Genomic DNA, 230686 nt, shown 5'->3' on the forward strand with positions numbered 1-230686 from the left:
AGGCCACCAGCATCGCCCCCTGGAGGGGGTGACGCGCCGCCGGCGCGGCGCAGGGGTGGGTCAAATTCAGCCGCCGGTCACCACGGACACGCCGCCGTCAACGGCCAGCCATTGGCCGGTGATGTGCTTGCCTGCATCGGACGCGTACAACACGGTCAGACCCTTCAAGTCTTCGTCATCGCCCAGACGGCGCAGAGGGGCCGCGGCAGCCAGCTTCTCTTCGCCCAGCGCCTTGAGCGTGCCCTGGGTCATCTTGCTGGGGAACATGCCAGGGCAGATGGCGTTCACCGTGATGCCGTATTTGCCCCACTCGGCGGCCAGCGTTCGGGTGAAGTTGATCACAGCGCCCTTGGATGTGTTGTAAGCAATGGTCTGCATCTCGGGCGGATTTCCGCCCAGGCCGGCGATGGAGGCGGTGTTGATGATGCGACCGCTTTTGCGGTTGATCATGCTGCGCTTGGCCACGATCTGGCTCAGGATGAAATAGCTGCGCACGTTGAGGTTCATCACCTTGTCCCACGCATCGATCGGGTGGTCTTCGGCGGGGGCACCCCAGGCGGCGCCCGCGTTGTTGACCAGAATGTCTATCTCACCGAGGCGTTCCAGCGCTTCTGTGGCGAGACGCTGGATTTCTTCTTCCTTGGAACAATCGGCGGCGATCCAGCTGGCGTCAATGCCGGCGGCTTTCAGCTCTGCCGTGGCTTCTTCAAGATCGGCGGCCTTGCGTGAGCTGATCACCACGCGGGCGCCCTGCTCACCCAACCCGTGGGCCATTTGCAAGCCCAGGCCGCGCGAGCCGCCAGTGATGAGGGCGGTCTTGCCCTTGAGGTCAAACAGTTGGGGTACGGTGCGGGTCATGGGTTGTCTCCTGTAGGGGTTTTGTCGGAAGAAATCGAATCGCTCACACTAGCGTATCGGGGAAGGCAAAAAAGCGTTGTCGCTTAGGTTTACCGCTGGGCCGCCCCAAGGCGAAACAGCCCCTCGGGGCAGCGACCCGTGCAACGGCGGAGCGTGGGGGCAACATCGTTTTACCGCTGGGCCGCCCCAAGGCGAAACAGCCCCTCGGGGCAGCGACCCGTGCAACGGCGGAGCGTGGGGCCCTCATCAGGTCTCGTAGTCCATGCACTGCCGAGAAGCCACCACCGATTTCATAAACGGCTTGATGGCCACATGGTCCGGGTGCGCCTGGTAGGCGGCCAGCGCTGCACCGTCGTCGAAAGTGCTGTTGAGCACCACGTCATAGGTGCATTCCAGCCCTGGCTGGGCGGCAGCGACTTCAAAGCGCACGATGCCCGGCACAATGGCCGCGCAGCCCTGCAGCAAACGCACGGCTTGCGCCACATTGCCTGCTTTGTCTTCATCGTGGAGCTTCCACATCACGGTGTGGTGCAACATCAAAATGCGTCCTCTGGCAATTCAGCACAGGTCTGGTCGCGGCTGCTCACCACATTCAGCCAGGCACCAATTTTCGGCAATTCATAGTGGAAGAAATACGTCATTGCAGCGAGGCGTCCCGTGCGCGCTGGTGAGGCAGCGCCGGGTTGCACCGTCAAGGCAATATCCAGCCATATCCACGCCAAGATCATGTGCCCAAACCCCTGCAGATAGGGCACTGCATTGGCCAGGGCATCGGTTGGATTACCCGTGGCCCACGCCGATTTGGTGGCCGCCCCCACTTGCGCCAATGCCTGCCCAAGCGCGTTGGCATGGGCCGCCAGTTCGGGCACCTGGGTCGCACGCTGCATCGTGTCATTCATGCGGTTTGCCAACAGCTTCAAACCTTTGCCCTCTTCCATCAATACCTTGCGGCCCAGCAAATCCATGCCCTGGATACCGTGTGTGCCCTCGTGGATCATGTTGAGCCGGTTGTCGCGCCAATACTGCTCCACGGGGAAATCCCGCGTGTAGCCATAGCCACCATGCACCTGGATCGCCAGCGAGTTGGCTTCCAGACACCATTCGCTGGGCCAGCTCTTGGCGATAGGCGTGAGCACTTCCAGCAGCAAGCGTGCATCGTCAGCGGCTTCGGCCGCCGCCGTGTGCTGTTCGTCAACCAGGCGAGCACAGTACAGCTCCAATGCCAATGCACCTTCGGCGTAGGATTTCTGCGCCAACAACATGCGCTTCACGTCGGCATGCTCGATGATGCGTGTTTGGGGTTGCGCGGGATCCTTTCCGGCTGGGCCCATCGGGCGGCCTTGAGGGCGGTTCTTGGCGTAGTCCAACGAGGCCTCATAGCCTGCCATGCCCAACATGGTGGCCGCCAAGCCCACACCAATGCGCGCTTCGTTCATCATGTGGAACATACAGGCCAAGCCTTTTCCGGCCTGCCCCACCAGGTAGCCCACCGCACCGGCTTCACCACCGACCGGGTACTTGCCCTCGCCAAAATTGAGCAGCGTGTTGGTCGTGCCGCGCCAGCCGCACTTGTGATTCAAACCGGCCAGCGCCACATCGTTGCGCTCACCCGTCAGCTCGCCGTCCACGTTCACCATTTTCTTGGGCACGATGAACAAGGAAATGCCGCGCGTGCCCGGCACCAGCTTGCCGTTTTCGTCCGGGATCTTCGCCAACACCAGGTGAACAATGTTTTCGGTCAGCTCGTGTTCGCCAGACGAAATCCACATCTTGTTGCCTTTGAGCCTGAAGCGTGGCCCCAAGGGATCGCTCTCGCTGCCATGGCCATCGGGCAAGGCGCGGGTTGCCACATCGCTCAAAGACGAGCCGGCCTGCGGTTCGCTCAGACACATGGTGCCTGACCATCGCCCGGAGAACTCGTTCAACGCGAACACCTTCTTTTGCAGTGGATTGCCATGCTTCATCAGCAAATTGGCATTGCCCACGGTCAGCAGACCCGAGCCGATGCTCACCGAAGCCATGGCGAAGAAAGCGTTCGCCGCAGCCTCCACGGTATAGGGCAGCTGCATGCCGCCGATGTCGTAGTCTTGCGAGGCGCTCAACATGCCGCTTTCAGCGTAGGCCTTGTGGGCGTCGTGTGTGGCCTGTGGCAGGATCACTTTTTCGCCGTCGAACTGCGGCTCCTGCGTGTCAACCAGGCGATTGAAAGGCGCATATTTTTCGCGGGCAATGCGCTCGCACGTGTCCAGCACCGCATCAAAGGTTTCGCGGGTGTGGTCGGAAAAACGCTCTCGCTCATTCAGCGAGGTGGCGGCCAGCCAGTCGTACAAAAGAAAATCCAGTGTCGTGCGCAAGTTCATATCTATCTCTTTCTTCAGTTTGTTCTGCTGTCAACCCTACAAACAGCTGTGGCGTCAGCGCTTCACTCGGGAGGGAGTGAAGCGGATGACGCCACAGCGGTGGTTTTGAGCGTGTTATGCGGCGCGTTTACAGCACTTCAAAGACACCCGCCGCACCCATGCCGCCACCGATACACATGGTCACGCAAACGCGCTTGGCGCCACGGCGCTTGCCTTCGATCAGGGCGTGGCCCGTCAGGCGTTGGCCCGACACACCGTAGGGGTGCCCCACAGCAATGGCGCCACCGTTGACGTTGAGCTTGTCGGCCGGAATACCCAGCTTGTCGCGGCAGTAGAGCACCTGCACAGCAAAAGCTTCGTTCAACTCCCACAAGTCGATATCGCTGACCTTCAAGCCCAAACGCGCGAGCACTTTTGGAATGGCGAACACAGGGCCGATGCCCATTTCGTCGGGCTCGCAACCGGCCACGGCAAAGCCGAGGAATCGACCCAGCGGCTTCAGACCACGCTTTTCAGCCAGGGTCTCGTCCATCAGCACGCATGCACCTGCGCCGTCTGAGAACTGGCTGGCGTTGCCGGCAGAAATCAAGCCACCTGGCAACGCGGAACGCAAGCCGTGGATGCCATCAAACGTGGTGCCGGCGCGGATGCCTTCGTCGTTTTCAACGGTGACTTCTTTGGTGATCAGACCCAGGGCCTTGTCGGCGATACCTGCCGTGACCGTGATCGGTGCGATCTCGTCCTTGAAGAGGCCGGCTTCCAGGGCTGCGGTTGCGCGCTGTTGGCTGGCGGCACCGTACTCGTCCATGGCATCGCGACCGATGTTGTAGCGCTTGGCCACCTGTTCGGCGGTCTGCAGCATGTTCCAGTAAACCTCTGGCTTGGACTTCATCAACGCGGGATCGGCCAGGAAATGGGTGTTCATTTCTTGCTGCACGCAGGAAATGCTCTCCACTCCTCCCGCCACATAGATACTGCCTTCACCGGCAATGATGCGCTGTGCGGCCAGAGCGATGGTCTGCAAGCCAGACGAACAAAAGCGATTCACCGTCATGCCGGACACGGTGACGGGCATGCCGGCGCGCAGAGCGATCTGGCGTGCGATGTTGGCGCCGGTGGCGCCCTCGGGGTTGGCACAACCCATGATGACGTCTTCGACTTCAGCGGCGTCGATACCAGCGCGCTGCACAGCGTGCTGCACGGCGTGGCCGCCGAGCGTGGCCCCGTGGGTCATGTTGAAGGAGCCCTTCCAGCTTTTGGCCAGAGGGGTGCGGGCGGTGGAAACGATGACGGCGTTGGTCATGAATATTCTCCTGAAAGGTTGAGCTGTAGGGGCTTGTTGTGGCTGTGGTGTTCAGCTCAACCGTTGAATGTTTTGCCTTCGGCGACCAGACGGGCCAGCAAAGGCGCCGGCTCCCAGAACTTGCCGTCGTCCAGCGGGTTCTTGGCGAAGCGCTTCATGGCTTGTGTCACGTTGAACAGGCCCACCTCATCGGCGTACTGCAACGGGCCGCCACGGTGGATCGGGAAACCATAGCCGAAGATGTAGACCACATCGATGTCGCTGGCCTTGTTGGCAATGCCCTCTTCCAGAATGTGGGCAGCTTCGTTGACCAGTGCAAACACCAGGCGTTGCACGATTTCTTCGTCGGAAATCTTGCGTGGCGTGATGCCTTGTGACTTGCGATAGTCTTCGATCATCGTCACCACTTCGGCGTTCGGGATCGCATCGCGCTTGCCCGGCACATAGTCGTACCAGCCTGCACCGGTCTTTTGACCGAAGCGGCCTTTTTCGCACAACAGGTCAGCGGTCTTGCTGTATTTCATGTCGGCCTGCTCGGTGGAGCGGCGCTTGCGGATTGCCCAGCCGATGTCGTTGCCGGCCAGATCGCCCATGCGGAACGGACCCATGGCCATGCCAAACTTCTCCATGGCTTTGTCGACCTGCGCAGGCGTGCAGCCTTCGTCGAGCAAGAACCCCCCTTGACGACCGTATTGCTCGATCATGCGGTTGCCGATAAAACCATCGCAAACACCTGAGACCACAGCGGTCTTGCGGATTTTCTTGGCCACGGTCATGACCGTGGCCATCACGTCTTTGGCGGTTTCCTTGCCGCGCACGACTTCCAGCAGCTTCATGACGTTGGCCGGACTGAAGAAGTGCAGACCCACCACGTCTTGTGGACGCTTGGTGAAAGAGGCAATCTTGTCCACGTCCAGCGTGGATGTGTTGGATGCCAGGATCGCACCGGGCTTCATGACACGGTCGAGCTCTTTGAACACAGCTTCTTTCACGCCGATTTCTTCGAACACCGCCTCGATCACCATATCGGCGTCTTTCAGATCGTCGTAGCTCAGCGTGGTCGTGAGCAGGCTCATGCGCTGGTCGTACTTGTCCTGCTTGAGCTTGCCTTTCTTGACCTGGGATTCGTAGTTTTTCTTGATGATGGCCAAGCCCTTGTCGATGGCTTCCTGCTTCATCTCCAGAATCTTCACCGGAATGCCGGCGTTCAGGAAGTTCATGGAAATGCCGCCACCCATGGTGCCAGCACCGATCACGGCCACCGACTTGATTTCGCGCTGCTTGGTGTCCGCAGGCACATCAGGGATCTTGGAGGCTGCGCGCTCGGCCATGAACAAATGGCGCAATGAACGGCTCTCGGACGTGAACATGAGATTGGTAAAAATCTCACGTTCGGTCGCCATGCCCTGATTGAACTTCTGCTTGGTGGCGGCTTCCACTGCGTCCACACACTTGGCGGGCGCCGGGAAATTCTTGGCCATGCCTTTGACCATGTTGCGCGCGAACTGGAAGTACGCGTCGCCCATGGGATGCTTGCATGGCAGGTTGCGCACCAGTGGCAGCGCAGAACCGTCGGCGTGCTTGGCGGCAACTTCCTTGGCAAATGCCAGAGCCTCTTCAGCGAGCGACTCAGGCGCCTTGGCCAGCTTGTCGAACAACTTCTGGCCAGGGACGCTGGCGAGCAATTCGCTCTTGACCGGCTCGCCCGACACAATCATGTTGAGCGCAGCCTCCACACCGATCACGCGCGGCAGGCGCTGCGTACCACCGGCACCTGGAATGAGTCCCAGCTTCACTTCGGGCAAAGCCACGCTGCAGCCTGGGGCTGTGATGCGGTAATGGCAGCCCAGGGCGAGTTCAAGCCCACCGCCCATGCAAACACTGTGAACAGCAGCAACCACGGGCTTGGAAGCGGCTTCAATGGCCAGAATCACACTCAGCAGGTTGGGCTCAACGAGGGCCTCTGGCTTGCCAAATTCGCGGATGTCTGCACCACCCGAAAACGCCTTGCCGGCGCCGGTGATCACGATGGATTTCACGGCTGCATCAGCCTCGGCCTTGGCCAGACCGTCGGTGATGCCGCGGCGGGTCGACAAACCCAGACCGTTGACCGGGGGGTTGTTCAGTGTGATGACGGCCACATCGCCGTGGACCTGGTACTCAGCGGTCATGAAATCTCCTTCGGGTTGTTCGGGGTTCGTGAAATTGTCATTCGAAAACGAACGATCGTACTATTTTAGAAACATTGTGCACCGCCACAAGGGGTGGTTGTCGCAAGTGAGTCAGGAGACCCAGGGTACTCCCCTGCGCCGCGAAGCGGAGATCCCCCCGCGCCGCCTGCGGCGTCACCCCCCAGAGGGCGATGCGGGTGGCCCGGCGGAGCCGGTTCCACGGCGTCCTGAGTTGAAGACACTCTGCTCCGGAGACTGTGTTTTACCCAGGGCACCTCAGAACCCTCCGCCTGGCCGCCAGTGCCGTCCCCCATTGGGGGGTGGCGCCGGAGGCGGTGCGGGGGCTCTAAACCTCCAGCCATTCCTTGCGCACGGCGGGATCGGCTCGCAAACTGGCGGGCGTTCCCTGGAAGACGATGCTCCCATGGCCCATGACCATCACCCGATCTGAAATGGCCATGGCGATGGTCAACTTCTGCTCGATCAGCAAGACAGAGACGCCGCGGCTTTTGAGCGTTTGCAGGTATTGCCCCACCAGTTCGACAATCTTGGGCGCCAAACCTTCGGTCGGCTCATCAATGATGATGAGATCCGGGTCGCCCATGAGCGTTCGGCACAGCGTCAGCATTTGCTGCTCGCCGCCCGACAACACGCCGGCTTCGGTGTGCTCGCGCTCCTTGAGCCGGGGGAACATGCCGTACATGTCCTGAAAACTCCAGCGCGCCCCTTTACCATTGCCTTTTTGCCCAAGCAACAGGTTCTGGTGCACCGTCAACTTGGGGAAAATGTCTCGATTTTCAGGCACATAGCCCAAACCAAGGTGGGCAATCTCAAACGGCTTTTTGCCCTGAATGGATTTGCCTTGCCACTCGACCTTGCCGGTGCAATCGACCAAGCCCATGACGGCTTTGGCGGTGGTGGATCGGCCGGAGCCATTGCGCCCCATCAAAGCAACGATCTCGCCCTTGCCCACCTGAAATGAAACGCCGTGCAACACATGGCTTTTGCCGTAATAGGCGTGAAGATCCTTGATCTCAAGCATGGGCACCTCCTTCGGTTTCGGCTTCATCTTCCAACATGGTGCCGAGATAGGCTTCCTGCACCCGGGCATTGGCGCGCACGGCATCGGGCGTGTCAAATGCCAGCACTTCGCCGTAGACCACCACCGCAATCTTGTCGGCCAAGCCAAACACCACACCCATGTCGTGCTCCACGGTGAGCAGAGTCTTGCCCTCCGTTACATCGCGAATGAGCTCGATGAACCGGCTCGTTTCCGAATTGCTCATGCCCGCGGTGGGCTCGTCCAGCAAAATGACGTTGGCACCCCCTGCGATGGTGATGCCAATTTCCAAAGCTCGCTGCTCTGCATAGGTGAGGTTCATGGCCAACACATCGCGCTTTTTATCGAGGTGGATCATCTGCATGAGCTGATCGGCGCGCTCATTGGCGTCGTGGAGATCGGCCAGAAAGCGGAACAGGGTGTATTTGTAGCCCAGGCTCCAGAGCACGCTGCAGCGCAGGTTCTCGAAAACACTCAGCTTGGGAAAGATGTTTGTGATCTGGAAACTGCGGGACAGCCCCATGCGGTTGATCTCAAACGGACGCAAGCCGTTGATGCGCTGGCCGCCCAGCATCACATCGCCGCTGGTGGGTTCAAAGCGGCCTGAAATCAGATTGAACAAAGTGGACTTGCCAGCGCCGTTGGGGCCGATGATGGCAATGCGTTCACCGTGTTTCACGGCCAGATCGATACCTCGAATGATCTCGGTACGGCCAAAGCTCTTTCGCAGGTTGCGCAGCTCCAAGGCGTATTCGCTGGATGCAGGAGATGACATGTTTTTGGCTTTCAGTACTGCATTCACAGGGCGGCCTCCCGGCGCTTGATTTCTTTTTCAATCGCGGTCTGCACACTGCTCCACTTGGATGCGAACGATCGCCGCACCCATTCGAACAGACCCAGACTCACGGCAAATCCCAAAATACAACCCAGCCAGCTGACCATGCTGCGCACATTCAGGGTGATGCCCATGAACGTCAGCTCGTCGCCCATGGCTGCGTTGAGCTGCAGGTGATAAAGCATTTCGATGAGCGATCCACCGGTAGCGAACAGCGCCACCGTCAAGGCCGCGAGCAACAGGTAGCTGGGGACCAGGCGTTTGAGAAAGCCGAACGCGGCCACCCGAACATTCATCATGATCAGGCTGGCCACGCCGCCGGGGGCATACATCACCATGAACAAGAAGATGAAGCCCAGATAGAGCAGCCAGGCCTTGGTGAACTCAGACAACAGCACGAAGGCCATCACCATCAGCACGCCACCGATGATGGGGCCGAAGAAGAAAGTGGCCCCACCCAGGAAGGTGAACAGCAGGTAGGCACCCGAGCGCGCAGCACCCACCACTTCTGACGTCACGATCTCAAAGTTCAAACTGGACAGACCCCCAGCCACACCTGCAAAGAAAGCGGCAACGATGAAAGAGATGTAGCGCACCATTTGCGTGTCATAGCCCACGAAGGCCACGCGCTCAGGGTTGTCGCGAACCGCGTTGAGCATGCGTCCCAGCGGCGTTCGCGTGAACGCAAACATCACGGCCGTGCACACAAAGGTGTAGATCGCAATCAGGTAGTACAGCTGAATCTGTGGCCCGAAAGTGATGCCCCAGGGTTTGGCGCCAGCCACCCGGTTGCCCGAGATACCGCCCTCGCCGCCGAAGAATTCCGGAAACATCAGCGACATGGCCCACACCAGCTCACCGATACCCAGGGTGATCATGGCGAAAGGCGTGGCCGCTTTCTTGGTGGTCACCCAGCCCAGCAGCACCGCGACCAGCGCTGCGCCCAAACCACCGGCGATGGGCACCAGGCTCACCGGAATCGGCCACACGCCGTCAGAAATATGGTTCAGGGTGTGAATGGCCAGAAATGCGCCCATACCGGTATAAACCGCATGACCGAAACTGAGCATGCCACCCTGACCCAAGAGCATGTTGTAGCTCAGGCAAATGATGATGGCGATGCCCATCTGGGACAGCATCGTTTGAGAGAGGCTGCTGGTCCAGATCAAGGGTGCAAACACCAGCAGCAGGGCAAATGCACTCCAGATGACCCACCTGCCTACATTGATGGGCTTGAACGCGTAGTACTGGCGATCCTTGGCAGACTGGGTAGGCATGGTGGTGGCAGAAACGTGTGTATTCATGTTGTCAGCCCTCCCGGGTACCAAGGAGACCACGGGGTCGGAATATCAGGATCAAGACCAGAAACAGGTAAGGCAGGATGGGCGCCACCTGGCTGATCTTGAGTTTCAGAAGGGAATAGCCGAAGGTGTCTTGTGAGATCAAAACATTGAATGCTTGGAAGGCTGTCACCACAGAAGCGTCAATGGCCACCGCGAAGGTCTGCACAACGCCGATCAGCAGCGATGCCAGGAAGGCACCCGAAAGTGAACCCATGCCACCCACCACCACCACCACAAAAATGATCGGACCCAATGAAATCGCCATACCGGGCTCGGTGACAAACGCATTGCCACCGATCACACCGGCCAGGCCCGCCAAGGCCGCACCGCCGCCAAACACCATCATGAACACCCGCGGCACGTTGTGCCCCAGCGTCTCGGCCGTTTCCGGATGCGTCAGCGCAGCCTGAATCACCAGCCCGATGCGGGTGCGGGTCAAGAGTTGCCAGATGGCGATCAACATCAGCAAAGACACGGCCATCATGAAGCCGCGGTACATGGGGAACTGGGTACCCCACAGCGTGAACAGCGGTCCACTGAGTTCATCAGGAACGCGGTAGTCCATTGAACTGGTGCCCCAGACCAGCTGCACCAGTTCAAGGATGATGTAACTGAGGCCAAAGGTGATCAGCAACTCGGGCACGTGCCCAAACTTGTGCACCCGGCGCAAGGCATACTTTTCAAACAGCGCACCCATCAGTCCGACCAGCAAGGGCGAGATAAAGAGCGCTGGCCAGAAGCCAACGACCTGCATCAGCGTATAGGCCAGATAAGCCCCCAGCATGTAAAAGCTGGCGTGCGCAAAATTGAGCACGCCCATCATGCTGAAAATCAGGGTCAAGCCCGAACTGAGCATAAACAGCAACAGGCCGTAGCTCACCCCATTGAGCAACGAGATGGTGAAAAATTCCATGTGCGGTAGCGCTAGGCTGAAATCAAATCAAAAAAACAAAGGCCCGCTCTCCGCCGGTCAATAGAAACGGTGAGAGAGCGGGCCCGCCAATGATTTACCACTGGTGTGGTGGCGGGTCGTCAATCAGTCGACCCACTCCCACATCATCCAGGGCGCTTCATGTCACAGCTGGTGGGCGTGCTGGCCACATAGGGCTCCATCTGCTTGACAGGCACGAACGTGTAGCCAGTGTTCTCAACGCTGTAGGGGTACTTGGCCGAAACCTTCTCCCACCTGGTGACAAACATGGACTGTTGCAACTGGTGATCTGTCTTGCGCATGGTGATGTCACCCGCGAAACTCTTGATTTCCAGGCCTTCCATCGCTGCTGCCACTTTCACCGGATCGATGGACTTGGCTTTGGCCGCAGCGGCTGCCACCATGTTGATGCCGTTGTAGGTCGCAAAGGTGTAGTAATCGTCGTTGAACTTTTTCTTGTAGTCGGCCGTAAGCTTGCCCAGTTCGCCAGGCATGTTGGAATGGCCATAGGCGATCACGTACACCTCACTGGCGTTTGCGGCAGCCAGCGCGGTTGGGGTACCCGTAACACCTGCGTAGTAGGTGTACATGGGAATGTTCAGACCCGCGTCACCCAAGGCCTTAACCAGCAAGGTCAAGTCGGTACCCCAGTTGCCAGTCACGATAGCGTCGGCACCCGACTGCTTGATTTTGGCCACGTAAGGGGAGAAGTCTTTCACCTGGGCAATCGGGTGCAGATCATCACCCACGATTTGAATATCAGGGCGCTTGCGGCTGATGCCTTCCTTGAAATACTTGGAGACTTGCTGCCCGTGTGAGTAGTTCTGGCCAATGATGAAGACCTTCTTGACCTGGGGCTGGTCTTTCATGAAGCTGGTCAGCGCTTCCATCTTCATGGTGGTATCTGCATCCAGGCGGAAATGCCAGTAGTCACATTTTTCGTTGGTCAGCGAAGGATCCACCGCCGCATAGTTGAGGAAGACCACCTCTTTGCCTGGATTGCGCTTGTTGTGTTTGGCGACGGCATCGGAGATTGCCGCCGCGGCACCCGAACCGTTGCCCTGCGCCACATAACGGAAACCCTGATCGATCGCGGCCTTGAGGGAGTTCAAGCTCTCTTGAGGAGACGCCTTGTTGTCAAAGCCCACCACCTCAAAATTGACACCTGCCGGGTTGGCCTTGCCACTCTTGGCTTCGGCCACAAACTGCCAGCTCTTGAGCTGGTTTTGACCCACGTTCGCGAAAGGGCCAGACAGCGGGTCGATGAAAGCAATCCGCACGGTCTCACCGCTTTGGGCAAAGGCCCCAGACATTGAGGCGGCAAGGGCGGCAACGGCGACAGATTTCAGGACGAACGACATAAATGGGTCTCCTTCGAGTGACAAAAACCATAGCGTAGTGGCTAGACCGCATCCGTGCGTCAGGGATTGCCCCTAGCCCGTATCACACAGGTGACTTGGCGCTTGCAAGAACGCGGCGCACTGCAGACCTGCCAGCGGTTGCTTCGACCTCCGCAGACAGATCGCGTACATCAGGGCCGGCGCATCTGACAGCTTGAATTCCCGCTCAGCTGGCCGGCTTCGAAGTACCGGATCGGCGCAAATGTAAAGTCGGTTTCTTCGGCCGCAACCGGGTATTCGGCATTGACGTTTTGCCACCGGGACACAAACACCCCCTTTTGCAGCTGGTGGTCTTCGGGGTTGATCTGGACCGGTCCATTGAACCCCTTAAAAAGCATGCCGCTGATCCGCGCGGTCACCCGCGCGGCATCGGTGGATTCAGCAAACCTCATGGCATGGATCAGCATGGCAACACCATCATAGGCTGCATAAAACACCAGATCCTCTCCCGTTTCACGCCGGAACTCGCGCGCCAGCGCCCCCACGCGCCCAGGCAGGTTGGTATGGCCACAGGCGACCTGATACGCAGGGAAGCGCCGCCGCGCATCTGCCAGCACGGCGGGCACCCCTGGGTGGTTGAGGTAGTAGGCATACAGAGGCGTTTCCATTTTTTTATCGACCATGCAGGCGACCAGTTCCTGCAAATCGCTCCCCCCATTGGCCGTCACCAACGCTTGCGCACCTGAGGCTTGAACCTGCTGCACCAAGGGGGAAAAATCCTGCCCCTGGAATGGCGGATGCAGCGCTTCACCCACCACGCTCACCCGGGGAGCGAGCCGCGTCAACGCCTCCTTGAAGTGAAACGAAGCCTGCTGTCCATGGGCATGGTTCTGGTTCAGCAGGTACACACGCTCCAGATCGGACTGACTGCCCAAAAAACGGGCCAGCGCCTGCGTCTTCATCGAAGTATCTGCATCGATGCGCACATGCCAGTAACTGCATCCCTCCTGAGTCAGCACCGGATCCATGGCCGCATAGTTGATGTAGAGCACAGCGCGGTCCGGGTGGCGCAGGTTGTGGCGCTCAACAGCCTCCACGATCGCGGTAGCCACCCCTGACCCATTGCCTTGGACGATGTAGCGAAAGCCTTGATCGATGGCCGCCTTCATCGCATTGAGGCTTTCCTGTGGCGAACCCTTGTTGTCAAATCCCGCCACGGTCAGCGACACCCCCGCCGGGTTGTCAACGCCGCCCAGCTTGCGGGCCATGAATTGCCAGGTGCGCAAGGCATTGCGGCCAATACCGGCGGTTGGGCCCGACAGCGGGTCGATGAAAGCGATGCGCACACGTGGCTCGACCAAGGCAAGTGAAGCGCTGGCGGGCGCTGCCCACAACCCCAGCCCCGCAGCCATCCAACCCAACGTCGACCGACGGGTCGTGGCCCCGGGAGCCGGTTGGGTTGGAAGGCTCGGGCACTGCGGCACCGGCACCAGAGGCGAAACGCTCAAGCGGCCAAAGTGGGCAAGACGTAGTCCTTGAGCTGTTGACGCAAGATCATTTTTTGCATCTTGCCGGTGGCGCCCAATGGGATGGCATCGACAAACACCACATCATCCGGGATCTGCCATTTGGCGATCTTGCCCTCAAAGAAGGCCAGCAACGCATCGCGCGTGACCTCTGTATTCGGCTTCTTCATCACCACCACAATCGGGCGCTCGTCCCACTTGGGGTGCTTCATGCCGATACAGGCGGCCATGGCGACCGAAGGATGCGCCATGGCGATGTTCTCGACATCGATGGAGCTGATCCACTCGCCACCCGACTTGATCACGTCTTTGCTGCGGTCGGTGATTTGCATGAAACCTTGCGGATCGATGGTGGCCACGTCGCCGGTGGGGAACCAGCCTTTGCCCGCAGCGTCGTAACGCAGCGGATCGCCACCTTCACCTTTGAAGTAGCTGGCAATGATCCAGGGGCCACGCACCAGCAAATCGCCAGACGCCTTGCCATCCCAGGGCAATTCTTCGCCGGCTTCGTTGACGATTTTCATGTCAACGCCATAGACCGCGCGACCTTGCTTGAGCAAGATCTTGGTCTGCTCTTCGGGGGGCAAGGACATTTGCTCGTTCTTGAGGGTGCCCACGGTGCCGAGCGGCGACATTTCGGTCATGCCCCAAGCGTGCAACACGGTCACACCATAGGTGTCATTGAATGCGTGGATCATGGCGGGTGGGCAGGCGGATCCCCCGATGACCGTGCGCTTCATGGTGCTGAACTTCAGCCCTTCGGCCTGCATGTGACCCAGCAGCATCTGCCAGACGGTGGGCACGCCGGCGGCCATGGTGACCTTTTCTGATTCCAGCAATTCGTAGATCGACTTGCCGTCCATGGCAGGGCCGGGAAACACCAGCTTGCAACCGGTGGCGGCGGCGGAATACGGGATGCCCCAGGCGTTGACGTGGAACATGGGCACCACAGGCAAGACGCTGTCGCGCGCGCTCAGGTTGAGCGAGTCGGGCAACGCGCCACTGTAGGCGTGGAGGATGGTGGAGCGGTGGGAATACAGGGCCGCCTTGGGGTTGCCCGTGGTGCCACTGGTGTAGCACATGCTCGATGCACTGTCTTCGTCCAGCTCGGGCCAGATGTAGGTGTCCTCGCAGGCGCCCATCCAGGCTTCGTAGCTCAGCAAACCGGGCACGCCGCTGTCTGCGGGCAGCTTGTCTGCGTCACACAGTGCCACCCAATGCTTCACGCCTGGGCAATGTTTGGCCACAGCTTGCACCAACGGCAGGAAACTCATGTCAAAGCAGATCGCGCGATCATCGGCATGGTTGATGATCCAGGCGAGCTGCTCGGGGTGCAGGCGCGGATTGAGGGTGTGCAACACGCGACCGGTTCCGCTCACGCCGAAATACAGCTCCAGATGCCGGTAGCCATTCCAGGCCAGCGTGGCCACGCGGTCGCCAGAAGACAGGTGAAGGCCATCCAGCGCGTTCGCCACCTGGCGGGAGCGCCGGGCGATCTCGGCCCAGTTGCTGCGGTGGATATCGCCTTCGACCCGGCGCGAGACGATTTCACCCGTCGCGTGGTGGCGCTCGGCGTGGACGATCAACGACGAAATCAGCAACGGTTGGCTTTGCATTTGACCCAGCATGGGGGTATCTCCTTAGGGGGTTATCAACTCAAAAAACGGTGTGGGACACACAAAAATGGACCGATCGTTCGCATCATGCCCCAGAGTTCGGCCCGTTCCAAGGCGCAGCAACCCCAATAGCCCCCGGCCGGCACAGGGTCCAGTCATCCGGGTGACAATTGATCCCACACCGCGCCACGGCGCCGGACACACAGGAGAACGACCATGACTTTCCCGATCCAGAAAACCGACGAAGAATGGCGCGCCCTGCTCGAGCAAAAAGGCGCTGAGCCAGGCGCGTTCGAAATCACCCGCCACGCCCGTACCGAACGGCCCTTCACCGGCAAGTACGAAGAAGTCTGGTCCGACGGCAGTTACCACTGCGTGTGCTGCGGCAACCACCTGTTCGATGCCGGCACCAAGTTCGACTCGGGCTGCGGGTGGCCCAGTTTCTGGAAGCCGGTCGAGGGCGCCATCACCGACATCACCGACCGCAGCCTGGGCATGACCCGGGTCGAAACCGTGTGCAGCCAGTGCGGCGCCCACCTGGGCCACGTGTTTGAAGACGGGCCTGCGCCCTCCGGCCTGCGCTACTGCATGAACTCCGCTTCACTGGAACACGATCCCAAGTCATGAGCAATGCGCCCACTTTCGAAACCAGAACCGATGAGCGCATCACCGAACTGGAAATTAAACTGAGCTACAACGAGGATTTGCTCGACACGCTCAACGCGCTGGTGGCCCGCCAGCAGCAAGACATTTCAATGCTGCTGCGCGAGGTCGGCCAGCTTCACCAGCAAGGCAACGAGCCTGGCATGGCCGCGGCGCAAAATCCGCGCGACGAACTGCCACCGCACTATTGAACTGACCGTGCGCAGGGCGAGCCCACGGCCCGTCTGCGCGTGGCATCCCGGGGCATTGGCGCACACCTCACGCTCGTCAAACATGCAGCCTGATGCCGTGCCACTGGCCCATCAGCGCGGGATGGCGTCTGGCAGATAGGGACCCGGGCGCTGAGAACTGCACCAACCCGCAGGCCATGTTCTGCCTGCCCTGAACCCCGCGCATCCATTGGCGCCCGTCGGCGCGCTCACAACCTGTGTGTTCGGCCGCGAGCAGCGCGGGCCGGGAACGACAGCAACCCAAACCTGGATTGCCATCGCCACCCCGCCGGACCATAATCTGCACTGCAGAATTAGATTCCGCGAAAATACCATCGCGGTTCAGCAACCCGTTTTGAACTCCGCCGGCCTAAGGATCGCGTCCGGTGCGACCCGTTACAGGAACCCCCTCATGGACTTGAATTTTTCCGCCGACACGCCGTTCATCGTCATCACGGAGCTGGTGCGCGAACACGCGCGGGCGCAGCCCGGGCAGACCGCGCTGAGCGACGGAGCGCAGTCCCTGAGCTACGCCGCCCTGGACGCCAAGATGGACCGCGTGGCCGCGGCTTTGCAGCGCGACGGTTTGTTGCCCGGCGACTGCATTGCCATCTGCGCCAGCTCGTCGATGCGCTATGCCGCGCTCTACCTCGGCGCCTTGCGAGCCGGCGTGGTGGTCGCCCCGCTGGCGCCATCGGTCACCGCCGACAGCCTGGCCGCCATGCTGCGCGACGCGGGCGCAAAGCGGCTGTTTGTCGACCGCAGCGCCGCCGACCTGATTCCCGGCGATCTGCCCCCGTCGCATGTGGTCTGGCTCGATGACAAACTGCGCGGCACCCCCTTCAGCGCGTGGCTGGCCGACGAAGGGGCAAAGCCCAAGCCAGTCGACGTGCAGCCGGAGTGGCCGTTCAACATCATTTATTCGTCGGGCACCACAGGCACCCCCAAGGGCATCGTGCAATCCCACGGGATGCGCTGGACCCATGTGCGCCGCGGCCTGACCTACGGCTATGGGCGGGACACCCGAACCCTGCTCTCCACCCCGCTCTACTCCAACACCACGCTGGTCGTGTTCTTCCCCACGCTGGCCTTCGGCGGGTGCGTGCACCTGATGGCCAAGTTCGACGCCGAACGCTACGCCGCCACGGCCGCGGCCGAACGCATCACCCACACCATGCTGGTGCCGGTTCAGTACCAGCGCCTCATGGCGCTGCCCGATTTCGATCGCCACGATCTATCGGCCTCTCAGGTGAAGTTCTGCACCAGTGCGCCTTTCAACGCCGCGCTCAAGGCCGACGTGGTCAAGCGCTGGCCCGGGGCCCTGGTCGAGTTCTACGGCATGACAGAAGGCGGCGGCACCTGCATCCTCGACGCTCACGAACACCTGGATAAACTGCACACCGTGGGCCAACCCGCGTCTGGGCATGACATCCGTCTGATCGACGAAGCCGGCCAGGAAATGCCCGCAGGTGAAGCCGGGGAAGTGGTGGGCCACTCGCCCGGCATGATGACCGGCTACCACGGTCAGCCGGAGAAAACCCGCGAGGCCGAGTGGTTTGACGCCGCAGGCAAGCGTTTCATCCGCACCGGTGATGTCGGACGCTTCGACGCCGACGGTTTTCTGGTGCTCATGGACCGCCGCAAAGACATGATCATCAGCGGCGGTTTCAACGTGTACCCCAGCGATCTCGAAGGCTTGCTGCGTCAGCACCCGGCTGTCGCCGATGTGGCCGTGGTCGGCATGCCTTCCGAACAATGGGGCGAAACCCCGGTGGCCTTTGTGGTGTGCCAGGCGGGTACGACCGTGGGCGAACCTGAGCTGCTGGCTTGGCACAACGAACGCTCTGGCAAGACCCAGCGCCTGTCGGCGATGCACTTCGTGGATGAACTCCCCCGCAGCGCCATCGGCAAAGTGCTCAAGCGCGAATTGCGCGAGCACCTCACGGCTCAGATCAACGCTCAGGCTGCGGCTCAAGTCACGGCTCAAATTCCCTGAGTCCCCTCCCCCTTTCTATTTTTTTGAATCACAGGAGTCTTCCCATGAAGGTCATCGTCCCCGTCAAACGTGTGGTGGATTACAACGTCAAGGTGCGCGTCAAGAGCGACGGCAGCGGCGTGGATATTGCCAACGTCAAGATGAGCATGAATCCGTTTGACGAGATCGCGGTCGAAGAAGCCGTGCGCCTGAAAGAAAAGGGTGTCGTGACCGAAGTGATCGCCGTGTCTTGCGGTGTCACCCAGTGCCAGGAAACCCTGCGCACGGCCATGGCCATTGGCGCGGACCGCGCCATCCTGATCGAAACCACCGAAGAGCTGCAGCCCCTGGCCGTGGCCAAGCTGCTCAAGGCCCTGATGGACAAAGAGCAACCCGGCCTCGTGATTTTGGGCAAGCAGGCCATCGATGACGATTGCAACCAGACCGGCCAGATGCTGGCTGCGCTGACCGGCCTGCCCCAGGGCACCTTCGCCAGCAAGGTGGAAGTCGCTGGCGACAAAGTCAACGTGACGCGCGAAGTGGACGGCGGTCTGGAGACCTTGAGCCTGTCCATGCCCGCGATCATCACCACCGACCTGCGCCTGAATGAGCCGCGTTATGTGACGCTGCCCAACATCATGAAGGCCAAGAAGAAGCAGATGGACATCATGAAGCCCGAAGACCTGGGCGTGGACGTCACCCCCCGCATCAAGACCTTGAAGGTCACTGAGCCGCCCAAGCGCGGCGCCGGCATCATGGTGCCCGATGTGGCGACGCTGGTGGACAAACTCAAGAACGAAGCCAAGGTGATTTGACCCCCCCGCGCGGCGCTGGTGGTCCGGCAAAGCCGGTTCCACGGCGCCCTGGGTTAAGGCACTTCGTTCGAACATTTTTTCTGGAATCTCATCATGACCTCTCTCGTTATTGCTGAACACGACAACGCCTCCGTCAAAGGCGCCACGCTCAACACCGTGACCGCCGCTGTGGCCTGCGGTGGTGATGTGCATGTGCTTATCGCCGGACACAACGCGGGTGAAGCCGCCAAGGCCGCCGCGGCCATCGCCGGTGTGGCCAAAGTCATCCACGCCGATGCGGCTTACCTGGAACACGGCCTGGCCGAGAACATGGCCGCTCAGGTGCTGGCCATTGCATCGAACTACAGCCACATCCTGTTCCCCGCCACCGCCAGCGGCAAGAACATCGCGCCGCGCGTGGCCGCTGCGCTGGACGTGGGCCAGATCAGCGACATCACCAAGGTGGACGCAGCCGATACCTTCGAGCGCCCCATCTACGCCGGCAACGCCATCGCCACGGTGCAGAGCACCGACGCCACCAAGGTGATCACCGTGCGCACGACCGGGTTTGATCCGGCCGCTGCCACCGGTGGTTCTGCCGCAGTGGAAACGGCTGAAGCCGTGGCCGACAGCGGCAAGAGCACGTTTGTGGGCAGCGAGATCGCCAAGAGCGACCGCCCCGAGCTGACCGCCGCCAAGGTGATCGTCTCTGGTGGCCGCGCGCTGGGCTCGAGCGAGAAGTTCGACGAAGTCATGACGCCTTTGGCCGACAAGCTGGGTGCCGCTCTGGGTGCCAGTCGCGCGGCGGTGGACGCCGGCTACGCGCCCAACGACTGGCAAGTGGGCCAGACGGGCAAGATCGTCGCGCCCCAGCTCTACATCGCCTGCGGTATCTCGGGTGCCATCCAGCATTTGGCTGGCATGAAAGATTCCAAAGTGATCGTGGCGATCAACAAGGATCCCGAAGCACCGATCTTCTCCGTGGCCGACTATGGCCTGGAGGCCGATCTGTTCGTGGCTGTGCCTGAGCTCGTCAAGGCGCTGTAAGCACGGGGTTTTCCACCTTCCGGGGCAGGCTCTGGTGGTTTACCCCATTGCAAGCCCCGGTCGAAAGCGCTGGAATGCGGATAAAGTTCCATGCAGCATTTGCAGAACGGAGTTCCATTTTGAGCGCAGAGCAAACCAACGACAGCGGGTCAACGCCCGAAAGTGAGCAAGCCGGGGCCAGGCACCCCCGCACCCCAGCCCCGCAAGCCCGCAAGCCCAAGGAAGACCGGCATTTTGTGACCGCCCTTGCGCGGGGTCTTGAAGTGCTGTCCTGCTTTCGCCACGGTGAAATCACCCTGAGCAACCAGGAGCTGGCCCAGCGCTGCAAGCTGCCCAAGTCCACCGTGTCACGACTCACCATGACGCTGACCAAGCTGGGCTATCTGATCCATGTGCAGGAAAGCGGCCGCTACCGGCTCGGTACCGCGTGTCTGGCGCTGGGCAGTGCGCTGCTCAACAAACTCGATGTGCGCAAAATTGCGCGCCCGATGATGATGGAGCTGGCCGAGTTTTCGGGGGCTTCGGTTTCGCTGGGTGTGCGCGACAAGCTGTCCATGATCTATGTCGAAAACTGCCGCAGCACCGCAGCCCTCACGCTCACGCTCGATGTGGGTTCGCGCATGCCACTGGCCACGTCGGCGATGGGGCGGGCCTGGCTGGCCGCCGTCGCTCAGGACGAGCGCCAGGAAGCCATGGAGCAGATCCGCGAACTGGACCACCTGTCCTGGCCAAAGGTCAAAACGGGCATCGACAAGGCGCTGGAAGACTACCAGGCGCTGGGCATCACCTGCTCGTTTGGCGACTGGAACAAAGAAGTCAACGGTGTGGCGCGCGCGTTTGATCCGGGCAACGGCTTGCCCATCATGGCAGTCAACGTGGGCGGCCCTTCGTACAACCTGTCACCGAAGTTTTTGCTGGACGAAGTCCGCCCCCGCCTGCTGCAGGTGGTGCGCTCCATCGAAGAAGCCTTGCCCACCTGAGCGGCCAACCACCAGTGCCAGCGCTCAGAACCAGGCGGCCTGCATGTTCCGGGTGGTGTCGTCCAGGCTGCGCAACAAGCTGAGCTGGGCGCCGATGCGCGGCAACTCCCAGCGGAAAAACCACTGGCAGGCCTGCAACTTGCCCCGGTAGAACGATTCATCTGTGCTGCCACAAGCGGCTGGCAAGGCCGCATCGGCCACCACCGCCTGCTTCAACCAGCTCCAGGCCAGTACCGCATGACCGAAGGCTTCCAGAAACAGGTGGGCGTTGGCCAGCGCAGCCTCGCCATCCGAAGCGAGCGTGGGCTTCAGGTGTTCCACGCTGGAGACGATGTCGCCCCAAGCGCTTTGCAGTTGCAACGCGTGGGCCCGCAGCAGCGGGGCGTCCAGTGCGAGTGCAATCGTCGTGTCCATTTCGCGCGTCAGCAGCATGAGCGCAGCCCCGCTCTTCATGACCACCTTGCGCCCCAGCAGGTCCAGCGCCTGCACACCGTGGGTGCCCTCATGGATCATGTTCAAGCGGTTGTCGCGCCAGTACTGTTCAACCGGAAATTCGCGTGTGTAACCGTAGCCCCCGAGGATCTGGATTGCCAGGCTGTTGGCTTCCAGGCACCACTGTGACGGCCATGATTTCACGATCGGTGTGAGCAGCTCCAGCAGCAGACTGGCCTCCGTGCGTGCGCTCTCGGTCTCGCCGGTGCGCTGTTCATCGACCAGGCGCGCGGCGATCATCGCCAGACCGTACGCACCCTCTACATAACTTTTTTGCGCCAGCAACATGCGCCGCACATCGGGGTGTTCAATCAGCGCCACGGGTGGGCTCAAAGGATCCTTGTTGCCCAGCGGGCGGCCTTGCACGCGTTCCTGCGCGTACCGCAGGGACGCCAGATAGCCCCGGTACCCCAGCATGATCGCACCCATGCCCACGCCGATGCGGGCCTCGTTCATCATGTGGAACATGCAGGCCAAGCCTTGGTTCGGCTGCCCTACGATCTCACCCAGACAGGCCCCATTTTCACCAAACGACAACAGGGTGGAGGTGGTGCCCCGCCAGCCGCATTTGTGGATCAGCCCGCCCAAAGCCACATCGTTTCGTGCGCCGACCCGCCCAGCTTCGTCCACCCGGAACTTGGGCACGGTGAACAGCGACAACCCCTTCACCCCGGCGGGCGAACCGGGCAGCCGCGCCAGCACCAGGTGCACGATGTTTTCGCTCAGGTTGTGGTCACCGCCCGATATGAAAATCTTGTTGCCCTTGATCGAATAGCTGCCGTCGTCCAGTGGGGTGGCGCTGGTCTTGAGATCCGACAGACTGGACCCGGCCTGTGGCTCGGTGAGCGCCATGGTGCCGAAGAACCGGCCTTCGCGCAGCGCACCCAGGTAGCGCGCCTGCTGGAGCGGCGTGCCGAACTTCTCGATCACGTTCGCGTTGGAAGCCGTGAGCCCCACGTACGACGTGGTGGCGACGTTGGCGCTGCGAAAGATTGATTGGCACGCCTGCGCCACCAGGACCGGCAACTGCATACCACCCGCCGATTCATCGGCCGTCGCCTGCAGGAAGCCAGCCTCGCAATAGGCGCGCACCGCCGCCTGCACGCCGGGCACCATCACGACCTCACCGGCCACCACATGCGGCTCGGCTTCATCAGCCGCCCGGTTGTGTGGCGCAAACGTGTCCTCAGCGATGCGGTGCGCGGTCGCCAGCGCGGCCTCGAAGGTTTCGCGGCTGTGGTCAGCATGGCGGGTGCGCTGCGTCAGCCCTTGCGCGTTCTGCACTTCAAACAGCTGAAAAGCCAGATCGCGCCGAGAAATCAGTTCTTCGTTCACAGGAAAACCCGCCTTTACGTTCAAGTTGTTTGCGCCTATTATCGCGATTGATTTGGAATTTGGTTCTGCACAGCAGTCCAATCGAACAAAGATTGCCTTGATTCAGCCCTTCAATATGAACGGAGACACACCATGAACCCGGTGGACTACAACCTGCACGGCCCCGTGGCCGTATTGACCCTGAACAACCCACCCGTTAACGGGCTGGGCCTCGCGCTGCGCAGCGGCATCCTGGCTGGCCTGGACCGCGCCCTGGCCGATCGGGCCGTGACCGCCATCGTGCTCACCGGCGGCGAAAAGATCTTCTCGGGCGGCGCCGACGTCAAGGAATTCGGCACACCCAAATCGTCCACTTCGCCCAACCTGCCGGACGTGATCCGAGCGCTGGAGCAATCAGCCAAACCCGTGGTCGCCGCGATCGCCGGACACGCCCTCGGTGGCGGCCTGGAGCTCGCCCTGGGTTGCCATTTCCGCGTGGCCAAGCAAGACGCCACCCTGGGCCTGCCTGAAGTGAAGCTGGGTTTGTTGCCGGGCGCCGGTGGCACGCAGCGTCTGCCGCGTGCAGTGGGCCTGGAAGTGGCGCTCAACATGATCGTTTCGGGCACGCCGCAAAAGGCGGCCAGCTTCAAAGGCACGGCCCTGATCGACGCGCTGGTCGAAACCGACGCAGTCACCGCTGCCGTGGCCTTCGCCGAGCGCGCGGTGAAAGAGCAGTTGCCCTTGCGCCGCCTGCGCGACCTGAAAGTGCCCGCCGCCGGCGCCGACGCCTTTCTGCAATTCGCCCGCAACAACGTCAAGGCGGCCGCCAAGGGTCTGCCTGCGCCGCTGCAGTGCGTGGAGTGTGTGGCCGACTCGGTCACCCAGCCATTTGACGAAGGTCTCAAGCGCGAACGCGCCGCCTTTTTTGCCCTGATGGCCACGCCGGAGTCGCGTGCCGCGCGCCACGTGTTTGCGGCCGAGCGCGCCGCCGGCAAGCTGCCCGACATCCCGGCCGACACGCCGCTGCGCCCCATCAAGACTGTGGGCGTGATTGGCGCGGGCACCATGGGCGGCGGCATCACCATGAACTTCCTCAACGTGGGCACGCCCGTGGTGCTCCTGGAAACCGCGCAGGCAGCGCTGGACCGCGGCCTCGCCACCATCCGCCAGCGATACGAAAGCAGCGCCAAGCGTGGCAAGCTCACGCAAGAGCAGGTAGAGCAGCGCATGGCGCTGATCACCCCCACGCTGGACTACGCGGCCTTCAAAGAGGTCGACCTCGTGATCGAAGCCGTGTTCGAACAGATGGATGTGAAGGAAAAGGTGTTCACCCTGCTCGACGCGGTCTGCAAGCCGGGCGCTATCCTCGCATCGAACACTTCCTACCTCGACGTCAACAAAATCGCCAGCTTCACCAAACGTCCGCAAGACGTGGTGGGCCTGCACTTCTTCAGCCCGGCCAACATCATGAAGCTGCTGGAAATCGTGCGTGGCGAGAAGACCGCCAACGACGTGATGGCGACTGCCCTCGCGCTGGGCAAAACAATCAAGAAGGTGGCCGTGGTCTCTGGCGTGTGCGACGGCTTCATCGGCAACCGCATGCTGGCCCGCTACGGCGCGGCGGCCAACGCCATGGTCATGGCCGGCGGCGCGCCGCAACAGGTCGACAAGGCCATGGAACGCTTCGGCTACGCCATGGGCCCTTTCCGCGTGGGCGATCTGGCTGGCCTGGACATCGGCTGGGCCACGCGCAAGCGCAAGGCGGCCGAGGCCGGTGTGCCCCACGAGCCCACCATCGCCGACAAGATCTGCGAGCTGGACCGCTTCGGGCAGAAATCCGGCGCCGGCTGGTACCGCTACGAACCCGGTGTGCGCGAGCCGCAAACCGATCCACTGATTGACAAGCTGATCGCCGACTACCGCAGCGCCAAGGGCTTGACGCCGCGCAAGGTGAGCGACGAAGAAGTGGTGGAGCGCTGCATCTACGCACTGGTCAACGAGGGTGCGCGCATCCTCGCCGAAGGCATCGCCGTGCGCGCTTCCGATGTCGATCTGGTTTACCTGAACGGCTACGGCTTTCCTGCCCGCCGCGGCGGCCCCATGTGCTACGCCAACGAAGTGGGCCTGGCCAACGTGGTGCGCACCCTGCGCCGATTCGCCGCCGAACCCGGCGCCGATGCGTCGTGGGAACCCGCACCGCTGCTGGTGCAACTGGCCGAAGACGGCAAAACCTTCGCATAACAACAAAACCTGGAGCACACCATGATCGACGCTGTCATCGTTTCCACCGCCCGCACCGGCCTCGCCAAGAGCTGGAAGGGTGCTTTCAACATGACCTATGGCGCCACGCTCGGTGGCCATGCGGTTCAGCACGCCGTCGCCCGTTCGGGCATCGACCCCAATGAGATCGAAGACTGCATCATGGGCGGCACCTTCGGCGAAGGCACAACCGGTGGCAACATCGCCCGCGCCATCGCCCTGCGCGCCGGCCTGCCCGTGACCGTGGGTGGCGTGAGCGTGAACCGCTTCTGTTCATCGGGTCTGCAGACCATCGCCATGGCGGCGCAACGCGTCATCCTCGAAGGCTGCCCAGCCATCGTGGCCGGCGGCGTGGAGAGCATCAGCTGCGTGCAAAACGAAGCCAACACCCACATGCGCCGCGACCCCTGGCTGGTGGAGCACAAGCCCGAGCTCTACTGGAACATGCTGCAGACCGCCGAGACGGTCTCCAAGCGCTACAACGTGAGCAAGCAGGCGCAAGACGAATACGGCGTGCGCAGCCAGCTGCGCGCCGCCGCGGCGCAGGCCGCCGGCAAGTTCAAGGACGAGATCGTCGCCATGACCACCACCATGGGCGTGGTCGACAAAGCCACGGGGCGCATCTCCAGGAAAGAAGTGACGATCGATTCGGACGAGGGCATCCGCCCTGACACCACGATCGAAGCGGTGTCGAAGATACGCGCCGCCCTGCCCGGCGGCGTGGTGACCGCCGGCAACGCCAGTCAGTTTTCCGACGGGGCCTCGGCCTGTGTCGTGATGAACGGCAAACGCGCCGAACAGCTCGGCATCCAGCCGCTGGGCATCTTCCGCGGCTTCGCCGTGGCGGGTTGTGAGCCCGACGAAATGGGCATCGGTCCGGTCTACGCCGTGCCACGCCTGCTGCAGCGCGCTGGCCTGAAGGTGGAGGACATCGGCCTGTGGGAGCTCAACGAAGCCTTTGCCTGCCAGGTGCTCTACAGCCGCGACAAGCTCGGTATTCCCGACGAGCTGCTCAACGTCAACGGTGGCGCCATTGCCGTGGGCCACCCCTACGGCGTGAGCGGCGCACGCCTGACCGGCCATGCGCTGATCGAAGGCAAGCGGCGCGGTGCGAAATACGTGGTGGTCACCATGTGCATCGGCGGCGGCCAGGGCGCTGCCGGTCTGTTCGAAGTCTGCTGATCCAACACCCCACACATTCACAAATATCTCGGAGACACACATGAGCGTCAAACAACTGTTCCAACTCGACGGCCAAGTGGCCTTGGTCACCGGCGGCTCGCGCGGACTGGGCCTGCAAATGGCGCAAGCCCTGGGCGAGATGGGCTGCAAGGTCGCCATCAGCGCCCGCAAAGCCGATGAGCTGGCCGAAGCCAAGAAGCATCTGGAAAGCAAAGGCATCACTGTGCTCACCGTGGTGAACGACCTGCAAAAAGCAGAAAACATCGCGCCGCTGGTGGACGCGGTGATCGAAGGCCTCGGCCCGATCGACATCCTGGTCAACAACGCCGGCGCCACCTGGGGCGCTCCGGCCGAAGACTACCCCGATGCGGCCTGGCACAAGGTGATGAACCTCAACGTGACCGCGCCTTTTTTCCTCGCGCGCGAGGTGGGCAAGCGCTGCATGATTCCGCGCAAAAAGGGCAAGATCATCACCATCGCGTCCGTTGCCGGCTTGAAGGGCATGGGCGCAGGCGTGCAGACCGTGGCCTACAACACGTCCAAAGCCGCCGCCATCAACCTCAGCCGCGCGCTGGCTGGCGAATGGGGCCAGTACAACATCAACGTCAACGCCATCTGCCCCGGCTTCTTCCCATCCAAGATGTCGGCCGGCCTGCTCGACACCCTGGGTGATGCCGTGATCGCGCGCTCGCCGCTCAAGCGCATCGGCGGCGATGAAGACCTCATGGGCTCCGTCGTTTTTCTGGCCAGCGAAGCCTCGCGCCACATCACCGGCCAGTACATCGCGGTGGACGGCGGCAGCTCGGCGGTATGAGCGACCAAGCCTCGGGCGACACCCCATCGAGCGATGTGCAGGCCCAGTTCACCGGCACCCAGCCGGTGGCTCCCCACAACGCATTTGACGAAGCCCGCCTCGCCACCTGGTTGGCCACCCACCTGTCCGGGTTCCAGGGCCCGATGTCGGTGGCGCAGTTCAAGGGCGGGCAGTCCAACCCCACCTTTTTGCTCACGGCCGGTGGACATCGCTACGTGCTGCGCCGCAAGCCCCTGGGCGATCTGCTGCCCTCGGCCCATGCGGTGGACCGCGAGTTTCGCGTGATCAGCGCGCTGGCTGGCACCGATGTGCCCGTGGCCAAAGCGCATGTGTTGTGCGAAGACACCAGCGTCATCGGCTCGATGTTCTACGTGATGGACCATGTGGACGGCCGCATCTTGTGGGACCCCGCCCTGCCCGGCATGGAAGCTGCCGAACGCGGCGCCCACTACGACGAGATGAACCGCGTCATGGCAGCGCTGCACAACGTTGACCCTGCCGCCATCGGCCTGGCCGATTACGGCCGGCCCGGCGCCTACCTGGAACGCCAGGTGGCCCGCTGGACACGCCAGTACAAAGCGGCCGAGACCGAGCCGATCGAAGCGGCCGACCGCCTGATGGACTGGCTGCCCCGCCACATGCCAGCCGAGGGGCAAAGCCGCATCGTGCACGGCGACTACCGCCTGGACAACGTGATCTTTCACCCCACCGAGCCGCGCATCGTCGCGGTGCTCGACTGGGAGCTCTCCACCCTGGGCGATCCGCTGGTGGACTTCGCCTACCACTGCATGACCTGGCATATGCCCGCCGGGCGCTCGCGCGGCCTGCGGGGCGCCGACCTGGCCACGCTCGGCATTCCGTCTGAATCCGACTATCGCGCGCGCTACATGCAGCGCACCGGCCGCAGCACACCCGTGCCCGACGCCGAATGGACCTACTACCTGGTGTTCAACATGTTTCGCCTGGTCGGCATCCTGCAAGGCATTGCCAAGCGTGCCGAGCTGGGCACCGCGTCGAACGCTACGGCGGTGGAAACCGGCAAGCGCACCCGGCCCCTGGCCGAACAGGCCTGGGCACTGGCCCAGACACTCCAGCTCACCCGCTGATCGCAGACAACCCCATTCAGGAGATTCCATGGATTTTGACCACTCACCCAAGGTGCAAGACCTGCAAGCCCGCGTTCAGGCCTTCATGGCAGAACACGTATACCCCGCCGAGCCGCGCTTCGCCGACGAGATGAACGCTTTTCGTGCGGCGGGCAACCCGTGGCAGGAACCCCAGGTGATGGAAGAGCTTAAAAACAAAGCCAAAGACGCGGGCCTGTGGAACCTGTTCCTGCCCGAGTCCCCGCTCGGCGCCGGGCTCACCAACCTGGAATACGCACCGCTGGCCGAAATCATGGGCCGCTCACCCATCGGCTCCGAGCCTTTCAACTGCTCGGCCCCCGACACAGGCAACATGGAAACCATCGTGCGCTACGGCACGGACGAACACAAAGAACAGTGGCTCAAGCCCCTGCTGGCCGGTGAAATCCGTTCCGCCTTCGCCATGACCGAGCCCGCCGTGGCCTCGAGCGACGCCACCAACATTGAAGCCCGCATCCAGCGCGACGGCGACGACTACGTGATCAACGGCCGCAAATGGTGGACTTCGGGTGCCAACGATCCGCGCTGCAAGATCATGATCTTCATGGGCAAGACCGACCTCGAAGCGCCCAGGCATTCCCAGCAATCGATGATCTTGGTGCCCATGGACACACCCGGCGTGAAGGTGTTGCGCCACCTGCCAGTGTTCGGTTACGACGACGCACCCCACGGCCACGCTGAAGTGGAATTCGTCAACGTGCGCGTGCCTGCCAGCAACATCTTGCTCGGCGAAGGCCGTGGCTTTGAGATCGCCCAGGGCCGCCTTGGCCCAGGCCGCATTCACCACTGCATGCGCATCATCGGCCGCGCCGAGCGCGCGCTGGAAGACATGTGCAAACGGGCCACGCAGCGCACCGCTTTTGGCAAACGCATCGCCGACCAGGGCGTCACCCGCGAACGCATCGCCGAGTCGCGCATCATGATCAACCAGGCGCGCTTTCTGGTGTTGCACGCGGCCTGGAAGATGGACAAAGTGGGCAACAAGCAAGCCCGCCAGGAAATCGCCATGATCAAGGTGGCCGCGCCGACCATGGCGCTGCAGGTGATCGACTGGGCGATGCAAGTGCACGGCGGCGCCGGTGTGAGTGATGATTTTGGCCTGGCCAAAGCCTACGCTTCCACCCGCACCCTGCGCTTCGCCGACGGCCCCGATGAAGTGCACCGCAACGCCATTGCCAAAGACGAGCTGGCGCGCTACACCGAAAAATCCTGAGGTCCGCTGATCCTCCGCTTTCCAGTCTCTGGACCCCTGAACCTCTGAGCCTTTGAACCCATGCCTGCGTTGCACGATCCCCACTGGCCCAGAGACCTGCCCAGGCACCTCACATTGCCTGAGACCAGCCTGTTTTACAACGCCGAGGTCTCGGCCCGGCGTTACCCCCACAAGCCCTACCTGATCTACTACGGCTCAGCATTGAGCTTCGCCGAGTTTCACGACGAAGCCACGCGCCTGGCCGGCTACCTGCAGCAGGTGTGCGGCGTGAAAGCCGGCGATCGGGTGTTGCTGTACCTGCAGAACAGCCCGCAATGGGTGCTGGGCTACTACGCAATTCTGCGGGCCAACGCGGTCGTGGTGCCGGTCAACCCCATGAACATGAGCGAAGAGCTGGCGCACTACGTGGCCGACAGCGGCGCGAGTGTGGCCATCACCGCACAGGATCTGGTGCCGCAGATCGCGCCCCACCTGACCCCCGCAGCCATTGAAGCCCCCGCGCTGAAACACGTGGTGGTCGCCACCTACAGCGACTACCTGCGCGAACCCACCGACCTGCGGCTGCCCGACTTCGTGAGCGCACCCCGCCAGCCCATAGAGGGTGAAGGCCTTCACGCCTGGGGCGCAGCCCTGTCAGCCGCTCACCAGCCCGGCCCGCTCACCACCGGTCCAGACGATCTGTGCGTGATGCCCTACACCTCGGGCACCACCGGCCACCCCAAGGGCTGCATGCACACCCACCACGGCGTGCAATGCACCGCCATGGGGGGCATGCACTGGTTCGCCCGCACGCAAGACGCGGTGATGCTCTCGGTGCTGCCCTTCTTCCACGTCACCGGCATGGCCGGTGGCATGAACGGCCCGATGTTCCTCGGCGCCACCATCGTGCTCATGTCGCGCTGGGACCGCGAAACCGCCGCCGAGCTCATGCAGCGCCACGGTGTGACCAGCTGGCAGGCGATTTCCACCATGGTGGTTGATTTTCTGGCCAACCCGCGCATCGCCGAATACAATCTTTCGTCACTCAACGGCATTCGCGGCGGCGGCGCGGCGATGCCAGCGGCCGTCGCCCAGAAGCTGCGCGCACTCACCGGCCTCGATTACGTGGAAGGCTATGGCATGAGCGAGACCATGGCCGCCACCCACATCAACCCGCCCCACCGCCCCAAGCCGCAGTGCCTGGGCATTCCCGTGTTCGAAGTGGACGCCCGCATCATCGACCCGACCACCCTGGCGGAACTGCCCCAGGGCGAAACCGGTGAGATCGTGACCCACGCACCGCAGGTCATGCAAGGCTACTGGCGCAACGAAGCCGCCAACGCCCAGGCCTTCATCACCCTGGACGGCAAGCGCTTCCTGCGCACCGGTGATCTGGCGCGCATCGATGAAGAAGGCTACTTCTTCATGATGGACAGGCTCAAACGCATGATCAATGCCTCGGGTTACAAGGTGTGGCCAGCCGAGGTGGAAACCCTCATGTACCACCACCCCGCCATCCACGAGGTGTGCGTGATCGGTGCACAAGACGCCAAACGCGGCGAAACCGTGAAAGCCTTCGTGGTGCTCAAGCCCGATCAGGTGGGCCTGGTGAGCGCACAAGACATCACAGCATGGGCGCACGAACACATGGCGGCCTACAAGAGCCCGCGCCTGGTCGAGTTTGTAGACAGCCTGCCCAAATCGGGCACCGGGAAAATCATGTGGCGGGAGCTGCAGGAGCGGCAGGCGGAACAGGATCGGAAGTAGATCGAAACCCGGCGCACGGCAGTTCTGAGAACCTAACGAGGGAGTGGCTTTGGTCTGGGTGGATGCGTCAGACCGACAGACTGACACTGCGCTGCCTGGGTTGGCCAGCTCGCAACCAACGAAACCACACTGCGCCATTGCTTCACAGCGTTCGGCCAGCAGCAGCCCTTGAGTCCAACAACCTGAGCGGCAGGTCAAGGCTGGGTCCAGTCATTCGAAATTTACGCCTGAAAGCTCGTGATCGCCGCAACCGGTCATTCGGCGAGCAAGGCCTCAATCCACCGCTTGACCACCCAGACCGGTCACTCCAGCGGAGGCGACCAAACCACATCCCGGGAACAACTACTCACGCCGTGGGCAACTGGTGCTCCCGACACGTCGTTGCCCGTGATCGCGACGGCCTGAATCATTTCTATGCGTTGGAGAGCAGCCCGATTCGAGTAAGTCTGCCGGCAACGGCGCCTGCCAACATCACGATTGCAGCGCCATGATCATCGGGCAGCAAACATTGCCCCTGCTTGATTTGCACTGGCTGATCATGTCGCTCAATGCCCGCTCAATCTGACGAAGCCCTGCGAGCTTGTCTTTCACCATGGCGAGTTTGTATTCAGCCAGGACGCGCGCGTCATCGCAATGGGTACCGTCGTCAAGCAGCAGCAAGCCGCTTACCTCGTCCAGACTGAATCCAAGCTGCTGGGCTGCCTTGATGAATCGAACCCGGGCCACGTCGTGCTCGCCGTAGCGCCGAACGCCGCCGGGCGGTCGGTCGGGCTCGTTCAAAAGGCCCCTGCGTTGATAGAAGCGAATCGTCTCGACACCCACATCGGCTGCCGCCGCCAGCGCCCCAATGGTGAAGCCCTCAGGTTTGTAGTTCATGCTGCTTGACTCCGTACTTACGTCCGTAAATAAGCTTACAGCATCGATGATCCAGCCCACTTGTCTTCCCCAGTTGCGAAGGTGGCATGGTCATTAAACATACCGCTTGACTCTGTACCCATGTACGGAAGTATTCTGGCTGCATCGAACCTTCAATTTCAAAAGGATCCACCCATGGAAAAGGCTCAAGACAGCCGAGGGGCGCTGGCCGCAGGAGGCGTCGCCGCTATCCTGGCATCCGCCTGCTGCCTAGGCCCTCTCGTTCTACTCTCGATGGGTATTGGTGGCGCATGGATTGCCAACCTCACGGCGTTGGAGCCTTATCGACCCATTTTCATTGGTCTCGCGCTGGTCGCTTTGTTCCTCGCAGGCCGACGGATTTTTCGCCCTGCTGCGAATTGCAAGCCGGGTGAGGTGTGCGCCATACCGCGGGTCCGGGTGGCCTACAAGCTGGTGTTCTGGGCAATCGGCACATTGGTGCTCGTCGGATTCGCGTTCCCCTACATCGCACCCTGGTTTTACTGAAAGGCAACCATCATGAACAAGTTTTCTCTGGCTCTGGCTTCGATTTTCCTGGTCACCGCACCAGTATGGGCCGCTGTGCAGACGGTGACGCTGTCCGTTCCAACCATGGACTGCCCGGTATGCCCGATCACTGTGAAGAAGGCGCTGACAAATCTGCAAGGCGTCAGCAAGGCCGAGGTCAACTTTGACAAACGCCAGGCGACGGTGACCTTTGACGACGCCAAGACGGACGTTACCGCGCTGACCCAGGCAACCACCAATGCCGGCTACCCCTCTACGCTGGCCAAACAACCATGACCAGCCAACAGTGGTTCCGCACCGGTGTGGTGTCTTCGGTGCTTCTCGCACTGTGCTGCGTGACACCGATTCTTTTCATCGCCATCACCGCGGTGGGCCTTTCAGCCTTGGCGGGTTGGTTGGATTTCGTCCTGATTCCTGCGCTGGTCGTCAGCATGGGTCTGACCTATTGGGCATGGCGCAGATGCCGCAAAGATGATGCTTGTGCTGTCGATGCGCGGCAAGGTGCGCGGACCAAGGATTCCAACCCATGAACGCACACACGTTTCACATCACGGGCATGACCTGCATGTCATGTGCCGCTCATGTTGAGAAGGCACTGACCGGCGTGGCTGGCGTCGGTTCGGCGAAAGTTTCATACGACCAAGGCCAGGCGCAGCTGCAAAGCAGCGCGCCGATTGATCCCGCCGAACTGATCGCGGCCGTCGCGCGCGCTGGCTATGGCGCCGAACTTGAAGCGAGGCCATCGAGCCTTCACGGCAATGGCGAAGCTCCCGCGCGCCGAAATGAGGGACCACGACCCCCCATCGGACCGGGTGGAGAAGGCCTTAGTGTGGCCATCATCGGTAGCGGCGGTGCGGCGATGGCGGCTGCGCTGAAAGCGGCCGCTGAAGGCGCGAGAGTGACCTTGATTGAGCGCGGCGTACTGGGCGGTACCTGCGTGAATGTCGGCTGTGTGCCGTCAAAGATATTCATCCGGGCAGCCCATGTGGCCCACTTGCGTCGGCGCAGCCCTTTCGACGAAGGCATCTCGACCGCACCACCGGTGATCGACCGCGGTCGTTTGCTGGCCCAGCAACAGGCACGGGTAACTGCGTTGCGTGAGGCCAAGTACGAGAGCATTCTTCGCGACACGCCGGCCATTCAAGTGCTGCGCGGACGCGCCCGATTCATGGATGCCAGTCATCTTGCGGTGGATCTTGTGGATGGAGGCGAGCGCACTTTAGCCTTTGACCGCTGCCTGATCGCCACTGGCGCAAATGCTTCCATCCCGCCGATCGAAGGGCTGGCCGGAACGCCCTACTGGACTTCAACAGAGGCTCTCGAGTGCGAGCGCATTCCCGCGCGACTCCTCGTCGTTGGTGCATCGGTTGTGGCCGTCGAACTGGCTCAGGCCTTCGCCCGCCTGGGCAGCCAGGTGACGATCCTGGCTCGCCACGGGTTGCTATCGGCTGAAGATCCAGCAGTTGGAGAAGCACTGACGGGCGCGTTTCGCGCTGAAGGCATTGAGGTGCTGGAACACACGCAAGCCGGTATGGCCACTCATATCGATGGGGAGTTCATGCTGAACGGCAAAGGCCAGCAGTGGCGCGCGGACGCGTTGTTGGTCGCCACTGGTCGCATGCCGAATACAAGTGATGTCGGGCTTGATGCTGCTGGTGTGAAAGTGAATGGCGCTGGCCAGATCCTGGTCGACCCGGGCATGAGGACAAGTACCTTGAACATCTATGCGGCGGGAGACTGCACGGACCAACCCCAGTTCGTCTACGTGGCAGCCGCGGCCGGCACCCGAGCCGCCACCAACATGCTCGGGGGTGATGCGCAACTGAACCTGTCCGCCATGCCGGCTGTCGTCTTCACCGACCCACAGGTGGCCACGGTTGGCCTCTCCGAGGCGCAGGCACGCCAGGCTGGTATCGCGGTTGAAACCCGGACTTTGGCACTGGATCATGTGCCTCGCGCTTTGGCCAACTTTGATACGCGCGGCTTCATAAAAATGGTGGCTGAAGCTGGTAGTGGTCGCCTGCTGGGCGTTCAGGCGGTGGCGCCAGAGGCAGGTGAACTGATCCAGACTGCCGCCGTGGCCATACGAGCCGGTATGACGGTGCACGATCTGGCTGACCAGCTGTTTCCCTATCTCACCATGGTCGAAGGTTTGAAGCTTGCTGCACAAACCTTCACCAAAGACGTTTCGCAGTTGTCTTGCTGCGCCGGGTAAGTTTCAGGCTCAGGGTCGGCTGCGAGTAGCACTTACTGTCGTCCTTGGCATGCGTTCCATCGGACCTCGCTGCGCCAGCGACAGCTTTCGAGCAGCTTTAAGACCTTCAAATTTGGCGTTCGACCGACTGCTGATAGCCGACAGGGTGATCTCGCAGCCTCAGAGACCGGCCGCTCAACTCCGGCCGGATCGGATTGCCGCTGTCGGCACTGACCGCGAGATGGAGATACCGGCCAGGTTCAGCCGGTCGATTTCACGGAAAAGCAATCGTCCGCGCGTCAATTATGCTCCGGGATCCGTCGACCAGAGCGGCCGGCCAGCGCCCACGAAACTGGAGTCGGAACTGCTGTGTAAACCAGCCACTCAGCGATCACGACGGCTGAACGGCAGGTTTTGCTTCAGCTGGCTCACCCGTTCGCCGTGCCTGTCGATGGTCATCCGCTGCCACATTCATCGCCGCGGTGTTACGAAGTGCGAATTCGCATTCATGTGCCACGGAACGAGGCGAGCGTCTTCGTCCACGCTCGCAATGTCGCAGGTCGGCTGCGCTCGATCAGTGTTTCATCCAAGCCTTGTTTCAAGAATTCAATCATCCCAAAAGGTGCAAGGCCAACCTGACGTTCTTTCACCAAGCCCCGGCAAGTTGTAAGGAATGCCCTGCGCACCCGACTAAGGAGTTGTATGCCACGGCCCGAATTTTCAAGACGCAGGCGAGCGCTGTCGCTAGTTTCAAATGCAGTCGAGCCATACGTTAAGTGCGCTTCTTTGAGATTCGGATTGGCTTGCCATCGTTCTTGCAGAGTATCTCGTCGTCGTTACTTTTCCGACGGATTCTTCGCGGAGAGCCGGCAATTCGAAGCCAGGCAAGGGGCGCACTCAGATTTTTGAACTGCTCCCCTGACAGCGAGGATTCAACATGCACTCCAACTTCACCAAGGTGTTGGCCACGACACTGGTTTCGATTGTCGTCATCTACCTGTTCTGGCCGCCGATCGTCTGGCTCATGATGATTGTCGTCCCTTTCGCGGGCATCGGCATCTACGACATGCTGCAGGAGCAGCACTCGATCCGGCGAAATTTCCCTTTCTTCGGTCGTGGTCGATGGGTACTCGAAGACCTTCGTCCCTACGTTCGCCAATATTTCGTCGAGTCCGATACCGACGGCAGCCCGATCAGCCGGATGTTCAGAAGCATCGTCTACCAGCGCGCCAAGGGGGCGCTGGAGACCGTACCCTTCGGAACCCGGGTCGATACTTACCGTACCGGATACGAATGGATCGGGCACTCGCTGTCTGCACTTGATGCGGCCGATGTCTCCCAGGACTTGCGCGTCACGGTCGGTGGCCCGGACTGCAAAAAACCATACTCGGCAAGCATCCTCAATGTATCGGCGATGAGTTTCGGTGCACTGAGCAAGAACGCGATACTGGCACTGAACAGCGGCGCCAAGGCCGGAGGCTTTGCCCACAACACGGGAGAGGGCGGGCTCAGTCCTTACCACCTGGAGCACGGCGGGGATCTGATCTGGCAGATCGGAACAGGCTACTTCGGCTGTCGTGATGCCGACGGCAATTTCTCGGACGAACAGTTCGCAGGAAGGGCCGTACTCCCTTCGGTCAAGATGATCGAGATCAAGCTGTCTCAGGGTGCGAAGCCGGGCCATGGCGGTATCTTGCCGGCGGGGAAGAACACCCCTGAGATAGCCGAAATCCGCGGCGTAATAGCCCATACCCAAGTCGATTCTCCCGCGGCCCACAGGGTCTTCAACAGCCCGCTCGGGTTGGTGCAATTCATCGCGCGATTGCGTGAATTATCGGGCGGGAAACCCGTTGGCATCAAACTGTCGGTGGGTCGCGAGAGCGAATTCGTGGCCATCTGCAAAGTGATGGTCAAGACGAAAATCTACCCTGACTTTATTACCGTTGACGGCGGTGAGGGCGGCACTGGAGCGGCACCTCTCGAATATACCAATTCGGTTGGCATGCCTTTGCGCGAGGCGGTCGCGTTCGTCGCCGATTGCCTGCAAGGCTTCGGTATCAAGAAACATATCAAGATCATCGCCTCCGGCAAGATCATGACCGGCTTTCATCTGGTCAAAAACATGGCGCTGGGCGCCGACATGTGCAACAGTGCGCGGGCGATGATGCTGGCCCTTGGTTGCGTCCATTCGCTTACCTGCAACAGCAACCGCTGTCCTTCCGGCGTTGCCACGCAAGACCCCAGGCTGGTGAAGGGACTCGTGGTACCGGATAAGGCGCAACGTGTGGCTCAGTATCACGCCAAGACCGTGCACGCCACACTGGACCTCATTAGCTCGGCAGGCCTCTCGCACACATCGGCCCTGAATCGGACCCATATCTATCGCCGCATCAATCAACATGAGATCAAGCGATATGACCAGATCTTTCCTTACTTGGCGGAGGAGAGCCTGATTGGCGACGATATTCCAGATGCGTTCAAGCTGATCATGGATGAATCCTGCGCCGAATCCTTCGCGCCGTCTGCTTACCTGACGCGCATTGGCAGTGATTGCCGGGCGGTGAAGAGCACAGACGACGCAAATACAAGCGGCAACCCGGTGGAAGTTGAAGAGGTTGCGAAATGAAGGCGTCCGACTTGTTTGTCAAGGTGCTCGAGGCCGAAGGTGTCGAGTACATCTTCGGAATACCGGGGGAAGAGAATCTTGATTTGCTCGACTCGCTCAAGCACTCCTCGATAAGGCTCATCCTGACGCGCCATGAGCAGGGCGCAGGCTTCATGGCCGCAACCTACGGTCGCCTGACCGGAAAGGCCGGGGTGTGCATGTCCACCCTGGGTCCGGGGGCCACCAACCTGGTCACCGCGGCGGCTTACGCCCAACTCGGCGCCATGCCCATGCTCATGATCACCGGACAGAAACCGATCAAGACCAGCAAACAAGCGCAGTTCCAGATCATTGATGTGGTCAACATGATGCGTCCGCTGACGAAATACACCCACCAGATCAGCAGCGCTCACAACGTCCCTGCGCGAATCCGAGAAGCGATGCGTCACGCCGAGGCCGAACGGCCGGGCGCGGTTCACCTCGAGTTGCCCGAGGACATCGCCGATGAAGAGACGGATGCGACAGTGATCCGCAGGAGTCGTTTCGATTTCCCCCTTGCGACCGAGCGCTCGATCGCCGCAGCGGTCGAGATGATCGAATCGGCCCGCCATCCGCTGATCCTGATTGGCGCAGGCGCCAACCGCAAACACGCCTCTGCACCGCTACTGGAATTCATTGAAGGCACCGGAATTCCGTTCTTCAGCACCCAGATGGGTAAGGGCGTGGTTGATGAGCGCCACCCGCTCTTCCTGGGCAATGCGGCGCTGTCCAGCCGTGACTTCGTGCATCGAGCGATCGAAGCCGCGGATCTGATCATCAACGTCGGTCACGACGTGGTCGAGAAGCCCCCCTTCGTCATGGAATCGAAGGCCGCCGACTCGGGCAATGGCGATGACGGAACGCCCTGCGCCGCGTGCGCGAAGGTGATCCATGTGAACTACGTTACCGCGGAGATCGATCCGGTTTACTTCCCTCAGCAGGGGGTGATCGGTGACGTGTCCGATAGCGTTCGTCGTTTGGCGAACGCGACAAGCCGCCAGGAGCATTGGGATTTCTCGCGGTTCATGGAGGTCAAGAAGCATCTCGACACGAATCTGCTCGAAGGTGCCGACGACCCACGTTTTCCGATCTATCCGCAACGCCTTGTAGCGGATGTCCGCAGACTCATGCCAGACGACGGAATCATCGCGTTGGACAATGGTGTCTACAAGATCTGGTTCGCCCGTAACTACCTCGCGCATATGCCGAACACGGTGCTGCTGGACAACGCTCTGGCCAGCATGGGGGCGGGGCTTCCGTCGGCGATAGCGGCCAAAATCGTTTATCCGCAACGGCGTGTGATGGCGATTTGCGGAGACGGCGGCTTCATGATGAATTCCCAGGAGATGGAGACCGCTGTGCGCTTGAAACTCGACTTGGTGGTCCTGGTCCTCAAGGACGATGCGTACGGGATGATCAAGTGGAAGCAGGCCGCCATGGGTTTTGATGACTTCGGGCTCGATTACGGCAACCCGGACTTTGTCCAATATGCCAACAGCTATGGCGCCCATGGCCATCGCGTGCGCTCAGTCGACGCCCTCCCCGCTCAGTTGGAGGCGTGCTTCAACACGCCCGGCGTGCATCTCGTCGAGGTGCCAGTGGACTACAGCGAAAACGACCGCATACTCAATCGAGAGATTCCGGAACAGAGTGCGCTGATCTAGGTGGCCGGCCGTGCAGGCGGATGCATCTCGACGGTCAGGCCGAGAGCGTGGGTTAGCTGCAGCCGAACTCCCGTCCAGCTGTCGTGAGCGCCTTGCGACCGGATGTGCAGCAGAGCAGACATCAGTTTCGCGAGCCCTGGCCGTCCGCTCCACCCGACAACCTTCGGCCCACTTTTGTCGGATGACGGGCCGGTTCGCTCGCAAAAATGCCACTGACCGGCTGCCGTTCCCAATGGCTGCAGAGAATCGACTTGAGTCGCTCGTGAACGTCGAGCCGGAGTCGACCAATGATGGCTGTTCACCAACGACCGCTCCTTGGACAGTCCGCCAGACGAATCGTGTGCCGACAAAACTTGAGACAGCGACGCTTCTTCGGAGCGGCGGCACGGTTGGATTTCGGGGGGTATCGCGTTAGCATGTCCCATGAGTTCCGACGTTGCAAGTCACATGGAACCTGCTGGCAAGCGATTCGACGTTGCTATTGTTGGCGGCGGCTTGGCCGGTGTCGTGGCCTTGACCTATGCGCGTCGGGCCGGGCTTGAGGCCATCGTGCTTGAGCGGCACGGCCGTGTCGGCGGGTTGTGGCGCGACCTTCCTGCCTGGCAGGACATCCAGATCAGCACTGTTGACTGGGCGCTTGGCGATTTGCCGTTGCAGGGCGCCACGCAGCCGCATATTTTGGCCAACATCGAAGCCTGGGTCGAGCGTTTTGGCCTGGCAGACGGAATCCGGCTGAACGCCCCCGTGCAGTTGGCCCGCAGGGACGGGTCAGGCTGGGCGATGTCGACACCTCACGGTGTGGTGCACGCGCGGCACCTCGTCGCGGCGACAGGTGTGCACAATGCACCGGTGATTCCACAGCTCGCCCGCGCGGCCAGCACTGTGCGTGAGTTTCACTCGAGTGCACTTCGCGAACCAACCATGTTGACCGGCCGAGACGTGCTCGTGGTCGGTGGAGGCGCTTCGGCTTTCGATTTGCTGGAGCTGTGCTTTCAACATGGCGCCCGGCGCGTGATCTGGGCTTTTCGCGGCATGCGCTGGTTCATGCCCTCGCGCAAGCCCAAGCAAATCGCAGGCAGTGTTCGTGGGTTCGCCAGGATGCAAGCCAGCGGTCTATCAGCCGACCAGCAGAGCGCTGCCATTGGCGCCGATCTGCGATCGCGCTATGAGAAGTTCGAGATCGCTGAGATCATGCCAACACATGACTTCGACGTGCGGCACGATCAGCTAATTCCAGGGCGCCCCGGCATGCTGGAACACTATGCCTCGATCGAGCGCCACCGCGCCACCGTGGACACCATCGCTGGCAATGTGGTGACGCTGTCGAACGGACATTGTGTCGAGGTGGAGTTGTTGCTCTGGGGCACCGGATACAGCATTGATCTTTCATACTTCGAATCCACAGAGATCGCGGCGATCCGCACGGTCGATGCACTGGCGGCACGCTGTGGCTGCATCTTTCGCAGCCTCGATGCGACCAATCTGTATTTCCCCGGCGTCGGGCTGGACGGTATCGGCTCGGCGCCCTGGGCCTATTCACTGCTGTGCCGTTCGATCATGTCGCACATCTGTGGCACCGCACGGCTCGACAACGAGGTGCTCGGGCACAAGGTCAACCACTTCGACATCATCGACTACCTTGCCCCGCGCGACCCGGCGAGCTATCCGGCGGACCACTGGCGAGCGCACTATCGTGAGATAGCGCTAAACACCCTGGACGAGCAACCCTATTCGATCCCTTGAGACGGGACCAGTCCACCGTCGGCATGAAAGCAGGCGAAGCTGGCACCAGCTCGCACCAGCGCTTTGTGCAGCGGCTCATGCGGGCGTGGCGCCCCCCGGAAAGTGTCCATTTATTGGTGGATACGGCGGTCTCGGCTGAGAAGTTGCCTCGATCGCGACCCGTGCGATACGTGTCTTGGCGTCGTGTGCTGATAGGGTTGATTGGCGCCGTTGAGTGACGGATCAGCGACCATCAAAACGCACCTGCGATTGACGCCTTCGGGGTCGAAACCGGACCATCCCGTCAACCCGAGCTCAACCACCACTCAAACTGCTTGCTCCCTCAGTCAATCCTCCAGCAAGATGCCGAACGCAATTGAGCAAGCGCACGCTGTGCGGCGGAGCGGCATCGAAGATGGTCAACGAGGTATTGCCCATGCGGGGCTGCTCCACCACGCCTGAAAGAGCCGAGAGCGGCAACGCCGCCAACATCTGGCGAATCACCAACCCGTGGGTCACGACCACCAGCGGGCCGCCGAGTTCGGCCTGTAGTTGCAGCGCCTGCTCAAACGCCTGGCTACAGCGCTCGGCGAATAACGCGGTGGATTCGCCGCCGGGCGGGGCCGCGTCCATGGCCAGGGGGTCGGTGCTCAGGCTGTCGTAGGGTTGGCCGCGCCAGTCGCCGAAGCTTCTTTCGTGCAACAACGCCGTGGTGCGCAACACATGACCGGTGCGGCTGGCGATGGCCTGGGCGGTTTGGTGGGCGCGGGGCAGATCGCTGCTCAGAATGCCGGCAATGGGCTCCGTGGCCAGCCGCTCGGCCAGGGCCTGGGCCTGCCTTAGCCCGTGGGCCGACAAGGGGGTGTCTGCGGGTTGCAGAATGCGCGCCGCGTTCAATGCGGTTTCGCCGTGGCGCACCAACCAGATTTCCATCTTTTTCTCTCCCCTGTGAAGCCCAGCAGCGAATGGGCTGGTGCGCAGATACATCAACCGGTGTCAAACGCAATTGTGCAGCGGATGGGTGCGCGGCGGCGCTAAATGCCCCACCGCCATACCGACCTGCTGCATCTCGCATGGGCCGGTGATCCACACGGGCTCAGCAACACCCCAGCGCCAATCAACAGGCGAAAAAAGGGCTGCCTGTGCCTGGTAAGGCGGCGGCAGCCCGAACCCTTCGATCGCTTTTACTTGGACAGTTCGCTCAGCTTCACCTGTTTGACCTTGCCACCTTCGATCACGCCCACGCGGGTGTCGATGATGGAGCCGCCGTTGGCTTCAATGCCGTCGTAGTTGGCCAGGTTTTGCGCATCAGGCAATGCCTTGATGGCGGCATCAAGCTTGCCGCGAATGGCCATGGCATCGGTGGTGGTGCCGGCCAGCTTCATGGCGCCTGCGGTGGCCATCATGGCGGTGTAGTTGTAGGTGGCTTCCGAGCCAGGCTCGCGACCGGGATACACCTTCATCCAGCGCGTCACGAAGGCCTTGACGGCCGGCTGCGGATCGTCCACCACGGGCAACACGCCGATGGAACCTTCGAGCGCCGCGTAGCCGCCCACGATAGGCTTCATTTCGTTCATCTTGGCCTGATCCATGATGATGAACCCGCCTTTGAAACCGAGTTCACGGGCCTGCTTGGCCACCAAGCCGGTGGGCTCTGAGGCACCGCCGATGAACAGCACATCGGGCTTTTCCGCCAGGGCCTTGCTCACGCCGCTGTAGAAGTCGGTCGAGCGGTTGTAGCTCATCGGGTTGTCGCCAACGATCGTGCCGCCAGCGGCTTCCCAGGCGGGCTTGAACAAAGCGGTCCAGGCCTTGGCGTAGTCGTGGTCGGCGTTGGCAATGGCGACCTTCTTGCCGAACTTGCTCATCGCATGGCTGATGAACGGCTTGATGTAGGTGGAGAAATCGGGCGGAATGCGGAAGGTGAGCTTGTTGCCACTTTGGGTGATTTTTGGCACGCTGGTGTAGGACAGCAGCAAGGCGTTGAGGCGCTCATTGCTGGTCTGAACGGCGTAGCCGCCACCGGAGTGCGGGACCATCACGACCGGGGTCTTGCTTTCCTGCACCAGTCGCTGGAAGTTGATGGCGGTTTCGCTGGGGTTGTACTTGTCGTCCAGCGCAACCACTTCAAATTTCACTTTCTTGCCGGCCACTTCGAAGCCGGTGGCGTTGAGCTCGTCAATCGCGAATTTCAGGCCGTCGAGGGTATTTTTGCCGTATTGGGCGGCGCCGCCGCTCAGCGGACCAGAGAAGCCGATGTTGACGACTTCCTGCGCGAACACGGGTGCTGACACGAGCATGCCGCCCAACGCGAGGGCGCTGGCGATTTGGGTAAATTGTCTTCTGATCATCTTGATTGTCTCCTGGGTTTCGGGGGAAAGGTCGAGGGGAAATTGTGCGACAGCGAAGGGTTCCTGCGTGAGGGAATCCAGATCTAGGCGCCGATGTAGGCCCGGCGAACGGCTTCGTTGTTCATCAGGCTGTCGCGGTCGCCTTCGAGCACGATGCGCCCGCGCTCCATGACATAGGCACGGTTGGCGATCTTGAGGGCGGCGTAGGCGTTTTGCTCGGCCAACAAAACGGTGGTGCCCGCCTTGTTGATGCGTTGAATCACTTCAAACACTTGCTTGACCACCAAAGGAGCCAGGCCCAGCGAGGGCTCGTCGAGCAACAAAACTTTGGGGCGGCCCATCATGGCGCGGCCAATGGCCACCATTTGTTGTTGGCCACCGCTGAGCGAGCCCGCCGCGTCGTCTTTCTTTTCGTCGAGGATGGGGAACAGCGCCATCACCTCTTCGAGGCGCTGGCGGTTGCCCACCTTGTCGCCACGGTGCACATAGGCGCCGAGCATCAGGTTCTTCAACACCGACATCTGCGGGAACAGCTTGCGCCCTTCAGGGCACTGCACCAGTCCGTTCGACACGATTTGCGAGGGCTTGCGACCCACCAGCTCGGTGTCATGGAAACGGATGCTGCCGCCGGCCGCTTTGTGGATGCCACTGGCGGTCAAAAAGATGGAGCTTTTGCCAGCGCCATTGGCGCCGAGCAAAACCACCAGCTCGCCCGTTTCGGCATGCAGGGACACGCCGTCGAGCGCGAGAAAGCTGCCATACGACAGCGACACGTTCTCAAATGTCAGCATGGTCGCTCCCCAGGTAGGCGTCGATCACGGCGGGGTTGGCGCGCACTTCGGCGGGCGTGCCCTCGGCGATTTTTTCGCCGTAGCTCAGCACCAGAATTTTGTCGGCCAGGCTCATGATCATGTCCATCTTGTGCTCGATCAAGCAGACCGTCAGGTCGTGCTTGACCATCTTTCGAATCAGCTCGGCCAGGCCCAGCGTTTCGTCGGGGTTCACACCGCCAGCAGGCTCGTCGAGCAGCAGCAACTTGGGCGCGGTGGACAGGGCCAGCGCAAAGGCCACGCGCTTGCGTTCTTCCTGCGTTATATCGCCGGCCACTCGGTTTTCCAGGTGGGCCAGGCCCACGAAGTCGAGCGCTTCACGCGCTTTCTCCCGGCACACGCGCTCTTCTTCTTTCAGCCGCGCCGAGCCGAACAGCACATCGATCAAGCCCGATCGCGTGCGCAAACGGTGGCCCACGATCAAGTTGTCCAGCACGGAGGCCGTGTCAAACAACGTGGTCGACTGAAAGGTGCGCGCAATGCCCAGACGCGCCACTTCATCGGTGCGCAGCGTGGTGATATCGCGCCCCTCAAAGGTGATCGTTCCTTCGCTGGGCTTGTGCACGCCGCTGATGAGGTTGAAGAAAGTGGTTTTGCCAGCGCCGTTCGGACCGATGATGGCGTTGATCTTGCCCTTCTCGATGCTGGTGCTGACGCTGTTGACGGCGGTGTTGCCGCCAAAGCGTTTGGTCAGGTGTTCGATCTCAAGCACGTGTCGACTCCTCTTGACCAGCGTCAGTTTTCGTTTGTTGCAACTTGGCCTTGTGTTGTGCCACATCAGCGGCCGAGGCCTGCCGGGCACGCCACGCCACCCAGGTGCCCACGATGCCGTTGGGCACGAAGATCACCAGGAAGATCAGCACCGGGCCAAAGATCAGGAAGCGGAATTCCTGCAGGAACTGCAGATACTGCGTGGCCCAGGGCACCATCAACGCGCCCAGCAATGGGCCCAAAACGGTGCCCAGCCCGCCAATGATCATGTACATGGTCATGTCGAATGCGTGTTCGGCGCCGGCGAGATCGGGCCCCAGAAAACGCACGAATCCCGCATACAAGGCGCCGGCCAGACCGGCGTACAACACAGACAACGAAAACGCGATGAGCTTGTTGCGCATGAGGTTGACCCCCAGTGCTTCGGCCAGATCGTCACCGTTGCGAATCGCCATGAATGTGCGGCCCATCAGCGAATCCACGATGCGGCGCATGAACCACACACCCACCACCAGGAAGAAAAACACCAGGTAGTAGAGCGACCGGGGCGTGTCGAAGGTGAGCGGGCCGATGGCCGTGGGCGCCGGAATCCCCATGATGCCCACCGTGCCGTGTGTGAGGCTTTCCCATTTTTCGATCACCAGAAACATGATGGTGCCGACACACAGGGTAAAGATGGAGAAGTAGTGCCCACGCAAGCGCAGCGACACAAAGCCGAGCGGCAAGCCGATCAGCACCGTGACAACGCCGGCGAGAACAAAAGCCAGCCAGAAAGAGACTTCGTAGTCCACGGTCAGGATGCCCAGCGTGTAGGCGCCAACGGCCATGAAGCCGGCGTGGGCCAGATTGAACTGCCCGGTGTAGCCGGTGATCAGGTTCAGGCCCAGGGTGGCGATCGCGAAGATGTAAGCGGTGGACATCACCGTCAGGTGGTAGTCGTTGCCCGCCATCCAGGGGAACAGCAGGCCGGCCAGCAGCAGCAGCCCCCACCCCAATTTACCTTCCAGGAGTTTCATCATGGTTTCAGCGTGCTCCGTTGGTGAATAGGCCTTGTGGGCGCAGCGAAAGAATCACCACCAGCAACGCGAACGACATGATGTCTTTGTAGTCGGTGGAGATGTAATAGGCACCAAACGATTCGGCAAAACCGATGATCAGCCCGCCAACAATGGCACCGGGCACGCTGCCCATGCCGCCCAGAATGATGATCACAAAAGCCTTGGTGATCACCAGGTGGCCCATGGCCGGGTAGACGAGGTTGATGGGCGCATACAGCGTGGCAGCCACGGCCGCCAACGCGCCCGAGATACCGAAGGTGAGCATGGCAACCCGGTTGGCATCAATGCCCACCAGCGAGGCACCATCGCGGCTTTGCGCCATGGCCACGATGGTGGAGCCCGCCACGGTGCGGGTGAGGAACAGCTGCAAGACCGCCATCAGCGTGAACGCCCCGGCGATGATCATCAGGCGCTGCACCGGCGCGGTGACGCCGGCAATTTCGACAATGCCGCTGAAGGGCGTGGGCATGCGCAGGAAGTCGGCGCCCCACAGCGCTTGCGCACCGGCTTCAAGGAACAGCAGCAGACCAATGGCCGCGATCATCGGGTGAAGACCCGTGTGGTTGCCCAGGGGGCGGAACACCAGCCGCTCGGACAGGGCCCCGATCACGGCCACCACCCCAGCCGACCCGATCATGGCGATCCAGTAGTTCACTTCCCAGCCCGTCATGAGCTTGAGCGCCACAAAAGCGCCCACCATGTAGAAGGCCCCATGGGCAAAATTGGGCACGTGCAAGATGCCGTAGACCAGGGTCAGCCCCAGTGCAACCAGGCTGTAAATGCCGCCCAGCGTCAGGCCGTTGAGCACCTGTTGAAGAAAAATGTCCACTGTGATTGCGCCTCTGGATGGGTTGCAAAAAGAGCCTGTGCCCCACCAAGCAAATCGCTTGATTTCGAGACTATAGACTGCACAGTGGAATCCACAACAACGGGTTAACCCTCAAGTTGATTCCTTCGGGACACCGAAGCAATACCCCTGTTGACAACCTCAGTTACCTTGCGGTTTGGATAAGAATCACCCCACTGAAACCGGCTCACGGTTCACATGGCACCCATGATTCAGGCGCATCGGGTACTGCTGTGCAAAACAGCAGATTGATGGGTTGACGCAGCGGGCGAGCCCGTTTTCGCCAACAGGCTGCGCGAAAACGGCGGCGCCGCTCCACCTCGGGCGGGTGTTTTGATGGGTGGCAACGTGAGGGTCCCCCGTTCGTCCGTCCGTCAAACGGATCGACCCGCGCGAACAGGTCAGTTGTCGCTGCCGCAGTTGCCGCAGTTACCGCAGGCAGGTCCTTTGCCCTTGGCCGAGCGCCAATACTTGCGCACCACAAAGGCCAACGCCAGCCCGACCAAGGCCAGCACGGCCACCAGATCAAAGTTCATTTCAGAAACCTCCCAGATTCAATGCGAGTCGGTAAGTCACCCACGACGCCGCGTAGGCCAAGCCAAACAGGAACGCCGCCATGCCGACCGGCATGGCCCACCCGCCCATTTCCTTGCGCACCACGGCCAACGTGGCCAGGCACTGCGGTGCAAACACAAACCAGATCAACAGCGACAGGCCGGTGGCCAAAGACCAATCCTGCGCAATCAGTGGACCGAGCGCGGCGCCCACCTCATCGCCCGTTTGCGACAAGGCGTAAACCGTGCCGAGCGCGGCCACCATGACCTCGCGCGCGGCCAGCCCCGGGATCAGCGCCACCACAATCTGCCAATTGAATCCGATGGGGGCAAAAAAGCCTGCCAGCGCCTGCCCGATGCGGCCGGCAAAGCTGTATTCGATGGGGCTTCCTGCGAAGCTCACAGGCGCTTGCGGAAAGGTGGAGAGAAACCACAAGATCACGGTCAGCGACAGGATGATGCCGCCCACATTGCGCAGGAAGATGCTGGCGCGCTGCCACAGGCCAATGGCCAGGTCTTTCACGCGTGGCAGGTGGTAGTCGGGCAACTCCATCATCAGTTGCACCGGCTCGCCGGCACCCCGCCACAGTTTGAGCACCCAGGCCACGGCAATGGCGGAAACAATGCCCAGCACATACAGGCCAAACATCACCAACCCCGGCAGGTTCATGCCGAGAACTGTTTTGGCCGGTATGAAAGCACCGATCAGCAAGGTGTAAACCGGCAAACGGGCCGAACAGGTCATGAGCGGCGCAATGAACACCGTGACCCACTTGGTGCGCCGGTCTGAGATTGTGCGCGCGGCCATGATGCCGGGAATGGCGCAGGCAAAGCTGGAGAGCAGCGGGATGAACGCGCGCCCGGACAAACCCAGGCTGCCCATCAACCGGTCGAGCAAGAGCGCGGCGCGCGGCAGATAACCCGACTCTTCCATCACCAGAATGAAGAAAAACAGAATCAGGATCTGGGGCAGAAAGATCACCACCCCGCCCACACCCGCGATCACCCCGTCGATCAGCAGGCTCTTGAGCAAGCCCGCTGGCAACCATGCGTCTACCCCCTCGCCGACCCAGCTGGTCACACTTTCGATCAGGCCCATGGGCCATGCTGCCCAGGCAAACACTGCCTGAAAGATCAGGAACAACAAGACCAGCAACACCAGCACACCCGTGAGCGGCTGCAGCAGCAAAGTGTCCAGACGGCGCGACCACTCGTGGGCCGACATGGGCTGGTCCTGGCCTGCAGCCTGTAACCAGCTTTGAGCCTGGGCATCGTCGGCCCTGACCACCTCGGCGCTGTGCTGCGCCACTGGGGTTTCGGGCCGCGTTTGCGACCAGATGTCTGCACGGTCCAGCAGTTGCCGCAGCGCGTCCGTGCCCTGCGCAGAAATGCCGGTCACTTCCACCACGGGAACACCCAGAGCAGCCTGAAAACGTGCCGCATCGAGATCACGGCCCTGGGCTCGCACACGGTCCATCATGTTGATCAAGACCACCATCGGCACACCCAGGCGCTTCAGCGCGGCCACCAGACGCAAGCCGCGGCGCAAACGCGTGGCGTCCAGCACCACGGCGGTGAGGTCTGGCGCTTTCTCGCGCAGGCTCTGGCCCAGCACCATCTCGCAGGCCACGGTCTCGTCCTGGCTGCTGGCATTGAGGCTGTAGGTGCCCGGCAAATCGATCACCGTGACCGAACGGCCTGCAGCGGTCTTCATCAGACCGCGCTTGAGCTCTACCGTGACACCGGCGTAGTTGGCCACCTTTTGCTGGCTGCCCGTCAGGCGGTTGAACAGCGCGGTTTTGCCGCAGTTGGGGTTGCCCAGCAAGGCTAGCCGCCGCTGGGCCAGCCCGCTGGTATCGATGGTGGCGGCGCTCATGCTGCGCTCAAGCTGCCCAGCATTTCGGTGTGCGCGTGCACTTCAATCTGACTGGCCTCATCGGGCCGCAGGCCAAACACCGCATCCCCCACCTGCACCACCAGCGCCCCGGTCTTGAACCAGCTGCGCTGCAGCACACACACGTTTTCCAGCGGCAAGAATCCCAGCTCCAGCAGGCGGGGGTGGTGGGCGCTGTTGACCGATATGCGGTGCCATTGGCGCACAGGGGCTTGATTCAAGTTACGAGGCGTCATACGACCAGTCTGCAAATGCGAATGATTTACATTGTAAGAAACCAATCCTTAAGGTTGTTTGATCTGCATCAAATCCCTCCAAATAGCCGGGGCCAAGCGCCCGCTGGGTTGCGCTGATAACATGCGCCCAATCGCCCCAAAAAGGTGCACATCGCCCACCATGCCCATCGCCCACTTCGCCAACTGGCTGCGCTCGTTCTACCCCGCTCCGCTCACCGCCGGCCCACGCGATCTCTGGCTGGGCAGCCTGGGCGCGGGACTGGGCCTCTTGATCACCGAATGGATCAGCCACCAGGCCCTGGGTTCGGCCAACCCCTGGTTCATCGCGCCCATGGGGGCCTCGGCCGTGTTGCTGTTTGCCGTGCCGGCCAGTCCGTTGGCGCAGCCATGGTCCATCGTCGGCGGCAACGTGATTGCCGCAGCGGTGGGCATCACCTGCGTGCAATGGCTGGGCAGCAGTGGCCCCGTCGCAGCCTTGGCGGCCGCGGTCGCCATTGCCCTGATGTTCGCGTTGCGCTGCCTGCACCCGCCCGGCGGCGCTGTCGCCCTCACCGCCGTTTTGGGTGGCCCAGCAATTCACGATCTAGGCTACAGCTTTGTGTTGTGGCCAGTGGCCGCTGATTCGGTTTTGATGTTGTTGCTGGCGCTGTTGTTCAACAACCTCGCAGGCCGGCGCTACCCCCACCACGGAAGCGCCCGCGCCAGGCCCCACGACACCCGCGACCGCTTGCCCACCCAGCGTGCAGGCCCGACGGCCGAAGACCTTGATGCAGCGCTGGCCTCTTTCGGCGAAATGCTGGACATCGACCGGGATGACCTGGAAGACCTGGTGATGCGCACCCAACTCGCCACACGCCAGCGGCAGTGGCAAGCCGTGCGCTGCACCGACATCATGTCCCATGATGTGATCACAGTGAGCCCGACCGATTCGGTGGACGAAGCCTGGCGGCTGCTGGCGCACCACAAGGTCAAGGCCTTGCCCGTGGCCGCGCCCGACGGGCCGCTGGTGGGCATCGTCTCGCTGCACGATTTTTTCATCGGCCAGAGCGCACCCATACCCAATCAGTTGCCACGCATGAGCACAGCCCGCCGGGTCGAAGACATCATGACGCGCCGCGTTCGCTCAGCCCGCCCCGAGCAGTCCATCGCAGCGCTGGTGAAAGGCTTTTCCGATGGCGGCTTGCACCACATGCCGGTGGTCAATGCCGACAATGAGGTGGTCGGCATGGTGACGCAGTCGGATCTGATCGCGGCGCTCTTCATGCGCAGCCCGACCTGATACGGGTATGCCATCAAATCGATAACGGTGTTGCTTCGCCTCGCCGTGATACGGCACTGTCTGCGGCTTCGCGCCCAGGGCCTGTAAACACATTGATTGCAAGCCCGCACGGCGCCACCTCACCAGCGCGCCTGCACCCTGTCTTCTTCGCGCACGGCCGGCCCCGCTTTGGCCAGCGCCATCCAGACATGAAACGGGAGCTGCGCCACAGCCCTTCGCGGCGCTTCCCGCGCCACCTTGAGCACATCGCCTTCCACCAGCATCACGCCACATTCAACCGGCACTTCGTCGGGCGCCCCAACGGATCGCCCCTTGGCGTCTTGCCCCAGCACATACCAACAGGCGCCCGCCATGCCCAGGTAGGCCGCCCGTTTGGCGGGCTTCTTCAAATCGCCCAGCAAGTCGGCACGGCTCACCTTGATCTCGTGCACCACCGGTTCCGCATAGGCCTCCACCGAAGTGCGGCGGATCGAAAACACATCGGGCATGGCCATGCACCAGGCGTGCCCTGGTGCCTTGGGCAGCGGGCCAGCGTCGTCGTCCAGCGCCAAGCCCGGGCTTTCGGGCTGCGGCGCCGGCTCTTCGCCCAACAACAAGGCCTTGGGCAAGGCCACCCGCAGCATCAACCCGCGCCACGCCAGGCGCCCACCACGAGTCATCTCCAGCGCCACGCGCTGGACCAGCTCTTCATGGGGCGAGCGCGCCGCCTTGTTGCTCGCGAACACGCGGGCCAGAGTGGCGATGCCTGCATCGGTCACCCGCAAGGTTTCGTGGCCCTCGCCGGAGCGCACGCGCTCGATCTGCCCGGCCGCCAGCAGCTCCACTTCGAGCATGTCCTGGCTTGGCCAGCCGGCCGATCGGTACAGATCACGCAGGCGGCGGTGGTGTTGGCGGGTGAGGGTTTGGGTGGAAGAAGGGGCGTGGTCCATGGTGGCAAAGGCTTGGGACCGTATCATGCCAGCGAGCCCTTTTCATCACAGCCTTGACCTCCAAAAGCCCGACACCCGATACCGATACCCGCACCGACGCTGCGCAGCCCCTGCCCGGAGCCGCCGCGCACAGCGCCGTGGCCGTGCGCGCGCTGTGCGAATTCAGCGCGAAAGCCGGGGATCTGGACCTGCGCTTCACCCCCTCGCCCAGCGGCGCCGAAGGCGTGGCCGGCCACAGCACCGTCACCGCGCGCCGCCCCGCTGGCTACCAGCGCGAGCTCCCCTTAAGCGCGCGCTTCGAAGAACTCACCGTCACCGGCCGCGCCGACGGCTTCGACCCCGAAGCCAAACGTGTCGAAGAAATCAAGACCCACCGGGGCGATGAAGGCGCGATCCCACCCAACCACCGTGCCCTGCACTGGGCACAGGCGCGGGTGTACGGCTGGATGCTGTGCCAACAACTGTCCCTCGAGAAAATCGATGTCGCACTGGTGTACTTCAACATCGACACCGCTGAGGAAACCCTGCTCACCGAGACGCAGACCGCCGCCGACTTGCGCGTGTTTTTCGAGAACCTCTGTCAGCGCTACATCGTCTGGGCGCGCGAGCAAACCGCCCACCGCCTGCAACGCGACGCTGCGCTGCGCGAATTGCCCTTCCCTTTTCCCGATTTCCGCCCTGGCCAGCGCCACCTCACTGAGACCGTGTACCGCGCCCAAGGCCGCGCGAAAGCGGGCGAGCGCATCCTGATGGCGCAGGCCCCCACGGGCATTGGCAAAACCATGGCCACATTGTTCGGCGCGCTGAAAGCCACACCCGCGCAGGGCACTGACAAGGTTTTCTATCTGACCGCCAAAACCCCCGGCCGCCAGCTCGCGCTCGACGCACTGAAGCGCCTGAATACCGCAGGCCACTTGCGCGTGCTCGAGCGCGTGGCGCGCGACAAGGCTTGCGAACACCCCGACAAAGCCTGCCACGGCGCCTCGTGCCCGCTGGCCCAAGGCTTCTACGACCGCCTGCCCGAAGCCCGCTCCAACGCGGCCAGGATCGCGTGGATGGACAAAGCCACGCTGCGCGACACGGCGCTGGCACACAGCGTCTGCCCGTATTACCTGGGCCAGGAAATGGTGCGCTGGAGCGATGTATTGGTGGGTGATTTCAACCACTACTTTGACCACGGTGCCGCGTGGCACGCGCTGACTGAGGCCAACGAGTGGCGCGTCAGCCTGCTGATCGATGAAGCCCACAACCTGATCGAGCGCGCCCGCCTCATGCACAGCGCAGCCATGGCACCCGGCGCTTTTCAGTCGCTGCGCCAGAGCGCCCCTCCCGGTTTGAAAAAGGCGCTGGACGCCTTGCACCGCCGATGGGGCAAGCTCGCACGCGAACACACCGAAGCCTATGAGGTGTTGCCCGAGCTGCCCAGTGAATGGGTCGAATGCCTGCAAGCCACCTGTACCGCCATCGGCGAGCACTTTGTGCAGCACCCGTTTGATGCCACCGGCGCGCTGCAGAACTGGTGGTTCGAAGCCTTGCACTTTCTGCGCGTGGCCGAGAGCTTTGGCGAGCACAGCCTGTGCGATGTGTCGCGCGACGCCTGGGACAACCCCAGGTCCAACCAACCCGGCCACCCCACCCTCAGCCTGCGTTGCGTTATTCCCGCGCCGCTGCTGCAAGACCACTGGGCCACAGCCCACAGCGCCACCCTGTTCTCCGCCACCCTGGCGCCCATGGATTACGTGGCCGATCTGCTTGGCCTGCCCGAAGACACCACCCGCCTCGAAGTGCCCTCACCGTTTTCACCTGAGCAACTGCAGGTGCGCGTAGCGCCCCACATCTCCACCCGCTGGAGCCACCGTCAAGCTTCACTCACGCCCATGGCCGACGTAATGGCTGAGCAATTCGAGGCCGAACCCGGCAACTACCTCGCCTTTTTCAGCAGCTTCGACTACCTGCAACAAGCACTCGACCGCCTGCAGGAACGCCACCGCTTCGTGCCCACCTGGGCCCAATCCCGTGGCATGACCGAGCCCGACCGCGAAGCCTTCATCAACCGCTTCACCGAAGAAAGCCAAGGCATCGGTTTTGCCGTGTTGGGCGGCGCCTTCGGCGAAGGCATCGACCTCCCCGGCCACCGCCTCATCGGCGCCTTCATCGCCACACTGGGCCTGCCGCAGTTGAACCCGGTCAACGAACAAATGCGCGCCAGATTGCAGCAACGTTTCGGCCGGGGCTACGACTACGCCTACCTCTACCCAGGCCTGCAAAAAGTGGTGCAAGCCGCCGGCCGTGTGATCCGCAGCGAAACCGATCACGGCACGGTGTGGTTGATGGACGACCGGTTTGGGAAAGCGGAAGTGAAGCGCTTGCTGCCGGCCTGGTGGGCGCGCAGTTAGCGGCCTGACCGCCTAGGCGCGCTGCTCCGTTGCTTCTTTTTGTTCAAGTGGTAGGAGAACGCCGCCGCCATGCAGAACGCCACCGAGTCGGCAGGAATGGTCTCACCCAACCTGAACACCAGCGCACGGTTGCCCTCAAAAACAAAATCGTTGGGGAAGAGGGTTCTGAAGGTTTCGACCAGGTCGGTCTGGCAGTTGAAGTACAGCGCATAACTGCCTGGCGCCCTGGTCTTCCAATCCATCCGGACCGTGCTGCCCACTTTGCTTTTTGTGCCATACGCGGGCTCGCCCCATTTCAGCGTTTCCTCGATCCCGCCCACCTCAGGCATTGACCGGGCCGTCTCCCACGCGATCTCCCGCAAAGCCAGCAGCGCTTCCCTGGCTTCAGGCGGGTATGAGGCGAATTTTGCGGCGACCGCTTGTGACTGGAATGGGGTCATCGCGCCAGTATAGGAATTGCCCGGCTGGGGATCAACAAACCAGCATCGAACACTTCCAGCCACCGTTGCTGCGCAAGAGAGATCGAGGCACGGAGTGAGCAACGTATGAACAGTCTGGGGACGCGGCGGTGCGGCAATGGTTGCTTGCCTGCTCGATTGTTCGATCAATCAGTTGGCTCGATTCTGTCAGGCACTGTCCAGCTTCCCAACCCTTTGCCGCCTTTGCAAAGGTGCCAGCAGGTGAGGTAAAACCCCAACGGCACGCTCGACACATACAAAACAAAAACACCGATCGCGAGCAGGCCAGAAACGAAGCCACTACAGAGCCCCACAACAACCCAACCCCAATGGCAGCGGCGATCTTGAAGCCAACGGGTTGTCATGACAGCCAGGCACACCCATGCAACGGCGGGCAAAACAGCAAGGAATCCGGTCAGATCGTTAGAAGGAATCGAACCTTTAAGCCGCGCGCTCAAGGGCACAAAGAACAACAAAAGGGAAACCAGAACGGCGATGCTGGAGAAGCCCCAGGAAACGACCGCAAAAGCAAATCGTTTGCCTGAAATGGTCCGAGAGATGGTGGATTGAAGTGCCTTCGTCACATCGTGGATCGTACCGAATCGGCGTGGCACTTCTGGCACGTCACATGCTCAACAATGGATGCTCTCGGCAGCACCAGATTCAAATAGTTTCTGCAAGCCAAAAAGCCTCAGCGAGCCAACAGAGCTCGACCCCACGCCGTGTGGCCGGGTTGAGCAGCACAGCGGCTTGCGGAAAAGGACGGGCGTTGTCTGAGCGAAGCGAGTGTAGGCGATGCTGAATGGGTTTGACGCGGTCGAGGCTCCTCGGCTTTGGGCGATCTGCTGCGTTGCAAATCCGCGCGATACCGGTGGTATCGCTGTGGTTTGAGCCTTGCATCTCATCCCAAACCGAGAAGCCCCGCCTCGCCCAAACCCATTCAACATCGCCCCGCCCGACCCCGCCAGTCGCGAGCAGCGCAAAGCGGCCCGGACTTCGGCTCGCCTTTTCTTTGCTTACTTTCTTTTGGCGAAGCAAAAGAAAGTAAGTCGCCGCCGGGGCGAGACCCGGCACGCCACAAGCACCAACCCATCAGCCAAAGGGCAACAGAAAGCGGCTACCGGTAAGTCGCCAAATGGATACTCGTCTCCGTGTTCCGAATCCCGCTGATCAACCGCACCCGCTCCAGCACACTCGACAACTCCGACATCGAGCTCGCCTCCAGCTCTGCCAGCAAATCCCAACGGCCATTGGTGTCGTGCAGCGTTGAAACGCCCGGCTCACCCAGCAAGCTCGCGATCACCTGCCGAGTGGTATTGCCCTCGACCATCACCCCCATCCAGGCGCGAATGCGCTCGGGCTCGGCCTCGGGCTTGAGGCGCACGGTGTAGCCCACGATGACCTGAGTGTCTTCGAGCTTGCGCAGGCGGTTGGTGACCGTGCCGCGTGAGACCTTGAGCTTGTGGGCCAGATCGGCTACAGAGAGGCGGGCATTGCTGCGGAGCAGGCTGATGAGTTGGTGGTCGAGTTCGTCCATATGATCAAAATGACATTGAGTGATGCCATTTTGATCATATTTCTACCGTATCGCTACTTTTTTGCCACTTTTCATTTCCTGCCAGGCCAGCCACACTGCAGGCATCCATTCAGAAACGCCAGAAGGCACACCATGAAACACCACGACCTCAACCAATTCATCGATCACGGCACCCTGTATCTCAGTGCGCCCGAGGCCGCCGAACTGGTGCGCCGCAAGGGGCTGGCCAACTGTCTGTCCGCCATTGCCGCCAACATCGACGCCGATTTCCAGCGTTGGGCCGATTTCGACAAGACTGCGCGCGTGGCCAACCACTCACAGCACGGCGTCATCGAGCTCATGCCCGTGTCCGACGACCACCGCTACGCTTTCAAATATGTCAACGGTCACCCCAGCAACACCCGCGTCGGCATGTCAACAGTGATGGCCTTCGGTGTCTACGCCGACGTGGACACGGGTGCCCCCATGTTGTTGAGCGAACTCACGCTGACCACCGCGCTGCGCACTGCTGCCATGTCGGCACTGGCCGCGAAAAACCTGGCCCGTCCGAACAGCCGTGTGATGGCGCTGATCGGCAACGGAGCGCAGAGCGAGTTCCAGGCGCTGGCATTCAAGCACCTGGTGGGCATCACCGAAGTGCGCCTGTTCGACGTGGACCCGCAGGCGACCGCCAAGCTGGTGGCGAACTTGCAGGGTCATGACCTGACCGTCACCGTCTGCGCCAGCACCGCAGAGGCGGTGCGCGGCGCCGATATTGTCACGACCGTCACCGCCGACAAGACGCTCGCCACGATTCTCACGCCCGACATGATCGAGCCGGGCATGCACCTCAACGCCGTGGGCGGCGACTGCCCGGGCAAGACCGAGCTGCACGGTGACATCCTGGACACGGCGAATGTGTTCGTCGAGTACGAGCCGCAATCGCGCGTCGAAGGCGAGATCCAGCACAAGCCGGCAGATTTCAAAGTGACCGAGCTCTGGCAGGTGCTGCGCGGCGAGCAGCCGGGTCGCCGAAGCGAACAAGAGGTGACGGTATTTGACTCGGTGGGCTTTGCCCTGGAAGACTTTTCCGCACTGCGCTTCATGCTGACCACCGCGACCGAGCTGGGCCTGGGCGAGCGCATCGAACTGATTCCGCAACTGGACGACCCCAAAAACCTGTTTGGCATGCTCGCCAGGTCGGAAAGCCAGACCTGCGCAGTTGCGAACGGTGAGACGATCGCCATTTGATCTGCACCGACGCTGAGCCCCAGCCCTGTGGCCGGGCTGAGCAGCACAGTGGCTGACGTTTCAGGGTGGGTGTTGTTTGCGTACCGGTCAGGCGCTCAAACCAGAAGCATCACACTTCGGGCTCTTCGGGGGGCAAAGGCGTGATCAGCACCTGATCGATGCGGCGACCTTCCAGGGCCAGCACCTCAAAGCGCCAGCCCACGCATTCCACCGACTGCTGCAAGCCCAACAACTCCCCGGACACGGTCTGCATCAGGCCGGCCACCGTGTTGTAGCGGCCTTTGTCTTCGTCGGGCAATTCATCGATATCAAAACGCGACTTGAGCTCGGCCACGGGCATGCCCCCGTCCACCAGCCATGAGCCGTTTTCCTTGGGTATCGCCCAGGCGTCCAGGGGCAGTTCGGGCGAGAGCTCGCCCGTGATGGCCTGCAGCATGTCCAGCGGCGTCACCACGCCCTGCACCACACCGTATTCGTCGACCACAAACACAATGCGCGTGGAGCGTATGCGGAACTGCTCCAGCAGCTCCATGCCGGTGAGCGTTTCGGGCACAAAAACCGCCGGCAGCGCATGTTGGCGAATTTCGTCGTCGTGCAGCCCTTTGGACTGCAGGGACAACAGGAACGGGAGGTGAATCACACCCACCACGTCATCGAGTCCATCGCGGCACACCGGGTACCACGAGTGCCCCTTGGCCCAGGCCTTCTGAACAGCCGAATCCACCGTTTCCTGAGCGTCCAGCCATTCGATATCGGAGTGGGGCACCATGATGGACGTCAGCTGGCGGTCATCGAGCAAGAAAACATTGCGCACCATCTGGTGTTCATGTTCTTCGATCAGACCCGCATCCACGCCCTCTTCCAGGCTGGCGTTGATTTCTTCTTCTGTCACATGCTGCACCGCATTGGCATCGACGCGCAGCAGCTTCAGGACCCCGTGGGTGGTGCGCGAGAGCAGCCAGACAAACGGACCCGCTGCCTTGGCCACAAAGGCCATGGGCCTGGAGACCCAGCGGGCCACCGCTTCGGGGTACAGCTGGCCGATGCGCTTGGGCACCAGCTCACCAAACACGATGGTGATGAAGGTGATCACCACCACCACGATGGCCGTGGCACTCACGCTTGCCGAAGCTTCGGCCACCCCCCAACCCTGCAGGCGCACCGCCAGGTCAGCGCTGAAGGCGGCTTCGCCCACAATGCCATTGAGCATGCCAATAGAGGTGATACCGACCTGTACAGACGACAAAAACTGCGTGGGATCTTCGAGCAACTTGAGCGCGGTGATCGAGCCTTTGTCGCCGGCCTCGGCCATGGCTGACAGCCTCGCCTTGCGGCTGGACGCCAGCGCCAGCTCCGACATGGCAAAAGCCCCGTTGAGCAGGGTCAGAAAAACAATGATGAAAATATCCATAATCAGCGCATGGCACTTTACATGATCGGCGACATCCAGGGCTGCAACGAAGCCCTCGGTCGCCTGCTCGACAAACTCGATTTTTCCCGCAGCCGCGACACCCTGTACTTGCTGGGTGACCTGGTGAACCGGGGCCCAGACTCACTGGGCGTGCTTCGGCGCCTCATGGACTTGGGCGACTCGGCGCAATGCTTGCTGGGCAACCACGATCTGCACCTGCTGGCGGTGGCGCACGGTGTGCGAAAACCCCACCGCAGCGACACGGTGGACGGTATTCTGGCCGCGCCAGACCGCTCATCGCTGCTTGACTGGGTGCGCACCCGCTCGATGGCCATTGACGCACAAGGTTGGCTGATGGTGCACGCGGGCGTTCTGCCGGCCTGGGACAAGGCACAGACCTTGTCGCTGGCACACGAAGTAGAGACCGCCTTGCGAGGCCCTGAGTGGGGTGTTTTTCTGCACAACATGTACGGCAACCAGCCCGACGCCTGGCGCGACTCGCTGCGTGGCGCCGAGCGCTTGCGCGTGATCGTCAATGCATTGACCCGGCTGCGGTTTTGCTCGGCCAACGGGGTGATGGAATTTGACACCAAAGACAGCGCTGCCACTGCGCCCGAGGGCTTCATGCCCTGGTTTGATGTGCCCGGCCGCAAGACGCTGGGGACACCCATTGCGTTTGGCCATTGGTCCACGCTCAAAAACGCCGCCAACGGCCAACACACCCTGGCCCTGGACACCGGCTGTGTCTGGGGTGGGTGCCTCACAGCCGCTCGATTGATGGACGGTGGTCGCACCGAACTCATTCAGGTGCAATGCCCGCAAGCCCGAAAGCCAGGCAAATCCTAGTGTGGTGCTGCATGCTTGAGGATACAAAAAAACCGATGACGTTTGGCTCAGGGCGAGGCCCAATCCACAGCCCGGCTATGGCGAGGCGTTTACAACGCCGCCTTGAGCGAAAAGACGTGGGCTGATGTGCCTTTCGGCACGCAACACCCCATCAGCAGTGGTCAGGTCCTCAGCCGTTATGTGAAGACGCGGTGTCCACAGATGCGGCAGCTTCTTCCGACTCTGCGCTGGCTGGCGCTGAGTCAGCGGTCTCTGCCCCGGCTTCGGGCTCGGCCAACACAGGGCTCTTGAACAGGGCTGCCACTTTCTTGCGCGAGCGGATGTTGGGCGAAGCCGAACGGGCGGCCGGGCGCTCGGATACTTCCCACGATGGCGTGGTATCTGGATTGGCACTGACGCTGGGCTCATACGGCTTGTCAAACAACGGGTCGGCCGGTGCCCGGGGTGCCCGGGCAGGACGGCCTTCATGCCGTGACTCACGTGAAGGACGGCTGTCGCGGCGTTCACGGCGCTCGCCGTCTTCGTTTTGCCAGGCGCGCTGGCCATCGTTGAAATGTCCGGCCGGTTTGCGATCGGCTTCCAGCTCCAGCGCTTCCAACTCGAGTTTCTTGCCCAGCAGTTTTTCCAGATCGCCCATGAGGCGCGTATCGCGCCCGCTCACGAACGAAACCGCCAGACCTTCGGCGCCTGCGCGACCGGTGCGCCCGATGCGGTGCACATAGTCTTCGGCATTGAACGGAATATCGAAATTGAACACCGCCGGCACATCCTTGATGTCCAGGCCGCGGGCGGCCACATCGGTGCAGACCAGCAAGTCAACGACGCCACTCTTGAACGCCTCCAGGGCTTTCAGGCGCTCGTCCTGGCTCTTGTCGCCGTGCAGGGCCGTGGTCTTGAGACCTTCACGCTCCAGCGAACGCGCCAGTCGGGCGCAGCCCAGCTTGCTGTTCACGAACACAAAAGCCTGGTTCAGGCCCCGCTCCAGAAGAATCTTCTTGAGCACGGTCCGCTTGTCGTCGTCTTCTACCCGGTAGAAATGCTGCTCCACGGTCGATGCCGTGGCATTGGAGCGAGCGACCTCGATGGTCACCGGGTCTTGCAGGTAGCTGCTGGCCAGGCGCTTGATCTCGGGCGAGAAGGTGGCGGAGAACAGCAGCGTGATGCGCTTTTTGGGCAGATACGACAGGATGCGCTGCAAATCGGGCAGAAAGCCGATGTCGAGCATGCGGTCGGCTTCGTCGAGCACCACGTACTCAACCTGGTTGAGCACACAGTTCTTGGCCTCGATGTGGTCCAGCAGACGACCGGGCGTGGCCACCAGCACCTCGACGCCTTTTTTCAGCTCGGCGGTCTGTGGCTTCATGTCCATGCCACCAAACACCACCATGCTGCGCAGCTTCGTGTGTTTGGCGTACAGCTTCACTTGCTCGGCCACCTGGTCGGCGAGTTCTCGCGTGGGCAACAGCACCAGTGCACGCACAGGGTGGCGCGCGGGCGAAGTCGAGGCGTTCTCGTGTTTGAGCATGCGCTGCAGCAGGGGCAGCGAGAACGCGGCGGTCTTGCCGGTGCCGGTCTGGGCAGCGCCCATCACGTCACGCCCCTCCAGAACCACAGGAATAGCCTGCGCCTGAATGGGGGTCATGTTCTCGTATCCCATATCGGCCACGGCCTGGGCAATAGAGGGAGAGAGGGCGAGTTGGGAAAAAGATTGGGTCATTGCAGGGCGCGCTGCCTAAAAAATGCGCGCAGGGTAAAGGGCATTAACCCGACATTCTCTCACTTTGAGTGGTTTTTACCCAATCGCGCCGCTTCAGCGCCACGGAAACCGTAAAACAACGGTTCTCTTACCGGGTTGCAATCAAAGGGAGAACAAGGCGGGTCGGCATCAGATGTTGCGAGCGCCGAAGGTGTCGCAAGCCTGAACACTGCCCGTTTCCAGCCCTTTGTAGAACCAGCGCTGGCGCTGTTCACTGGTGCCGTGGGTAAAACTGTCGGGCACGACCACGCCCTGGCTCTTGCGCTGGAGCGCATCGTCACCAATGGCGGCGGCGGCATTCATGGCTTCTTCGATGTCGCCAGATTCGAGGATATTCTTGCTTTTCTGGTTGTGGTGGGCCCAGATGCCGGCAAAGCAGTCGGCCTGCAGTTCCAGACGCACCGACAAGGCGTTTTGCTCGCGCTCGCTGACCCGCCCGCGCATGCTGTCGACCTTGCCGGTCAGGCCCATGAGGTTCTGCACGTGGTGGCCCACTTCATGCGCCACCACATAGGCTTGGGCGAAATCGCCTGGGGCGCCCAGCTGGCGCTTCATGGTGTCGTAAAAACCCAGGTCGATGTAGACCTTCTTGTCGGCCGGGCAGTAAAACGGGCCCATGGCGGCTTGGCCCTGGCCACAAGCCGTTGATGTGGATCCCCGGAACATCACCAGAGTGGGGGCCTGGTACTGCGCCCCGCCCTGCTGGAACACGGCGCCCCAGGCGTCTTCGGTGCCGCCCAGCACGGCAGCGACGAATTGCCCCATTTCATCCGTGGGCTTGCCCGAAGCGGTGGTGGTGTTGGCCGGTGCACTCTGGGTCTGGCCAGGCATCAAATCGCCGCCACCGCCCAGAAAACCGAGGATGGTCATGGGGTTGATGCCGAAGATCCAGCCCGCCACCAGTGCGACAGCGATGGTGCCCAGGCCAATGCCCTTGCCGCTGCGTCTGCGGCCGCCACCCGCGCCGCCAAACATGCCGCCGCCCCCACCCGGGGCGTTTCGGCGGTCTTCAACGTTGTCGGACTGGCGGTTGTTTTCCCACTTCATGGCTGGACTCCTCGGCATTCTGATCGGGCTTGGCCACGGACAAGGGTGCACCGGGCTGCTGCCACATTATGCAAACAGGCGCTCAAACGCGGACCACCGGCGCCTGGCTGAAGCGCCGGGATTTGCGAAAAGTCCGAATTGGGTGCGCGGGTGCGACGAACGCTCCGCACGCAATCAGGTTTTGGGCAGCGTCACGCCAACCTGACCCTGGTATTTGCCACCCCGGTCTTTGTAGCTGGTCTCGCAGACATCGTCTTTGTCGCTCTCGAAGAACAACACCTGCGCACAACCTTCGCCCGCGTAAATTTTGGCGGGCAACGGGGTCGTGTTGGAAAACTCCAGCGTCACGTAGCCTTCCCATTCGGGTTCAAACGGCGTCACGTTGACGATGATGCCGCAGCGGGCATAGGTGCTTTTGCCCAGGCAAATGGTGAGCACGTTGCGCGGAATGCGGAAGTATTCCAGGGTGCGCGCCAGCGCGAAGCTGTTGGGCGGGATGACGCAAACTTCTTTGTTGATATCAACAAAGCTGTTTTCGTCGAAATTTTTCGGGTCCACCACGGTGCTGTGGATGTTGGTGAACACCTTGAATTCGGGCGCACACCGAATGTCGTAGCCATAACTGCTGGTGCCATAGCTGACGATGCGTTCGCCAGCTGCGTTCTTGCGAACCTGGCCCGGCTCGAAGGGCTCGATCATGCCGTGTTGCTCGGCCATGCGGCGGATCCATCTATCGCTCTTGATGCTCATGCGTGTACTCCGGTGCGCGGCGAAAAGCCCCCGCGGATGCCACGATTGTAGGGACATGGCGCGCCCGCCCCTGCCACCCCTGCAGCCCTCCGGTCTTCATGGTTTTCAGTAATTACTGAAAATACAGAAACTTTTTGATCTGGATCAAACCATGCCCGTCCCCCATCCCCTGCCCCCACTGAACCGCGAATTCATCACCCACTTCGGCGAGATGGGCAGCCGTTGGGGCATCAACCGCACCGTCGGACAGATCTACGCTTTGCTCTACATCTCGTCGGCCCCGATCAACGCAGACGAAATCGCTCAGGCCCTGGATTTCTCCCGCTCCAACGTGAGCATGGGCCTGAAGGAATTGCAGGCCTGGCGGCTGGTCCGCCTGCGCCACCTGCCCAGCGATCGCCGGGAGTATTTTGAGGCGCCAGAGGATGTCTGGGAGATTTTCCGCGTGTTGGCCGAAGAGCGCCGCCGCCGAGAGGTCGAGCCCACGCTGTCCATGCTGCGCAGTGCCCTGCTGCAAGAACCCGGCAGCGAAGCCGAAGAACATGCACAGGCACGCATGCGGGAGATGCACGACCTGATCGACCGATTGATGACGTGGTTCGATGACGTTCAAAAACTCTCGCCCGAGACCGCCCAACAGCTCATGGGCATGGGCGCCAAGGTCACCCGGGTACTGGAACTCAAAGACCGGCTGATCGGCCGAACACCCCGGCCTGCGAATGCCGCCAAGCCCCCCGATCGCAACGCTGCCTGACCCGCCCTACCGTCCCAATCCTCTGAGCACCTGACCATGGAACTCGACGCCCTCATCCTTTCGCGCATGCAGTTCGGCGCGAACATCAGCTTTCACATCCTGTTTCCCACCATCACCATTGCCATGGGCTGGTTCCTGCTGTTTTTCCGCTTGCGGTTCTTGCAAACGCGAAATGCTGCCTGGGAAGCCGCCTACTACTTCTGGACCAAGGTGTTTGCGCTCACCTTTGCACTGGGCGTGGTCTCGGGCATCGTGATGAGCTTCCAGTTCGGTACCAACTGGCCGGGCTTCATGGAGCGCACAGGCAACATCGCCGGGCCTTTGCTGGGCTACGAAGTCCTGACCGCGTTTTTCCTCGAGGCCAGTTTCCTGGGCATCATGCTGTTTGGCCGCGGCCGGGTCAGTGAACGGGTGCACCTCGCCGCCACTTTCCTGGTGGCACTGGGCACCACGCTCTCGGCCTTCTGGATCCTGAGTCTGAACTCCTGGATGCACACACCGGCCGGCTTCGAGATCGTCAACGGGCAGTTCATCCCGACCGACTGGCTTGCCGTGGTGTTCAACCCCTCATTCCCCTACCGCTTCACCCACACGCTGCTGGCTTCTGCGCTCACGGCCTCGTTCCTCATTGCGGGCCTGAGTGCCTGGCAGTTGCTCAAAGGCAGCGCCACGCAGGGCACATACAAGGCGATGCGGGCTGCGATCTTCACCGCCGCCACCGTGATCCCGTTGCAGTTTATTGTCGGCGACCTGCACGGCCTGAACACGCTGCAATACCAGCCCGCCAAGATCGCCGCCATGGAAGGCATCTGGGAGACCGAGCGTGGCGCGCCACTGACGCTGTTCGGTATTCCCGACGAGGCTGCGGGCACCACCCATTACGCCGTGAAGATCCCCAAGCTCGGCAGCTTGATCCTGACCCATGAGCTCGACAGCGAGATTCGGGGCCTGAACGAGTTCAAAGGCGCGCACCCGCCAGTGGCCCCTGTGTTCTACGCTTTTCGTCTCATGGTGGGCGTGGGTTCGCTCATGCTGCTGGTCGCAGGTTACAGCGCCTGGCGGCTTTGGTCGCAACGCCGTGCACCGAAGATCAGCCTGCCCCGCACGCACCTCTGGGTGCTGGCAGGCATGACCTTCTCGGGTTGGGTGGCCACGCTGTCGGGCTGGTATGTCACCGAAATCGGGCGGCAACCTTTCCTCGTCTACGGCCTGATGCGTACCAGCGAGGCGGCCACCACCGTGCCGCCGCCCTATGTGGCGTTCACGCTCACCGCCTACCTGTTGGTCTACGGTCTGCTTTTGATCACCTATGTGGGCGTGCTCAAGTACATGGCCGAGCACCCCACAGAACACGCGCCCGATGCGCCGCGGGGCGCCTTGCTCGGAAAGGCAGGGGTTTGACATGACCTGGGCCGAATTCCTCCCTTTGTTTTTTTTGGCCGTGATGGGGCTGTCCTTGCTCGCCTATGTCGTGCTCGACGGCTACGACCTGGGCGTGGGTCTGTTGCTGCCGCTGGTGAATGACGTCGACAAAGACACGCTGATCGCCAGCATAGGACCGTTCTGGGATGCCAACGAAACCTGGCTGGTTCTGGGCGTGGGGGTGCTGCTGATTGCCTTTCCCATGGCCCACGGGATGGTGCTCCAGGCCCTGTACCTGCCGGTCGCAATGATGCTCATCGGCTTGATTTTGCGGGGCGTGGCGTTTGACTTCCGGGTCAAGGCACCCACCCGGTACAAACCCTTCTGGAACCGGGCGTTCTTCGCCGGCTCGCTGATGGCCAGCACCTCGCAGGGCTGGATGCTGGGCAGCTACATCACCGGCTTTGACCCCGGCGCACTGGGCTGGGCCTTCAGTCTGGGTGTGGCGCTCACCTTGCCCGCCGCGTACGTGTTGCTGGGCGCCGGCTGGCTGATCATGAAGACCGAAGGCGCCCTGCAAGCCAGGGCAGTGGCATGGGCCCGCCGCGCCCTGTGGCCCATGGGAACAGCGCTGGTGGTGATCTCCATCGCAACCCCACTGGCCAAACCGGCGGTCATGGCGAAATGGTTTGCTTTGCCGCAGGTTTTCGCGCTGCTGCCCGTCCCCATGATGTGTGCCCTGGCCTTCTTCGCCATGCGCTGGGTCGTGACACGCCCGGAGGTGATCCGCGCAGGCTACGGCTGGGTGGTGTTCGCCAATACCGTGTTGATTTTTGTACTGGCCTTCTTCGGACTGGCCTACAGCATCTTTCCCGACATCGTGATGGGTCGCATGACCGTCTGGGAGGCTGCGATCAGCACGGCATCGCTCAACGTGATCTTTTTTGGCGTGGCGATCACCCTGCCGGTCATCATCGGCTACACGGTGTTCATGTACCGCGTGTTCTGGGGCAAAGCCGGCTCGCTGAGCTACAAGTGATCAGCTGGGCCGACCCGCAATCACGGTGCGCTCGACCACGCGTTCATCCCCCAGCACGATCAGCGCAAAGAGCAATTCTTCCAGGCTGTTGGTCTGCTGGGTCTTTCGGGCCAGAATCGGTGTGGCTTCGGGGTTGAGCACCACAAAATCGGCCTCACAACCCGGCTGCAAATTGCCGACCACTCCACCCAGGCCCAACGCTTCGGCAGCACCGGTCGTGTGTTGCCACCAGAGTTGTGAAGGTCGCAAGCTCAGTCCCGTTTTGCTTTGCCCTTCGCGCCCCACGCAATAGGCCGCGAGCATGGTCTTGAAGGGCGAAAAGCTCGTGCCGCCCCCCACATCGCTGGCGAGCCCATAGCGCATGCCGGCGGCATCGGCGGCCGCAAAATCAAAAAACCCGCTGCCCAGAAACAGATTGCTCGTGGGGCAAACCGCCGCAACGGCGCCTGAGCGCTGCATGAGCACCCGGTCGGCATGGCTGAAATGGATGCAGTGCGCATAAATGGCCCGCTGGCGCATCAGACCCGCATCGCCATAAATGCCCAGGTAAGAAGCGGCATCCGGGAACAGCTCGCGCGCCCATCGGATTTCATCGAGATTTTCAGCCACGTGCGACTGGATCCACACGTCGGCGTATTTCGCCGCCAGCTCGCCGGCTCCCCGCAATTGCGCGGGTGAGCTGGTGGGGGCGAAGCGTGGGGTGATCGCATAGCCCAGCCGATCCACGCCATGCCAGCGCTGGATCAACGCTTCGGTATCGATCAGACTTTGCTCGGTCTCGTCGCGCACGCCGTCCGGGCTGTGGCGGTCCTGCAGCACCTTGCCAGTGATGAAGCGCAGCCCGCGCTCGCGCGCCGCCTCAAATGCAGCGGTCACCGATGCGGGGTGGGACGTGGCGAAGGTGAGCGCCGTGGTGACCCCATGGCGCTGCAGCTCATCGAAGAAAAAATCGGCAACGCTGCGGGCGTATGCCGGATCGTAGAAGCGGGCTTCGTGAGGAAAGGTGTAGTTTTCCAGCCAGGGAAGCAGCCCGTCGGCCGGCGCACCAATGACATCGGTCTGCGGGTAATGCACATGCATGTCCACAAAGCCGGGCGCCATGATCCTGCCCCGCCAGTCGGTGGTGGGCACCTCGGCATAGCGGGCCTTCAGCGCGGCATGATCGCCGACATCCACCACCACCTGACGCCCATTTTCATTTTGGTCAACCACCAGCAAGCCGTCGTTGTCAAAGACGGGCTGGCGTTGGGAATCGAAGCGAAGGACGCTGGCACGGTAACAATGCATAACCGATCTACTGTAACGACAACCTGCACGGTCCTCATACGGACCTTTCTATGGGACGTATCGCGATCGTGATAATCCGCACAGTTCAATGCGTCAAACGTCCCACCACGCCCTCAACCAGCCAGTTCATGCCCCGGATGTCGTCGTCCGACAGGCGGTGCCCCGCAGGAATCCTCACCTGACCCTCGTTGTCACGCACGTCGGCTCGGGCCGAAAACACGGCCCATTCGCCTCGGGCCAGGCTGGCCTGCAGCGCCAACACCTCTTCGCGCACCGTGGCTGGCACCTTGGGGCCAAAGCCGTCGACCCGGATCATGCCGGTTTTCACGCCACCCCAGACCTGGCCACTCTTCCACCGCCCATCGAGCACGGCCTTCACGCGCTGGGTATAGTAATCGCCCCAGAGGTGGGTCACCGCTGCAACCTGTGCATCGGGCGCCACATGGCGCATGTCTGAGTGGTAGGCCACAGCCAGCTTGCCGCGCTCTTGCGCAGCGGCCATCACAGCGGTTGAGCCAGTGTGAAAAGCCAGCACTTCGGCACCCTGGTTCATCAGTGTCATGGCGGCTTCGCGCTCGCGAGGCGGATTGAACCATTCACCCAAAAACACCACGCGCACGCTGGCTTTCGGATTGACCGAGCGCATGCCGAGGGAAAAGGCGTTGATGCCCTGCACCACCTCGGGAATCGGAAAGCCCGCCACAAAGCCCGCCTGGGTCGCCAGGCGACCCGCCGCTACACCGGCAAGATAACGGCCCTCGTAATAGCGTGCATTGGCGGTCGCCACGTTGGGGGCGGTCTTGTAACCCGTGATGGACTCGAACTTCACCTCGGGAAATTCGCGCGCCACTTTGAGCGTGGGTTCCATGTAGCCAAAGCTGGGGGTGAAGATCAAGCGGTTGCCCTGCCGCGCCAGGTCCCGGATCACGCGCTCGGCATCGGGCCCCTCCGCCACGTTGTCCACAAAGCTGGTCTGCACTTGTTTGCCCAGCGCGGCTTCGACCGCCAGGCGACCCAGCTCGTGTTGCCGCACCCACCCGGCTTCTGAAAGAGGCGCAACGTACACAAAGGCCACTTTCAGCGGCGCCGCAGGCGACTCCGCACGGGCCGGCATGGAAAAGGGGATGAAAAAGCTGGCAGCCGCCAAAACGCAGACGCGCCGGGCCACGAGGTTTTTGTACATGGTGTTCCTCTACATGGCTTCCAGACAGAAAAAAACGAGCCGGGGAAGCACCGGCTCGCTGTGTCTCTATTTTACCGCCTCCTTCATCCGCCAGTGCGCTGCGGCGGTAGGGGATCGGGTGGCGCCGGGCAACACGGTGCCCCAGCCATGCCCCAGCTCAGGTGTCTTTGGAAATCTTGATCGACGGAAATTTGCTGGAAAAATCCTTGGCCTGCTTGGCCACTTTCACCGCCAGCTGGCGGGCCATGGCCTTGTACAGCCCGGCAATCTCACCCTCGGGCTCGGCAACCACGGTGGGGGCACCGCCATCGGCCTGCACGCGGATCTGCATGTTCAGCGGCAAGGCCCCCAGATAGTCCATTTCGAACTCGGCCGCCATTTTTTTGCCGCCATCGGCGCCAAAAATGTGTTCGCTGTGGCCGCAATTGGGGCAAACGTAAACCGCCATGTTTTCCACAATGCCCAAAATCGGCACGCCGACCTTTTCAAACATTTTGATGCCCTTGCGCGCATCCAGCAGCGCAATGTCTTGCGGTGTGGTCACGATCACAGCCCCGGTGAGCGGCACGCGCTGCGACAAAGTCAGCTGGATATCGCCCGTGCCGGGGGGCATGTCGACGATCAAATAGTCCAGGTCTTTCCAGTTCGTCTGGCGCAGCAGCTGTTCCAGCGCCTGGGTGGCCATGGGGCCTCGCCACACCATGGCGTCGTCCTTGTTCACCAGGAAACCAATGGAAATCACTTGCACGCCGTGGCTCACCAAGGGTTCCATGGTCTTGCCATCATGGCTCTCGGGGCGCCCCTCCAGCCCCATCATCATGGGTTGGCTCGGGCCGTAAATGTCGGCGTCCAGAATGCCCACCGTGGCGCCTTCGGCCGCCAGGGCCAGCGCCAGGTTGGCCGCCGTGGTGCTCTTGCCCACGCCGCCTTTGCCCGAGGCCACGGCAATGATGTTCTTCACGCCTGGCAACAGTTGCACGCCGCGTTGCACGGCGTGGGCCGCCACCTTGAACGTGAGGTTGGCCGCCACATTCTCGACACCCGGAACCGCTTTCGCAGCAGCCACCAGAGCCGCGCGCAACGGCTCCAGCTGGCTCTTGGCGGGGTAACCGAGCTCTACGTCAAAGCTCACTTCGCCGTACTGCTCACTCAGGTTTTTCAGGGCTTTGGTGGACACCAGATCCTGCCCCGTGTTCGGATCGATCACGGCCTGCAGGGCGTTCAACAAAGCGGTGGAATCTACGGCCATCGGGGGCAATCTCCAGAGAAATAAGGGGGAACAGGCGTTGAAGTCTACCGTCGCGCAGCAGGTCGGCGCATACACACACCATGCCTGAGGGCATCAAAGCCCTAAAATCAAAGGTTCCCCGTCAGAAAGCCATCCATGAGCCAGCCGCGCCGCCTTTTCGTCACCACCGCCCTGCCCTACGCCAACGGCCACTTCCACATTGGCCACATCATGGAATACATCCAGGCCGACATCTGGGTGCGGTTCCAGCGCATGCAGGGCAATGAAGTGCATTTCGTCTGCGCCGACGACGCCCACGGCGCGCCCATCATGATCGCTGCCGAAAAGGCCGGCAAAACGCCCCAGCAGTTCGTGGCCGACATTGCGTCCGGTCGCAAGCCCTACCTCGACGGTTTCCACATCGCCTTCGACAACTGGCACAACACCGACGCGCCCGAGAACCACGAACTCGCGCAAGACGTGTACCGCGCGCTCAAGGCCAACGATCTGATCGAGACCCGCACCATCGAGCAGTTCTACGATACGGAAAAGGGCATGTTCCTGGCCGACCGTTTCATCAAGGGCGAGTGCCCCAAGTGCGGTACCAAAGACCAGTACGGCGACAACTGCGAAAACTGTGGCGCCGTTTACGCGCCCACCGATCTGAAGAACCCCTATTCCGCCCTGTCTGGCGCGGTTCCGGTGCTCAAGAGCTCCGATCATTTCTTCTTCAAGCTCTCCGATCCGCGCTGCATTGAATTCCTGAACCAGTGGACCAACAGCGGCGCCGTGCAACCCGAGGTGCTGAACAAGATCACCGAATGGATCGCACCGGGCGAAGACGGCAAGCCCAAAATGGGCGATTGGGACATCAGCCGCGACGCACCCTATTTCGGTATTGAGATTCCCGATGCCCCGGGCAAGTATTTCTACGTCTGGCTGGACGCGCCCATCGGCTACCTCGCGTCGCTGAAAAACTATTTTGGCAAGATCGGTGTGGACTACGACGCTTTCATGGCCGACCCGACCACCGAGCAGTACCACTTCATCGGCAAAGACATCATCACCTTCCACACGCTGTTCTGGCCGGCGATGCTGAAGTTCAGCGGGCGCAAGGTACCCAACGCCGTGTTCGTGCATGGCTTCCTCACCATCAACAACGGCGAGAAGATGAGCAAGAGCCGGGGCACCGGCCTGAACCCGCTGAAGTACCTGGAGCTCGGCATGAACCCCGAGTGGTTGCGCTACTACCTGGCGGCCAAACTCAGCGGCAAAAACGAAGACGTGGACTTCAACCCCGAAGATTTCATGCTGCGCGTCAACAGCGATCTGGTGGGCAAATACATCAACATCGCCTCTCGTGCTGCCGGCTTTATTGCCAAGCGTTTTGACGGCAAGCTGGGCGCGGCCTCGGCCGATGGCGCTGCCCTGCTGGCTTCGATCCAGAACATCGCAGGACAAGTGACCGATCTGTACGCCGAGCGCGAAACCGGCAAGGCGCTGCGCGAAATCATGCTGCAAGCGGACAAGGTCAATGCCTACGTGGATCAGAACAAACCCTGGGAGCTCGCCAAACAGGAAGGCCAGGACGCACGCCTGCAAGACGTGTGCAGCACTTGCATCGAAGCCTTCCGCCTGATCTCGATTTACCTGAAACCGGTGCTGCCTGATCTGGCGGCCAACGTCGAAGCCTTCCTCAAGGTCCAGCCACTGACGTTCGCCGACGCCGGCAACCTGCTGGGAGCGGGCCACGCCATTGGCGCCTATGCGCACCTGATGCAGCGCGTGGACGTGAAGCAGCTCGACGCGCTCTTCGAGCCTCCGCCCGCGCCGGTAGCCGAAAAATTGATTCCCGGTGGCGAGGAATTGGCCCCAACGATCTCTATCGACGACTTCGCCAAGATCGACCTGCGCATCGCCCAGATCGTCAACTGCGAAGCGGTGGAAGGCTCGGTCAAATTGCTGCGCCTGACGCTGGATGTGGGTGAAGGCCAGACCCGCAATGTGTTCAGCGGCATCGCCAGCGCCTACAAACCCGAAGAACTGGTGGGCAAGCTGACCGTGATGGTGGCCAACCTCGCCCCGCGCAAGATGAAATTCGGCGTGAGCGAAGGCATGGTGCTGGCCGCCGGCCATGCGGACGAAAAAGCCGAACCGGGCATCTACATCCTCAACCCCTGGCCTGGCGCGAAGCCGGGCATGCGGGTGCGCTGAAGCCACAAGACCAACCGGGAGCCGCTACACCGTGTTCGAACCGATCCGTGGCGCCACCAGCCTCAAGCGCACCCCCCAGACCGATCTGAAACTCGGTGGGGTGCTCGCTTTCGTGGCGGGCGCCACCAATGCGGGCGGGTTTCTCGCGGTCGGTCAGTACACGTCGCACATGACCGGCATCGTGTCTTCGGTGGCCGACCGGCTGGTGCTGGGCCAGCTGGCCTTGGCGGGTGCCGGTATCAGCGCGTTGCTGGCCTTTTTGTTCGGCGCCATGTGCACCGCCTGGCTGGTCAACTGGGGCATGCGACGCTCGCTGCACAGCGCCTACGGCCTGCCGCTGATGATTGAAGCGGTGCTGTTGCTGTTGTTTGGCCTGTTCGGTGCCACCATGAGCCTCATGACCACGGTTTTCCTGCCGCTCACAGTGGTCCTGCTGTGTTTCATCATGGGCTTGCAAAACGCCGTGATCACCAAAATTTCCCGCGCCGTGATCCGAACCACCCACGTCACCGGCCTGGTGACGGATTTCGGCATCGAACTGGGCAAGCTGTTGTACGTGAACCGGCTGCCCGGTCATCCCGCGATCCGGGCCAACCGCGAGCGCCTGCGCGTGCACGGACTGCTCATTGGTTGCTTCTTTCTGGGCGGCCTGAGTGGCGCTCTGGGCTTCAAGTACGTGGGCTATGTCAGCACAGTGCCTTTGGCGGCCCTGCTGTTGCTGCTGGTGATGCGCCCTGCACTGGAAGACTGGCGGAGCCTGCGCGCAGCCCGCACCTGATCAGTTGCGATTCAGCGCCGGATCGCTCACCGAGCCGGTCGACACCACCCTGAAATCGCTGTCAAACACCGCAGTGAAAATGCGCGAATCGCTGTCGTTGGGCCCGTCGTGGTAACGCCAGTCGTAATGGGTTTCGCGCTTGAGGTCGAAGGTGGTGATTTTCATGGGCTTGCCCAACATGCGGCGAACCGCCTCCATGGGCATGCCAGGCACCACATCGGCAAAGTTGCGGGGGGTCAGCACCTGGCGCAATGCGGTCATTTTTCCGTCGGCACCGATGGTGATCTGGTAGTTCTGGTAGCCCGCCGGCTGCCGGTTGTATTCGTACACCTGGGCCCCATCCTCACCGTCCCAGACTGCTTCGGGCGCGCCAAAACGCTCGCGCACATCGGCCTCGGTCGAAACGCCCTCTTCCAGCTCGCTGATGTTTTGCACATCGCAGGCCGTGAGCGTGACCGCCAGCAAAAGCGCGCCCAGCCATGGACCTGAACGACGCATCACAGAAGGGGAAAGATGGATCATGGTTGGCAGCGCCCTGAAAACAACAACAAATTTCAGTGTAAACCCCACCCAGCGCCGCACCCTGCCCCATAGCATTACCCGTTGCATTACCCGTTGCCAAAGGTAACATGTGACCACCATGTTCAAAGCCCCTCCGCTGGCAGCGTTTCGCCCCCGCCTGATGCAAGACCTGCGGGGCTACAGCGGCGAACGCCTGGCGCGAGACGTGGGCGCAGGCGCCACCGTCGGCATTGTGGCCCTTCCATTGGCCATGGCCTTTGCCATCGCCAGTGGACTCAAGCCCGAAGCAGGCCTCTGGACGGCCATCATCGCGGGGTTCGTGATCTCGGCCCTGGGCGGAACATCCGTCCAGATCGGTGGCCCGGCGGGCGCCTTCATCGTGATCGTCTACGGCATCGTCGAGCGCTACGGCGTGGCCAATCTGCTGATCGCCACCACCAGCGCGGGCGTGTTGCTCTTCCTGCTGGGACTCTTCCGCCTGGGCACCCTGGTGCGCTATGTGCCGGTCAGTGTGGTGATTGGCTTCACCAACGGCATAGCCGTGCTGATCGGCCTTTCGCAGCTCAGAGACCTCATGGGGCTGGACATCACCAAGATGCCTGCGGATTTTTTCGGCCAGCTCCATGCCCTGGCCCTGCACCTGGGCAGCATCAATCTGCACGCGCTGGGGCTGGGCGTGCTGTGCGTCGTGGGGCTGTTCATCTGGCCACGGCTGTGGGCCGTGGACTCCCAGTTTCGACGCCAGCTGGACCAGATCGATACGGTGAGCGCGCTGCGCGCCACCTCCCGCTTGCCGGCGCCGGTGGTGGCCTTGGTGAGTTTGTCCCTGCTTTCGTGGGCCATGGAGTTCCCGGTTGAAACCATTGGCACCCGCTTTGGCGGCATTCCCCAGACCGTGCCTGCTTTCGCCTTGCCAGATTTCTCATGGGAGACGGTCCGGTTGCTGGTCACGCCCACGTTGACCATCGCGCTGCTGGGCGCAATCGAATCGTTGTTGTGCGCACGCGTGGCCGATCAGCTCAGCGAGACCCCCAAGCACGACCCCAACCAGGAGCTCATGGCCCAAGGCATTGCCAACGCCATCGTGCCTTTTTTTGGCGGCATGCCCGCCACCGGCACCATCGCCCGCACCGTGACCAACATCCGCGCGGGCGCAACATCCCCCGTGGCGGGCATCGTCCACGCCGCCACACTGGCGGCCGTGGTCCTGCTCGCTGCGCCTCTGGCCCAGCACATCCCGCTCGCCGTGCTGGCGGGTGTGCTGCTGTTTGTGGCCTGGAACATGGGCGAGTGGCGCGAATTCGGGCGCCTGAAACACTTCACCAACCACTACCGGCTGATGCTGGTGTCCACTTTCCTGGCCACGGTGATTTTTGATCTCACCGTGGCGGTGGAGCTCGGGCTGGTGATGGCCTGCGTGCTGTTTGTGAGGCGCCAGAGTGAGGTTTTCCGGGCCGACCCACAGGCGGCTCCAGCGGCCGGAACCCTGCGCTACGCCCTGTATGGGTCTTTGTTTTTCGGAGCCACCGCCAAAATCGACCCCATCGTGGCCGCTGTCGAGAGCAGCGCTGCGCCGGTACACGTTGAGCTGGAGGCCTCCCGACTGGTCTCACTCGACACCACCGGTCTCGACGCGCTGGAGCAGTTGCACAAAGCCATTCACAAACGCGGCGGGCAGCTCACCATGAGCGGCCTCAACCCCCAGCCACGCTCACTCATCGAGCGATCCGGCTTTGCCATGCGCCTGCAAGGCTGGGAGGCCGCCGAAGCCAGTCAGGCGCCCGAGGCCGAGGCCCGGTAAAATCGCCCTTTTGCCCATCTAGGCGCCCTGGCGCTGACCACCATGTCCATCTTCGCCCGCCCCCACTACACCTCCGACGCGACGCAGTTCCTCGACCAGCTCAAGACCGCCAAGCCTCAGATGGAGCAGGAGCAGCGCCTGGGGCGCTCGCTGCTGTGGGACAAACAGATCGACCGCGACTTCCAGACCCAGGCCGAAGCAGGCCAGATCGCCCAGCAGCCTTACGTCTACCAGGCCGGCTCGGACCACACCTGATCCCCCACACCGAGCCCGCCGCAGGATCGCCGCGCCATGACGACGAGTGACCCCACCGAGCTCGACGCGCCTCCCGAAGGGCTGGAGGCGGTGCTGCCCGCGGTCGTCGACCAGGTCGCTCTGGCCCGACTCTATGGTGAACCCCTGTTCGCCATGCCCAGGGACTTGTACATCCCGCCCGATGCGCTCCAGGTGTTTCTCGAGGCCTTTGAGGGCCCGCTGGACTTGCTGCTCTACCTGATCCGCAAGCAAAACTTCAACATCCTCGACATCCCCATGGCTGCGGTGACGCGGCAATACCTGAGCTATGTGGACGAGATCCGGGCCACCAACCTGGAGCTGGCGGCGGAATACCTGCTGATGGCGGCCATGCTGATCGAGATCAAGTCGCGCATGCTGCTGCCACCCAAGAAGGTGGCCGAAGGGGAAGAAGCCGAAGATCCCCGCGCTGAGCTGGTGCGCCGCTTGCTGGAATACGAACAGATGAAGCTTGCCGCCCACCGGTTGGCCGAGCTGCCGCAATACGGCAGAGACTTCCTGCGGGCCCAGGTTCATGTGGAGCAATCGCTGGCACCCCGCTTCCCCGATGTGCACCCGATCGATCTGCAAAGCGCCTGGCGCGACATCCTCAAACGCGCCAAGCTCGTTCAACACCACAAAATCAGCCGCGAGGAGCTCTCGGTGCGCGAGCACATGAGCATCGTGCTGCGGCACCTGCAGGGCAAGCGCTTCGTCGAGTTTGCCGATTTGTTCGATCCCACCCGTGGCTCACAGGTCTTGGTCGTCACCTTCATCGCCACGCTTGAACTGGCCAAGGAAACCCTGATCGAACTTACCCAAGCCGAGGCGTTTGCGCCCATCTACGTGCGCCTGGCTTACACCCCCAACTGATCGTTGCATTCGCTGTCCCCTGCCGGCTTGCAACGATCTCCCCACCCATTCCCTCCAGTTTGTCTGCCATGAGCGCCCCACACCATTCCTTTGACGTTCTCATCATCGGCAGCGGCCTGGCTGGCCTGACCGCCGCACTTCGTCTGGCGGCCACCCACCGCGTGGCGGTGATCACCAAGCGCGGTATTTCTGACGGCTCCAGCAACTGGGCCCAGGGCGGTATCGCCGCCGTGCTCGCCGAAGGCGACAGCTACGCTTCGCATGTGGACGACACCCTGGTGGCCGGCGCGGGCCTGTGCGACCTCGAAGCCACCAAACTCACGGTAGAAAACGCGCCCGCGGCCATCGCCTGGTTGCAAGAACTGGGCGTTCCTTTTTCCACCGAGCAAGGCGAACTGCACCTCACCCGCGAAGGCGGCCACAGCCACCGCCGCATCGTGCACGCCACCGATGCCACTGGCGCGGCCGTGCAAAAAACCCTCAGCGAACGCGCCCGCGCCACGCCCGGCATCACCTTCTTTGAGAACCACATGCTGGTGGACCTCATCACCGACGCCAAACTTGGGCGCAGCCACCCCGCAGGCGAATCCTCCCGCTGCCACGGCGCCTACGTGCTCGATGTCGAACAAGACGTTATCGAGACCTTCCAGGCCACCCACACCATCCTGGCCACTGGCGGCGCGGGCAAGGTGTACCTGTACACCACCAATCCCGACACCGCCACCGGCGACGGCATCGCAGCGGCCTGGCGGGCGGGCTGCCGGGTGGGCAACATGGAATTTATCCAGTTCCATCCCACCTGCCTCTACCACCCCCATGCCAAGAGTTTTCTGATCACCGAAGCCGTGCGCGGCGAGGGTGGCCAGCTCAAACTGCCCGCACGCCTGGGCAGCCACCGCTTTATGCCCGATCACGACGAGCGCGCCGAGCTCGCTCCGCGCGACGTCGTGGCCCGCGCGATTGACTTCGAGATGAAGCGACATGGCCTGGACTGCGTCTACCTCGACATCTCGCACCAGTCCCCCGAATTCATCCACGAGCACTTCCCCAATATCCTGGCGCGCTGCGCCGAGCTGGGCATCGACATCACCAAGGAACCCATTCCTGTGGTGCCGGCCGCGCACTACACCTGCGGTGGCGTGGTCACCGACCTGGCTGGCCGCACCGACCTCTCGGGCCTGTACGCGGTCGGCGAGACCACGTGCACCGGCCTGCACGGCGCCAACCGGCTGGCCAGCAACTCGCTGGTGGAGTGCATGGTGTTCGCTCAAGCTGCGGTGGCCGCCATTCAAAAGGCCAGCATCAGCCCGGCGGCCGATCTGCCCGCCTGGGACGACAGCCGCGTGACCGACGCCGACGAAATGGTCGTGATCTCCCACAACTGGGACGAACTGCGCCGCTTCATGTGGGACTACGTTGGCATCGTGCGCACCGACAAGCGGCTGGAAAGAGCCGCCCACCGCATCTCCCTGCTGCAGCGGGAAATCCATGAGTTCTATTCGCAGTTCCACGTCACGCGTGACTTGCTGGAACTGCGCAATCTGGTCCAGGTGGCCGACCTCATCGTGATGTCCGCGTTGATGCGCCACGAAAGCCGCGGTCTGCACTTCAGCCGGGACTACCCCGACCTGCTTCCCGTGGCCAAACCCACCATCCTGGCGCCTCCCAGCCGCTAAATCCAGCCAGACGCAGCCGGACATCAGTGGTCCCGCTGCGCGAGCCCATTTCTCGCGCTACAGTAACGGTATGTCCGTTTCTGATGCACCCGACCTTATCCATGCCCCTCCCGCCCCGGCTCAGGTCGCTGCGGCGAGCGCGGCTGCGGCCAGTTTCGCCGCTCTGGAAAGCAAGCTGGTGTATCTCAGCGCGGCCGATATCGAACAGGTGAAACAGGCCTACCGGTTTGCCGATGAAGCCCATCTGGGCCAGTTGCGCAAAAGCGGCGACCCCTACATCACCCACCCCATTGCGGTCGCAGCGCAGTGCGCCGAATGGAAACTCGACGCCCAGGCCCTGATGGCGGCCTTGATGCACGACTCCATCGAAGACTGCGGCATCACCAAGGAAGACCTGGTGCAACGCTTTGGCTCACCGGTGGCTGAGCTGGTCGATGGGCTGACCAAACTGGAGCGGCTCGAATTTGACACCCGCGAGGAAAATCAGGCCGAGTCCTTCCGAAAGATGCTGCTGGCCATGGCCAAGGATGTGCGTGTCATCCTGATCAAGCTGGCCGACCGCACCCACAACATGCGCACCATGGGCGACATGCCGCGCAGCAAATGGAAGCGCATCAGCAATGAAACACTGGAAATTTACGCGCCCATTGCCCACCGCCTCGGGTTGAATTTCACCTACCGCGAACTGCAAGACCTCGCCTTTCGCTTCCTGCACCCTTGGCGCTATGAAGTGCTCAACAAAGCGCTGAGCAAGTCCCGCGGCCGCCGCACCGATTTCATCGGGCGGGTTCAGCGTGAGGTGGAGGCGTGCTTTGCTGACCAAAAAATGCCGGTGCGCATCATGGGTCGCGAAAAGACGCTGTATTCCGTCTACCGCAAGATGGACATGAAACACCTGACCTTTTCACAGGTCACCGACATCTATGGTTTTCGCATTGTCGTACCCGACCTCACCGACTGCTACACCGGCCTGGGCGTGTTGCACCAGCTCTACAAGCCACTGCCGGGCAAGTTCCGCGATTACGTCGCTATCCCCAAGGTCAATGGCTACCAGTCGCTGCACACCACGCTGATCGGCCCCTTCGGCACCAACATCGAATTTCAGTTGCGCACCCACGCCATGGACGTGGTCGCGGAATCGGGCGTGGCGGCCCACTGGCTTTACAAAGCGAGCGAACCAGGCAGCGACACTTCGCAGCGCCTGGGCGCACAGTGGCTGCAATCCCTGCTCGATATCCAGCAGGAAACGCACGACGCCAGCGAGTTCTGGGATCACGTCAAAATCGACCTTTTCCCCGATGCGGTCTACGTGTTCACCCCCAAGAGCAAGATCCTGGCCCTGCCCCGCGGTGCCACGATCATGGATTTTGCCTACGCCATCCACAGCGACGTGGGCAATCGGGCGACCGCAGCCAAAGTCAACGGCGAGCTGATGCCGTTGCGCTCCGAAGTCACCAATGGCGATGTGGTGGAGATCATCACGGGCGACGCGGCCGAGCCGAATCCAGCCTGGTTGTCGTTTGTCAAAACCGGACGCGCCCGCTCCAAGATCCGCCACCACCTCAAAACCCTGGCGGAAGAAAAGTCGCTGGAATGGGGCGAGCGCATGCTCACCCAGGCCCTGCGCTCTGAAGGCATCGCGCGCCTGCCCGAAACCGATGGGCCTTACAAAGCCACCTGGGACAAGCTGCTGCGCTTCTCGGGCAACAAGTCCCACGCCGAGCTGCTCTCCGACATCGGTATGGGCAAACGCATCGCCAGCATGGTGGGCAAAAAACTCGCGATGCTGCTGGCGGAAACAGGGCTCAAGCCCGACGCGTTGCTCCTCAGCACCGAGCGCTACGCGACCGGGCAAGACGGCTCAGTCGTACAAGGCGTGGTCAGCCTGGACGGCAGCGAAGGCCTTTCGGTGCAATATGGATCGTGTTGCAAGCCCATTCCGGGCGACCGCATCGTCGGCTATCTGGGGCGCGGCGAAGGCCTGGTGGTCCACGCCGAAGACTGCGCCGCTGGCAAACGCCTGCTCGCACGCGACAGCGAACGGTTCCTCCCCGTGGAATGGGCAGAAGAGCCCGTGCGTTCGTTCGAAACCGATATCGTGGTCACCGTCACCAACGGCAAGGGCGTGCTCGCCCGGGTGGCTTCGGCCATTGCCGCCGCCGAAGGTGACATCACCCACGTCAACATGGGCGAAGAGCGGCCGCAGACCGCCACCGATATTCGCTTCATCATTGCTGTGCGCGGGCGCGTTCACCTGGCCGACGTGTTGCGCAGCCTCAAGCGCACGCCATCGGTGCTCAAGGCCCAGCGCTACAAACCGATAAAAAATTGATCAAGGCGGAGCCCCCTCCTGCCCGCTACCGGGAACGCCAGGTGGCGGGTAGTCCACCTCCACCACCTCCAGCTCCTGAACCCCGCCCGGCACCAGCAGGCGAATCGTTTCACCCAGTCGAGTCTTCAGCAGTGCCCGCGCCATGGGCGACACCCAGCTGATTTGCCCCAGGGCGCTGTTGGCTTCATCCACCCCCAGAATGGTCACCGTGGTTTCTTCGCCATCCGGGTCTGCCACCACCACCGTGGCGCCAAAAAACACCTGGTCGCCCCCGTGGTGCAGCGATGGATCGACGACCTCCGCGATTTCCAGCCGCTGCGTGAGAAACCGTATGCGCCGGTCGATTTCACGCAGGCGTTTTTTGCCATAGAGGTAGTCGCCGTTCTCTGAGCGATCCCCATTGCTCGCCGCCCAATGCACGATCTCCACGATCTTGGGACGCTCTTCGTCGATCAGCGCAAACAGCTCGGCACGCAACCGCTCATACCCACCGCGGGTGATGTAGTTCTTGCCATCTGGCGTAACCAGCGGGGTCAGCGGCGCGCCGTCATCGTCATCGTTGTCCGAATCGGGCTCGCGGGTAAATGCTTTGCTCATGGGTGGGGCACCTACTGGCTTGAGAGGCGGAAATGAAAAAGCCCGCAGCGTTTCGGCTGCGGGCTATTCATTTGGTGCGGCTGGCAGGAATTGAACCCACGACCCCTTGGTTCGTAGCCAAGTACTCTATCCAGCTGAGCTACAGCCGCTAAGCTGCGCATTGTAGCATGGGTTTTTGGTAGGCCGTGACAGACTTGAACTGTCGACCAAAGGATTATGAGTCCTCTGCTCTAACCAACTGAGCTAACGGCCCTTGCGGCTAGCATTGTAGGCGCTGTGGGGAGTGGGACTTCGAGCGAATGGATTTCAGCCACCCTTGGGGTGGCTCAGCGCATTGCTCACCAGCTTGGATGTCACATCGACAATCTGGATCATGCGGTCATAGGGCATGCGCTGCGGGCCGATCACGCCCAGTGTGCCCACCACCTGCCCGTCCACCTCATAGGGCGCGGTCACCACGGACAAATCTTCAAACGGCACCACCTGGCTCTCGCCCCCGATGTAGATGCGCACGCCCTCGGCCTGGGCGGACACATCCAGCAAACGGATCAGCTGTGTTTTCTGTTCAAACAGATCAAACATGCGCCGCAGGTTGCCCATGTCGTTGGAAAACTCGCTCACCGACAACAGGTTGCGCTCCCCCGAGACCATCACGTCTTCGGTCGAATCGTCTGCGTCGGCGTCAATGTTCACCGCCGCCTGCATCAATACAGCGATCTCGCCGCGCAAGGCTTCAACCTCGGTCTTGAGCCGTTTGCGCACTTCTTCCATGGTCAAGCCCGCGTAATGGGCATTGAGAAAATTGGCCGCTTCCAGCAACTGGGACTGCGTGAAGCTGGTCTGGGTATGAATGATGCGGTTTTGCACATCGCCATCGGGCGACACCAGGATGACCAGCACACGCCGCTCAGACAAGCTCAAAAACTCGATGTGCCGAAACACCGATGCTCGGCGGGGTGCTACCACCACGCCGACAAACTGAGACAGGCTGGACAGCATCTGCGCCGCACTGCTGAGCACCCGCTGTGGCTGTCCGGCGTCCAGCCCTCGCCCACCCATGTCGCTCACCGGCGTCAGGCCATCGCGGCGAACCGTCAACATGGTGTCTACAAACAAGCGGTAGCCCCTGGCGGTGGGGATGCGCCCTGAAGAAGTGTGGGGGCTGGCAATCAGGCCCAGCTCTTCCAGATCGCTCATCACATTGCGGATCGTCGCAGGGGAGAGCTCCAGCCCCGCGGCTTTGGCCAACGTGCGCGAACCCACGGGCTGTCCGTCGTCGATATAGCGCTCGACGAGCGCTTTGAGCAGGCGTTTGGCGCGGTCATCGAGCATAGAACCCTATTTTAGAGACTGCGGGTTGTTCTGTGCGGCCGCACAGAGGCGCACGCCACCCAAAGTGTTGTGGGCAGCGTGAAACACAGGCACGCAGATTGCTATGAACTTTGTAGCCAGCCAACGGGCCTTTGAAACCGGCCTGTGCCGATGCGAAATGCATTCTCATGGTGCATTTCGCAAATCTGCAGCTGGCAACGCAACGGTGCTGCAGGTTTTATGGGTCTCCCCGCGAGGGTGGCCGACTGCGGTTCCCTGTGTTTGCCCTGTCCTCTTCATCCGGAGAAAATGCAATGAAAGCTGTTCTAAAGCGCCACCTGGCAATGGGAACCACCCTTGTCCTGACCTCCCTGGCTGTGCACGCTCAAGGTGCGCCGTTGATCTATGGCCTGGTTGACTTGAGCATCGGCTCCACCAAAGCACCCGGAGGCACTTCGTCCACCACGCTGGACAGCGGAAAGATGACCACCAGCTTCATCGGGCTCGGCGCGTCAGAAGATCTCGGCGGGGGGCTGTCTGCTACTGCGCGTTTCGAAAGTTTTCTTCGCGCCAACACGGGCGGTCTCGGCCGATTCTATGGCGACCCCGCTTTTTCGCGAACAGCGTCTGTGAGCCTGTCCAGCAAAACTTTGGGGACACTTTCACTCGGCAGGAACACCACGGCACTCTTTGTTTCCACGCTGCTGTTCAATGCGTTCGGCGACTCCTTCGGCTACTCGCCCAGCATCCGCCACTATTTCACCAGTGGCACAGTGACGGGCGATACCGGTTGGAGCGACTCGTTCGCCTACAGCAGCCCCTCTCTGGGTGGTGTTCGGTTTGGGGTAGCGGGCGCCACCAAGACCAACGGCACAGATGAAAGCGACGGAAGCAACTGGAGCCTCAACCTGGGCTATGGATCGGGGCCCTTGACAAGTTCCATCGTGGTGCAGCGTGTCACCAAAGACGGAACGAGCCCGGTCGACGACACCCGAACCGCACAGATCGGGGGCGCCTACGACTTCGGTGCCGCTAAAGTTTTTGCGCAATACGGGGAAGTGGAAAACCTGACCACGTCTGCCAAATACAAGGTATCTGGCCTCGGCGCACGCTTTCCCGTCGGCACCAGCGCGCTGGTGGCCCAGTGGGGTCACCTGAACGCTTCGGAGAGTGATGACCGGAACACCTTGTCGGTTGGCATGCTTCACAACCTGTCCAAGCGCACCGAACTGTATGCAGTGGCCATGCACGACAAGGTCGAAGGCATCAGCAGCGGCGCAGGCTATTCGGTGGGTATCCGGCACCGCTTTTGAACGTGAAGGCAGGGGTGCTGCCAAAGCCCGCTCAAACACTGGCAGCGCGCCCTGTCACCACCCGTTTCGCAAGGGTTAACCGGCAGGTCATATTCAAAGGCCTATGTTGTAATTCGACAATGAATCTGCCGGCTTCCCACCTTCAACGCACGACGTTTCCAGTCCCGAGGAAGCTTCGTTTTGCGCACGTCGTCATCATCGGGAAGTACCAGGCGCCAGGATCGCGCGATTTGGTTGAAGAAGTGGCCCACTTTCTGCACGATCAGGGCTGTGATGTTTCTCTGGAGCGTGACACAGCGCTCAACACGGGCCTGCTGCAATACCCTTCACTGGATGTGCATGCCATGGGAACAACCTGCGACCTCGCCCTGGTGGTGGGCGGCGACGGCACCATGCTGGGCATCGGCCGGCAGCTGGCCCAGTACGGCGTGCCCCTGGTGGGCATCAACCAGGGGCGTCTCGGCTTCATCACCGACATCCCGCTGGAGGGTTACCCCGACAAACTGCACGCCATTCTCCACGGCGAATACGAAGAAGACGCCCGTTCACTGATGGCGGCCAGCGTCTGGCGCGACGGCCGCTGCGTGTTTGAGGCCACAGCCTTGAACGATGTGGTGGTCAACCGGGGCGGCGCGGCCAGCATGATCGAGCTGCGTGTCGAGGTGGATGGCCATTTCGTGGCCAACCAGCGGGCCGATGGCCTGATCATTGCCAGCTCCACCGGATCTACGGCCTACGCCTTGTCGGCCGGCGGTCCCTTGCTGCACCCGGCCATCGATGGTTGGGTCATGGCCCCGATCGCACCGCACACCCTCTCCAACCGCCCCATCGTGCTGCCGGCCCACAGCGAAGTCGCCCTGGAAATCGTGAGCGGACGAGACGCCAGCGCCAACTTCGACATGCAGTCGCTCACCAGCCTCCTGCATGGCGACCGCATCGTGGTGCGCCGTTCAGAACACACCTTGCGCCTGCTGCATCCAAAAGGCTGGAGCTATTTCGACACGCTGCGAAAAAAACTCCACTGGAACGAAGGCGGTTGAAGCGGGTGTCATCAAACCCCGTCAAAATACCGGTTTACTTCCAAGGTGTTTGCCCGCCATGAGCCTCAGACGCATCGTATTGCGCGACTTCGTCATTGTGGAGTCGCTGGACCTCGAACTCGAGGGCGGCTTCAGTGTGCTCACCGGAGAGACCGGCGCGGGCAAATCCATCCTGATTGACGCCTTGCAACTCACCCTGGGCGGGCGGTCAGACAGTGGCGTGGTGCGCGAGGGTGCTGCGCGCTGTGACATCGCGGCCGAGTTCGGCACCCCGGCCAACTTGCTGCCCTGGCTGGAAGAACAAGGTTTCAGCAACGAGGACAACAGCGTGTTGCTGCGCCGCACCGTCGACACCGACGGCCGCAGCCGCGCCTGGATCAATGGCAGCGCCGCCACCCTCGCACAGCTCAAGGTGCTGGCGAGTGAACTGGTCGACATCCACGGGCAACACGCCTGGCAAAGCCTGACCCGGGCCGACGCCGTTCGGGCCCTGCTCGACGGCTTCGCCGGCATCGACACAGCTCCCGCCCACAAGGCCTGGGGCCAGTGGCGCCTGCGCCGCAAGGCCCTGGACGCCGCCACAGAACGGCAGAACAGCCTGAGGCAGGAGAGCGATCGGCTGGCCTGGCAAATTGCCGAGGTCAACAAGCTCGCTCCAGGCGCAGACGAATGGATCGAACTCAACGCCCTGCACAGCCGCCTGGCCAATGCCCAAAGCCTGACCGACGCGGCCGAGTCTGCCCTGGCGGCGCTGGACGATCAGGACGACAGCGCGGCTGCACTGATCCACCGTGCGCTGACAGCGCTTCAGGCCCAGGCGCACATCGAGCCGGCATTTGCCAGCACCATCGAAGCGCTGGAAAGCGCCATGGCCCAGGTGCAAGACAGCGTGCACAGCCTGCACCAGTACCAGCGCCATGGCGACCAGGACCCGTCCAGCCTGGAAACCCTGGACGAACGCCTCGCGCTGTGGATCTCGCTGGCGAGGCGTTTTCGACGCCCGCCGGAAGACCTCAGCGCCTTGCACTCCGAATGGAAAGTCGAACTCGCGCAAATCGATCAGGCACTCGATCTCGAGACGCTCACCCAGGCCGAACGTTCCGCCTGGAAAATCTTCCAGACTGAAATCCAGAGCCTGAGCAAACAACGCCAGAAAGCGGCGCCCCGCCTCGCTGAGGCCGTGACCGACACCATGCAGACCCTGGGCCTGCAAGGCGGTCGTTTTGAAGTGGCGCTGAACAAGCTGGACGAACCACAGGCCCACGGCTGGGAACAGGTCGAATTCCTGGTGGCAGGCCACGCTGGTGTGACCCCCAAGCCAGTGGGCAAGGTTGCGTCGGGTGGCGAGCTGTCCCGGATCGCTCTCGCCATCTCTGTGGTCACCAGCCAACTGGGACAGGCCCCTACCCTGATCTTCGATGAGGTGGACTCGGGCATCGGTGGTGCCGTGGCACACACCGTGGGTCAGCTCCTGCGCCAACTCGGCAAAGACCGGCAAGTGCTGGCGGTAACCCACCTGCCCCAGGTGGCTGCCTGCGCCGATCAGCACCTGCTGGTCAGCAAGCAACAACACAAACAACAGACGTTGAGTTCGGTCACCCCCATCGCAACTGAAGAGCGGGTGCTCGAGCTGGCCCGCATGCTGGGCGGCAGCGCCCAGTCCGAAGTCTCGCTCGCCCATGCCCGCGAACTGCTCACCGCATGAAACCTGTCCAAAGTTCCTCACCGCCCTCACAGCAACCCATTGAATTGGTGTTGATCACCGGCATGTCCGGTTCCGGCAAATCCGTGGCGCTCACCGCGCTGGAAGACCTGGGGTTTTACTGTGTCGACAACCTCCCTCCCGAGCTGCTGGCAACGTTCATCGCGCTGGAACAAAGCCACCGGGCCAGCAAAGTGGCCATCGCCATGGACGTGCGCAGCGCCGACTCTTTGCCGGGCTTGCCCGAACGCCTGGCCCGCGTCATCGACGATCCCGAGCAGAACATCCACCTGCGCATTGTGTTTCTGGACACGGCCACAGACATTCTGGTGCGCCGCTTCTCGGAGACACGTCGGCGCCACCCCCTTTCGCTCAAACAGACCGACGACCAGCACCAGGCCCTCACCGATGCGATCGAACACGAGCGCGAACTGCTGGCCGAATTGCGCGAGCAAGCGCTGGTGATCGATACCGGCCTGAGCCGGCCCGCCGAGTTGCGCAGCCAGATCAAAGATTTGCTCGGCACCCAGCACGCACCGCTGACGCTGGTCTTCGAATCGTTCGCGTTCAAGCGCGGCGTGCCCATGGACGCTGATTTTGTCTTTGACGTGCGCATGTTGCCCAACCCGCACTACGAGCCGGAGCTCAAACCCCTCACGGGGCGCGATGCGCCAGTGGCATCGTTTCTGGGCCGGCAGCCTGAGGTGGCCGACATGCAGCAGCACATCACCGATTTCCTCAGACGCTGGCTGCCACCGATGTTGAACGATCACCGCAGCTACGTCACAGTCGCCATCGGCTGCACAGGCGGCCAGCACCGTTCGGTGTACCTGGTCGAGCAGCTCGCCGCCGCGTTCACCGCCGACTGGCCCACACGGCTGCGACACCGCGAAGCGGCTCACTGGCCTGCGGTGCCCGAAGGCGCCGCTAGCCCTGCGGTTTCCGGCCGCCCTGCAACGACCTGAATCACCCGAGCCACTGAAGGCGTCACGCCCTCACGTTCGGCTTTTGATCACTGCCCCTGCTGCAGGGCATCCAGCATGGAGCGCACAGGCGCCGGCAAGCCCAGCGTCGACAAGTCTTCCCAGCGCACCCATTGCCCGACCTCTGGGTTCGGCGCGCCAGCGAGATCCGGGGTATCTACCAGCAGCGGGTGCAAACGCAGTTCCCGGTGTGTCAGGCTGTGGCTCACAGGCTCCAAATCCTGGACCACCAAACGCGCCGCGGCCCATTGGCTGCGCGCATCCAGTTCGTTGCCCCACACGGGCGGGCAATACAGGTCGGCCCAAATGCCACGGCTGGGTCGCCGCTCCAGCCAGACCCGCCGAACGCCGTCGTCGCTGCGCGAAACCAAGATGGCCAGCCACCAACTCTCGTGGCGTCGCTTGAGCGTGCGGGTCTTGACCGGAAACCGGGTCGGCTGACCACTCGCAAAGCCTTGGCAGGTGGCATGAACCGGGCAACGCTCACAGGCCGGCCGGCTGCGGGTGCAGAGCGTGGCCCCCAGGTCCATCAACCCCTGAGTGTAGGCCGCCATGTCATCACCGGTGGGTTGTTCGGGCAACAAGGCCTGAGCCAGCCCCCACAAACGCTTTTGCGCCGATGCCAGTGCCAGGTCTTCATCGAACGCCAGCAAGCGCGTCAAAACCCGGCGCACGTTGCCATCCAGGATGGACACCCGCTCGCCATGACAGAACGCCGCAATGGCCGCCGCGGTCGATGCACCAATGCCCGGCAAAGCCTGCAAGGCCAGCGCTGTATCGGGAAACACACCGCCATGCTCGGTCGATACGATTTGCGCGCAACGGTGCAAATTGCGGGCCCGGCTGTAATAACCCAGCCCGCTCCAAAGAGCCATCACATCGTCTTGGGGTGCTGCGGCCAGCACATTCACATCGGGAAACCGGGCGAGAAAGCGTGGGAAGTAGTTCAGCACCGTGCTGACCTGGGTCTGCTGCAACATCACCTCGGACAGCCAGACGCGGTAGGGATCTCTTGATCCTTGCCAGGGCAGACCGTGCCGCCCGCTGTGGCGCTGCCAGTCCACCAGCGACCGGGCAAAGCCGGTCGGCAACGGAAAGCCCGAGCTCATGCAGGCAAAGACGCAGGATCCACGCCCGAGGCGATCTCCAGCAAACGATCGGTCAACTCCACCAGCTTCGCGTCCATCATGTGCAGTTCGGTCTGCTGGACCTGCAGCTCGCGGATGCGTTCATCCAACCCGCCTGCGGCCTGCTGGATGCGCGAAACCGCTTCGATGCGGCGGCTGAAGTTGCGCCGCCGTTCGCGCAGCTGGGCGTCCAACTGCGCAGCCGCGGACTTGTTCCAGAGCTCCACCTCATTGACCGCCGTGTCAAACGTCACCCGCAAACGGCTCATCAGCGCACGGGTCAGCCGCTCGGCAAACTCAGGCTGAGCCAGCCGCAAGGCATTGCCCAGACTCAGGTACTGCACATGGCTCTTCTCGATCTGGTCGAGTTCCTTGCCGTACGAAGCCAGCTGGGGTGGCGTGGGCGCCTGAAGCGAGAAGCCGTACTCTGCATTGAGGCTCTTGAAACTGCCTTCCAGCATCGCCTGGATCTCATTGGCCAGCTCATCGGCTCGGCCCAGGTCGGCGGTGAGCCGCTCAAACGCCTGGCCGTAAGCACGGCGCACACCCAGTTTGATCCCGGGCTGCTTGAGCGCGCGTGCAAGCTCTGACACATGTTTTTTCAGGTGGGTATTGCCCAGCAAGGCAAACAGGTCTTTGAGCAACCGCAGGTGTACCGAGCGAACCGCCTGGATCTTCGCTCCACTGGCATCAAAATCGGCCTGCTCCTGCTCGATCCGCAAACGCATCTGTTTGATGACACCGGCGTTTTTGCCGCGCAAGCCTTCGAGTTCCTGAATCTGCTCAAGGATGTCGCGCGAACGGGTGTGCACCAGGCGACCGGTCTCCTGGCGCAACGCCAGAATCCCCGTGGTTACCGTCTGCCCCAGAATGCGGCGGCGCTGGCCCAGCAGGCCCTCTCCCAGCGCCCGTTCCAGCGCCATCAGGTTGCTGGCATCCAGCAATTTTTCATCGCGACTGACTTTGGCGAGCAACCCCTTTTGGGCCGAAACAGCCAACACCTGATCGGGGGGAAGACCCAGTGTTTCGGCCGAATCCGTGCGTTGCGAGGCGATCTCCAGCTGCACCTGCTCGGGCGAACTGAGGGCGTCCCACATGGTGTCGATCTTGTTGAGCACCACCAGACGCGACTCGGCGTCTTTGTTCAGCACGGTGAGGTGCTCGCGCCAGATGCTCAAATCGGACTTGGTCACGCCGGTGTCGGCGGCCAGAATGAAAACCACGGCGTGCGCCTGTGGCAACAGGCTCACGGTCAGCTCGGGCTCCGCGCCAATGGCGTTGAGGCCCGGCGTGTCCAGGATCACCAGGCCTTGCTTGAGCAACGGATGGGCGAGATTGATCAGGGCATGGCGCCATTTCGGCACCTCGATCAGCCCATCAGGGCCGGCCAGCGGATTCTCTTGTGGCGTCTCGTCGTTCCAGAAGCCCAGCTTGGCCGCTTCGTCGCGGCTGACCCGGCGCACTTCCGCCACCTTTTGAATGGCTTTGGCCAGCTGCTGGGGATCGTTGACATCCAGCTTCACGCGCTCCCATTTGTCGGGGGCGTTGCGCCAGTCTTGCAGCGACTGCGGCTGCAAGCGTGTTTCAATGGGCAGCAGGCGCAGGCAAGGCGGGACGGAGGCGTCGTAACCGAGCTCCGTCGGGCACATGGTTGTTCGACCCGCACTCGCCGGCATGATGCGACGGCCATAGCCCGCGAAGAACATCGCATTGATCAGCTCGGACTTGCCGCGCGAGACCTCCGCCACAAAAGCGACCATGATCTGGTCGTTTTTTACTTGGGCATGCAACTGGTCCAGCCGCTCGTGCACGCCCGCTTCCAGCAAATCGTGGTCGGTCAACCACTCGGACAACAGCTTGAGCCGCAAAGCGAATTGTTTGCGCCAAGCGCCGTGCTCGTCAAATTCCTGATTGAAGCTCATGGGCCGATGGGTAAGGTATGGGTCAATTCAATATAGCACTGGGCGCGCCATCACAGCTTCTGGCATTGCGGGCAAAAGAATGTCGACCGCTGGCCCTGCCGAATCGAGCGGATCGGCGAGCCACAGATACGGCAGGCTTGCCCCTCACGCCCGTACACCATGGCATCCATCTGAAAGTAACCGCTCTGGCCCTCGGCACTGGAAAAATCACGCAAAGTACTGCCTCCCATGGCCAGCGCCCGTTGCAATACCGAGACAATGGCACCGTGCAGGCGCAAGGCACGGGGTTTGCTCAGGCGATCCGCTCGCAAACTGGGGCGAATACCGGCCCGGAACAAAGCCTCGGACGCGTAAATATTGCCCACCCCCACCACGATGTCGCCCGCCAGCAAAACCTGTTTGATGCTGGCGCGGCGAAGCTTCAAGGCCCGGTGAAAGGCGTCCGGGTCAAAACCCGCCTCCAGTGGCTCCACCCCCAAGTGATCCAGCAACTTGCGCGCCGAAGCATCATCCAGGCTGGCGGCAAACACGACCGCACCAAAGCGCCTGGGGTCGTGCAGGCGCAGAACGCCCCGACTGGTTCTGAGTTCAAAATGGTCGTGCACGCCCAATTCCGGCAGGCTCACGGCAAAGCGCAAACTCCCCGACATGCCCAGGTGCATCAACACAATGCCCTCATTCAGATGAAGCAACAGGTACTTGCCCCGTCTCGTCACCCGTTGCACCGTTTGACCCACCAGCCTGCGCGCCTCACAGCCCAGCGGCCATCGCAAAGGCTTGCCCAGGTGCACGTCCAGCACCTCGGCGCCAGCGATGCGATCCGCAAAGCTCAGGCGCGTGACTTCAACTTCGGGGAGTTCGGGCATGGGCAGCTCAGCGAAATGTGCATGAACCCCGGAACGTATCCGGGGACTCGAGGTCAGAGCCAACAGCCCTTGAGCCGGGATGGTCCATTGAGCGCACCTTCGGTGCTGCTGGGCCCATTGGCCGTGTCTTTCGGGTCATTTTTATCCTTCTTCCTCACCAAAAGCCCGGCTATTGGCTCCGAAGTCAGGTCAAAACTGTTCCCGAAATCCATCCACCGCGGCACTACCCCCATTGGACCATCTCGGTTTAACCTTCCATTATCATGAGCAAATGAATACCTTGCACAGCCCTGTATCCCAGCGCACTTCGCGCCTCCTGCCGGCCCGACGACTGCTGCAAGGCCTGATCAGCGCCAGCTTGCTGTTGGCAGCTGGGGGCGCCTGGGCCCAGGCCAAGCCGGCCGTCCCGGAAACAATCTCCACTGAAACGGCCTGGCTTAACTCCAGCCTCACCGCGCCTCTTTTCTATCAGCTGCTGCTGGGAGAGCTGAATGTGCAAAGCGGCGACCCCGGCACGGGATACTCCCTGTTCCTGGATGCCGCGCGAAAGCAACGCAGCGAAGAGCTGTACCAGCGGGCCGTCGACATCGCGCTGCAGGCCCGCTCGGGCGACGCCGCACTGACGGCCGCCCAAGCCTGGTCCAAAGACCTGCTCGACTCCAACGAAGCCGACCGGTTTGTTCTGCAGATTTTGCTGGCGCTCAACCGCCCCGGTGACACAGGCCCGGTCTTGCGTTCTTTGCTCAAACGCACCACGGGCAGCGAGCGCAACGACACCATCAACGCCATTCCCCTGGCATTTGCCCGCGTGGTAGACAAACCCCTGGCTCTTAAAGTGGTGCGCGAGAGCCTGGCGCTGTCGCTGGAGCAACCCGAATCCGCCGCGGCCGCCTGGACCACCATCGGCCGCATGGAGCTGGGGCAAGACCTTGAAACCCAGGCGCTGGCTTCGGCTCGCAAGGGGCAGGCAGCCAATTCCGCTTCCGTGTTCCCGGCCCTGCTGGGTCTGGAGCTCATGGAGCGCGGTGTGGATGGCGCAGAAGCCATCGTCGTCACCCAGCTCAAGGCCAGCCCGCCGCCCGCCTCGAGTTCCGCAACGACACCGAGCCAGCAATCGGCGGTAGCTCTCACCTACGCCCGCATCCTGCTCGATCTTCAGCGCAACCCCGAAGCCCGCGCCCAGCTCGAAGGCCTCACCGCCCAGCAACCCAAACTCGCCGAGCCCTGGTTGCTGCTCGCCACACTCGACGTTCAGGACAACCGGCTGCCCAATGCAACCCGCGATCTGGAAACCTACATGGGACTGGCCCGAACCGATGGCGCCGCGCCCGCTGTCCGCGGCCTGACACAGGCCTACTTGCTGATGGCGCAGATCGCCGAGAAGCAAAAAGATTTCACCGCAGCCAATGCCTGGCTGGACCGCATCGAAAACGCCGAGGACATCATGGCGGCCCAGATGCGCCGTGCTTCGCTGCTGGCCCGCCAGGGACAGATGAAAGAGGCCCGGGCCATGCTGCGCAACCAGCCCGAGCGGCGTCCTGACGACGCTCGGCTCAAGCTGGTGGTCGAAGGCCAGTTGCTGCGCGATTTCAAAGCTTGGCAAGACGCGTTCGATGTGTACGGGGAGGCAGTCAAGCGCTTCCCTGAAGACGACGACCTGCTGTATGACCAGGCCATGATGGCCGAAAAAATAGAGCAGCTGGACACCATGGAGCAGCTGCTGCGCAAGCTCATAGCGCGCAAGCCCGACCACCACCACGCCTACAACGCCCTGGGTTATTCGCTGGCCGAGCGCGGGCAGCGCCTGCCGGAAGCCAAGGCCTTGATCGAAAAAGCGGTCGAGCTCGAACCCAACGATGCCTACATCCAGGACAGCCTGGGCTGGGTGGAGTTCCGCATGGGCAATGCCACGCAGGCCTTGAGCATCCTCAAAGCCGCCTACACCAAACGGCCCGACCCCGAGATCGCCGCCCACCTGGGTGAGGTGTTGTGGAGCCAGGGCCAGCAGGACGAAGCCAAAAGAGTGTGGCGAGAAGGCTTGCTGCTGTCGAGCGACAACGAAACCCTCCACGCCACGCTGAAACGGCTCAAAGTCACCCCATGACGTCCCGACCGCGTACCGGGCGCCCAGGCTCCGGGCGCCGTGCGGTCTGTGGCGGACTGTTGCTGGCCCTGTTGCTCGCAGGCTGTGCCGCGCCCCGCAGCGCACCGGTCGCAGGCATCGCGTCCTGGAACGGACGCATGGCGCTGAATGTTCAGAGTGAGCCGCCTCAGGCCTACTCGGCAGGATTCGACTTGCAGGGCTCGGCCCAAAGCGGCGAACTGCTCCTCGCCACCCCTTTGGGTACAACACTGGCCACTTTGCAATGGGCGCCGGGGCGAGCCGTGCTGATCCAGGGCGACCAAACCACAGAGCGAACCTCCCTTGAGGCCCTCAGCGCCGATCTGGGCGGTACAGCGTTGCCCGTGGCGGCCTTGTTTGCCTGGCTGGAAGGCCGACCCGTCAAGGTGATGGGATGGGAGGCGGATCTCAGTCGCCACAACGAAGGGCGGATCACCGCGCGGCGCTCCGACCCGCTGCCTGCCGCCGAACTGCGCCTTGTTTTTCAACCATGACCGTCGCACACGCTGTTGAGCCCCTGCAAAGCCTGACCGCCGTCCCGGCGCCCGCCAAGCTCAACCTCTTTCTGCACATCACGGGGCGGCGCCCCGATGGCTACCACTTGCTGCAGTCGGTGTTCGTGCTGATCGACTGGTGCGACGAACTGAGCTTTGCCTTGCGCCCGGACGGCCTGGTGAGCCGCGAAGACCTGGACGCCTCCAGCCAGCTGCCCACCGAAGACCTCTGTGTCAAAGCAGCCCGAGCCCTGAAGCAAGCGACCGGCTGCACATGGGGCGCCCACATCACGCTGCGCAAACACATCCCGGCCGAAGCCGGCCTCGGCGGCGGCTCGTCGGATGCTGCCACCACCCTGCTCGCGCTGAACAAACTCTGGGGGCTGGGACTGAAACGATCCGAGCTCATCAACATCGGTATCGGCTTGGGCGCCGACGTGCCGTTTTTCCTGGGCGGACACAACGCCTGGGTCGAGGGCGTGGGCGAACAACTCACACCAGTAAGCCTGCCCGCCACACGCTTTGTGGTCATCAAACCCCAGGGCGGCGCCTCCACACAAAAATCTTTTCCGCGCCCAATTTGAAGCGCGACACAAATACCGCTATAATCCAAGGCTTTGCTGCAAACGACGCAGAGAAAGTTCACCAGTTGGATCTTCGCAAGATCATGCAACTGGGTCGTAACGATCTCCAGCCTGTCGCGCAAGCCCTTTGCCCAGAAGTGGGTGAGTGTCTGGACTGGTTGTCCGGGCAGGGATTGCAAGGTCGTATGACCGGATCGGGCACGGCGGTATTTGCGCCATTGCAGCAAGCGCTGAACAGCGCGAGTCTTCCAGGCAACTGGATCTTGCGGGAATGCAGCAACATGGATGTCCATCCATTGTTTGACTGGTGTTGCGGTTAGAATCGCAGGCTGCACAGTCAAAACAATTGATGTGCAACCTGCGACAATTTTGGTTGGTTGAAGGGCTTCACGGCCCCGCAGCTGTCCAGCGTAGGGGAGTCGCCAAGTTGGTAAAGGCACTGGATTTTGATTCCAGCATGCGAGGGTTCGAGTCCTTCCTCCCCTGCCACCATTTTTCTGAAACACAGTCCAAGCGGCTACGCCGCTAAGCGGTCCATCACGGACCGCCGCATTAGCCGGGAATACCATGCAAGTTCAGCCACAGGATTTCATGCTCTTCACCGGCAACGCCAATCCGGTGTTGGCTGCGGAGATCGCCCAACACTTGGGAACCCAACTCGGTGCAGCCAACGTGGGCCGGTTCTCTGACGGTGAAGTCACTGTCGAGATCATGCAAAACGTGCGTGCTCGCGACGTGTTCGTGATCCAGTCCACCTGCGTACCCACCAACGAAAACCTGATGGAACTCATCATCATGGTTGACGCGCTCAAGCGGGCATCCGCTGAACGCATTTCCGCGGTCATTCCCTATTTCGGCTACGCCCGCCAGGACCGCCGCCCCCGCTCCAGCCGTGTGCCCATCACCGCCAAGGTGGTGGCCAACATGTTGCAGGCCGTGGGCGTGAGCCGCGTCCTGACCATGGACCTTCACGCAGACCAGATTCAGGGTTTCTTCGACATTCCCGTGGACAACATCTACGCCTCGCCGGTGTTGCTTGGCGACCTGCGCCAGAAAAACTACACCGACCTGCTGGTGGTGTCGCCCGATGTGGGCGGCGTGGTGCGTGCCCGTGCCCTGGCCAAACAGCTCAACTGCGACATGGCCATCATCGACAAGCGCCGGCCCAAAGCCAACGTGTCGGAAGTGATGCACGTGATCGGTGACATCGAAGGCCGCAACTGCGTGATCATGGACGACATGATCGACACGGCAGGCACGTTGGTGAAAGCAGCTGAAGTGCTCAAGGAGCGCGGCGCCAAAAACGTCTACGCCTACTGCTCGCACCCCATCTTCTCCGGTCCCGCCATTGAACGCATCTCCAAGGGCAATGCCCTGGACGAAGTCGTGGTCACCAACACCATTCCTCTTTCCCAGGCCGCCCAGGCCTGCGGCAAGATCCGCCAACTCTCCGTGGCTCCGCTGATGGCTGAAACCATTGCGCGCATTGCCTCGGGCGAATCGGTCATGAGTTTGTTTGCCGATCAGGACAACCTTTTTAAGGCCTGACAGCAACAAGAAGTGAGCCGCCTCCTACGGGGCGGTTCTTTTTTAATCGAGGCGTTCTGGTCGCGGAACCCCTCTACAGGAGTCAGTTATGCAATTTGTCGCTTTTGAGCGCTCCAAGCAGGGTACGGGTGCGAGCCGCCGTCTCCGCATCACCGGTCGCACGCCCGGTATTGTTTTCGGTGGTGACGCCGAGCCAACCAACATCGAGCTGGACCACAACGCCTTGTGGCACGCCCTGAAGAAAGAGGCTTTCCACGCTTCCATCCTCGACATGGAATTCAATGGCAAGACCGAAAAAGTGTTGCTGCGCGATGTGCAGTACCACCCTTTCAAGCAGCTGGTGCTGCACGCCGACTTCCAGCGCGTGAACGCCAAGACCCGTCTGCACAAGAAGGTGCCTCTGCACTTCATCGGTGCCGATGAATCGCCTGCCGTCAAGATCGACAATTGCGTGATCAACCACGTGATGACCGAAATCGAAGTCGAATGCCTGGCCATGCAGTTGCCAGAGAACATCGAAGTCGACCTGTCGGAAGTCGTCAAGGGCCAGACCATTCACGCCCGTGAACTGAAGATGCCCAAGAACATCAAGCGCGTCACCCACGGCCGCACCAACCTGACTGTGGTCACGGTGGTGCCTCCGAAGGTTGAAGTGGTTGCTGCTCCTGTGGAAGTCGCTCCTGTGGACGACAAAAAAGGCAAAAAAGGCAAGAAGTAATTCCTGCCCGACCCTGCGCTGTGCCACCCGCACAGCGCACCCAAAACGGCCCGCCTTAGCGGGCCGTTTTGCTTGGGCTCGATGAGCCCTGGCTGCAACGGATAATGCACACATGATCAAGCTCATCGTTGGCCTCGGCAATCCCGGGCCGGAATACGAACAGACCCGCCACAATGCCGGCTTCTGGTGGGTGGACGAAGCGGCTCGCCTGCTGAAGACATCACTGCAGATGGAACGCAACTATTTTGGTCTGGTGGCCCGCACGCAGGTCAACGGGCAAAACCTCTGGTTGCTCGAGCCCCAGACCTTCATGAACCTCTCGGGAAAATCCGTGGGCTCCCTGGCGCGTTTCTTCAAGATTGAGCCCGAAGAGATTCTGGTGGTTCACGACGAACTGGACCTGCCACCCGGCGAAGCCAAGCTCAAGCGCGGTGGTGGCCATGCGGGCCACAACGGCTTGAGGGATATTCATGCCCAGCTGGGCAGCGCCGACTATTGGCGTCTGCGCGTGGGTATCGGCCATCCGGGCGACAAAAGCGAAGTGGCCAACTGGGTGTTGAAAAAGCCGCCACTGGACGACCGGATTGCCATCGATCAGACGCTGGACCGGTGCCTCAAGGCACTGCCCGACTTGATCGAAGGCCGGATGGACAAAGCGACGGCCTTGATCCACACCAGCAAACCGCCCCGCCCCAAACCACCACGCCAGCCCAAGCCCGAGCCTGTTGCGACAGCGTCTTCAGCCGAGACCGATCAGCCGGAGGCGTCACCACCCGAACCCGCCACCGATCCCGACGCAGGCTGACCCGCCTGTTGCAGGCGCTGGTACTTTTGCCAAAGTGTCTCTTGGGACTCGATGTGTTCAGGATGGATCGGAATGCAGGCCACAGGACACACCTGCACACACTGCGGTTCGTCAAAGTGGCCCACGCATTCGGTGCACTTGGATGGGTCGATCTCATAGATCAGCTCACCCAGGTAGATCGCCTCGTTGGGGCATTCGGGCTCGCACACATCGCAATTGATGCATTCGTCGGTAATCATCAGTGCCATATCGCCAACCTCCCCTTCAAGCCTGCAAGACGGGTGTTTTGAGGCAGCGTGCCACCGGGGCACTGACCATGCCAGACACATCGCCACCCAGCATGGAGATTTCGCGCACCAGGGTGCTGGAAATGCACTGCAGGTCGGCCTGGGGCAACAGGAACACTGTCTCAACGGCTGGATACAGCTTGCGGTTCATCGCGGCCATTTGGGCTTCGTAATCAAAATCCGTGATGTTGCGGATGCCGCGCACCACGGCGCTGGCGCCGTGCTCACGGCAGAAATCCATGATCAGGCCCTCAAAGGGCAACACGCGGATACGCCCGATGCCTGAGGTCGCCTCAGCCGCCATGGCCATGCGCTCTTGCAGCGAAAAGCGGGTTTTCTTGTGGTGGGCTTTGGCCACCGCCAGGATGACTTCGTCGAACAACCCGGCGCTGCGGCGCACCACGTCTTCGTGCCCCAGCGTCAAGGGGTCGAAAGTACCGCTGTAGACGGCAATACGGGTGCCGCGATCGGCGGGTGACAAGGCTGAACTCATGACCCCGATTATGCGCGTGGGCGCACCGCCACACTCACGTTGCGGTGATTGGGCGCAGCAGGTGAAACACCACAACCCCTGCTTTGCCATGCTTGTTCGTGCGAAGCCCGATGGGGAGCAGCTCCTCGTCTGACCAGAGGCGGGGCGACTCCAGGTAAATGTCACCTTCGGCGTGCACGGCCTGTCGAGCCGCCTGCAGGGCGGCCAGAACGAGCGCCGGGTTGCCGTCCTCACCGAAAGGGGGGTCCAGAAAAACCAGATCCCAGCCCTGTCCTTGCCTTTTCTGGAGTGCCGCAACGCCGTCGCCTCGCTCGATGCGCACACAGCTCGCCTTCAGGCGCGTGGTCGCCGACGACAGCGAGCGGATCAGGTCGCCCTCCTGCTCCACCAGCACCACCTCACCCGCGCCGCGAGAGGCGGCCTCCAGGCCCAGGGCACCGGTGCCCGCAAAGGCATCAATGCAGCGCAGGCCTGTCAAATCGTGCCCCAGCCAGTTGAACAACGTCTCGCGCACCCGGGCGGGCGTGGGCCTGAGACCCGGGTGATCGGACACGGCGAGTTTGCTGCGTTTCCATTGACCCCCGATGATGCGCACCTCTTGGGGCGCGCGGTCGGTGGTGGAAGGCTTTTTAGCGGAGGCTGGCTTTTTCATAGCCCTGAAGCTTACGTCAGGCGACCCCTCTCGGGACGGACATCTGCCTGGCTCAGGGTTTGGCGCCCACAACCACCGTCACCATGCGGTCGGGTTGCACAGCACGGGCAAAGGTTCGGCGGATATCGTCCACCGTGACCGCCTGCACTCGCTCGGTCCAGTGGTCGAGGTAATCGAGCGGCAAGTCATTCCAGGCGATGTTGGACAGGTTGCCCAACAGTTTGCGGTTGCTGTCGATGCGCAGGGCAAAGCTGTTGACCAGATAGTCCTTGGCGGCCTGCAACTCGGTCTCGGTCGGGCCCTGGGCGACAAAGTCGCGCACCACAGTGCGGGCCACCGACAAAGCCTGCGCGGCCTGATCGGGTCGTGTGGTCAGCCCGATCTGGAACGCGCCTGCGTGCAGACCCGGGTTGAAATAGCTGTAGACGCTGTAGCTCAGGCCGCGCTTCTCGCGCACCTCGGTGGTCAGGCGTGACACAAAGCCGCCGCCACCGAGGATGTAGTTGCCCACAAAGGCGGGGAAGAAGTCGGGGTCGTCCCGGCGAATACCGGGCTGACCCATGAGGATCTGGGCCTGGGCGGCATCGAAGGGCAGTTGTTGCTCGACCGCAGCCGACAGGGCCGGCACCTGTGGCACGGCGTCCAGCGATTCGCAACCATGCGGCTTCAAGGCGGTCATGAGCTCGCCCACGATGCGATCGGCGCTGGCGCGGTCCACCGCTCCCACCAGACTCACCTGCGCCCTGCAGGCGTTGACGTGGCGGCGGTAGAAGCGCTGCATGTCGGCCACGCTGATGGCGGTCAGTGTGGCTGCCGTGGGTTCATAGCCGTAGGGATGGCTGCCATAAACCGCCTGGGAAAACGTTCGCCCTGCCAAGGTACCGGGCCGGGTTTCGGCCTCGCGGAGTGCGGCCAGCGTGCGTTCGCGATCGCGCTGCCAGACCTTGTCGGGCCAGGCGGGTGCGGCGAGCTGGCGCGCGGCCAGCGCCACAGACCCTTGCAGCAAATCAGGTTGGGTCAGGGTGCGCAGCGAAGCGGTGAAGCGGTCCTGGCTGGCGCTGGCACCGAACTGGGCCCCCAGATCCACCCAGGCTTCGCTGAGCTGGTTTTCGTCCAGCGCAGTGAGCGCGCCCTGCGCGGCCACGCCGGCCGACAGCATGCCCGCGGTGGCACTGGCCAGCCCTGCTTGCGCGGCGGGGTCGCGGCGGCTCCCGCCGTCAACCGACAGCTCCACGTCGAGCATGGGAATCACCGGGCTCTCGATCAGGTACACACGGGCGCCACTGGGGTGGGTCCAGTGCTGAATCGGCAATGCGGCCCAGACGGGCAGCCCGACCACACCGGCGATCAGCAGCAGGCTCAGCCGGCAAGCGCGGGCAAAGGGCAATGAGGGCTTGGCCCCGGTCGTGAAGAAGTCCATTGGCTTGGTGCGGCGCTCAATGGCGCGAAAGTGGTGGGCGGGAGCCCGATGGTCGTTCGGGCTGGCGTTTCGAGGGGTCGGGCACCAGCACAGCCGTGGTGAGTTGTTCGTCTCCAAACAACCGCTTCGCCACCGACTGCACCTGTTCGGCCGTGACCTGCCCCAGGCTCGCCATCAATTGCTGCTCGGCCTCAACCCCCATGCCGTTGGCCCAATAGCTGCCCAGCTCCCGGGCCTGGCTCACCACCGAATCCTGCTTGTAAACCTGACTGGCGGTCCATTGGGTCTTGACCCGCTTGAGCTCGGTTTCACTGACGCCCTCGCGCGCGATGCGGGCCACCTCGCCCTTGAGTGCTTCGGCAACCACCTGGGAACTCACGCCCTGAGCAGGCACGGCCGAGAGAGAGAAGAGCTGGGGACCGCGCCCCATCAGGCCAAAAGATGCGCCAGCGCTGTCGGTCAGGCGCTTGCCCGAGGCACCGCCCTGCACCAGCGCGCGCTCCAGCCGGGCACCGCTGTAGCCATCGAGCACGGCGGAGAGCACGGTGAGGGCCAGTGCGTCCTGGCTGGCCGGGTCTGCGGCCAGGGGATCGGTGAGCTTGGGCATGTGCCAGGCGAGCGCCACCATGGCCTGCTCGGTCGCGGCGTGAAAATCCATCTGGCGAGCGCCTTGCTGGAGCGGCTCGTCGCGCGGCTTGCGCACCGGCACCGGACGCGTGGGGATCACCCCATAGATGCGCTCGGCCATGGCTTTGACTTCGCCCACATCCACATCGCCCGCAATCACCACGGCCGCATTGGCCGGGATGTACCAGCGCTGGTAAAAATCGCGGGCATCTTGCGGCGTCATGGCGTCCAGATCGCTCATCCAGCCGACCACGGGCCGGCGATACGGACTCGCCTGGAAGACCATGGCATTCATCGCCTCGAACATGCGCGCCCGCGGCGATTCTTCGGTGCGCTGGCGGCGCTCTTCCTTGATCACCTCAATTTCGCGCTTGAATTCGTCGTCTGGCCACTGGTTGTGGGCAAACCGATCGGCCTCCAGCCGCATCATGGCCTCGAGCTTGTCACTCGGAATCTGCTGGTGGTAGGCGGTGACATCCTGGGTGGTGAAGGCGTTTTCGCGCCCGCCCAGCGCGGCCACCCGCCGGGAGAATTCCCCAGGCGGCACGGTGGGTGTGCCTTTGAACAGCATGTGTTCCAGCGCGTGGGCCACGCCCGTGGTGCCGTCCACTTCATCCATGGCACCCACACGCACCCACAACATGTGCACCACCGTGGGTGCGCGGCGATCGGGCTGAACAATCAGCGTCATGCCATTGGCCAGGGTGAATTGCTGGGCTACGGGGGCGTCGGCAGCCCAGGCTGCGCCACCGCCCATGCCAGTCCAGCCCAGGGACCCGAGCACCAAACCCGTTCTAAACCATGCGTACAGTTTTCGTTTCATAGAATGGGAAGATACAAGAGATTCCAAAATGTTCTCGTTCTTCAAAAAAAAGACACCTCCAGCACCTGCGCCGGCCGAACTGCAGCCTGACGAAGCGGCTTCGCCGCCAGCGTCTGCAGCGCCCCTGACGACCGACACACCCGCAGCAGATGCACCCGCGCCTGCCACCATGGAGGCCCCGCCTGCGCAAACGCCGGCTCCGGAGCCCGTGGCCGCCACACCGCCAGAACTGGAACCCGAGCCCAGGCCTCCAGCACCTGAGCAGTCCCCGGTTGCCGCAACGCCACCGGCACCGGTGAGCGCTCCGGCACCCACTTCTGGCGGCGTGTTTTCGTTTTTCCGCAAGAAGGCGCCCGTGGCACCTCCACCGGCTGACGTCGTGCCGCCCGAGCCGACCCAGACAACGACCCCTTCAGCAAGCCCCGTCCCAGCGGACGTGGCCGTTCCAGTGGCCCGAGCGCCGGAAACCGGGGTGCCAGCCCCGGCGCAGCCTGCCGCAACAGAGAGCGCCCCAATGGAGGCGCCAGTGATCAGCGCACCGAAGGCTGCTCCAATGGCACCTGCACCTGCACCTGCACCTGCACCTGCACCTGCACCTGCACCTGCGCCGGCGGTGGCGCCTGTTTCAATGCCTGCGGCTGTGAAAGCTCCCCCGCCCATGAAGACGGCGTCCGTTCCCGCACCCACACTTAGCGAGCCGGCCAAGGTCACCTCAGTCACATCCGTCGTCCCGCTCGCCCCGCCCACTTCAGCAGACGCAACGCCCCCGGCTCGCAAAGGCTGGCTGGACCGCCTCAAGGCGGGTCTGCGCAAGACCGGCGCGAGCATCGCCGGCGTTTTCACCGGAACGCAGATCAACGATGCGCTGTACGAAGAGCTGGAAGACGCCCTTTTGATGGCCGATACTGGCGTAAAAGCGACCGAACACCTGCTGATCGACCTCAAGAAGCGGGTCAAAGATGCCAAGGCAACAGACCCGGCTGCGGTGAAGGGATTGCTGGCCGAATCCATTACGGCCCTGCTCAAACCGCTGGAAAAAGCGCTGGTTATCGGCGAACACAAACCCACGGTGATCATGGTGGCGGGCGTCAACGGCGCCGGCAAGACCACGTCGATCGGCAAACTCACACGCCACCTGGCCAACGGAGGCGCGTCGGTGCTGCTGGCGGCTGCGGACACCTTCCGGGCTGCGGCCCGCGAGCAACTGGCCGTCTGGGCCGACCGCAACACGGTCGAAATCGTGACCCAGGAGGGCGGTGACCCGGCAGCGGTGAGCTTTGATGCCGTCACGGCTGGGCGAGCGCGTGGACGCGACGTGGTGCTGGTCGACACCGCGGGGCGCCTGCCGACCCAATTGCACCTGATGGAAGAGCTGCGCAAGATCAAACGGGTCGTGCAGAAAGCCGATCCCACCGGGCCCCATGAAATCTTGCTGGTGATCGATGGCAACACAGGGCAAAACGCCTTGGCGCAGGTCAAAGCCTTCGACGAAACCCTGGGCCTCACCGGTCTGGTGATCACAAAACTCGATGGCACGGCCAAGGGCGGTGTGATTTGCGCGATTGCGCGCGAACGGCCGATTCCGATCTACTTCATCGGGGTGGGCGAAAAGCTGGAAGATCTGGAAACCTTCAGCGCCAGGGAATTTGCACAGGCTTTGCTGACCTGAAGAAGTAGCCCCCACGCTCCGCCGCTGCGCGGGTAGCAGGGAAAACGCTAATTATTCGTCGTTTCCGCCGTAATGGCGCCACTGCTTCATGGCGCTGCGCATGGTGAACATCTGGCGTTCAAAGCGCGGACAGGCCTTGCACATGGCCATGTGCATGCGCAAGATCAGTTGCTCGGAAGTGGACAGCTCGCGATCTTCCCTGGCGACCACCAGCGCAGTCACCTCTTTACAAGTGCGCATCAAGGGGATTTTTCTCAGCAAGGGATTCATGATCGGGTAAACCAGTTCAGTTCCAGGCACTCACGCAATCGCAAGCGGGCCCGGTGCAATTGGACATAGAGGTTGGTCGTGGTCATGCCGAGTTCCTTACAGATGTCTTCGCTCGACAATTCCAGCCACTCACGCATCAAAAAAAGGCGCCCCTGAACGGCCGGCAGCTTTTCGGTGCAGGCATCGAGCACCGCCATGAACTGGCGGCTTTCCAAGTCTTGATGGGGGTTGCCCCAGTCGGCCGGCTTTTCGGCAAAGTGGCCATCCGCCTTGAACGCCATGTATTCCAGCGGATCGGCGTTGTCGTCGTCCGAATGGTTGTTCAGCGTGACTTCCCGCTGGCGCTGGCGCATGGAATCGATGATTTTGTGCTTCAAGATGCCCACCAGCCAGGTCTTGAGTTGGGACCGGGCCTGAAAGGCCTGCGGTTTGGCCAGCGCCGCGAGCATCGTCTCTGACACGGCGTCTTCGGCCCACGCGTCGTTGCGCAGCTGGAGGCGCGCAAACCGCATGAGGTAATCGCGCAAACCCACGAGTTGCTGTTCAAAATCGGAAACGTTCATAAATGGAGATGCAAGTGGCAGGCCCTGCAAGTGTAAGGACTGGTGCTGACGGGCGACCAACCCACTCACCGGACACGCCATGCCACACCCTATCGCCCCCACGCCCCCTTCGCCCGCGCAGCCCCTGCGCCGCCGCCACCTCATGCTGGGGGCCCTGGCGCTGGCTTGCTCGCCACAGATCCGGGCTCAAGTCGGCCCCGAGGGCGGCACCACCCAACCAACTGATGCACGTCCCCACCTGCAAGGCCAAACAGTCGACGGCCAGCGGCTGGCGCTGAGCGACCTGCAGGGCCAAGTCGTGCTGGTGTTTCACTGGTCCACCGAATGCGCGGTCTGCCGCGACAAGATGCACGAGCTGCGGGCCAATGTGGCGGGCTGGGCCAGACAACCGTTTCGGTTGCTCGGCGTCAACTGGGACCCCTCGCGCCAAGATCTGGTGAACTACGAGGCGCTGCTGCGCCAGACCGTGCCGCCATTGCAACGCCTGCAATCGATCTGGACCGGCGACGATCACTACCAGAGCTCCATGGACCGTCCTGCCCACTTGCCCATGACCTACCTGATCGATAAACGCGGCCAGTTGATCGATCAATACAGTGGCCGCATCCCGCCGCAGGCATGGGACCGCATCGCCTCACTGCTGTGAGTGCTGCGAAATCCTTGATTGGCGTTTCAAGCCCCATTTTTTGGGCCCACCTGTAAGAACTTGTTCCCAGCGCTGACTCACCTTCAACCGAAGACGGTCGTTGAAACAAGTTTGAGCCCGGCCCCTCGGTTATTTCAAAAAAATCTTTTTCCCTGGAGCTTCACATGACCCAACGCAACACCATGATCACAGCCGCCGCAGCCTCGCTGATGTCCCTCGCCATGCTGTCTACCCCGCTGGTGGCCCAGGCCGCGGAGAAGGAAAAGTGCTTCGGCATCGCCAAGGCTGGACAGAACGATTGCGCCAACCTCGCGGGCACGCATTCTTGCGCTGGTCAGTCCAAAGTCGACGATGCCAAAGGCGAATGGAAGTATGTGGCGGCCGGCACCTGCAAGACCATGAACGGCATGAGCATGGAGGAAGCCAAGGTGGACACCATGATGAAGAAAGGCGACAGGATGAAAAAGGACGACATGATGAAGAAGGGCTGATCTTTCATGTTGCTCTCCACGCCTTTGCCCCACGCGCCAGCGGCCGCGGCCGCGCCCGTGGGCATTGGCTGGCGGCACCCCCACTACGCCGAGCTGCTGGAACAGCAGCCGGCACTGGACTTCATTGAAGTCCACTCCGAGAATTTTTTCGCCAACGGGGGTGCCGCCCTGTCGGTGTTGCGCGAAGGTCGTGCAGCCTACCCGGTGAGCCTGCATGGTGTGGGCCTCTCACTGGGTTCGGCCATGGGCATCGACACCTGGCATCTGGAGCAACTCGCCCAGCTGGTGGAGCGCATGCACCCGATCCGGGTGAGCGACCACGCCAGCTTCGCCCGCGCACCCCTGGCCGGCCAACTGGTGCACGCTGCCGATCTGTTGCCCGTGCCATTGAGCGCTGAAGCGCTCAACGTGATGTGCGCCAACGTGCAGCGGGTGCAAGAAAGGCTCCAGCGCACGATTGCCGTGGAAAACCTGTCGGCCTATGTGCAATGGCCGCAAGCCGATATGGACGAACCGGCTTTCCTCAACGCCCTGGCACAACGCACCGGTTGCGGGCTGCTGGTGGACGTGAACAACATTTATGTCAATGCGCTCAACGCCCAGCTGCGCGGCGTCATGGTCGAACCGCTGCTGGCGTGCCGGCATTGGCTGGACGCCATCGCCCGCAGCTCCGTGGCCGAGTTGCACCTCGCTGGCCATGTTCACTGCGGCGACATCGTGATCGACGACCACGGGAGCCTGGTTCAAGAGCCCGTTTGGCAGCTGTATGCCCATGCGATCCAGCGTTTTGGCGCCGTGCCTACTTTGATCGAATGGGACACCGATGTGCCTGCGCTGTCCGTGCTGCTCGACGAGGCCAGCCGCGCCCGCGAATGGTCTGGCGCGGCGTTGGGCGCGCGCCCAGTGCTTGAGGCGATCGCCGCATGACCGCGAACGCCCATTCCCCGTTGATGGCCCAGCAGGAAGCTTTGCTGAAAGCCCTGATCGCACCCCCAGGCCAGATGGCAGGCGCTGCGGCGGAACTGCAAGCCCGGCTCGACACCCGAGACACCTTGGCCCCGCGTGGCTTGCAGGCCTACCGGGCCAACGGCCATGCGCTGGCCGAGCGCAGCTTGCGCGCGGCCTACCCGGTGGTCGAGATGATGCTGGGCCGCGACAACTTCAACGCGCTGGCGCACGATCTCTGGCACCGCCATCCGCCCACCTGTGGTGACCTGACCCGTTGGGGCGGTGCACTGCCCGAGTTTCTCGCGGGCAAAGAAGCCCTGGCCGACGCGCCTTACCTGCCCGACGTGGCCCGCACCGAGTGGGCCTGTCACGGCGCAGCCAGCGCGGCCGATGCCGTGCCCGACCCGGCCAGCTTTGCCCGGCTCAGCGCGGGCGACGCGGGTGGCCTATCGCTCACTTTGGCCCCCGGCGCCACCGTGATCAACAGTGCCTTTCCCGTGGCCACCCTGGTCTTGTCGCATCGTTTCCAGGAGCCCAGCCTGGCCGAGGCCGCGCGCTTGCTTAAAGCCAACACCGCTGAATCGGTTCTGATCTGGCGCAACCGGCTGCGCCCATGCCTGGCTCGGATCTCCTTGGTTGAAGCCGCTTTGCTCAGTGGTTTGCAACAGGGCCTGGACCTGCCCACGGCGCTGGGCGCCGCCCTGGCCGTTGAGCTCGACGATGCAGAGATCTTTGATTTTTCCCATTGGCTCACCGAGGCCGTCACCCGAGGGCTGGTCACCGGTGTGCACGACGTGCCCCACCCGTCCCTCAAAGAACCGACATGAACCCACCGTCTTTGCTGCACCGCGGCCAATCGCTCTGGCTGCTGATCACCGGCCTGCTGGATGGCCTGCGGCCTGCGGCCGCACTCTCCGCCCGCATTTACCTGGCCCAGGTGTTTTTTCTGGCGGGCCTGACCAAGATCCGCGACTGGGACATCACCCTGTTGCTATTCACCGAGGCGTACACAGTGCCCCTGCTGTCGCCCGAAGTGGCCGCGGTGCTGGGGACAGGCGCCGAACTGGTGTTGCCCGTTTTGCTGGTGTTGGGACTGGTGGGCCGTTTTTCTGCCCTGGGCCTGAGTGTGGTCAACTTCGTTGCCGTTCTCAGCCTGTCTGACATCGCGCCTGCCGCGCTCCAGCAGCACATCACCTGGGGCGTGTTGCTCGCGGTACTCGTGTTGTACGGGCTGGGCAAGTGGACCGTCGACTGTATGTGGATCCGACCGCGCATCGAGCGCCGTTTGGGCCAGTGCTGACCCCATTTTTTTTCAGGAGTTTCACCTTGAGTTTGACCACCGCCTCCTTGACCACTGCTGCCGTCAGCCGTCGCCACCTGCTGCTGGGTGCCGCTGGCGCCGCCACCCTGCCCGTTGCATGGGCCCAGCAAAAGCCAGCGCCCGCTTGGGCAGACATCGAAAAGGCCGCCCGCGGTCAGACGGTATTTTTCAACGCCTGGGCCGGTAGCGAACGCACCAACGCCTACCTGCAATGGGTGGCGGCTGAGGTGATGACCAGCCACGGCGTGAAGCTGGAGCACGTCAAGATCACCGACACGGCCGATGTGGTCAAGCGCGTGCGCGCGGAAAAGGCCGCCGGCCGCGGCGAGACCGAAGGCACCGTGGATCTGGTCTGGATCAACGGTGAAAACTTTGCCACCCTGAAACGTGAGGGACTGCTCTTTGGCCCCTTTGCGGAAGCCCAGCCCAATTTTCAGTACGTGGATGTGGCTGGAAAACCCACCACCCGCAACGATTTTTCAGTGCCCACCGAGGGCATGGAATCCCCGTGGGGCATGGCGCAACTCACCCTGTTTGCCGACGGCAAGCGCCTGCCCAAGCCGCCGCAAAACATGGCCGAACTGCTCGCGCTGGCGCGGAGCCAACCAGGTCGCATCACCTACCCGCGCCTGCCCGATTTCACCGGCACCACCTTTGTGAAACAAGCGCTGATCGAACATGTGTCCGACGTGTCGTTGTTGTCCAAGGCGCCCGTCGCGGCAGCCTTTGCGCAACAGACCGCGAACCTCTGGACGTTTCTAGACGCTTTGCACCCCCACCTCTGGCGCGGTGGCAAGCAGTTTCCGCAAACCCCTGCCGCCATTCGCCAGATGATGGCCGACGGCGAGTTGCTGCTGGCCTGGACGTTCAACCCCAACGAACCGGCCAATGAAATCGCAGCCAAGCGCCTGAGCCCTTCGGTGGTGAGCTGGCAGTTTGCCAAGGGCACCATCGGCAACACGCACTTCGTCGCCATTCCCTACAACGCCCGCGGCAAAGCCGGCGCCCAAGTGGTGGCCAACTTCCTGCTTTCGGCCAAAGCCCAGGCGCGCAAGGCCGACATCGCCGAATGGGGCGACCCGACCGTGCTCGATCTCAAGCGCCTGCCCGCCGCCGACCGCGCGTTGTTCCCCGCCAAGCCATTGCCGGGGCAGGTGGCCCAAGCCGCGCCCACGCTGCCAGAACCGCACGCGGGTTGGGTTGATCCGCTGGAGCGGGAGTGGACTCGACGGTACGCTTAGCCGCCCCGCCCCGTCCCGCCCCGCGCTGCGCGCGTCACCCCCTCAACCCGGAACGCTGGTGGCCCGGCGGAGCCGGTTCCGCGGCGTTCCGGGTTGGGACATTTCGCTCCGCCAGCCCGCATTTTTTGAGCCCGAATGATCGCCTTGCGTCTGCCCTTTTCTTTGCTGTTGCTCCTGCTTGCGGGCGGTCCGCTGCTGGCCATAACGGTCTTGTCGCTGGGCGCGTTGTTCGACGCGCAGGCCTGGGTCGCGCTGTGGAGCGACAGGCAATGGTTGCCCGCGCTGGGCCTGTCGCTCTGGACCGGCCTGAGCTCGACGGCGCTGGCCTGGTGGATCACCGCCTGGCTGCTGGCGCAAGGCTTTGTGCGCCAGCGCCTGGGCGCGTTGCTGCGCGGGGTGCCGGTGATGCTCGCCACGCCCCATGCCGCGTTCGCCATTGGCCTGGTGTTTCTGATCGCGCCCAGCGGCTGGTTGCTGCGCTCGCTATCGCCCTGGCTCACCGGCTTTGAATGGCCGCCCGCCTGGCCCACCACGCAAGACCCGTGGGGCCTGGGCCTGGTCTTCGCGTTGACCGCAAAAGAAATTCCATTCCTGCTCTGGACCGCCGCCACCCAGCTGCAGCGCGATGACGTGCGCCAGCGTTGGCGCGCCGAACACACGCTCGCGCAAACCCTCGGTTACGCGCCCAACCGCGCCTGGTGGCGCGTGGTATGGCCCCAGCTGGCGCCGCGCCTGTTCTGGCCGCTGCTGGCGGTATTGGCCTATGGGCTCACGGTGGTTGACATGGCGCTGGTCATCGGCCCCGCATCGCCACCCACGCTGGCTGTGCTGGCCTGGCAATGGCTGCAAGACGCCGATCTGGCGATCAATGCCCGCGGCGCGGCGGCTGGTGGCGTGTTGACACTGGCGGTGTTGGTCGCCGCGCTGGGCTGGCGGGGCATTCAACACCGCCGCCGAAACATCAGCGGGCGGCGCGGCGATGCCCAAACCGCATCGGGCGGTCTGATCGGCCTGTGGCTGCTGGGCGGGCTCTATACCGCTGTTTTACTGGCGCTGTCCGTGGGCAGCTTTGCCGGCGTCTGGCCCTTTCCGGCGTTGTGGCCCGAAGCACTCACCACGCAAGCGTGGGCCAGCGTCTGGGCCAGCCGCGACACGGTAGGCACCACCCTGGCCTTGGCCCTGGCATCCACCGGCCTGGCCGTGGTGTGGTGTGTGGCCTGGCTGGAGCTGAGCCCCCGCCGGTGGGACATCGTCTTGCGCCCCCTGCTCTACCTGCCGCTGGTCTTGCCCGCGGTGTTGTGGGTGGTGGGGCTGTACAGCCTGGCCCTGCACACCCGGCTGGAAGGCCAGTGGAGCGGGCTGTTGCTGGCGCACACGGTGATGGTGCTGCCCTATGTATTGCTCGCGCTCTCGCCAGCCTACCTGGGCTTTGATCCCCGCGCGGCGCAGCTGAGCGCCAGCCTGGGCCATGGTCCTTGGGCCTTTTTGCTGCGGGTGAAATGGCCGCTGCTTCGACGTTCTCTGGCGGCGAGTGCCGCCGTGGGGTTTGCTGTGAGTGTGACCCAATACCTGCCCACCCTGTACATTGGCGCCGGGCGCTTCGGCACTGTGACCACCGAGGCCGTCACCCTGGCCGCCGGGGCCCAGCGCTCGCTCACCAGCGCTTACGCCGGCCTGCAATTCATCTTGCCCGTGCTCGCGTTTGCACTCGCCGCCTGGATGGGCCGCCCCCGACGGTTCAAAACTCCCACCGCATGACACTCTCTATCCAAATCCAGCACATCGGCAGCGCCCAGCGCGAACTGCTGCGAAACCTGCGTTTCGACGTGGCGCCCGGCCAGATCCTCACGCTCATGGGCGCCAGCGGCAGCGGCAAAAGCTCGGTGCTCGCGGCCATCGCCGGTACGCTGGCCAGCGTGAGCGAAGGCGGGCAGGCGTTGCGTTTTGAAGGCACGGTATCGCTGGAAGGCAACGATGTCACCCACCTGCCCACCGCCCAGCGCTGCATCGGCCTGCTGTTTCAAGACCCGCTGCTGTTCGCCCACATGACCGTGGCAGAAAATCTGCTCTTCGCCGTGCCACCCGGCCCGCGCGCTCAGCGCCTGGCCAAAGTACAACAGGCCTTGCTGGACGCCGAGCTGGCCGACTACGGAGAGCGCGACCCGGCCACGCTCTCCGGCGGCCAGCGAGCCCGCGTGGCTCTCATGCGCGCCCTGCTCGCCCAGCCTTGCGCGCTGCTGCTCGACGAACCCTTTTCCAAGCTCGACGCCGCGCTGCGCGACCAGTTCCGCCGGTTCGTGTTTGATCACATCCGCCGCCAAGGCATCCCCGCCGTGCTCGTGACCCACGACGCGGCCGACATCGCCGACCCGGCATTCGTCATCGAGTTGAACCATGCTTGACCGCGCCATCCAGACCGCCATCAAACCCCTGCTGACGAAAGCCGCGCGCGCTTTGGTCGCGGTGGGTATCGGCGCCGACGCACTCACCGTGATCGGTTTCATGGTCGGCATGGCCGCTGCCGTGGCCATTGCCTTTGAGTCCTACATGGCCGGGCTGGTGATGCTGCTGATCTCGCGCCTCATGGACGGGCTCGACGGCGCCGTGGCCCGCGAAACCACACCCACCGACCGTGGCGGTTTTCTCGACATCACGCTGGACTTCCTGTTTTACGCCAGCATCCCACTGGCTTTCGCCATAGCCAACCCCGCGCAAAACGCCCTGCCCGCTGCCGTCTTGCTTGCCGCTTTCATCGGCACCGCCAGCAGCTTCCTGGCCTTTGCCATCGTGGCCGAGAAAAACCGCATGGCATCCACCGCATTTCCCGACAAGAGTTTTTATTTTCTGGGTGGCTTGACCGAAGCCACCGAAACCATCGTCGCCCTGAGCGCCATGTGCCTCTGGCCCGAAGCCTTCCCGCTGATCGCCTATGGGTTTGCCGTGTTGTGTGCGATCACCATCGTGATGCGGATTGGGTGGGGGTGGCAGCGGTTTCGGTGAAGGGTGCGCAGCTTTTGACCTGGCCCTACCTTCATGCCGGTTTGAATGCAACGCAAGAACAAGGCAAGAGGCCGCAAACAGTGCCGTGGCACGGCAAGGCCAAATAACGCAGTTCTCGCGATGAGGGCGAATCGGCATCAGGCACCATGTGGGAAGGCACTGAGCAACTCACTCGGGGCTTCATTCTTTGACTGAGGCAACCGATCGGTGATCTCAAACCAAGGCGCTTTTGAGCCAACCATCACGTGGCGCATCGGCTTGCAGCCTGGCTCACCGTCGACAGTACCCAATGCCAAACCGAAGGCGCCTTGAAACGCTTGTTTGGCAACAAACTGCATCGTGGAGCCACACACTTTGCAGAAGGTTCTCGTGACCTCTGGGGAGGACTGGTATTGGCCCAGTTGCTCCTGGCCCTGAACCCACCGGAAGTTGCTGGACTCGACATAGGCCCAGGTTGCGAAAGCGGCACCCGTCGCTTTTCGACACAGAGAACAATGGCAGTTTCTCGCCCACTGAAGCGGGCTGTCAATGCTGTATTTGATTGCGCCACAAAGGCAGCCACCGGTGATCATGTTTTTTCCCTTCAGCCTGGAATGCGCCACCCTTGCGCAGCTTTTTGCGCGAAGTCTGGATTGACCGCAAGACCGACCGTGAGAGCCACCGTGTTGAGACGTGAGCATCTGCGGTTGTCTGCTGACGCGGTTTGCTGGCCACAAACAGTCACTGCGAGCGACCACCCCACAACCGAACTTTGAGCGTTTCGCCTGGCACCAAATATTTTGTCAGGTTGCCGATTTCGTATGGAGGGGCGGTGGTATCACGGCTGACGCTCGCCACCCAGAAGACGTGGAGTTTCATTTTGCCGTTGAAACTGCCTCCCACGTATTTCACGGCTGCCGCCTCTGCATCGACACGCTCGAGTTGCGCAAATCGGGGCAGAGGCTAGAGCAGACCATCAACCTGCCGAAACTGCGATGAGATCGCTGTAGGGCATGGTTTTCAGTCCATCCCCAGCAACGCCGGCCAGCGATCGGCCCAGCAACACGCATGGTCGGCATCCTCGACGATCCGGAGGTTGCTGGCGTTCAGTCCAGTGAAGGCAACGGGCCACTTCCGGGCCAATGCGGGTGGCATCACCCTGTCGTGGCCTCCCAGGAAATGCGTTTGCGGCAGGTCTGCCGACAACGTCGCGCTATCGGCGGCATTCAAAGAAACATCCAGCGCTCGCACACGGTGGTAAGACGTCCACGCCCGGTGGTCGAGATTGCCCGCGACCGTGATCAGCCGCGCTACATCCGTTCGGCGTGCAGCGACCAGCGCCGCGACCGCTGCGCCGCCTGAATAGCCCACCAACACCAGCTTTGTGACGTTGAAGCGTTGTTTCAGGTCATCGATGGCGAGGTTCATTGCATGGATCACCTCGGGGGCGAAGCGGGCCTCGGTCCAGTAACGCTGAGCGCAGCCTGATTGTGCGGCATTCACATACTGGCAGGGTCGGGCCAGGTAAACGGCATGGCCTGCTGGTTGCGCCAAGGCGAGTCGCAAGGCCAGCGGGTCGCGCGGGGTGGGATCCGTGGACGGTTGGGTGCCTGATATCCAGGCAAATCCATCGCCTTCGATATAGACCGTCAATGGCTTGCCAGCAGTCAAGCTGGGCGGGGCGTAGGCCACCAGATCGAAGTCGCCAGCGGGAATGTGACTCGACAGCCAGCCCTTGCTGGAAGCCAACGCCATGGCGTGCGCCTGCCGCTCGCTGGCGGACGGCAGGGTCGAGCAACCCGCCAGCAAGAGGGCAGACAGCGCCCAAGGGATCAGGATGCGCACGCCCAGCCTTTTGGGTGCGCGGCCGTGCTCACAAGCACGCCCTCAAAACGCCCAGCGCAGCTTGACGCTGGCGGTCTGGTTAAGGAAGTCTTCCCGGTATTCCACGTCGTAGCGGGCCGCGAGCTCCACGCCGTTTTGTAGCTGGGTGGCAATGCCCAGGCCCGCGCGCACCAGCCAAGGGCTGGGGTCGATGCCCTGGGTGGTGAAGGCCAGCCCGGGGGCGCCGGCATAGGTGGATGTGAGGCTGCGCTGCTGGTTCAAGGCGTCGTAGCCCAGCCCCAGATTGGCCGTGACCGAGGTGCCTGAGGCGTAGCGGTGGGAGAGCTTGCCATCGGCGGCAAGAATCAGCTCATCGGTGGTGCGGCCCGCCACGTTCAGGTTCAGCGCGCCAGCGCCGCGCTCGGTGTAGGCGCTGTCCTTGATCCAGCTGTAGTCTGCCCGCACCGAGGGCGTGAAGCTGGTGCCTTCGGCGAGCTTGACGTTGCGGCCCACCCCGGCGCCCAGCGTGGCCACCAGGCTGTCGAAGCTGGCGCTGGCGGTGGTGCCCGCGAAAGTGATCTGACGCTGACCCTTGTTCTTGTTCTGGCCAAGGCTGGCCTGGAAGTTCAGGTGGGTGACCGGATCCAGGCTGTGGCTGCCGTAGCCGATGAGCTGGTACACATCGACCTTGGTGCTGTTGGGCGCCACGCTGGATGTGCCATCGGTGGTGGCGGCTGCATACGCAAAAGAGGCGCCCACTCGCGTGCTGTCCGACACTTTGGCATCGGCACCGAAGGCGAGGCCACTGGTGCTGGCTTTGAAGCCGGCGGCCCCGCTGCGGTTGTCTTGGTCGGCCCAGCTGCCAAAGGGCTTCATCCAGACATTTTTGTCGCCGTAGAAAGCATCGCCAGAAGCCAGACCCAGCTTCACAGAAGCGTCCTGGTTGAAGGCAATACGGTCTTGCACGACCCCAGCCGTGGCGCCGTTCGCTGTGTGGGCTGCGCCCACGCTGGCACTGGGGTTGGGCTGGGTTTGGCTCACAGCGCGATTGACACCCGCATCGTCGGTGATCGAGACGAACTGGAGCGCGAGAGGACCATTGGGGGCGCTGGCAAACACCCGCCCCAGCACATTGGCAGCCTCGTACGCTGGCGAGTTACCGGCACCGCGGACGATCTGCTCCACCAATGTGTAGCTGGGGGCTGGGGCTGGGGCTGGGGCTGGGGCTGGGGCTGGGGCTGGAGCGGGGGCCGCAACTGGTGCCGGCGTCGATGCAGCGGAAGAAGCAGCAGGTGCAGCAGGTGCAGCAGCCAGCGTCAAGTCGACGCTGTCAGATTTGTACACCGGTGTGAAGTTGAACAGGGCGCTGTTGTCGGTGGTGTTGGCAAAAGTGCCGCTCACGACATGAGCTTTGATGATGTCGGTGAGTGTGTTGCCATGCGTTTGTGCGCCGGTCATGGTGCTGGCATCGACGGCGAGTGTGCCGCCGAGGTTGGCGGTACCGCTGACAATTAGCTTGCCGAATGCCGTATCGCTCACAGCGGGGCTGAATGTGCCGGTGTTGGTGAAGTCGCCGGTGATCTTTGCGGTGCTGCCCGCGCCGATTTTGAGCGTGCCGGCATTGGTAAATCCACTGACGGTGAACCACTGCCCGTCGTTCATGGTGTAGGTGGCCCCTGCGGCGATCGACACTGGCGTATTCGGTGCATACACCTTGCCAATGAACTTGGCGGTGTCGTTGCCGGCGATCGTGAGGCTGCCCAAAGTCGCCCCATCTCCAACAGCAATATAGATGCTGCTTTCTCCCCCAGAGATGATGCCGCTGTTGGTGATGCTGGTGATGCTCGCATCGACCGCAAAAATGCCGGAAGAAGTCTCGGAAGTCCCAGAGATGGTACCGCCGTTGGTGATGCTACCTATAGCCACTCTGTCTAACGAAACAGCGGAATTAGCCACTTCGATCGCACCGGTTCCATCGACGGTGAGGCTCTGACCTGCACCAAGCTTGCAAATTACAGATATTGGTGTACTCACCGTGATCATGTCGTTGATGCCAACACTGCATCCTGACCCCGCCAGCGCCGGGCTAGATGCCATCGAAGCCAGCGCGATCACCACCGCCGAAGCGATGGCCGAGCGTGTGGAAGAGGGCATGCCGCGCGTGGCGGCGCCATCGTGGGCAATAACATGCGCCTGGCGCGACTCAGACCAGACGGTGCGGTGGATTTTGTTCATGGATGCTCGCCTCTGGGGCAAGTGGATGGAAGTGGCACGCGGCTGGCGTGTAAAGAACGGGGCTCCATGCATGTTGCGGTGTTTGCGCACCCAACGATCCAATGAGAAGGTGCAGTTATCGGGGGCAGATGGTTGCGCCCGGGTTGAAAAAATCTTGAGGTGGTGCGTGTTTGGCGTGTATGCACGCACCAAAAGCACGAAAACCTGGAGGCAGCCACAGACCCCGGCGATGGCGCCCTATGAAGGCGCAGGCTGCGAGCGATGCTGCAAACTCACCAAGCCGCCAAGCTGGGCGGGGCATAGGCCATCAGATCGAAGTTGCCAGCGGGGATGTGGCTGGGCAACCAGCCCTTGCTCGCAGCCAAACCCGTGGCGTGCGCCTGCCGCTCGCTGGCGGTCGGCAGGGCCGAGCAACCCGCCAGCAAAAGAGCAGACAGCGCCCAAGGGATCAGGATGCGCACGACCAACCTCGTTTTTGACCTGTGACCTGCCCGACCATCTGCCCGGGCCGCACGGCGCCCCGAACTCCGAGGTGGCGCCGCGCTGTCGAGCTCAAATGGGCATCCTCAAAACGCCCAGCGCAGCTTGACACTGGCGGTCTGGTTGAGGAAGGCTTCACGGTATTCCACGTCGTAGCGGGCCGATATTTCCATGCCGCTTTGCGTCTGGGTGGCAATGCCCAGGCCACCGCGCACCAGCCACGGGCTCGGGTCGATACCCTGGGTGGTGAAGGCCAGCCCGGGGGCGCCGGCAAAGGCGGCGGTGATGCTGCTTTGCTTGCTCAAAGTGTCGTAGCCCAGCCCCAGGTTGGCCGTGACCGAGGTGCCCGAGGCGTAGCGGTGGGAGAGCTTGCCATCGGCGGCCAGAATCAATTCCTCGGTGGTGCGCCCGGCCACGTTCAGGTTCAGCGCGCCGGCGCCGCGCTCGGTGTAGGCGCTGTCTTTGATCCAGGTGTAATCCGCTTGCAACGAGGGGGTGAAGCCCGCGGCTTCGCCGAGCTTGAAGCTTCGGCTCACGCCGCCGCCCAGCGTGGCCACCAGGCTGTCGAAGCTGCCGCTGGCGGTGGTGCCCGCAAAGCTGATGCTGCGCTGACCTTTGTTCTTGTTCTGGCCGAGGCCGGCCTGGAAGTTGATGTCGGTGACCGGGTCCAGGCTGTGGCTGCCGTAACCGATGAGCTGATACACATCGACGTTGGTGCGGTTGGGCGCGATGCTCGACTTCCCATCGGTGTTGGCGGCTGCGTAAGCCAAAGAGACTCCCAGCCGCGTGGTGTCCGACACGGTGGCATCGGCACCGAAGGCGAGGCCACTGGTGCTGGCTTTGTAGCCGGAGGCGCCACTGCGGTCGCCTTGGTCAGCCCAGCTGCCAAAGGGTTTCACCCAGACCTTCTGATCACCATAAAAACCATCGCCCGAAGACAGGCCCAGCTTGACCGAGAGATCCTGCGTGGGGGCGATGCGATCGCGGATCACCAGGCTCATGCCACCGAGCGCAGCATGGGCGGCCGCCACGTTGCCGCCGCTGGGCGAGGGCAGGGTTTGGGTCACGGCGTTGTTGACGGCGGCATTGTTGCCCAACGAGACGAACATCAGGGCAACAGCCCCAGTGGGGTCGTTGGCAAAGAGTTGACCGAGCACACGGGCCGCTGGAAGCGCCGGGGAGTTGCCGGCATCGCGCACGATCTGCTCCACCAAGGAGCGGCTGGCAGCAGGAGCAGGAGCGGCGGCTGCATCCGGCGCTGGAGCCGGTGCGGGGGACGATGTCGGCGCTGCAGCCAGCGTCAAATCCACCGTGTTGTCGTTGTCTTTGACCGCTGAAAATTCGAACAGCAACGAGTTGTCGGTCACCGTGAAAGTGTCACCACCCAACAGCGTGCCCGCACTGATGATGTTGTCGAACGAGGTCTTGTTGAAGGCGAAGCCCGGGGTCGCCACATTCACGTCGATCTTGGCGTTGCTCGGCAGGGTGGCGGTGCCGGTTACCACCAACTGGCCGTAGGTGCCTTCGTCCGCGATGTGGGTGCGCAAGACGCCCTCCGCGGACTGCGTGTAGTTGCCCGTGAGGGTGCCCGTGGTGCCTGCTGCAACCGCCAGCGTGCCGTTGTTGACGAAGGTGTTATCGCTCACCAGGTCCAAGGAAAAAGTTCTGGGGCCCTCGACGGCGAACTGCGCGGTGCCGTTGTTGGTGAAACTCTTCACCCAAAAAACATCAGTGTCGCGCAAGGTGTAAGTCGCCCCAGAGGCGATCGAGACCGGCGTGTTCGTTGCAAACACAGTGCCAATGAACTTGGCGGTGCTGTTGCCGTCGATCGTGATGCTGAGCAAAGACGACTCGGAATCAACATAGATGCTTTGATGGACCCCGGAGATGGTGCCGCTGTTGGTGATGTCGTTGATGGTGCTGTAGTTAACCCCGATACCTGTACTTTGCGCGGAGATGGTGCCGCTGTTGGTGATGCCAGAGATGCTGGAACCAGCAGCATAGATCCCGAAACCGCCCCCAGAAATGGTGCCGCTGTTCGTGATACTTCCGATGTTGGACGAAAAACCAGCAATAGCATTGGCGTTCGCTGAGATGGTCCCGCTGTTATTGATACTGGTTATGTGTGTGCTTTGAGTGTAGATGCCGTAATCGTTTCCGGAGATCTTGCCACTGCCACTGTTGGTGATGCTGTTGATCGTAGAGCCAGAAGCATGGAACCCTTCATAGATTCCAGTGATGAAGCCGCTGTTGGTCATGCTGGTCAGGGTTGTAGGTGCGAAGATCCCAATGCCCCCAGAAATGGAGCCAGTGTTGGCAATGCTATTGGCTGTAGCTAATTCGGCAGAAATCCCGGCACTGACCCCTGAAATGGAACCGCTGTTGTTGATAGTGTCAACAGTCGAACCGTGCAGAACAACGCCGATCCATGAAGATTCGATAGCGCCATTGGCTGATGCGGTTCCATCAACGGTCAGGCTCTCACCAGGGCCAATGAAGCAAGTTTGGCTTGTCAGTCCACTCACCGTAAACATGCGGTCACTGTCACTGTATGCCCCATCAGGGCATCCTGGGATCGCCATCGCAGGCGCAGATGCCATCGAAGCCAGCGTGACCACCACCGCCGAAGCGATGGCCGAGCGTGTGGAAGACGGCATGCCGCGCGTGGCGGCGCCTTCATGGGCAACAACATGCGCCTGGCGCGACTCAGACCAGACGGTGCGGTGGATTTTGTTCATGGAAGCTCGCCTCTGGGGCCAGTGGATGGAAGTGGCACGCGGGTGGCGTGTAAAGAAATCATCTCCATGCATGTTGCGGTGTTTACGCACCACCCCATTCAATGAAAAGGCTCAGTTTTTGGGGTCAGATGGTTGGGGACTGTGCTGAAAATGACCGCAGGGGGTGCGCGGTTTGCGTGTAGGCACATCCAGAATACCCAGGACCCGATGGGGCAACCTACCCTGACGATGGCGGCCGATGGAGGTGCGGGCTGCGGGCTGTACCGCAAGCCAACCAGGCGGGTCAAGCCTTGCGGTTTTGAAGCTGCATGCCCAGCCCTATTTCAGGGGAAGCGCCTGTGGGGTCAACACGGCTTCGACGGGCCGGTTGCAGCCGCTGCAAGGCTTGCCATCCACCTGAACAGCAAGGGCCGTGGATGACGTCCGAACGCGGCCCCGGTGTCGCCCGCCCGACTGAAAAACAGCCAGACCAGGCGCAGGATGCACCGCTGGTGCTGTCACCACCCAAGCGCCTGCCACGCCCACCAACAACGGAGACCAACAATGACCACACACACGTCCACCACCCTGGCCGACCAACGCTACTTTTGCGAAGGCCCTCGCTGGCACGAAGGCCGGTTCTGGTTCAGCGATTTTTATGCGCACGAGGTGTGCTCGGTGGGGCTGGGCGGCGACGTGCGCACGGAACTCAATCTGGGCGACGAGCAGCCGTCGGGCCTGGGCTGGTTGCCCAATGGCGATCTGCTGGTGGTGGGCATGACGCAGCGGAAGGTGCTGCGCCGCGCTGCCGGCAAAGACCTGGCCGTGCACGCAAACCTGGCCGGCATCGCCACCTTTCACACCAACGACATGCTGGTCACGCCCGAGGGCGATGCCTATGTGGGCAACTTCGGTTTTGATCTGGATGGGTATCTGCAGGCCCACGGCATCGAACACCTGCTGGGCGCGCTCAAGTCCGACCCATCGCCCTTCCTGGGCAAGCTCGCCCACCTGAAGTCGGACGGCACGGCGTCGGTGGCGGCGGAGCAGGTGCTGTTCCCCAATGGCATGGTATTGCTCGACGGAGGCCGCACGCTGGTGGTGGCCCAGACCCTGGGTCTGGAGCTGACGGCATTCGATCGCGCAGCCGACGGCAGCTTGTCGAACCGCCGGGTGTGGGCTTCGCTCAAGGCAGCGAAGGTGTCGCCCGACGGCATCTGTGCCGACGCCCAGGGCGGCATCTGGGTGGCAAATGCGAGGGCGCCGGTGGTGGTTCGCGTAGAGGCCGGCGGCCAGATCACCGACACGGTCACCACGTCACAAAACGCCTACGCCTGCGCACTGGGCGGCCCAGAAGGCCGGCACCTGCTGGTGTGCACGGCGCCCTCCTCGGGCCATACCGAGGCGGCGGCCCAGGCCAACGGGCGGCTGGAGATCGTGGAAATTTAAGGTTCGAGGTACGCGCCTGTGCGCACGGTGCCCACTCAGTTCAGCAACGGGTTGCTGAGGGGCACCCGGCGCGTCAAGCGCCAGAAACGCACATTCAGAATCACCGCCGCCACCGCCAAACCCACCACCAGACCCGCCCACAAGCCAGCCGGCCCCATAGGGCCGAACACCCCGAGCGCCAGGCTGAGCCCCATGCCGACCACCCAGTAGCCGAACACGGTCACGAGCATGGGAATCTTGGTGTCCTTATACCCACGCAACACGCCCATGGCACCCACCTGCAGGCCGTCGACCAGCTGGAACACGGCGGCGTAGACCAGAAACTGGGCGGCCAGGGTGATCACGGCGGGGTTGGGCGTGTACAGGCTGGCCAGCGATTCGCGCAGGAGCCACAGAAAGAAGGCGGAAACCAGCATGAAGACACCGCACAACGCGATGCCCAGGCGCCCGCGGTAGCGCGCGGCCACCGGATCGCCCGAGCCCAGCGCCTGGCCCACGCGCACGGTGAGCGCGATGGAAATGCCCAGCGGGATCATGAAGGTGATCGAGGCGATGTTGATGGCGATCTGGTGACCGGCCACGGTGTCTACGCCGAAACGGCCCATGAGCAAAGCGGTGGCGGTGAACATGCCCGATTCCATGGCCATGCCAATGGAGATCGGAACGCCGATGCGCACGATGGTGGCGATGTGGGCCCAGTCGGGGCGGGTCATGCGCTGGCGCAATTGATACTGCGCGTAACGCGGTGCGCGCAGGGTGTAAGCGTAAAGCGCCACGCAACCAATGGTCTGGGCGATGCCGGTGGAAAGAGCCGCACCCGATGCGCCCATTTTCGGAAAGCCGAAATTTCCGAACATCAGCAGGTAGTTGCCCAGCACGTTCACCGGCAACATGATCAGCTGGGTCCAGAGCATGGGCATGGTGTGGCCCATGGATTCGTTGAGGAACCGGGGCACCAGGTAGAGGCAGGTGAGCGGCAGGCTCCAGAAAATCCAGAGCAGGTACTGGCGCGTCTCACTCACGATCTCGGGCGCAATGCCGATCCAGGGCATGAGCAGCGACAGGGCCAGCAACGTGAGCATCTGAAAAACCGACAGCGCCAGTGCCAGCCACACGCCCTGGCGCAGTTCTTCACGGATCAACGGGTGGTTGTTGGCGCCCACGTGGTGGGCAATGATGGGCGTCAAAGCCAGCATCAGGCCGAGACCGGCGATCACGGTGAAAAACCACATGGCCGCGCCCATGGCCACAGCCGACAGCGCCAGTGCATTGATTCGGCCCGCCATCAGGGTGTCGGCCACACCCATGCCCATTTGCAGCAGCTGCGCCACGATGACGGGCAAGGCGATGATGGCGATGGCGCGCGCTTCGCGGCGCGCGTCGGCCCTGGTGTGCTTCACTCGGAATTTCCTGGATGTTCTTGGTCTGCCCGTTCGATGCCTGGGCATGGGGCGGCCCGCTTGACCGACACAGCGGCCTTCCCGAATGGGAGCGGCGTTGTGATCAGCGGGACCCGTATTGCACCACAGACCGCGCGGCTTCGGCGGGGGTCGCCTCAAACGACCCCGCCGCCTTTACGCGCATCAGCGTTTGCGCCGCCGCATCAACAGATACACCGCCGGCACCACCAGCATCGACAACAGCGGCGCGCTGATCATGCCGCCCACCATGGGCGCTGCGATGCGCTGCATCACCTCGCTGCCCGTGCCTCCGCCCCAAAACAGCGGCAACAGGCCGGCCACGATCACGGCAACCGTCATGGCTTTGGGCCGCACCCGCAACACCGCGCCTTCGCGGATCGCGTCGAGCAAGTCTTCTTCGCTGTCTTTTCCTTGCTCCAGGCGGGCCTGCCAAGCCTGCTTGAGGTAGAGCAGCATGATCACGCCGAACTCGGCCGCCACACCTGCCAGCGCAATGAAACCCACCGCGCTGGCCACCGACAGGTTGTGCCCCAGCACCCACAGCAGCCAGATGCCGCCCACCAGCGCAAAGGGCAGCGTGGCCATGATGAGCGCGGCTTCTGCGAGGCTGCGGAAGGTCAGGTAGAGCAGCACAAAGATGATGAGCAACGTGAACGGCACCACCAGCTTGAGCTTGGCGCTGGCGCGCTCCAGGTATTCAAACTGCCCCGACCACGACACGGAATACCCGGCCGGCAACACCACCTGCTCGGCCACCGCGCGTTGCATGTCGAGCACGGCGCCGCGCAGGTCGCGGCCGCGGATGTCCACATACACAAAGCCGGCCAGCCGCGCGTTTTCGCTGCGCAACATCGGCGGCCCATCGGTGATGCGCAGATCGGCCACATCGGACAAAACCAGGCGCTGGCCATTGGGGGCCAGCAAGGGCAGCGCCCGCAGCTTGGGCACCGAATCGCGCAGTTCGCGCGGGTACCGCAGGTTGATGGGGTAACGCTGCAGGCCCTCCACGGTTTCTCCGATGTTCATGCCCCCCACGGCGCCTGAAATCACCTCCTGCACATCGGCGATGTTGAGGCCGAAGCGCGCTGCGTCGGCGCGGCGGATGTCCACATCGATGTAGCGCCCACCGCTCATGCGCTCGGCCAGCGCGCTGCTCACGCCGCTCACCGGTTTCACAGCGGCTTCGATCTGCGCAGTCAGGCGGTCGATGGTGGCCAGATCGGGGCCGGCCACCTTCACGCCTACCGGGCTCTTGATCCCCGTGGCCAGCATGTCGATGCGGTTGCGGATGGGCGGCACCCAGATGTTGGAGAGCCCGGGCACGCGCACGGCGCGGTCCAGCTCTTCGATCAGCTTGTCGGGAGTCATGCCAGGCCGCCATTCCTCGCGCGGCTTGAACTGGATGGTGGTCTCAAACATCTCCAGCGGTGCCGGATCGGTGGCACTGTCGGCCCGACCGGCTTTGCCGTACACGCTCTTCACTTCGGGCACGGTCTTGATCAGGCGGTCGGTTTGCTGCAGCAGCTCACCGGCTTTGCCCGCCGACAGGCCCGGCAAGGCCGTGGGCATGTAGAGCAGATCTCCTTCGTCCAGCGGCGGCATGAATTCGCTGCCCACGTGCTGCAGCGGCCACAGGCTCAGGACCAGCAGCACGGCGGCCACCACCAGGGTGAGGCGGGGCGCACGCAACACAGCGTTGAGCAAGGGGCGGTAAAGGGCGATGAGCCCCCGGTTGAGGGGGTTGGCCGTTTCGCTGGGAATGCGCCCGCGGATCAGGTAACCCATGAGCACCGGAACCAGCGTGACCGACAAACCGGCGGCGGCGGCCATTGCGTAGGTCTTGGTGTAGGCCAGCGGAGAAAACAACCGCCCTTCCTGCGCTTCCAGCGTGAACACCGGCACGAAGCTCAAGGTGATGATGAGCAGCGAGAAAAACAGGGCGGGGCCCACCTCGGCCGCGGCTTCGCCCACCACCCGCCAGCGCGTCTCGCCGGCCAGCGTGTCGCCCGGGTGGTCATGCGCCCAGCGCTCCAGGTGTTTGTGGGCGTTTTCAATCATGACCACCGCCGCATCCACCATGGCGCCAATGGCAATGGCAATGCCGCCAAGCGACATCACATTGGCATTCACGCCCTGCTGCTGCATCACGATGAAGGCCGCGAGAATGCCCATGGGCAACGACACAATAGCCACCAGCGCACTGCGCAGGTGGAACAGAAACGCCGCACACACCAGCGCCACCACCAGAAATTCTTCCAGCAGTTTGAAGCCCAGGTTGTTGACTGCTCGCTTGATGAGGCTGGAGCGGTCGTACACGGGGACGATCTCCACACCCTGCGGCAGCCCCTTTTGCAACTCGGCCAGCTTGAGCTTGACGGCCGCAATGGTGTCCAGCGCGTTCTTGCCCGACCGCATCACAATCACTCCGCCAGCCGCTTCGCCTTCGCCATTGAGTTCACCGATGCCGCGGCGCATCTCGGGGCCGAGCTGCACGCGCGCCACATCGCCCAGCGTGACCACCACACCGGCGCGGCTGCTCATCAGCGGAATGGCACGGAAATCATCGAGCGAACTCAGGTAGCCGTTGGCACGCACCGCGTATTCAGCCTCGCCCAGCTCGATCACCGAGCCCCCCGCCTCCTGGTTGCCGCGACCAACCGCCTCGCTCACCATGCGCTGGGTGATGCCGTAAGCCGCGAGCTTGTCGGGGTCGAGCACGATCTGGTACTGGCGCACCATGCCGCCCACGCTGGCCACCTCGGCCACATCGGGCACGGTCTTGAGCTCGTATCGCAGGAACCAGTCTTGCAGCGAACGCAGCTGGGCCAGATCGCGCTTCCCCGTGCGGTCGATCAGGGCGTATTGGTAGATCCAGCCCACGCCTGTGGCGTCGGGCCCGATGGACGATTTCGCGCCCGTCGGCAGGCGCGACTGCACCTGGTTCAAATACTCCAGCACGCGCGAGCGCGCCCAGTACAGATCGACCCCGTCATCAAACAGCACATAGACGAAGCTGTCGCCGAACATGGAGAAGCCGCGCACGGCCTTGGTGCCGGGGACCGAGAGCATGGTGGTGGTGAGCGGGTAGGTCACCTGGTTTTCCACAATCTGCGGCGCCTGCCCGGGCCAGCTGGTGCGGATGATGACCTGTGTGTCCGACAGGTCGGGCAACGCGTCGAGCGGCGTGCGCAACATGGACACCGTGCCCCAGGCGGTGATCATCAGGCTGGCGAGCAAAACCAGGAAGCGGTTGGCAATGCTCCAGCGGATCAGGCGCGCGATCATTGGGCAGACCCTGGTGCGACCACATCGATGCGGGTGATCTGCGGCACATCACCGTCGCGCATGCGGAACTCGATCCGCACCTGGCTGCCTGCACCCAGCCCTCGGGGCAACTGCTCAGGCGGCGGCAGACCAAAATCCATTTGCATCTGAGGCCACTTCAAAGCAGGGATCGGTGGGTGGGTGAGCGACACCGTGTCGCCCGCGACAGCATTGACCACGGCATCGGTGGTGTAGCGCGGTGCTGCGGGCAATGGTGCTGCGGCAGGCGATGGGACCGGCGCGGCAACCGATGCTGCCCTTTGAGCGGGCGCAGCGGCGAGCGCCGTTTCAGGCTTGCTCGGTATGGCCGCAGGCATCTGGCCGCTGGCTTCGCCGCCATTGAGCCGTGCCTCCATGCCACGCAAGCTGGCTTCCGAATCGATCAGGAAGTTGCCCGACAACACCACGGTCTGGCCCGTTTGCAGCCCGGCCACGATTTCGATTTGCCCGCCCGCTTCCTGGCCCGCGCGCACCTCCACCGGCCGGAAACGCCCGGCGTCTTCCAGCACCATCACCACGCTGCGCCGCCCGGTGCGGATCACCGCATCACTGGGCACCAGCAACACCGGCTGACTGGCGGGGCGCACGAAGCGCATCTGCACCAGCATGCCGGGAACCAACCGCCCTTGGGCGTTGCGCAAGACCATGCGCGCCTTGAGCGTTCGCGTGACGGTGTTGACCTCGGGCAGCAGCGCCTGCACTTCACCCTCAAAGGTTTCGCCCGGTGCGGCCGGGCTGGTGGCCTGCACGCGGATGCCAACTTTGAGCAGTGCCGCCTGGCTCTCGGGCACCTCACCTTCGGCCCAGACCGTGTCGGTGCCTTGCACACGCAACAGCGTGGCGCCCGCCATCACCGTGGCGCCCTCGCGCAGCATCAGCTCGGTCACGGTGCCGGCCATGGGGGCATAGACCGTGAAACGCGGCTGCAACTGCCCACGGCTCACAACGCTTTGCACCTGCGCTTCGCTCATGCCTGCGAGCAGCATGCGCTGGCGCGCCGCTTGCCGAAGGGGCTCAAGATCAGCGCCCTGCATGCGCGCCACGGCCAGGTACTCCTCCTGCGCGGCGATCCAGCTGGGCACATACAGCTCGGCCACCGGCGCTCCTTTGGCCACCCGGTCCAGCACGGCGCGCACGTGGAGCTTCTCCACGAAACCAGTCGCGCGCGCTTGCAGCAACACCTGATCGCGCTCGTTCCAGACCACGGCTCCCGTGGCGCTGACCTCGGTGGTCAAGACCCCCTCGGTGACCAAGGCCGTGCGCAGGCCCAGGTTCTGCTGGATGCGCGGGCTCACCGAGAGGGTGCCTGTGTCGGCACCCGCCTCGCCGGCGTAACGCGGCACCAGCATCATGTCCATGAAGGGCGATTTGGCCGGAGCGTCGAAGTTTTTACCAGGCACCATGGGGTCGTGGTAGTTGAGCACGGTGCGCCCGGTGGCGGGATCGGTGTCACCGGCCTGGATACCGTCACGGATGTGGCGGCGCGTCGCTTCCTCGCCCTGGGGAATGCTCCATTGGCTCGGGTCCTGCGGGGCCTGGCCCACCGCTTCGGGCGCGGCCATCATGGCCATGCCCTGGTTCATGCCCAGCCACCAGGCACCGCCACCCACGGCGCTCACCACGACCACGGCGGCCATTGCCCACAAGAGAGTTTTATGCAACGGGCGGCTCATGGGGTGACCTCTTCGGGGTTGTTCAGGGTGTTCAGGCGCGCCCAGTCGGACGCGGTGTCGAGTTCAAGTTGCACGCGCTCCAGCTGCAGGGCCAGCCCGGCCTGCCGCGCATCGAGCACGGCCTGCAGCGGGCCGCTGCCCGCGCGGTAGGCGCCCAGCGCGGCTTGTCCACGGGCCTGCACCAGGGGCAGGCGCTCGCGGTCGAGCCAGGTCAGGCGCTGCAGGCCCGCTGACCAGCCCTGCTCCCAGCGTTCCACATCGGCCCGCCGCGCGCGGCGAATTTCTTCGGCTTCGGCCTGGGCCTGATCGGCCTCGGCCAGGCGGGCAACCCACTCGCGGTCTTGCCGCTTGGCCGCGTTCCACTGCAACGGCACGGAAAACCCCACCGAAAGCTTGTTGTCAAAGCTGGAGCCGAGCTGCGCGTAGCGCACATCCACGCTCCAGTCGGCGGAACGTTCTTCGCGTGCCTGTGCGGCCTGGGCGCTGCTGGTGGCTTCGCGTGCGCCAGCGGCCAGCAGCAGCGGATCGTTGGCCTCCCAGGCCGCAGCCCTGTCTCCGAGCGGGGGCAAGGTCAGCGCGGGAGCCGCCGCCAGAGGCCGGTCTGCCGCCGCACCCACCCAGCGGCGCAGTTCGGTGCGCGCGCCGTCAAGGCGGGCCTGCGTGGCCAGTTGCAGGTCTTGCAGGGCCACGACGGCACTGCGCGCCATGAACACGTCGACTTGGGCACCCCGGCCTGCGCGGTAGGCTGCCTCGGCGGCCGCGACCGTCAAACCGGCTTCATCTTTTTGGGCTGCGAGCAGCGCCAGGCGCTGCTCTTCGGCGCGCACACGCCACCAGACCAGCGCCACCGATCGCCGCAGTTCGCTGCGCTGCGCGGCGCGGCGGCTGAGGGCGAGATGGGCTTCCTGGGTATACCGCTCGCTGCGCGCTGCGCGCTTCGCTGCACCGGTCAAAGTTTGGGAAAGCGCGATGCTGCGGGCGGTCGTGGGCTCGCGGGTGAAACGCCGGGACCCTCCCCCTTCCACTGGCACGTTGTCCAGCCCCAGGCGCAGCATCGGGTCTGGTCGCTGGCCCGCGCCCACCGCCCTGGCCTGCGCTGCAGCGGCCATCAGCGATGAAGCTTCCAGCGCCTGCGAGCGTTGCTCGGCCTGCTGCATCGCGAACGCAAGATCCAGAGGTTTGACGACTTCAACGTCTGTGTTGAGTTGGGCTTCAACTTCAACTTCAACTTCAACTTCAACTTCAACTTCAACTTCAACTTCAACTTCAACTTCAACTTCAACTTCGGCTTCGGCTTCGGCTTCGGCTTTGGCTTTGGCCGTGGCCAATGCAGGCGCGTCAGCAGGAGGAAGCGGGGGCGATGCGGCGAACGCCAACGGCGCACCCAACAGAGCACAGACCAGCACAACCCGTGCCGATGGCAAAAATGACAACATGAAAACACTCCTGATCCAGCGCAGCGGCCCGGCGGCCGGTGCAGCAAACCGGGGCGCACTGCAACTCGGCAGCGGCCACGGACCGTTCAACGGGGATCAGAGGGAAGTGGGCGGACGCCAGACGGCGCTCACAACGGGCAACGGAGCCGCAGGGCTCATCGCCAGTGGGACTGACTGAGACGCCACCGTGCGGGTGATCGAGCGCTGCACCACCGGCAGGGCGGTGGCCGGCGCCTGGCAGTCCTGGCCCGTTTTGCAGAGCTGGCCCGAGGCGAGGTAGCTCGCCATGTCATTGCAGCAATCGTCGTTGTCGCCGGCCTGCACAGCCGCAGCGCCTGGCATGGCCATGCCCTCAAGCATCTCCATGCACATGGGACACGGGGCATCCGATGGCCGCACCGCCGCCCACCCCTGGAGGGCGAACGAGAGGGTCAACAACAGGGCAAGCCAGACACGCATGCGTGGAATGTACAACGGACGGCGGGATGGCGCGTGGGACCGGAGCAAAATCCACAGTCTGGCCAGCCGCTCACTGGATACTGGATGTCTGACCGAATCTTGTTGCGGATCAGCTCCACCGAGTCACGGTCGGCGCCAGCCAACGCCACCCACAACTCGCTATGTGGCCCATTTCCCGTGCATTTCACCACCACGCGGATGCCCTTGAACACGCCACAGATGCCGTTCTCGTTGTCCGCCCGCCGCGCCAAGCCCAGCTGCTCGAGGATGAGCCGGCTTTGAATCTTGCAGGCGGCTACCGATTTGTTGGGGTCTTTGAACGAAGACCACCGCTGGGGTGCTTGCTCGGCATCGTGCGCAGAGGCCAGCAAAGGCAGACACACCACCACGGCAGAACTCCATTGTTTGATCAAGATTCAGCGCCCTGATGGCAACGCACCTGTGTTCAGGTGGCATTGGATTGGCACAGAAGTTCGAATATGCCGACGCCCCACGGTGCAGCGCGCATCAGTTTTCCAGCAGCTGCAAGCCCACAATGCCGGCCACGACCAGCGCGATGCACAGCAGCCTCGCTGGCGACGCCGCTTCGCCCAGCCACCAGATGCCCAGGGCCGCCGTTCCCACCGCCCCCACACCCGCCCACACGGCGTAGGCAGTTCCAAGTGGGATGGTTGCCAGCGTCAGGCTCATCAGGTACACGCTCAGACCGCCAGAGGCAAAAGCCAGTGCGGCGGGCAGCGGGCGGGTGAAGCCTTGGGATGCCTGCATGGCTGCGGCGAAGGCGATTTCGAGCGCGCCCGACACAAAAATAAATGCCCAAGCGACTCTGGGTGTAATGGCTTCAAGCATGTTTGGCAACCTGACTATTTGACCGTTGCAGTCTGCCAGAAGCCGTGGTGGCTTGCGTCAAGTGCCCGAACCCGCCAACACAACGTCAACCATGGCTGGCGTTGGTTTGCAGCCGCGTGAGCAGATGAATCAGGGACGCGATTTCGCTCGCACTGAACCCCGCCAGTAACTGCGTCTCAAAGCGCACACGGTGTGCCTGCATCTTGCGCTGCAAGGCCAGGCCCTCAGCCGTCGCATTCAGCACCTGACTGCGCCGATCGACAGGATGGGGCTGGCTTTCAACCAGCCCGCGCTCGATCAGGCCTTTGACCAAGCGCGCAATCTGGGCTTTGTCGCGGCCCGATTGCAACACCAGATCGCTCTGGGTGGCACCTTCGTGGTGGGCGATGTGACGCAGGCACCGCACTTCCATGGGGCCAAGCCCATTGCCTTCGGCACTCACAGCCAACTGTATGTGGCGCCCCTGGGCGTGCATGAGGGCGTGTATGCGATCCAGCACCTCGGTGTTGGAAGAACGGCTTTTCATTTCAATGCCTCAAAACCATATGGTTGATAGTGTCATCTAAATCAACGACAATAGTAGACATTATCAACCATCATTCACATCGTCCATGACCACAGCCACACCGCCCAGCCTCGAAGTCGAGCGCCTGCGCCATCCACTGAAGGTGCGCCGGTTACAGGTGCAGCGCGTTGAACGCACCAGCCCCCATTTTGTGCGCGTACAGCTCATCGGCTCCGATCTGGAAGGCTTCGTCAGCGCCTCCTTTGACGATCACATCAAGCTCATGCTGCCGGCACAGCCCGGGGGCCCGCTGGTCTTGCCCGAAGCCGGGCCCGACGGCCCAGCCCTGCCACCGGGTACTGAGCGCCCCACCATGCGCGATTACACGCCCAGCCGGTTCGATGCCCAGGCACAAACACTGGACATCGAGTTCCTGCTGCACGGCGAAGGCCGCGCCTCCGAATGGGCCGCGCAGGCCCAGCCCGGCGACGAGGTGGGTGTGGGCGGGCCACGCGGTTCTTTTGTGGTGCCCACAGCCTTCGACTGGCACCTGCTCGTGGGCGATGAAACTGCCTTGCCCGCCATCACCCGACGGTTGGCTGAACTGCCCTCAGACACCACGGCCATCGCCGTGATCGAAACGGCAAGCCCGGATGACCGGCGAGCCTTCGTGAGCCAGGCCAGGGTTGAAACCCATTGGGTGGACGCTGGGGCGATCGACGCACTCGCCAAGACTGTATCGGCCCTGAACCTGCCCACAGGCGAAGGCTTTGCCTGGGCCGCTGGCGAGGCGGCGTCCATGGTGGCTGTGCGCGAGGTGTTGATCGCTCAGCTCGGGCTGGACAAATCCCGCGTGCGTGCTTCGGCTTACTGGAAGCGAGGCAGCACGGGGCACCACGAAACGCTCTGAGGGCTTGCGGCGGCTGGCGCCAGCGTGCTGCACGCCCTCACATGCGCAGCACGCCCTGCCGCCGCAGCACCCATTTCTCGGCCTCCACCGCCAGAAACTTGACGCTAGCCAGACCCAGAATCATGGCCCACGAAGACCACCCCAGCGCAGCGGTGCCGAACAGCTGCTGCATGGGGGAGGCATAGGTGAACAGCATCTGGAACACCACCAGCGACACGCTGGCCCAAAAAGCGATCAGGTTGCCCGTGAGGGTCTCCCAGGCCAGGGCATGGGCGGTGAAATGGCGCACGTTGAACAGGTACACCAGCTCACCCACCACCAGCATGTTGACCACGGCGGTGCGGGCCACCTCGATGGAGCTGCCGCGTGACATTTCCCAATGGAAAACCGTGTAGGTGGCCACGATCATCAGCAGCGTCACATAGGCAATTCGGGCGAACAACAGGCGCGTGATGAGGGGTTCGTTCGGGTCGCGGGGCGGGCGCTGCATCAGCTGGCCTTCGCCAGGCTCAAACGCCAGCGCAATGGCCAGCGTTACCGTGGTGACCATGTTGACCCACAAAATCTGCGCGGCGGTCACGGGCATGGCCAAGCCAGCGAACACCGCCAGCAGGATCACACCGGCTTCGCCGCCGTTGGTGGGCAGCACAAACAACAGGGATTTTTTGATGTTGTCGAACACGGTTCGCCCTTCGCGAACCGCGTGGGCGATGGCGGCGAAGTTGTCGTCGGTGAGCACCAGATCGGCGGCCTCGCGCGCGGCGTCGGTGCCCCGCAGACCCATGGCAACACCAATATTGGCGGCTTTGAGGGCCGGCGCATCGTTGACCCCGTCACCCGTCATGGCCACCAGCTTGCCTTGCGCCTGCAGCGATGCCACCAGGCGCAGCTTGTGGGCCGGGCTGGCCCGGGCCACCACATCGGTTTGCACCAGCCGCTCGCTCAGTGCCGCATCGTCCAGGTGATCAATTTCCTCACCGGTGATGGCCCGCTGGGCCTGCAGCCCCAGCTGCTGACCAATGGCGGCAGCAGTGACCGCGTGGTCGCCGGTGATCATGACCACGCGAATGCCAGCGCGCTGACATTCGGCCACCGCAGCCACGGCCTCCGGGCGCGGCGGGTCCATCAGCCCCACCAGGCCGAGCAAGGTAAAGCGGGGCACGATGTCGGCCATGCTCAGGGCAGTGGTACCGCCCGGCAGTGAACACTCGGCCAGCGCCAACACGCGTTGTCCATCTCGCGCGGCCTGATCGACCTGAGCCTGCCAGGCCCTGCGGTCGAGCGGCGCGCCCGCGGTGTCTTGCACACACAGATCGAGCACCCGTTCCGGAGCACCCTTGAGCAAAACGAACACACAAGCTTCGTGATCGTGGTGCAAAGTGGCCATGTAGCGGTGCTCGGATTCGAACGGAATCTCGTCCCGGCGCGGAAAGGCCAGGCCGGCGCCTTCCCGATCCAGCCCAGCTTTGAGCGCCAAAGTGAGCAGAGCCCCCTCTGTGGGATCGCCTGCCAGGGTCCATGCTTTGGCGCTGTCTTCGGCCGTGCCGTCGTGGTGCAGGTGCGCGTCGTTGCACAACAGCGCACAGCGGGCCAGGCGCTGCAGGCCTGCATGTTCAGCCGGGTCGACCACCGAGCCCGCTTCATCGAAGCCACCCAGCGGCGCATAGCCGGCGCCACTCACCGCCAGCGTGGTGTCGGACAGCATCACGCGCACCGCTGTCATCTCGTTGCGGGTCAGCGTGCCGGTTTTGTCTGTGCAGATCACACTCACCGAGCCCAGGGCCTCGACGGCCGGCAGCCGGCGCACCACCGCCCGGTGCTGCGCCATGATGCTGGTGCCAATGGCGAGCGTGATGGTGACCACTGCGGGCAGGCCCTCAGGGATCGCCGCCACGGCCAGGCCCACCACCACAAGAAACATATCGGCAGCGGGCATACCGCCGAACCAGACGCCATAGGCGAAAGTGAACAGCGCCACCACCACGATGAAGCCCGTGATGCGGCGGGCGAACTGGTCCAGCCGCTGCGTCAGTGGCGTGACCAACTCGGCCACGCCGGCCACCATGGCGCCGATTTTCCCGATCTCGGTATCGCGCGCAGTGGCCACCACCACACCGCTGGCCTGGCCCACCGTGACAACCGTGCCTGCGTAGGCCATGCATGCCCGGTCGCCCAGTGCAGCGCCGTGCGCCACCGCATCGGCCTGTTTGCCCGAAGGCACAGACTCGCCGGTGAGCGCCGCCTCATCGATGGCCAGATTTTTGCTGCGCAGCAGGCGCAGGTCGGCGGGGACCCGGGTTCCTGACTCCAGCAGCACCACGTCACCGGGCACCAGTTCACCCGCATCCACTTCCTGGCGCAGACCCTGCCGCACCACCGTGGCGTGACTGGCCAGCATGGCGCGAACGGCCTCCAACGCGCGCTGTGCTTTGCCCTCTTGCACCAGCCCCATGATGGCGTTGATCACGACCACGCCCACGATCACCGCCGTGTCGAGATAATGCCCCAGCCACAAGGTGATCAGAGCCGCAGCGAGCAACACATAGATCAGCAGGTTGTGAAACTGCGCCAGCAACCGGCGCCACCAGGGACGCGGCGGGGCAGCCGGCAGGCGGTTGGGTCCATGGCGATCCAACCGCGCTTGCACCTCACCGGCGCTCAGGCCCTGAGCATCGCTCGCCAGGCTCTGCAACACCTGATCGGTGGGCACAGCATGCCAAACAGGGGATTCGGTCCGATATGCGTCATTTGTCATACCGCAACGTTAGCGCAAGACTTGCCGGGCCACCACCGATTGGGTCAAAACATCCGGTGGCTCCTGCCTCTAATTTTCATGCGCCCAAATCATCTCAAACACCCTGCAACGTCAAGCAACGCGGCCGTCGCTGACATCCTTGAGCAGCGCCTGCCAGCGTTCCCAGTCCACCGGATCGTCCACATCCCACAAAGCGGGCAATTCGCGCCAGGACACCCCCTGCGCCTTGAGCCGCTCCCGCGTCTGGCCCATCACGCGCGGCGTGCTCCAGTCGACAGCTTCGAACACCTGCGGCAATCGCTTGCGCAAACCGATCAGCACATAGCCCCCGTCTTCTGCCGGGATCAACACGGCATCGTGGTTCACCAACGTATCGGCACAGGTCTGCAATATGGCCGGGGTCAACACGGGGCAATCGGTGCCCACGATCAGCAAAGGCGGCGCGGCGGCCTGGGCGAAATGCTCCGCCATCACGGCGCGCATGCGGCACCCGATGTCACCGTCCACCTGACCCACACACGCCACGCCCCACCGCATGGTCAACAGGTGAAACAGCCGATGGGCGGGTGGGGTGCAATGCAAGGTAACAGGGCCGGTGCTCGCCTGGCACGCGGTGGTGAGTGTGCGCAGGATGAAACGCCGCTGGGCCCGCGCCGCGCCCGCGTCGCCCAGCACGGGCGCGAGACGGGTTTTGGCCAGCCCGGGCAGGGGTGCTTTGGCCATGATGGCCACCGCAGACGGGGCGCGGGGCGCATAGCCATACCGCCGGGCCAGCGCGGTCGGATCACGCCCTAGCGCATAGGCCGCGCGCAAGCGCCACATCATCAGCACCGTGCGCCAGAATCCGCGCTCATCCCAGCGCCGCCCGGCCGTGTGCACCGGTTGCGCGATGTTCGCCGGCTCCGACACCGCCCGCAAACGGGCGCTGAGCTCCACGTCTTCCATCAACGGAATCGGTGCAAAGCCGCCAAGCGACGCCCACACGGTGCGCCGCACAAACAGGGCCTGATCGCCGGTGGCGATGCGGGTTTTTCGTGAACGCCAGTTCATGAACGCGGCCACCATGGGCAGCAAGGGGTGGCGCCCATCGATCCGCACATCAAAACGGCCCCAGTCCGCCCCGCCCTCAAGGGCCTTGGCCACGAGCACATGGGCGTTGGCGGGCAAACGGGTGTCGGCATGCAGAAACAGCAGCACATCCGCCCGGCGAGCCAACGGGTGGCAAGCCCCCGCGTTCATCTGGGCGGCCCGCCCGCGAGGGGCCGTCAACACGGCATCTGCACCCTTGGCGGCCACCGCCACCGTGGCATCCGAGCTGCCGCCATCCACCACAATGACCACCACCCCATGGGCCCGAAGTGCTTCAAGTTCCGCCAGCGCAGCAGGCAAGGTCATCGCCTCGTTGAGCACCGGCACCACGATCGCCAGCTTCAGGTCTGCCATGTTCGCTCCAGAGCATCAAGCTCGTGCAGCACGCGGTCCACCACCGGTGCGCTCAAATAGTGGTCCACGCGGTCGCGCACATGGTTGACCAGCGCGGCGTCGCTGCGCTCGGCAGACCAGTCTTCGCCCGCTGTTGAGCCCTTTTTTTGCTCCCGCGAGAGCACCCGCCATTTCGCACACCAACTCACCGACCAAAGCCACATGGCCCGGCGCAAAGGCACATGCCATGCCACGGCGTCCGCCGCCGATGCCCCCATGACTCGGCCCCAGGCCTCATAGGCCGCCACAACCTCGCTCAAGCTCAACACCGCATGGCTCTTCACATCCCAGGTGGTTGAGGTGTAGAGCGTGGCGTGGGCCAGATCCAGGCCGGGGTAGCTGTAGCGGCATTTCTCCAGATCCACCAGCACAGCAACGCCATCCGCCCGAACGATGAAGTTGCCCGGGTGGCCGTCAAAGGCAATGAGGTGGCGCTGCGGCCGCGCCACCCGGCCGCACACCGTCCGCAAGCTGGATTGCTGCGCCTCGATGGCAAGTTGCACCGCGGCCGGAATCCGGGCCGACGCCAAGTACTGGGCCTGTTGAGCCACTTCTTTCAGCAAGGCCTGCAAAGGATCGGCCGCATCCTGCAAGGGAGGCCGCATCGAAGCGGGCGGCAAGGGCAAGGCGTGCAGCGAAGCCAGCGCTGACACAATAGCGCTCAAATCGGCTGGCAAGCGCGCCGGCACGCCCACGATCTCTTCCACCAGCAAGGCCCCCCGCGGCAGATGGGCAGACGGCGCCAGAACGCTGTGCAACCGCGGGGTGTGCTGGCCGGGCGCTGCCCGCTCGAAACAGCCGCGCTGGTAAGCCAGGTTGTGCGCCGCATCCAGCCCCATCTGGCTTTGCTTGGGTACACGCGCCAGCCAGCCGCTGCCCCGCAGGCGCACATGGTCGTGGGCCAGACCGGTGTCGTCCAGCGGCTGCAACGCGCAATGGGCCAGAGGATGGTCCACAGATGTCAATGCAAGGTGCAGGTGCTGAAGCAGATCGTTCAATGAAGTTCTTCTGGGAATGGGCTAGGAGCCCGTCAGTATGGTGCCTGCGCGGTCGGCCCAAAGCAAGGCTCGGTGATCGAAGTCTTCGGTCAGGCCAGGCTTGACCAATTGAAAATACGGCGAGAGATCAAAATCACGCGGTACAAAAAGGCTGTGGTCGCGCACATGCAGGATCTCCTGCACACAATGCAGGCAAGTGGGGTCTTTCAGATCCAGTGTTTCGATGCGCGGCAAGATCGGATACTGCACCGCCTGAAAAGCCTGGGCGATCAGCGTGGAGCAAATGGCACGGGTCGGGTCCCCGCTGCCCAGTGACAACATTCTTCGGCGCCAGCCCAGCGGCACCGGCGGCGTAGGGAAAAGGTAGCGCGCCAGATCCACAACGTTTTTCAAGTCATACGACTCCCCTACCCGCTGAATCGCATACCGGCACACCGCCTCGGTATCGGCCGGCGCCATGCCCATGGGGCGACCGACCCGGCAGGCGTGGTGCCGAAACAGCTCCAAAGACACCGCGCGCACGCCATCGCTGATATCCGCTTCCACCACACAAGGCGTCTCGCCATCGGCCGTTTGCCAAGGCAGGTCGCCCACAAACAGCGCCGCGTGCGACCACGTGGACTGGGTGAGGTATTTGATGGCCGTGCTGACGCGCGAGGTGCCCTCCACCAGGATCACATCTCCGGGTATCAAGGCAGAGCGCAGGCGGCCGATATCGGTGGGGAAGCCGATCGCGACAGTTCGCCCGGGCGTGCCCAGGTAGGCCGCCAAAGCCCGGCCCAGCCAGGCCCTCATGGGAGCCCTCCCGCAGCCCTTTGACAGGGTCTCGGTACATTGAAAACAAGGGGGGTCACTCTGGACGGCATAAGGATCTTCCTGCGCTGATGCGCCATGACTGTGTAAGGATCAGCGATCTGAGGCGACTCAATCACAACAAATCACAAGGAATGGTCGTGAACCTTCGCAAACTCTTACTCTTGATCGCTGTGGTGCTCGGCATCGTGGCCTTCTTCGCCTTCGATCTGGGCCGCTTTCTGACCCTCGACTACATCAAAGAAAGCCAGGCCGCTTTTGTCGAGCTCTATGCCAACCAGCCCCTGAGGGTGGCAGCGGTCTACTTCCTGTTGTACGTCGTCGCCACAGCCTTGTCGCTCCCGGGCGCAGCCATCATCACCCTCGCCGGTGGCGCGATCTTCGGTCTGGGCTGGGGCACTGTGATCGTGTCGTTTGCCTCGAGCATGGGCGCTACGCTGGCTTTCCTGATGTCGCGCTTTGTACTGCGCAGCAGCATCGAAAGCAAATTCGGCAACCGGTTGGCCGAGATCAACAAGGGCATCGAAAAAGACGGTGCTTTCTACCTCTTCACCTTGCGCCTGATCCCGCTCGTGCCGTTCTTTGTGATCAACCTCGTCATGGGATTGACCAAGATGAAGGCTCGAACTTTTTACTGGGTCAGCCAGATCGGTATGCTGGCCGGCACCATCGTGTACGTGAACGCAGGCACGCAACTGGCCCAGATCGATTCCCTCAAAGGCATCCTCAGCCCCGGTCTGATCGGCTCTTTCGTGCTCCTGGGCCTGTTCCCGCTGATCGCACGCAAGATCGTGGAGGCCGTCAAAAAGCGCAAGGTATTCGCGCGCTGGAACAGCGTAAAGCCCAAAAGTTTTGACCGCAACCTGATCGTGATCGGTGGTGGTGCGGGCGGTCTGGTCTCGGCTTACATCGCTGCCGCGGTGAAGGCCAAGGTGACGCTGGTCGAAGTCCACAAAATGGGGGGCGATTGCCTGAACTACGGCTGCGTGCCCAGCAAAGCCTTGATCAAAAGCGCCAAGCTGGCCAGCCAGATGCGCCACGGCGAACAGTACGGTCTGTCGAACACCACACCCACCTTCAGCTTCAAGGCGGTCATGCAGCGCATTCACGATGTGATCAAAGCCATCGAGCCCCACGACAGCGTGGAGCGCTACACCGAACTGGGTGTGGAGGTTTTGCAGGGCTACGCCAAGCTGGTGAACCCCTGGACGGTGGAGATCGCGCTAAACGACGGCGGCACCCAGCGCCTGACCGCGCGCAGCATCGTGATCGCCGCTGGCGCCCGCCCCTTTGTGCCACCACTGCCCGGTCTGGAAGACGTGGGCTACGTGACCAGCGACACGCTGTGGGACGAATTCGCCAAGCTCGACGAAGTGCCCAAACGCCTGGTGGTGCTCGGCGGTGGCCCCATTGGTTCCGAATTGGCTCAAAGCTTTGCCCGCCTGGGCTCGGCCGTGACCCAGGTTGAAATGGGCCCACGCATCATGGCGCGGGAAGACGAAGAAGTGAGCGAGCTGGCGAAGAAAGCGCTGGAGGCTGACGGCGTGGATGTGCGCGTGGGCCACAAGGCCCTGCGCTGCGAAATCATCGACGGCGAAAAAACGTTGATCGTGGAATTCCAGGGCGCCGAGCAACGCATTGTGTATGACCAGCTGCTGTGCGCCGTGGGCCGCAGTGCCCGCCTCACCGGCTACGGTCTGGAAGACATCGGCGTGCCCACCAACCGCACGGTGGAAACCAACGAATACCTGGAAACGCTGTACCCCAACATCTTCGCCGCAGGCGATGTGGCGGGCCCCTACCAGTTCACCCACGTGGCCTCTCACCAGGCCTGGTATGCGGCGGTCAATGCGCTGTTTGGCGACTTCAAGAAATTCAAGGTCGACTACTCGGTAATCCCCTGGGCCACCTTTATCGATCCCGAAGTCGCCCGCGTGGGCCTCAACGAACTGGAAGCCAAGGAAAAGAACATTCCTTATGAAGTCACCAAATACGGCATGGACGATCTCGACCGCGCCATCGCCGACAGCGAAACCCAAGGTTTCGTCAAGGTGCTGACCGTGCCGGGCAAAGACAAGATCCTGGGCGTGACCATTGTGGGCAGCCACGCTGGCGACTTGCTGGCCGAATACGTGCTCGCCATGAAACACGGCATGGGCCTGAACAAGATCCTGGGCACCATCCACACCTACCCCACCATGTCCGAGGCCAACAAGTACGCCGCAGGCGACTGGAAACGCGCCCACCAGCCCGAGAAGCTGCTGATGTGGGTCAAAAAATTCCACGACTGGCGCCGCGGTTGAACTCGCCTGCCCGCAGCCACTCCAACCCCTCCATGAGAGAACAACGCATGAACCCCCGTCGCCACACCTTGCAACTGCTGGCCGCCCTGGCCGGCGCGACGCTGCTGCCGCTGGGTGCTTTCGCCCAAACCGCGTTTGACCACCAGTACGCCAGCTGGAATACCCTGGTGAAAAAACATGTGCGCTGGCTGCCCGACGGCAAACAGTCGCGTGTGAACTACAAGGGTTTCGCGGCCGACCGAGCGGCGCTCAAGGAAGTGCTCACCAGCATGAGCGCCGTGCCCAAGGCGGCATTTGATGGCTGGAACAAACCACAGCGGATGGCTTTCCTGATCAACGCCTACAACGCCTACACCGTTGAGCTGATTCTCACCAAATACCCCAACCTGAAATCGATCAAGGACCTGGGGTCGGTTTTCCAGTCGGCCTGGAAAAAGGAGTTTTTCACGCTCCTGGGCGCCGAGCGCCACCTCGACTGGATCGAGCACGAACAGCTGCGCCCTGTCTACAAAGAGCCCCGGGTTCACGCAGCGGTCAACTGCGCCAGCATCGGGTGCCCAGCACTGCGCGACGAAGCCTTCACCGCCAGCAAACTGGAAGCCCAGCTTGAAGACGGCATGCGCCGCTTCATGGGCGACCGCACCCGCAACCGCGTAAAAGGTGACCAGCTTGAGGTGAGCTCAATCTTCAAATGGTTCAAGGAAGATTTCAACAGCGGCTACCGCGGCTTCAAGCAAGTTGAAGACGTGTTCGCCGCTTATGCTGAGCAGCTCACCGACCAGGCCGACGAGCAGGCCAGCCTGCGCGCCAGGAGCCTGCAGGTCAGTTACCTCGACTACGACTGGTCGCTCAACGACGCCGGCCGATGAAACCGCATCGGGTTGTCGTCACCGCCATCAGCACCCTCAGCGGGCTGTTGTGTGCGCTGGGCTGGGGTCTCGCCCAAGCCCAAGTCGTCAAAGCTCCTCAGCTCGCACCCTTGGTTCAACCCGACGGCGAGCTCTCACCCGTCTGGCGGTTTGTTGGCTTCCCCAAAAAACAGGCCGACTTGCCGCCCACCCGCTTCGAAGCGGGCAACGTGGACCAGCAAGCCGCGCTCAAGGTCACCACCGAATCTTCCTACGGCACCTGGGTGCACCCCTGGCGCGGCAGCGTGCCCTCCCAGCTGCAATGGCGCTGGCGCCTCGACGAGCCGCTGTCGGGGGGCAAGGGCTCGGCCGATCTGCTCGCCAAGTCCGGTGACGACGCGGCCCTCAAGGTCTGCGTGATGTTCGACCTGCCTCTGGACAGCATCCCGTTCGTTGACCGCACCGTGCTGCGAATCGCACGCAGCGTGAGCGGCGAGCCGCTGCCCGCGGCCACTTTGTGCTACGTCTGGGACAGCGCTGGGCCCGCACTGCGCCAGGGCGTGAATCCGTATACGCGACGCGTGCGTTTCATCAGCCTGCAGGGGCGCAGCGCTCCGTTGTCGCGCTGGGTGAGCGAATCGCGCGACGTCGGACAGGATTTCGCCACCCTCTTTGCCGATGAACTGCCCAAAGGCACCGAGACGCCCCGCTCCGATCTGCCCCCGGTGACCCAGGTGGTCATTGGCGCCGACAGCGACAACACCGCCAGCCACAGCACAGCCTGGATCCGAGGGTTGCGCTGGGTTCCATGAGATCTGCACGGTCGGCGTTTCCAGCGATTTCGCAGGCCCTTCGACCACGGGCAGCTAATATCGGATCCCATGCGATCCACCGGTATCAAAAAACTCGTCCTCCTGGGTGCCGGGCATGCCCATGTGCATGTGCTGGCCCAGCTGGCCCAAAACCGGCCCGCCGATCTGGATGTGACCGTGGTCTCGCCCTACCCCTACCAGACCTACAGCGGCATGACGCCCGGTCTGGTCGCGGGCCACTACATCGCCGAAGACTGTCAGATTCCGCTGGAGCCACTGGTCAAAGCAGCCGGCGCCAAATGGATTCAGGCGCGCTGCAGCGGCATCGATGCGACCGAACAACGGGTGCGCCTGAGCCCCTCGGCCCGCAGCCAGACACCTGACGACATCCTGCCGCCCGATATTCCTTACCATCTGCTGTCCATCGATACCGGTGCCGTGGTGGACCGCGATCGGCTGGAACTCGACATGCCCGGGGCATCGACCCACGCCCTCATCGTGCGCCCCATCGAAGTGTTCGCCACCTTGTGGCCCTCTGCCCTGGAGCTGGCGCGCAGCAAGCCTGTCTCGATGGCTGTGATCGGAGCGGGCGCGGCCGGTATCGAGCTGGTGTTTGCCGCCGAACAGGCCCTGCGCACCCAGGGCATTTCGGGGGCGCGCTTCACCCTCATCACAGGCGGCGACGGTGTCGCGGCCAACTACCGGCCCGGCGTACGCCGCCGTGTGCTGCGCCAGCTGAAGCGGCGGAGCATCACCGTTTTGCGCGACACCTGCGTGGGCATCGCGCCCGGTATGGTCAAACTCGGCAGCGGGGCCGAACTCGCCTGCGACCTGCCCCTGCTCGCGATCGGCACCCACGCGCCCCCCTGGCTACAAGACAGCGGTCTCACTTTGTCTGAGGCAGGCCATGTGCTGGTCAACGCATTCCAGCAAAGCCCCAGCCACCCCAACGTGTTCGCCGCGGGCGATGTGTCCACCCGGGAAGACCACCCCCATCCCAAAAGTGGTGTCTACGCGGTTCGCGCCGGTCCTGCGCTGGCCACCAACCTGCTCGCCCACCACGAAGGCCAGGCCCTCAAGCCCCACCGCCCACCGACCCATACGCTCAACTTGCTCTCTTGCGGCACCGGCCACGCCATCGTGAGCTACGGCCTCTGGCACACCGAAGGCGCCTGGGCCTGGCGCTGGAAAGACCGGATCGACCGGGCTTTTGTGGCGAAGCACATGCGGTCTGCCGCGTGAAGATCGGTACCAGCGAATGCGGGCTGGAAGTCACCTTGCAAGCGGCACACCGCCACGGGGCAATGCACGCCAAAGTACCCTCATGCCATCGTTGAGCCCCAGGCCATCCATTGGCTGGGCCCATTTCTGAGAAACAGGCCAGGCTCCTCATACCGAACGCCAGCCCCAAAAACAGCTCGAGCCCCATGACAACTGCCGTCCTTGTAATCGACACGCAACAAGGTCTTTGCGAGGGCGAAGGAGCCGCCCACGATTGCGCAGGCACCATTGATCGAATCAACCGGATCACGCGCAAGGCCCGCGCTGCGGCGGCACCGGTCGTTTTCATCCAGCACGAATCCCAGGCTGGCTATCTCGAACATGGCAGCCCCGCATGGCAGCTCGCACGTGGCCTGGAGGTCAGCCCCGGTGATCTTCGGGTGCGAAAGACAACGCCCGATTCATTCCTGAGAACCGAGCTGGAGGCGTTGCTCCAATCACGCGGAATCACACAGCTCGTGATCTGCGGCATGCACACCGAGTTTTGCGTTGACACCACCACGCGGCGGGCACTCGCGCTGGGCTACCCCGTGGTCCTGGTCTCCGACGCCCACACCTCCGCTGGCAACGATGCCATCGGCCCCCAACAAGTCATTGCCCACCACAACGCGACGCTGACGAACATATCGAGTTTCGGCCCTCGTGCGACGGCTGTCCCGACTGCGGAGCTTGAGCTGGCACCGCGCCCTTTTCTTTCTCGCTCCCCTCTGTCTTCCTGATGCGGCGCTGTAGAGGCTGCGTGTTTGCCCGGGCTGCGAGTGAATGCCCAAGCACCCCGTCGTTTGGCTCAGCGGCAACGGCTGGGCACAGCCACAAACCTGCCCGCCCGCTTGCTCCACCCGACCACCAGGGATGTACCGACCTTGCGACGGGCAAAGGCCTGCCCTGGCTCGATGCTTGCGTAGGGCTCAGGGATGGCTGCTGGGCCGATCAACCCTGGGAAGCGAGCGAAATGTGACGCAACGCCGCTGGGTGTTTGATCAGCGCCACATGCAGACAAAGAAAACAGCCGGGCAACCCAGCTTGGCCAGGACTCCCCTTATATTGGCAACTGGGAGTGAAAAGTTACAAAAGTAACAATAAAATACTCAACCTTGGCGGCCACTTGTACCAAAAACAAACATGTTCAAGACCATCCTTGTTTACCTTCACCTTATCGCGTCCTGTGCGGCCATCGGCACGATCGTTATCACCGATCTGCGCCTCGCCGCCAAAGCGCTGGGCTACAGGGTTGTCATCCCCGCTCCAGAGCGCTTTGAAACATTGATGATCAGCGTCGCCCTCACGTTGCTGTACCTGACAGGCGCCACCATCGTCTACCTGGGGGTACAGGCCAACCCCGACTACCTCGCCAATGAAAAACTGCAAGCCAAACTGGTGCTGGTGGCGTTGCTGACGGTCAATGCCTTTGTCCTGCACCGCAAAGTGTTCCCCATCTTGGGGCGCTCGCGCCCTGTCTCCCGGTGGACACGGGGCGAATGGACGACGGTGGCGGGCAGTGTGTCGCTGTCCAACAGCCTGTGGTTCTTTTGCGCTTTTCTGGGCATTGCCCGCGTATGGAATGGCACGGTTTCGCTGCTCTTTGTGCTCGAAATTGCCGCCGCCGCGTGGTTGCTGCTGTTCGTGGCGGTCAACCTCACACTGAAACTGGCCGCCCGGGACGAACCCAAGCCGATACCCGACTGGATCGATTCCATGAAAACTTCGCTCAGCAATTTTGCTGAATTGCGCGAACCGTAAGCCCCCCAAGGCATTGAACGGCGACAATGACATCCAACGCTGTTCGCACTCTCCAAACCCGAATGCTCAAGGCCCCCCGACCCATGCTTTTCAGTCGCGTTGCAACGTTTGCCATCGCCGCCGCTTTCACCGCAGCATTGGCGCCCCTGCTGGCACATGCCCAGACCGCGCCACATTCCAACATCCACCCCTGGGATGTGCCCACACCGCGCCTGAAGTCGGAAGCCTATTTCACCAACATCCAGGATGGCGACCAGATCGAGACGCCGTTTGTGCTGAAATTCGGGTTGTCTGGTGGTTGGGGGCTCGCACCTGTGGCCAAGCCATCCAGCGGCAAGGCAGGCCACCACCACCTGCTGGTGAACCGCGAACTGCCCCTCAATTTCACTGAAGCCCTGCCTTTCAACGACCAGTACATCCACTTTGGTGGTGGTCAGATGGAAACGGTGCTGACCTTTGAGCCGGGCACCTACACCCTGCGCATGTTGCTGGCCAACCAGAAGCACTTGCCGCATTTTGTGTACAGCAAACCCACCACGATCACGGTCACGAAAAAGAACGCGACCGACCCCAAGAGCCTGCAGCGCAAGGGCATCAGCCTGATGCTGCCCGAGGGTGAGCCGCTGCGCACGCCGTTCCGGGTTCAGTTCCACGCGTCGTTGCTGAATGTGGGGCACTTGTCTCAGCAGCAGCCCGACACTGGGCATTTCAAGCTCACAGTGGTGGCGCTCAATGGCAAAGGCAGTGCCGATCTCAACTACCCCAACGGGCAGACCGAGACCTACCTCTCACCCCCTGCAGGAGCTTACCGGCTGCAGCTGGAGTGGGTTGACAACATCACGGGCAAATCCGATCTGATCGCGCCCGCACTCGCGCAAGTTCAGGTGCGCTGAGCGCCCTGCCCCACCACCGACCATGGGCAGGGCGGGCCGGACTGTCACTTTTCCTCAATGTCGACTGCTGGGGGTTGCAACGCGACTGGCGGCGTCAAAGCCACCTTTCAAGGCCCACTCTTCCATACCGCCTTGCAGGATGCGCACGTTGTCCCAGCCGGCCACACGCAGGGCAAAACCCGCCTGGGCCGACAGCGACCCGGTGTTGCAATAGATCAGCACCGGCCGGTCTTTGGGAATGTGGCTGCGCTCGGCCAGCACGCGCCGCCAGTCCATGTTGACCGCGCCAGGGATGTGGTTCTTCGAAAACTGGCCGGCATCGCGCGCATCAATGACCATGAACTTGGGCCATTCGTCTTTTGGGATCTGCTCGGCAAAGATCACGCCGCCGCCGTAGTCCACAAACTCCAGATAGGCTTCCATCTCATCAATGGCCAAGGCCTTGTTGTCGGCATGAGCCGCAGCAGCCACCAGCGTTAGCGCGAGCGCCAGCAGCGCTGGTTTGAGATTCTGGATAAACAAGGGGGACTCCGTACAAGCGCGTAAAACACACGACGGCCCATCATATAAGCGTTCGCTGATGTTTTCCATCAGCGCTTTCCCGCACCGCTCCGGCAGGGAGCGATCGGGTGTCTTTGACGCGGCCCCGATGTGGCCGCTGTGATGGCGTCAGTTGGCTGCGAAGCAGTAGAACAGGCCATCGCCGCCAGTGGCCTTCAGGGCCTCCATGCCGCAACCGCGTGAAGGGTGTGCCGCATTCCAGGAGGTGGGCGCTGCGCCGCCACCCACGCGGTCGTGGTGGCCCACCAGAATGGAGCCTTCGCCGCTGCTGGTCCAGTCGTTGCAGGTGCCGCCTTCCAGCATGCCGTTGGCGTTGGAAGCGGTCATGACATCGTGGCGGTTGGGCGTATCACCGCGTCCGTTGATCCCCATGCCTTTTTCATCGACGGTGTTTTCTTTGCTCAGCTTGTTTTGGTCGCTGTGCAAATCATCGACGCTGGTGGCCACGACCACACCCTTGGCATTCGTCCAAGGTCCTTTGCCGATGCGGTCACGGGCATTTTCTTTTGTGGAAGACAGGTAGGCCTTCCAGGTCTTGCCTTTCGCGCCGGCCGCTTGTGCCAGAGACGCGCAGTACGCATCGGCGCCCGCCAGACCACCGAGGTCGGCACCTTTGCCCGGGTTGGCACTGGTGATGAAGAAGCTCATGCCCCTGTCTTTCATCCCCATATTTTTCATCCCCATATCTTTCATGCCCATGCCTTTCGGGCCCTCTTCGCCACGGGGGGGTGTTGGCCGTGTGGCCCGGCACAGCCAGCCAAAACAAGTACAGCCGAAATGATCGAGATTCGTAACATCATGGGAAATTCCTTCAGTTTGGGAGTGGGAAAACAGTCAGGCTGGCCACAGGTGCTCAGCGGGGAGGAGGACCACCACCAGGCGGTGGTGGACGGCGCTGCCTGGATGCATCGCAGGCCTGCGCATCGCCCTCCAGGGCGCAGCCCGCCTCAGCGCTCAGGCAAGCCAGGATCGAGTTGCCGCCCGGGGCGCCCGCGTGGTAGTGGTAGCCCAGCCCGGCCAGCGTGTGTCCATTGCAGCGGTCCAGATCGGTGGGGGCTTGTTCATCGGCGGTCAGGCGCGCAAAGATCGTGTGCCCATCGAGGGCCATGCCCACCTGCGCGCCATGCGCGGCGGTCGGGGCACTCTTGTTGAGGCAGTCGGTCACGGCGTGGTAGTGGTATCCAGCGTGCAGGTTCACATGCCCTCCGCAGTCGTCAAACGGCGCAATCGTGTAAGCCCCCAGAATGGCGTCAACGGGTGCGGGGCCATCGAGGCGCACACCATTGAAGGCCACGCCCGCGCCTGACAGGCGCCCTTCGCTGGATTGAGCCGGCGCCCGGGGTTCCAGAGGAATCACATAGGTCTGGTGGTCCGCTTCCAGGTACTCGGGCAGGCATTGCACACAGTAGTTGCGGTACTTCGGGTCCACATCGGGCCGCGCTGCCGCGTCACAGGCTTCCCGGGTGTCGGTGACCTTGATCTTGCCGGTCTTGGGATCGACCATTTGCCAGTTGTTGTCTTTGTAGAGCTGGGGCAGGCTGCCCATGAAGGTGCCGTCGGCGTCCAGCACCTGGCCGTCCTTGAGCCAGATGCCGCTCTTGTCAGGCCCATCGGAGGCCTGGGTCGGGCACCATGGCCCGGGTGTGTAGTTGCCGGGTCGGGGTTTCACGGTGATGGAGAAACAGCGGGTTTTTGTGCCACCCGACAGCGTGCAATCCACGGCCGTTGGCCCGGCCACCACGGTGGCCTGCTTGAAGAATTCGGCCACGGCCTGCAGCGCGTCCTTCTCGCTATGGGCCATTGCAGGCCCGGCGACTGCAAAGCTCAATGCAGCCAAGATGGCCCAGCGCATCCAGGTGTTCACAATCATCAAGCTTCTTTCCTTTATCACCTTGCATTGACAGGCCTGCATGAACGCATGCACAACCCACGGTTGCAGCCCGCAGACTTGCAACACCACGAACAGCAGTTAGCATACTAATAAACCCATGCCAAAACAAGGATTTGCGTTTCACGCCCACTTGCACTCCGGCCATTTGCTGGAAGAGCACCTGCGCTCACGCCTGACCGGACTGGGCATATCACCGCGCCAGGCCCGGGTGCTCGACGCCATGGACCGCATGGGGCCCGTGTCCCAGGTGGCGCTGGCGCGCGCCTTCAACCTCACGGCCGCCAGCATGAGCACCATGAGCAGCCGTCTGATCGAAGCGGGTTTGATCGACAAGGTGCGGAACCCTGACTCGACCCGAGGCAACCTGCTCACCTTGTCGGCACGCGGATGCGATGCCCTGGGCAAGGTGTACGAAGCCTGGGCCGACATGGATCGGCTCATGGACGCGCTGCTGGGCCAGCCCAAGGCCCACCAGCTGGCCGCACTCACCCGCGAATTGCGCGACGCACTGGGGGGTCAGCCGCCAGGGCCACCCGTGGATTGACTCCCGACCGCGCGGTCACACCGCCATCAGTTGCTCCGCCAGATGCACCAGATCGCGGGCATGCCAGGTATTGGCTGGATCGGGCGACACATCCTTCACTCGCGACGACCCGAACTCCAGCGGTCGCTCGATGTAGGCCGTGGTCAGCCCACAAGCACGGGCAGCGTCCAGATCGTCCTGGTGTGTCGCGACCAGCGTCACCTCGGCGGGGTTCACATCGAAGGTCTGAGCCACACCCAGGTAGGTGGCGGGATCGGGTTTGTAAGCGCGGAACACCTCGGCCGAGAGAATGCAATCCCAGGGAAGCCCCGCCCGCTTGGCCATGTTGGTGAGCAATCCGATGTTGCCGTTGGAGAGCGTGCACAGGGTGAAGCGGGTCTTCAACCGCGTGAGGCCGGCGACCGTGTCGGGCCAGGCCTCAAGCCGGTGCCAGACCCGGTTGAGGTGCTGCCGCTCGGCCTCGCTCAAGTGCGCCAAACCAACGCCCGGCAAGATGCCGTCGAGGATGAGGCGGTGCAACTCATGGATGCGCGTCCAGCCCAGCTCGCCCGAACGCACCCGTTGCATCGCCGGTTCGTAGCCAGCGCGCCAGGCCAGGGCCAGGGCATTGGCGTCGACGCCGGGGTACAGCACCTCGACTTCTCGCACGATGCTGCCATGCCAATCGACCACGGTACCAAAAATGTCAAAGGCAAGAATGCGCGGTGTTTTCAAGGGTGTCTCCTTCCGACCGTGGATTTCAGCTGTGTTTCACATCCACCGGCGAACGCGCCGACAGTAGGCCTCATAAGCCTCGCCAAAACGCGCCCGCATCACCCGTTCTTCGGGCCCGATCTGAAACCGGTTGATATAGACCACGAAGGCCAGCGGCCCAGGCAAAGCCCAAATCGACCAGAGGTAAACAGCCCCGGCGGTGAGAAACAGCACCATGCCCACATACATGGGGTTGCGCGTCCAGCGGTAGATGCCAGCGGTCACGAGGGACGTCGCGGAGCCGGGCTTCATCGGATTCACCGTGGTGCGCGCACGGTGAAACGCCCACACACCAGACAGGTCACAAACCGCCCCCAAGGCGACCAATGCGGCCACAAGGGCAAGACGCCATGCGGGTGGCGAAACCGCACCCAGCCAGACCGAGCCGTTCCACATCAGAAACGCCAGCACCAAAGCCACCACCGGCGGTGGGATACGGGTTTCCAGAGCGTTCAATCCTTGCATGGTGCGCTGCTTACCAGTCCACCAGGCTCAGACCGGCCGTGAGCGTGGTGCGCTTGACGTTGTAGTCCAGCAAACTGTCACCGTAGCCGTAAAACAGCTGGGTGTGGAACCGCAGTCCGCTGTCGGCTTTGCCCACACTGCGCAGGTATTCCAGACGGGCTGACCCACGGCCCTGGCTGCGCAGCGAGTGGCGCAGGCTCAGGCCCAAGGTATGCAGCACGCTGTCGGTGCTCACGCCAGTGTCAAAACTCCAGCGCCCCTCCAATTCGCCCCGTCCCACGTAGTCGCTGATATCGGGGTTGTCGTCCTTGCCATTGGTTTCATTCAAACGGGTCCACACCCGCGCCTGCAAAGTAAAGCGGTCCCCGTTGTCCGCGATCTTGTCACCCGCTGCCATGAGGTAGATGCGGTTCCAGCTGCGTGACAAAGGCAAGGTCTGGCCGTTGGACTGGTGCACCAAACCGACACCCGTCATGCGGTAAGTCCAGCCACTGGGCAGGCTGAGGAAATGGGGAAATACGTAGGTGAGCTCAGGCTCGTGATCGGTGTTCCGAAAGGGCCGGGAGAGGCCCTTGTTGAACAGTTGCCAATGGCTTTGCTGGGTGTACCCAAACCAGAGGGAATCGCGCAGCGGATCATCGCCGCGCCGCAGCATGCCGCTGACCAGTTTGGTGCGCACGCTGAGGTTCAGCTTCACCTCGCCAGGCTGGTAGGCCGTGGGGTTGGCTGCGGTGTGGTCCGCAGTCGGGCTGCTCGGCAGCCGGTTCACCGGGGTCCCACCCGTCAGGCTGAGCGCCACAGGGCGGTAGGCGCGGAGTTCAAAGGTGTCGCGGGACGTGGCGTGTTCGAGATCCCAGAAACGGGTGATTTCGCTGGGTTGTGCCTCGGCACGCTGGGCGGCTGATACCACTGGCGGCTCGGGCTCGGGCTCTGCCGCGGCTGTGGCGTCCATCGGCTGGACCGACACCGGTGGCGCCTGCAGCACCAGCGGATCGGCGAATTGTTTGGCCTTTTGATCAAAACAGGCCAACCGGGCAACGTCTTCCGCTACCGAAGTACAGGAGGCAAAGTCATTGGCCTGGGCCGTGGAGGACAAACCGAGTGCGGTCAGCGCAACAAAGGAAATGGATCGCATGGTGACAGCTCAATAGAGGGCTCAACGGGTAAAAAGCACGGTGAAACTTTGCCCGAAACGAAGGAGGCGCGGGTCGTGCCCGCCTACCTCCCCGATCAGGGCTTGCATTAAACCACCTGCAACCGCACGCCGTCCGAATCCGCGGCCACGATTTCCCCCACCTCGGCTGCGGCGGCAAACCCATGGCGCTGAAAGATGGCCAACACGGCGTCCACCGATTCGGCCGAGCAGGCCACCAGCAAGCCCCCGCTGGTCTGCGGATCGCTCAGCAAAGCCTGGTCCACCGGCTGCAGGGCAGCGCCCAGCATCACTTCGTGGCCATACGCCGCCCAATTGCGCCCGGAAGCACCCGTCACCATGCCCTGGGCCACGAGGTCGCGCACCCCCGGCAGCAACGGCACGCGGGCCATCTCGATGCGGACTGCGGCCTTGGCGCCACGCGCCATTTCCAGCGTGTGGCCCGCCAGCCCAAAACCGGTGATGTCGGTGAGCGCGTGCACGCCTTCGAGCTTGGACAGATCGGGGCCTGGGGTGTTAAGTTGGGTCGTGTTGGCGATCATCTGCCCATAACCCTCGGGCGACAAAGCGTCTTTTTTCAACGCCGCCGACAACACGCCCACGCCCAGCGGCTTACCCAGGATCAAGCGGTCACCGACCCGGGCATCGGCGTTCTTCTTCACATGCTTGGGGTGCATCAGGCCCATGACCACCAGGCCATAAATGGGTTCGACCGAGTCGATGGTGTGCCCGCCTGCGATCGGAATGCCCGCCTCGCGGCAAATGCTCTGACCACCATCCAGAATCTTGGCAATGGTCTCTGTAGACAACACGTTCACCGGCATGCCCACCAGCGCCAGCGCCATGATGGGAGTGCCCCCCATGGCGTAAACGTCGCTGATGGCGTTGGCTGCGGCAATGCGGCCGAAGTGGTACGGATCGTCGACGATGGGCATGAAAAAATCGGTGGTCGCGATCAGGGCTTGCTCATCGTTGAGCTGGTACACGGCCGCATCGTCTGCCGTTTCGATGCCCGCCAGCAACGCCTTGGGGATGGGCATGGCGCTCGTGCCCTTGAGGATTTCGCTCAGCACGCCGGGCGCGATCTTGCAGCCACAGCCGCCACCGTGCGAGAGGCTGGTCAGGCGGGGCTCAACCGGAACGGTGGGGCTTGACAAAAAATCGGTCATCGTGACGGGTGTCCCAAACAAGAAGAAGAACCGGGGCGCGAACGGCGGGTTGCATCATTGAATCCACGAGGCAAGGTGGAGGCCCCCCCAACGCAAGACAGCCAGCCAAGCAGCGAACGAAGCCGGGACCGCCTGCCGGAAAATCACATACGTGGCCCGGACGGCCATGGCAAACCCGCCAGCGCCCGCACCAGCGCGGCCTGCTCGGCCGACGGCTCAAACAGCTTGGCGCGTTGAACAGATTGTGAATGCAGTTGGGCCAGCAGGCCGTCGGGCTGGTTGATGCCCATGCGGCAAATGCGCAGCAGGCTGGCCAGCCCTTGTGCATTTCCCGGTTCAAAGTACCCGGCATAGTCAGCGCCCAACATGCCCACATTGCCATCGATGCGCGAGGCCAGCACGGGCGTGCCACTGAGCGCCGCCTCCATGATCACATGCGCGCCCCCTTCCATGCGGCTCGCGTGCACCAGCAGATGAGCGCGCTGGATGCGCTCGCGGGTGGTGGTGTGCGGGAGCCCACCCAGCCAACGGTAGTGGGTACACGCATCCATGGTGGCCTGTGCAGCCTGTGCCAGCACTGGGTCCAGCCCACGGCCAATGTGGTCCAGCCAGATGCCCTCGTCGGGGCGCAGCAACCGGGCTGCCTCAAAAAAGGTCTCCGGCGATTTTTCTTCGCGCAGGTGCCCCACCATCAGTGCTCGAAGGTGGGCGGTTGTCTTGGGCAGTGTTTTGCGACGGGTACTGGACTGCAACACCACATGACAGCGCGACCTCAACTCGGCAGGCAAAGCCAGCGGTCCCAAGTCCTGCAACACAATCAACGCCGAAGCCAGCCGGATCGAGCGCTGGGCGCTGGCGTCGGTCTGTATGTCTCGGTAAAGATCGGTGCCGGTGAGCGCCAGCGCCAGGGGTTGGCCGGGGCGCAGCTGTGCCCAGGCCGCCACCGCGTCTGCGGAGCGGCGCGCGTGCAAGGCCAGCAACCCTTGATCGGAGCGGTCTTCGGCCGATGCACCCGTCCAGGTCTTGGCCAGACGCACCCGATAATGGGTCGAGAGCAGACGCGCCCAGCGCTGGGCGGTCTGCCAGTTGCCGTTGTTGGCATCGGCCAGCGCTGGCGTGACCAGACAAAGAAGGGGACGTGTGTTCATGGCATCTCTTAACGCGCTCATTGTGGACGATGGCTCACGTGAAGCGGAGACTTGGCGCTGCGCCGGCAAGGCCGCGCTGGCCGACGCGCTGCTCGACGCCCGGGCACGCAGCCTCGCGCTGTTTGCCGCATACGAAAGCGCCCTGGGGCCGGACATGCGCGTCCCCCAGTCCCACGAACTCAATTTGCCCTTGTGGGAACTGGGCCACATTGGCTGGTTTGCTGACTGGTGGATCGCCCGCAACCCCGAGCGGGCCAGAGGCACGGCGGCCAATCCAGACGTGCCTCGACGGCCGACGCGCCGCCCTGACGTGGACGGTTTGTACAACTCCAGCGCCGTGGCCCACGCCACCCGCTGGGCGCTCGATCTGCCCGATGCCCATGCCGTGCGCGCCGAACTGCAAGGCAGCCTCGACGACACCCTGGCCTGCCTGGATCGTGCGCAAGATGATGATCAAGGTTTGTACTTTTTTCGCCTCGCGCTGTTCCACGAAGACATGCACACCGAGGCCGCCATCTACATGGCCCAGACGCTGGGCCTCGACCCTTTCAGCCAGGGTGCGCAGCCGCACCCTGCTCCCCAAGCCAGCACCGCAGCAGAAGCCCTGCACATGCAGGCCACCGACTGGACACGGGGCCGCAACGGTCCTGGTTTCGATTTCGACAACGAGCGAGGCACGCACCGCCAGGCCATATCTCCGTACGAGATCGACAGCCAGCCGGTCACTTGGGCGCAATACCTGCCGTTTGTAGAGAGTGGCGCGGCCGACGCACCAGAACACTGGAGCGCATTGGGCTGGGCCTGGCGCCAGAGGCGGCCCGACGTGGCGCCGCGCTACCTCCGTCAGACGCCGGGCGGCTGGCAATGCTGGCGCTTCGGAACCTGGCAAACGCTGAACCTGAATGAATCGGCACGCCACCTCTCAGCCCACGAGGCCCAGGCCTGGTGCCAATGGGCTCAGCGCCGCCTGCCCACCGAAGCCGAGTGGGAGGCCGCCGCGCTCACGCAACCAGTGTTCCAATGGGGCAGCGTGTGGGAGTGGACGGCCAGCGATTTTGAGCCCTTGCCCGGCTTCGAGCCCCACCCCTACCGGGACTATTCGGCCCCCTGGTTCGACGGGCGCCCGGTGCTCAAAGGCGCCAGCCCGGCCACGGCGCCCCGCATGCGCCACGCCCGCTACCGCAATTTTTTCCCCACCGATCGAAACGACATCGTGGCAGGTTTTCGCAGCGTGGCGGGACGGGCGTCGGGCTAAAGGCCCGCACAGGCGCCCGTCAACCGGTATCAAGGCGCCACAGCAGCGGCCGTCAGGCCTTGCAAAGCCTTTTGCAGGTTGGGCACCACCGCACACGACTCCACGCCGTGGCGCTTGGCAATCCAGGCCGGATCGTTGTACCCCACCCAGACCTGGGACGCGGCGTCTTCCCAGACCAGGGCCTTGAGTGGCAGATCAATGCCAACCGACTGGGCACATTCCATGAAGGGTGTGCCACCTTGCGGGTTGCCAAACACCAGCACCTCGGTCGGCCGCAGGGTTTTTCCGATCTTGGTTGCGCCGGCTGCATGATCAATGCGGGCGAAGATATTGAGGCCTTTTTCCTTGGCCACCGCTTCCAGTTTGTCCATGGTGATTTTGGCACTGTGTGGGCTTTTCACGGCCACCAGTCCATCGGCCGCAGCGGCCAGGGTCACCACGCTGGACAACACCACAGCGGTACAGGTTTGCAAAAGGGCTTTCATGAATCTAACTCCTTGAATAGTGGGCTGAGCCCATCGAAGAACCAACAAAAAAAGCGTCAACGGATCGCTGGCGCCCAGAAAACACCGAACCACGACGAGGCGTCGGTCCAATGGGTCGACGGGCCAAAGCCCGCGGCTTGCAGCAGCGCAGAGAAACGCTCGGGTGACCATTTCCATGAGTTTTCGGTGTGTATGCGATCGCCTGCGGCGAAATGGCGTTCGCCACCTGCCCAGCGCACGGTCTGATCCAGGCGGGCCTGCAGGTGCATCTCGATGCGTGACGCCTCTTGATTGAAGAACGCCAGGTGCGCCCACTGTTCAGGCCGGAAATCGGCGCCCAGCCAGCGGTTGACATTCAGCAGCAGGTTGCGGTTGAAGGCAGCCGTGACGCCCAAGGCATCGTCATAGGCGGGCTCCAGCACACCCAGCGGTTTGACCAAGTCGACCCCGATCAGCACCCCCCCGCCGGTACCGCCCGCCGCACACACCGCGTGCGCCTGACGCAGCAACGCCAAGGCTTCGGTAGGCGAAAAATTGCCAATGCTGGAACCTGGATAGAACGCTGTTCGTGGCGCCACAGACAGGCGCCGCTCTTCCAGCCAAGCGGTGGCTTGCTCAGGCAGTGCCAGCGATTGAGAAAAGTCCAGCCCGAGTCCCAACATCGGTATATCAGCGTGGCACTGCTGCAAGGCCCCAAGGGCCGCGCGCAAATAGTCCACCGAAATGTCCACGGCCACGTAGCCTCCAGGCTTCAGCACCGGAAACAACCCGGCCGCCTTGGCGCAACTGCCCGCCCCAAGGTCCACCAACACGCTGCCCTCGGGAATCCGGGCGGCCATGTCCGCCCCATGGGCCTGGAAGATGCTCGCCTCCGTGCGTGTCGGGTAATACTCCGGCAATTCGGTGATCGCGTCAAACAACCGCGAGCCCAGGGCATCGTACAAAAATTTGGGTGCGATCTGTGCAGCGGGCAGCCCCAGGCCCGCGGCCAATTCATCGCGAATGGCCTGGGCATCGTCGCGGTGGATCTGGATGAAAGCGGGCGCGGCAGGGTTTTTTGTGGGCATATCAACGGGACCAGGCAAACAGGACAAAACGCAACCCGGCCAGCGCCGGCCTGACGAAGGGCCAACGGAGCGAGGCACAAGTGCCGTGGTCAAGGCCTTCAACGGGGATTCATGCCTTGACCCAACAGGTTTAAAAAGGGTCCATCGTATGGGTCGAACCCGTCCTGGTTTTCTTACAGGGACATTCGCGAGTGGCCCCTCGAAACGCTGTGGGCCATTCTCGCGGTTTAATACGGGTTGGTCTGATGACCGCATCGACACCTTTGTGCCCGCTGTTGGTCAGCTTACCCACTGCTCCATCCCTCTTAACCGGATACCCCCATGATGAAATTTTCCCTCTCCACCTCTGTCCGCACACTCTTGACCTGCGCGGTATTGGGCCTGGGCACCCTGGCGCAAGCCCAGCAAGTTTTCCGCGTCACCGCCATCCCCGACGAGTCCCCCACCGAGCTGTCGCGCAAGGCAGAGCCGCTGATGAAGTACCTGGAGTCCAAGCTGGGCATGAAGGTGGAATTCACGCCGGTGACCGACTACGCAGCCTCTGTGGAAGCCCTGGCCAACAAAAAGGTCGACATGGCCTGGTTCGGCGGCTTCACATTTGTGCAGGCCAATGTGCGCTCTGGCGGCAAAATCATCCCGCTGGTGCAGCGCGCTGAAGACGAATCCTTCAAATCGGTGTTCATCACCAGCGACCCCGCCATCACCAAGCTGTCCGACCTCAAAGGCAAAGACGTGAGCTTTGGCTCGCAGTCGAGCACCTCGGGTCACCTGATGCCCCGCAGCTTCATCATGGAAGCTGGCCTCGATCCCGACAAGGATTTCAAACGCGTGGCCTTCAGCGGTGCACACGACGCGACCATTGCGGCCGTGGCTTCTGGCAAGGTTCAAGCTGGCGCACTGAACATCTCGGTCTGGAACAAATTCGTTGACGAAAAGAAAGTCGACACCAGCAAGGTGCGTGTGTTCTTCACCACCCCGCCTTACTACGACTACAACTGGTCGGTGCACGCCGATATGCCTGTGGCCACGCGCGAAAAGCTCGCCGCCGCTTTCCTGGCGCTGGACAAATCTACGCCTGAAGGCAAGGCCATTCTGGAGCTGCAACGCGCCTCCAAGTTTGTGCCCACCAAGGCCGACAACTACAAGGGCATTGAAGCCGCAGCCCGCGCCGCAGGCCTGCTGTAGTCGGGGTCTCTGCCCTTGAAGCTGCAACTTGAAGGCGTCGTCGCCAGCCATCCGGCTGCGCGACCCGACGCCCCGCCCGCCTTGCGCGGGTTGAGCCTGGTGATCGAACGCGGCGAACAGGTCGCCGTGATCGGTCCGTCGGGCGCCGGGAAAACCACGCTGCTGCAGGTACTCGCCTGTGCACTGCCGCCCACATCGGGCAGCGTTCGGCTGGACGGCACATCGCCTTGGGCCCTGCCCCGCCGAGCCTTGCAGCGCCTGCGCGGCCGCCTGTTGCTGGCGCCGCAAGTTCCACCATTGCCCCCGCGCCAGCGGGTGGTCACTGCGGTGCTCGCCGCCCGCCTGCCCGCCATGGGCTTGTGGGCCAGCTTGCGCTCCCTGTTCTATCCCACCGACATCGCCACCGCCTTTGAGGCGCTGGAGCGCTTTGATCTGGGCGACAAACTGTTCGACCGCGTGGACCGGCTGTCGGGCGGCGAACGCCAGCGAGTGGGTCTGGCCCGCGCCTTGGTGGCTCCCGCCGAGCTCTGGCTGGTCGATGAGCCGCTCTCGGCGCTCGACCCCACGCGCTCGCGCATGGCCATGGAAAGCCTCATCGAGGAAGCCCATGCGCGCGGCATCACTTTGGTCAGCACCTTGCATCAGGTTGACATGGCGCTGGCCTATTTTCCTCGCATCATTGGTCTGCGCGACGGACAGCTGGCCTTTGATCTGCCCGCAGCCGAGGTCTCTCGGGAACGCCTGGCACAGCTGTACGACCAGTTTGAACACGAGCTGCGCGGCGAAGGGGTTGTTGAGGTGCCCAGTATTCAGCCCCCCCAGCCGCTACCCGCGGTGATGCACTGCCGCTGAAGGCGGAAAGCCCCGCATGGCGACCGTCACCCTGAGCCCCCGAGCGGCACCGGCCCGAGATCCGGCCTGGCTATCACGCCTCTTCTGGAGCTTGGCGGCCCTGGTGCTGATGTGGCCGCTGCTGGTGGCCACCGAATTCAAACCCTGGCTGCTGTGGGAACCCGACAGCCTGCGGGTGAGCGGCAATTTTCTCGCCAGTTTCTGGCCGCTGGCGCATGGGCGCGAATTCCTGTGGCTCATGCTGGCGGAAACCTGGCGCACAGTGGCCATGGCCACCGCCGGCGTGACGTTGGCGTTGATCGTGGCCATTCCGCTCACCCTGATGTCGACCCGCACCCTCTCCATATCGGCCATCTCGGGGCGCATGGCACGTGGCCCCTTCTGGCTGCGCCAGCTCGTGCGCTGGTTGCTCATCGTCTTGCGCAGCGTGCCCGAGCTGGTATGGGCCCTGGTGTTCGTTCGCGTCGTGGGCCTGGGGCCCACGGCTGGTGTGCTGGCCATTGCCCTCACCTACGGTGGCATGCTGGGCAAGGTGTACGGCGAGATCCTGGAAAGTGGTGAAACCCACGCCACAGAAACCTTGCTGCGCAATGGTGCCGGCCGCCTTCAAGCGTTTTTCTACGGCCTGTTGCCCGCCAGCGCGGCCGAGCTCACCAGCTACACCGTGTACCGGTGGGAATGCGCCATCCGCTCTTCGGTGGTGCTCGGCTTTGTCGGCGCGGGCGGCCTGGGGCAACAGATGGACAACTCCATGAAGATGTTCAACGGCGGTGAAGTCGCCACCATGCTGCTCATTTTCATGGCGCTGGTGGCCCTCGCCGATCGTTTGAGCGCCTGGTTGCGGCAGTCACTGGGATGAAGGCTATCCCCCTGCGCCGCTTCGCCACTTCCCCCCTGAAAGGGGACCACACTTGTGGCCCGGCGGAGCCGGTTCCACGGCATGCGCTTGAAGGTACACGCGCTCCGGAGATGAGATGAAGACTTCGCCCAATCACCGCCAGGCACCGCCGCTGCCGCCGCCCATTTGGGACGCGCGCTGCAAGGCGTGCTGGTTCGCGGCCGGGCTGGTGGCGCTGGTGATCGCCAGCTTCTGGTCACTCGACCTGCAGTGGGGGCAGTTCCTGTCCCTGCAAGCGGCACGCGACATGGGCCGCTTCCTGGGTGAGTTCTTCCCGCCCAATGTCTCGCCCGACTTCCTGACCAAAGTGACCGTGGGGGCGTGGGAAACACTGGCCATGTCGGCGCTGGGCACGGTGCTGGCCGCCATCGCAGGGCTGGCACTGGCCCTGCCCGCCAGCCGCCTGGTGGCCGGCGACACGGCCTTCGCACGCACACCCACCCGCTGGCTGCTCAATGCCTTGCGCGCCATTCCCGAACTGGTCTGGGCCGCGCTGCTGCTGATCTCTGCCGGACTGGGGCCCTTTGCCGGCACACTGGCGCTGGCCCTGCACACCACGGGCGTGCTCGGCCGGCTGTTTGCCGAGGCGGTGGAAAATGCGCCCACTGGCCCCGGCGATGCCCTGCGCACCCAGGGCGTGAACCAGGGGCGCGTATTTCTCTACGCCACCTTGCCGCAGATCCTGCCGCAGCTGCTGAGCTACACGCTCTACCGCTGGGAAAACAACATCCGGGCGGCGGCCGTGTTGGGGGTGGTGGGTGCGGGCGGCCTGGGGCAGTTGCTGGCTTTCCACATGGGCCTGTTCCAGATGGGCAAGACAGCCACCGTTTTGGGCGCCATGTTCGTCCTCGTGGCCATCGTGGATGCCTCGAGCCACCTGTCGCGCCGACTGATCACACGCTAAGGCTTTTCACACGCTCGCTGCCACATGCCGTTACTCACCGTTTCTCAAGCCTGGGCCGTGCTGGCCGTCGCCATCCTCATGGAGGTGGGCGGCACCACCAGCATGCGACTGGCCGAGGGCTTTACCCGTTTGACCCCTTCGTTGATGATGGTGTTGTTTTACGCGGTGTCGTTCACCCTGAACACCATGGTGATCCGGGTGCTGGGCTTGAGCGTGACCTACGGCGTGTGGTCGGGCGTGGGCACGGTGCTCACCGCCATGATCGGCATCTATTACTTCAAAGAGCCGGCCACCGCCGTGAAGATGGTGAGCATCGGCCTCATCGTGATCGGCGTGATGGGCCTGCACTCGGCCACCCGTGTGGGCACCTGAAGCGTCTGCCCCTGAAAGCAGAGACATGGACCCCAACCAGATCTCCATAGACCTCTACCGCAACAAGGCCGCCGGCTACGACGCTTCGGCAGAGTTCACCATGCCGCTGCGCCGGCGCACCATTGCCCTCCTTCGGCTGCAGCCAGGCCAAACCGTGATCGACGTCGGCTCTGGCACCGGCCTGAGCTACGCCCTGTTGCGTGAAGGCGTGGGAGACACCGGGCAGGTGTGGGGCTTCGAGCAAAGCCCCGACATGTTTGCCATCGCGGAGCAGCGGCTGGCGCAGGAAGCCTGGCCCAACGTGTGGCATGCGAATCAGCCCGCCGAATCCGTGGTGCTCCCTGCCTGTGCCGATGCCGTGCTGTTCAACTACACCCACGACATCTGCCGCACGCCCGCCGCCGTGGCCAACGTTTTGCGGCAAGTGAAACCGGGCGGCCGGGTGGCCATGGCGGGCATCAAATTTTTCCCCTGGTGGACCGGACCACTGAACCTGCTGGCCTGGTTGAAGAACCGACCCTACAACGCCAAGGCGGCCGACCTCTGGGCGCCCTGGAGCCATGTCAGCGCCCAGTGCAGCGAATTCGAGTGGCACAGCACGCAGTGGGGCATGGGCTACATCGCCAGTGGCATCAAACGCAAGGAGCTTTCATGACCTCCCCTTCATCCAGACCCGTGCAGGCCCATCTGCTCGCCACCGAATTCGCCGCCGTGCGCTCACAAACGCTGGCGCTGGCCGCCCCCTTGTCAGAGGCCGATTGCCAGCCGCAGTCCATGCCCGACACCAGCCCCACCAAGTGGCACCTGGCCCACGTCACCTGGTTTTTCGAGACCTTCATCCTCGAGCGCTTCGAGCCCCAGTTCGAGCCGTTCAATCCGGCCTTCCGGGTGCTGTTCAACAGCTACTACCAAACCGTGGGCGAGCAGCACCCGCGGCCCCAGCGTGGCCTGATCACACGCCCCGACCTCGCCGAGGTGAAAGCCTATCGGGCCGACGTGGACCGGCGCATGGTGAGCCTGCTCCAGGGCTCGGTGGATACCGATCTGGCCGAGCTGCTCACACTGGGACTGCACCACGAGCAGCAACACCAGGAGTTGCTGCTCACCGACATCAAACACCTGCTGGCGCAGAACCCGTTACAGCCTGTCTACAGCGCACACTGGCCGTTGTGCAGCGTGACCAGCGTGCCCCTGACCTGGGTGGCTTTTGAGGGCGGCGTGGTGGACAACGGACATGCGGGCGAAGGCTTCGCGTTCGACAACGAGTCGCCGCGCCACAACGTCTTGCTCCAACCCTATGCCCTGAGCAACCGCCTCGTCACCCATGGCGAATGGGTCGAGTTCATGCAAAGCGGTGGTTACCAGGATCCGCGCTGGTGGATGTCGGCCGGCTGGGAGTGGGTGCAAAGCCAGCGCATCGCTGCACCGCTGTACTGGCTCGCCGACGGCGCCGGTGGCTGGACCACCTTCACCCTGCACGGCCGGGCACCTGTTGACCCCCACACGCCCGTGTGCCATGTGAACTGGTTTGAGGCCGACGCCTACGCCCGCTGGCGTGCTGTCCGCGACCAGTTGCCCATCCGCCTGCCCACGGAGGCCGAATGGGAACATGCTGCGCAATCCCCGGGAGCCGACTGGCACATCCCCGGCAACTTCCAGGACAACCGCGCCTTGCATCCCCTGCCCCTCACCCGCCATCAAGCCGGCCAGCTGCAGCAAATGGGCGGCGATGTCTGGGAGTGGACCGCCAGCAGCTACCTGCCCTACCCCGGCTACCGCGCCTGGGCGGGCGCCGTGGGCGAATACAACGGTAAATTCATGGTCAACCAGATGGTGCTGCGCGGCGGTTCCTGTGCCACACCCCGGTCACACATCCGCACCAGCTACCGCAACTTCTTTCCCACCGATGCCCGCTGGCAGTTCAGTGGGGTGCGCCTGGCCCGCGACGCTTGATCGGCCCCACCAACGGGCGCTGAACCCGCAAAAATCCGCCGACGCCCATGACCACATGGGTACGCAGGCCTTGTCGCGCAGGATACGCCGCACTCGCCCATGGACTGCCAGACTGCGGCCATGAACACCGAGACCACGCCACCCACCGCGCTGCGCCTGTACGGCGCTGACATCAGCTATTTCAGCGCCAAGGTGCGCGCCTACCTGCGCTGGAAAGGCCTGGCGTTTGAAGAGGTGAGCGCCAACCGCACCGTGTACCAGCAGGTCATCATTCCCCACATCGGCTTCCCCGTGATTCCCGTGGTGCACACGCCAGAAGGCGAATGGCTGCAAGACACCACCGACATCATCGACGCGCTGGAAGCCCGCCACCCAGAGCCCGGCTTGCGGCCACCCGGCGCGGTGCAGCATCTGGTGGCCCGCCTGTTTGAGTTGCTGGGTGATGAATGGCTGCTGCTGCCGGCCATGCACTACCGCTGGCACCACAACCGCGAATGGGCCTTGCAGGCTTTTGGCGCACTAGCCATGCCCGAGGCCACCGAAGCCGAGCAGCGCAGCGTGGGGGAACGCATTGCGGCCCCGTTTGCGCAAGCCGCCGAACTGCTGGGCGCAGAGCCCGCCATGCATGAGGCCGTGGAACAGGCTTACCTGGGCCTGCTCCACGAGCTGAACACCCACTTCACCCAGCACAACTTCGTTTTGGGCGAACACGCATCGGTGGCCGATTTTGGCCTGTACGGCCCGCTGTACGCACACCTCTACCGCGACCCCGCCAGTGGTGCCCTCATGAAGCGCGTGGCGCCAGCGGTGGTTCGCTGGATCGAGCGACTGGGCACGGCCCGCAGCCAACCGCCAGGGGCATGGCCAGCCGACGACACGCTGCCAGAAACCTTGCTGCCCCTGCTCGCACGCCAGATGCACGAGCAAATGCCCGACCTGGCGGAAAGCGCTGCCCACCTGCAGCGCTGGCTGGCCGAACACCCTGGTGAGCCTGTGCCCCGGGTCATCGGAAAACACCGGTTCGAGCTGGAAGGTCAAACCGGGCAGCGAATCACCCGCCCATATGCCCTGTGGATGCTGCAACGTGCGCGCGACGCCTACTTGGCCACCGAGGGCGAAGACCGCCTGCGGGCCGATCTGCTGCTGGCCCAGGTGGGCGGCGAGGCGTTTCAGACGCTGATCGATCCACCGCCACTGCGCCGGGAAGGCCTGAGCGTGGCGCTGGCCTGAACACACCACCGGGGTGCGCGACCCAGGTGTGTTGTTCGGGGTGTGCTACGCGGCGTGCAGGGCGACCAGCCGGTCCGCCTGGGCCAGCGTATCGCGGTACCCCGCCCCAATCGCCCGCTCCCGGAATTCGCGCGACAGACTGACCCAGTAACCAAAGTCGGGCTTGAGCAGCACATCGGCCAGCACACCGTCCACATCCACCAGCGCTTGCTTGCGCAAATCGCTTTCGCGGTACCGCTCTGCCCCCGGTGGCGCGGACGCCAGATGCGCCGTGGCATCGACTGCCAGCACCTTCTGCGCGCCAAGCGCCCGGGCCAGCCGCACCGGCAAAGGCATGCTCCAGTCGGGATCCACGTACCGTTCCCCCCGGATGCGCACCGGTGCAAACTGCCCCTCGATCGCGGCAGACGCCTGCACGGCCAGCCCCAGATCCCCTGCGGTGAACGCCATGGGCACACCATCGCGCTGGCGTTGAGCCACGCAGGCCATGGGCACCGCCAGATCCTCCAGCAAACGCACCGGCGTGTGCTCCTGCATCAGATCGGCCACCCCCGAGCCGCTCAACCGTTCAGGTGTCCCGACCGCCCAGCGGGCCAGGCTCCAGGGTTGAAGATCCAGGGCCAGGGTTTCAAGATCCTGCGCGCTGAGCCCGGCGGCCAGCAAGCTGCCCACCGCCGCGCCTGCTGAAGCGCCCACGATGAGATCGGGCTTGAGCCCCAGCTCAACCAGCGCCTTGATCACGCCCACATGCACAAACCCCCGCGGGCCTCCCGAGCTGAACACCCAGGCCACTCGAGGCGCGCGAGTCAATGGCAGGGCGCGGGGTGCGTTCGGTCCGATGTGATCCTGATCGGGGTTGAGCGTGCAACCACTGAGCACACTGGTGGCCGCCGCAGCGCCCGCCGCTCCCGCCACATGGAGCCAGGTGCGACGACTCAGCATGAAGGGCCCAGCCGGTTCAGGGCTGTTTGGCCTTGGCCGCCGCCACGGCTTGCGCCAATTCCTCACCGGTTTTGTAATGGGGCACGCGGAACACCAGGCGCTTGGCACGCTGCACGAAACTGTTGCCGCCCTTGACCTCTTCGGCCCAGTATTTTTGGGCCAACGCCACATTGCGGGCTTCGTCGAGCTCAAAGGCATCTTTGCTGCCCTGCCCGCCAAATATATAGAGCTTGCCGTCGATCATCTTCCAGGTGTCCGCATCGCCCCCCCAAGGGATGGCGTAGACCAGTCCATCCGCACAGTACCCCCCGAACTGGGGCAGAAACGCCTCGGGCGACTGGTCAAATCGGGCCTGCCGCTCGGCATTCGAAAAATGGAAAGTCACACCTTCGTACGTGCTCTTGAACTGCGGCAAGCCTTGCTCATAGCGCCCATCCGAAAAATAGGCCACCACATCGGCCCCCTTGAGCATCACACGCGCATCGGGCGCTATCTCGACCGCGTTGACGGGCTTGAGCGCCGAATTGGGGTTTTGCGCCGACATGGCACCACAGCCCGCCAGCCCCAGCACGGCAGCAGACAACGACACAGCGAAGGCTGCGCGGGAAAAAATGGGAGGGCGGGTGGGGGTTGGGGTCATGGGTTCACCTGTGCGGTTGAAGGAACTTCCCGTCCGCCGGAGCCAGACGAAAGCACAGGGGTGTGACCGGCCTGGGCCGGAGAGGTTCCAGGAGATGCCTCCATCAGTGGCTCCGCGTAGGGCGCCGTCCAGCCGAGCAAGGCGCTGGCCAGTTCGCAGCGTTCTTGCAAGTCGGCCGCATCGCGGCCGCCCAGGTGGATGATCCCGAACCGGTAGCTGCCCAGCCATTTGAAATCGCGCGCGATTGAACCGGCCGATTTCGGATAGGGAAAGAGCAGCCCATCGGGAAACGCCGACAACATCGCCTGGCGCTGTGCCTGCGTGGGCAGCGTGACCGCATCCCCAGGGTCAAACGCCCGGTACACAAAGCTGGCGGCCATGCCCGCGCTGGGAGCCTGCCGCGGCACATTGGCCGGGTCACGCCCATGCGCCAGCGCCAGCGCCAGCGCGTGCATGTCCACCCCCAGCACACGCTGGTACAGATCAGAATACTGCGAAGCCATGCGCGGGTTGAACTCGATCACCGCAAGCCGGTCACTAGCGGCGTCGTAAAAAAACTCCATATTGAACAGGCCATGGTTGAACCCCACCGCCTGCAGAAAACGGCGTGCCACATCCTGCGCGCGGACCTGCACCGCAGCGGGCAGACGCGAAGGCGCCTCGTGGCGCATGAAAGCCTGGGTACGGGGAAACATGATGGCGTCGACCACCCCGATCGCGTGGATCTCGCCGTTGAACACATAGCCGTCCAGGTTGAATTGATCCGCCTGCACCGGCTCTTCCAGCAGCATCCGATGGGCACTGGGCACACCAGGCCCGAGTCGTTCCCGAACCATGCGTTCGAACGGCTCAACCAACCGGCGGATCACCCACAACTCCCAGCGGCCGAAGCGCGTGTGGCGGTGCAGCTCTTCGTGGCTCTCAACCCGTTTCGCCAGTACCGAAAACGCCGCCTTGATGGGCTTCACAAACAAGGGGTATGTCAGGCCCTCAGGGATTGGTGCGCCGTATTCAGCGTCCAGCAACTGAAAGCGCACATTCGCCTCGGGCGCCACCTGCTCCAGCACCTGGCGCGCGTACAGCTTGTGCTGGCACGCCAGGATCGCTTTCACGGGCGTCCCCGGCCAGCCCATGCGCTCGGCCAGCAAGGCAGCAGCCAGCGCCCCAAACTGCTCCTGGTTCGAGGTCACGCCCGTCCAGCCTTTTCGCTTCGCTTGGCGCGCCAGCCCATCCACAAAACGGGCCATGTCAAACCAGGCCAGGCGCGCATTGCTGGGAAATGAAAACAGATCAAAGCCGTCTTCGTCAAATTCCAGGCCCTGAGTGCGGGCCAGCCGCTGGTGGGCGATGGCGTCCCAGTCGTGGTTAAAAAGCACCAAGGTGCGTTGAGGTAGTGTCATAGGCATGGGGGTTGGCGAAGCAGACAGCGCGCCTCAGCGGCTCGCATCAAACGAATCCATTTCACCCCATTGTCTTACACGAAACGGATACTCAGGGCAGTACCAGACGCAACAGCTCACCATTGCGCTCATCGGTCAACAAATAGATGTAGCCATCGGGGCCCTGCCGCACATCCCGCACCCGCTGTTTCAGGTCGGTCAACAGCTTTTCTTCCCGCACGACCTTTGACCCTTTGAGGGTCAGGTGTGCCAGGTAGCGGAACTTGAGTGAGCCGACGAGCAAGCTACCCACCCAATCGGGTCCGTAGCGCGTGCTGGTCACAAAAGCCATGCCCGAGGGCGCGATAGAGGGTGTCCAGTGGTGAATCGGCTGCTCAAGCCCTGGCTGCGCAGTGAGCCCTTCGCCAATGGCTCCGCCGCCATAGTTTTCACCATAGGTGATCACGGGCCAGCCGTAGTTCTTTCCCTTCTCGGGGCGGTTGAGTTCGTCGCCGCCCTGGGGCCCATGCTCCAGCGTCCACAGATGCCCATCGGGGCCCAGCGTCGCGCCTTGCAGGTTGCGATGCCCCAGGCTCCAGATCTCTGGCAAAGCGTCGGTTCGTTGGCTGAACGGGTTGTCGTTGGGCACGCTGCCATCTTTGCCAATGCGCACCACCTTGCCGTGGTGGTTGTCCAGCGTCTGCGCATCGGCCATGCGCGAGAAGCGGTCCCCCAGGGTCAAAAACAAGTGGCCATCACCCGTGTCCACGATGCGGCAGCCAAAGTGGGCCCGGCTGCCGAATTTCGGACGCTGGCTGAACAAGACCTGCACCTGTTCCAGCCGAGTCGCATCATCTGAGAGCCGGGCGGCGGCCAGCGCGGTGGAGTTGCCCTGCTGCCCCGGGCCTGCGGGCTCGGCATAGCAAAAATACAGCTTGCGGTTGCGTGCGAAATCGCGATCGGTGATCACATCCAGCAGTCCGCCCTGGCCCACCGCGTCCACCTTGGGCAATCCGCCCAAGGGCGCGCCCACCTGGCCATCGGCCTGCACCACGCGAATGCGCCCCGGGCGCTCGGTGACCAGCATGCGCCCATCGCCGATGAACGCGAGGCCCCAAGGGTTCTGCAAACCCGTGGCCACCACCTCGGTACGCAGGTCGTCGCCTGCCCAAACAGTCGCGCAGCCCAGCAACGCCAGCGCCACCATCAGCCGCGGTCGCACAAACCATCGCATCGCGCTCATAACGGTTCTCCTAACCAAAAGGACGCACGCCAAACCAGGCCGCATGCAACCACAAGACGATCGCCACATACACAGCAAGGCCCCCTACCACAGCGATGGCGTCATTGAAGCCACTCGCTGGCAAAGCCGGCACCGCTCGAAGCCCCCCAGCCGCCGCGCGGCGCTTGAGCGAAATGCGATCGGCCACCGCCCAGACCAGGAAGCCACCAAAGAGCAGGACATCGGCGAGCGAGCCCCCCGTGACCGACTGGGCCAACAGGTGGGCCAACGCCCACAGCTTGACGGCGAGCAACATTGGATGCTTGGCCGCGCGCTGGATGCGCCCGGGCAAGTAGGCGGCAAAGAGCAGCACAAACACCGGCAGCATCAACAGCGCCGCCAGATGGCGAAAGCCGCCCGGCATGGCGTAAAGCATCACCGGCGCTTCGCGCGACAAACCATAGCCCCACACGATCAGGACAAAGCCGGCCAGCGCGACCAACGAATACACGCCTTTGTAGGCCATTTCACCCATCCGCTTCGCCAGCCGGTCGCGCCCGTCGGGCGAAACAATGGAGACACAGTGAATACCCAGAAACAACACCAAACCCAAGATCAAGATCGCCATGCGTTAGCCCTTTGCATACGGTGGAGCCCTTCCTGTCCGAGTGGAAAGGGCCTGTGCCAGCACTGTAGCGCGCCAGCGGCCTACCCGGTGCAGCGACCCCACAAAGCCATTCGGACTGGGGCAAGGTGCAACGCCAGGCGCCTGCGCGGCAGAAGGCATCGAAGCGAAACGCGTCAAAACCGAGGATCGTGTGGTGTTGCCGACAAATCCAGGGTGGGCCCCAGGGCGCAGGATGCGGTCCGCAGGAGACCGATTTGTCGCGCGCCGCAGCCGATCGTCCTTCTGCCGCGCAGGCGCCCAAGGGCATGCGCCGTGTCGCTCACGCGCACCACACCCTCGGTCTTTTCCCTGCATGATGACACCTCTATTCCGACACGAGAAGCGACTGCAATGCGCCAAACTTCTGCATCCCAACAACTCAGCGCCATTGGCGCCACCGTGTTCGAGCGCGGCTGGCTCTCGTCCAACAACGTCCTGATCCAGGGCCATGGCCCTACTGCCTTGGTCGACAGCGGCTACAGCAGCCACGCCCCACTCACCCTCGCTCTGGTACAAGAAGCCTTGTCGGGCCGTCCGCTGAATCTGCTGCTCAACACCCATTTGCACAGCGACCATTGCGGTGGCAACGCCTTGCTGCAGGCCACCTACCCCGCGCTGTTGACCCATATCCCGCCCGGCCATGCCGAGGCCGTGTCGCAATGGGACGCCGAGACCCTCACCTACACCCCCACCGGCCAGAACTGTCCGCGGTTCGTTCACCAGGGCCTGTTGAATCCGGGCGATGCGATCCAGCTGGGCAGCCACACCTGGGAAGTCCACGGCGCCAAAGGACACGACCCGCATTCGATCGTCCTGTTTCAACGCGAAGCGGGTGTGCTGATTTCGGCCGATGCTCTCTGGGGCAACGGATTTGGCGTGGTGTTTCCCGAACTCGAAGGCGTAGAAGCATTTGAGGAGGTGGGCGAAACGCTGGATGTGATCGAAGCGCTCCAGCCCCGCACCGTGATCCCCGGTCACGGCCCCGTGTTTCAGGATGTGCCCGAAGCACTCGCCCGCGCGCGCAGCCGGCTGGCACAGTTCATGGATTCCCCGGAAAAGCACCGGCGCTACGCCTTGAAAGTGTTGGTGAAGTTCAAGCTGCTCGAATGGCAGGCCACCACCAAGACCGAATTGCTCGCCTGGGGCCGCCAAACCCCCTACCTCAGGCAATTCATGCCCTCCCAGAGCAGCATCGAGGGCGATCAGGCGTGGCTCACCAACCTGCTCAACGACCTCGCCCGCAGCGGTTCACTGCGCGTCGAGGGCGATCAGGTCATCAACCTCTGAAGTCCTGAGCGCTTGAACGCTTGAATGACAACTAGGCCAGCAAAGCGGCCAGACCACCAGGGGCATCAAAGCGCCCACGGCGAAACATCAGCCGCGTAGGCCCAGGCCACGGTGACACAGGCTGGCTGTGAGCGGGGTCCCCGGGATAACAAATCACCCGCTCGCCATCTTCATCAAACGGCTCCGGCTCAATCGTGACCGGCGCGTGAGCCCTGGCCCAGGCCAGCACCGACGCGACAGAGCCGAACCGCGCCAGATGGGCCAGGCTCATGATCTGAGGCGGCGCCAGATCGATCTCGCCCGCCCAGGCACGCTCCAAGGCCCGCTGAGGGGTGAGCCAGACCGTTTCGGTCGCTTCCCGCTCGCAGTGCTGCGCCACCTGATGTTCCGGCGCGACCGCGACAAAAAACCGGGTATCGAACCGTTTGCTCATCATCGAAGGCACCCGCGGCGTCACCCAGCGCGACCAGGGCAGCAAGCCCGAAGTCGGCCAGGGGCTGCCCAGTGCCTGCAAAGCCCCCAGGAAATCCAGCCTCTCGCCAGCCATCAGCCGGCGCAGCTGGTCAGCCGCGCCACCCGCCAACGAAAAAGGCGCGCCCAGCACCAGCCCGCTTTCTTCGAAAGTCTCGCGCAAGGCCGCCGCATACAAGCCCAGCGCCATGCCGTCCGGCAAGGTGGGCTCATTCAGTGCCAGCCGACACGCATCCGGTGTGGTGTCCGACCACACCGCGCCCAGACCCTGATCGGCCGCATCGACCTTGCCGCCAGGAAACACATGCGCCCCGCCCAGCACACCCGAATCTGCATGGCGTCCCATCATCAGGACTTCCATGCCGTTTGCGTTTGCAGAGCCGCTGTTACCTTCCCGCAGAAGCATCACCGTGGCCGAAGCGATGGGAGGGGTGTCGACAATCTGAGAGTTGATTTCAATGGCCATGATGCGATTCTCGGTGCTAGAACGTCGATTCAGCGGCACATCCGCGACCCCACAAACAAAACGCCGGCGCACTCAGGGTAAAATGCTCCCTGCGCTAATCTGGAGACTTGGGTGAGCGGTTTAAACCAGCAGTCTTGAAAACTGCCGACTCGCAAGGGTCCGTGAGTTCGAATCTCACAGTCTCCGCCAAGATTCTAGGTTTTATGCGGCCTCCAGGCCGATTTATTTAACCTACCCACGTTTTTACCCACGTGATGAATCAAGAAAGGCCCACTACTTTGCAGCAGTGGGCTTTTTTCTTTTTTCAGGCTTCGTCGCAATGCGATTGACACAGCAACCGCTCTGACCGGCATCAGACCGCCTACCTGATGAGCCCCGACATCAGCGCTCGGTGCACCAATTGTGGTCACATAGAGGCGTGGCCGTCGAGCGACGATTGACTTACCAAAATGGGGCTGAAGGCGAACTGGCGTCGCATGTCGAATCGCGGGGCGCCGCAGATCTTTCTGCAGCTTTTGGCCTGTGCGTCGCCAATTTCTAGATACACCTGTTAGGGTCACACGTGCCTATACAATTTTTCTATGGGGCTTCTATTTCGCCGTAGTCAAATATTGGAAGAGCAAATGATCAAGCAATTTTTCACACTGAAATTGTTGATGGCAGTCATCTCCGCACTTCCATTGGCGACAAGTGCAGCTGGCGTCGAAGACTCACTGCCCGCGAATGAGCTGCTAATTGGAGAGAACTTCGAACGCGGCATAAATCAAGATCCTAGTGCCCGAACGTACATGCTGGAGTTCTCCGATCCAAAGTTCCTATCGCACACGTCGAAACTCCGGAAGGTTTGGGGCCGCGCCAAGGTTCTTGATGGCGAGACACTGGTTGTCCGCGGAGAGAAAATTCACCTTCGCGGCATCAAGGCACCAGACATATCGGAAACATGCAAAGAGAGAGTGCTCGACATTCAGTTTGACGCTGGGGCCTATTCACTACAGCGCCTAAAAAGGTTGGCGGCTAACAGCAAGGCGGTCATTTGCTACGTTGAAAACATGGAGGGAAATCCGGGAACTTGCTTCATATGGGGTTTGCCGGGCCCGATCAATTTAGCCCGCCTTCAGGTACGAAGTGGGGCTGCATGGGCGTCCCCGGTTGGGTCAAGCACCTACGCTAGAGACGAGGACTTTGCCTCAGGAAACCTCAATCCTAGCGAGAAGAACATTTGGCACACAGAATGCAGGCGTCCAAGCAATTAGACTTAGGCGCCCCTCGCTTTCCTACTCCATTTCCAACCCACTGAGTGCGTTGAGCCATTGAAAAAACTCGGGAAGGGTCGATACCTATGTACATCACTACACGCTTCGCCGCACTCACGATTGTCGCTGCCTGTGCATCTAACTCTGCCGCACAGACGCTTGAGAAGGCCTACATTCTTGCCGAGCCGCTTCAGTATTCGAATCAAGGGAATTTTCGTGGCTGTGGTCTGAATCTAAAGCTCCTTCAGGAAAGCGAATCCAAGAGCCGCGACTACGTTACGCTGTCAGTAAATTTTTGGATGGACTCCCCGACGTCCGCACTTGTAAAGACAGCGCTTAGCAGGGCCACCATAGGAGTGGCCCCATCGTCGGAGCCGCAACCGCTTGAAACAAGCTGGGCTCGCGTCAAAGGAGCAGAACCGCTGATCCCGGAGAAGTCAATGCGCGGTGAGGATCAGGCCCTCCTGACAACAGTCGAGCTTTCTGCAGCGGTTGACTTCGTCACAACCGTTATGCAAGGCTCCAAGGAGATCCAAGTAGGGTTCCGACAACCGAGAGCAAAGTACGAACGAATTTTCTACGGCACTCCAAACGTCGAGCAAGAGTCCAAGAAGCTTCTTGAGTCATGCTTTGGTGAGTTTGTTAGTCGTCTCGGTAATTCTCCAAAATGAAACCGGATCATCTAATGCACCCACAAAACGAGTACTTGTTCACCCTGCTTTAAGCAACATATAAATCGTGGCGTCCTTGTGCATCCATACTCGGATGCACTTCTCGCAGCTGATACTTTCCAATCCTCAGGGGAAGATAGGCCTGTACGCTAGCTCAACTGACCACAGTTGGCCAAACGGCTTCAAAATCCAGCATGCAATTTAGACATACTGCTCGGCCAGACATCAAAAACCGCAAGTGATCGCGGGTAGCGTGGCCACCCTCGCAATCCAGAAAAGACACAAAGTCGTTTACCAGTGGCAAGATGATTTGGGCCAGTTCAAGTTTCGCCCACCCGTCACAAGGCGCTGCGAAAGCAAAGATCGCAGAGGGTGGGTGACACAACGAAACTGGGTAAATGAGCGAGTAGTCAAAGACAAGCTGATACGCGCCCTTCAATCACTCGCTTTTTCAGCATCTTCGCCAAGACCCGGCGCTTCAGCCTTTGTCGTTAGAACAGACAACCCCAGTTGAATCTGCCCCCATGGTTGTCGACTTGTAATCCAAGAAGTAGCTTCGCGGATAGCTCCGTAGAGCACCGAATGTGCAGTGATTGTGGCTCCACGCAGGGCCAAGGCATCATCCAGGGTGTCATCAATTTGCCTGAGGCTACACACTGCCTCCATGTCAATATGGTACGGGTAGGTAGGCTTACGTTCGATGTTGGTAGAGCTGCGCATCGAACAAACGAACACTTTGCTGTCTTGCTCATCGCGGCGCACGTCTATCACGTTCTCCGTGTTGATTTCCTCAGTGCTTTCTGGTTTGTGCTCTGGAATAGATATCACTACGCTTCGCACAAAAAACAACTGCACCAACGAGTATGCTGGGTTCAACGCGCTCATGCGGCCAGCGCGTAACGCTCATCATGTGCTGCTGCTGTCAGCCAATCGCCGTTCGCAGCAGTACCCGGCACTGTAATAGCGCTGTGCAGTACGAAAAACTGAGCTCGTTGAAAATCCTTACCATGTTGGGCAGGCGCATGGCGAGCAATATTCGCCCACGTCTTAGAGGAGACTCCGGTCTCGACAATCTGAATCTCCAAACGTCCTCCGCACGCCCTCGCCAACTTCACCATTGTTTCGATGGTGAAATTTGTATCGCCTCGAAACACTTTAGTCATGTAGGCGGGGCTACTACCCACTTTTTCTGCCAACTCCGTATTTGACATCTCGCTACGGCGGCGCCACTTTTCCAAGGCCAGAGCAAAGCCGAGCTTGGCGTTTTGCACCCAATAGCCATCTGACTTTTTTGCTTCGTCAACCAATGCCCGAAGGCGTTTATTTAGTGCCATCTCATTCGTCCTCGTAGGTGATGTTATCGGCGTTATTCATATAAATTTGCTTCATGCTGGCGGCCCTATCCACCGCCAACTTGTCGGCCCTCTGTGACTTCTTGAGTACTCCGCCTGTACACACTGCCACGTCGCCGTTCAGACCCTTGAAAAAAAAGAGCCGTAAGCGGCCTTTGCGAAATTCATATATCCCTCTTTTCTGGTCAGCCAGATGGCAAAGCGCTGGAGGCAAGGCGGCAAGTCCCTCTTCAGAAACACGGTCAATGAGATCCAGTAGCCCCTCTCGCGAAGCCGCTGTGTCCTCAGAGCCGGTCGCGAGGAAATCTTCAGCCGGACAGGAAGCCCCCTTTTTCATAGCGACTACTCGGTAAGCGCCTTTTGCGATCACTCTGACAGCGATCATATTAACTCATAGGTTAATTTTATTGTTGAAATCACTGATTCTCCTCCTTGTTTTTGTGGCTTTTCGATCGTCAGTACCTGCTAGGCGGATCACACAATCTGTGCACTTCCCTAGCTCACGGGATCTAGTCCTGGATCACTCATGAGAAGGTGTGCAGTCTTACGCCTGCAGCGTTCAGCATGAAGTGCTCCCCATGCTCCCGCACTCGAGGAAGGATCATAGCTCGGGAGATCCGCACCCCATTCAAAAGTACTAGTACGTCGAACTTAGCGTGGATTTGACCAGAGATACAAATATTCAACGATCGCTTCCTTCAACAGGAAAACCCAATGGCCATGCGGGATGCAAACCCAAACTGCCCCCCTTGATTTCGGGGCGGTGACACCGATGGGCTAGATCGAGGCTCCGCCAAATAGGAGCTAACAGGTACGCGTTGGCCACCCCTGGATGTTCAGTTGTGCGCGACCCACGCCCTACCCATCCTTCCTTTTCAAACTAGGTGCGTTACCTGACCACTAAAACTCGACAGAACTGCATCTTTCGGTGTGTGTGGTGCGTCTGGCACATCGTCCAGTCCGCATTGAGCGAACCCAACGAACGGCAATGCACGGCCACGGGTAGCGCGTAGATGCACTTCAAGTCGTGCTATGTAGTCATCCACGCCTTCACCATTTATTCGAGGGTGGTCTTCCAAACCATCCACGCCTGTCAAGGTCTCCCGGTCGAAGCCGACACCAAATATCAACACAAGCACCGGGCGCGGGCCGTCAGGTGTGGCCTGCTCAAGCCTTGCAAGGCGATTCGACAAGGCTTTCATGGGTTGCCCTCCAGTTCGTTGATGCGCACCTCAAGGTCGCAAGTCTCGATGCAGCGCGAAAGTATCTGAAGTACGTTCGCCAGGCGCGACACGTCGCCCACGTCGCGCTGGCCTGATTTGCCCTCTCGGTAAAGCCTTCCGAGTTCGCGGCGTACATCGCCGGCAGTCGTCAGCTTGAGTCTCAGGCGGGGGGGTGTCTGCTCGGTGGCAGGTGGGCTGCGGTGTTGGGAATGTTTCATGTTGCGCTTGGATGCCATCAAAGGGCCCCGAGGCGCGTCTTTTGCGCCACGGGGCAGGGATTGCCTTATGCAGTCGCAGGGATGCGACCGGCGACTTTCTGCGCCTGTTTGGCGTTCTCAATGTCGAACACACCAAAGCCAAGCGCCTTGGCTGCGTCGATACGGCCAGCGTCACGCACCAGCCATGCCAACAGCTCCATACGCGACCAGCCCGTCAAGGCAGACGATGCCAAGATGCCTTGAAGAAAATTCAAACCGCGAGTGGCAAACTCTGTGGCCGCACGCTCGCTGTCGATTGCAATGGACTCCGCAACGTTGCCCAAGCGCTTCGTCTGCTTCCACAGCGATTTGAAAAACGCCATCTCATGATCAGCCGGCAATGGGATAGGCGAACGCAAGATGGCGATCTGCAAGCGAAGGTAGCGTTCGCCACCTTCGGGGGTGTCCTGAATCACCGTCATGATTTTGGTTCGCTCAGACAGCGGCAATGCGCGAAAGTATTGGCGCAGCTCTACATCTTCGACTGCGCACGCTGAGTGGGTCGGGTGAAGCTGCGGTACTGCCAAGAGAACGGCCTCACGTTGGTTTGTGGCAGCGTCCAACTCGGCAAGCCGGTTGTAGCCAGCCACCAAAATCGCCCAGCCCGTCTCATACGCGGGCTTGAGGCGTTTTTCCTTGCCCGGCCCACTCAAGTCGCTGTCGTTCAGAAGTGCCTGCTTTTGTTCCGCCAAAGCGTTCACCGCATTCAGGGCGGCCTTGAAAACATCAAACTGAGCTGCGCCCTCGAATGGGGTGCTTTCAGGCATGTGGAAAACGTGGCCGGTGTTGGCAATGGTGTAGGTCTTCATGAAGGTCTTTCAGGTTGGGTTTGACCAAGTGGTCATTTAGGAGTGACGGGGGTAAGAGTGGGGGTAGAAATTTGGAATCGCCGCGACAAGCGCGCCAGGGCTCAAGCAAAGGCGGAGCGTCCCTCCTTTGTCAGGCGCAGAAGCAAAGCCATGACCACAGGGTCTCTCTCTGGCAAGATCCCGGGCAAACGAGCAGCGGGTGCATCACAGAACCCATATGGCTTTGGTGGTGGCAAACCCACAGAGCATTGGGTTTCGTTTTCGGCAAACCCATATGGGTTCGAGGCAAACCCAGTGTTCGGTTTTACGCACTGGGTTTGAGGGCGCTCGCTAGCGGTGGGCCGCACACTTTCAAGTTGCATGCCCAGCGCCTTCAGCGCCTCGCCAGGATTGCGCCGAATGGAAGCCTCCACGAACGGCCAGAACGAACCAAGTGCGTCGGGCAGCCCTCGGTCACTGCATGCATGCAAAACCGCGTCTACGGCCCATTTTTTAACCGAGCCGTGCAACTTGGCGCCGGGTCGCTGTAACCCGGCAGGCCCGGCCACATTTTCAAAGAACAGTGCACACAGGCGCTGCCACTCGTCCCGCTGGATCGGCTTACTTCCAACGTGCTCGCCACCCCGCAACGGCAGCATCAACACGTGCATGTGCGGAGCGCCTTCGTCGCGGTGCACCGTCGCGCTCAGAATGGGCAAGCAAAGGGCAGCGCGAAGCCAGGAGAGGCAGGCGTCGAAGTATTGGTGTTCGTCTATGGGGCAAATGGACGGGAGCGAGAACAAACATTCGAGCGCTTGAGCGTGGTCCTTGCGCAGCGTCTTCACATCGACGCCAGCGGCAGCCATCAGCGACACGGCCAGCGCCTGCACAGCCGCTGCCGTGATCGGACCGGCTAGCACCTGGTTTAGGCTTGAGCGTGCGGCGTCAATGTGGCCGTCTGCGCCTTTCTCGCACTGGATTTCACGCAAATTGTGGCGCGCAGCCTGCTCCAAGGTGCAGGGCTTTCGCTTACCAAGACGCGACAGGCTAATTGACTTCACCCCGAAGTAGGCGACCTCATTCATGTTGTACCCACCAGCGTGTACAAGGCACAGCGGGGGTGCAAGTAGCCATCGCGGTCGTATAGGTCCACGCGGCTGGTCCGAATGTCCAGGCCGTGGCGCTCGCGAAGTTCTTTGATGCGCGCACTGGGTTGGTACACGCCAAGACACCGCAAGTCATGTGAGGTCTTTGGTGCGCGCTTCAGTGCAGCGACGATGCGTTGCCGCTGAGCAATCGTGGCCGTGCTTTTGGGTACGTACTGGCGCTGGTATTTAGTCTGCGCTTTCAGTGACCCCCAGACCCGTCCGCCTGGGAGTTTCGCTTTTGGGCCGGTGCTCACGCTGCCACACCCTGCAAAAAGGCGCGGATGTCTGCGACCTTGAAGCGCGTGCATTTCGGTCCGAGCTTGATGGGCTGTGGGAAATCAGGCTCCAGCGAGCAGCGTCGCCAAGCGGTCGATTCGGCTATGTCGCTAACCGCGCACAGCATTTTGATGTTCACCAGTGCCGAGTTGGGCAAGGTGTCGAAATTGGATGGATCGGTCTTCATGGGTAGCTCCTGAGTGAAGCCCCATTTGTCCCTCCCAATTCTCAGTTAACTAGTTAACTCATCGCAGTTTGTTGAACGCCGTGAACCACCCACGAACCGTTGAACGCGGAGTTTCGTGACGGCCGTCTTGGCCTTCCCATTGGACGCGCCCACACCGCGCTGAATCTACGTCGAAACTAGTTACAACGCCCTTATTCAGCAAGTGACCCAACAGTTCGTCCAACGCTTCACCTGGGTGCTGCCGGTGCTCCGCATAAAGTCGTTGGTGCAACAGTGGTTTTGGGCGGGCTTCCCGCTTCCGGCTGCCAGCAAGCGACCGGCTCAACGACTCAACGCCAGCCATGCCCGTGTACTCAACACCAAACATGACCAAGTCTTGCGGCGTCAGACTTCCACGCTCAAGAATTTGCAAACAACGATGAAACAGCTTTACCGCGTAGTGGTCGCGCCCCGTGTAACGCTCCTCGACCATTGCGCAGTACGCCATGCCAAGCCGTGGAAGTCGCAGGTCTCCGCGTTCGGGGTGGCCGGGTGGGTGCATAAACACCACCTCGCGCCAACCCTTGCTCTCCACCGGGAATGGCTCCTCAATGGCCTCCAGGTGCCGAATCAAATGCTCCTGCGTTTCAGCGACCACAGCGAGCCGCGTGGTGAGCGACACAAGTGGCATGCACATCAGTGCGCATATGTGCGGTGCCTCTTGTGCCCACTCCGAAGGTATTCGCGGACGCATTGAGGAAGATCGTTTTTTCACACCGCCACCTTTGTTCGAATAGGGATCACGTCGCCAGTGCTGCGTACAGTAGCGCAGTACACGGCCCAATCGTTCATGAGCGCACGGCGTTTTTCCAACAGCTCGCCGCGACGGTATGCAGCCTCGGTCTTGTCGCCGATGGAATGTGCCAGCGCCATTTCGGCCACGTGGTTCGGGTAGTCAGTGACCTCGCTGCACCAGTCCCTGAATGTGGACCGGAACCCGTGAACAGTCAGGTCTGAACGGCCCATCCGCTGCAACAGTTTCAACGCCGCCATGTTGGACAGCCCAGACTCCTTTCGGCCCGGGAAAACATACTCACCAGCACCTGCCTCTGCCTTGACCTTTTCCAGTACGTCCAGCGCCGCCTGAGACAGCGGGACAGTATGCTCTCGCTCCGCTTTCATTCGTTCGGCTGGGATGGTCCACAGGGCAGCGTCAATATCGATCTCCGACCATCGTGCGTTCAGCACCTCAGACGTGCGCGAAGCTGTCAGGATGATGAATTGCAGCGCCAGCGACGACAGGTTGTGAATCGTGCGCACCTCTTGCATGAACGCGCCGATCTCTTTCCAGGGTATGGCTGGGTGGTGCTCCACTTTGGCAACTTTTTCCGGCTTGGGCAGGACCTTGTCCAGGTGCCCACGCCATGCAGCCGGGTTGTCTCCGCTTCGGTAGCCCTGCGCCTTTGCCCAATCCAAAATTCGCTCAATGCGCCCTCGCAGCCGAGAAGCCGTTTCCGTCTTGGTCGTCCAGATGGGGTTCAGGACACGCAACACCATCGCGGTGTTGATGGCACTCAATGGCAGGGTGCCAAAAACCGGGCTGGCGTATGCGTCCAAGGTGTTGCGCCACTGGTCAGCATGCTTCAGGTTGCGCCAACCCGGGGAATGGGCGACGATGAAGTCGGCAGCTGCCTTGTCGAACGTGATGATGTTCGCATCGGCCATCCGACGTGATAGCTGCTGTTCACGCTTCATGACCAGCGGGTTCACCCCATCGGTCAACAGCTTACGATTCGCCGTAGCCCTCTCCCGCGCCTCAGCCAGGGTGTAGGTCGTAAAGCTGCCCAAGCCCATTTCATACGACTTGCCGTCCAGAGTGAACCGGAATATCCAAGACTTGGCCCCGGTCGGGCTCACCTGAAGGTAAAGATTGTCACCGTCTGGGTAGTACCCCGACTTCACCATCTTTGCCAGCTTCACCGCATTCAGTCGGTTGATGCTTCTTGCCAAAATCTACCCCCGTTTCTACCCACATGATTCTGTAAGATTCTACGGGGTATCCTGAGACTAAGTAAGAGACATGATCGACTGTAAGTTACTGTTTTACAACGTCTTTTTTGACCATTCGAGATTCAACGAGAGGACATCTGATAAGGACACAGTCTCCGCCAGAAAGCTATGAAGAACGGGCCCTCGCGGCCCGTTTTGCATTTCTGCCCATCGTTTTACCCATCGTTCGGCGTGGCATGTTGTGACACCTCCTGCTCCAACTGCGCGGACCCGGCTCGTCGATCAGCCCAACTGTTGCAGAGTGGATTTCAGGCAGCGCCATCCAAATCGACGACCTGCTGGACACCATGATCACACCTGCAGACAAATCTCTGGCTGAGCAAAGCCCCGGCCAAGAAGCCCTGCCATCTGGTGAGCCAAAGCCACACAAGGCACACGTGCACCCTTCGCTTCCGCCGCAATCGTTCCACCGCAGCGGGCTGGCGCTGGCGTGACAGCCCGCTGCGCGGGCGCCTTGGACGCTCATCAACGCAAACGTTCGAAGACCCCACGCCACCGTGCGGTGTATTGCGCCGTATGCGCTCGCCCAGCGCCTACTCAGAGAGACGGGAAGAGCCAACAGCGGCCCTATGTCACAACTGAGGGGTTTAGAACGACCCTTTCGTTTCAAAAACCCAACATGAAAGCAAGTAACGAATTGAAACTACAACCGAAGAAGTAGACTCGCGTGCGGCAAAACTAACCCAAAAAAACTCATTCAACTGAGCGATTTTGGTAATTCCTAATTCATATAACTACGCACATGAAAAACCCCGCCATTCGCCTCAAAGCAACCGCTGTCATCGCCGCCATCGGTGCAATGTCGTTTGCCTCTACCGCCTTCGCCAGCGACTTGACCACCGAAATCGGTGCGCGTTACTGGCACTCCAGCGGTGGTCCCGAGTACACCCTCTACGGTGGTATGAGCACCGCCGACGGTGCGGTGTCGGCGCTGCAGTACAAATCCAAGAACGTGGGGTCGCCTGAAGTGTTCTTCCGCGTGGACCACACCAGCGGCGTGTTCGTCAAAGGTATCTTGTCGGGCACGGGCACCAGCAACAGCGGCGTGGAATACGACGAAGACTTCGAGCCAGAAACCGACCCCTATTCCCGCACCGAAACAAGCCTGCTCAAGAGCGAAGTCAAGTACGGCTCTGTGGACCTGGGCTACGGCGTGACGCGTGGCGCCCTCCGCGTGGGTGGCTTTGTGGGCTACGCCAAGTGGAATGAGACGTACCGCGCTTATGGTTGCACCCAACTGGCAACTTCGGACATCTGCTCACCCGGCGATGTGGGAGACAACGAACTCGGCATCACCGAAACCGACAAGTTCACCGGCCCACGCATCGGCGTGACGGCGGATTTCGCGGTGAACGACAAACTCACCCTTTCGGGCGAGGCTGCCTACTTCAAACCTGACCACAAAAACACAGACAACCACCACTTGTCTGGATTGGGCCTGACCCCCGGCAATGGCAACGGCAGCGGATCACAGATCAGCATCGCACTGCAATACTTGATCACCCCGGCACTGAGCATCGGTGCCGGCTACCGTGTGTGGTCGGTGTCGTCCGACATCACCACGGGCATCACCGAGCAGGCGTCTGAGAACCAGCTGGAAACCTACAAGACGAAGCGCAAAGGCATGTTCCTGCAAGCGGCGTACCGTTTCTAATCCGGAACACCGCTTCCCAAGAAACCCCCCCGCGCTTCGGCCGGGGGTGTTTTTTTTCATGCTACGGCTCCTGCTTTGCAGCTTCGGCGCCGCATCCATTGAAACCGCAGATCGCCATCGAGCCAGCCGCGCAGGCAACCGGTAGCGGGTCGGGACGTTCATTGGGTTGCCGCGCGGATCGCTTGAAGAGTCTGGCCCCCTGCCTGGTTGGCACAATACAGCTTCGATTCGCATCCTGCATTTCCCCTCTGCCCAGCGCAACCTCAGGGTCCAGGCCCCGAGCACATCACGCCTCCCATGCCACGCATCCAGATCACCCTGCCCGATCGTTTTGTCTTTTCCACCGACATTCAGATCTACATCAGCCATGTCAACCAGGGCGGGCATCTCGACAACGCACAATTGCTGACCCTCGTATCCGAGGCTCGAGTGCGATTCTTCAAGTTCCTCGGCTACCGTGAATCTGACGTGGCGAGTCATCCCATCGTGGTCGGGGATATCGTGGCTCAATACAAATCCGAAGGCTTTCACGGCGAAACCATGCGGGTGAGCATGGTGCCTCAAGACCACAACCCCTACGGCTTCGACCTCGCGTACCGCATGGAAGAGGTGATCTCACAGCGGGAAGTCGCGCGCGGAAAAATCGGCATTGTTTTCATCGACCGCGAGACCCGTCGCGTGGCGGCTGTTCCCGAACCGTTCCTCGCACAGCTCGCGGCCCTCTGATCGTGGGCCAAGCGCACCAACCACTCAGTCCGGTAAAAACAGCGCCTGCAAGTCGCTCAAAAAGTCGAAGCCCCGCTCGGTGGGCACGATCTGCTGGGTCCCGGCTTCCAGCAAGCCGCGTTCACGGGCCTGTTGCAGCCCCCGCTCCAGACTGGAAAGGGGCAAACCGGTGCGGTCCAGAAAATCTTGCACGGCAAATCCTTCACGCAAGCGTGAGGCGTTGAGCATGTACTCAAAGGGCAAAGCCTTGCGCTCAACGCCTTCCACCCCCACAACGGCATCACCGGCCATCGCCTTGACCATGTAGAGCTGTGGGTCGCGCGCCCGCACATGGCGCACCACCCGGTGTGCGAAACTGAGCTTGCTGTGGGCGCCCGCCCCGATACCGAGGTAGTCGCCAAACTGCCAGTAGTTCAGGTTGTGCCAGCACCGATGACCGGGCCGCGCAAAGGCGGAAACTTCATAACGCTGCAAACCAGCCTCGCCTGTGAGCTCCGTGATGCGGTCAAGCATTGCGTAGGCATCGTCCTCTTCGGGCAGCTTGGGTGGAAACTTGGCAAAGTAGGTATTGGGCTCCAGTGTCAGGTGGTAGATCGACACATGGGGGGGTTGAAAGCCCAGCGCCATGCGCACATCGGTCTCGCATTCAGCCAGGCCCTGGCCGGGCAAGGCATACATCAGATCCAGGTTGAAGGTGTCAAAAGACAGCGATGCCTCTTCCACTGCCGCGATGGCCTGCGCCCGGTCGTGCACGCGGCCCAAGGCTTTCAGGTAGTCGTCGTTGAAGCTCTGCACCCCGATCGACAAGCGGGTAACCCCCGCTTGTCGAAACGCCCGAAAACGGTCTTTTTCGAACGTACCCGGGTTCGCTTCCAGCGTGACCTCTGCATCGGCCTCCAGCCTCACCAACGCCCGCACGCCACCCAGCAAGCGGTCGATCGCATCGGGCGAAAAGAGACTGGGTGTGCCGCCCCCAATGAAGATGCTGTGCACGGTGCGGCCCCAGATCAAGGGCAAGGAAGCGGTCAGATCGGCCAGCAATGCATCGATGTACGGTTGCTCTGGCAGGGCTTGTCCGGGCTGAGCGCGCGCACTCCACTCGTGCGAATTGAAATCGCAATAGGGACACTTCTTCAAGCACCACGGCAAATGGATGTAGAGCGAGAGCGGTGGTGACCCCTTGAGCTGCAAGGTGCCCGGGCGCATCCAGTGCTGCACATCGCTCCAGTGTGGCTCGGCTTGCGCCTTGCTGCTGACAGGCAAGGCCACGCGAATAGGTTTGGGATCGATCATCGGGCGGGGGCTGAGGGCTGCGGCTCCAAGCCTGCCGGAGCGGACTTGGACATTCCGAAGAAGCAGTAAAACGGTCTCTGCTCCGGCATGCCAGGCACACCCATGGCGCCGCCGCGGTGTTTCATATGAACCAACGGTCTCGCATCAACGCCAGCATCAGTTGCGCTGCTTTGCCGCGGTGGCTGTTGGCATTTTTCATCTCGGGCGACAGCTCAGCAAAGGTTTTTCCGAATTCCGGCAGAAACATCACCGGATCAAAACCAAAGCCGCCATCTCCCACCGGCGCTTGCGTGATCAAGCCGGGCGCGCGGCCCATGGCGATCAGCGGTTCGGGATCCTCTGCGCTGCGCAGGGCCACCAGTGTGCTCACCAGTGCTGCGCGCCGGTCGGTCACGCCTTGCAGTTGCTCCAGCAAAGCACGCACATTGTTGTCGTCCCCTTTGGCGTAACCAAACCGGGTCGCGTAAAAAGCCGTGTCCACCCCAGGCAGGCCCCCAAATGCTTCCACGCACAAACCCGCGTCATCGGCCAACGCGGGCAAGCCGCTGACCTTGGCCGCGTGGCGGGCCTTGGCCAGGGCATTTTCAACAAAAGTGCAATGGGGCTCGGGCGCCTCGGGAATACCCAGATCGGCTTGGCGCACCAGCTCCACCCCCAGCGGGGCAAACAGGGCTTGCAGCTCGGCCAGCTTGCCGGCGTTGTTCGATGCCAGAACCAGTTTCATCTCTGTCAGCCCGATCGATGACGCTTCAGGCGCCCAGCGCCTGTGCCTGGAGTTTCACCAGCTCGCCAACGCCTTTTTCGGCCAACGCCAGCAAAGCGTCCATTTCCTGGCGGGTGAAGGCAACGCCTTCCGCCGTGCCCTGCACCTCCACAAAATGCCCTGCCCCGGTCATGACCACATTCATGTCGGTGTCACAGGTTGAGTCTTCCACGTACTCCAGATCCAGCAGCGGTGTGCCGTTCAGAATACCGACCGAAATTGCCGCCACGGGTCCCTTGATCGGGGTCGCTGAAATCAAACCGGCCTTGAGCAACGTGGCCACCGCATCGGCGGCGGCCACGTAGGCGCCGGTGATGCTGGCGGTGCGCGTGCCCCCATCGGCCTGCAGCACATCGCAGTCAATGGTGATCGTGCGCTCACCCAGTGCTTTGAGATCGAACACCGCGCGCAGTGAACGCCCGATCAGGCGCTGGATTTCCTGGGTGCGACCGCTCTGTTTGCCCTTGGCCGCCTCACGCGAGTTGCGCGTGTTCGTGGCGCGGGGCAACATGCCGTACTCGGCGGTGACCCAGCCTTCGCCACTGCCGCGCTTATGCGGCGGCACCTTTTCTTCCACCGATGCGGTGCACAACACCTTGGTGTTGCCAAACTCGATCAACACCGATCCCTCGGCATGCATGGTGTAGCCACGGGTGATGCGCACAGGGCGCAAGGCATCAACGGCCCGGTTGTCGGGGCGGGTAGAAACTGTCATGGAAATAACCTCAAATGGGATGATTCAATTGTCGCAGCGAACCGGGTGGTCTCACTTGCGAGGGGGGATTGGCCTCAGCTGACACGCGCTGATACCGGCGTGGCCGGAGCACACAGGCGACCCGTGCAGGCGGCCGCCGAAGCGGCACGCCGATCAGGCGTTGCGTTCGGCTGTGCGGCGAATCGCTTCGTTGATTTCGGCAATCGATTTCTCGATCGCTTCGTCGTCAAGGTCTTCAATGGTCGGATCGGCCACACCCGACTGAATGGTGGAAGCAAACACGCCTTCCTCGATGTCTTCCGTGGACACCCGCGTGCTCTGAAACTCACCGGCAGTTTCCCACTCCATGGCGAGCACCGTCACATTGTCACAACGCGGGCCACCCCGCTTGAGCGCCAGCTCTACCAGCTCGGGCACCGCCTGCTCCAGTGGGTGCTTGGCCAGCTCGGCCGCAATCTCAAAATCCTTGACCGTGCCCCACAAACCGTCTGAACACAGGAGAACACGATCACCCTGCTGCAGTTGCACCGGCCCCGACAGATCAAACACCGGCTTCGCAGGCGACCCCAGGCAGGTGAACAGAATGTTGCGGTTGATGTGCTGGGTGGCTTTGCCCAGGTGGGCTTGCTGCTCCATGTAGGAATGGTCTCGGGTGCGGGTGACCAGCTCACCATTGCGCACCAGGTACAGCCGGGAATCGCCGCAATGCACCCAATGCATGTTGCCCCGCTCCATCACCGCCGCCACCAGCGTCGTGCGCGGCGTGTCGAGCATGCCCTTTTCGGCGGCATAACGGATGATCTGGTGGTGGGCCGCCATCAGCGCACTCGACAGAAACTCCGGCACCTCACGCACCGTGGGATTGGCGGCTTTCTGGAAATAGGCTGAAAACGTCTGCAAGGCCAGCTGCGCCGCCATCGCCCCTTCGGGGTGGCCGCCCATGCCATCGGCCAGCACGAACAGACCCGACTCCCGGGTGTAGGCATAGCCCATCCGGTCTTCGTTGCGCTCGCGGCCGCCTTGACGGCTGATCTGGTAGACCGAAAATTTCATCGAAACTTGGTTCCGGCCGCAGTTGATTTCCGGGGCGACTTCTTGTTGTCGGACACGATGTTGTCAAACTGCAAACGCATTTTTTCTGCCACGGTGAGCTTGGTGTAGCTGCGCTCAGTCTCGCGACTGAGCTCCTTTTGAAGCGCAAACACCGACTGTGGACGCGACAGTGGGTCAAGCGACATGCACCATTCCACCACTTCGATCAGGTTGTCTGAATACACGCCGCGCAAGCGGGAGAGCGCAAGCGACAGACGGTCTTTTTCCAGTCGTTGAGGCGCGTCGTTGGGGGGGTAACCCTGCATGCTGGCGTAAATGCAAGCGCCGATCGCGTAAATATCGGTCCAGGGGCCCATGCTCGAATCGCGGCGATACATCTCGGGCGCGGCAAAGCCGGGCGTGTACATCGGGCGAATGAAATTGCCTTCTTTGCTCAGCACTTCGCGCGCCGCGCCAAAATCGATCAGCACCGCGCGGTTGTCGTCAGTGACGAAAACGTTGGCAGGTTTGATGTCCAGATGCAGCATCTTGTGCTGGTGCACGATGCGCAGCCCGCGGAGCACCTCGTCGTACAGCGAGCGAATGGTCGACTCGCGGAACACCTTCTGCTTTTTCAGGTCACGGGCGGTGATGATGTATTCCTGCAGGGACGAACCCTCCAGATAATTCATGACCATGTAGACGGTTTCGTTTTCCCTGAAGAAATTGAGCACGCTCACCACGGAGGCGTGAGAGATCTGGGCCAGTGCCCTGCCCTCTTCAAAAAAGCTCTTGAGCCCCAGACGGTACAGCGACAGCTTTTCGGGCTGCACCTGCGGCAACAGCTCACCAGGACCCCGGGTGGCGAGGGACGAGGGCAGATATTCTTTGACGGCCACTTGCTGGCCTTCGGTGTCCACCGCGAGGTAAACGACACCAAAGCCGCCAGCGGCGACCTTGCGAACAATGCGGTAGCCACCGATGACAGTATCGGGGGGCAGCGGGGCGGGTTTGACCTTTGACATAATTCGGATGGGTTCCGGAACGCCTCGTTTTGGCCCACTCCAACTGATGGGACACAGCTCAATGGCAGTTTACAGCATGACCGGCTACGCAACAGCGCAAAGCGAGGGCCCCGCGGGCGCAGACGGCAACGACGTCAAAACCGGCCTGGGATTGGAGATCCGATCGGTCAACAGCCGGTTTCTGGATCTCACATTCAAACTCCCTGACGACCTGCGCGGCACCGAACCGGCTTTGCGCGATTTGCTGGTGGGCCGCCTCAAACGAGGCAAGGTAGAAGTGCGCGCCTGGGTCGAGGGAAAAGCCGAGCAAGGCGCCCGTGCGCCCAGCGTGGCCGATATTCAGAAGCTGGTGGGCCTTCAAGACAACGTGCGCGCCTGGCTGCCCAGCGCGGCGCCCCTCACCGTGGCCGAAGTGCTGCAGCTCTCGAGCCGCCCACAGAGCCGGCCCGGTGAGTGGCACGATCCCCTCATCGCCCTGGCCAAAACCGGGCTGGACAAGCTGCTGAGCGCGCGCGAGCGCGAAGGCCAGCGCCTGGCCGCCATGCTGCTCGACCACCTCAAGCAGCTGCGCACCCTGGCCAAAGATGCACAACCCTTGATTCCGCAGTTGGTTGAGCAACAACGCCAGCGCTTCATCGACCGCTGGAACGAAGCCCTGAGCGCATCGGCTTCAGCCACTGGCAACACCATCACCGGCGATATGGCGCGCGACCGCGCCCTGACCGAAGCGACCGCCTTTGCGATTCGCATTGACGTGGCCGAAGAGTTGACCCGCCTCGACTCCCACCTGGTCGAGATCGATCGCCTGTTGAAAAAAGGCGGCGACATCGGCAAGCGGCTGGACTTCCTGATCCAGGAATTGCACCGCGAAGCCAACACCATGGGGTCCAAATCCTCCAGCCTGGATCTCACCCGCATTTCGGTGGACATGAAAGTGCTTATCGAGCAAATGCGTGAACAAGTACAAAATATCGAGTGACCCCTTTCATGCAATATCCCGGAAACCTGTTCGTCGTGGCCGCCCCCAGCGGGGCCGGCAAATCCAGTCTGGTCAAAGCCCTGATGGAGCTGGACACGCGTGTTGTCCCCTCTATCTCCCACACCACCCGGGCACCCCGTGGCCAGGAAGTGCATGGGCGCGAGTACTACTTCGTGTCAACCGAAACCTTTGACCAGATGGTCATCCAGAACAATTTTCTGGAATGGGCCAAAGTGCATGGCAACCGCTACGGCACCTCCAAGCACACCATCGAACAACGCATCGCCCAAGGGGCTGATGTGGTGTTGGAGATCGATTTTCAGGGCGCCATTCAGGTCAAGCGCATTTTCCCCAACGCGGTGCTGGTGTTCATCCTGCCCCCGAGCTGGGAGGAGTTGCGTTCGCGCCTGGAGCGGCGTGCGGAAGACACCGCTGAGGTGATCGAAATCCGCATCCAGAATGCCTCCTCTGAAATGGAACACGCCCACGAGTTCGACTTCGTTATAATCAATGAGTTGTTCGAGCGGGCTTTGTTTGACCTCAAGGCCATCGTCCATGCCCAGCGGCTCAAGTTCGCCGCCCAGCGTATCGCCCGCAGCGATACCTTCAAGGCGCTCAACATTCCCTGAACTCAAGCTACCTGGAGCCCGAAAATGGCACGCATCACCGTCGAAGACTGCCTGGAAAAGATTCCGAACCGCTTTCAGCTCGTGCTGGCCGCAACCTACCGAGCTCGCATGTTGAGCCAAGGCCACGCGCCCAAAATTGAGAGCAAGAACAAGCCCGGCGTCACCGCTCTGCGCGAAATTGCCGAAGGAAAAGTGGGCATTGAAATGCTCAAAAAAGTGCCCCTTTGATCTTCTGATCATCCGCACGAGAAAAAGCCCGCTGACAGCGGGCTTTTTCATGGTCGAACAGTTACGGTTCTGCTGCACTGTTGGCCCAAGGCGGGCCAAGCGCCCGGCAAGCGCCCGAGCCCATCACAGGTTTTCAGGCAAACGCAGTTCGGTCAATGTCCAATCGGCAAAGCCACTGCGCTCAAAAACCAGGCCCACCTTCACATCTTCTGGATTTTCAGGGTTTTTCGCATAAGCGACCAGCTTGTTGGGCCCTTGGCGGTCGAACGCCCACTTGGGCTTGGCTTTTTTGGGCTCGGCAACGCCAACAGCGTCCTTCACCTCACCCGGTACCACTTCGATTTCTCCTTTGGTCAAGGCGGCCATGACGAATTCGGGGCGTACCGCGGCGTCGACCAGCGGGTTGGCCAGTGCCATTGCAAAAGCCGCTCCCAGCGCCTTGAAACCCTTGCTGCTCTGCCCTTCGTTGGCATCTGACCCCATTTGCCCGGCCAACTTGGCAGCCAGTTGGCTTTTGACGCTCCGCCTGACCTTGGGGTAGTCCACCCGCTCATTGAAAGCCTGGACGTCCTTTTGCTCAGCGGCCTCGCGCATGGTGTTCAGTGTGAGGTAGGGTGAATAGTGCCAATAGCCTGCAACGCCGGCCACAGCCAGCAAGAGGGCGAAAAGCGAAGCCTTGCTCGCAATGTGGGTCATGTGTGCTCCCTGTCGAAATGGTTGGTTACTTGGCAGAAGTGAGTAAAGTCAAACCGCATCACGCAAAGCCGCAGAACATCGATGGTGATTCAGGCGCACCCGCCCCTGCTGCCTGTCAGTGGGGGGGGAACATGCGGCATCAAATGCCACCGATACCGAGTGGCACACAAACAGTCAAAAGCCGCCTCGAAGCCTGATGCCTCAAGGGGCCACAAGAATCGGCCCCCTTAAGCAGCGCCGATATTGGGCACCAAGGCGCCTGCATCCTGGCCCCCCCGTTGCGCCGCCGTGAATGCCAGCATGCGATCGATGGGCAGCAGGGCCCGCGGAATCAAGGCTGGGTCCACATGGATCTGATTCAGATGCTTCTCCAGCACTTCGGCTACGCCGGCCAGACCGTTCATGGCCATCCAGGGGCAATGGGCGCAGCTTTTGCACGTGGCGCTGTTGCCGGCCGTGGGCGCTTCAATGAAGACTTTGCCCGGATTTTGCTGGCGCAGCATGTGCATCATGCCGTTGTCGGTCGCCACGATGAACTCGGAAGCGTCCAGCTCCCGCGCCGCCTTCAGAATGGCCGACGTCGAGCCCACGGCGTCTGCCAGGCCGATCACATCGGCCGGGCTTTCCGGGTGCACCAGGACCTTGGCCTTGGGGTGCTCCCGCTTCAGCGCTTCCAGCTCAAACGCCTTGAACTCGTCGTGCACGATGCAGGCGCCGCTCCACATCAGCATATCGGCCCCGGTTTCTCGCTGGATATAGCCGCCCAGATGTTTGTCGGGTGCCCAAAGGATTTTGTGCCCCTTGTCCTTGAGCGCGCGCACGATGTCGAGCGCACAGCTGCTGGTGACCAGCCAGTCGGACCGCGCCTTCACGGCGGCACTGGTGTTGGCGTAGACCACCACAGTGCGGTCGGGATTTGCGTCGCAAAAAGCACTGAAATCGTCAATGGGGCAGCCCAGATCCAGCGAGCAGTTGGCATCAAGATCGGGCATCAGCACGGTTTTCTCCGGGCTCAGGATCTTGGCCGTCTCCCCCATGAAACGCACACCCGACACCACCAGGGTCTGGGCGGCATGATCGCGCCCGAAACGGGCCATCTCCAGCGAGTCGCTCACAATCCCGCCGGTCTCGATCGCGAGATCCTGCAGATCCGGGTGCACGTAATAGTGCGACACCATCACGGCATTGCGCTCCTTCAGCAGCCGGCGGATGCGCTCTTTCAGCTCAGCGCGCTGCTTGGGGCCGGGCTCCACAGGAACGCGCGCCCAGGCGTGTTTGGTGGGGCAAGCGGGCTGTTCGTATTCGACATCAATGACGGCGCCGTCGGTCTGCGTGTTCATGTGGGTTGCACTCCGTTCAACAAGCTTCAGAATGCGTCAAAGCGCATCGAAAAATCGATCGCTTTCACGTCTTTGGTCAAGGCCCCGATGGAGATACGGTCAACACCCGTCTGAGCCAGCACGCGCACCGTGTCCAGGTTCACTCCACCCGAACTCTCCAGCACGGCGCGCCCTGCATTGCGCCTCACAGCCTCTTGCAGGGTGGGAATGTCCATGTTGTCGAGCAAAACCATGGTGGCTCCACTGGCCAGCGCTTCGTCCAGTTGCGCCAGGGTCTCCACCTCGATTTCCACAAAGCGGGCCTGGGGCGCAGTTTCTGCCACCCGCTTCAGCACGGCGGGGACACCGCCTGCTGCTGCGATGTGGTTTTCCTTGATCAGCACCGCGTCGTAAAGGCCGATCCGATGGTTCACGCCACCGCCCGCTTTCACCGCGTATTTCTGCGCCAACCTCAGGCCCGGCAAGGTCTTTCGGGTGTCCACGATGGCGGCTGACGTGCCCACGACCGCCTCGACAAAAGTGGCGGTCTTGGTGGCCACGGCCGACATCATCTGCATGAAGTTCAAGGCCGTGCGCTCGGCCGTGAGCAACGCCTGGGCGTTGCCCTCCATCTCAACGATCACCTGATCCGCCTGGCAACGCTGCCCTTCGGTCACGTGCCAGGTGAGGCGTGCGTCGGGATCGCAGGCCAGCACGGCGGCCTCGACCCAGGCCACCCCACAGATCACGGCGGCTTCGCGAGCGAGGATGCGCGCACGCGCATTGCGGGAGCTGTCCACCAGCGCTGCTGTCAGATCACCGGGGCCCACATCTTCGGCCAGCGCACGCGCCACATCGGCGCGGGCCAGCGCCTGGATGTCGGATGCGGAAAAGTCAGAAAGGTGTTTCATAGACAAGAAGCATAACGGGATCGAATATAGTGCCCTGCATCCCGAGTGCTATTGAGGAGAGACATCATGAACGCAGCCACAACCACCGGAACGCCCTATGGCACTCTGCCATCGGCCTCACCCTTGCCACTGCGCAAGCCTGTGAGTCTGCCGCGTTTGCAGGAAATGCGTGACCGTGGGGAAAAGATCACCATGCTCACCGCCTACGACGCCACTTTTGCGGCTGTCGCCGACGCAGCAGGCGTTGAGTGCATCCTGGTCGGCGACTCGCTGGGCATGGTTTGCCAGGGACTCAACAGCACCGTCGGGGTCACGCTCGAAACCATGCGATACCACACCGAAAGCGTGGTTCGGGGGCTGCAGCGCGTGCAAGCCACCGTGTGGGTCATTGGCGATCTGCCCTTTGGGAGCTACCACGAGAGCAAAGAACAAGCGCTGAACAGCGCTTCTGTGCTGATGCGCGCCGGCGCCCACATGGTCAAGCTCGAAGGCGGTGGCTGGACGACTGAGACGGTGCGTTTCCTGGTTGAGCGCGGCATTCCAGTGTGCGCGCACCTTGGCCTGACGCCGCAGACCGTGCACGCGCTGGGCGGCTACCGGGTTCAGGGGCGCGGCGATGCAGCGGCCTTGCAGCTGCGCCGCCAGGCCATCGAACTGCAGGATGCAGGCGCATCCATGCTGGTCCTCGAGATGGTGCCAGCAACCTTGTCCGCCGACATCACGGTAGAACTTAAAACCTGCCACACCATTGGCATCGGAGCGGGCGACGGAACCGCAGGTCAGGTGCTGGTGATGCACGACATGCTGGGCATCAACCTGGGCAAGAATCCAAAATTCGTGCACAACTTCATGGAAGACGCCAGCAGCGTCCGGGGCGCCATGGCCGCCTTCGTGGCAGCGGTGAAGGATGGCAGCTTCCCCGACAACAACTTGCACGCCTGGTAGACCCCCCCCGCATCGCCTACAGCGCTACCCCCAGAGGGCGGTGCTGGCCGCCCGGCAAAGCCGGTTCGGTGGCGCCCTTGAAAAGACACACCCCACTCCTTTCGCATGAAACTTGTTCACACCACCGAAGAATTGCGCGCCGCCATGCGGCCCTACAACTCGCCAGCGTTTGTACCCACGATGGGCAACCTGCACGACGGTCACCTGAATCTGGTGCGCAGCGCCAAACCGCTGGGTGATCTTGTGGTGTCAAGCATTTTTGTCAACCGCCTGCAGTTTGCGCCCCACGAAGACTTCGACTCTTACCCGCGCACCCTGAAGGCCGACTGCGACCGCCTTGAACAAGCGGGTTGCGACATCGTTTTTGCGCCCCTGGAAAAAGAGCTGTATCCGGTGCCTCAGTTGTTCAAGGTGCACCCCCCCGGCGAAATTGGCGACATCCTGGAGGGCCATTTCCGCCCAGGATTTTTCATCGGCGTGTGCACGGTGGTCATGAAGCTGTTCCAGTGCGTGTTTTCGGAGGCCAAGGGTCCCCGCTACGCTTTGTTCGGCAAGAAGGACTACCAGCAACAGATGGTGATCAAGCGCATGGTGCAGCAATACGCCATGCCCATCACTGTGATTGCCGGCGAAACCCAGCGCGCCGCCGACGGCCTGGCACTGAGCTCGCGCAATGGCTACTTGAGTGAGCCAGAGCGGGCCGAGGCGGTCCAGCTCTCACTCACGCTGCGCACGCTGGCCCGCGAAGCCTTGGCGACTGCAGAAGCCATGCCACAGCAATTGAACGCCCTTGAATCCCGCGCCATGCATGCACTGGCGACCCGGGGCTGGCAACCCGACTACATCACTGTTCGGCGCCGTGCCGATTTGCTAGCGCCTCAAGCCGCTGACGCAGTCACGCCGGAGTCGCTGGTGGTGCTGGGCGCCGCACGGCTGGGCAACACACGTTTGATCGACAATTTCGAGGTTTAACCTCCACCCTCGCGCCGGGCCAGCTGCGCGGCCCGTCACCCCCTCAAGGGGGCAACGCTGGCGGGGCGGTACTGCCCTAGGTGTAGTTTCCCAAGAGGTTGTTCACCCGAGGTGAAGGAAGATGGAGGTTCTGACATCTCCCAACTTTCTTCAGGATTCCTCGAATGAACATCCACAAGAATGCCTCATTGACGCCCAAAGGTCGAGCACATTTGATGCGAGAAATACAGCGCGTTGGACTCAAGCCCGCTTGCGTAGCTGCGGGACTGAGCCCCCGCACGGCTCGCAAATGGCAGCGCCGCTTCTGCCAACACGGGCCGACGGGTTTGATTGACCGCAGTTCACGCCCTCTCACAATGCCGCAACGCACCTGTGTGCAAAAGATTGAACGCGCCCTGGGCTTGCGCAAGAACCAGCGCTTGAGCTTTGAGCGCATCGCTGAGCGCCTGGGGCTCTCGCGCAGTGTTGTGGCACGTGCCTGTAAAGCCGCGGGGCTGGGCAAACTGCCACCTGTCGAAGGCACACCCCCGGTGGTGCGCTATGAGCGACAAACGCCAGGAGAGTTGTTGCACCTTGACATGAAGAAGCTCCCGCGCTTCAAGCAGCCCGGGCACAGGGTCACGGCAGACCGAACTAAGAAGACGCCTCGGGCTGGCTACGAGGTTTTGCATGTGGCCATTGATGACCGTTCACGTGTGGGCTTCTGTCAGCTGCTTACCGATGAAAAGGCCCACAGCGCGTGTAGCCACCTCCTGGCAGCGCTGCGCTACTACCGGGCCTTGGACGTGCGCATTTGGGGCGTCATGACAGACAACGGATCGGCTTACCGATCCAAGCGGTTCACAAAACTGCTGCGCCGCTTGAAGATCAAACATCAGCGCACCCGGCCTTACACGCCATGCACCAACGGCAAGGCTGAACGCTTCATCCAGACGCTGCTGCGTGAGTGGGCTTATGCCTATGTCTACCCCGGCTCAGATGTGCGCGCCAGCGAGCTCCAACCTTGGATGATTCACTACAACTTCAGGCGCCCACACTCGGCAACTGAGCACCGTCCTCCCGCTTCACGCCTTGGCTTTGCAGGGAACAACGTCGTGAGAAACTACACCTAGGCACGGGTTACGCGGCCAAGCAGCTGTATTCCCGCCTTGGCCGACTCTCGAAGCACGAACCCTCAAAAGGATTCTGATTTGGCGTCGCGCCCCATCAAGGCCGCAACGGCTTGGGCGGGCTGTGTTTGCCCTTCCAGCAGAGCCACTACACCCTCACTGATGGGCATGTCCACACCCAGCGAGCGGGCCCGTTGCACCACGGTGCGGGCGCTGTAAACCCCTTCGGCCACATGGCCCAGCGAAGCCACTGCTTGATCCAGGCTCATGCCTTGGGCCAGCAGCTGGCCCACCTTGCGGTTGCGCGACAGGTCGCCGGTGGCGGTCAAGACCAGATCACCCAGACCCGAGAGCCCCATGAAGGTTTCGGCCTTGGCGCCCAGCGCCAGACCCAGGCGCGTCATTTCCGCCAAGCCCCGGGTCACCAGCGCGGCCCGGGCATTGAGGCCCAGATTCAGGCCATCACACAAGCCCGTCGCAATGGCCAACACGTTTTTCACCGCACCGCCGACTTCCACGCCCACTGTGTCGTCGTTGGCATAGATGCGCAATGTCGGACTGTGAAACGCCGCCACCAGCGCTTCTCGAACCGCCGGATGTTCGCTTGCGGCCACCAGAGCGGTCGGCTGCCCCCGGGCAACCTCTTGCGCAAAACTGGGTCCACTCAGCACTCCGGCAAGCAGTCGAGGTGCCACAGCACGGCAGACTTCGTGACCCAGCAAGCCCCATTCCGTGGCGCCGGGTCCTTGCGGCGATTCGAACCCTTTGCACAGCCACGCGACAGGCACGGTCAGCCCCTCAAGTTGGCCAAGCGTTGGGCGCAGGGCCGCCATCGGTGTGGCCACGATCACGACATCGGCACGACCCAACCAAAGCGCAGCGCGGTCCAGTGGCCCACTGACGACCGACAATTGGGCTGGGAAATCGGCGCCGTGCAAGTAGCGCTGATTGATGCGATTCGCCTGCATCTCTGCACATTGCGCGGCATCCCGCGCCCACAATGTGACGGGCTGACGCGACGCCGCACTGATGGCCAGCGCGGTTCCCCACGCACCCGCACCCAGCACCGCGATGTTCATCGTCGGGGGTCCGGGTAGAGCAGGTTACTGCGTGACAGTGGCTGCGGGCTCGCCGGCAGCCTGGGCCTGCTGCTGCTCGTACATCGCCTGGAAGTTGATCTCGGCGAGGTGCACAGGCGGGAACCCGCCACGCTGGATCAGATCGGCCACATTGCCACGCAGGTAGGGATAGACGATCTGTGGGCAGGCGATGCCCATGATGGGGCCCATCTGATCTTCAGGCAGGTTGCGGATCTCGAAGATGCCCGCTTGCTTGGCTTCGACCAGGAAAACAGTTTTGTCTTTGATCTTGGTCTGCACAGTGGCGGTCACGCAGATCTCGTACACACCTTCAGCCACTGGATTGGCTTCCACACCCAGTTGGATGTCCACGGAAGGCTGTTCCTGGTCCAGCAGGATAGCTGGGGAATTGGGCTGTTCCAGCGAGGCTTCCTTGAGGTAAACGCGCTGAATCTGGAAAGAGGGATCTTGGTCGGCCATGGTGTGCTTTCTAAAAAGTCGGAAAAACCAAGCCCGCCGGAGAAAAAACTCCCGCAGCGGGCACTGGCATGATTATCACAGCACCCGGCTGGGTGCCTCTGAGCCGCTCAGGCCTGCAACAACGGCACGAGGCCGCCGCGCGCGTCCAGCGCATGCAATTCGTCACAGCCCCCCACCAGCGTGTCGCCGATGAAAATTTGTGGAACGCTGGTGCGACCGGTGAGCTTGGTCATGTGAGCGCGCACTTCGGGTTGCCCGTCCACCACGATTTCTTCGAGGTCGCTCACACCGTGTTGCTGCAGCAAGGCTTTGGCCCGGCTGCAATATGGGCAGTAGTTGCTGGTGTACATCTTGACTGATGCCATGGGGAAATCTCCTCGGATGGTTTTCAGGTTTTCTCAATGGGCAGGCTGGCCGCGCGCCAGGCGCCGAGGCCACCCGACAGCGAGTGGGCATTTTCATAGCCCAGCTTTTTGGCCACGGCCACCGCGCGCTTGGAGCGGGCGCCCGACGCACACACAAGAATGACCGGGGTCGCCTTGTTCTTCACCATGCCAGACAGCTTGCCCTCAAGCTCGTCCAGGGGCAGGTGCTTGGCACCGGCAACGTGCCCGGCCTTGAACTCGTCAGCGCCGCACACGTCCACCACCACCGCCTTTTCGCGGTTGATGAGCAGCACAGCTTCATTGGCATTCAGCGAGCCCGCGCCCGCATTGCCGACAATGGCTGGCCACATCAGCATGGCCCCCGACAACACCGCCACGGCGATCAACATCCAGTTTTCTATTAAGAAACTCACAGGGTTTACCTTTCAGTTAAGCATGGGATTTTAGAATGTATGGCTGGCCTTCGCTGGCAAGCCGCCCGGTCGGGCGTGTCCCGACCCGATTTTTGTCCTCAACGCACACACGCTCCATGTACAAACTCGTCCTCATTCGCCACGGCGAATCCACCTGGAATCTGGAAAACCGCTTCACCGGCTGGACCGACGTAGACCTCACGCCCACCGGCGTTTCACAGGCGATGTCGGCCGGCAAGCTGCTCAAAGCCGAAGGTTGGGACTTTGATATCGCCTACACCAGCATGCTCAAGCGCGCCATCCACACGCTGTGGTACGTGCTCGATGAGATGGACCGCCCCTGGTTGCCCGTGGGAAAGCACTGGCGCCTCAACGAACGCCACTACGGTGCCCTGCAAGGCCTCAACAAGGGCGAAACGGCCAAACAATACGGTGACGATCAGGTGTTGTTGTGGCGTCGCAGCTACGACACCCCGCCGCCCGCCCTGGAGCCGACCGATTCCCGCAGCGAGCGCGGTGATCGCCGCTATGCGCGCCTCTCACAGGAAGACGTGCCCCTGACCGAATGTCTCAAAGACACGGTGGCCCGTGTGATCCCTTTCTGGGATGAAGTGCTGGGGCCAGCGATCAAGAGTGGCAAGCGGGTGGTGGTTTCGGCCCATGGCAATTCGATCCGTGCCCTGATGAAACATTTGGACGACGTTTCGGAGAAGGATATCGTCGGGCTGAACATTCCCAACGGCATTCCCTTGGTGTACGAGCTCGATGAGCACCTGAAGCCAATCCGCCACTACTACCTGGGTGATGCAGAAGCGGTCGCCAAGGCCGCCGCGGCCGTGGCAGCGCAAGGCAAAGGCTGAACCCGCGAAAATCAAGCGCCAACCGGGGTTTCGCATGGAACTGAATCCATTCCATGCACTCCTAGGTGTATATTGGTTCGCCACCAGCGCCCCAAATGGGGGTTTCTGGTGCTTTTGGGAACACATCAATGGGCAAGCAAGTGAGTCACAAGTTGAAAATTGCAGGTTGGATCGCCGTGGGCGCAGTGGCCGGGGCGCTGACGACAGTACAGCTCCAGGCCGTTGCCCGCAGCACCGTCGCGCCCTTGCCATTGGAAGAGCTGCAGCAGCTCGCGGCCGTATTTGGCATGGTCAAAAGCGACTACGTCGAGCCCGTGGACGAGAAAAAGCTCATTTCCGAAGCAATCTCCGGCATGGTCGCCAGCCTGGATCCGCACTCACAGTACTTCGACAAGAAGTCGTTCAAGGAATTCCGCGAAGGCACCAGCGGCCGCTTTGTGGGCGTGGGCATCGAAATCACCATGGAAGACGGCCTGGTCAAGGTGGTCTCTCCCATCGAGGACTCGCCGGCCTTCCGTGCCGGCCTGAAATCGGGCGATCTGATCACCAAGATCGACGACACAGCGGTCAAGGGCCTGAGCATCAACGATGCCGTCAAGCGCATGCGCGGCGAGCCCAAAACCAAAGTGCTGCTCACCATTTTCCGCAAAGACGAAAACCGCAGCTTTCCGGTCACGATCACCCGTGAGGAGATCAAGACCCAGAGCGTCAAGGCCAAGGAAATAGAAAAGGGCTATGTCTGGGTGCGCTTGTCGCAATTCCAAGATCGCACGGTGGAAGACTTCACCCGCAAGCTCGAGGCCATTTACAAAGCCAACCCGCAACTCAAGGGCCTTGTGCTCGACTTGCGCAACGATCCGGGTGGCCTGCTCGACGCAGCGGTGGCCATCTCGGCGGCATTCTTGCCTGAGAACGCCACCGTGGTATCCACCAACGGCCAGCTGGCGGACAGCCAGTCAATCTACACCGCTGCGCCCCAGCATTACCTGCGTCGCGGGGGACCAGACCCGATCAAACAATTGACCGATGCCACCAAAGGCATCTTCAAGACCTTGCCCATGGTCGTGCTGGTCAATGAGGGCTCAGCCTCGGCCAGTGAAATCGTGGCCGGCGCCTTGCAGGATCACAAACGCGCCAAGGTGCTGGGCAACCAGACCTTTGGAAAGGGGTCGGTGCAGACCGTGCGTCCGCTGGGCCCAGACACCGGCCTCAAGCTGACCACCGCCCGCTACTACACCCCTTCGGGCCGTTCGATCCAGGCCAAGGGCATCGTGCCCGACGTGATGGTCGATGAAACCGCTGAAGGCAACCTGTTTGCTGCATTGCGCACCCGCGAAGCCGATCTGTCCAAGCACCTGTCTGACGGCAAAGACGATGGCGCCAGCCACGCCATGACCGACGCCGAACGCGCCGCCGAACAGCAGCGCGACCGCGACCGCGAGCAGGCTCGCCTGCGCCTGGAAGAAGAAGCCAAGAAGAATCCAGGTCAACGCTTGGTGCCCGAATTTGGCAGCGAAAAAGACTTCCCCCTGCAGCAAGCCCTCAACCAGCTCAAAGGCAAGCCTGTCATGGTCAGCAAGACCTTGATCGAACGCGCGGAAGAAAAGAAAGAAAACTGAGCCAGAGCTGGTCAGGGGCTGCTCCGCTGGCCAGCAGCCCCAACTCCAACCCGTCACCGCTGTGAACGATCAGCAACTGCTGCGCTACTCCCGCCACATCCTGCTCGACGAACTGGGTATCGAAGGGCAGGAACGCCTGCTGGGCGCGCATGCACTGGTGATCGGGGCAGGTGGACTGGGTTCGCCCGTTGCGCTGTACCTCGGCAGTGCGGGTGTTGGCCAGATCACCTTGGTGGATCACGATCAGGTTGACGCCACCAACCTGCAGCGCCAGATCGCCCACACCCAGGCGCGCGTGGGCCAGGACAAAGCGGTTTCAGCAAGCCAGGCCATTGCAGCGATCAATCCCGACCTGGTGATCCACACCGTGGTGCAACGAGCCGACGCGGCATTGCTGGACAGACTCGTTCCTGGCGCCGACGTGGTCATCGACTGCACCGACAATTTCGCAACACGCCAAGCCATCAACCGCGCCTGTGTGGCCCACCGAAAGCCGCTGGTGTCGGGCGCAGCCATTCGCATGGATGGCCAACTGAGTGTTTATGATCCACGCGATCCGGCCTCCCCGTGTTATGCCTGCGTGTTCCCGGATGACAGCGCGGTTGAAGAAACACGCTGCGCCACCATGGGGGTGTTTGCACCCCTGGTCGGGATCGTCGGCACCATGCAAGCGGCAGAGGCCCTCAAGCTGCTGGCGGGGCTCGGCTCACGCCTCACAGGGCGTTTGCTGATGATCGATGCACGGGATATGGCCTTTACCCAGATCACCCTGCCCCGCCATGCCCATTGCGCGGTGTGCGCACCCTCCGCTCAGGCCTCAGCCTGATCAGCGCTGCGGGCAAGGCCCGTGGCGCTTGCGAAAATCGCCAGGCAGCTCGGGCTGAGCCTCACCAAACAAGCCTAGGCGCCGATCTCGCGCAACCGCTTCCTGATTGGCATAAGGCCCCATGTCGCGGCGCCACCGGTAAGACCAAGCCATTCCACGGTCCACCAGCCACCCAGCGACATCTTCCTGACCGAGGCTGAGCTTCACGAGCGCACGGCCATACCGGTCAAAACTGCGCTCGCGCACCGTCACCACCCGATCCATCACGCGCTGGCGCAAGGCGTCCCTGGCGGCAATGCCTCCGGCCTGGCAAATCTCGGGCGCATCAATCCCATCAATTCGCAGCTTGCGGTAGCGTCCACCTTCGACGGGCTGGACCCAAAGGGTGTCCCCATCGTGCACCCGGCTGACACGGGCCTCGTAGACCTCTTCCCCGGCATAGACCCCTGGGCTGATCAGCGAACAGCCAATGGCCACCAGCCATGCGAACGCACCCAGATGTGCCCAGCGCAGGGGCCTCACAGAAAATGGCGAAGAGAAATGATGCATCCGGGCAGTGTGCCCGGAAAAACGCACGACTTTGCAGTGTCGAAAACAGTCTTGTAACGACCTGCACCGACCACGAGGCTCAAATTGAACAGGGCACCACCGTCCCGCACACCCGCCAGACCATGCGCGCTGGATCGACCGCATCGAACGCCCCTCGGACAAGGGCGCGGTCCACGCCCATGCCAGACCCGCCTGCCCGCCCGTTCACCACCTTGGCGAGCCACTTCAGCCCGCGAGCAGTGCCTCCATCTGCCGCAAGCTGGCCACCGTTTTCAGGCAAGCTTCCGCCGCTTCGGTGCCCTTGACCGCAAAGTGCTGCCGGAAATACTTGCGATGCTCAGCGTGTTCGTGGAAATGGTGCGGCGTCAGCACGGCAGAGATCATGGGCACGCCAGTCTCCAACTGCACGTCCATCAAAGCCTGCACCACGGTCTGTGACACAAAGTCGTGCCGATAAATGCCCCCATCGACCACAAGCGCACTGCCCACCACCGCTGCGTAACGACCCGAGCGCGCCAGACGCTGGGCATGCAACGGGATCTCAAAGGCGCCAGGGACGTCGAACACGTCAATGGCATCGGCACCAAAGCCGGCCCGCGCCATGGCGTCAAAAAAGGCATCCCGTGCCTGGTGCACGATGTCGGCATGCCAAGCCGCTTCGACAAAAGCAAAACGCAGCGAATGCGGCAAATCCGCGGGAAGGGAAAGGGGTGTGGAAACTTCGGTCTGATTCATGGAGTCCTCAACGATCAGGAGGGGTTGCCAAAAAATCAGGGCGCACAAGCGCACACATGCGCGCGGCCGACGAATCGGCACGGCGGTGCCGTGGCTCGCGCTCTCTATCATCCGGACTGTCACCGTCGGTCCCGGGATCTCACCGGGTCTGCTGACCCCGCACAACATGGCGCCGTGCGGGCGCTCGCGGCACTCGTGCGGTCTTGTCGCCAAGCCGCCATCACCGCCGGTGGGGAATTGCACCCCGCCCTGAGAACGCTTTGCGCCCGGCCAAAACCGCCGAGCGCCCCGCATTGTAGGCAGACCCTTGAGCCCCCGGTGTCGCCAGGGATTCAGGCGGTGACGATCCACCCCTCCAGCGGATCAAAGTCGGGCAGGCCCCAGCGTGGATGACCGCTTAGGTGCTGCTGCAACGCCCAAGCGGCTTGCACCAGGCACAGCACGGCATCCAGTCGGTCTCCGGAAGGGTCATCGGCCAGATCGTCGCGCTGGGCATGGCTGAGCTTCAGGCGCAGGCTGGCAGCCTGCAGCAAGGGCGCACGCCCGGTCTCCAGCGCCTCGATCAGCGTTTTGCGTGCGATCAGGCGCTCGCTGGTCTGGCGTGCCTTGTCATCGGCCTTGTAAGACAACTTGCCCAAAACACTGCGAGCGAGCAACCCTGGATAGGCTTCGAGCGCGATGCGGTCCGGATCCCCCTCATGCAAGCCGGGCAAACTCACACCTGCTTCGAGCAAAAGCGGAACACCGGCATGCAACATGAACGCCACCGGTGGATTGACCCACTTCATGCTGGGGCTTGAGCCGGCGGGGCCATCGGTGGCCCGGTGGGCAAACTTGCCTCCCACCGGGCGCGAATCGCAGAAGGCCGCAAAGCGGGCCCGAATGGTCTCGCGGCTCAAGGCCCCGTATTGACGGATGCAAGGCAACCAGTCAGTAGGCCAACCCAGACTGGTCACCAACTCACGCGGCAAGCCAAATGGCAAGTCGAAGCCTCCCACCCAAGGCACAGCATCGGTCTGCTGCAAACGCTTTTGCCAGCCGTTCAAATCTTCAAAGACCTCCAGCGTTTGCAGCACCACCCGCCCACGGTCAATGCGGCCTACGGCGAGCGTGATCGGTTTGCGGCGCGAGGGCGCGCTGGTGAAATCGCAACCCAGCAACTCAAAGGCACTTTCTGTCATATTTAAAAATGGTGTTCAACACCCACCGTTACCCCAGGCCCAAAGCCACCACGCCGCAGGCAATCAAAACAGCGCCCAGCAGACGGGAGGTGCGCGCTCCCTCCCCCAACAAATGCCCGCCGATCAGCGCAGCAAACAACATCGACACTTCCCGCGCCGGCGCCACATGCGACAAAGGCGCCGTTTGCATGGCGTACAACACCAGCACATAGGCCACCGGACTGAACACCGCCACCACCAGGGCATAGCGCCATTGCAGCAACCACAAAGACCAGGCAACAGGCCGATCACGCAGCACCGTTGGCGCCAGCAAGGCCACGCGCACAAAATTGCTCATGTAGTCCACCAAAATGGGCGACATCAGGGCCCACTTGACCGCATACCCGTCCACCACGGTGTACGACGCGATCAGCGCTCCCGTCAACAACCCGTAGAACACACCCTGACGCACCCGCTCGCGTGAAACCGGATCGTGCGCCTTGCGCCACAAGCCCGGCCCACCGGCAATCAGGAAAACGCCGCCCACCACGCCAACGATGCCAGCCAACCCCAGCGCAGATATCTGCTCCCCCAGAAAGACAATGGCCACCATCGATGACAACAAGGGGCCAGAACCCCGCGCCAAGGGGTAGACCACCGTGAGATCGGCTTTGCGGTACCCGCGCAACAAAACCACAAAATACAGCACGTGCAAGAGTCCGCCAACCAACACCAGGCCCCACTCGTTGGTGCCCCAGCGAGGCAGCTCATTGCGACCCAGCCACCAGCCCAGGGGCGCCCACAGCACCATCATGAAAAAGGCGGTGAAAAATGCAAAGCGCGCGTCGCCCGCGGCCTTCTTGGCCACGATATTCCAGCCTGCATGGATCAGGCCGGCCACCACGATGAGAGCAAATGCCGCAGGCGTCACCGAAGATCAGCGCAAAAAAACCGCAGACCCCTGACCAGAGGCTGCGGTCGATGTGGTGTGGTCAGCTGGGTCAGGCCCGGCCAATGATGCTGGCGGTGGCCATCAACTCTTCCAACAAAGCCAGGGACACAAGGCCTGAAACACCGTAAGGATCAAACTCCGGACGCTCAGAGTATTTCAACACGACGGACGTGTTGAGCTTGGAGAGGTTGACCTGGCCCATGGTCCATCCACCGAAGCGGCGCTCGGTGATTTCCTCGTAATGCAGCAACACCACATCGGTGTGCCGCTGATCGGCTGCGATGTGGTTGTACAACGCATTGACAGCCATCCTGCCACCTTCAATTGCCTGCAGAAATACGCTCCCGCCGTAACACAGCACGCCGGTAATACCGTTGCCCATGTTGTGCGAACGCGATGTTTCCAGAATGGATTCAATGGCTTTGGAGCAGTCTTTATCGACGGCACGGCTGACATAGAGCAGGCGAACGAGCATGGTGGTTGACGTTAATTAGTTTTTACGGGGGATGAGCGAGAGGAATTCGCGCCGCAAGTTGGGGTCTTTCAAAAACACACCGCGCATGACCGAGTTGATCATCTTGCTGTCCATGTCTTTCACACCACGCCAGGCCATGCAATAGTGGCTGGCCTCCATGACAATGGCCAGACCATCGGGCTGTGTTTTTTCCTGAATCAGGTCGGCCAGCTGCACTACAGCCTCTTCCTGTATTTGTGGTCGCCCCATGATCCATTCAGCCAGGCGCGCGTACTTGGACAAACCGATCACATTGGTGTGCTCGTTGGGCATGATGCCGATCCAGACCTTGCCGATGACCGGACAGAAATGGTGGCTGCAAGCGCTACGCACCGTGATCGGGCCCACAATCATCAGCTCATTCAGGTGCTCGGCATTGGGAAACTCAGTGACCGCCGGCCCCGTCACGTAGCGGCCGTTAAAGACCTCCTTGAGGTACATCTTGGCCACTCTGCGCGCGGTGTTGCCGGTGTTGTGATCGTTTTCCAGATCAATCACCATGCTGTCCAGCACACCCTGCATCTTGACGGTCACTTCGTCGAGCAGCAAATCCAGCTCGCCGGGTTGAATGAACTCAGCGATGTTGTCGTTGGAGTGAAAGCGGTGGCGCGCGGCCTTGATACGCTCTCGGATCTTGACCGACACGGGTACACCATGGTCGTCATCGGGTGGGCCAGCTTGGGTCATGTCGCCTTCGGTTTTCATCAGCATGACGAATGCTAACACCGGCCTTCAATAACCGGAATAACGGGACAAAACCTGGGGGCATGTGGAAACCATTGCGCGCCTGCAGGCGTTAGTAGCGGTGTCCGGACACAAACAGCATGGCCCGCATCAACCCAAAGGCAATCCTGTCCAGTACACGCTGTTGCCAAGGCCGCGCGCTAAGGGCCTGGGCATCAATGGGAGATCCTTCATGGTTGACCAGGACATCAAGGCGCTTGTGCAGCATGTTGGCAAACCGGCGATCCGTGCTCAACACGTTGGCTTCCCGGGCCAGCAAAAGGGACAGCGGGTCCAGGTTGGTCGAGCCCACGGTGGCCCAACAGCGGTCAACAACGGCCACCTTGGCATGCAATGCACTGGGGGCGTATTCGTGGATGTCGATCCCGGCATCCACCAGCGCTTGGTACACCGGGCGTGCCGCGTGATACTGGAAGAAGTTTTCATACCGTCCCTGCAACAACAGGCGCACCCGAACACCTCGATTCGCCGCGTGCGTCAGCGCACGGCGCAGCTTGCCGCCCGGTACGAAATAAGCGTTGGCGATCACGATCTCATGACGCGCTTCACCGATGGCCTTCAAGTAAGCGCGCTCGATATCGTGACGATGGCCCACGTTGTCGCGCAACACCAGCGCAGCGATCGCGCCGTCCACTCCGTTGAGCACGGGTGAGTCAGGCGCCGACAGGCGCCAAGGCATGGCCTGAGCGAACTCAGACGTCAGATGGGAAAAATCACCCAAGGGCAAGGTTTCACGCAAGGCATGCCAGGCCGACCTGAACTCGCGCTGGCGCGCCTTGCGCACGGCCTGCAACCGCCACCACAGCTGCTCCATGCTCTCAACCATGTCATCCACCAATGGACCGATTACCCGCAAGGAAAAATCCAGCCTCGGCACGCTCAAGCGCCCCAAGGCGCCATCTTCCAGGTCGTCAATGATGTTGATGCCGCCACAAAAGCCCACGGTTTCGTCGACCACACACAGTTTTCGGTGCAGTCGGCGCCATCGGCTGGGAATCAACAACCCAAGGCGTCCCAGCGGAGAGTACACATGCCATTTGACGCCCGAGGCCTGGAAGCGGGCCTGCCATTCGGTGGGCACACTGGGTGTTCCGACACCGTCAACCACCAGACGCACCAGCACCCCGCGCCGGGCGGCGCGCTCCAATGCTTCAGCGACACCGATAGCCGAACCGGCGAAGTCAAAAATATAGGTCTCCAGGTGAACCACGCGCCGCGCAGCATCCATGGCCTCGACCAATGCCGGGAACAGCGCCGAGCCGCCCTCCAGAAGCAGGAGTTGATGTCCACCGTGTGTGGTCCAGCCACCGCCGCGCAGCTTCCAGGGAGAACGACGGCGCGCCATCAGCGTCAAAACTCCAGCTCGGCGATCAAGGGCAAATGATCCGACATACGCGACCAGGCCCGCCCATGAGGCACATGCGCAGACACAGGGCGCAGGCCCCGAACGTAAATGCGATCCATATGCAAAAGCGGCAAGCGGGACGGGTAGGTAGGCAACCTCAGCCCGTCAAAAGTGCTCAGGTCCAGGGCGGCCATGGGTTTGAGCAATTTGGCCCCCCAGTCATTGAAGTCACCGGCCACGATCAAAGGGGCCGAGCCAGGGACTTCGCGCGCAAGGTACGCACCCAGACGCTGAACCTGGCGCTCGCGACTGGCATGAATGAGCCCAAAATGCACCACGATCACATGCACATCCTGACCTTCCACCAACAACTGGGCGTGCAACAGGCCCCGCTGTTCAAACCGGTGGTCTGATACATCGGAATGGCGAATGTCCATCACGGGCCAGCGCGACAACAAGGCGTTGCCATGCTCTCCATGCTTGGTCACGGCGTTGGTTCGGTACACCGACTCATAACCCTCAGGCGACAGGTAACCCGCCTGGTCCAGATCCGGCCAGCGGGTGAAGGATTTCTCGAACTTCTTGTGGTGTCGCCGCACTTCCTGCAGGCAAACAATGTCCGCATCAAATTGCTCCACCGCATGGCCCAGGTTGTGGATCTCAAGGCGGCGGGACGGGCCAAGGCCCTGGACACCCTTGTGGATGTTGTAAGTGGCAACGCGCAGAATGCTCATGGGTGCAATAGTCGCATGTTGCGAGTCGAAATTGGTGGGGTACTTGCAGTGCCCAATGGGAACTGTCTCACAAGGTCAAAAACCGCTTTCCCGCACAAGAATAGAGGCCATTCGACGGAACACGCTGGTCAGAATCGACTCCTTTTCCCCTTCGATGCGCACCCTCACTGGCGCAGCCTGGCGCGTTGGCAGGGGTGCGTCCAGCGCCACCCTCACGCGGAACAGCGCATCCCGGACCACCGCTGTCTTGTCAGCGCCCGGATGAGCGGTGTCGCTCACGGTTGCGATCGGTCCACCATGGGTGGCATCCAGACTGAAGGTGGGCAACACGGTGGTGCGGGACACGTCGATGGCATCAATTCGACCATCGACCCAGGTTTGTGGCCCGGCCAACAGGCGAATGCGCGCCTCCTGGCCCACCCGGATCCGATTCAGGTCTTCCTCAGCGATGTACACGTCAACCACCCACAGGCCGGGATCGATCAACATGGCCAGAGGCTCGCGTGATTTCACCCAGACCCCCGGCGCCAATCCATGGTCGATGTCATGCAGCTCGCCATCAAATGGCGCGCGCAAAGTCAGGCGCGCAAGCTCGTCCACACTGGCCTGCGCTTCAGCTTCGAAAAAAGCTTTCTGCGAAGTCAGCAACTGGCGCTGCGCTTCGCCATCAGGCAAGCCCATGAGGCCAGCGATCTGGCTCTCGCGCGCCTGGGCCAATTGCTGCGACCGGCCTTGGGCGATCGAAAGAATGGATGAATCCAGCACAAACAGCACCTCTCCAGCCTTGAACGAGCGCTGGGTCGGCACCTGCACCAGCTGGGCCGCAAAGGGCGCATACACGGGCTGCTGGTCTCCAGCATGAGTCCAGCCATAGCCGCCGACCCGGCTGCTGAACGGGAACACCAGCCACAAGACAAACAAGATCAGCAACCCGACCATGGTCCATCGTCGACGTGTTGTGACCTCCCCTTTGCGCTCTTTCCACACCATCAGCTCCTTGTAGACCGGTCGGCCAATGAACCACACCAGCTCCAGGCACATCAACACGATACCCAGTGACTTGAAAAAGAAGTGGTACACCAGCAAGGCAATACCGATGAACACCGTCAACCGGTACAACCAGGTGAAGAGTGCAAAACCTATCAAGGCGCGGCGCTTGGCCGGACTGAAACTCTCGGTCCAGGGATCCTTGACACCGAGAACGGTCCGGCGCAGCCAGTTCCGCGCCAGCGCACTTGAACGTCCATGGAGGTTGGGCAAGTCCAGCAAGTCGCTGAATACGAAGTACCCATCAAACCGCATGAACGGGCTGGCATTGACGGCCAACGTCAGCACCCAGCTGGTCGTGGCCAGAAAGAACAGTCCGTTGCGGAAGGCACCATCCGGGGCCAGGCTCCACAGCAACGTCGCCACGCTGGCCAGTGCCAGCTCGACGGCGACCCCCGCGCTCGCGATCGCCAGCCTGTGCCTGGAATTTTTCAAACGCCAGCTCTCGCCCGTGTCGGTGTACAACATGGGAAACATCACCAGGAAAGCAACGCCCATGTGCGCGACCCGCACGCCATAGTGCGTCGCCACCAGCGCATGGCCGAGTTCATGAACGGTTTTGGCCAACAGCAAGGCCACCATGTACCCCAGCACACCGTTCCAGGTGAGGTTGTCCACCAGGGTATGGGTGAACACATCCCATTGGCGAGACACCAGATAGATCCCCAGCAGCGCGATAGAGACGATCAACGCAGTCACCGTGGGCATGTGCATGCGTTCCAGCCATGGCTGTTGACGAGCCAGCCAGGCCTGGGGCCGCACCAGTGGTACCCGAAAGAACAGGTAACTGTGGACCAACCACTCCAAAAATGACCGCTTTTGTTGTTGCTTGCGACCGAGCGCCCGAGCCACATCCGTGGGCTGGTCCAGGCGCAACAGTTGGTTCTCCGAGAGAAACACCATCAATCGCCGAACGTCGTCCAACGTGACATTCAGTGGCGTTTGCTCATTGACCGTCTCCACCAATACCGCAGCATCGCAGGCGGCCCAATGCACCAGCAGTTCAAAGTCCAACCAGCCAATGCGAAAGAAACGGTTGCTGACCGGGTCCTGAATCACCCATGCGGGTGTTCCATCTTCATTGGGTGACCCTGGGAACAGGATCAGCTCATCCCGAATTCTTGGGAGCAGTACGGGTTTGGGGGCCGGCGCGGGCAGTCGCTCGGGCAGCGGCATGGTGCCCGAAAGCGTCATAGCCCGGTCCACTCCCGAACCGTTGCCATCGGGCGGCGAAACAAGTAGTAGCCCAGCATGACCCAGTCGCCTGATATGCGTGCCGTGCCACGCAGGCCAATGCGGGGGAGTTCGGTGCCTTCATCGAACGCGGCCCTCAAACGGTAGGACGCTACGCTTTCAGGACTGAGAGAGGCCTGGTAACTGGCCTCGATCAGCTTGCCTACCCGCGGGCTCAGAGGTTCGGTGTGCAAGAACAAACGAACAGGTGCGTCAAGCTCCAGATTGATCGCATCGGCCACCGACAACCACACCAGGATGCCACCATCTTCGGGTTGTGCCAGCTGCATGACGCGTTCACCCGTCTGCACCGGGCGACCCAGCCAGTCATTGGCATCGGCAAAGATGACCACCCCGTCGCGCTCAGCGCGAATTTCGACGCGTGAGGCCTGAGCGTTCACCGAAGCGAGTTCGGCTTCTTTTTCACGAACCCGCCCCAACGCCGCCGCCACCTCACCTTTGCTCTTGTTGTCATCAAAGGCCCGCTGCTGTGCGTTGTGCGCATCTGCCTTGGCCACTTCAAGCGATTTGAGCGCGACCTGCTGCCGGTTCAACAGCGGCGAATCATCCAGGGAAAATAACAGATCGCCCGTCTTCACGCGTGCATTGGGCGCTACGGCAAAAGAGCCCACCACACCATCTTGCGGTGCTGTGACGGCCGTGGCATTGAGTGCGATCACCTCAGCCGGTGCCAGAACCGACAGGCGCACAGGGATCAACATGCCCAAAGACACAGCCACGAGTGCAATCCAGCGGTTTCGCTTTTTGAACAACTGGTGGGCACTGAACCAAGACTGGCGAAGCGCTTTGCCCAGTGCAGCGTGGCAGTAACTGTATGTGGTGTGCAAACGCAGCACAGCGCCCACGTCGGTCTCGTCCCACTCCGTTTCGCGGGCGTACATCGCCATGCCCTGCACGCCACCCGTCGCGGTGCGAATCGGGACCAATAGAAGGTGGTCAGGCAGCCACTCTTCCCATTGCTCCGCGTCCTGCTCGGACGCGTTCTCAAAGTCCAGCCGGTGGGTGGCCCCATCGCGGGGAAACTTCTGTGCGAACTGGGTCAGCCAGACGGCAAAGGGGGAATCATTCGTCACGCTGACGAGGCCCGATGCCGCCACCAGGCGGAACCGGTCACCCTCCAGCTCAAACAGAGCTGCCTGGCGGTAGGGCGTCAACGCATGGGTTTCGTTGACGATCGTGAATCGAAGGGCTTCGAGTGTCGGGGCTTCGAGGGCTCTGGCTTCGATCTGCAGCAAAGTGCCCAGATCAGAGGCGTTACTCATGAATGGAACTCAAGGCATGCCAGTGAAACGGGCCACACCACTCATACCTGGCAACAGGTCATTGTGTTGTTTCAGCATGGCGGCCTCCAGCTCGATGGTTTGGCTGACGGGGTCGACACGGCTGTTGATCCTGCGCACTTTGGCCGGATAACTCTGCCCGGTCTCATCGATCACCACTTCAAACCGCTGGTCCATCTTCAATTCTGAGATCCAGCGGGAGGGCACATTGAGTTTCAAGAGCAACACGCCATTGCGAACCAGATCCAGCAAGGGCTGCCCAGCCGTCACCGTCATATGGCTGCGCACATGCAAATTCGCAGTACGGCCACTCCACGGCGCACGGATGGAGCACTGCCCGATCTGAAACTGGTACAGGTCGTTCTGAGCCTTGGACTTGGCCACCGCTGCAGCCGCCAGTGAGACCTCCAGATCGCTGGCCTGCTCCAACCCTTGCATGCGCAACTTGGCTTCATACTGATCCGTCGCGCCGGCCAGCTCGGCCTTGGCCATGGCGAGTCTGGCCTGTGGTTCACCACAATCCAGCGACACCAAGATCTGACCTTCCCGAAACGGCAGGCCCAAGCCAACCCTCAAAGCGTCAATCTTGCCGGGCACCGGACTGGCCAGGGTGGTCTCACCACCCGGGAGCACCAGCACCCTCACCGATTCCGACGTCGCCGCTTGGGCAGGTTTCGCCGGAAGGGAGATGGCGTTGGGCGCACGTGGCGCCGCGGTTTGGGCCCAGGCGGGCAAAGCCAGTGAGCCCAGCAGCGCAATAGCGCTGGCGGTGCGCCACGAAGTGGATTTCAGCATGTCAGTCAACATTCAACCAGGTTTTGATATCGCCAAGATTGGCATTCAAGGCAGCCACAAGGCTGGACTCGTACACCGAAGTGCGTGAGTTCGTGGGAATGGTAGTCGCAAACTGGGCCTGTTGCTTGTGGCCGGCTTCGTCGGTCACTTTCACGGTCCAGGTGGCTCTTTCAAGGCCATTCTGGCCCGCTGACTCAAAAGCCAAGGTCATGGGTTGGGCGTCATTGCTGTCCGTGGTCTTGATCTCATGGCGCGCGAAGAGCTCCGTCACCAGCGCCTTCATGCGAACCTTCTGGACCGGATCCTGGATGCCCGCGAGTTGCACATTGACGGTGGCCACACGGCCAAAGAGATTGGACGACAGGCTGAAGGCATCTTTTTCGGAAGCCTGCAGGTGAGTACGCACACGCTGCGTCAGCGTAGGCAGGTCGTTGGCTTCAAAATCATCGGCAATCGGATCAAATCCCAATGTGTTGTAAAGACGGCCAAACGCGATGTGTGCGTTGGCATAGGCATTGGCGCGCTGATAGGCGCCCAATACGGCTCGGGCCTGGGTGCGAATCGCTTCGAGCTCGCTCTCCAGCTTGGCCGACACAGATGCCTTTGTGTAGGCGGCCAGACGGGTATCGACCTGAGAGGCTTCATCAGCCAATTTGAAATCTTCGAGCGCCATACGGTAGCGTTCCACGCTCACCCGGGTCTGGGTCAAGATGGCCATGGACAAGGCCATGCGGCGCGCGTCGTCCGTTTGCTCCTGGTACTTCTGCGCATCCTTGAGCGAAGGCAACGCGACCAGACGCATCAGGTTCCAAGCCATGCTTACACCACCTTCGGACCAGGCGTTGTTGAACAGGAGGTTATTGGAGTCGTGTTGACGACCGTAGTTGAGGGTAATGCCGGGCAACATGCCCAACAGCTGTTTGCGGGCTTCATCGGCCGTGATGCGCTTGCGAAAATCTTCTTCACGCAATTCCGGGCGCTGCAGCAAAGCCATGTCTTCCAGTTTGGCAATTTCCTTGGGCGCTGCCGGCAAGGCCGTCTCTTTGGCTTCTGCCAGGTTGAAATCCGTACCTCCGGGCACGTTCATCAAAGCGGCGAGCTCGCGCTTGGCAAACTCCAGGTCTTGACGCCTCTGGTTCAGAAGCGTCGTCGCGTCCAGCAGGGCGCGTTGATACGCCAACGCCACACCTGGTGGAATGATTTTTTGCGTTTCGGCTTCACGTGAGCGCGACAGAGCGAGTGATGCACGCTCAACGATGTCGTCAGCCTGGGTGTTGAGACGCTGCGCGCCCAGCGCACGCCAATAAGCAGCTCGTACGTCCTGCAACAGGTTCTGGACCACTTTGCGACGGCGCTCCTCTGCGATCAAGAACTGATCCCCTTGCTGGCGTGCGCGGTAATAGGACACACCAAAGTCCAGCGCGTTCCAGGAAAACTCGATCCCCCGCAGCGAGCGCGAGCGCTCGTCAGATGATGTTGGGCGGGTAGACACTTCGCCATCCAGAATCCCGATGCTGGTGCCACCCGCGTAATTGCTGCGATCGCGGTAACCCGCTGAGGCGACCATCTGCGGCAGCATGTCGTAACTGGCGTAATCGGTCAGGCCCAAGGCAAGCGCCGACTCCATCTTTTTGAGGCGGTAGTCCAGGTTGTACTTGAGCGAGCGTGCGACCGCCTCTTCCAAACTGATTGGCGCTGTGATTGGCGCCTGATTCAGGTACATCTTCGACGTGTCATTCTGGACGCGTTGTTGCACCTCTTCTGGCGTGATCGCCTTGGGTGCAACGGTACAGCCCGCCATCACTGCTGCCACAGCCATCACCACCAAGCTGCGGGGAAGTAGACCCGCAGCGGGGAGGCTTTTTTTTGTGTTCTGGTTCATGTTCATATCCTAGGAAAAGGTGATGTTATTTAGATATTGGCAGTGGCACGGGTCACAGGGCGAGCGCCCTGCGAACGATCTTTGGCAAGTCGATCCAGCTGGGCGCGGAAGCCTGGAGCAGGACGAACGGAACCCGCTTGTGCCTTGAGAGGCACAGGGGCTTCAGCCTGAGCCGCTGCATCAGCAGACTGTTCGGAAGCTTCGTTCGCAGGTTTTTGGACTGCCTTTTCAGCAACGGGTTTTTCTGCTGCCGGTGTTTCCGCAACCTGGGTGCCGACCTCGGTCTGTTCAATGCCCGCAAGCAAGGTCGCTGGTGCGTCAGTGGCAAACGAGTCAAACAGCGTGGCATATCCAGCCGTAGCAGAGTTCGAAGCGTCTGCAGCAGCCGATCGAATCGCAGACTCCAGCTGCGCAGAGCGAACCGCGTGCTGAACATACAAGGCATGGTCCATGTCGAGCGGCTGGTACCTGACAGCATTCTGTACATGCAATGCTGGCTTGATGACCTCCATTTCGCCATAGCCACGCTCACGAATCAGACCCAAGTCTGACCCCTGCCCCGCTCCACTAAAAATCAGGTTATCGGGAACCAATCCGAGAGCCTCGGCCTGCAACGCTGTCCCGCCCTGGATGCCACCCATGGCCATCGCAAAGAGGTCCCGTTCATTTTGAGCGGCGTTCACGGCGTACAGCACGTGCAGCGCGCTGACGGCGGGTTGCCCGATGGATTGCGCTGGCCTCAAGTTACTTTCCGAGTTCTCCCATTGAGGAGCATCCGGAACCACAGGCGATGGAGCCGGCGCTGGCGCTGGCGCTGACAGTTGTGGCGCGGGAGCCGGTGCAGCAGGTGACGGTGTAGGCGCAGGCGCCGGAGCAACCACATTGGAGAAGCTCAGTACCGCAGTGTCGGTGCGCTGGCCATCGGTCACGGTGTACACCACGCTGGGCACGGGGCCCGCATAACCGGGCAGCGGTGTGAAGGTATACCCCCCATCGCTACCGATGACCAATGTACCCACACCCCCAATGACCGCCGTACTGCCTGCAGGATAAACCGTGGGGTCTCCCGCCAAGGTGAACTCGGTCACAGACAGTGGATCACCATCAGGATCGGTGTCATTTGGCAAGACATTGCCAGACACCGGTGTGTCGAACTGGGTCGGAACCGGGCCATCGTCGGTGGCCTGTGGCGCATCGTTGACTGGTGCGATGTGGATGTTGATGGTGGCCGTGGCCTCCTCGCCATCCGGATCAACAACCGTGTACTCCACCGGCAGCGGCACGCTGTTGTTGTAGTTCAGCGCAGGCGTGAACGTCAAGGTGCCATTGGGGTTGAGGTTCATCACCCCCACCGGGTTGCCCGTGGCTGGATCGTTGATCACGATCGGCGTTCCCACCGTGATCGGCTGGCCGTTCACCTCGGTGATCGTCAGCGCGCCCCCCTCGGGGTCAACGTCGTTGGTGCGTGGATCAAAGGAGACCGGCTGGTCTTCCAGACCCCGTACCACGTCATTCACGGCGATGGGCGGATCGTTGGCCGCATCGACCAGCACATTCAGTGTGGCGGTGTCGGTCGCGGTTCCATCGGAGATGGTGTAGGTCACCGGAGGCACTGTGCCTTCGAACCCGGGAGCGGGCGTGAAGGTGTAAGCACCTGTCGTTTCGATCACCAACGTTCCGATGTTGGTGATGATGGCCGTGCTACCTGGACCAAAGGCCTCGGGTACACCGTCGCCATTGGTATCCACTTCAAACCCGGTCACAGTGAGCACATCGCCAGCATCCGGATCGGTGTCAACACCACCCGCCAAAACGCCGTTGCCGTCGTCAGTCAGCACGTTGCCATTCACTGGCGTGTTCGGCAAGGTGGTGACACTGTTGTCTGCTGCAACAGGTGCGTCATTCAAGCCTGTCACGGAGATCGTCAACGTGGTGCTGACCGATTGACCCGAAGGGTCTGCAACCGTGTAGCTGAACACATCATTGGCCACCTGCCCCGCAGGCAAAGCCTGGGCAGCGGTCGTTGGCGTGTAGGTATAGCTGCCATCGGAGTTGAGCACCAGCGTGCCGTATATGCCCACGATAGGCTGGCCCACCGCTGCCGTATCGCCGTTGACCTCGGTCACAGCCAGCGTGTCGCCATTCGGATCAATGTCCTTACCACCCGGTTGTGCCTCGCTCAAGATCACGCCGTTGGCTGCGCTCACGTTGAGCGGCGTGTCTTCATCCGTGGCGTTGGTGTCCGGCTGCGCAACGGGCGCTTGGTTGTCCTGACCCACGTTGACGGTCACGTCTGCGGTATCGGACTCACCAGAAGGGTCCTGTACCGTGTAGCTGAACGTGGCAGCGCCGGTGAAGCCGGTTGTCGGGGTGAACACCAACTGACCACCCACCAGCGTCACAGTTCCATTGGCCACCGGCACGGGTGCGCCACTTTCGGTGATGGGTTGACCGTTCACCTCGGTGATGATCAGCGTGTCGCTGTCTGGGTCGGTGTCATTGCCCAGCACATTGATCGTGACAGGTGTGTCCAGAGGTGTGTTCGTGGTGTCGTCAATGGCGTCCGGCGCTTCATTGACCGGCGTCACGGTCACGGTGACGGCCGCTTCGAGTTCATTGCCCAGGTTGTCTTTCACCGTATAGGTGAAATCAACGGGTCCGTTGAACCCAGGAACGGGGGTGAACACCAATACGTCGTCGGTGGGGTCACCCGGCGTACCGCCATTGTTGAGGCTCACCACCCCGATCGGCAATCCGCTGGTGGGGTCGGTCACAGTGACGGGTGAGCCCACCGCAATGGGCTGACCATTGATTTCCGTGATGGTCAGAGGGCCTTCGCTACCTGGATCGTCGTTGCCGAGCACATCGATGGTCACCGGCGTGTTCTCCGGCGTCGTCGCGACATCGCCCACCACCGAAGGCGTTTCACTGACGGGAGTCACTGTGATCGTCAAAGTGGCTTCGTCGGTGGCGTTGCCATCGGTCAGCGTGTAGGTTGCAACGGGCACCGAGCCCGAAAAACCCGCCAATGGCGTAAAGGTGTAGCTGCCGTTGGTGTTGATCACCAAGGTGCCAACACCGGCAATGGTGGCCGTCTGGCCATGCGTGAAGGTTTCCGGTGTTGCGTCACCATCGGTATCAATGGTGAAGCCAGCCACCGTCAGGGTGTCCCCCTCGACATCGCTGTCAAGGCCATTACCCGTGTTGACCGTGATCACATTTCCAGTCACGGGGACGCCTTGCACCGTGGTCCTCACATCGTCTGTTGCCACTGGCGCGTCGTTCACCCCGTTGATGGTCACTATGATGGTGGCCGTGTCGGTACCACCTTCGCCGTCACTGATCGCATAGACCAGTGTGGTCGTGGCGGTCTCGCCCACGGCCAGGCTCTCAAACGCACCGTTGGGATCGAACGTGATCACACCCGCCGCGTTGATGCTGAACACACCACCGTTGCTGCCGGCCACACCGCTCTGTGGCGTCACCGTCAAGGTGTCACCGTCCGGATCACTGTCTGTGCCGGCACCGGTGTTGTCGGTCAACGCGTTGCCGATCACCGCGGCCGTGGCGTCTTCGCTCACCGCGTAGTCGTTGTCCAGCGCATCGGGCGCTGGGTTGCCCACCGTGTAGCTGAAGGTGTCCGTGGTCGTCCCACCTTTGCCGTCGGCGGCCGTCACCGTCACGCTGTACACACCCGGGTTGTTCACCGGATCCACGCCGCCCTGGCTGGCCGAGTTGTCCAGCACACCACTGATCACACCCGTGTTCGGGTTCAGCGTCAGGCCTGCGGGCAGGCTCGCTGCCGTGTAGGTCAGCACATCTGTGCTGTCCGGGTCGGTGAACGCTCCGGTCACATTGATCGGCGTGATGGCCACGGCATCCGTGCCCACCTGATTGGGAATCTCCGAACCAGGCACCACTTCAGGCGCGTCGTTCACACCGTTGATGGTCACCGTGATGGTGGCCGTATCGGTACCACCTTCGCCGTCGCTGATCGCATAGACCAGTGTGGTCGTGGCGGTCTCGCCCGCGGCCAGGCTCTCAAACGCACCGTTGGGATCGAACGTGATCACACCCGCCGCGTTGATGCTGAACACACCACCGTTGCTGCCGGCCACACCGCTCTGTGGCGTCACCGTCAAGGCGTCACCGTCCGGATCACTGTCTGTGCCGTCACCGGTGTTGTCGGTCAACGCGTTGCCGATCACCGCGGCCGTGGCGTCTTCGCTCACCGCGTAATCGTTGTCCAGCGCATCGGGCGCTGGGTTGCCCACCGTGTAGCTGAAGGTGTCCGTGGTCGTCCCACCTTTGCCGTCCGCGGCCGTCACCGTCACGCTGTACACACCCGGGCTGTTCACCGGATCCACGCCGCCCTGGCTGGCCGAGTTGTCCAGCACACCACTGATCACACCCGTGTTCGGGTTCAGCGTCAGGCCTGCGGGCAGGCCCGCTGCCGTGTAGGTCAGCACATCTGTGCTGTCCGGGTCGGTGAACGCTCCGGTCACATTGATCGGCGTGATGGCCACGGCATCCGTGCCCACCTGATTGGGAATCTCCGAACCAGGCACCACTTCAGGCGCGTCGTTCACCCCGTTGATGGTCACCGTGATGGTGGCCGTGTCGGTGCCACCAAAGCCGTCATTGATCTGATAGACCAGCGTGGTCGTGGCGGTCTCGCCCACGGCCAGGCTCTCAAACGCACCGTTGGGATCGAACGTGATCACACCCGCCGCGTTGATGCTGAACACACCGCCGTTGCTGCCGGCCACACCGCTCTGTGGCGTCACCGTCAAGGTCTGCCCAACATCGGGATCGCTGTCCACTCCGTCACCGGTGTTGTCGGTCAACGCGTTGCCGATCACCGCAGCCGTGGCGTCTTCGCCCACCGCGTAGTCGTTGTCCAGCGCATCAGGCAGTTCGTTGGCACCCGTCACGGTCACCGTGATGGTGGCTGTGTCGGTACCGCCTTCGCCGTCGCTGATCGCATAGACCAGCGTCGTGTCCCGGGTGTCACCTGGGTTGAGATCTGCAAATGCACCGTTGGGGTCGAACGTGATGTCGCCGTTGGCCGCAATGCTGAACACACCGCCGTTGCTGCCAGCCACACCGCTCTGTGGCGTCACCGTCAAGGTGTCACCGTCCGGATCGCTGTCAACACCGGCTCCGGTGTTGTCGGTCAACGCGTTGCCGATCACGGCGGATGCATCGTCGCGTCCAACCGTGTAGTCGTTGTCCAGCGCATCGGGCGCTGGGTTGCCCACCGTGTAGCTGAAGGTGTCCGTGGTCGTCCCACCTTTGCCGTCAGCGGCCGTCACCGTCACGCTGTACACACCCGGGTTGTTCACCGGATCCACACCGCCCTGGCTGGCCGAGTTGTCCAGCACACCACTGATCACACCCGTGTTCGGGTTCAGCGTCAGGCCTGCGGGCAGGCCCGCTGCCGTGTAGGTCAGCACATCTGTGCTGTCCGGGTCGGTGAACGCTCCGGTCACATTGATCGGCGTGATGGCCACGGCATCCGTGCCCACCTGATTGGGAATCTCCGAACCAGGCACCACTTCAGGCGCGTCGTTCACACCGTTGATGGTCACCGTGATGGTGGCCGTGTCGGTACCACCTTCGCCGTCACTGATCGCATAGACCAGTGTGGTCGTGGCGGTCTCGCCCACGGCCAGGCTCTCAAACGCACCGTTGGGGTCGAACGTGATCACACCCGCCGCGTTGATGCTGAACACACCGCCGTTGCTGCCAGCCACACCGCTCTGTGGCGTCACCGTCAAGGTGTCACCGTCCGGATCACTGTCTGTGCCGGCACCGGTGTTGTCGGTCAACGCGTTGCCGATCACCGCGGCCGTGGCGTCTTCGCTCACCGCGTAGTCGTTGTCCAGCGCATCGGGCGCTGGGTTGCCCACCGTGTAGCTGAAGGTGTCCGTGGTCGTCCCACCTTTGCCGTCGGCGGCCGTCACCGTCACGCTGTACACACCCGGGTTGTTCACCGGATCCACGCCGCCCTGGCTGGCCGAGTTGTCCAGCACACCACTGATCACACCCGTGTTCGGGTTCAGCGTCAGGCCTGCGGGCAGGCCCGCTGCCGTGTAGGTCAGCACATCTGTGCTGTCCGGGTCGGTGAACGCTCCGGTCACATTGATCGGCGTGATGGCCACGGCATCCGTGCCCACCTGATTGGGAATCTCCGAACCAGGCACCACTTCAGGCGCGTCGTTCACACCGTTGATGGTCACCGTGATGGTGGCCGTATCGGTACCACCTTCGCCGTCGCTGATCGCATAGACCAGTGTGGTCGTGGCGGTCTCGCCCGCGGCCAGGCTCTCAAACGCACCGTTGGGATCGAACGTGATCACACCCGCCGCGTTGATGCTGAACACACCACCGTTGCTGCCGGCCACACCGCTCTGTGGCGTCACCGTCAAGGCGTCACCGTCCGGATCACTGTCTGTGCCGTCACCGGTGTTGTCGGTCAACGCGTTGCCGATCACCGCGGCCGTGGCGTCTTCGCTCACCGCGTAATCGTTGTCCAGCGCATCGGGCGCTGGGTTGCCCACCGTGTAGCTGAAGGTGTCCGTGGTCGTCCCACCTTTGCCGTCCGCGGCCGTCACCGTCACGCTGTACACACCCGGGCTGTTCACCGGATCCACGCCGCCCTGGCTGGCCGAGTTGTCCAGCACACCACTGATCACACCCGTGTTCGGGTTCAGCGTCAGGCCTGCGGGCAGGCCCGCTGCCGTGTAGGTCAGCACATCTGTGCTGTCCGGGTCGGTGAACGCTCCGGTCACATTGATCGGCGTGATGGCCACGGCATCCGTGCCCACCTGATTGGGAATCTCCGAACCAGGCACCACTTCAGGCGCGTCGTTCACCCCGTTGATGGTCACCGTGATGGTGGCCGTGTCGGTGCCACCAAAGCCGTCATTGATCTGATAGACCAGCGTGGTCGTGGCGGTCTCGCCCACGGCCAGGCTCTCAAACGCACCGTTGGGATCGAACGTGATCACACCCGCCGCGTTGATGCTGAACACACCGCCGTTGCTGCCGGCCACACCGCTCTGTGGCGTCACCGTCAAGGTCTGCCCAACATCGGGATCGCTGTCCACTCCGTCACCGGTGTTGTCGGTCAACGCGTTGCCGATCACCGCAGCCGTGGCGTCTTCGCCCACCGCGTAGTCGTTGTCCAGCGCATCAGGCAGTTCGTTGGCACCCGTCACGGTCACCGTGATGGTGGCTGTGTCGGTACCGCCTTCGCCGTCGCTGATCGCATAGACCAGCGTCGTGTCCCGGGTGTCACCTGGGTTGAGATCTGCAAATGCACCGTTGGGGTCGAACGTGATGTCGCCGTTGGCCGCAATGCTGAACACACCGCCGTTGCTGCCAGCCACACCGCTCTGTGGCGTCACCGTCAAGGTGTCACCGTCCGGATCGCTGTCAACACCGGCTCCGGTGTTGTCGGTCAACGCGTTGCCGATCACGGCGGATGCATCGTCGCGTCCAACCGTGTAGTCGTTGTCCAGCGCATCGGGCGCTGGGTTGCCCACCGTGTAGCTGAAGGTGTCCGTGGTCGTCCCACCTTTGCCGTCAGCGGCCGTCACCGTCACGCTGTACACACCCGGGTTGTTCACCGGATCCACACCGCCCTGGCTGGCCGAGTTGTCCAGCACACCACTGATCACACCCGTGTTCGGGTTCAGCGTCAGGCCTGCGGGCAGGCCCGCTGCCGTGTAGGTCAGCACATCTGTGCTGTCCGGGTCGGTGAACGCTCCGGTCACATTGATCGGCGTGATGGCCACGGCATCCGTGCCCACCTGATTGGGAATCTCCGAACCAGGCACCACTTCAGGCGCGTCGTTCACACCGTTGATGGTCACCGTGATGGTGGCCGTGTCGGTACCACCTTCGCCGTCACTGATCGCATAGACCAGTGTGGTCGTGGCGGTCTCGCCCACGGCCAGGCTCTCAAACGCACCGTTGGGGTCGAACGTGATCACACCCGCCGCGTTGATGCTGAACACACCGCCGTTGCTGCCAGCCACACCGCTCTGTGGCGTCACCGTCAAGGTGTCACCGTCCGGATCACTGTCTGTGCCGGCACCGGTGTTGTCGGTCAACGCGTTGCCGATCACCGCGGCCGTGGCGTCTTCGCTCACCGCGTAGTCGTTGTCCAGCGCATCGGGCGCTGGGTTGCCCACCGTGTAGCTGAAGGTGTCCGTGGTCGTCCCACCTTTGCCGTCGGCGGCCGTCACCGTCACGCTGTACACACCCGGGTTGTTCACCGGATCCACGCCGCCCTGGCTGGCCGAGTTGTCCAGCACACCACTGATCACACCCGTGTTCGGGTTCAGCGTCAGGCCTGCGGGCAGGCCCGCTGCCGTGTAGGTCAGCACATCTGTGCTGTCCGGGTCGGTGAACGCTCCGGTCACATTGATCGGCGTGATGGCCACGGCATCCGTGCCCACCTGATTGGGAATCTCCGAACCAGGCACCACTTCAGGCGCGTCGTTCACACCGTTGATGGTCACCGTGATGGTGGCCGTATCGGTACCACCTTCGCCGTCGCTGATCGCATAGACCAGTGTGGTCGTGGCGGTCTCGCCCGCGGCCAGGCTCTCAAACGCACCGTTGGGATCGAACGTGATCACACCCGCCGCGTTGATGCTGAACACACCACCGTTGCTGCCGGCCACACCGCTCTGTGGCGTCACCGTCAAGGCGTCACCGTCCGGATCACTGTCTGTGCCGTCACCGGTGTTGTCGGTCAACGCGTTGCCGATCACCGCGGCCGTGGCGTCTTCGCTCACCGCGTAATCGTTGTCCAGCGCATCGGGCGCTGGGTTGCCCACCGTGTAGCTGAAGGTGTCCGTGGTCGTCCCACCTTTGCCGTCCGCGGCCGTCACCGTCACGCTGTACACACCCGGGCTGTTCACCGGATCCACGCCGCCCTGGCTGGCCGAGTTGTCCAGCACACCACTGATCACACCCGTGTTCGGGTTCAGCGTCAGGCCTGCGGGCAGGCCCGCTGCCGTGTAGGTCAGCACATCTGTGCTGTCCGGGTCGGTGAACGCTCCGGTCACATTGATCGGCGTGATGGCCACGGCATCCGTGCCCACCTGATTGGGAATCTCCGAACCAGGCACCACTTCAGGCGCGTCGTTCACCCCGTTGATGGTCACCGTGATGGTGGCCGTGTCGGTGCCACCAAAGCCGTCATTGATCTGATAGACCAGCGTGGTCGTGGCGGTCTCGCCCACGGCCAGGCTCTCAAACGCACCGTTGGGATCGAACGTGATCACACCCGCCGCGTTGATGCTGAACACACCGCCGTTGCTGCCGGCCACACCGCTCTGTGGCGTCACCGTCAAGGTCTGCCCAACATCGGGATCGCTGTCCACTCCGTCACCGGTGTTGTCGGTCAACGCGTTGCCGATCACCGCAGCCGTGGCGTCTTCGCCCACCGCGTAGTCGTTGTCCAGCGCATCAGGCAGTTCGTTGGCACCCGTCACGGTCACCGTGATGGTGGCTGTGTCGGTACCGCCTTCGCCGTCGCTGATCGCATAGACCAGCGTCGTGTCCCGGGTGTCACCTGGGTTGAGATCTGCAAATGCACCGTTGGGGTCGAACGTGATGTCGCCGTTGGCCGCAATGCTGAACACACCGCCGTTGCTGCCAGCCACACCGCTCTGTGGCGTCACCGTCAAGGTGTCACCGTCCGGATCGCTGTCAACACCGGCTCCGGTGTTGTCGGTCAACGCGTTGCCGATCACGGCGGATGCATCGTCGCGTCCAACCGTGTAGTCGTTGTCCAGCGCATCGGGCGCTGGGTTGCCCACCGTGTAGCTGAAGGTGTCCGTGGTCGTCCCACCTTTGCCGTCAGCGGCCGTCACCGTCACGCTGTACACACCCGGGTTGTTCACCGGATCCACACCGCCCTGGCTGGCCGAGTTGTCCAGCACACCACTGATCACACCCGTGTTCGGGTTCAGCGTCAGGCCTGCGGGCAGGCCCGCTGCCGTGTAGGTCAGCACATCTGTGCTGTCCGGGTCGGTGAACGCTCCGGTCACATTGATCGGCGTGATGGCCACGGCATCCGTGCCCACCTGATTGGGAATCTCCGAACCAGGCACCACTTCAGGCGCGTCGTTCACACCGTTGATGGTCACCGTGATGGTGGCCGTGTCGGTACCACCTTCGCCGTCACTGATCGCATAGACCAGTGTGGTCGTGGCGGTCTCGCCCACGGCCAGGCTCTCAAACGCACCGTTGGGATCGAACGTGATCACACCCGCCGCGTTGATGCTGAACACACCACCGTTGCTGCCGGCCACACCGCTCTGTGGCGTCACCGTCAAGGCGTCACCGTCCGGATCACTGTCTGTGCCGTCACCGGTGTTGTCGGTCAACGCGTTGCCGATCACCGCGGCCGTGGCGTCTTCGCTCACCGCGTAGTCGTTGTCCAGCGCATCGGGCGCTGGGTTGCCCACCGTGTAGCTGAAGGTGTCCGTGGTCGTCCCACCTTTGCCGTCCGCGGCCGTCACCGTCACGCTGTACACACCCGGGTTGTTCACCGGATCCACGCCGCCCTGGCTGGCCGAGTTGTCCAGCACACCACTGATCACACCCGTGTTCGGGTTCAGCGTCAGGCCTGCGGGCAGGCCCGCTGCCGTGTAGGTCAGCACATCTGTGCTGTCCGGGTCGGTGAACGCTCCGGTCACATTGATCGGCGTGATGGCCACGGCATCCGTGCCCACCTGATTGGGAATCTCTGAACCAGGCACCACTTCAGGCGCGTCGTTCACACCGTTGATGGTCACCGTGATGGTGGCCGTATCGGTACCACCTTCGCCGTCGCTGATCTCATAGACCAGTGTGGTCGTGGCGGTCTCGCCCGCGGCCAGGCCCTCAAACGCACCGTTGGGATCGAACGTGATCACACCCGCCGCGTTGATGCTGAACACACCACCGTTGCTGCCGGCCACACCGCTCTGTGGCGTCACCGTCAAGGTCTGCCCAACATCGGGATCGCTGTCCACTCCGTCACCGGTGTTGTCGGTCAACGCGTTGCCGATCACCGCAGCCGTGGCGTCTTCGCCCACCGCGTAGTCGTTGTCCAGCGCATCAGGCAGTTCGTTGGCACCCGTCACGGTCACCGTGATGGTGGCTGTGTCGGTACCGCCTTCACCGTCGCTGATCGCATAGACCAGCGTCGTGTCTCGGGTGTCACCTGGGTTGAGATCTGCAAATGCACCGTTGGGGTCGAACGTGATGTCGCCGTTGGCCGCAATGCTGAACACACCGCCGTTGCTGCCAGCCACACCGCTCTGTGGCGTCACCGTCAAGGTGTCACCGTCCGGATCGCTGTCAACACCGGCTCCGGTGTTGTCGGTCAACGCGTTGCCGATCACGGCGGATGCATCGTCGCGTCCAACCGTGTAGTCGTTGTCCAGCGCATCGGGCGCTGGGTTGCCCACCGTGTAGCTGAAGGTGTCCGTGGTCGTCCCACCTTTGCCGTCAGCGGCCGTCACCGTCACGCTGTACACACCCGGGTTGTTCACCGGATCCACGCCGCCCTGGCTGGCCGAGTTGTCCAGCACACCACTGATCACACCCGTGTTCGGGTTCAGCGTCAGGCCTGCGGGCAGGCCCGCTGCCGTGTAGGTCAGCACATCTGTGCTGTCCGGGTCGGTGAACGCTCCGGTCACATTGATCGGCGTGATGGCCACGGCATCCGTGCCCACCTGATTGGGAATCTCCGAACCAGGCACCACTTCAGGCGCGTCGTTCACACCGTTGATGGTCACCGTGATGGTGGCCGTGTCGGTACCACCTTCGCCGTCACTGATCGCATAGACCAGTGTGGTCGTGGCGGTCTCGCCCGCGGCCAGGTTCTCAAACGCACCGTTGGGATCGAACGTGATCACACCCGCCGCGTTGATGCTGAACACACCGCCGTTGCTGCCGGCCACACCGCTCTGTGGCGTCACCGTCAAGGTGTCACCGTCCGGATCGCTGTCCACACCGGCTCCGGTGTTGTCGGTCAACGCGTTGCCGATCACCGCGGCCGTGGCGTCTTCGCTCACCGCGTAGTCGTTGTCCAGCGCATCGGGCGCTGGGTTGCCCACCGTGTAGCTGAAGGTGTCCGTGGTCGTCCCACCTTTGCCGTCAGCGGCCGTCACCGTCACGCTGTACACACCCGGGTTGTTCACCGGATCCACACCGCCCTGGCTGGCCGAGTTGTCCAGCACACCACTGATCACACCCGTGTTCGGGTTCAGCGTCAGGCCTGCGGGCAGGCCCGCTGCCGTGTAGGTCAGCACATCTGTGCTGTCCGGGTCGGTGAACGCTCCGGTCACATTGATCGGCGTGATGGCCACGGCATCCGTGCCCACCTGATTGGGAATCTCCGAACCAGGCACCACTTCAGGCGCGTCGTTGGTACCGGTGATCGTGATCGTCAGCGTGGCATCGGACGTGTCACCGTTTTTGTCGGTCAACCGGTAGGTGTACACCTCGGTCAGTGTGTCGCCGGGGGCGAGTTGCTGCACCAGCGGGTTGGCGTTGTTCAGCGTGTAGGTGTACGCACCCGTGGTGCCCAGCGCGACCGTGCCGTAACTGCCCGTGGCTGAGCCAACCAGGGTCGTCACGTTCTGCGCCGCCGTGCCATCACCGTTGGTGTCGGCCGTGCCGTCGGTCTTGACGTTGCCGCTCACCGAGATCGCATCTTCTGCGATCGTGTTCACGTTCGCTGTGGCCACCGGCAGATCATTGGTACCGGTGATCGTGATCGTCAGCGTGGCATCGGACGTGTCACCGTTTTTGTCGGTCAACCGGTAGGTGTACACCTCGGTCAGTGTGTCGCCGGGGGCGAGTTGCTGCACCAGCGGGTTGGCGTTGTTCAGCGTGTAGGTGTACGCACCCGTGGTGCCCAGCGCGACCGTGCCGTAACTGCCCGTGGCTGAGCCAACCAGGGTCGTCACGTTCTGCGCCGCCGTGCCGTCACCGTTGGTGTCGGCCGTGCCGTCGGTCTTGACGTTGCCGCTCACCGAGATCGCATCTTCTGCGATCGTGTTCACGTTCGCTGTGGCCACCGGCAGATCATTGGTACCGGTGATCGTGATCGTCAGCGTGGCATCGGACGTGTCACCGTTTTTGTCGGTCAACCGGTAGGTGTACACCTCGGTCAGTGTGTCGCCGGGGGCGAGTTGCTGCACCAGCGGGTTGGCGTTGTTCAGCGTGTAGGTGTACGCACCCGTGGTGCCCAGCGCGACCGTGCCGTAACTGCCCGTGGCTGAGCCAACCAGGGTCGTCACGTTCTGCGCCGCCGTGCCATCACCGTTGGTGTCGGCCGTGCCGTCGGTCTTGACGTTGCCGCTCACCGAGATCGCATCTTCTGCGATCGTGTTCACGTTCGCTGTGGCCACCGGCAGATCATTGGTACCGGTGATCGTGATCGTCAGCGTGGCATCGGACGTGTCACCGTTTTTGTCGGTCAACCGGTAGGTGTACACCTCGGTCAGTGTGTCGCCGGGGGCGAGTTGCTGCACCAGCGGGTTGGCGTTGTTCAGCGTGTAGGTGTACGCACCCGTGGTGCCCAGCGCGACCGTGCCGTAACTGCCCGTGGCTGAGCCAACCAGGGTCGTCACGTTCTGCGCCGCCGTGCCATCACCGTTGGTGTCGGCCGTGCCGTCGGTCTTGACGTTGCCGCTCACCGAGATCGCATCTTCTGCGATCGTGTTCACGTTCGCTGTGGCCACCGGCAGATCATTGGTACCGGTGATCGTGATCGTCAGCGTGGCATCGGACGTGTCACCGTTTTTGTCGGTCAACCGGTAGGTGTACACCTCGGTCAGTGTGTCGCCGGGGGCGAGTTGCTGCACCAGCGGGTTGGCGTTGTTCAGCGTGTAGGTGTACGCACCCGTGGTGCCCAGCGCGACCGTGCCGTAACTGCCCGTGGCTGAGCCAACCAGGGTCGTCACGTTCTGCGCCGCCGTGCCATCACCGTTGGTGTCGGCCGTGCCGTCGGTCTTGACGTTGCCGCTCACCGAGATCGCATCTTCTGCGATCGTGTTCACGTTCGCTGTGGCCACCGGCAGATCATTGGTACCGGTGATCGTGATCGTCAGCGTGGCATCGGACGTGTCACCGTTTTTGTCGGTCAACCGGTAGGTGTACACCTCGGTCAGTGTGTCGCCGGGGGCGAGTTGCTGCACCAGCGGGTTGGCGTTGTTCAGCGTGTAGGTGTACGCACCCGTGGTGCCCAGCGCGACCGTGCCGTAACTGCCCGTGGCTGAGCCAACCAGGGTCGTCACGTTCTGCGCCGCCGTGCCATCACCGTTGGTGTCGGCCGTGCCGTCGGTCTTGACGTTGCCGCTCACCGAGATCGCATCTTCTGCGATCGTGTTCACGTTCGCTGTGGCCACCGGCAGATCATTGGTACCGGTGATCGTGATCGTCAGCGTGGCATCGGACGTGTCACCGTTTTTGTCGGTCAACCGGTAGGTGTACACCTCGGTCAGTGTGTCGCCGGGGGCGAGTTGCTGCACCAGCGGGTTGGCGTTGTTCAGCGTGTAGGTGTACGCACCCGTGGTGCCCAGCGCGACCGTTCCGTAGCTGCCCGTGGCTGAACCAACCAGGGTCGTCACGTTCTGCGCCGCCGTGCCGTCACCGTTGGTGTCGGCCGTGCCGTCGGTCTTGACGTTGCCGCTCACCGAGATCGCATCTTCTGCGATCGTGTTCACGTTCGCTGTGGCCACCGGCAGATCATTGGTACCGGTGATCGTGATCGTCAGCGTGGCATCGGACGTGTCACCGTTTTTGTCGGTCAACCGGTAGGTGTACACCTCGGTCAGTGTGTCGCCGGGGGCGAGTTGCTGCACCAGCGGGTTGGCGTTGTTCAGCGTGTAGGTGTACGCACCCGCGGTGCCCAGCGCGACCGTTCCGTAGCTGCCCGTGGCTGAGCCAACCAGGGTCGTCACGTTCTGCGCCGCCGTGCCGTCACCGTTGGTGTCGGCCGTGCCGTCGGTCTTGACGTTGCCGCTCACCGAGATCGCATCTTCTGCGATCGTGTTCACGTTCGCTGTGGCCACCGGCAGATCATTGGTACCGGTGATCGTGATCGTCAGCGTGGCATCGGACGTGTCACCGTTTTTGTCGGTCAACCGGTAGGTGTACACCTCGGTCAGTGTGTCGCCGGGGGCGAGTTGCTGCACCAGCGGGTTGGCGTTGTTCAGCGTGTAGGTGTACGCACCCGCGGTGCCCAGCGCGACCGTTCCGTAGCTGCCCGTGGCTGAGCCAACCAGGGTCGTCACGTTCTGCGCCGCCGTGCCGTCACCGTTGGTGTCGGCCGTGCCGTCGGTCTTGACGTTGCCGCTCACCGAGATCGCATCTTCTGCGATCGTGTTCACGTTCGCTGTGGCCACCGGCAGATCATTGGTACCGGTGATCGTGATCGTCAGCGTGGCATCGGACGTGTCACCGTTTTTGTCGGTCAACCGGTAGGTGTACACCTCGGTCAGTGTGTCGCCGGGGGCGAGTTGCTGCACCAGCGGGTTGGCGTTGTTCAGCGTGTAGGTGTACGCACCCGCGGTGCCCAGCGCGACCGTGCCGTAACTGCCCGTGGCTGAGCCAACCAGGGTCGTCACGTTCTGCGCCGCCGTGCCATCACCGTTGGTGTCGGCCGTGCCGTCGGTCTTGACGTTGCCGCTCACCGAGATCGCATCTTCTGCGATCGTGTTCACGTTCGCTGTGGCCACCGGCAGATCATTGGTACCGGTGATCGTGATCGTCAGCGTGGCCGTTGACGTATCGCCGTCCACATCGGTCAACCGGTAGGTGTACACCTCGGTCAGTGTGTCGCCGGGGGCGAGTTGCTGCACCAGCGGGTTGGCGTTGTTCAGCGTGTAGGTGTACGCACCCGCGGTGCCCAGCGCGACCGTGCCATAGGTTCCCACGGCCGAACTCACCAAAGTCGTCACGTTCTGCGCCGCTGTGCCATCACCGTTGGTGTCGGCCGTGCCGTCGGTCTTGACGTTGCCGCTCACCGAGAGCGCATCTTCTGCGATCGTGTTCACGTTCGCCGTAGCCACCGGAACGCGGTTGCTCAGTCCGAAGTCGATATTCAGATTGATGGAACCGATCGAAGTGACATCAGCGTTCCCATTGGTGGCGCCGCCCGTGGTGGTGTAGGTGCGGGTGCCAAGAACACCCGCGGTGTCGGTGACCCGGACGACATAGTTCCCTGGCAACACCCCATTAAACCGGTAGTTGCCGCTCGCATCGGTGGTGTCGGTGGCGAGCACGCGCTCGCCAGCATCCACTATGCCGTTGTTGTTGACATCATCCACCAATTGCACGGTGACCCCTGCGATGCCTACGTCGGTTCCGTCAAAGGTGCCATTGTTGTTTTTGTCAACGAAAACCTTGTCGCCCAACGAAGCGGTTGGAGGAACCCAACCAGCTGCATCAAAAACCGCTCCGGGCAGCAAGGTGGTGCCATCCGTGGTGATGTTGACCGCAGAACCAATGGAGGCGCCGGTCAAGGGGTTGTATTGCTGTATCGATGTGCCAAGGCCATAGGCCTCACCATTGATGCCGGTGCCCTGCTGCGTATGGTCTGCGGCAACGGTGCTTGTACCCATTGCAGCGCCGCTCGTGGCGTCGTAGCGGGTCAGCGTGGTGCTAGCCACACTCAAAATTGTGTTGTTGGCTGCGTTGTAGCCCAGATCACCCCAATCGTTGGCCGTGATGTTGGTCACAAGCGTTGAGATACCGCTCACCGTCGTGCCGGCATTTGAAAACGTGATTCGGTAGATGGTGTCATCCGAATTGTTGCCGGTGTTGTTTTCGACACCCAAGTACAGCGAGTTATTGGCAAACACGGCGCCACCACTGGCCACACCCCGGCTGCCCACCACGATACTCTGACCCGCGCCATTGTTGGTCAGGTTGCCGTCGATCAGGATGTGCGTATTGGTGTTGAAGTTGTACGCAAAGAGCGCCGAATTCGAGGAATTGCTGTCGCTATTATTCGTGTAATAAATCAGACCATTGACTTGATCGACGGCCAACGAGTTTAGGGAAGTACCCGTGGACACACCGCCCACCGTCGCAGGCGCGGTGGTGATGAGAGTCGCCTTCCCGGTGACGATATCGATGCTGTAAATATTGGTGCTTTGCACGGCAAGCAAAGCGCCTGAACCGTTGCTCGCTGTGGTCGTCAACAAGCCAGCGTACTCATGCGCTGAGATAGCAATGGTCTCGATCACGCCGTCTTGATTGGTTGCCTCCAACACCCAGTCACCACCCAGCGACTCGGCGCCCGTGTCGTCATTGGAAGCTGCCACATCGGCACCCGTCGCCCGAGCCAGGGCATCCACAAATGTGATGCCCGCTTCTGTCGAGGCCACATCGCAGCCGTACAGCAGCAGATCGGCATCCTGCGCCAACGCTGCGGAAATAATCAACATTGCATTGGCGTATTGATTGGCCAACGTGCTCGAGTTCAGCGAGGCCGTTCCCAAGGTCAGCTGCCCAGCGCTGCCGTGGCTGATGATGTGGACGGCGTTGATGCCGGTGCGTCCATTCAACACCTCCGCAATCTGCTCCACGCCATCACGGTCGGCAGCCAACACATAAACTTCGCCAGAATGCCAGGAAAGGTTACCAGCTACCTCGTCAACAACGGCGTCAACAAAGATCACTTCAACTCGATCCGCCTGGATTTCAATGTCGCTGGCATCCAGAAGGTCTCCGTCGATATCAAACAGCTGACCCGCAAGCTCAACTGAACGCTCAGAGACATCACCGGTGCCATCAAGCACATCCGAGCCCGAAGT

200 protein-coding genes, 4 tRNA genes, 1 pseudogene and 1 riboswitch (1 of these 206 only partly in view) are annotated in these 230686 nt (G+C 62.3%); of the genes and pseudogenes, 88 read left to right on the plus strand and 117 right to left on the minus strand.

Going from position 1 to position 230686, the window contains the following annotated elements; all coding sequences use genetic code 11:
* Positions 1 to 66 precede the first annotated feature (66 nt).
* The 12 genes from E5678_RS10845 to E5678_RS10900 form a co-directional block, all read right to left on the minus strand.
* On the minus strand, positions 67 to 858 hold the full coding sequence (locus tag E5678_RS10845) for an SDR family oxidoreductase (RefSeq protein WP_136178537.1): 792 nt from the start codon (positions 856 to 858) through the stop codon (positions 67 to 69).
* Positions 859 to 1104: 246 nt separating this feature from the next.
* The gene (locus tag E5678_RS10850; protein WP_136178538.1) at positions 1105 to 1395 is read right to left on the minus strand and encodes a Dabb family protein; all 291 of its coding nucleotides are present in this window, start codon (positions 1393 to 1395) and stop codon (positions 1105 to 1107) included.
* A complete protein-coding gene (locus E5678_RS10855) occupies positions 1395 to 3218 on the minus strand; it encodes an acyl-CoA dehydrogenase (protein ID WP_136178539.1) in 1824 nt (607 codons plus the stop codon). The genes E5678_RS10850 and E5678_RS10855 overlap by 1 nt, the downstream gene beginning before the upstream one ends.
* A 127-nt stretch (positions 3219 to 3345) precedes the next feature.
* Entirely contained in the window at positions 3346 to 4521 is a 1176-nt protein-coding gene (locus E5678_RS10860; protein ID WP_136178540.1) for an acetyl-CoA C-acyltransferase, read from the minus strand.
* Between the two features lie 56 nt (positions 4522 to 4577).
* Complete coding sequence (locus E5678_RS10865; protein WP_136178541.1) at positions 4578 to 6692, minus strand: 3-hydroxyacyl-CoA dehydrogenase NAD-binding domain-containing protein; 2115 nt, start codon at positions 6690 to 6692, stop codon at positions 4578 to 4580.
* Between the two features lie 346 nt (positions 6693 to 7038).
* The gene (locus tag E5678_RS10870; protein WP_136178542.1) at positions 7039 to 7734 is read right to left on the minus strand and encodes an ABC transporter ATP-binding protein; all 696 of its coding nucleotides are present in this window, start codon (positions 7732 to 7734) and stop codon (positions 7039 to 7041) included.
* Positions 7727 to 8527 (minus strand): ABC transporter ATP-binding protein, encoded by an 801-nt coding sequence (locus E5678_RS10875; RefSeq protein ID WP_136178543.1) that lies wholly within the window; start codon positions 8525 to 8527, stop codon positions 7727 to 7729. Before E5678_RS10875 ends, E5678_RS10870 begins: the two co-directional genes overlap by 8 nt.
* Positions 8528 to 8550: 23 nt before the next feature.
* Positions 8551 to 9864, minus strand: a complete 1314-nt coding sequence (locus tag E5678_RS10880) for a branched-chain amino acid ABC transporter permease (protein WP_247597020.1) — start codon at positions 9862 to 9864, stop codon at positions 8551 to 8553.
* Positions 9865 to 9895: 31 nt separating this feature from the next.
* A complete protein-coding gene (locus E5678_RS10885; RefSeq protein ID WP_136178545.1) occupies positions 9896 to 10843 on the minus strand; it encodes a branched-chain amino acid ABC transporter permease in 948 nt (315 codons plus the stop codon).
* A 143-nt stretch (positions 10844 to 10986) separates the two neighbouring features.
* A complete protein-coding gene (locus tag E5678_RS10890) occupies positions 10987 to 12222 on the minus strand; it encodes a branched-chain amino acid ABC transporter substrate-binding protein (protein WP_136178546.1) in 1236 nt (411 codons plus the stop codon).
* 170 nt (positions 12223 to 12392) lie between these two features.
* Positions 12393 to 13562 carry an ABC transporter substrate-binding protein gene (locus E5678_RS10895; protein WP_168708542.1) on the minus strand — a complete coding sequence of 390 codons (1170 nt, stop codon included), beginning with the start codon at positions 13560 to 13562 and terminating at the stop codon, positions 12393 to 12395.
* A 143-nt stretch (positions 13563 to 13705) separates the two neighbouring features.
* Positions 13706 to 15355 carry a 3-(methylthio)propionyl-CoA ligase gene (locus E5678_RS10900; RefSeq protein ID WP_136178548.1) on the minus strand — a complete coding sequence of 550 codons (1650 nt, stop codon included), beginning with the start codon at positions 15353 to 15355 and terminating at the stop codon, positions 13706 to 13708.
* Between the two features lie 204 nt (positions 15356 to 15559).
* Here E5678_RS10900 and msrB point away from each other — a divergent pair, with 204 nt between their 5' ends.
* The 6 genes from msrB (at position 15560) to E5678_RS10930 (ending at position 21011) form a co-directional block, all read left to right on the plus strand.
* Complete coding sequence (gene msrB / locus E5678_RS10905) at positions 15560 to 15970, plus strand: peptide-methionine (R)-S-oxide reductase MsrB (RefSeq protein ID WP_136178549.1); 411 nt, start codon at positions 15560 to 15562, stop codon at positions 15968 to 15970.
* A complete protein-coding gene (locus tag E5678_RS10910) occupies positions 15967 to 16197 on the plus strand; it encodes a SlyX family protein (RefSeq protein WP_136178550.1) in 231 nt (76 codons plus the stop codon). Before msrB ends, E5678_RS10910 begins: the two co-directional genes overlap by 4 nt.
* A gap of 430 nt (positions 16198 to 16627) precedes the next feature.
* On the plus strand, positions 16628 to 18211 hold the full coding sequence (locus E5678_RS10915; RefSeq protein WP_136178551.1) for a class I adenylate-forming enzyme family protein: 1584 nt from the start codon (positions 16628 to 16630) through the stop codon (positions 18209 to 18211).
* 44 nt (positions 18212 to 18255) lie between these two features.
* Positions 18256 to 19005, plus strand: a complete 750-nt coding sequence (locus E5678_RS10920; RefSeq protein ID WP_136178552.1) for an electron transfer flavoprotein subunit beta/FixA family protein — start codon at positions 18256 to 18258, stop codon at positions 19003 to 19005.
* A 93-nt stretch (positions 19006 to 19098) separates the two neighbouring features.
* Positions 19099 to 20031, plus strand: coding sequence for an electron transfer flavoprotein subunit alpha/FixB family protein (locus tag E5678_RS10925; protein ID WP_136178553.1), 933 nt, complete (start codon positions 19099 to 19101; stop codon positions 20029 to 20031).
* Positions 20032 to 20267: 236 nt separating this feature from the next.
* On the plus strand, positions 20268 to 21011 hold the full coding sequence (locus E5678_RS10930; RefSeq protein WP_247597021.1) for an IclR family transcriptional regulator: 744 nt from the start codon (positions 20268 to 20270) through the stop codon (positions 21009 to 21011).
* Between the two features lie 24 nt (positions 21012 to 21035).
* Here E5678_RS10930 and E5678_RS10935 read toward each other — a convergent pair whose 3' ends face one another.
* Positions 21036 to 22838, minus strand: coding sequence for an acyl-CoA dehydrogenase (locus E5678_RS10935; protein WP_136178555.1), 1803 nt, complete (start codon positions 22836 to 22838; stop codon positions 21036 to 21038).
* A gap of 132 nt (positions 22839 to 22970) precedes the next feature.
* Between E5678_RS10935 and E5678_RS10940 the strand changes: the two genes are divergently transcribed.
* The 6 genes from E5678_RS10940 to E5678_RS10965 are packed head-to-tail and all read left to right on the plus strand — an operon-like array spanning position 22971 to position 31176.
* Positions 22971 to 25058: a 3-hydroxyacyl-CoA dehydrogenase NAD-binding domain-containing protein gene (locus tag E5678_RS10940; RefSeq protein ID WP_136178556.1), complete on the plus strand. Its 2088-nt coding sequence runs from the start codon at positions 22971 to 22973 to the stop codon at positions 25056 to 25058.
* Positions 25059 to 25079: 21 nt separating this feature from the next.
* Positions 25080 to 26258, plus strand: a complete 1179-nt coding sequence (locus E5678_RS10945; protein WP_136178557.1) for an acetyl-CoA C-acyltransferase — start codon at positions 25080 to 25082, stop codon at positions 26256 to 26258.
* 40 nt (positions 26259 to 26298) lie between these two features.
* Positions 26299 to 27072, plus strand: coding sequence for an SDR family oxidoreductase (locus E5678_RS10950; RefSeq protein ID WP_136178558.1), 774 nt, complete (start codon positions 26299 to 26301; stop codon positions 27070 to 27072).
* Positions 27069 to 28178 (plus strand): phosphotransferase, encoded by a 1110-nt coding sequence (locus E5678_RS10955; RefSeq protein WP_136178559.1) that lies wholly within the window; start codon positions 27069 to 27071, stop codon positions 28176 to 28178. Before E5678_RS10950 ends, E5678_RS10955 begins: the two co-directional genes overlap by 4 nt.
* 28 nt (positions 28179 to 28206) lie before the next feature.
* Positions 28207 to 29430, plus strand: coding sequence for an acyl-CoA dehydrogenase family protein (locus E5678_RS10960; protein ID WP_136178560.1), 1224 nt, complete (start codon positions 28207 to 28209; stop codon positions 29428 to 29430).
* 60 nt (positions 29431 to 29490) lie between these two features.
* Complete coding sequence (locus tag E5678_RS10965) at positions 29491 to 31176, plus strand: long-chain fatty acid--CoA ligase (RefSeq protein ID WP_136178561.1); 1686 nt, start codon at positions 29491 to 29493, stop codon at positions 31174 to 31176.
* A 471-nt stretch (positions 31177 to 31647) separates the two neighbouring features.
* Here E5678_RS10965 and merR read toward each other — a convergent pair whose 3' ends face one another.
* On the minus strand, positions 31648 to 32052 hold the full coding sequence (merR, locus tag E5678_RS10970) for an Hg(II)-responsive transcriptional regulator (RefSeq protein WP_136178562.1): 405 nt from the start codon (positions 32050 to 32052) through the stop codon (positions 31648 to 31650).
* Positions 32053 to 32226: 174 nt separating this feature from the next.
* On the opposite strand from merR, the gene merT reads away from it, so the two are divergent.
* The 7 genes from merT (at position 32227) to E5678_RS11005 (ending at position 40843) form a co-directional block, all read left to right on the plus strand.
* A complete protein-coding gene (merT, locus tag E5678_RS10975; protein ID WP_136178563.1) occupies positions 32227 to 32577 on the plus strand; it encodes a mercuric ion transporter MerT in 351 nt (116 codons plus the stop codon).
* A gap of 12 nt (positions 32578 to 32589) precedes the next feature.
* The gene (gene merP, locus E5678_RS10980) at positions 32590 to 32874 is read left to right on the plus strand and encodes a mercury resistance system periplasmic binding protein MerP (RefSeq protein ID WP_136178564.1); all 285 of its coding nucleotides are present in this window, start codon (positions 32590 to 32592) and stop codon (positions 32872 to 32874) included.
* Complete coding sequence (gene merF, locus E5678_RS10985) at positions 32871 to 33128, plus strand: mercury resistance system transport protein MerF (RefSeq protein ID WP_136178565.1); 258 nt, start codon at positions 32871 to 32873, stop codon at positions 33126 to 33128. Before merP ends, merF begins: the two co-directional genes overlap by 4 nt.
* Positions 33125 to 34813 (plus strand): mercury(II) reductase, encoded by a 1689-nt coding sequence (merA, locus tag E5678_RS10990; RefSeq protein ID WP_136178566.1) that lies wholly within the window; start codon positions 33125 to 33127, stop codon positions 34811 to 34813. Before merF ends, merA begins: the two co-directional genes overlap by 4 nt.
* 916 nt (positions 34814 to 35729) lie before the next feature.
* A complete protein-coding gene (locus E5678_RS10995) occupies positions 35730 to 37418 on the plus strand; it encodes an FMN-binding glutamate synthase family protein (protein ID WP_136178567.1) in 1689 nt (562 codons plus the stop codon).
* Positions 37415 to 39100 (plus strand): acetolactate synthase large subunit, encoded by a 1686-nt coding sequence (locus tag E5678_RS11000; protein WP_136178568.1) that lies wholly within the window; start codon positions 37415 to 37417, stop codon positions 39098 to 39100. Before E5678_RS10995 ends, E5678_RS11000 begins: the two co-directional genes overlap by 4 nt.
* 447 nt (positions 39101 to 39547) lie before the next feature.
* The gene (locus E5678_RS11005; protein WP_210731898.1) at positions 39548 to 40843 is read left to right on the plus strand and encodes an NAD(P)-binding domain-containing protein; all 1296 of its coding nucleotides are present in this window, start codon (positions 39548 to 39550) and stop codon (positions 40841 to 40843) included.
* 294 nt (positions 40844 to 41137) lie between these two features.
* Here E5678_RS11005 and E5678_RS11010 read toward each other — a convergent pair whose 3' ends face one another.
* From E5678_RS11010 to E5678_RS11050, 9 genes are all read right to left on the minus strand, one after another.
* Positions 41138 to 41755, minus strand: a complete 618-nt coding sequence (locus E5678_RS11010) for a histidine phosphatase family protein (RefSeq protein WP_168708544.1) — start codon at positions 41753 to 41755, stop codon at positions 41138 to 41140.
* A 251-nt stretch (positions 41756 to 42006) separates the two neighbouring features.
* Positions 42007 to 43122 (minus strand): ABC transporter substrate-binding protein, encoded by a 1116-nt coding sequence (locus tag E5678_RS11015; RefSeq protein ID WP_247597022.1) that lies wholly within the window; start codon positions 43120 to 43122, stop codon positions 42007 to 42009.
* 134 nt (positions 43123 to 43256) lie between these two features.
* Positions 43257 to 43964, minus strand: coding sequence for an ABC transporter ATP-binding protein (locus E5678_RS11020; protein WP_136178572.1), 708 nt, complete (start codon positions 43962 to 43964; stop codon positions 43257 to 43259).
* Entirely contained in the window at positions 43951 to 44715 is a 765-nt protein-coding gene (locus tag E5678_RS11025; protein WP_136178573.1) for an ABC transporter ATP-binding protein, read from the minus strand. Before E5678_RS11025 ends, E5678_RS11020 begins: the two co-directional genes overlap by 14 nt.
* Positions 44708 to 45733, minus strand: coding sequence for a branched-chain amino acid ABC transporter permease (locus E5678_RS11030; RefSeq protein WP_136178574.1), 1026 nt, complete (start codon positions 45731 to 45733; stop codon positions 44708 to 44710). Before E5678_RS11030 ends, E5678_RS11025 begins: the two co-directional genes overlap by 8 nt.
* Positions 45734 to 45737: 4 nt before the next feature.
* Positions 45738 to 46601 carry a branched-chain amino acid ABC transporter permease gene (locus E5678_RS11035; RefSeq protein WP_136178575.1) on the minus strand — a complete coding sequence of 288 codons (864 nt, stop codon included), beginning with the start codon at positions 46599 to 46601 and terminating at the stop codon, positions 45738 to 45740.
* A 419-nt stretch (positions 46602 to 47020) separates the two neighbouring features.
* Entirely contained in the window at positions 47021 to 47155 is a 135-nt protein-coding gene (locus E5678_RS11040; RefSeq protein WP_136178576.1) for a FeoB-associated Cys-rich membrane protein, read from the minus strand.
* A 1-nt stretch (position 47156) separates the two neighbouring features.
* Positions 47157 to 49049: a ferrous iron transporter B gene (locus E5678_RS11045; RefSeq protein WP_136178577.1), complete on the minus strand. Its 1893-nt coding sequence runs from the start codon at positions 49047 to 49049 to the stop codon at positions 47157 to 47159.
* On the minus strand, positions 49046 to 49288 hold the full coding sequence (locus E5678_RS11050) for a FeoA family protein (protein WP_247596745.1): 243 nt from the start codon (positions 49286 to 49288) through the stop codon (positions 49046 to 49048). The genes E5678_RS11045 and E5678_RS11050 overlap by 4 nt, the downstream gene beginning before the upstream one ends.
* A gap of 175 nt (positions 49289 to 49463) precedes the next feature.
* Here E5678_RS11050 and E5678_RS11055 point away from each other — a divergent pair, with 175 nt between their 5' ends.
* Positions 49464 to 50582 (plus strand): HPP family protein, encoded by a 1119-nt coding sequence (locus E5678_RS11055; RefSeq protein ID WP_136178579.1) that lies wholly within the window; start codon positions 49464 to 49466, stop codon positions 50580 to 50582.
* A gap of 119 nt (positions 50583 to 50701) precedes the next feature.
* On the opposite strand, the gene E5678_RS11060 is transcribed toward E5678_RS11055, so the two are convergent.
* Positions 50702 to 51511: a hypothetical protein gene (locus E5678_RS11060; RefSeq protein WP_136178580.1), complete on the minus strand. Its 810-nt coding sequence runs from the start codon at positions 51509 to 51511 to the stop codon at positions 50702 to 50704.
* Positions 51512 to 51564: 53 nt separating this feature from the next.
* Here E5678_RS11060 and E5678_RS11065 point away from each other — a divergent pair, with 53 nt between their 5' ends.
* The gene (locus tag E5678_RS11065; protein WP_348770345.1) at positions 51565 to 53907 is read left to right on the plus strand and encodes an ATP-dependent DNA helicase; all 2343 of its coding nucleotides are present in this window, start codon (positions 51565 to 51567) and stop codon (positions 53905 to 53907) included.
* Here the strand turns inward: E5678_RS11065 and E5678_RS11070 are convergent.
* The 3 genes from E5678_RS11070 to E5678_RS11085 all read right to left on the minus strand — a co-directional run bounded on the left by E5678_RS11070 (position 53904) and on the right by E5678_RS11085 (position 55902).
* A complete protein-coding gene (locus E5678_RS11070; protein WP_247596746.1) occupies positions 53904 to 54515 on the minus strand; it encodes a DUF1801 domain-containing protein in 612 nt (203 codons plus the stop codon). The two genes, E5678_RS11065 and E5678_RS11070, sit on opposite strands and share 4 nt — an antisense overlap.
* Positions 54512 to 54988 (minus strand): hypothetical protein, encoded by a 477-nt coding sequence (locus E5678_RS11075; RefSeq protein ID WP_136178581.1) that lies wholly within the window; start codon positions 54986 to 54988, stop codon positions 54512 to 54514. Before E5678_RS11075 ends, E5678_RS11070 begins: the two co-directional genes overlap by 4 nt.
* A gap of 494 nt (positions 54989 to 55482) precedes the next feature.
* On the minus strand, positions 55483 to 55902 hold the full coding sequence (locus tag E5678_RS11085; protein ID WP_136178583.1) for an Lrp/AsnC family transcriptional regulator: 420 nt from the start codon (positions 55900 to 55902) through the stop codon (positions 55483 to 55485).
* A gap of 132 nt (positions 55903 to 56034) precedes the next feature.
* Here E5678_RS11085 and E5678_RS11090 point away from each other — a divergent pair, with 132 nt between their 5' ends.
* On the plus strand, positions 56035 to 57132 hold the full coding sequence (locus E5678_RS11090) for an ornithine cyclodeaminase (protein WP_136178584.1): 1098 nt from the start codon (positions 56035 to 56037) through the stop codon (positions 57130 to 57132).
* 109 nt (positions 57133 to 57241) lie between these two features.
* Here E5678_RS11090 and E5678_RS11095 read toward each other — a convergent pair whose 3' ends face one another.
* The gene (locus E5678_RS11095) at positions 57242 to 58543 is read right to left on the minus strand and encodes a hemolysin family protein (protein WP_136178585.1); all 1302 of its coding nucleotides are present in this window, start codon (positions 58541 to 58543) and stop codon (positions 57242 to 57244) included.
* A gap of 9 nt (positions 58544 to 58552) precedes the next feature.
* Between E5678_RS11095 and E5678_RS11100 the strand changes: the two genes are divergently transcribed.
* Positions 58553 to 59389: a symmetrical bis(5'-nucleosyl)-tetraphosphatase gene (locus E5678_RS11100; RefSeq protein ID WP_136178586.1), complete on the plus strand. Its 837-nt coding sequence runs from the start codon at positions 58553 to 58555 to the stop codon at positions 59387 to 59389.
* Between the two features lie 169 nt (positions 59390 to 59558).
* Here E5678_RS11100 and E5678_RS11105 read toward each other — a convergent pair whose 3' ends face one another.
* From E5678_RS11105 to dcd, 3 genes are all read right to left on the minus strand, one after another.
* On the minus strand, positions 59559 to 61106 hold the full coding sequence (locus tag E5678_RS11105) for a DEAD/DEAH box helicase (RefSeq protein WP_136178587.1): 1548 nt from the start codon (positions 61104 to 61106) through the stop codon (positions 59559 to 59561).
* 168 nt (positions 61107 to 61274) lie between these two features.
* Positions 61275 to 62192, minus strand: coding sequence for a neutral zinc metallopeptidase (locus E5678_RS11110; protein ID WP_136178588.1), 918 nt, complete (start codon positions 62190 to 62192; stop codon positions 61275 to 61277).
* A gap of 174 nt (positions 62193 to 62366) precedes the next feature.
* Positions 62367 to 62942, minus strand: coding sequence for a dCTP deaminase (gene dcd / locus E5678_RS11115; RefSeq protein WP_136178589.1), 576 nt, complete (start codon positions 62940 to 62942; stop codon positions 62367 to 62369).
* Between the two features lie 151 nt (positions 62943 to 63093).
* Between dcd and E5678_RS11120 the strand changes: the two genes are divergently transcribed.
* Genes E5678_RS11120 through E5678_RS11130 form a run of 3 tightly spaced genes read left to right on the plus strand, consistent with a single transcriptional unit; the run spans position 63094 to position 66097 of the window.
* Positions 63094 to 63696 carry a GbsR/MarR family transcriptional regulator gene (locus E5678_RS11120; RefSeq protein WP_136178590.1) on the plus strand — a complete coding sequence of 201 codons (603 nt, stop codon included), beginning with the start codon at positions 63094 to 63096 and terminating at the stop codon, positions 63694 to 63696.
* A gap of 36 nt (positions 63697 to 63732) precedes the next feature.
* Positions 63733 to 65097 carry a cytochrome ubiquinol oxidase subunit I gene (locus E5678_RS11125; protein ID WP_136178591.1) on the plus strand — a complete coding sequence of 455 codons (1365 nt, stop codon included), beginning with the start codon at positions 63733 to 63735 and terminating at the stop codon, positions 65095 to 65097.
* Between the two features lies 1 nt (position 65098).
* Positions 65099 to 66097: a cytochrome d ubiquinol oxidase subunit II gene (locus tag E5678_RS11130; protein ID WP_136178592.1), complete on the plus strand. Its 999-nt coding sequence runs from the start codon at positions 65099 to 65101 to the stop codon at positions 66095 to 66097.
* Here E5678_RS11130 and guaD read toward each other — a convergent pair whose 3' ends face one another.
* The 3 genes from guaD to apbC all read right to left on the minus strand — a co-directional run bounded on the left by guaD (position 66098) and on the right by apbC (position 69816).
* The gene (guaD, locus tag E5678_RS11135; RefSeq protein WP_136178593.1) at positions 66098 to 67384 is read right to left on the minus strand and encodes a guanine deaminase; all 1287 of its coding nucleotides are present in this window, start codon (positions 67382 to 67384) and stop codon (positions 66098 to 66100) included.
* A gap of 85 nt (positions 67385 to 67469) precedes the next feature.
* The gene (locus tag E5678_RS11140; protein WP_136178594.1) at positions 67470 to 68567 is read right to left on the minus strand and encodes a BMP family ABC transporter substrate-binding protein; all 1098 of its coding nucleotides are present in this window, start codon (positions 68565 to 68567) and stop codon (positions 67470 to 67472) included.
* A 157-nt stretch (positions 68568 to 68724) separates the two neighbouring features.
* Positions 68725 to 69816: an iron-sulfur cluster carrier protein ApbC gene (gene apbC, locus E5678_RS11145; protein ID WP_136178595.1), complete on the minus strand. Its 1092-nt coding sequence runs from the start codon at positions 69814 to 69816 to the stop codon at positions 68725 to 68727.
* 135 nt (positions 69817 to 69951) lie between these two features.
* Between apbC and metG the strand changes: the two genes are divergently transcribed.
* Positions 69952 to 72009 (plus strand): methionine--tRNA ligase, encoded by a 2058-nt coding sequence (gene metG, locus E5678_RS11150; RefSeq protein WP_136178596.1) that lies wholly within the window; start codon positions 69952 to 69954, stop codon positions 72007 to 72009.
* A gap of 31 nt (positions 72010 to 72040) precedes the next feature.
* Positions 72041 to 72787 (plus strand): YoaK family protein, encoded by a 747-nt coding sequence (locus tag E5678_RS11155; RefSeq protein ID WP_247596747.1) that lies wholly within the window; start codon positions 72041 to 72043, stop codon positions 72785 to 72787.
* Here E5678_RS11155 and bamE read toward each other — a convergent pair whose 3' ends face one another.
* Positions 72788 to 73285: an outer membrane protein assembly factor BamE gene (gene bamE / locus E5678_RS11160; RefSeq protein WP_210731900.1), complete on the minus strand. Its 498-nt coding sequence runs from the start codon at positions 73283 to 73285 to the stop codon at positions 72788 to 72790.
* Between the two features lie 142 nt (positions 73286 to 73427).
* On the opposite strand from bamE, the gene E5678_RS11165 reads away from it, so the two are divergent.
* From E5678_RS11165 to E5678_RS11185, 5 genes are all read left to right on the plus strand, one after another.
* Entirely contained in the window at positions 73428 to 75110 is a 1683-nt protein-coding gene (locus E5678_RS11165) for a SulP family inorganic anion transporter (RefSeq protein WP_136178598.1), read from the plus strand.
* A 42-nt stretch (positions 75111 to 75152) separates the two neighbouring features.
* The gene (locus E5678_RS11170) at positions 75153 to 75365 is read left to right on the plus strand and encodes a DUF3460 family protein (protein WP_136178599.1); all 213 of its coding nucleotides are present in this window, start codon (positions 75153 to 75155) and stop codon (positions 75363 to 75365) included.
* A gap of 36 nt (positions 75366 to 75401) precedes the next feature.
* The gene (locus tag E5678_RS11175; RefSeq protein ID WP_136178600.1) at positions 75402 to 76256 is read left to right on the plus strand and encodes a ScpA family protein; all 855 of its coding nucleotides are present in this window, start codon (positions 75402 to 75404) and stop codon (positions 76254 to 76256) included.
* 68 nt (positions 76257 to 76324) lie between these two features.
* A complete protein-coding gene (nadB, locus tag E5678_RS11180) occupies positions 76325 to 77932 on the plus strand; it encodes an L-aspartate oxidase (RefSeq protein ID WP_136178601.1) in 1608 nt (535 codons plus the stop codon).
* A 70-nt stretch (positions 77933 to 78002) separates the two neighbouring features.
* The gene (locus E5678_RS11185) at positions 78003 to 80264 is read left to right on the plus strand and encodes a bifunctional (p)ppGpp synthetase/guanosine-3',5'-bis(diphosphate) 3'-pyrophosphohydrolase (protein ID WP_136178602.1); all 2262 of its coding nucleotides are present in this window, start codon (positions 78003 to 78005) and stop codon (positions 80262 to 80264) included.
* On the opposite strand, the gene greB is transcribed toward E5678_RS11185, so the two are convergent.
* The 4 genes from greB to hrcA form a co-directional block, all read right to left on the minus strand.
* Positions 80265 to 80861 (minus strand): transcription elongation factor GreB, encoded by a 597-nt coding sequence (gene greB, locus E5678_RS11190; protein WP_136178603.1) that lies wholly within the window; start codon positions 80859 to 80861, stop codon positions 80265 to 80267.
* Between the two features lie 72 nt (positions 80862 to 80933).
* Positions 80934 to 81010, minus strand: a tRNA-Arg gene (locus E5678_RS11195).
* A 27-nt stretch (positions 81011 to 81037) separates the two neighbouring features.
* Positions 81038 to 81114 (minus strand) — tRNA-Ile (locus E5678_RS11200).
* Between the two features lie 53 nt (positions 81115 to 81167).
* A complete protein-coding gene (gene hrcA, locus E5678_RS11205; RefSeq protein ID WP_136178604.1) occupies positions 81168 to 82193 on the minus strand; it encodes a heat-inducible transcriptional repressor HrcA in 1026 nt (341 codons plus the stop codon).
* Between the two features lie 293 nt (positions 82194 to 82486).
* On the opposite strand from hrcA, the gene E5678_RS11210 reads away from it, so the two are divergent.
* The 4 genes from E5678_RS11210 (at position 82487) to rapZ (ending at position 87192) form a co-directional block, all read left to right on the plus strand.
* Complete coding sequence (locus tag E5678_RS11210) at positions 82487 to 83485, plus strand: porin (protein WP_168708545.1); 999 nt, start codon at positions 82487 to 82489, stop codon at positions 83483 to 83485.
* Between the two features lie 119 nt (positions 83486 to 83604).
* Entirely contained in the window at positions 83605 to 84525 is a 921-nt protein-coding gene (locus tag E5678_RS11215) for an NAD kinase (RefSeq protein WP_136178606.1), read from the plus strand.
* 58 nt (positions 84526 to 84583) lie between these two features.
* The gene (recN, locus tag E5678_RS11220) at positions 84584 to 86230 is read left to right on the plus strand and encodes a DNA repair protein RecN (protein ID WP_136178607.1); all 1647 of its coding nucleotides are present in this window, start codon (positions 84584 to 84586) and stop codon (positions 86228 to 86230) included.
* Positions 86227 to 87192, plus strand: coding sequence for an RNase adapter RapZ (rapZ, locus tag E5678_RS11225; protein WP_136178608.1), 966 nt, complete (start codon positions 86227 to 86229; stop codon positions 87190 to 87192). The genes recN and rapZ overlap by 4 nt, the downstream gene beginning before the upstream one ends.
* 47 nt (positions 87193 to 87239) lie before the next feature.
* On the opposite strand, the gene mutY is transcribed toward rapZ, so the two are convergent.
* From mutY to mutM, 3 genes are read right to left on the minus strand one after another with little or no spacing between them, the layout of a single operon-like run.
* Positions 87240 to 88319: an A/G-specific adenine glycosylase gene (gene mutY / locus E5678_RS11230; protein WP_136178609.1), complete on the minus strand. Its 1080-nt coding sequence runs from the start codon at positions 88317 to 88319 to the stop codon at positions 87240 to 87242.
* Positions 88316 to 90259, minus strand: a complete 1944-nt coding sequence (locus E5678_RS11235) for a dynamin family protein (protein ID WP_136178610.1) — start codon at positions 90257 to 90259, stop codon at positions 88316 to 88318. The genes mutY and E5678_RS11235 overlap by 4 nt, the downstream gene beginning before the upstream one ends.
* Before the next feature lie 50 nt (positions 90260 to 90309).
* Complete coding sequence (gene mutM, locus E5678_RS11240; protein ID WP_136178611.1) at positions 90310 to 91125, minus strand: bifunctional DNA-formamidopyrimidine glycosylase/DNA-(apurinic or apyrimidinic site) lyase; 816 nt, start codon at positions 91123 to 91125, stop codon at positions 90310 to 90312.
* A 271-nt stretch (positions 91126 to 91396) separates the two neighbouring features.
* On the opposite strand from mutM, the gene E5678_RS11245 reads away from it, so the two are divergent.
* From E5678_RS11245 to pth, 7 genes and pseudogenes are all read left to right on the plus strand, one after another.
* Positions 91397 to 93229, plus strand: coding sequence for a tetratricopeptide repeat protein (locus tag E5678_RS11245; protein WP_136178612.1), 1833 nt, complete (start codon positions 91397 to 91399; stop codon positions 93227 to 93229).
* Entirely contained in the window at positions 93226 to 93741 is a 516-nt protein-coding gene (locus E5678_RS11250; RefSeq protein WP_136178613.1) for a lipoprotein insertase outer membrane protein LolB, read from the plus strand. Before E5678_RS11245 ends, E5678_RS11250 begins: the two co-directional genes overlap by 4 nt.
* 23 nt (positions 93742 to 93764) lie before the next feature.
* Positions 93765 to 94645, plus strand: a pseudogene (gene ispE, locus E5678_RS11255) (4-(cytidine 5'-diphospho)-2-C-methyl-D-erythritol kinase).
* Positions 94646 to 94737: 92 nt separating this feature from the next.
* Positions 94738 to 94814, plus strand: a tRNA-Gln gene (locus E5678_RS11260).
* Positions 94815 to 94892: 78 nt separating this feature from the next.
* On the plus strand, positions 94893 to 95873 hold the full coding sequence (locus E5678_RS11265) for a ribose-phosphate pyrophosphokinase (RefSeq protein ID WP_136178614.1): 981 nt from the start codon (positions 94893 to 94895) through the stop codon (positions 95871 to 95873).
* An 88-nt stretch (positions 95874 to 95961) separates the two neighbouring features.
* Positions 95962 to 96591: a 50S ribosomal protein L25/general stress protein Ctc gene (locus tag E5678_RS11270; RefSeq protein ID WP_136178615.1), complete on the plus strand. Its 630-nt coding sequence runs from the start codon at positions 95962 to 95964 to the stop codon at positions 96589 to 96591.
* A 112-nt stretch (positions 96592 to 96703) separates the two neighbouring features.
* Positions 96704 to 97396, plus strand: coding sequence for an aminoacyl-tRNA hydrolase (gene pth, locus E5678_RS11275; RefSeq protein WP_136178616.1), 693 nt, complete (start codon positions 96704 to 96706; stop codon positions 97394 to 97396).
* Here the strand turns inward: pth and E5678_RS11280 are convergent.
* Genes E5678_RS11280 through E5678_RS11300 form a run of 5 tightly spaced genes read right to left on the minus strand, consistent with a single transcriptional unit; the run spans position 97345 to position 101632 of the window.
* Entirely contained in the window at positions 97345 to 97644 is a 300-nt protein-coding gene (locus E5678_RS11280) for a YfhL family 4Fe-4S dicluster ferredoxin (RefSeq protein ID WP_136178617.1), read from the minus strand. The genes pth and E5678_RS11280 overlap by 52 nt on opposite strands.
* Before the next feature lie 16 nt (positions 97645 to 97660).
* Entirely contained in the window at positions 97661 to 98176 is a 516-nt protein-coding gene (gene coaD, locus E5678_RS11285; protein ID WP_136178618.1) for a pantetheine-phosphate adenylyltransferase, read from the minus strand.
* Positions 98177 to 98210: 34 nt separating this feature from the next.
* Positions 98211 to 98828, minus strand: a complete 618-nt coding sequence (gene rsmD, locus E5678_RS11290) for a 16S rRNA (guanine(966)-N(2))-methyltransferase RsmD (RefSeq protein ID WP_136178619.1) — start codon at positions 98826 to 98828, stop codon at positions 98211 to 98213.
* 52 nt (positions 98829 to 98880) lie between these two features.
* Positions 98881 to 100248 (minus strand): pitrilysin family protein, encoded by a 1368-nt coding sequence (locus E5678_RS11295; protein ID WP_136178620.1) that lies wholly within the window; start codon positions 100246 to 100248, stop codon positions 98881 to 98883.
* A 16-nt stretch (positions 100249 to 100264) separates the two neighbouring features.
* Positions 100265 to 101632, minus strand: a complete 1368-nt coding sequence (locus E5678_RS11300) for a pitrilysin family protein (RefSeq protein WP_247597023.1) — start codon at positions 101630 to 101632, stop codon at positions 100265 to 100267.
* A 679-nt stretch (positions 101633 to 102311) separates the two neighbouring features.
* On the opposite strand from E5678_RS11300, the gene ftsY reads away from it, so the two are divergent.
* On the plus strand, positions 102312 to 103367 hold the full coding sequence (gene ftsY, locus E5678_RS11305; protein ID WP_247597024.1) for a signal recognition particle-docking protein FtsY: 1056 nt from the start codon (positions 102312 to 102314) through the stop codon (positions 103365 to 103367).
* Between the two features lie 51 nt (positions 103368 to 103418).
* On the opposite strand, the gene E5678_RS11310 is transcribed toward ftsY, so the two are convergent.
* Together E5678_RS11310 and E5678_RS11315 are read right to left on the minus strand one after the other, a co-directional pair.
* Complete coding sequence (locus tag E5678_RS11310) at positions 103419 to 103607, minus strand: zf-HC2 domain-containing protein (RefSeq protein ID WP_247596748.1); 189 nt, start codon at positions 103605 to 103607, stop codon at positions 103419 to 103421.
* A gap of 26 nt (positions 103608 to 103633) precedes the next feature.
* Positions 103634 to 104200: a sigma-70 family RNA polymerase sigma factor gene (locus E5678_RS11315; RefSeq protein WP_136178623.1), complete on the minus strand. Its 567-nt coding sequence runs from the start codon at positions 104198 to 104200 to the stop codon at positions 103634 to 103636.
* A gap of 79 nt (positions 104201 to 104279) precedes the next feature.
* On the opposite strand from E5678_RS11315, the gene E5678_RS11320 reads away from it, so the two are divergent.
* The 9 genes from E5678_RS11320 to E5678_RS11360 all read left to right on the plus strand — a co-directional run bounded on the left by E5678_RS11320 (position 104280) and on the right by E5678_RS11360 (position 111847).
* Positions 104280 to 104846 (plus strand): TlpA disulfide reductase family protein, encoded by a 567-nt coding sequence (locus tag E5678_RS11320; RefSeq protein WP_136178624.1) that lies wholly within the window; start codon positions 104280 to 104282, stop codon positions 104844 to 104846.
* A gap of 164 nt (positions 104847 to 105010) precedes the next feature.
* Positions 105011 to 105337: a DUF2282 domain-containing protein gene (locus tag E5678_RS11325; protein WP_136178625.1), complete on the plus strand. Its 327-nt coding sequence runs from the start codon at positions 105011 to 105013 to the stop codon at positions 105335 to 105337.
* Positions 105338 to 105343: 6 nt separating this feature from the next.
* A complete protein-coding gene (locus E5678_RS11330) occupies positions 105344 to 106264 on the plus strand; it encodes a DUF692 domain-containing protein (RefSeq protein WP_136178626.1) in 921 nt (306 codons plus the stop codon).
* Entirely contained in the window at positions 106261 to 107112 is an 852-nt protein-coding gene (locus tag E5678_RS11335; RefSeq protein ID WP_136178627.1) for a DNA-binding domain-containing protein, read from the plus strand. Before E5678_RS11330 ends, E5678_RS11335 begins: the two co-directional genes overlap by 4 nt.
* The gene (locus tag E5678_RS11340; protein WP_136178628.1) at positions 107109 to 107585 is read left to right on the plus strand and encodes a DoxX family protein; all 477 of its coding nucleotides are present in this window, start codon (positions 107109 to 107111) and stop codon (positions 107583 to 107585) included. Before E5678_RS11335 ends, E5678_RS11340 begins: the two co-directional genes overlap by 4 nt.
* Positions 107586 to 107611: 26 nt before the next feature.
* Positions 107612 to 108847: an ABC transporter substrate-binding protein gene (locus E5678_RS11345; RefSeq protein ID WP_247596749.1), complete on the plus strand. Its 1236-nt coding sequence runs from the start codon at positions 107612 to 107614 to the stop codon at positions 108845 to 108847.
* Between the two features lie 135 nt (positions 108848 to 108982).
* Positions 108983 to 110605, plus strand: a complete 1623-nt coding sequence (locus E5678_RS11350) for an ABC transporter permease subunit (protein WP_136178629.1) — start codon at positions 108983 to 108985, stop codon at positions 110603 to 110605.
* Positions 110602 to 111249, plus strand: a complete 648-nt coding sequence (locus E5678_RS11355) for an ATP-binding cassette domain-containing protein (RefSeq protein WP_136178630.1) — start codon at positions 110602 to 110604, stop codon at positions 111247 to 111249. Before E5678_RS11350 ends, E5678_RS11355 begins: the two co-directional genes overlap by 4 nt.
* Entirely contained in the window at positions 111242 to 111847 is a 606-nt protein-coding gene (locus E5678_RS11360) for a CDP-alcohol phosphatidyltransferase family protein (protein WP_136178631.1), read from the plus strand. Before E5678_RS11355 ends, E5678_RS11360 begins: the two co-directional genes overlap by 8 nt.
* A gap of 999 nt (positions 111848 to 112846) precedes the next feature.
* Here the strand turns inward: E5678_RS11360 and E5678_RS11370 are convergent.
* The 4 genes from E5678_RS11370 to E5678_RS11385 form a co-directional block, all read right to left on the minus strand.
* On the minus strand, positions 112847 to 113671 hold the full coding sequence (locus tag E5678_RS11370) for an alpha/beta hydrolase (protein WP_210731901.1): 825 nt from the start codon (positions 113669 to 113671) through the stop codon (positions 112847 to 112849).
* A gap of 42 nt (positions 113672 to 113713) precedes the next feature.
* Positions 113714 to 115885 (minus strand): autotransporter domain-containing protein, encoded by a 2172-nt coding sequence (locus E5678_RS11375; protein ID WP_168708645.1) that lies wholly within the window; start codon positions 115883 to 115885, stop codon positions 113714 to 113716.
* Between the two features lie 272 nt (positions 115886 to 116157).
* Positions 116158 to 116346, minus strand: a complete 189-nt coding sequence (locus E5678_RS11380) for a hypothetical protein (RefSeq protein ID WP_136178634.1) — start codon at positions 116344 to 116346, stop codon at positions 116158 to 116160.
* Positions 116347 to 116451: 105 nt separating this feature from the next.
* Positions 116452 to 119103 carry an autotransporter domain-containing protein gene (locus E5678_RS11385; RefSeq protein ID WP_168708646.1) on the minus strand — a complete coding sequence of 884 codons (2652 nt, stop codon included), beginning with the start codon at positions 119101 to 119103 and terminating at the stop codon, positions 116452 to 116454.
* A gap of 543 nt (positions 119104 to 119646) precedes the next feature.
* Here E5678_RS11385 and E5678_RS11390 point away from each other — a divergent pair.
* Positions 119647 to 120531 (plus strand): SMP-30/gluconolactonase/LRE family protein, encoded by an 885-nt coding sequence (locus E5678_RS11390; RefSeq protein ID WP_136178636.1) that lies wholly within the window; start codon positions 119647 to 119649, stop codon positions 120529 to 120531.
* Between the two features lie 35 nt (positions 120532 to 120566).
* Here the strand turns inward: E5678_RS11390 and E5678_RS11395 are convergent, their stop codons facing one another.
* From E5678_RS11395 to E5678_RS11435, 8 genes are all read right to left on the minus strand, one after another.
* Positions 120567 to 121931 carry an MATE family efflux transporter gene (locus E5678_RS11395; RefSeq protein WP_168708546.1) on the minus strand — a complete coding sequence of 455 codons (1365 nt, stop codon included), beginning with the start codon at positions 121929 to 121931 and terminating at the stop codon, positions 120567 to 120569.
* 183 nt (positions 121932 to 122114) lie between these two features.
* Positions 122115 to 125237: an efflux RND transporter permease subunit gene (locus E5678_RS11400; protein WP_136178638.1), complete on the minus strand. Its 3123-nt coding sequence runs from the start codon at positions 125235 to 125237 to the stop codon at positions 122115 to 122117.
* The gene (locus E5678_RS11405) at positions 125234 to 126949 is read right to left on the minus strand and encodes an efflux RND transporter periplasmic adaptor subunit (RefSeq protein WP_136178639.1); all 1716 of its coding nucleotides are present in this window, start codon (positions 126947 to 126949) and stop codon (positions 125234 to 125236) included. The genes E5678_RS11400 and E5678_RS11405 overlap by 4 nt, the downstream gene beginning before the upstream one ends.
* Positions 126946 to 128385, minus strand: coding sequence for a TolC family protein (locus E5678_RS11410; RefSeq protein WP_168708547.1), 1440 nt, complete (start codon positions 128383 to 128385; stop codon positions 126946 to 126948). Before E5678_RS11410 ends, E5678_RS11405 begins: the two co-directional genes overlap by 4 nt.
* 96 nt (positions 128386 to 128481) lie before the next feature.
* On the minus strand, positions 128482 to 128844 hold the full coding sequence (locus tag E5678_RS11420; RefSeq protein ID WP_136178642.1) for a hypothetical protein: 363 nt from the start codon (positions 128842 to 128844) through the stop codon (positions 128482 to 128484).
* Complete coding sequence (locus E5678_RS11425) at positions 128817 to 129257, minus strand: hypothetical protein (protein WP_210731902.1); 441 nt, start codon at positions 129255 to 129257, stop codon at positions 128817 to 128819. Before E5678_RS11425 ends, E5678_RS11420 begins: the two co-directional genes overlap by 28 nt.
* Positions 129258 to 129351: 94 nt before the next feature.
* Entirely contained in the window at positions 129352 to 129693 is a 342-nt protein-coding gene (locus tag E5678_RS11430; protein ID WP_136178643.1) for a multidrug efflux SMR transporter, read from the minus strand.
* 85 nt (positions 129694 to 129778) lie between these two features.
* Positions 129779 to 130219 carry a MarR family transcriptional regulator gene (locus E5678_RS11435; RefSeq protein ID WP_136178644.1) on the minus strand — a complete coding sequence of 147 codons (441 nt, stop codon included), beginning with the start codon at positions 130217 to 130219 and terminating at the stop codon, positions 129779 to 129781.
* A gap of 85 nt (positions 130220 to 130304) precedes the next feature.
* Here E5678_RS11435 and E5678_RS11440 point away from each other — a divergent pair, with 85 nt between their 5' ends.
* Positions 130305 to 131108, plus strand: coding sequence for a siderophore-interacting protein (locus E5678_RS11440; protein ID WP_136178645.1), 804 nt, complete (start codon positions 130305 to 130307; stop codon positions 131106 to 131108).
* A gap of 37 nt (positions 131109 to 131145) precedes the next feature.
* Here E5678_RS11440 and E5678_RS11445 read toward each other — a convergent pair whose 3' ends face one another.
* From E5678_RS11445 to E5678_RS11460, 4 genes are all read right to left on the minus strand, one after another.
* Positions 131146 to 133863, minus strand: coding sequence for an HAD-IC family P-type ATPase (locus E5678_RS11445; RefSeq protein WP_136178646.1), 2718 nt, complete (start codon positions 133861 to 133863; stop codon positions 131146 to 131148).
* A 111-nt stretch (positions 133864 to 133974) separates the two neighbouring features.
* On the minus strand, positions 133975 to 135306 hold the full coding sequence (locus E5678_RS22635; protein ID WP_136178647.1) for a TIGR04283 family arsenosugar biosynthesis glycosyltransferase: 1332 nt from the start codon (positions 135304 to 135306) through the stop codon (positions 133975 to 133977).
* The gene (locus E5678_RS11455; RefSeq protein WP_136178648.1) at positions 135294 to 136343 is read right to left on the minus strand and encodes an aminoglycoside phosphotransferase family protein; all 1050 of its coding nucleotides are present in this window, start codon (positions 136341 to 136343) and stop codon (positions 135294 to 135296) included. Before E5678_RS11455 ends, E5678_RS22635 begins: the two co-directional genes overlap by 13 nt.
* Positions 136344 to 136364: 21 nt before the next feature.
* The gene (locus tag E5678_RS11460; RefSeq protein WP_136178649.1) at positions 136365 to 137138 is read right to left on the minus strand and encodes a YiiX/YebB-like N1pC/P60 family cysteine hydrolase; all 774 of its coding nucleotides are present in this window, start codon (positions 137136 to 137138) and stop codon (positions 136365 to 136367) included.
* Between the two features lie 152 nt (positions 137139 to 137290).
* Here E5678_RS11460 and E5678_RS11465 point away from each other — a divergent pair, with 152 nt between their 5' ends.
* The 7 genes from E5678_RS11465 to E5678_RS11495 all read left to right on the plus strand — a co-directional run bounded on the left by E5678_RS11465 (position 137291) and on the right by E5678_RS11495 (position 145033).
* Positions 137291 to 139459 carry a bifunctional TVP38/TMEM64 family protein/FAD-dependent oxidoreductase gene (locus E5678_RS11465; protein ID WP_136178650.1) on the plus strand — a complete coding sequence of 723 codons (2169 nt, stop codon included), beginning with the start codon at positions 137291 to 137293 and terminating at the stop codon, positions 139457 to 139459.
* A gap of 47 nt (positions 139460 to 139506) precedes the next feature.
* Positions 139507 to 140328, plus strand: a complete 822-nt coding sequence (locus E5678_RS11470) for a DUF547 domain-containing protein (RefSeq protein WP_136178651.1) — start codon at positions 139507 to 139509, stop codon at positions 140326 to 140328.
* A complete protein-coding gene (locus tag E5678_RS11475; protein WP_136178652.1) occupies positions 140325 to 141119 on the plus strand; it encodes a DUF3047 domain-containing protein in 795 nt (264 codons plus the stop codon). Before E5678_RS11470 ends, E5678_RS11475 begins: the two co-directional genes overlap by 4 nt.
* Positions 141120 to 141188: 69 nt before the next feature.
* Entirely contained in the window at positions 141189 to 142361 is a 1173-nt protein-coding gene (locus tag E5678_RS11480; RefSeq protein WP_136178653.1) for an FAD-dependent oxidoreductase, read from the plus strand.
* A gap of 185 nt (positions 142362 to 142546) precedes the next feature.
* Positions 142547 to 143119: a cysteine hydrolase family protein gene (locus tag E5678_RS11485; protein ID WP_136178654.1), complete on the plus strand. Its 573-nt coding sequence runs from the start codon at positions 142547 to 142549 to the stop codon at positions 143117 to 143119.
* A 403-nt stretch (positions 143120 to 143522) separates the two neighbouring features.
* Entirely contained in the window at positions 143523 to 144140 is a 618-nt protein-coding gene (locus tag E5678_RS11490; protein ID WP_136178655.1) for a hypothetical protein, read from the plus strand.
* An 83-nt stretch (positions 144141 to 144223) separates the two neighbouring features.
* Positions 144224 to 145033, plus strand: a complete 810-nt coding sequence (locus tag E5678_RS11495; protein WP_247596750.1) for a DUF4399 domain-containing protein — start codon at positions 144224 to 144226, stop codon at positions 145031 to 145033.
* A gap of 54 nt (positions 145034 to 145087) precedes the next feature.
* Here E5678_RS11495 and E5678_RS11500 read toward each other — a convergent pair whose 3' ends face one another.
* The 3 genes from E5678_RS11500 to E5678_RS11510 form a co-directional block, all read right to left on the minus strand.
* Positions 145088 to 145555, minus strand: coding sequence for a rhodanese-like domain-containing protein (locus E5678_RS11500; RefSeq protein ID WP_247596751.1), 468 nt, complete (start codon positions 145553 to 145555; stop codon positions 145088 to 145090).
* A 147-nt stretch (positions 145556 to 145702) separates the two neighbouring features.
* Positions 145703 to 146242, minus strand: coding sequence for a hypothetical protein (locus E5678_RS11505; protein WP_247596752.1), 540 nt, complete (start codon positions 146240 to 146242; stop codon positions 145703 to 145705).
* Between the two features lie 205 nt (positions 146243 to 146447).
* On the minus strand, positions 146448 to 147464 hold the full coding sequence (locus E5678_RS11510) for a YHYH protein (RefSeq protein WP_168708548.1): 1017 nt from the start codon (positions 147462 to 147464) through the stop codon (positions 146448 to 146450).
* 118 nt (positions 147465 to 147582) lie between these two features.
* Here E5678_RS11510 and E5678_RS11515 point away from each other — a divergent pair, with 118 nt between their 5' ends.
* Complete coding sequence (locus tag E5678_RS11515) at positions 147583 to 148029, plus strand: MarR family winged helix-turn-helix transcriptional regulator (protein ID WP_136178660.1); 447 nt, start codon at positions 147583 to 147585, stop codon at positions 148027 to 148029.
* A 15-nt stretch (positions 148030 to 148044) separates the two neighbouring features.
* Here E5678_RS11515 and E5678_RS11520 read toward each other — a convergent pair whose 3' ends face one another.
* The 5 genes from E5678_RS11520 to senB all read right to left on the minus strand — a co-directional run bounded on the left by E5678_RS11520 (position 148045) and on the right by senB (position 152717).
* Positions 148045 to 148743, minus strand: a complete 699-nt coding sequence (locus E5678_RS11520; RefSeq protein WP_247596753.1) for a haloacid dehalogenase type II — start codon at positions 148741 to 148743, stop codon at positions 148045 to 148047.
* Positions 148744 to 148779: 36 nt separating this feature from the next.
* Positions 148780 to 149247 (minus strand): isoprenylcysteine carboxylmethyltransferase family protein, encoded by a 468-nt coding sequence (locus E5678_RS11525; protein ID WP_247596754.1) that lies wholly within the window; start codon positions 149245 to 149247, stop codon positions 148780 to 148782.
* Positions 149248 to 149257: 10 nt separating this feature from the next.
* Positions 149258 to 150382 (minus strand): phospholipase A, encoded by a 1125-nt coding sequence (locus E5678_RS11530; RefSeq protein WP_136178662.1) that lies wholly within the window; start codon positions 150380 to 150382, stop codon positions 149258 to 149260.
* Positions 150383 to 150489: 107 nt separating this feature from the next.
* The gene (gene selD, locus E5678_RS11535) at positions 150490 to 151569 is read right to left on the minus strand and encodes a selenide, water dikinase SelD (RefSeq protein ID WP_136178663.1); all 1080 of its coding nucleotides are present in this window, start codon (positions 151567 to 151569) and stop codon (positions 150490 to 150492) included.
* Positions 151570 to 151712: 143 nt separating this feature from the next.
* Positions 151713 to 152717, minus strand: a complete 1005-nt coding sequence (senB, locus tag E5678_RS11540; protein ID WP_136178664.1) for a selenoneine biosynthesis selenosugar synthase SenB — start codon at positions 152715 to 152717, stop codon at positions 151713 to 151715.
* Here senB and senA point away from each other — a divergent pair.
* The gene (gene senA, locus E5678_RS11545; RefSeq protein ID WP_136178665.1) at positions 152716 to 153972 is read left to right on the plus strand and encodes a selenoneine synthase SenA; all 1257 of its coding nucleotides are present in this window, start codon (positions 152716 to 152718) and stop codon (positions 153970 to 153972) included. The two genes, senB and senA, sit on opposite strands and share 2 nt — an antisense overlap.
* 29 nt (positions 153973 to 154001) lie before the next feature.
* Here the strand turns inward: senA and E5678_RS11550 are convergent, their stop codons facing one another.
* Both E5678_RS11550 and egtD read right to left on the minus strand, forming a co-directional pair.
* Positions 154002 to 154457 carry a DUF302 domain-containing protein gene (locus E5678_RS11550; protein ID WP_136178666.1) on the minus strand — a complete coding sequence of 152 codons (456 nt, stop codon included), beginning with the start codon at positions 154455 to 154457 and terminating at the stop codon, positions 154002 to 154004.
* A 56-nt stretch (positions 154458 to 154513) separates the two neighbouring features.
* Positions 154514 to 155524 (minus strand): L-histidine N(alpha)-methyltransferase, encoded by a 1011-nt coding sequence (gene egtD / locus E5678_RS11555; RefSeq protein WP_136178667.1) that lies wholly within the window; start codon positions 155522 to 155524, stop codon positions 154514 to 154516.
* A 324-nt stretch (positions 155525 to 155848) separates the two neighbouring features.
* On the opposite strand from egtD, the gene E5678_RS11560 reads away from it, so the two are divergent.
* The 8 genes from E5678_RS11560 (at position 155849) to E5678_RS11595 (ending at position 162918) form a co-directional block, all read left to right on the plus strand.
* Positions 155849 to 156709: a putative selenate ABC transporter substrate-binding protein gene (locus E5678_RS11560; RefSeq protein WP_136180740.1), complete on the plus strand. Its 861-nt coding sequence runs from the start codon at positions 155849 to 155851 to the stop codon at positions 156707 to 156709.
* A 15-nt stretch (positions 156710 to 156724) separates the two neighbouring features.
* Positions 156725 to 157561, plus strand: a complete 837-nt coding sequence (locus tag E5678_RS11565) for an ATP-binding cassette domain-containing protein (RefSeq protein WP_136178668.1) — start codon at positions 156725 to 156727, stop codon at positions 157559 to 157561.
* 16 nt (positions 157562 to 157577) lie between these two features.
* Entirely contained in the window at positions 157578 to 158420 is an 843-nt protein-coding gene (locus tag E5678_RS11570; protein ID WP_136178669.1) for an ABC transporter permease, read from the plus strand.
* A 115-nt stretch (positions 158421 to 158535) separates the two neighbouring features.
* Complete coding sequence (gene phnE, locus E5678_RS11575) at positions 158536 to 159363, plus strand: phosphonate ABC transporter, permease protein PhnE (protein ID WP_136178670.1); 828 nt, start codon at positions 158536 to 158538, stop codon at positions 159361 to 159363.
* Between the two features lie 24 nt (positions 159364 to 159387).
* A complete protein-coding gene (locus E5678_RS11580; protein WP_136178671.1) occupies positions 159388 to 159735 on the plus strand; it encodes a multidrug efflux SMR transporter in 348 nt (115 codons plus the stop codon).
* A gap of 25 nt (positions 159736 to 159760) precedes the next feature.
* Positions 159761 to 160390 carry a methyltransferase domain-containing protein gene (locus tag E5678_RS11585; protein ID WP_136178672.1) on the plus strand — a complete coding sequence of 210 codons (630 nt, stop codon included), beginning with the start codon at positions 159761 to 159763 and terminating at the stop codon, positions 160388 to 160390.
* Positions 160387 to 161688: an ergothioneine biosynthesis protein EgtB gene (gene egtB, locus E5678_RS11590; protein WP_136178673.1), complete on the plus strand. Its 1302-nt coding sequence runs from the start codon at positions 160387 to 160389 to the stop codon at positions 161686 to 161688. Before E5678_RS11585 ends, egtB begins: the two co-directional genes overlap by 4 nt.
* 120 nt (positions 161689 to 161808) lie before the next feature.
* The gene (locus E5678_RS11595) at positions 161809 to 162918 is read left to right on the plus strand and encodes a glutathione S-transferase (RefSeq protein WP_168708549.1); all 1110 of its coding nucleotides are present in this window, start codon (positions 161809 to 161811) and stop codon (positions 162916 to 162918) included.
* A gap of 45 nt (positions 162919 to 162963) precedes the next feature.
* Here the strand turns inward: E5678_RS11595 and E5678_RS11600 are convergent, their stop codons facing one another.
* From E5678_RS11600 to E5678_RS11620, 5 genes are all read right to left on the minus strand, one after another.
* Positions 162964 to 163860, minus strand: a complete 897-nt coding sequence (locus tag E5678_RS11600) for a patatin-like phospholipase family protein (protein WP_136178675.1) — start codon at positions 163858 to 163860, stop codon at positions 162964 to 162966.
* A gap of 16 nt (positions 163861 to 163876) precedes the next feature.
* Positions 163877 to 164500 (minus strand): YHS domain-containing (seleno)protein, encoded by a 624-nt coding sequence (locus E5678_RS11605; protein ID WP_136178676.1) that lies wholly within the window; start codon positions 164498 to 164500, stop codon positions 163877 to 163879.
* Entirely contained in the window at positions 164497 to 165906 is a 1410-nt protein-coding gene (locus tag E5678_RS11610) for an ATP-grasp domain-containing protein (RefSeq protein ID WP_247596755.1), read from the minus strand. Before E5678_RS11610 ends, E5678_RS11605 begins: the two co-directional genes overlap by 4 nt.
* Positions 165907 to 165991: 85 nt before the next feature.
* Positions 165992 to 167086, minus strand: coding sequence for a PQQ-dependent sugar dehydrogenase (locus tag E5678_RS11615; RefSeq protein ID WP_247597025.1), 1095 nt, complete (start codon positions 167084 to 167086; stop codon positions 165992 to 165994).
* 46 nt (positions 167087 to 167132) lie between these two features.
* Positions 167133 to 167729 carry an NnrU family protein gene (locus E5678_RS11620; protein WP_136178677.1) on the minus strand — a complete coding sequence of 199 codons (597 nt, stop codon included), beginning with the start codon at positions 167727 to 167729 and terminating at the stop codon, positions 167133 to 167135.
* A gap of 390 nt (positions 167730 to 168119) precedes the next feature.
* On the opposite strand from E5678_RS11620, the gene E5678_RS11625 reads away from it, so the two are divergent.
* Positions 168120 to 169055 carry an MBL fold metallo-hydrolase gene (locus E5678_RS11625; RefSeq protein WP_136178678.1) on the plus strand — a complete coding sequence of 312 codons (936 nt, stop codon included), beginning with the start codon at positions 168120 to 168122 and terminating at the stop codon, positions 169053 to 169055.
* A 31-nt stretch (positions 169056 to 169086) separates the two neighbouring features.
* Here the strand turns inward: E5678_RS11625 and E5678_RS11630 are convergent, their stop codons facing one another.
* On the minus strand, positions 169087 to 169992 hold the full coding sequence (locus E5678_RS11630) for an NUDIX hydrolase (RefSeq protein ID WP_247596756.1): 906 nt from the start codon (positions 169990 to 169992) through the stop codon (positions 169087 to 169089).
* A 101-nt stretch (positions 169993 to 170093) separates the two neighbouring features.
* Here E5678_RS11630 and E5678_RS11635 point away from each other — a divergent pair.
* The 3 genes from E5678_RS11635 to E5678_RS11645 all read left to right on the plus strand — a co-directional run bounded on the left by E5678_RS11635 (position 170094) and on the right by E5678_RS11645 (position 171916).
* Positions 170094 to 170181, plus strand: a tRNA-Ser gene (locus E5678_RS11635).
* 434 nt (positions 170182 to 170615) lie between these two features.
* Complete coding sequence (locus E5678_RS11640) at positions 170616 to 171245, plus strand: hypothetical protein (protein WP_136178679.1); 630 nt, start codon at positions 170616 to 170618, stop codon at positions 171243 to 171245.
* Between the two features lie 86 nt (positions 171246 to 171331).
* A complete protein-coding gene (locus E5678_RS11645; RefSeq protein ID WP_136178680.1) occupies positions 171332 to 171916 on the plus strand; it encodes a hypothetical protein in 585 nt (194 codons plus the stop codon).
* Between the two features lie 435 nt (positions 171917 to 172351).
* On the opposite strand, the gene E5678_RS11650 is transcribed toward E5678_RS11645, so the two are convergent.
* The 11 genes from E5678_RS11650 to E5678_RS11700 form a co-directional block, all read right to left on the minus strand.
* Positions 172352 to 172801 (minus strand): hypothetical protein, encoded by a 450-nt coding sequence (locus E5678_RS11650; protein WP_136178681.1) that lies wholly within the window; start codon positions 172799 to 172801, stop codon positions 172352 to 172354.
* Positions 172798 to 173250, minus strand: a complete 453-nt coding sequence (locus tag E5678_RS11655) for a helix-turn-helix transcriptional regulator (protein WP_136178682.1) — start codon at positions 173248 to 173250, stop codon at positions 172798 to 172800. Before E5678_RS11655 ends, E5678_RS11650 begins: the two co-directional genes overlap by 4 nt.
* Position 173251: 1 nt before the next feature.
* Positions 173252 to 173653: a type II toxin-antitoxin system RelE/ParE family toxin gene (locus E5678_RS11660; protein ID WP_136178683.1), complete on the minus strand. Its 402-nt coding sequence runs from the start codon at positions 173651 to 173653 to the stop codon at positions 173252 to 173254.
* Positions 173654 to 174143: 490 nt separating this feature from the next.
* Positions 174144 to 174470, minus strand: a complete 327-nt coding sequence (locus E5678_RS11665; RefSeq protein WP_136178684.1) for a hypothetical protein — start codon at positions 174468 to 174470, stop codon at positions 174144 to 174146.
* Positions 174467 to 174709, minus strand: a complete 243-nt coding sequence (locus E5678_RS11670; RefSeq protein WP_136178685.1) for a hypothetical protein — start codon at positions 174707 to 174709, stop codon at positions 174467 to 174469. Before E5678_RS11670 ends, E5678_RS11665 begins: the two co-directional genes overlap by 4 nt.
* 65 nt (positions 174710 to 174774) lie before the next feature.
* On the minus strand, positions 174775 to 175557 hold the full coding sequence (locus E5678_RS11675; protein ID WP_136178686.1) for a hypothetical protein: 783 nt from the start codon (positions 175555 to 175557) through the stop codon (positions 174775 to 174777).
* A 101-nt stretch (positions 175558 to 175658) separates the two neighbouring features.
* Complete coding sequence (locus E5678_RS11680) at positions 175659 to 176621, minus strand: plasmid recombination protein (protein WP_136178687.1); 963 nt, start codon at positions 176619 to 176621, stop codon at positions 175659 to 175661.
* On the minus strand, positions 176618 to 176938 hold the full coding sequence (locus E5678_RS11685) for a helix-turn-helix domain-containing protein (RefSeq protein WP_210731904.1): 321 nt from the start codon (positions 176936 to 176938) through the stop codon (positions 176618 to 176620). The genes E5678_RS11680 and E5678_RS11685 overlap by 4 nt, the downstream gene beginning before the upstream one ends.
* Positions 176935 to 177147: an AlpA family phage regulatory protein gene (locus E5678_RS11690; protein ID WP_136178689.1), complete on the minus strand. Its 213-nt coding sequence runs from the start codon at positions 177145 to 177147 to the stop codon at positions 176935 to 176937. The genes E5678_RS11685 and E5678_RS11690 overlap by 4 nt, the downstream gene beginning before the upstream one ends.
* Before the next feature lie 58 nt (positions 177148 to 177205).
* The gene (locus E5678_RS11695) at positions 177206 to 177808 is read right to left on the minus strand and encodes a hypothetical protein (RefSeq protein ID WP_136178690.1); all 603 of its coding nucleotides are present in this window, start codon (positions 177806 to 177808) and stop codon (positions 177206 to 177208) included.
* An 89-nt stretch (positions 177809 to 177897) separates the two neighbouring features.
* Entirely contained in the window at positions 177898 to 179136 is a 1239-nt protein-coding gene (locus tag E5678_RS11700; RefSeq protein ID WP_168708550.1) for a site-specific integrase, read from the minus strand.
* An 802-nt stretch (positions 179137 to 179938) separates the two neighbouring features.
* On the opposite strand from E5678_RS11700, the gene E5678_RS11705 reads away from it, so the two are divergent.
* Both E5678_RS11705 and E5678_RS11710 read left to right on the plus strand, forming a co-directional pair.
* Positions 179939 to 180850 carry a hypothetical protein gene (locus E5678_RS11705; protein ID WP_136178691.1) on the plus strand — a complete coding sequence of 304 codons (912 nt, stop codon included), beginning with the start codon at positions 179939 to 179941 and terminating at the stop codon, positions 180848 to 180850.
* A gap of 297 nt (positions 180851 to 181147) precedes the next feature.
* Positions 181148 to 181576, plus strand: a complete 429-nt coding sequence (locus E5678_RS11710; RefSeq protein WP_136178692.1) for a thioesterase family protein — start codon at positions 181148 to 181150, stop codon at positions 181574 to 181576.
* 24 nt (positions 181577 to 181600) lie between these two features.
* Here the strand turns inward: E5678_RS11710 and hemW are convergent, their stop codons facing one another.
* From hemW to E5678_RS11735, 5 genes are all read right to left on the minus strand, one after another.
* Complete coding sequence (gene hemW, locus E5678_RS11715; protein WP_247597026.1) at positions 181601 to 182782, minus strand: radical SAM family heme chaperone HemW; 1182 nt, start codon at positions 182780 to 182782, stop codon at positions 181601 to 181603.
* 208 nt (positions 182783 to 182990) lie between these two features.
* A complete protein-coding gene (gene rdgB / locus E5678_RS11720; RefSeq protein WP_136178694.1) occupies positions 182991 to 183593 on the minus strand; it encodes an RdgB/HAM1 family non-canonical purine NTP pyrophosphatase in 603 nt (200 codons plus the stop codon).
* Positions 183594 to 183618: 25 nt separating this feature from the next.
* A complete protein-coding gene (gene rph / locus E5678_RS11725; RefSeq protein ID WP_136178695.1) occupies positions 183619 to 184347 on the minus strand; it encodes a ribonuclease PH in 729 nt (242 codons plus the stop codon).
* A 153-nt stretch (positions 184348 to 184500) separates the two neighbouring features.
* The gene (locus E5678_RS11730; RefSeq protein ID WP_136178696.1) at positions 184501 to 185400 is read right to left on the minus strand and encodes a protein phosphatase 2C domain-containing protein; all 900 of its coding nucleotides are present in this window, start codon (positions 185398 to 185400) and stop codon (positions 184501 to 184503) included.
* Complete coding sequence (locus tag E5678_RS11735; protein WP_136178697.1) at positions 185397 to 186404, minus strand: serine/threonine-protein kinase; 1008 nt, start codon at positions 186402 to 186404, stop codon at positions 185397 to 185399. The genes E5678_RS11730 and E5678_RS11735 overlap by 4 nt, the downstream gene beginning before the upstream one ends.
* Before the next feature lie 61 nt (positions 186405 to 186465).
* On the opposite strand from E5678_RS11735, the gene E5678_RS11740 reads away from it, so the two are divergent.
* Genes E5678_RS11740 through rpoZ form a run of 3 tightly spaced genes read left to right on the plus strand, consistent with a single transcriptional unit; the run spans position 186466 to position 188240 of the window.
* Entirely contained in the window at positions 186466 to 187383 is a 918-nt protein-coding gene (locus tag E5678_RS11740; RefSeq protein WP_136178698.1) for a YicC/YloC family endoribonuclease, read from the plus strand.
* Between the two features lie 8 nt (positions 187384 to 187391).
* Positions 187392 to 188012: a guanylate kinase gene (gmk, locus tag E5678_RS11745; RefSeq protein WP_136178699.1), complete on the plus strand. Its 621-nt coding sequence runs from the start codon at positions 187392 to 187394 to the stop codon at positions 188010 to 188012.
* A gap of 24 nt (positions 188013 to 188036) precedes the next feature.
* Positions 188037 to 188240 (plus strand): DNA-directed RNA polymerase subunit omega, encoded by a 204-nt coding sequence (gene rpoZ / locus E5678_RS11750; RefSeq protein ID WP_066088432.1) that lies wholly within the window; start codon positions 188037 to 188039, stop codon positions 188238 to 188240.
* Between the two features lie 123 nt (positions 188241 to 188363).
* Here the strand turns inward: rpoZ and E5678_RS11755 are convergent, their stop codons facing one another.
* The 3 genes from E5678_RS11755 to nadC all read right to left on the minus strand — a co-directional run bounded on the left by E5678_RS11755 (position 188364) and on the right by nadC (position 191166).
* On the minus strand, positions 188364 to 188936 hold the full coding sequence (locus E5678_RS11755) for a DUF2939 domain-containing protein (RefSeq protein ID WP_136178700.1): 573 nt from the start codon (positions 188934 to 188936) through the stop codon (positions 188364 to 188366).
* A gap of 227 nt (positions 188937 to 189163) precedes the next feature.
* Complete coding sequence (gene nadA, locus E5678_RS11760) at positions 189164 to 190276, minus strand: quinolinate synthase NadA (RefSeq protein WP_136178701.1); 1113 nt, start codon at positions 190274 to 190276, stop codon at positions 189164 to 189166.
* Positions 190277 to 190302: 26 nt separating this feature from the next.
* A complete protein-coding gene (gene nadC / locus E5678_RS11765) occupies positions 190303 to 191166 on the minus strand; it encodes a carboxylating nicotinate-nucleotide diphosphorylase (protein ID WP_136178702.1) in 864 nt (287 codons plus the stop codon).
* Positions 191167 to 191232: 66 nt separating this feature from the next.
* Here nadC and panB point away from each other — a divergent pair, with 66 nt between their 5' ends.
* The 3 genes from panB (at position 191233) to E5678_RS11780 (ending at position 194195) form a co-directional block, all read left to right on the plus strand.
* A complete protein-coding gene (gene panB / locus E5678_RS11770) occupies positions 191233 to 192111 on the plus strand; it encodes a 3-methyl-2-oxobutanoate hydroxymethyltransferase (RefSeq protein WP_136178703.1) in 879 nt (292 codons plus the stop codon).
* A 105-nt stretch (positions 192112 to 192216) separates the two neighbouring features.
* Entirely contained in the window at positions 192217 to 193083 is an 867-nt protein-coding gene (gene panC, locus E5678_RS11775) for a pantoate--beta-alanine ligase (protein WP_136178704.1), read from the plus strand.
* Between the two features lie 164 nt (positions 193084 to 193247).
* Positions 193248 to 194195 (plus strand): IS481 family transposase, encoded by a 948-nt coding sequence (locus E5678_RS11780; protein ID WP_136178705.1) that lies wholly within the window; start codon positions 193248 to 193250, stop codon positions 194193 to 194195.
* Between the two features lie 62 nt (positions 194196 to 194257).
* Here the strand turns inward: E5678_RS11780 and E5678_RS11785 are convergent, their stop codons facing one another.
* The 4 genes from E5678_RS11785 to E5678_RS11800 all read right to left on the minus strand — a co-directional run bounded on the left by E5678_RS11785 (position 194258) and on the right by E5678_RS11800 (position 196550).
* Complete coding sequence (locus E5678_RS11785; protein WP_136178706.1) at positions 194258 to 195271, minus strand: NAD(P)H-dependent glycerol-3-phosphate dehydrogenase; 1014 nt, start codon at positions 195269 to 195271, stop codon at positions 194258 to 194260.
* 24 nt (positions 195272 to 195295) lie between these two features.
* Entirely contained in the window at positions 195296 to 195751 is a 456-nt protein-coding gene (secB, locus tag E5678_RS11790; protein WP_136178707.1) for a protein-export chaperone SecB, read from the minus strand.
* Between the two features lie 107 nt (positions 195752 to 195858).
* Positions 195859 to 196116, minus strand: coding sequence for a glutaredoxin 3 (gene grxC, locus E5678_RS11795; protein ID WP_136178708.1), 258 nt, complete (start codon positions 196114 to 196116; stop codon positions 195859 to 195861).
* Between the two features lie 23 nt (positions 196117 to 196139).
* Positions 196140 to 196550 (minus strand): rhodanese-like domain-containing protein, encoded by a 411-nt coding sequence (locus E5678_RS11800; RefSeq protein WP_136178709.1) that lies wholly within the window; start codon positions 196548 to 196550, stop codon positions 196140 to 196142.
* Positions 196551 to 196666: 116 nt separating this feature from the next.
* Here E5678_RS11800 and gpmA point away from each other — a divergent pair, with 116 nt between their 5' ends.
* The 3 genes from gpmA to E5678_RS11815 all read left to right on the plus strand — a co-directional run bounded on the left by gpmA (position 196667) and on the right by E5678_RS11815 (position 199855).
* Complete coding sequence (gpmA, locus tag E5678_RS11805) at positions 196667 to 197410, plus strand: 2,3-diphosphoglycerate-dependent phosphoglycerate mutase (RefSeq protein ID WP_136178710.1); 744 nt, start codon at positions 196667 to 196669, stop codon at positions 197408 to 197410.
* Positions 197411 to 197550: 140 nt separating this feature from the next.
* The gene (locus tag E5678_RS11810; RefSeq protein ID WP_136180745.1) at positions 197551 to 199029 is read left to right on the plus strand and encodes a S41 family peptidase; all 1479 of its coding nucleotides are present in this window, start codon (positions 197551 to 197553) and stop codon (positions 199027 to 199029) included.
* Positions 199030 to 199090: 61 nt separating this feature from the next.
* Positions 199091 to 199855, plus strand: a complete 765-nt coding sequence (locus tag E5678_RS11815; RefSeq protein WP_136178711.1) for a HesA/MoeB/ThiF family protein — start codon at positions 199091 to 199093, stop codon at positions 199853 to 199855.
* On the opposite strand, the gene E5678_RS11820 is transcribed toward E5678_RS11815, so the two are convergent.
* From E5678_RS11820 to E5678_RS11880, 13 genes are all read right to left on the minus strand, one after another.
* A complete protein-coding gene (locus tag E5678_RS11820) occupies positions 199856 to 200404 on the minus strand; it encodes a thermonuclease family protein (protein WP_136178712.1) in 549 nt (182 codons plus the stop codon). It abuts the gene before it with no gap.
* 225 nt (positions 200405 to 200629) lie between these two features.
* Positions 200630 to 201139: a 6,7-dimethyl-8-ribityllumazine synthase gene (locus tag E5678_RS11825; RefSeq protein ID WP_136178713.1), complete on the minus strand. Its 510-nt coding sequence runs from the start codon at positions 201137 to 201139 to the stop codon at positions 200630 to 200632.
* 95 nt (positions 201140 to 201234) lie between these two features.
* A riboswitch (FMN riboswitch) is annotated at positions 201235 to 201400 on the minus strand.
* Positions 201401 to 201471: 71 nt separating this feature from the next.
* Positions 201472 to 202320, minus strand: a complete 849-nt coding sequence (locus E5678_RS11830) for a DUF429 domain-containing protein (protein ID WP_136178714.1) — start codon at positions 202318 to 202320, stop codon at positions 201472 to 201474.
* Positions 202321 to 202348: 28 nt separating this feature from the next.
* A complete protein-coding gene (locus E5678_RS11835; protein ID WP_136178715.1) occupies positions 202349 to 203230 on the minus strand; it encodes an EamA family transporter in 882 nt (293 codons plus the stop codon).
* A 70-nt stretch (positions 203231 to 203300) separates the two neighbouring features.
* Positions 203301 to 203726, minus strand: a complete 426-nt coding sequence (locus E5678_RS11840) for a BLUF domain-containing protein (RefSeq protein ID WP_136178716.1) — start codon at positions 203724 to 203726, stop codon at positions 203301 to 203303.
* Positions 203727 to 203741: 15 nt separating this feature from the next.
* On the minus strand, positions 203742 to 204476 hold the full coding sequence (folE, locus tag E5678_RS11845) for a GTP cyclohydrolase I (RefSeq protein WP_136178717.1): 735 nt from the start codon (positions 204474 to 204476) through the stop codon (positions 203742 to 203744).
* An 85-nt stretch (positions 204477 to 204561) separates the two neighbouring features.
* Complete coding sequence (gene clsB, locus E5678_RS11850) at positions 204562 to 205854, minus strand: cardiolipin synthase ClsB (RefSeq protein ID WP_136178718.1); 1293 nt, start codon at positions 205852 to 205854, stop codon at positions 204562 to 204564.
* Positions 205855 to 205859: 5 nt separating this feature from the next.
* Positions 205860 to 206588: an endonuclease/exonuclease/phosphatase family protein gene (locus tag E5678_RS11855; RefSeq protein ID WP_136178719.1), complete on the minus strand. Its 729-nt coding sequence runs from the start codon at positions 206586 to 206588 to the stop codon at positions 205860 to 205862.
* Between the two features lie 75 nt (positions 206589 to 206663).
* Positions 206664 to 208829: an HlyD family efflux transporter periplasmic adaptor subunit gene (locus E5678_RS11860; protein ID WP_247596757.1), complete on the minus strand. Its 2166-nt coding sequence runs from the start codon at positions 208827 to 208829 to the stop codon at positions 206664 to 206666.
* Positions 208826 to 210151, minus strand: a complete 1326-nt coding sequence (locus E5678_RS11865; RefSeq protein ID WP_136178720.1) for an HlyD family efflux transporter periplasmic adaptor subunit — start codon at positions 210149 to 210151, stop codon at positions 208826 to 208828. Before E5678_RS11865 ends, E5678_RS11860 begins: the two co-directional genes overlap by 4 nt.
* A 9-nt stretch (positions 210152 to 210160) precedes the next feature.
* The gene (locus tag E5678_RS11870) at positions 210161 to 210964 is read right to left on the minus strand and encodes an efflux RND transporter periplasmic adaptor subunit (protein ID WP_168708551.1); all 804 of its coding nucleotides are present in this window, start codon (positions 210962 to 210964) and stop codon (positions 210161 to 210163) included.
* A 1-nt stretch (position 210965) separates the two neighbouring features.
* Entirely contained in the window at positions 210966 to 212846 is a 1881-nt protein-coding gene (locus E5678_RS11875) for a TolC family protein (protein ID WP_247596758.1), read from the minus strand.
* Positions 212847 to 212875: 29 nt separating this feature from the next.
* Positions 212876 to 230686 carry the 3' portion of an Ig-like domain-containing protein gene (locus tag E5678_RS11880; protein WP_136178723.1) on the minus strand. The gene runs 786 nt beyond the window's last position, so 17811 of the gene's 18597 nt are visible here — the last part of the coding sequence; its start codon lies off the right edge, out of view; the stop codon is at positions 212876 to 212878.

Source organism: Hydrogenophaga sp. PAMC20947 (genome assembly GCF_004795855.1).
Lineage (GTDB): Bacteria > Pseudomonadota > Gammaproteobacteria > Burkholderiales > Burkholderiaceae_C > Hydrogenophaga.

Coding starts and splice junctions, on each gene's coding strand:
- E5678_RS11375 (WP_168708645.1), bottom strand. CDS start 115,885: ATGAACAAAATCCACCGCACCGTCTGGTCTGAGTCGCGCCAGGCGCAT.
- E5678_RS11475 (WP_136178652.1), top strand. CDS start 140,325: ATGAAACCGCATCGGGTTGTCGTCACCGCCATCAGCACCCTCAGCGGG.
- E5678_RS10855 (WP_136178539.1), bottom strand. CDS start 3,218: ATGAACTTGCGCACGACACTGGATTTTCTTTTGTACGACTGGCTGGCC.
- E5678_RS10850 (WP_136178538.1), bottom strand. CDS start 1,395: ATGTTGCACCACACCGTGATGTGGAAGCTCCACGATGAAGACAAAGCA.
- E5678_RS11405 (WP_136178639.1), bottom strand. CDS start 126,949: ATGAGCCGCCCGTTGCATAAAACTCTCTTGTGGGCAATGGCCGCCGTG.
- merR (WP_136178562.1), bottom strand. CDS start 32,052: ATGAACTACAAACCTGAGGGCTTCACCATTGGGGCGCTGGCGGCGGCA.
- rapZ (WP_136178608.1), top strand. CDS start 86,227: ATGAAACCTGTCCAAAGTTCCTCACCGCCCTCACAGCAACCCATTGAA.
- E5678_RS11100 (WP_136178586.1), top strand. CDS start 58,553: ATGGCACTTTACATGATCGGCGACATCCAGGGCTGCAACGAAGCCCTC.
- E5678_RS11625 (WP_136178678.1), top strand. CDS start 168,120: ATGCGCCAAACTTCTGCATCCCAACAACTCAGCGCCATTGGCGCCACC.
- E5678_RS11095 (WP_136178585.1), bottom strand. CDS start 58,543: ATGGATATTTTCATCATTGTTTTTCTGACCCTGCTCAACGGGGCTTTT.
- E5678_RS11610 (WP_247596755.1), bottom strand. CDS start 165,906: ATGCCTATGACACTACCTCAACGCACCTTGGTGCTTTTTAACCACGAC.
- E5678_RS11350 (WP_136178629.1), top strand. CDS start 108,983: ATGATCGCCTTGCGTCTGCCCTTTTCTTTGCTGTTGCTCCTGCTTGCG.
- secB (WP_136178707.1), bottom strand. CDS start 195,751: ATGGCCGACCAAGATCCCTCTTTCCAGATTCAGCGCGTTTACCTCAAG.
- coaD (WP_136178618.1), bottom strand. CDS start 98,176: ATGAGTTCAGCCTTGTCACCCGCCGATCGCGGCACCCGTATTGCCGTC.
- merP (WP_136178564.1), top strand. CDS start 32,590: ATGAACAAGTTTTCTCTGGCTCTGGCTTCGATTTTCCTGGTCACCGCA.
- E5678_RS10920 (WP_136178552.1), top strand. CDS start 18,256: ATGAAGGTCATCGTCCCCGTCAAACGTGTGGTGGATTACAACGTCAAG.
- E5678_RS11830 (WP_136178714.1), bottom strand. CDS start 202,320: ATGACAGAAAGTGCCTTTGAGTTGCTGGGTTGCGATTTCACCAGCGCG.
- E5678_RS10885 (WP_136178545.1), bottom strand. CDS start 10,843: ATGGAATTTTTCACCATCTCGTTGCTCAATGGGGTGAGCTACGGCCTG.
- E5678_RS11860 (WP_247596757.1), bottom strand. CDS start 208,829: ATGACGCTTTCGGGCACCATGCCGCTGCCCGAGCGACTGCCCGCGCCG.
- hemW (WP_247597026.1), bottom strand. CDS start 182,782: ATGCGCCCGGGCACCTTGCAGCTCAAGGGGTCACCACCGCTCTCGCTC.
- E5678_RS11840 (WP_136178716.1), bottom strand. CDS start 203,726: ATGCTCGTTCGCCTGCTCTATGTCAGCCGTGCCGTCGATAAAGACTGC.
- E5678_RS11510 (WP_168708548.1), bottom strand. CDS start 147,464: ATGATTGTGAACACCTGGATGCGCTGGGCCATCTTGGCTGCATTGAGC.
- E5678_RS11015 (WP_247597022.1), bottom strand. CDS start 43,122: ATGCTCGTGTCAGCACCCGTGTTCGCGCAGGAAGTCGTCAACATCGGC.
- E5678_RS11645 (WP_136178680.1), top strand. CDS start 171,332: ATGTACATCACTACACGCTTCGCCGCACTCACGATTGTCGCTGCCTGT.
- E5678_RS11385 (WP_168708646.1), bottom strand. CDS start 119,103: ATGAACAAAATCCACCGCACCGTCTGGTCTGAGTCGCGCCAGGCGCAT.
- E5678_RS11870 (WP_168708551.1), bottom strand. CDS start 210,964: ATGCTGAAATCCACTTCGTGGCGCACCGCCAGCGCTATTGCGCTGCTG.
- E5678_RS11360 (WP_136178631.1), top strand. CDS start 111,242: ATGCTTGACCGCGCCATCCAGACCGCCATCAAACCCCTGCTGACGAAA.
- E5678_RS11630 (WP_247596756.1), bottom strand. CDS start 169,992: ATGGCCATTGAAATCAACTCTCAGATTGTCGACACCCCTCCCATCGCT.
- E5678_RS11490 (WP_136178655.1), top strand. CDS start 143,523: ATGTTCAAGACCATCCTTGTTTACCTTCACCTTATCGCGTCCTGTGCG.
- E5678_RS11215 (WP_136178606.1), top strand. CDS start 83,605: ATGAATCTGCCGGCTTCCCACCTTCAACGCACGACGTTTCCAGTCCCG.
- E5678_RS22635 (WP_136178647.1), bottom strand. CDS start 135,306: ATGGCAGACCTGAAGCTGGCGATCGTGGTGCCGGTGCTCAACGAGGCG.
- E5678_RS11390 (WP_136178636.1), top strand. CDS start 119,647: ATGACCACACACACGTCCACCACCCTGGCCGACCAACGCTACTTTTGC.
- E5678_RS10870 (WP_136178542.1), bottom strand. CDS start 7,734: ATGCTTGAGATCAAGGATCTTCACGCCTATTACGGCAAAAGCCATGTG.
- E5678_RS11875 (WP_247596758.1), bottom strand. CDS start 212,846: ATGAACCAGAACACAAAAAAAAGCCTCCCCGCTGCGGGTCTACTTCCC.
- E5678_RS11780 (WP_136178705.1), top strand. CDS start 193,248: ATGAACATCCACAAGAATGCCTCATTGACGCCCAAAGGTCGAGCACAT.
- E5678_RS11525 (WP_247596754.1), bottom strand. CDS start 149,247: ATGCAAGGATTGAACGCTCTGGAAACCCGTATCCCACCGCCGGTGGTG.
- dcd (WP_136178589.1), bottom strand. CDS start 62,942: ATGAGCATCAAGAGCGATAGATGGATCCGCCGCATGGCCGAGCAACAC.
- E5678_RS10945 (WP_136178557.1), top strand. CDS start 25,080: ATGATCGACGCTGTCATCGTTTCCACCGCCCGCACCGGCCTCGCCAAG.
- E5678_RS10880 (WP_247597020.1), bottom strand. CDS start 9,864: ATGCCTACCCAGTCTGCCAAGGATCGCCAGTACTACGCGTTCAAGCCC.
- E5678_RS11495 (WP_247596750.1), top strand. CDS start 144,224: ATGCTTTTCAGTCGCGTTGCAACGTTTGCCATCGCCGCCGCTTTCACC.
- E5678_RS11055 (WP_136178579.1), top strand. CDS start 49,464: ATGCCCATCGCCCACTTCGCCAACTGGCTGCGCTCGTTCTACCCCGCT.
- E5678_RS11040 (WP_136178576.1), bottom strand. CDS start 47,155: ATGAACTTTGATCTGGTGGCCGTGCTGGCCTTGGTCGGGCTGGCGTTG.
- E5678_RS11175 (WP_136178600.1), top strand. CDS start 75,402: ATGACGACGAGTGACCCCACCGAGCTCGACGCGCCTCCCGAAGGGCTG.
- merT (WP_136178563.1), top strand. CDS start 32,227: ATGGAAAAGGCTCAAGACAGCCGAGGGGCGCTGGCCGCAGGAGGCGTC.
- merA (WP_136178566.1), top strand. CDS start 33,125: ATGAACGCACACACGTTTCACATCACGGGCATGACCTGCATGTCATGT.
- E5678_RS11270 (WP_136178615.1), top strand. CDS start 95,962: ATGCAATTTGTCGCTTTTGAGCGCTCCAAGCAGGGTACGGGTGCGAGC.
- panB (WP_136178703.1), top strand. CDS start 191,233: ATGAACGCAGCCACAACCACCGGAACGCCCTATGGCACTCTGCCATCG.
- greB (WP_136178603.1), bottom strand. CDS start 80,861: ATGAGCAAAGCATTTACCCGCGAGCCCGATTCGGACAACGATGACGAT.
- E5678_RS10900 (WP_136178548.1), bottom strand. CDS start 15,355: ATGCTGGGTCAAATGCAAAGCCAACCGTTGCTGATTTCGTCGTTGATC.
- E5678_RS11165 (WP_136178598.1), top strand. CDS start 73,428: ATGTTCAAAGCCCCTCCGCTGGCAGCGTTTCGCCCCCGCCTGATGCAA.
- E5678_RS11320 (WP_136178624.1), top strand. CDS start 104,280: ATGCCACACCCTATCGCCCCCACGCCCCCTTCGCCCGCGCAGCCCCTG.
- rdgB (WP_136178694.1), bottom strand. CDS start 183,593: ATGAAACTGGTTCTGGCATCGAACAACGCCGGCAAGCTGGCCGAGCTG.
- E5678_RS10845 (WP_136178537.1), bottom strand. CDS start 858: ATGACCCGCACCGTACCCCAACTGTTTGACCTCAAGGGCAAGACCGCC.
- E5678_RS11315 (WP_136178623.1), bottom strand. CDS start 104,200: ATGAACGTTTCCGATTTTGAACAGCAACTCGTGGGTTTGCGCGATTAC.
- mutM (WP_136178611.1), bottom strand. CDS start 91,125: ATGCCCGAACTCCCCGAAGTTGAAGTCACGCGCCTGAGCTTTGCGGAT.
- E5678_RS11245 (WP_136178612.1), top strand. CDS start 91,397: ATGAATACCTTGCACAGCCCTGTATCCCAGCGCACTTCGCGCCTCCTG.
- gpmA (WP_136178710.1), top strand. CDS start 196,667: ATGTACAAACTCGTCCTCATTCGCCACGGCGAATCCACCTGGAATCTG.
- E5678_RS11580 (WP_136178671.1), top strand. CDS start 159,388: ATGCCGTTACTCACCGTTTCTCAAGCCTGGGCCGTGCTGGCCGTCGCC.
- E5678_RS10925 (WP_136178553.1), top strand. CDS start 19,099: ATGACCTCTCTCGTTATTGCTGAACACGACAACGCCTCCGTCAAAGGC.
- E5678_RS10995 (WP_136178567.1), top strand. CDS start 35,730: ATGCACTCCAACTTCACCAAGGTGTTGGCCACGACACTGGTTTCGATT.
- E5678_RS10955 (WP_136178559.1), top strand. CDS start 27,069: ATGAGCGACCAAGCCTCGGGCGACACCCCATCGAGCGATGTGCAGGCC.
- pth (WP_136178616.1), top strand. CDS start 96,704: ATGATCAAGCTCATCGTTGGCCTCGGCAATCCCGGGCCGGAATACGAA.
- E5678_RS10940 (WP_136178556.1), top strand. CDS start 22,971: ATGAACCCGGTGGACTACAACCTGCACGGCCCCGTGGCCGTATTGACC.
- nadA (WP_136178701.1), bottom strand. CDS start 190,276: ATGAACACGCAGACCGACGGCGCCGTCATTGATGTCGAATACGAACAG.
- E5678_RS11470 (WP_136178651.1), top strand. CDS start 139,507: ATGAACCCCCGTCGCCACACCTTGCAACTGCTGGCCGCCCTGGCCGGC.
- E5678_RS10875 (WP_136178543.1), bottom strand. CDS start 8,527: ATGTCATCTCCTGCATCCAGCGAATACGCCTTGGAGCTGCGCAACCTG.
- E5678_RS11140 (WP_136178594.1), bottom strand. CDS start 68,567: ATGTACAAAAACCTCGTGGCCCGGCGCGTCTGCGTTTTGGCGGCTGCC.
- E5678_RS11170 (WP_136178599.1), top strand. CDS start 75,153: ATGTCCATCTTCGCCCGCCCCCACTACACCTCCGACGCGACGCAGTTC.
- E5678_RS11570 (WP_136178669.1), top strand. CDS start 157,578: ATGGCGACCGTCACCCTGAGCCCCCGAGCGGCACCGGCCCGAGATCCG.
- egtB (WP_136178673.1), top strand. CDS start 160,387: ATGACCTCCCCTTCATCCAGACCCGTGCAGGCCCATCTGCTCGCCACC.
- E5678_RS11325 (WP_136178625.1), top strand. CDS start 105,011: ATGACCCAACGCAACACCATGATCACAGCCGCCGCAGCCTCGCTGATG.
- E5678_RS11250 (WP_136178613.1), top strand. CDS start 93,226: ATGACGTCCCGACCGCGTACCGGGCGCCCAGGCTCCGGGCGCCGTGCG.
- bamE (WP_210731900.1), bottom strand. CDS start 73,285: ATGCGTCGTTCAGGTCCATGGCTGGGCGCGCTTTTGCTGGCGGTCACG.
- E5678_RS11485 (WP_136178654.1), top strand. CDS start 142,547: ATGACAACTGCCGTCCTTGTAATCGACACGCAACAAGGTCTTTGCGAG.
- E5678_RS11020 (WP_136178572.1), bottom strand. CDS start 43,964: ATGCTGACATTTGAGAACGTGTCGCTGTCGTATGGCAGCTTTCTCGCG.
- E5678_RS11400 (WP_136178638.1), bottom strand. CDS start 125,237: ATGATCGCGCGCCTGATCCGCTGGAGCATTGCCAACCGCTTCCTGGTT.
- E5678_RS10960 (WP_136178560.1), top strand. CDS start 28,207: ATGGATTTTGACCACTCACCCAAGGTGCAAGACCTGCAAGCCCGCGTT.
- E5678_RS11640 (WP_136178679.1), top strand. CDS start 170,616: ATGATCAAGCAATTTTTCACACTGAAATTGTTGATGGCAGTCATCTCC.
- senB (WP_136178664.1), bottom strand. CDS start 152,717: ATGAACACACGTCCCCTTCTTTGTCTGGTCACGCCAGCGCTGGCCGAT.
- E5678_RS11665 (WP_136178684.1), bottom strand. CDS start 174,470: ATGAAAGCCTTGTCGAATCGCCTTGCAAGGCTTGAGCAGGCCACACCT.
- E5678_RS11235 (WP_136178610.1), bottom strand. CDS start 90,259: ATGAGCTTCAATCAGGAATTTGACGAGCACGGCGCTTGGCGCAAACAA.
- E5678_RS10950 (WP_136178558.1), top strand. CDS start 26,299: ATGAGCGTCAAACAACTGTTCCAACTCGACGGCCAAGTGGCCTTGGTC.
- rpoZ (WP_066088432.1), top strand. CDS start 188,037: ATGGCACGCATCACCGTCGAAGACTGCCTGGAAAAGATTCCGAACCGC.
- E5678_RS11005 (WP_210731898.1), top strand. CDS start 39,548: ATGGAACCTGCTGGCAAGCGATTCGACGTTGCTATTGTTGGCGGCGGC.
- E5678_RS11420 (WP_136178642.1), bottom strand. CDS start 128,844: ATGCGTGTCTGGCTTGCCCTGTTGTTGACCCTCTCGTTCGCCCTCCAG.
- grxC (WP_136178708.1), bottom strand. CDS start 196,116: ATGGCATCAGTCAAGATGTACACCAGCAACTACTGCCCATATTGCAGC.
- E5678_RS11000 (WP_136178568.1), top strand. CDS start 37,415: ATGAAGGCGTCCGACTTGTTTGTCAAGGTGCTCGAGGCCGAAGGTGTC.
- E5678_RS11550 (WP_136178666.1), bottom strand. CDS start 154,457: ATGAAAGCCCTTTTGCAAACCTGTACCGCTGTGGTGTTGTCCAGCGTG.
- selD (WP_136178663.1), bottom strand. CDS start 151,569: ATGACCGATTTTTTGTCAAGCCCCACCGTTCCGGTTGAGCCCCGCCTG.
- E5678_RS11355 (WP_136178630.1), top strand. CDS start 110,602: ATGACACTCTCTATCCAAATCCAGCACATCGGCAGCGCCCAGCGCGAA.
- E5678_RS10865 (WP_136178541.1), bottom strand. CDS start 6,692: ATGACCGCTGAGTACCAGGTCCACGGCGATGTGGCCGTCATCACACTG.
- E5678_RS10965 (WP_136178561.1), top strand. CDS start 29,491: ATGCCTGCGTTGCACGATCCCCACTGGCCCAGAGACCTGCCCAGGCAC.
- panC (WP_136178704.1), top strand. CDS start 192,217: ATGAAACTTGTTCACACCACCGAAGAATTGCGCGCCGCCATGCGGCCC.
- E5678_RS11340 (WP_136178628.1), top strand. CDS start 107,109: ATGAACCCACCGTCTTTGCTGCACCGCGGCCAATCGCTCTGGCTGCTG.
- E5678_RS11615 (WP_247597025.1), bottom strand. CDS start 167,086: ATGGTGGCGCTGGCGTTGCTGGGCTGCGCGACTGTTTGGGCAGGCGAC.
- E5678_RS11295 (WP_136178620.1), bottom strand. CDS start 100,248: ATGGACTTCTTCACGACCGGGGCCAAGCCCTCATTGCCCTTTGCCCGC.
- E5678_RS11620 (WP_136178677.1), bottom strand. CDS start 167,729: ATGGCGATCTTGATCTTGGGTTTGGTGTTGTTTCTGGGTATTCACTGT.
- folE (WP_136178717.1), bottom strand. CDS start 204,476: ATGCTGATGAAAACCGAAGGCGACATGACCCAAGCTGGCCCACCCGAT.
- phnE (WP_136178670.1), top strand. CDS start 158,536: ATGAAGACTTCGCCCAATCACCGCCAGGCACCGCCGCTGCCGCCGCCC.
- E5678_RS11480 (WP_136178653.1), top strand. CDS start 141,189: ATGCGATCCACCGGTATCAAAAAACTCGTCCTCCTGGGTGCCGGGCAT.
- guaD (WP_136178593.1), bottom strand. CDS start 67,384: ATGCATTGTTACCGTGCCAGCGTCCTTCGCTTCGATTCCCAACGCCAG.
- E5678_RS11730 (WP_136178696.1), bottom strand. CDS start 185,400: ATGAAATTTTCGGTCTACCAGATCAGCCGTCAAGGCGGCCGCGAGCGC.
- hrcA (WP_136178604.1), bottom strand. CDS start 82,193: ATGCTCGATGACCGCGCCAAACGCCTGCTCAAAGCGCTCGTCGAGCGC.
- E5678_RS11335 (WP_136178627.1), top strand. CDS start 106,261: ATGACCGCGAACGCCCATTCCCCGTTGATGGCCCAGCAGGAAGCTTTG.
- E5678_RS10860 (WP_136178540.1), bottom strand. CDS start 4,521: ATGACCAACGCCGTCATCGTTTCCACCGCCCGCACCCCTCTGGCCAAA.
- E5678_RS11440 (WP_136178645.1), top strand. CDS start 130,305: ATGACCACAGCCACACCGCCCAGCCTCGAAGTCGAGCGCCTGCGCCAT.
- E5678_RS11125 (WP_136178591.1), top strand. CDS start 63,733: ATGGAACTCGACGCCCTCATCCTTTCGCGCATGCAGTTCGGCGCGAAC.
- E5678_RS11705 (WP_136178691.1), top strand. CDS start 179,939: ATGAAAAACCCCGCCATTCGCCTCAAAGCAACCGCTGTCATCGCCGCC.
- E5678_RS11030 (WP_136178574.1), bottom strand. CDS start 45,733: ATGATGAAACTCCTGGAAGGTAAATTGGGGTGGGGGCTGCTGCTGCTG.
- E5678_RS11310 (WP_247596748.1), bottom strand. CDS start 103,607: ATGCGCACTTGTAAAGAGGTGACTGCGCTGGTGGTCGCCAGGGAAGAT.
- E5678_RS11330 (WP_136178626.1), top strand. CDS start 105,344: ATGTTGCTCTCCACGCCTTTGCCCCACGCGCCAGCGGCCGCGGCCGCG.
- E5678_RS11755 (WP_136178700.1), bottom strand. CDS start 188,936: ATGACCCACATTGCGAGCAAGGCTTCGCTTTTCGCCCTCTTGCTGGCT.
- nadC (WP_136178702.1), bottom strand. CDS start 191,166: ATGAAACACCTTTCTGACTTTTCCGCATCCGACATCCAGGCGCTGGCC.
- E5678_RS11530 (WP_136178662.1), bottom strand. CDS start 150,382: ATGCGATCCATTTCCTTTGTTGCGCTGACCGCACTCGGTTTGTCCTCC.
- clsB (WP_136178718.1), bottom strand. CDS start 205,854: ATGGCGCGCCGTCGTTCTCCCTGGAAGCTGCGCGGCGGTGGCTGGACC.
- egtD (WP_136178667.1), bottom strand. CDS start 155,524: ATGCCCACAAAAAACCCTGCCGCGCCCGCTTTCATCCAGATCCACCGC.
- E5678_RS11445 (WP_136178646.1), bottom strand. CDS start 133,863: ATGACAAATGACGCATATCGGACCGAATCCCCTGTTTGGCATGCTGTG.
- E5678_RS11460 (WP_136178649.1), bottom strand. CDS start 137,138: ATGAGGGCCTGGCTGGGCCGGGCTTTGGCGGCCTACCTGGGCACGCCC.
- E5678_RS11410 (WP_168708547.1), bottom strand. CDS start 128,385: ATGTTGTCATTTTTGCCATCGGCACGGGTTGTGCTGGTCTGTGCTCTG.
- recN (WP_136178607.1), top strand. CDS start 84,584: ATGAGCCTCAGACGCATCGTATTGCGCGACTTCGTCATTGTGGAGTCG.
- E5678_RS11585 (WP_136178672.1), top strand. CDS start 159,761: ATGGACCCCAACCAGATCTCCATAGACCTCTACCGCAACAAGGCCGCC.
- E5678_RS11130 (WP_136178592.1), top strand. CDS start 65,099: ATGACCTGGGCCGAATTCCTCCCTTTGTTTTTTTTGGCCGTGATGGGG.
- apbC (WP_136178595.1), bottom strand. CDS start 69,816: ATGGCCGTAGATTCCACCGCTTTGTTGAACGCCCTGCAGGCCGTGATC.
- E5678_RS10910 (WP_136178550.1), top strand. CDS start 15,967: ATGAGCAATGCGCCCACTTTCGAAACCAGAACCGATGAGCGCATCACC.
- E5678_RS11045 (WP_136178577.1), bottom strand. CDS start 49,049: ATGAGCGCCGCCACCATCGATACCAGCGGGCTGGCCCAGCGGCGGCTA.
- E5678_RS11265 (WP_136178614.1), top strand. CDS start 94,893: ATGCAAGTTCAGCCACAGGATTTCATGCTCTTCACCGGCAACGCCAAT.
- E5678_RS11865 (WP_136178720.1), bottom strand. CDS start 210,151: ATGAGTAACGCCTCTGATCTGGGCACTTTGCTGCAGATCGAAGCCAGA.
- E5678_RS11650 (WP_136178681.1), bottom strand. CDS start 172,801: ATGAGCGCGTTGAACCCAGCATACTCGTTGGTGCAGTTGTTTTTTGTG.
- E5678_RS10915 (WP_136178551.1), top strand. CDS start 16,628: ATGGACTTGAATTTTTCCGCCGACACGCCGTTCATCGTCATCACGGAG.
- E5678_RS11710 (WP_136178692.1), top strand. CDS start 181,148: ATGCCACGCATCCAGATCACCCTGCCCGATCGTTTTGTCTTTTCCACC.
- E5678_RS11110 (WP_136178588.1), bottom strand. CDS start 62,192: ATGAAGTGGGAAAACAACCGCCAGTCCGACAACGTTGAAGACCGCCGA.
- E5678_RS11105 (WP_136178587.1), bottom strand. CDS start 61,106: ATGACCCAATCTTTTTCCCAACTCGCCCTCTCTCCCTCTATTGCCCAG.
- mutY (WP_136178609.1), bottom strand. CDS start 88,319: ATGAGCTCGGGCTTTCCGTTGCCGACCGGCTTTGCCCGGTCGCTGGTG.
- E5678_RS11435 (WP_136178644.1), bottom strand. CDS start 130,219: ATGAAAAGCCGTTCTTCCAACACCGAGGTGCTGGATCGCATACACGCC.
- E5678_RS11825 (WP_136178713.1), bottom strand. CDS start 201,139: ATGAATCAGACCGAAGTTTCCACACCCCTTTCCCTTCCCGCGGATTTG.
- E5678_RS11465 (WP_136178650.1), top strand. CDS start 137,291: ATGGTCGTGAACCTTCGCAAACTCTTACTCTTGATCGCTGTGGTGCTC.
- E5678_RS11655 (WP_136178682.1), bottom strand. CDS start 173,250: ATGGCACTAAATAAACGCCTTCGGGCATTGGTTGACGAAGCAAAAAAG.
- E5678_RS11680 (WP_136178687.1), bottom strand. CDS start 176,621: ATGAATGAGGTCGCCTACTTCGGGGTGAAGTCAATTAGCCTGTCGCGT.
- E5678_RS11210 (WP_168708545.1), top strand. CDS start 82,487: ATGAAAGCTGTTCTAAAGCGCCACCTGGCAATGGGAACCACCCTTGTC.
- senA (WP_136178665.1), top strand. CDS start 152,716: ATGGCATCTCTTAACGCGCTCATTGTGGACGATGGCTCACGTGAAGCG.
- E5678_RS11670 (WP_136178685.1), bottom strand. CDS start 174,709: ATGAAACATTCCCAACACCGCAGCCCACCTGCCACCGAGCAGACACCC.
- E5678_RS11690 (WP_136178689.1), bottom strand. CDS start 177,147: ATGAAGACCGATCCATCCAATTTCGACACCTTGCCCAACTCGGCACTG.
- rph (WP_136178695.1), bottom strand. CDS start 184,347: ATGACAGTTTCTACCCGCCCCGACAACCGGGCCGTTGATGCCTTGCGC.
- E5678_RS11010 (WP_168708544.1), bottom strand. CDS start 41,755: ATGGAAATCTGGTTGGTGCGCCACGGCGAAACCGCATTGAACGCGGCG.
- metG (WP_136178596.1), top strand. CDS start 69,952: ATGAGCCAGCCGCGCCGCCTTTTCGTCACCACCGCCCTGCCCTACGCC.
- E5678_RS11675 (WP_136178686.1), bottom strand. CDS start 175,557: ATGAAGACCTACACCATTGCCAACACCGGCCACGTTTTCCACATGCCT.
- E5678_RS11740 (WP_136178698.1), top strand. CDS start 186,466: ATGGCAGTTTACAGCATGACCGGCTACGCAACAGCGCAAAGCGAGGGC.
- E5678_RS11785 (WP_136178706.1), bottom strand. CDS start 195,271: ATGAACATCGCGGTGCTGGGTGCGGGTGCGTGGGGAACCGCGCTGGCC.
- E5678_RS11300 (WP_247597023.1), bottom strand. CDS start 101,632: ATGGGCGGTGGCGCAGCCTGGGCTGCCGACGCCCCCGTAGCCCAGCAA.
- E5678_RS11085 (WP_136178583.1), bottom strand. CDS start 55,902: ATGGACGAACTCGACCACCAACTCATCAGCCTGCTCCGCAGCAATGCC.
- E5678_RS11430 (WP_136178643.1), bottom strand. CDS start 129,693: ATGCTTGAAGCCATTACACCCAGAGTCGCTTGGGCATTTATTTTTGTG.
- nadB (WP_136178601.1), top strand. CDS start 76,325: ATGAGCGCCCCACACCATTCCTTTGACGTTCTCATCATCGGCAGCGGC.
- E5678_RS11185 (WP_136178602.1), top strand. CDS start 78,003: ATGTCCGTTTCTGATGCACCCGACCTTATCCATGCCCCTCCCGCCCCG.
- E5678_RS11605 (WP_136178676.1), bottom strand. CDS start 164,500: ATGACCCCAACCCCCACCCGCCCTCCCATTTTTTCCCGCGCAGCCTTC.
- E5678_RS11120 (WP_136178590.1), top strand. CDS start 63,094: ATGCCCGTCCCCCATCCCCTGCCCCCACTGAACCGCGAATTCATCACC.
- E5678_RS11595 (WP_168708549.1), top strand. CDS start 161,809: ATGAACACCGAGACCACGCCACCCACCGCGCTGCGCCTGTACGGCGCT.
- gmk (WP_136178699.1), top strand. CDS start 187,392: ATGCAATATCCCGGAAACCTGTTCGTCGTGGCCGCCCCCAGCGGGGCC.
- E5678_RS10890 (WP_136178546.1), bottom strand. CDS start 12,222: ATGTCGTTCGTCCTGAAATCTGTCGCCGTTGCCGCCCTTGCCGCCTCA.
- E5678_RS11600 (WP_136178675.1), bottom strand. CDS start 163,860: ATGCTGAGTCGTCGCACCTGGCTCCATGTGGCGGGAGCGGCGGGCGCT.
- E5678_RS11505 (WP_247596752.1), bottom strand. CDS start 146,242: ATGAGCTTCTTCATCACCAGTGCCAACCCGGGCAAAGGTGCCGACCTC.
- merF (WP_136178565.1), top strand. CDS start 32,871: ATGACCAGCCAACAGTGGTTCCGCACCGGTGTGGTGTCTTCGGTGCTT.
- rsmD (WP_136178619.1), bottom strand. CDS start 98,828: ATGAAAAAGCCAGCCTCCGCTAAAAAGCCTTCCACCACCGACCGCGCG.
- E5678_RS11280 (WP_136178617.1), bottom strand. CDS start 97,644: ATGGCACTGATGATTACCGACGAATGCATCAATTGCGATGTGTGCGAG.
- E5678_RS11820 (WP_136178712.1), bottom strand. CDS start 200,404: ATGCATCATTTCTCTTCGCCATTTTCTGTGAGGCCCCTGCGCTGGGCA.
- E5678_RS11060 (WP_136178580.1), bottom strand. CDS start 51,511: ATGGACCACGCCCCTTCTTCCACCCAAACCCTCACCCGCCAACACCAC.
- E5678_RS11855 (WP_136178719.1), bottom strand. CDS start 206,588: ATGAGCATTCTGCGCGTTGCCACTTACAACATCCACAAGGGTGTCCAG.
- msrB (WP_136178549.1), top strand. CDS start 15,560: ATGACTTTCCCGATCCAGAAAACCGACGAAGAATGGCGCGCCCTGCTC.
- E5678_RS11090 (WP_136178584.1), top strand. CDS start 56,035: ATGAAACACCACGACCTCAACCAATTCATCGATCACGGCACCCTGTAT.
- E5678_RS11735 (WP_136178697.1), bottom strand. CDS start 186,404: ATGTCAAAGGTCAAACCCGCCCCGCTGCCCCCCGATACTGTCATCGGT.
- E5678_RS11560 (WP_136180740.1), top strand. CDS start 155,849: ATGAAATTTTCCCTCTCCACCTCTGTCCGCACACTCTTGACCTGCGCG.
- E5678_RS11515 (WP_136178660.1), top strand. CDS start 147,583: ATGCCAAAACAAGGATTTGCGTTTCACGCCCACTTGCACTCCGGCCAT.
- E5678_RS11660 (WP_136178683.1), bottom strand. CDS start 173,653: ATGATCGCTGTCAGAGTGATCGCAAAAGGCGCTTACCGAGTAGTCGCT.